195 protein-coding genes and 1 pseudogene (1 of these 196 cut by a window edge) are annotated in these 230,686 nt (G+C 68.9%); 98 read left to right on the forward strand and 98 right to left on the reverse strand.

The genetic code is table 11. The annotated features are described in order from the left end of the window. Positions 1–154: 154 nt before the first annotated feature. The 3 genes from JK358_RS13230 to JK358_RS40780 form a co-directional block, all read right to left on the reverse strand. Positions 155–439: a helix-turn-helix domain-containing protein gene (locus JK358_RS13230; protein WP_232851032.1), complete on the reverse strand. Its 285-nt coding sequence runs from the start codon at positions 437–439 to the stop codon at positions 155–157. After that, positions 436–810 (reverse strand): type II toxin-antitoxin system RelE/ParE family toxin, encoded by a 375-nt coding sequence (locus tag JK358_RS13235; RefSeq protein WP_201947343.1) that lies wholly within the window; start codon positions 808–810, stop codon positions 436–438. Before JK358_RS13235 ends, JK358_RS13230 begins: the two co-directional genes overlap by 4 nt. A 150-nt stretch (positions 811–960) precedes the next feature. Beyond that, positions 961–1,200 carry a hypothetical protein gene (locus JK358_RS40780; RefSeq protein WP_504739713.1) on the reverse strand — a complete coding sequence of 80 codons (240 nt, stop codon included), beginning with the start codon at positions 1,198–1,200 and terminating at the stop codon, positions 961–963. On the opposite strand from JK358_RS40780, the gene JK358_RS40785 reads away from it, so the two are divergent. Beyond that, complete coding sequence (locus JK358_RS40785) at positions 1,120–1,461, forward strand: hypothetical protein (protein ID WP_232851263.1); 342 nt, start codon at positions 1,120–1,122, stop codon at positions 1,459–1,461. The genes JK358_RS40780 and JK358_RS40785 overlap by 81 nt on opposite strands. Here JK358_RS40785 and JK358_RS40790 read toward each other — a convergent pair. The 5 genes and pseudogenes from JK358_RS40790 to JK358_RS13260 form a co-directional block, all read right to left on the reverse strand. Then, a pseudogene (locus JK358_RS40790) lies at positions 1,407–1,583 on the reverse strand (DUF8612 domain-containing protein); the annotation flags it as partial. The gene JK358_RS40785 and the pseudogene JK358_RS40790 overlap by 55 nt on opposite strands. 366 nt (positions 1,584–1,949) lie before the next feature. Continuing rightward, positions 1,950–2,357, reverse strand: coding sequence for a type II toxin-antitoxin system VapC family toxin (locus tag JK358_RS13245; protein ID WP_269811810.1), 408 nt, complete (start codon positions 2,355–2,357; stop codon positions 1,950–1,952). A 1-nt stretch (position 2,358) separates the two neighbouring features. Then, entirely contained in the window at positions 2,359–2,607 is a 249-nt protein-coding gene (locus tag JK358_RS13250; RefSeq protein WP_201947352.1) for a type II toxin-antitoxin system Phd/YefM family antitoxin, read from the reverse strand. 97 nt (positions 2,608–2,704) lie between these two features. Next, positions 2,705–3,058, reverse strand: coding sequence for a hypothetical protein (locus JK358_RS13255; RefSeq protein ID WP_201947355.1), 354 nt, complete (start codon positions 3,056–3,058; stop codon positions 2,705–2,707). Positions 3,059–3,213: 155 nt separating this feature from the next. Continuing rightward, complete coding sequence (locus JK358_RS13260) at positions 3,214–3,717, reverse strand: GtrA family protein (protein ID WP_201947357.1); 504 nt, start codon at positions 3,715–3,717, stop codon at positions 3,214–3,216. 253 nt (positions 3,718–3,970) lie between these two features. Between JK358_RS13260 and JK358_RS13265 the strand changes: the two genes are divergently transcribed. The 3 genes from JK358_RS13265 (at position 3,971) to JK358_RS13275 (ending at position 7,835) form a co-directional block, all read left to right on the forward strand. Then, positions 3,971–4,822 (forward strand): alpha/beta fold hydrolase, encoded by an 852-nt coding sequence (locus JK358_RS13265; RefSeq protein ID WP_201947359.1) that lies wholly within the window; start codon positions 3,971–3,973, stop codon positions 4,820–4,822. Between the two features lie 24 nt (positions 4,823–4,846). Further along, the gene (locus tag JK358_RS13270) at positions 4,847–6,301 is read left to right on the forward strand and encodes a dihydrolipoyl dehydrogenase family protein (RefSeq protein ID WP_201947362.1); all 1,455 of its coding nucleotides are present in this window, start codon (positions 4,847–4,849) and stop codon (positions 6,299–6,301) included. A gap of 88 nt (positions 6,302–6,389) precedes the next feature. Then, positions 6,390–7,835, forward strand: a complete 1,446-nt coding sequence (locus JK358_RS13275) for an aldehyde dehydrogenase (RefSeq protein ID WP_201947365.1) — start codon at positions 6,390–6,392, stop codon at positions 7,833–7,835. 21 nt (positions 7,836–7,856) lie between these two features. On the opposite strand, the gene JK358_RS13280 is transcribed toward JK358_RS13275, so the two are convergent. Together JK358_RS13280 and JK358_RS13285 are read right to left on the reverse strand one after the other, a co-directional pair. After that, positions 7,857–8,915 (reverse strand): alpha/beta fold hydrolase, encoded by a 1,059-nt coding sequence (locus tag JK358_RS13280; RefSeq protein ID WP_201947367.1) that lies wholly within the window; start codon positions 8,913–8,915, stop codon positions 7,857–7,859. 67 nt (positions 8,916–8,982) lie between these two features. Next, the gene (locus tag JK358_RS13285; RefSeq protein WP_201947370.1) at positions 8,983–11,745 is read right to left on the reverse strand and encodes an ATP-binding protein; all 2,763 of its coding nucleotides are present in this window, start codon (positions 11,743–11,745) and stop codon (positions 8,983–8,985) included. A 129-nt stretch (positions 11,746–11,874) separates the two neighbouring features. Here JK358_RS13285 and JK358_RS13290 point away from each other — a divergent pair, with 129 nt between their 5' ends. Further along, positions 11,875–12,303, forward strand: coding sequence for an SRPBCC family protein (locus JK358_RS13290; protein ID WP_201947372.1), 429 nt, complete (start codon positions 11,875–11,877; stop codon positions 12,301–12,303). A 195-nt stretch (positions 12,304–12,498) separates the two neighbouring features. Here JK358_RS13290 and JK358_RS13295 read toward each other — a convergent pair whose 3' ends face one another. The 3 genes from JK358_RS13295 to JK358_RS13305 all read right to left on the reverse strand — a co-directional run bounded on the left by JK358_RS13295 (position 12,499) and on the right by JK358_RS13305 (position 16,287). Next, positions 12,499–13,206 (reverse strand): DUF8020 domain-containing protein, encoded by a 708-nt coding sequence (locus JK358_RS13295; protein WP_201947374.1) that lies wholly within the window; start codon positions 13,204–13,206, stop codon positions 12,499–12,501. A 186-nt stretch (positions 13,207–13,392) separates the two neighbouring features. Beyond that, positions 13,393–15,078: a methyltransferase gene (locus tag JK358_RS13300; RefSeq protein ID WP_201947376.1), complete on the reverse strand. Its 1,686-nt coding sequence runs from the start codon at positions 15,076–15,078 to the stop codon at positions 13,393–13,395. Between the two features lie 18 nt (positions 15,079–15,096). Continuing rightward, positions 15,097–16,287, reverse strand: a complete 1,191-nt coding sequence (locus JK358_RS13305) for a 4-hydroxybenzoate 3-monooxygenase (protein ID WP_201947378.1) — start codon at positions 16,285–16,287, stop codon at positions 15,097–15,099. Between the two features lie 214 nt (positions 16,288–16,501). Here JK358_RS13305 and JK358_RS13310 point away from each other — a divergent pair, with 214 nt between their 5' ends. Both JK358_RS13310 and JK358_RS13315 read left to right on the forward strand, forming a co-directional pair. Then, a complete protein-coding gene (locus tag JK358_RS13310) occupies positions 16,502–17,008 on the forward strand; it encodes a WKL family lipoprotein (RefSeq protein WP_201947380.1) in 507 nt (168 codons plus the stop codon). A 311-nt stretch (positions 17,009–17,319) separates the two neighbouring features. After that, on the forward strand, positions 17,320–18,096 hold the full coding sequence (locus JK358_RS13315) for a PP2C family protein-serine/threonine phosphatase (protein WP_232851264.1): 777 nt from the start codon (positions 17,320–17,322) through the stop codon (positions 18,094–18,096). On the opposite strand, the gene JK358_RS13320 is transcribed toward JK358_RS13315, so the two are convergent. Beyond that, positions 18,079–18,690 (reverse strand): isochorismatase family protein, encoded by a 612-nt coding sequence (locus tag JK358_RS13320; protein ID WP_201947382.1) that lies wholly within the window; start codon positions 18,688–18,690, stop codon positions 18,079–18,081. The genes JK358_RS13315 and JK358_RS13320 overlap by 18 nt on opposite strands. A gap of 232 nt (positions 18,691–18,922) precedes the next feature. Between JK358_RS13320 and JK358_RS13325 the strand changes: the two genes are divergently transcribed. After that, a complete protein-coding gene (locus JK358_RS13325; protein WP_201947384.1) occupies positions 18,923–19,891 on the forward strand; it encodes a GlxA family transcriptional regulator in 969 nt (322 codons plus the stop codon). 36 nt (positions 19,892–19,927) lie between these two features. Here the strand turns inward: JK358_RS13325 and JK358_RS13330 are convergent, their stop codons facing one another. Beyond that, on the reverse strand, positions 19,928–20,695 hold the full coding sequence (locus tag JK358_RS13330; protein WP_201947385.1) for a GntR family transcriptional regulator: 768 nt from the start codon (positions 20,693–20,695) through the stop codon (positions 19,928–19,930). Between the two features lie 241 nt (positions 20,696–20,936). On the opposite strand from JK358_RS13330, the gene JK358_RS13335 reads away from it, so the two are divergent. Beyond that, positions 20,937–22,322 carry an ABC1 kinase family protein gene (locus tag JK358_RS13335; protein ID WP_307817503.1) on the forward strand — a complete coding sequence of 462 codons (1,386 nt, stop codon included), beginning with the start codon at positions 20,937–20,939 and terminating at the stop codon, positions 22,320–22,322. A gap of 74 nt (positions 22,323–22,396) precedes the next feature. Here the strand turns inward: JK358_RS13335 and JK358_RS13340 are convergent, their stop codons facing one another. From JK358_RS13340 to JK358_RS13350, 3 genes are read right to left on the reverse strand one after another with little or no spacing between them, the layout of a single operon-like run. Beyond that, on the reverse strand, positions 22,397–24,121 hold the full coding sequence (locus tag JK358_RS13340) for an AMP-binding protein (RefSeq protein ID WP_201947387.1): 1,725 nt from the start codon (positions 24,119–24,121) through the stop codon (positions 22,397–22,399). A gap of 10 nt (positions 24,122–24,131) precedes the next feature. Beyond that, positions 24,132–25,658, reverse strand: coding sequence for a flavin-containing monooxygenase (locus JK358_RS13345; protein ID WP_201947388.1), 1,527 nt, complete (start codon positions 25,656–25,658; stop codon positions 24,132–24,134). A gap of 28 nt (positions 25,659–25,686) precedes the next feature. Next, entirely contained in the window at positions 25,687–26,595 is a 909-nt protein-coding gene (locus tag JK358_RS13350) for an SDR family NAD(P)-dependent oxidoreductase (protein WP_201947391.1), read from the reverse strand. 152 nt (positions 26,596–26,747) lie between these two features. On the opposite strand from JK358_RS13350, the gene JK358_RS13355 reads away from it, so the two are divergent. From JK358_RS13355 to JK358_RS13395, 9 genes are all read left to right on the forward strand, one after another. Then, positions 26,748–27,758: an alpha/beta hydrolase gene (locus JK358_RS13355; RefSeq protein ID WP_201947393.1), complete on the forward strand. Its 1,011-nt coding sequence runs from the start codon at positions 26,748–26,750 to the stop codon at positions 27,756–27,758. 17 nt (positions 27,759–27,775) lie between these two features. Beyond that, complete coding sequence (locus tag JK358_RS13360) at positions 27,776–28,750, forward strand: SDR family NAD(P)-dependent oxidoreductase (protein WP_201947395.1); 975 nt, start codon at positions 27,776–27,778, stop codon at positions 28,748–28,750. Between the two features lie 69 nt (positions 28,751–28,819). Next, positions 28,820–30,391, forward strand: coding sequence for a flavin-containing monooxygenase (locus JK358_RS13365; protein WP_307817504.1), 1,572 nt, complete (start codon positions 28,820–28,822; stop codon positions 30,389–30,391). 47 nt (positions 30,392–30,438) lie between these two features. Further along, complete coding sequence (locus JK358_RS13370) at positions 30,439–31,197, forward strand: winged helix-turn-helix domain-containing protein (protein ID WP_201947397.1); 759 nt, start codon at positions 30,439–30,441, stop codon at positions 31,195–31,197. A gap of 37 nt (positions 31,198–31,234) precedes the next feature. Further along, positions 31,235–31,720 carry an SRPBCC family protein gene (locus tag JK358_RS13375; protein ID WP_201947400.1) on the forward strand — a complete coding sequence of 162 codons (486 nt, stop codon included), beginning with the start codon at positions 31,235–31,237 and terminating at the stop codon, positions 31,718–31,720. 111 nt (positions 31,721–31,831) lie between these two features. Continuing rightward, entirely contained in the window at positions 31,832–32,407 is a 576-nt protein-coding gene (locus JK358_RS13380; RefSeq protein WP_201947402.1) for an NADPH-dependent F420 reductase, read from the forward strand. Continuing rightward, entirely contained in the window at positions 32,400–33,488 is a 1,089-nt protein-coding gene (locus JK358_RS40335) for an FAD-dependent monooxygenase (RefSeq protein ID WP_201947405.1), read from the forward strand. Before JK358_RS13380 ends, JK358_RS40335 begins: the two co-directional genes overlap by 8 nt. A 75-nt stretch (positions 33,489–33,563) precedes the next feature. Further along, entirely contained in the window at positions 33,564–34,334 is a 771-nt protein-coding gene (locus JK358_RS13390) for an SDR family NAD(P)-dependent oxidoreductase (RefSeq protein ID WP_201947408.1), read from the forward strand. A gap of 165 nt (positions 34,335–34,499) precedes the next feature. Further along, on the forward strand, positions 34,500–36,290 hold the full coding sequence (locus JK358_RS13395; protein ID WP_372440663.1) for an AMP-dependent synthetase/ligase: 1,791 nt from the start codon (positions 34,500–34,502) through the stop codon (positions 36,288–36,290). On the opposite strand, the gene JK358_RS13400 is transcribed toward JK358_RS13395, so the two are convergent. Further along, positions 36,281–37,492, reverse strand: a complete 1,212-nt coding sequence (locus JK358_RS13400) for a PucR family transcriptional regulator (protein WP_201947410.1) — start codon at positions 37,490–37,492, stop codon at positions 36,281–36,283. The two genes, JK358_RS13395 and JK358_RS13400, sit on opposite strands and share 10 nt — an antisense overlap. Positions 37,493–37,587: 95 nt before the next feature. Beyond that, on the reverse strand, positions 37,588–38,991 hold the full coding sequence (locus tag JK358_RS13405; RefSeq protein ID WP_201947413.1) for a serine hydrolase domain-containing protein: 1,404 nt from the start codon (positions 38,989–38,991) through the stop codon (positions 37,588–37,590). A 136-nt stretch (positions 38,992–39,127) separates the two neighbouring features. On the opposite strand from JK358_RS13405, the gene JK358_RS13410 reads away from it, so the two are divergent. Beyond that, on the forward strand, positions 39,128–39,349 hold the full coding sequence (locus tag JK358_RS13410) for a hypothetical protein (RefSeq protein ID WP_201947416.1): 222 nt from the start codon (positions 39,128–39,130) through the stop codon (positions 39,347–39,349). Here JK358_RS13410 and JK358_RS13415 read toward each other — a convergent pair. Together JK358_RS13415 and JK358_RS13420 are read right to left on the reverse strand one after the other, a co-directional pair. Further along, on the reverse strand, positions 39,327–39,794 hold the full coding sequence (locus tag JK358_RS13415) for an alpha/beta fold hydrolase (protein WP_201947418.1): 468 nt from the start codon (positions 39,792–39,794) through the stop codon (positions 39,327–39,329). The two genes, JK358_RS13410 and JK358_RS13415, sit on opposite strands and share 23 nt — an antisense overlap. Positions 39,795–39,808: 14 nt before the next feature. After that, entirely contained in the window at positions 39,809–40,519 is a 711-nt protein-coding gene (locus tag JK358_RS13420) for a GbsR/MarR family transcriptional regulator (protein WP_201947419.1), read from the reverse strand. Between the two features lie 216 nt (positions 40,520–40,735). Between JK358_RS13420 and JK358_RS40340 the strand changes: the two genes are divergently transcribed. Continuing rightward, complete coding sequence (locus JK358_RS40340) at positions 40,736–41,356, forward strand: TetR family transcriptional regulator (RefSeq protein ID WP_201947420.1); 621 nt, start codon at positions 40,736–40,738, stop codon at positions 41,354–41,356. Positions 41,357–41,368: 12 nt separating this feature from the next. On the opposite strand, the gene JK358_RS13430 is transcribed toward JK358_RS40340, so the two are convergent. Together JK358_RS13430 and JK358_RS13435 are read right to left on the reverse strand one after the other, a co-directional pair. Then, complete coding sequence (locus JK358_RS13430; protein ID WP_201947421.1) at positions 41,369–42,322, reverse strand: SMP-30/gluconolactonase/LRE family protein; 954 nt, start codon at positions 42,320–42,322, stop codon at positions 41,369–41,371. A gap of 28 nt (positions 42,323–42,350) precedes the next feature. After that, positions 42,351–43,172: a C40 family peptidase gene (locus JK358_RS13435; protein WP_232851266.1), complete on the reverse strand. Its 822-nt coding sequence runs from the start codon at positions 43,170–43,172 to the stop codon at positions 42,351–42,353. A gap of 299 nt (positions 43,173–43,471) precedes the next feature. Between JK358_RS13435 and JK358_RS13440 the strand changes: the two genes are divergently transcribed. The 3 genes from JK358_RS13440 to JK358_RS13450 all read left to right on the forward strand — a co-directional run bounded on the left by JK358_RS13440 (position 43,472) and on the right by JK358_RS13450 (position 45,700). Beyond that, positions 43,472–44,218: a ParA family protein gene (locus JK358_RS13440; RefSeq protein ID WP_232851267.1), complete on the forward strand. Its 747-nt coding sequence runs from the start codon at positions 43,472–43,474 to the stop codon at positions 44,216–44,218. Then, positions 44,218–45,135, forward strand: coding sequence for a hypothetical protein (locus tag JK358_RS13445; protein WP_201947424.1), 918 nt, complete (start codon positions 44,218–44,220; stop codon positions 45,133–45,135). Before JK358_RS13440 ends, JK358_RS13445 begins: the two co-directional genes overlap by 1 nt. A gap of 184 nt (positions 45,136–45,319) precedes the next feature. Next, a complete protein-coding gene (locus JK358_RS13450; RefSeq protein WP_201947427.1) occupies positions 45,320–45,700 on the forward strand; it encodes a hypothetical protein in 381 nt (126 codons plus the stop codon). 48 nt (positions 45,701–45,748) lie between these two features. Here the strand turns inward: JK358_RS13450 and sepX are convergent, their stop codons facing one another. The 4 genes from sepX to JK358_RS13470 all read right to left on the reverse strand — a co-directional run bounded on the left by sepX (position 45,749) and on the right by JK358_RS13470 (position 50,073). Beyond that, positions 45,749–46,897 (reverse strand): divisome protein SepX/GlpR, encoded by a 1,149-nt coding sequence (gene sepX, locus JK358_RS13455; RefSeq protein ID WP_201947429.1) that lies wholly within the window; start codon positions 46,895–46,897, stop codon positions 45,749–45,751. Positions 46,898–47,091: 194 nt separating this feature from the next. Next, a complete protein-coding gene (locus JK358_RS13460; RefSeq protein ID WP_201947432.1) occupies positions 47,092–47,742 on the reverse strand; it encodes a GNAT family N-acetyltransferase in 651 nt (216 codons plus the stop codon). An 82-nt stretch (positions 47,743–47,824) separates the two neighbouring features. Continuing rightward, the gene (glp, locus tag JK358_RS13465; protein WP_201947434.1) at positions 47,825–49,084 is read right to left on the reverse strand and encodes a molybdotransferase-like divisome protein Glp; all 1,260 of its coding nucleotides are present in this window, start codon (positions 49,082–49,084) and stop codon (positions 47,825–47,827) included. A gap of 50 nt (positions 49,085–49,134) precedes the next feature. Beyond that, positions 49,135–50,073 carry a UTP--glucose-1-phosphate uridylyltransferase gene (locus JK358_RS13470; RefSeq protein ID WP_201947436.1) on the reverse strand — a complete coding sequence of 313 codons (939 nt, stop codon included), beginning with the start codon at positions 50,071–50,073 and terminating at the stop codon, positions 49,135–49,137. Positions 50,074–50,323: 250 nt separating this feature from the next. Between JK358_RS13470 and JK358_RS13475 the strand changes: the two genes are divergently transcribed. The 5 genes from JK358_RS13475 to mscL all read left to right on the forward strand — a co-directional run bounded on the left by JK358_RS13475 (position 50,324) and on the right by mscL (position 53,628). Continuing rightward, complete coding sequence (locus tag JK358_RS13475; protein ID WP_201947439.1) at positions 50,324–50,911, forward strand: 5-formyltetrahydrofolate cyclo-ligase; 588 nt, start codon at positions 50,324–50,326, stop codon at positions 50,909–50,911. 70 nt (positions 50,912–50,981) lie between these two features. Then, complete coding sequence (locus JK358_RS13480; RefSeq protein WP_201947442.1) at positions 50,982–51,278, forward strand: FmdB family zinc ribbon protein; 297 nt, start codon at positions 50,982–50,984, stop codon at positions 51,276–51,278. Between the two features lie 185 nt (positions 51,279–51,463). Beyond that, the gene (locus tag JK358_RS13485; RefSeq protein WP_201947443.1) at positions 51,464–52,099 is read left to right on the forward strand and encodes an SAF domain-containing protein; all 636 of its coding nucleotides are present in this window, start codon (positions 51,464–51,466) and stop codon (positions 52,097–52,099) included. A gap of 73 nt (positions 52,100–52,172) precedes the next feature. After that, the gene (locus JK358_RS13490; RefSeq protein WP_201947446.1) at positions 52,173–53,168 is read left to right on the forward strand and encodes a cytochrome c oxidase assembly protein; all 996 of its coding nucleotides are present in this window, start codon (positions 52,173–52,175) and stop codon (positions 53,166–53,168) included. A 43-nt stretch (positions 53,169–53,211) separates the two neighbouring features. Further along, positions 53,212–53,628: a large conductance mechanosensitive channel protein MscL gene (mscL, locus tag JK358_RS13495; protein WP_201947448.1), complete on the forward strand. Its 417-nt coding sequence runs from the start codon at positions 53,212–53,214 to the stop codon at positions 53,626–53,628. A 68-nt stretch (positions 53,629–53,696) separates the two neighbouring features. Here mscL and JK358_RS13500 read toward each other — a convergent pair whose 3' ends face one another. The 9 genes from JK358_RS13500 to JK358_RS13540 all read right to left on the reverse strand — a co-directional run bounded on the left by JK358_RS13500 (position 53,697) and on the right by JK358_RS13540 (position 62,251). Then, positions 53,697–54,365, reverse strand: coding sequence for an MspA family porin (locus JK358_RS13500; RefSeq protein WP_201947450.1), 669 nt, complete (start codon positions 54,363–54,365; stop codon positions 53,697–53,699). Positions 54,366–54,428: 63 nt separating this feature from the next. Continuing rightward, positions 54,429–55,109 (reverse strand): MspA family porin, encoded by a 681-nt coding sequence (locus tag JK358_RS13505; protein WP_201947453.1) that lies wholly within the window; start codon positions 55,107–55,109, stop codon positions 54,429–54,431. A gap of 317 nt (positions 55,110–55,426) precedes the next feature. Beyond that, positions 55,427–56,104, reverse strand: coding sequence for an MspA family porin (locus tag JK358_RS13510; protein WP_201947455.1), 678 nt, complete (start codon positions 56,102–56,104; stop codon positions 55,427–55,429). 66 nt (positions 56,105–56,170) lie between these two features. Continuing rightward, the gene (locus JK358_RS13515) at positions 56,171–56,845 is read right to left on the reverse strand and encodes an MspA family porin (protein ID WP_201947458.1); all 675 of its coding nucleotides are present in this window, start codon (positions 56,843–56,845) and stop codon (positions 56,171–56,173) included. Between the two features lie 305 nt (positions 56,846–57,150). Next, positions 57,151–57,384 (reverse strand): hypothetical protein, encoded by a 234-nt coding sequence (locus JK358_RS13520; protein ID WP_201948458.1) that lies wholly within the window; start codon positions 57,382–57,384, stop codon positions 57,151–57,153. Then, the gene (locus JK358_RS13525; RefSeq protein WP_201948350.1) at positions 57,381–57,875 is read right to left on the reverse strand and encodes a MogA/MoaB family molybdenum cofactor biosynthesis protein; all 495 of its coding nucleotides are present in this window, start codon (positions 57,873–57,875) and stop codon (positions 57,381–57,383) included. The genes JK358_RS13520 and JK358_RS13525 overlap by 4 nt, the downstream gene beginning before the upstream one ends. 98 nt (positions 57,876–57,973) lie before the next feature. Beyond that, a complete protein-coding gene (locus JK358_RS13530; RefSeq protein ID WP_232851310.1) occupies positions 57,974–59,314 on the reverse strand; it encodes a S1C family serine protease in 1,341 nt (446 codons plus the stop codon). Between the two features lie 751 nt (positions 59,315–60,065). Beyond that, positions 60,066–61,484, reverse strand: coding sequence for a HAMP domain-containing sensor histidine kinase (locus JK358_RS13535; protein WP_201948353.1), 1,419 nt, complete (start codon positions 61,482–61,484; stop codon positions 60,066–60,068). Positions 61,485–61,561: 77 nt separating this feature from the next. Beyond that, positions 61,562–62,251 carry a response regulator transcription factor gene (locus tag JK358_RS13540; RefSeq protein ID WP_201947462.1) on the reverse strand — a complete coding sequence of 230 codons (690 nt, stop codon included), beginning with the start codon at positions 62,249–62,251 and terminating at the stop codon, positions 61,562–61,564. Between the two features lie 331 nt (positions 62,252–62,582). Between JK358_RS13540 and JK358_RS13545 the strand changes: the two genes are divergently transcribed. From JK358_RS13545 to JK358_RS13570, 5 genes are read left to right on the forward strand one after another with little or no spacing between them, the layout of a single operon-like run. Next, positions 62,583–65,924: an ATP-binding protein gene (locus tag JK358_RS13545; protein WP_232851268.1), complete on the forward strand. Its 3,342-nt coding sequence runs from the start codon at positions 62,583–62,585 to the stop codon at positions 65,922–65,924. Beyond that, positions 65,921–66,331: a roadblock/LC7 domain-containing protein gene (locus tag JK358_RS13555; RefSeq protein ID WP_201947464.1), complete on the forward strand. Its 411-nt coding sequence runs from the start codon at positions 65,921–65,923 to the stop codon at positions 66,329–66,331. The genes JK358_RS13545 and JK358_RS13555 overlap by 4 nt, the downstream gene beginning before the upstream one ends. Positions 66,332–66,341: 10 nt before the next feature. Beyond that, positions 66,342–66,713, forward strand: coding sequence for a DUF742 domain-containing protein (locus JK358_RS13560; protein ID WP_181583666.1), 372 nt, complete (start codon positions 66,342–66,344; stop codon positions 66,711–66,713). Continuing rightward, on the forward strand, positions 66,694–67,395 hold the full coding sequence (locus JK358_RS13565; RefSeq protein ID WP_201947466.1) for a GTP-binding protein: 702 nt from the start codon (positions 66,694–66,696) through the stop codon (positions 67,393–67,395). The genes JK358_RS13560 and JK358_RS13565 overlap by 20 nt, the downstream gene beginning before the upstream one ends. Before the next feature lie 42 nt (positions 67,396–67,437). Further along, the gene (locus JK358_RS13570; protein WP_201947468.1) at positions 67,438–68,241 is read left to right on the forward strand and encodes an MHYT domain-containing protein; all 804 of its coding nucleotides are present in this window, start codon (positions 67,438–67,440) and stop codon (positions 68,239–68,241) included. Between the two features lie 30 nt (positions 68,242–68,271). Here JK358_RS13570 and JK358_RS13575 read toward each other — a convergent pair whose 3' ends face one another. Next, entirely contained in the window at positions 68,272–69,051 is a 780-nt protein-coding gene (locus tag JK358_RS13575; RefSeq protein WP_201947469.1) for a VOC family protein, read from the reverse strand. 183 nt (positions 69,052–69,234) lie between these two features. Between JK358_RS13575 and JK358_RS13580 the strand changes: the two genes are divergently transcribed. Next, positions 69,235–70,272, forward strand: coding sequence for a DUF1906 domain-containing protein (locus tag JK358_RS13580; RefSeq protein WP_201947472.1), 1,038 nt, complete (start codon positions 69,235–69,237; stop codon positions 70,270–70,272). Positions 70,273–70,445: 173 nt separating this feature from the next. Here JK358_RS13580 and rpmF read toward each other — a convergent pair whose 3' ends face one another. From rpmF to mrf, 3 genes are read right to left on the reverse strand one after another with little or no spacing between them, the layout of a single operon-like run. Continuing rightward, positions 70,446–70,619, reverse strand: a complete 174-nt coding sequence (rpmF, locus tag JK358_RS13585) for a 50S ribosomal protein L32 (RefSeq protein WP_201947475.1) — start codon at positions 70,617–70,619, stop codon at positions 70,446–70,448. 1 nt (position 70,620) lies between these two features. After that, positions 70,621–70,902 (reverse strand): type B 50S ribosomal protein L31, encoded by a 282-nt coding sequence (locus JK358_RS13590; protein ID WP_201947477.1) that lies wholly within the window; start codon positions 70,900–70,902, stop codon positions 70,621–70,623. A 4-nt stretch (positions 70,903–70,906) separates the two neighbouring features. After that, positions 70,907–72,202, reverse strand: a complete 1,296-nt coding sequence (mrf, locus tag JK358_RS13595; RefSeq protein WP_307817507.1) for a ribosome hibernation factor-recruiting GTPase MRF — start codon at positions 72,200–72,202, stop codon at positions 70,907–70,909. Positions 72,203–72,315: 113 nt separating this feature from the next. Between mrf and rpmB the strand changes: the two genes are divergently transcribed. The 4 genes from rpmB to rpsR are packed head-to-tail and all read left to right on the forward strand — an operon-like array spanning position 72,316 to position 73,330. Next, on the forward strand, positions 72,316–72,552 hold the full coding sequence (gene rpmB, locus JK358_RS13600) for a 50S ribosomal protein L28 (protein ID WP_201947482.1): 237 nt from the start codon (positions 72,316–72,318) through the stop codon (positions 72,550–72,552). 11 nt (positions 72,553–72,563) lie between these two features. Beyond that, a complete protein-coding gene (gene rpmG, locus JK358_RS13605) occupies positions 72,564–72,734 on the forward strand; it encodes a 50S ribosomal protein L33 (protein WP_181583656.1) in 171 nt (56 codons plus the stop codon). A 1-nt stretch (position 72,735) separates the two neighbouring features. Then, positions 72,736–73,041 carry a 30S ribosomal protein S14 gene (gene rpsN, locus JK358_RS13610; protein ID WP_201947484.1) on the forward strand — a complete coding sequence of 102 codons (306 nt, stop codon included), beginning with the start codon at positions 72,736–72,738 and terminating at the stop codon, positions 73,039–73,041. Positions 73,042–73,075: 34 nt separating this feature from the next. Continuing rightward, the gene (gene rpsR / locus JK358_RS13615) at positions 73,076–73,330 is read left to right on the forward strand and encodes a 30S ribosomal protein S18 (RefSeq protein WP_040695439.1); all 255 of its coding nucleotides are present in this window, start codon (positions 73,076–73,078) and stop codon (positions 73,328–73,330) included. Positions 73,331–73,574: 244 nt separating this feature from the next. Here the strand turns inward: rpsR and JK358_RS13620 are convergent, their stop codons facing one another. The 3 genes from JK358_RS13620 to JK358_RS13630 all read right to left on the reverse strand — a co-directional run bounded on the left by JK358_RS13620 (position 73,575) and on the right by JK358_RS13630 (position 76,114). Further along, positions 73,575–74,780, reverse strand: a complete 1,206-nt coding sequence (locus JK358_RS13620; protein ID WP_201947485.1) for a Cmx/CmrA family chloramphenicol efflux MFS transporter — start codon at positions 74,778–74,780, stop codon at positions 73,575–73,577. 83 nt (positions 74,781–74,863) lie between these two features. Continuing rightward, complete coding sequence (locus tag JK358_RS13625) at positions 74,864–75,439, reverse strand: TetR/AcrR family transcriptional regulator (RefSeq protein ID WP_201947486.1); 576 nt, start codon at positions 75,437–75,439, stop codon at positions 74,864–74,866. Between the two features lie 111 nt (positions 75,440–75,550). Beyond that, complete coding sequence (locus tag JK358_RS13630; protein ID WP_201947487.1) at positions 75,551–76,114, reverse strand: LysM peptidoglycan-binding domain-containing protein; 564 nt, start codon at positions 76,112–76,114, stop codon at positions 75,551–75,553. Between the two features lie 204 nt (positions 76,115–76,318). Between JK358_RS13630 and JK358_RS13635 the strand changes: the two genes are divergently transcribed. Then, complete coding sequence (locus JK358_RS13635; protein ID WP_201947488.1) at positions 76,319–76,789, forward strand: hypothetical protein; 471 nt, start codon at positions 76,319–76,321, stop codon at positions 76,787–76,789. Positions 76,790–76,840: 51 nt separating this feature from the next. Here JK358_RS13635 and purH read toward each other — a convergent pair whose 3' ends face one another. The 4 genes from purH to JK358_RS13655 form a co-directional block, all read right to left on the reverse strand. After that, complete coding sequence (gene purH / locus JK358_RS13640) at positions 76,841–78,424, reverse strand: bifunctional phosphoribosylaminoimidazolecarboxamide formyltransferase/IMP cyclohydrolase (RefSeq protein WP_201947491.1); 1,584 nt, start codon at positions 78,422–78,424, stop codon at positions 76,841–76,843. After that, positions 78,421–79,077: a phosphoribosylglycinamide formyltransferase gene (purN, locus tag JK358_RS13645; protein ID WP_201948355.1), complete on the reverse strand. Its 657-nt coding sequence runs from the start codon at positions 79,075–79,077 to the stop codon at positions 78,421–78,423. The genes purH and purN overlap by 4 nt, the downstream gene beginning before the upstream one ends. A gap of 211 nt (positions 79,078–79,288) precedes the next feature. Next, a complete protein-coding gene (locus JK358_RS13650; protein ID WP_201947493.1) occupies positions 79,289–80,851 on the reverse strand; it encodes a cell division protein PerM in 1,563 nt (520 codons plus the stop codon). A gap of 201 nt (positions 80,852–81,052) precedes the next feature. Further along, complete coding sequence (locus JK358_RS13655) at positions 81,053–82,018, reverse strand: DUF5336 domain-containing protein (protein ID WP_201947495.1); 966 nt, start codon at positions 82,016–82,018, stop codon at positions 81,053–81,055. A gap of 186 nt (positions 82,019–82,204) precedes the next feature. On the opposite strand from JK358_RS13655, the gene JK358_RS13660 reads away from it, so the two are divergent. Then, entirely contained in the window at positions 82,205–82,789 is a 585-nt protein-coding gene (locus JK358_RS13660; protein ID WP_201947498.1) for a Uma2 family endonuclease, read from the forward strand. 76 nt (positions 82,790–82,865) lie between these two features. Here JK358_RS13660 and sucD read toward each other — a convergent pair whose 3' ends face one another. Then, positions 82,866–83,780 (reverse strand): succinate--CoA ligase subunit alpha, encoded by a 915-nt coding sequence (gene sucD / locus JK358_RS13665; RefSeq protein WP_201947500.1) that lies wholly within the window; start codon positions 83,778–83,780, stop codon positions 82,866–82,868. Positions 83,781–83,794: 14 nt separating this feature from the next. Then, entirely contained in the window at positions 83,795–84,961 is a 1,167-nt protein-coding gene (gene sucC, locus JK358_RS13670; RefSeq protein WP_201947502.1) for an ADP-forming succinate--CoA ligase subunit beta, read from the reverse strand. 875 nt (positions 84,962–85,836) lie between these two features. Between sucC and JK358_RS39225 the strand changes: the two genes are divergently transcribed. Beyond that, entirely contained in the window at positions 85,837–86,940 is a 1,104-nt protein-coding gene (locus JK358_RS39225) for a M23 family metallopeptidase (protein WP_372440671.1), read from the forward strand. An 88-nt stretch (positions 86,941–87,028) separates the two neighbouring features. On the opposite strand, the gene JK358_RS13680 is transcribed toward JK358_RS39225, so the two are convergent. The 3 genes from JK358_RS13680 to pcrA form a co-directional block, all read right to left on the reverse strand. Next, entirely contained in the window at positions 87,029–88,558 is a 1,530-nt protein-coding gene (locus JK358_RS13680) for a bifunctional phosphatase PAP2/diacylglycerol kinase family protein (RefSeq protein WP_307817545.1), read from the reverse strand. A 205-nt stretch (positions 88,559–88,763) separates the two neighbouring features. Then, positions 88,764–89,771 (reverse strand): aldo/keto reductase, encoded by a 1,008-nt coding sequence (locus JK358_RS13685; protein ID WP_201947506.1) that lies wholly within the window; start codon positions 89,769–89,771, stop codon positions 88,764–88,766. Positions 89,772–89,920: 149 nt separating this feature from the next. Next, positions 89,921–92,374, reverse strand: coding sequence for a DNA helicase PcrA (pcrA, locus tag JK358_RS13690; protein WP_201947508.1), 2,454 nt, complete (start codon positions 92,372–92,374; stop codon positions 89,921–89,923). Positions 92,375–92,694: 320 nt separating this feature from the next. On the opposite strand from pcrA, the gene JK358_RS13695 reads away from it, so the two are divergent. Next, positions 92,695–93,000, forward strand: a complete 306-nt coding sequence (locus tag JK358_RS13695) for a chorismate mutase (RefSeq protein ID WP_181583645.1) — start codon at positions 92,695–92,697, stop codon at positions 92,998–93,000. Between the two features lie 175 nt (positions 93,001–93,175). Here the strand turns inward: JK358_RS13695 and JK358_RS13700 are convergent, their stop codons facing one another. After that, positions 93,176–94,627 (reverse strand): NAD-dependent succinate-semialdehyde dehydrogenase, encoded by a 1,452-nt coding sequence (locus JK358_RS13700; protein WP_201947510.1) that lies wholly within the window; start codon positions 94,625–94,627, stop codon positions 93,176–93,178. Between the two features lie 96 nt (positions 94,628–94,723). Between JK358_RS13700 and pgi the strand changes: the two genes are divergently transcribed. Then, on the forward strand, positions 94,724–96,361 hold the full coding sequence (pgi, locus tag JK358_RS13705) for a glucose-6-phosphate isomerase (RefSeq protein WP_201947513.1): 1,638 nt from the start codon (positions 94,724–94,726) through the stop codon (positions 96,359–96,361). 54 nt (positions 96,362–96,415) lie between these two features. Here pgi and JK358_RS13710 read toward each other — a convergent pair whose 3' ends face one another. Next, positions 96,416–99,106 carry a helix-turn-helix transcriptional regulator gene (locus JK358_RS13710; protein WP_201947515.1) on the reverse strand — a complete coding sequence of 897 codons (2,691 nt, stop codon included), beginning with the start codon at positions 99,104–99,106 and terminating at the stop codon, positions 96,416–96,418. Between the two features lie 431 nt (positions 99,107–99,537). On the opposite strand from JK358_RS13710, the gene JK358_RS13715 reads away from it, so the two are divergent. Next, positions 99,538–102,564, forward strand: coding sequence for a helix-turn-helix transcriptional regulator (locus JK358_RS13715; protein ID WP_201947517.1), 3,027 nt, complete (start codon positions 99,538–99,540; stop codon positions 102,562–102,564). Between the two features lie 9 nt (positions 102,565–102,573). Further along, entirely contained in the window at positions 102,574–105,429 is a 2,856-nt protein-coding gene (locus JK358_RS40000; protein ID WP_201947520.1) for a LuxR C-terminal-related transcriptional regulator, read from the forward strand. 55 nt (positions 105,430–105,484) lie between these two features. On the opposite strand, the gene JK358_RS13725 is transcribed toward JK358_RS40000, so the two are convergent. The 7 genes from JK358_RS13725 to JK358_RS13755 all read right to left on the reverse strand — a co-directional run bounded on the left by JK358_RS13725 (position 105,485) and on the right by JK358_RS13755 (position 112,664). Beyond that, the gene (locus JK358_RS13725) at positions 105,485–106,684 is read right to left on the reverse strand and encodes an NAD(P)/FAD-dependent oxidoreductase (protein WP_201947523.1); all 1,200 of its coding nucleotides are present in this window, start codon (positions 106,682–106,684) and stop codon (positions 105,485–105,487) included. A gap of 55 nt (positions 106,685–106,739) precedes the next feature. After that, entirely contained in the window at positions 106,740–107,090 is a 351-nt protein-coding gene (locus tag JK358_RS13730) for a DoxX family protein (protein ID WP_201947525.1), read from the reverse strand. A gap of 100 nt (positions 107,091–107,190) precedes the next feature. Then, on the reverse strand, positions 107,191–108,492 hold the full coding sequence (locus JK358_RS13735; RefSeq protein WP_201947528.1) for a DUF1731 domain-containing protein: 1,302 nt from the start codon (positions 108,490–108,492) through the stop codon (positions 107,191–107,193). Positions 108,493–108,590: 98 nt separating this feature from the next. Then, on the reverse strand, positions 108,591–109,085 hold the full coding sequence (locus JK358_RS13740) for a GNAT family N-acetyltransferase (protein WP_372440672.1): 495 nt from the start codon (positions 109,083–109,085) through the stop codon (positions 108,591–108,593). Positions 109,086–109,147: 62 nt separating this feature from the next. Continuing rightward, positions 109,148–110,227: a CaiB/BaiF CoA transferase family protein gene (locus tag JK358_RS13745; RefSeq protein WP_201947533.1), complete on the reverse strand. Its 1,080-nt coding sequence runs from the start codon at positions 110,225–110,227 to the stop codon at positions 109,148–109,150. A 101-nt stretch (positions 110,228–110,328) separates the two neighbouring features. Beyond that, positions 110,329–111,951, reverse strand: a complete 1,623-nt coding sequence (locus tag JK358_RS13750) for an acyl-CoA dehydrogenase family protein (RefSeq protein WP_201947535.1) — start codon at positions 111,949–111,951, stop codon at positions 110,329–110,331. A 29-nt stretch (positions 111,952–111,980) separates the two neighbouring features. Beyond that, positions 111,981–112,664: a TetR/AcrR family transcriptional regulator gene (locus JK358_RS13755; protein ID WP_201947537.1), complete on the reverse strand. Its 684-nt coding sequence runs from the start codon at positions 112,662–112,664 to the stop codon at positions 111,981–111,983. 65 nt (positions 112,665–112,729) lie between these two features. Between JK358_RS13755 and JK358_RS13760 the strand changes: the two genes are divergently transcribed. The 3 genes from JK358_RS13760 (at position 112,730) to JK358_RS13770 (ending at position 116,825) form a co-directional block, all read left to right on the forward strand. Continuing rightward, on the forward strand, positions 112,730–113,503 hold the full coding sequence (locus JK358_RS13760; protein ID WP_201947539.1) for a crotonase/enoyl-CoA hydratase family protein: 774 nt from the start codon (positions 112,730–112,732) through the stop codon (positions 113,501–113,503). Between the two features lie 95 nt (positions 113,504–113,598). Beyond that, positions 113,599–114,864, forward strand: coding sequence for a WS/DGAT/MGAT family O-acyltransferase (locus tag JK358_RS13765; protein WP_201947541.1), 1,266 nt, complete (start codon positions 113,599–113,601; stop codon positions 114,862–114,864). Positions 114,865–114,980: 116 nt separating this feature from the next. Further along, complete coding sequence (locus JK358_RS13770; protein WP_269811812.1) at positions 114,981–116,825, forward strand: WD40 repeat domain-containing serine/threonine protein kinase; 1,845 nt, start codon at positions 114,981–114,983, stop codon at positions 116,823–116,825. Between the two features lie 7 nt (positions 116,826–116,832). Here JK358_RS13770 and JK358_RS13775 read toward each other — a convergent pair whose 3' ends face one another. Beyond that, entirely contained in the window at positions 116,833–117,519 is a 687-nt protein-coding gene (locus tag JK358_RS13775; protein ID WP_201947545.1) for a pyridoxamine 5'-phosphate oxidase family protein, read from the reverse strand. Here JK358_RS13775 and JK358_RS13780 point away from each other — a divergent pair, their 5' ends adjacent. The 7 genes from JK358_RS13780 (at position 117,520) to JK358_RS13810 (ending at position 122,471) form a co-directional block, all read left to right on the forward strand. Then, entirely contained in the window at positions 117,520–117,771 is a 252-nt protein-coding gene (locus JK358_RS13780) for a hypothetical protein (protein ID WP_201947547.1), read from the forward strand. Beyond that, positions 117,765–118,934: an alpha/beta hydrolase family protein gene (locus tag JK358_RS13785; RefSeq protein WP_201947549.1), complete on the forward strand. Its 1,170-nt coding sequence runs from the start codon at positions 117,765–117,767 to the stop codon at positions 118,932–118,934. Before JK358_RS13780 ends, JK358_RS13785 begins: the two co-directional genes overlap by 7 nt. Positions 118,935–119,013: 79 nt before the next feature. Then, positions 119,014–120,453 (forward strand): MocR-like pyridoxine biosynthesis transcription factor PdxR, encoded by a 1,440-nt coding sequence (gene pdxR / locus JK358_RS13790; RefSeq protein ID WP_307817512.1) that lies wholly within the window; start codon positions 119,014–119,016, stop codon positions 120,451–120,453. 124 nt (positions 120,454–120,577) lie between these two features. Then, positions 120,578–120,823 carry a DUF2630 family protein gene (locus JK358_RS13795; protein WP_201947552.1) on the forward strand — a complete coding sequence of 82 codons (246 nt, stop codon included), beginning with the start codon at positions 120,578–120,580 and terminating at the stop codon, positions 120,821–120,823. Between the two features lie 110 nt (positions 120,824–120,933). After that, entirely contained in the window at positions 120,934–121,071 is a 138-nt protein-coding gene (locus tag JK358_RS13800) for a hypothetical protein (RefSeq protein ID WP_201947554.1), read from the forward strand. 82 nt (positions 121,072–121,153) lie between these two features. Beyond that, on the forward strand, positions 121,154–121,801 hold the full coding sequence (locus JK358_RS13805; protein ID WP_201947556.1) for a type IV toxin-antitoxin system AbiEi family antitoxin domain-containing protein: 648 nt from the start codon (positions 121,154–121,156) through the stop codon (positions 121,799–121,801). 148 nt (positions 121,802–121,949) lie between these two features. Continuing rightward, positions 121,950–122,471, forward strand: coding sequence for a nucleotidyl transferase AbiEii/AbiGii toxin family protein (locus JK358_RS13810; protein WP_232851271.1), 522 nt, complete (start codon positions 121,950–121,952; stop codon positions 122,469–122,471). A 237-nt stretch (positions 122,472–122,708) separates the two neighbouring features. Here the strand turns inward: JK358_RS13810 and JK358_RS13815 are convergent, their stop codons facing one another. Then, the gene (locus JK358_RS13815) at positions 122,709–123,716 is read right to left on the reverse strand and encodes a TY-Chap domain-containing protein (RefSeq protein ID WP_201947558.1); all 1,008 of its coding nucleotides are present in this window, start codon (positions 123,714–123,716) and stop codon (positions 122,709–122,711) included. A gap of 108 nt (positions 123,717–123,824) precedes the next feature. On the opposite strand from JK358_RS13815, the gene JK358_RS13820 reads away from it, so the two are divergent. After that, on the forward strand, positions 123,825–124,232 hold the full coding sequence (locus JK358_RS13820; protein WP_201947560.1) for a hypothetical protein: 408 nt from the start codon (positions 123,825–123,827) through the stop codon (positions 124,230–124,232). A gap of 56 nt (positions 124,233–124,288) precedes the next feature. Here JK358_RS13820 and JK358_RS40640 read toward each other — a convergent pair whose 3' ends face one another. The 4 genes from JK358_RS40640 to JK358_RS13835 all read right to left on the reverse strand — a co-directional run bounded on the left by JK358_RS40640 (position 124,289) and on the right by JK358_RS13835 (position 126,996). After that, entirely contained in the window at positions 124,289–124,684 is a 396-nt protein-coding gene (locus JK358_RS40640; protein ID WP_372440664.1) for a DUF6301 family protein, read from the reverse strand. A gap of 68 nt (positions 124,685–124,752) precedes the next feature. Continuing rightward, positions 124,753–125,124 carry a DUF732 domain-containing protein gene (locus tag JK358_RS13825; RefSeq protein ID WP_201947563.1) on the reverse strand — a complete coding sequence of 124 codons (372 nt, stop codon included), beginning with the start codon at positions 125,122–125,124 and terminating at the stop codon, positions 124,753–124,755. 145 nt (positions 125,125–125,269) lie between these two features. Beyond that, positions 125,270–125,617: a hypothetical protein gene (locus JK358_RS13830; RefSeq protein WP_201947565.1), complete on the reverse strand. Its 348-nt coding sequence runs from the start codon at positions 125,615–125,617 to the stop codon at positions 125,270–125,272. Between the two features lie 146 nt (positions 125,618–125,763). After that, the gene (locus JK358_RS13835; protein WP_201947567.1) at positions 125,764–126,996 is read right to left on the reverse strand and encodes a helix-turn-helix domain-containing protein; all 1,233 of its coding nucleotides are present in this window, start codon (positions 126,994–126,996) and stop codon (positions 125,764–125,766) included. 177 nt (positions 126,997–127,173) lie between these two features. Here JK358_RS13835 and JK358_RS13840 point away from each other — a divergent pair, with 177 nt between their 5' ends. Continuing rightward, positions 127,174–128,679 carry a carboxylesterase/lipase family protein gene (locus JK358_RS13840; RefSeq protein ID WP_201947568.1) on the forward strand — a complete coding sequence of 502 codons (1,506 nt, stop codon included), beginning with the start codon at positions 127,174–127,176 and terminating at the stop codon, positions 128,677–128,679. Here the strand turns inward: JK358_RS13840 and JK358_RS13845 are convergent, their stop codons facing one another. Then, complete coding sequence (locus JK358_RS13845; protein WP_201947570.1) at positions 128,680–129,546, reverse strand: Fpg/Nei family DNA glycosylase; 867 nt, start codon at positions 129,544–129,546, stop codon at positions 128,680–128,682. Between the two features lie 65 nt (positions 129,547–129,611). Continuing rightward, positions 129,612–130,379 carry a precorrin-6A synthase (deacetylating) gene (gene cobF, locus JK358_RS13850; RefSeq protein ID WP_201947572.1) on the reverse strand — a complete coding sequence of 256 codons (768 nt, stop codon included), beginning with the start codon at positions 130,377–130,379 and terminating at the stop codon, positions 129,612–129,614. Positions 130,380–130,399: 20 nt separating this feature from the next. Here cobF and JK358_RS13855 point away from each other — a divergent pair, with 20 nt between their 5' ends. The 7 genes from JK358_RS13855 (at position 130,400) to JK358_RS13885 (ending at position 135,002) form a co-directional block, all read left to right on the forward strand. Further along, positions 130,400–131,206 (forward strand): thymidylate synthase, encoded by an 807-nt coding sequence (locus tag JK358_RS13855; RefSeq protein WP_201947574.1) that lies wholly within the window; start codon positions 130,400–130,402, stop codon positions 131,204–131,206. Between the two features lie 8 nt (positions 131,207–131,214). Beyond that, positions 131,215–131,700, forward strand: a complete 486-nt coding sequence (locus JK358_RS13860) for a dihydrofolate reductase (protein ID WP_201948361.1) — start codon at positions 131,215–131,217, stop codon at positions 131,698–131,700. Positions 131,701–131,814: 114 nt separating this feature from the next. Continuing rightward, entirely contained in the window at positions 131,815–132,141 is a 327-nt protein-coding gene (locus tag JK358_RS13865) for a cupin domain-containing protein (protein ID WP_201947576.1), read from the forward strand. A 61-nt stretch (positions 132,142–132,202) separates the two neighbouring features. Beyond that, positions 132,203–133,213 carry a Dyp-type peroxidase gene (locus JK358_RS13870; protein WP_201947579.1) on the forward strand — a complete coding sequence of 337 codons (1,011 nt, stop codon included), beginning with the start codon at positions 132,203–132,205 and terminating at the stop codon, positions 133,211–133,213. 3 nt (positions 133,214–133,216) lie between these two features. After that, positions 133,217–134,014, forward strand: coding sequence for a family 1 encapsulin nanocompartment shell protein (locus JK358_RS13875; protein ID WP_201947582.1), 798 nt, complete (start codon positions 133,217–133,219; stop codon positions 134,012–134,014). Positions 134,015–134,062: 48 nt separating this feature from the next. Further along, on the forward strand, positions 134,063–134,593 hold the full coding sequence (locus tag JK358_RS13880) for a hypothetical protein (protein ID WP_232851321.1): 531 nt from the start codon (positions 134,063–134,065) through the stop codon (positions 134,591–134,593). Between the two features lie 13 nt (positions 134,594–134,606). Beyond that, entirely contained in the window at positions 134,607–135,002 is a 396-nt protein-coding gene (locus JK358_RS13885) for an NUDIX hydrolase (RefSeq protein WP_201947586.1), read from the forward strand. Here JK358_RS13885 and JK358_RS13890 read toward each other — a convergent pair. Continuing rightward, the gene (locus tag JK358_RS13890; protein WP_201947588.1) at positions 134,968–135,438 is read right to left on the reverse strand and encodes a DUF4383 domain-containing protein; all 471 of its coding nucleotides are present in this window, start codon (positions 135,436–135,438) and stop codon (positions 134,968–134,970) included. The genes JK358_RS13885 and JK358_RS13890 overlap by 35 nt on opposite strands. A gap of 115 nt (positions 135,439–135,553) precedes the next feature. Here JK358_RS13890 and JK358_RS13895 point away from each other — a divergent pair, with 115 nt between their 5' ends. Then, a complete protein-coding gene (locus JK358_RS13895; protein WP_201947589.1) occupies positions 135,554–136,111 on the forward strand; it encodes a TetR/AcrR family transcriptional regulator in 558 nt (185 codons plus the stop codon). A 48-nt stretch (positions 136,112–136,159) separates the two neighbouring features. Here JK358_RS13895 and JK358_RS13900 read toward each other — a convergent pair whose 3' ends face one another. Both JK358_RS13900 and JK358_RS13905 read right to left on the reverse strand, forming a co-directional pair. Next, a complete protein-coding gene (locus JK358_RS13900) occupies positions 136,160–136,672 on the reverse strand; it encodes a nitroreductase/quinone reductase family protein (RefSeq protein WP_201947590.1) in 513 nt (170 codons plus the stop codon). A 73-nt stretch (positions 136,673–136,745) separates the two neighbouring features. Further along, on the reverse strand, positions 136,746–138,362 hold the full coding sequence (locus tag JK358_RS13905; RefSeq protein ID WP_201947591.1) for a DHA2 family efflux MFS transporter permease subunit: 1,617 nt from the start codon (positions 138,360–138,362) through the stop codon (positions 136,746–136,748). 168 nt (positions 138,363–138,530) lie between these two features. Here JK358_RS13905 and JK358_RS13910 point away from each other — a divergent pair, with 168 nt between their 5' ends. Together JK358_RS13910 and JK358_RS13915 are read left to right on the forward strand one after the other, a co-directional pair. Further along, a complete protein-coding gene (locus JK358_RS13910; RefSeq protein WP_201947592.1) occupies positions 138,531–140,264 on the forward strand; it encodes a thiamine pyrophosphate-dependent enzyme in 1,734 nt (577 codons plus the stop codon). A gap of 50 nt (positions 140,265–140,314) precedes the next feature. After that, on the forward strand, positions 140,315–141,739 hold the full coding sequence (locus tag JK358_RS13915) for a TerD family protein (protein ID WP_201948364.1): 1,425 nt from the start codon (positions 140,315–140,317) through the stop codon (positions 141,737–141,739). Here JK358_RS13915 and JK358_RS13920 read toward each other — a convergent pair. Next, positions 141,736–142,395: a TetR/AcrR family transcriptional regulator gene (locus tag JK358_RS13920; RefSeq protein WP_201947594.1), complete on the reverse strand. Its 660-nt coding sequence runs from the start codon at positions 142,393–142,395 to the stop codon at positions 141,736–141,738. The genes JK358_RS13915 and JK358_RS13920 overlap by 4 nt on opposite strands. A 204-nt stretch (positions 142,396–142,599) precedes the next feature. Here JK358_RS13920 and JK358_RS13925 point away from each other — a divergent pair, with 204 nt between their 5' ends. The 5 genes from JK358_RS13925 to atzF are packed head-to-tail and all read left to right on the forward strand — an operon-like array spanning position 142,600 to position 149,301. After that, entirely contained in the window at positions 142,600–144,120 is a 1,521-nt protein-coding gene (locus tag JK358_RS13925) for an amino acid permease (protein ID WP_201947597.1), read from the forward strand. 56 nt (positions 144,121–144,176) lie between these two features. Continuing rightward, a complete protein-coding gene (locus JK358_RS13930) occupies positions 144,177–144,926 on the forward strand; it encodes a DUF1989 domain-containing protein (RefSeq protein WP_201947599.1) in 750 nt (249 codons plus the stop codon). After that, positions 144,923–145,540 carry an urea amidolyase associated protein UAAP2 gene (locus tag JK358_RS13935; RefSeq protein WP_201947601.1) on the forward strand — a complete coding sequence of 206 codons (618 nt, stop codon included), beginning with the start codon at positions 144,923–144,925 and terminating at the stop codon, positions 145,538–145,540. Before JK358_RS13930 ends, JK358_RS13935 begins: the two co-directional genes overlap by 4 nt. Before the next feature lie 50 nt (positions 145,541–145,590). Further along, the gene (locus JK358_RS13940) at positions 145,591–147,561 is read left to right on the forward strand and encodes a 5-oxoprolinase/urea amidolyase family protein (protein WP_201948366.1); all 1,971 of its coding nucleotides are present in this window, start codon (positions 145,591–145,593) and stop codon (positions 147,559–147,561) included. Positions 147,562–147,570: 9 nt separating this feature from the next. Next, entirely contained in the window at positions 147,571–149,301 is a 1,731-nt protein-coding gene (atzF, locus tag JK358_RS13945) for an allophanate hydrolase (protein ID WP_201947604.1), read from the forward strand. Positions 149,302–149,365: 64 nt separating this feature from the next. Here atzF and JK358_RS13950 read toward each other — a convergent pair whose 3' ends face one another. Beyond that, positions 149,366–150,517 carry an epoxide hydrolase family protein gene (locus JK358_RS13950; protein WP_201947606.1) on the reverse strand — a complete coding sequence of 384 codons (1,152 nt, stop codon included), beginning with the start codon at positions 150,515–150,517 and terminating at the stop codon, positions 149,366–149,368. Between the two features lie 38 nt (positions 150,518–150,555). Next, the gene (locus tag JK358_RS13955) at positions 150,556–151,599 is read right to left on the reverse strand and encodes an NAD(P)/FAD-dependent oxidoreductase (RefSeq protein WP_307817514.1); all 1,044 of its coding nucleotides are present in this window, start codon (positions 151,597–151,599) and stop codon (positions 150,556–150,558) included. 81 nt (positions 151,600–151,680) lie between these two features. Here JK358_RS13955 and JK358_RS13960 point away from each other — a divergent pair, with 81 nt between their 5' ends. Next, a complete protein-coding gene (locus JK358_RS13960; protein WP_201947611.1) occupies positions 151,681–152,268 on the forward strand; it encodes a helix-turn-helix domain-containing protein in 588 nt (195 codons plus the stop codon). Between the two features lie 44 nt (positions 152,269–152,312). Here the strand turns inward: JK358_RS13960 and JK358_RS13965 are convergent, their stop codons facing one another. Continuing rightward, on the reverse strand, positions 152,313–152,789 hold the full coding sequence (locus JK358_RS13965; protein WP_307817515.1) for a MarR family winged helix-turn-helix transcriptional regulator: 477 nt from the start codon (positions 152,787–152,789) through the stop codon (positions 152,313–152,315). A gap of 110 nt (positions 152,790–152,899) precedes the next feature. On the opposite strand from JK358_RS13965, the gene JK358_RS13970 reads away from it, so the two are divergent. Next, positions 152,900–154,030: a GDSL-type esterase/lipase family protein gene (locus JK358_RS13970; protein ID WP_201947613.1), complete on the forward strand. Its 1,131-nt coding sequence runs from the start codon at positions 152,900–152,902 to the stop codon at positions 154,028–154,030. 29 nt (positions 154,031–154,059) lie between these two features. Here JK358_RS13970 and JK358_RS13975 read toward each other — a convergent pair whose 3' ends face one another. The 4 genes from JK358_RS13975 to JK358_RS13990 all read right to left on the reverse strand — a co-directional run bounded on the left by JK358_RS13975 (position 154,060) and on the right by JK358_RS13990 (position 157,541). After that, positions 154,060–155,487: a vanadium-dependent haloperoxidase gene (locus JK358_RS13975; protein ID WP_201947614.1), complete on the reverse strand. Its 1,428-nt coding sequence runs from the start codon at positions 155,485–155,487 to the stop codon at positions 154,060–154,062. Positions 155,488–155,680: 193 nt separating this feature from the next. Further along, positions 155,681–156,157 carry a nitroreductase family deazaflavin-dependent oxidoreductase gene (locus JK358_RS13980; protein ID WP_201947615.1) on the reverse strand — a complete coding sequence of 159 codons (477 nt, stop codon included), beginning with the start codon at positions 156,155–156,157 and terminating at the stop codon, positions 155,681–155,683. Positions 156,158–156,306: 149 nt separating this feature from the next. Then, positions 156,307–157,101, reverse strand: coding sequence for a precorrin-4 C(11)-methyltransferase (gene cobM / locus JK358_RS13985; protein WP_201947618.1), 795 nt, complete (start codon positions 157,099–157,101; stop codon positions 156,307–156,309). A gap of 14 nt (positions 157,102–157,115) precedes the next feature. Beyond that, entirely contained in the window at positions 157,116–157,541 is a 426-nt protein-coding gene (locus JK358_RS13990) for a PPOX class F420-dependent oxidoreductase (protein ID WP_201947621.1), read from the reverse strand. A 91-nt stretch (positions 157,542–157,632) separates the two neighbouring features. Here JK358_RS13990 and JK358_RS13995 point away from each other — a divergent pair, with 91 nt between their 5' ends. Continuing rightward, complete coding sequence (locus JK358_RS13995; RefSeq protein ID WP_201947624.1) at positions 157,633–158,277, forward strand: helix-turn-helix transcriptional regulator; 645 nt, start codon at positions 157,633–157,635, stop codon at positions 158,275–158,277. Positions 158,278–158,310: 33 nt separating this feature from the next. After that, positions 158,311–158,811, forward strand: coding sequence for a DUF3291 domain-containing protein (locus tag JK358_RS14000; RefSeq protein WP_201948367.1), 501 nt, complete (start codon positions 158,311–158,313; stop codon positions 158,809–158,811). Here JK358_RS14000 and JK358_RS14005 read toward each other — a convergent pair. Genes JK358_RS14005 through JK358_RS14015 form a run of 3 tightly spaced genes read right to left on the reverse strand, consistent with a single transcriptional unit; the run spans position 158,759 to position 161,138 of the window. Next, complete coding sequence (locus JK358_RS14005; RefSeq protein WP_201947626.1) at positions 158,759–159,331, reverse strand: hypothetical protein; 573 nt, start codon at positions 159,329–159,331, stop codon at positions 158,759–158,761. The two genes, JK358_RS14000 and JK358_RS14005, sit on opposite strands and share 53 nt — an antisense overlap. 20 nt (positions 159,332–159,351) lie before the next feature. Continuing rightward, positions 159,352–159,987, reverse strand: a complete 636-nt coding sequence (locus JK358_RS14010; RefSeq protein WP_201947629.1) for a LuxR C-terminal-related transcriptional regulator — start codon at positions 159,985–159,987, stop codon at positions 159,352–159,354. Beyond that, entirely contained in the window at positions 159,984–161,138 is a 1,155-nt protein-coding gene (locus JK358_RS14015) for a sensor histidine kinase (RefSeq protein WP_201947631.1), read from the reverse strand. The genes JK358_RS14010 and JK358_RS14015 overlap by 4 nt, the downstream gene beginning before the upstream one ends. A gap of 131 nt (positions 161,139–161,269) precedes the next feature. On the opposite strand from JK358_RS14015, the gene JK358_RS14020 reads away from it, so the two are divergent. From JK358_RS14020 to JK358_RS14030, 3 genes are all read left to right on the forward strand, one after another. Then, entirely contained in the window at positions 161,270–162,319 is a 1,050-nt protein-coding gene (locus tag JK358_RS14020; RefSeq protein WP_201947634.1) for an ABC transporter permease, read from the forward strand. 26 nt (positions 162,320–162,345) lie between these two features. Then, positions 162,346–163,080, forward strand: a complete 735-nt coding sequence (locus tag JK358_RS14025) for an ABC transporter ATP-binding protein (protein WP_201947636.1) — start codon at positions 162,346–162,348, stop codon at positions 163,078–163,080. Between the two features lie 83 nt (positions 163,081–163,163). Then, on the forward strand, positions 163,164–164,222 hold the full coding sequence (locus JK358_RS14030) for a TIGR03617 family F420-dependent LLM class oxidoreductase (RefSeq protein WP_201947638.1): 1,059 nt from the start codon (positions 163,164–163,166) through the stop codon (positions 164,220–164,222). On the opposite strand, the gene JK358_RS14035 is transcribed toward JK358_RS14030, so the two are convergent. Further along, the gene (locus JK358_RS14035) at positions 164,181–164,825 is read right to left on the reverse strand and encodes a DUF4097 family beta strand repeat-containing protein (protein WP_201947641.1); all 645 of its coding nucleotides are present in this window, start codon (positions 164,823–164,825) and stop codon (positions 164,181–164,183) included. The genes JK358_RS14030 and JK358_RS14035 overlap by 42 nt on opposite strands. A 141-nt stretch (positions 164,826–164,966) precedes the next feature. Here JK358_RS14035 and JK358_RS14040 point away from each other — a divergent pair, with 141 nt between their 5' ends. Further along, the gene (locus JK358_RS14040; RefSeq protein ID WP_201947642.1) at positions 164,967–166,007 is read left to right on the forward strand and encodes an isopenicillin N synthase family dioxygenase; all 1,041 of its coding nucleotides are present in this window, start codon (positions 164,967–164,969) and stop codon (positions 166,005–166,007) included. On the opposite strand, the gene JK358_RS14045 is transcribed toward JK358_RS14040, so the two are convergent. Continuing rightward, positions 166,001–166,960: a helix-turn-helix transcriptional regulator gene (locus tag JK358_RS14045; RefSeq protein WP_201947645.1), complete on the reverse strand. Its 960-nt coding sequence runs from the start codon at positions 166,958–166,960 to the stop codon at positions 166,001–166,003. The two genes, JK358_RS14040 and JK358_RS14045, sit on opposite strands and share 7 nt — an antisense overlap. Before the next feature lie 93 nt (positions 166,961–167,053). Between JK358_RS14045 and JK358_RS14050 the strand changes: the two genes are divergently transcribed. Then, positions 167,054–168,193 carry an epoxide hydrolase family protein gene (locus JK358_RS14050; RefSeq protein ID WP_201947647.1) on the forward strand — a complete coding sequence of 380 codons (1,140 nt, stop codon included), beginning with the start codon at positions 167,054–167,056 and terminating at the stop codon, positions 168,191–168,193. Positions 168,194–168,333: 140 nt separating this feature from the next. Then, positions 168,334–168,756, forward strand: a complete 423-nt coding sequence (locus JK358_RS14055; RefSeq protein WP_201947649.1) for a DUF4254 domain-containing protein — start codon at positions 168,334–168,336, stop codon at positions 168,754–168,756. Between the two features lie 4 nt (positions 168,757–168,760). Here JK358_RS14055 and JK358_RS14060 read toward each other — a convergent pair whose 3' ends face one another. From JK358_RS14060 to JK358_RS14085, 6 genes are read right to left on the reverse strand one after another with little or no spacing between them, the layout of a single operon-like run. After that, a complete protein-coding gene (locus tag JK358_RS14060; protein WP_201947651.1) occupies positions 168,761–170,698 on the reverse strand; it encodes an acetoacetate--CoA ligase in 1,938 nt (645 codons plus the stop codon). Positions 170,699–170,709: 11 nt separating this feature from the next. Further along, the gene (locus JK358_RS14065) at positions 170,710–171,525 is read right to left on the reverse strand and encodes an HpcH/HpaI aldolase/citrate lyase family protein (RefSeq protein WP_201947653.1); all 816 of its coding nucleotides are present in this window, start codon (positions 171,523–171,525) and stop codon (positions 170,710–170,712) included. After that, the gene (locus JK358_RS14070; protein ID WP_201947655.1) at positions 171,522–172,025 is read right to left on the reverse strand and encodes a MaoC family dehydratase; all 504 of its coding nucleotides are present in this window, start codon (positions 172,023–172,025) and stop codon (positions 171,522–171,524) included. The genes JK358_RS14065 and JK358_RS14070 overlap by 4 nt, the downstream gene beginning before the upstream one ends. Beyond that, complete coding sequence (locus JK358_RS14075; protein WP_201947658.1) at positions 172,022–173,182, reverse strand: acyl-CoA dehydrogenase family protein; 1,161 nt, start codon at positions 173,180–173,182, stop codon at positions 172,022–172,024. Before JK358_RS14075 ends, JK358_RS14070 begins: the two co-directional genes overlap by 4 nt. 37 nt (positions 173,183–173,219) lie before the next feature. Beyond that, the gene (locus tag JK358_RS14080) at positions 173,220–175,229 is read right to left on the reverse strand and encodes an acetyl/propionyl/methylcrotonyl-CoA carboxylase subunit alpha (RefSeq protein WP_201947660.1); all 2,010 of its coding nucleotides are present in this window, start codon (positions 175,227–175,229) and stop codon (positions 173,220–173,222) included. 5 nt (positions 175,230–175,234) lie between these two features. Next, on the reverse strand, positions 175,235–176,821 hold the full coding sequence (locus JK358_RS14085) for a carboxyl transferase domain-containing protein (RefSeq protein WP_201947663.1): 1,587 nt from the start codon (positions 176,819–176,821) through the stop codon (positions 175,235–175,237). A gap of 98 nt (positions 176,822–176,919) precedes the next feature. On the opposite strand from JK358_RS14085, the gene JK358_RS14090 reads away from it, so the two are divergent. The 3 genes from JK358_RS14090 (at position 176,920) to JK358_RS14100 (ending at position 179,119) form a co-directional block, all read left to right on the forward strand. Further along, positions 176,920–177,513, forward strand: coding sequence for an SACE_7040 family transcriptional regulator (locus tag JK358_RS14090; protein ID WP_201947666.1), 594 nt, complete (start codon positions 176,920–176,922; stop codon positions 177,511–177,513). Between the two features lie 283 nt (positions 177,514–177,796). Further along, positions 177,797–178,465 carry a hypothetical protein gene (locus JK358_RS14095; protein ID WP_201947668.1) on the forward strand — a complete coding sequence of 223 codons (669 nt, stop codon included), beginning with the start codon at positions 177,797–177,799 and terminating at the stop codon, positions 178,463–178,465. A gap of 27 nt (positions 178,466–178,492) precedes the next feature. Beyond that, complete coding sequence (locus JK358_RS14100) at positions 178,493–179,119, forward strand: DUF8020 domain-containing protein (RefSeq protein WP_201947670.1); 627 nt, start codon at positions 178,493–178,495, stop codon at positions 179,117–179,119. A gap of 79 nt (positions 179,120–179,198) precedes the next feature. Here JK358_RS14100 and JK358_RS14105 read toward each other — a convergent pair whose 3' ends face one another. Then, complete coding sequence (locus JK358_RS14105; RefSeq protein WP_201947672.1) at positions 179,199–179,642, reverse strand: SRPBCC family protein; 444 nt, start codon at positions 179,640–179,642, stop codon at positions 179,199–179,201. Positions 179,643–179,697: 55 nt separating this feature from the next. Beyond that, on the reverse strand, positions 179,698–180,600 hold the full coding sequence (locus JK358_RS14110; RefSeq protein ID WP_201947675.1) for an oxygenase MpaB family protein: 903 nt from the start codon (positions 180,598–180,600) through the stop codon (positions 179,698–179,700). A gap of 164 nt (positions 180,601–180,764) precedes the next feature. Between JK358_RS14110 and JK358_RS14115 the strand changes: the two genes are divergently transcribed. From JK358_RS14115 to JK358_RS14170, 12 genes are all read left to right on the forward strand, one after another. Beyond that, positions 180,765–180,989, forward strand: coding sequence for a hypothetical protein (locus JK358_RS14115; RefSeq protein ID WP_201947676.1), 225 nt, complete (start codon positions 180,765–180,767; stop codon positions 180,987–180,989). Then, positions 180,989–181,177, forward strand: coding sequence for a hypothetical protein (locus JK358_RS14120; RefSeq protein ID WP_201947679.1), 189 nt, complete (start codon positions 180,989–180,991; stop codon positions 181,175–181,177). Before JK358_RS14115 ends, JK358_RS14120 begins: the two co-directional genes overlap by 1 nt. A 14-nt stretch (positions 181,178–181,191) precedes the next feature. Continuing rightward, positions 181,192–182,070 carry an MlaE family ABC transporter permease gene (locus JK358_RS14125; protein WP_201947681.1) on the forward strand — a complete coding sequence of 293 codons (879 nt, stop codon included), beginning with the start codon at positions 181,192–181,194 and terminating at the stop codon, positions 182,068–182,070. A gap of 1 nt (position 182,071) precedes the next feature. After that, positions 182,072–182,935: an ABC transporter permease gene (locus tag JK358_RS14130; RefSeq protein ID WP_201947683.1), complete on the forward strand. Its 864-nt coding sequence runs from the start codon at positions 182,072–182,074 to the stop codon at positions 182,933–182,935. A gap of 6 nt (positions 182,936–182,941) precedes the next feature. Then, positions 182,942–184,174: an MlaD family protein gene (locus JK358_RS14135; RefSeq protein WP_201947686.1), complete on the forward strand. Its 1,233-nt coding sequence runs from the start codon at positions 182,942–182,944 to the stop codon at positions 184,172–184,174. Further along, positions 184,171–185,208: an MlaD family protein gene (locus tag JK358_RS14140; RefSeq protein ID WP_201947688.1), complete on the forward strand. Its 1,038-nt coding sequence runs from the start codon at positions 184,171–184,173 to the stop codon at positions 185,206–185,208. Before JK358_RS14135 ends, JK358_RS14140 begins: the two co-directional genes overlap by 4 nt. Then, entirely contained in the window at positions 185,205–186,200 is a 996-nt protein-coding gene (locus JK358_RS14145) for an MCE family protein (RefSeq protein WP_201947691.1), read from the forward strand. Before JK358_RS14140 ends, JK358_RS14145 begins: the two co-directional genes overlap by 4 nt. Continuing rightward, entirely contained in the window at positions 186,200–187,297 is a 1,098-nt protein-coding gene (locus tag JK358_RS14150; RefSeq protein WP_201947693.1) for an MCE family protein, read from the forward strand. Before JK358_RS14145 ends, JK358_RS14150 begins: the two co-directional genes overlap by 1 nt. Beyond that, positions 187,294–188,463 (forward strand): MCE family protein, encoded by a 1,170-nt coding sequence (locus JK358_RS14155; RefSeq protein ID WP_201947696.1) that lies wholly within the window; start codon positions 187,294–187,296, stop codon positions 188,461–188,463. Before JK358_RS14150 ends, JK358_RS14155 begins: the two co-directional genes overlap by 4 nt. After that, complete coding sequence (locus tag JK358_RS14160) at positions 188,460–189,638, forward strand: MCE family protein (protein ID WP_201947698.1); 1,179 nt, start codon at positions 188,460–188,462, stop codon at positions 189,636–189,638. Before JK358_RS14155 ends, JK358_RS14160 begins: the two co-directional genes overlap by 4 nt. An 11-nt stretch (positions 189,639–189,649) precedes the next feature. Next, a complete protein-coding gene (locus JK358_RS14165; RefSeq protein WP_201947701.1) occupies positions 189,650–190,297 on the forward strand; it encodes an Rv1363c family protein in 648 nt (215 codons plus the stop codon). A 68-nt stretch (positions 190,298–190,365) separates the two neighbouring features. Next, positions 190,366–191,628, forward strand: a complete 1,263-nt coding sequence (locus JK358_RS14170; RefSeq protein ID WP_201947704.1) for a TetR/AcrR family transcriptional regulator — start codon at positions 190,366–190,368, stop codon at positions 191,626–191,628. A 76-nt stretch (positions 191,629–191,704) separates the two neighbouring features. Here the strand turns inward: JK358_RS14170 and JK358_RS14175 are convergent, their stop codons facing one another. Continuing rightward, a complete protein-coding gene (locus JK358_RS14175) occupies positions 191,705–192,001 on the reverse strand; it encodes a hypothetical protein (protein ID WP_201947705.1) in 297 nt (98 codons plus the stop codon). Between the two features lie 377 nt (positions 192,002–192,378). Between JK358_RS14175 and JK358_RS14180 the strand changes: the two genes are divergently transcribed. Beyond that, on the forward strand, positions 192,379–195,600 hold the full coding sequence (locus tag JK358_RS14180) for an ATP-binding protein (RefSeq protein ID WP_201947707.1): 3,222 nt from the start codon (positions 192,379–192,381) through the stop codon (positions 195,598–195,600). A gap of 476 nt (positions 195,601–196,076) precedes the next feature. Here the strand turns inward: JK358_RS14180 and JK358_RS14185 are convergent, their stop codons facing one another. The 3 genes from JK358_RS14185 to JK358_RS14195 form a co-directional block, all read right to left on the reverse strand. Then, entirely contained in the window at positions 196,077–196,292 is a 216-nt protein-coding gene (locus JK358_RS14185; RefSeq protein ID WP_201947709.1) for an MbtH family protein, read from the reverse strand. 93 nt (positions 196,293–196,385) lie between these two features. Next, on the reverse strand, positions 196,386–215,414 hold the full coding sequence (locus JK358_RS14190) for a non-ribosomal peptide synthetase (protein ID WP_201947711.1): 19,029 nt from the start codon (positions 215,412–215,414) through the stop codon (positions 196,386–196,388). Further along, on the reverse strand, positions 215,414–230,686 hold the 3' portion of the coding sequence (locus JK358_RS14195) for a non-ribosomal peptide synthase/polyketide synthase (RefSeq protein ID WP_201947714.1). It continues 2,724 nt past the right edge of the window; the window shows 15,273 of its 17,997 coding nt (coding positions 2,725–17,997); its start codon lies off the right edge, out of view; the stop codon is at positions 215,414–215,416. Before JK358_RS14195 ends, JK358_RS14190 begins: the two co-directional genes overlap by 1 nt.

Consider the following 230,686-nt stretch of genomic DNA (forward strand, 5'->3'; position numbering starts at 1 on the left):
TCATCGACCGGCGGCTTCGCCGCATTTGCGACAGTGCGCGAACCGCTTGTGGTGGTCCCGTTCAAACTCACCACCTACCTCTCGTGCCGTGGTCGTGCTGTCGAGGCGATGGTGCCGGGACCTGGCCTTCCGCGTCTGATGTCGTTTGTCGTAGTCACGCGGCCAGGGATACCGACAGTTCGGCATCGAGGGCGGCGGCAACCCGTTCGAGGGTCGTCAGTGTCGGTACTACGTCACCGGCTTCGAGGCGGCTAATCGCGTGTGGTTTCATGCCGGTTCGCCGGGCTAGCTCGGTCTGTGTCCAGCCTCGCGCTTCCCGGGCTGCGCGTACCTGGCGGCCCAGTTCGTGTGCCAGTGCGTATGCCTTCATGGCTGCCTGGTATTCGGGGGTGGCACGCTTGGCAGCCAGGGTGGTGTCGAAGTCTTTCTGCGCGTTCATGATTCGGTGTCTCCCATCGGGGCGAACGTGAGGTGGGCCGGGTCGGTGTGGTTGGTCTCGCAGACTTTGCGGGCCGTTTTCGCGCGGTCTATCTGGGCTGTCTCGCGCTGGCGGGTTTTGTGGAACACGGTCAGCAACACTGCTTTTCGGCCACCGGGGAACCAGTATGTGATGCGCGTGGCCCGGTTGCGGCTGAGTGTGAACCGGAGTTCGCGTACACCGTCCCCGAGATATCGGCAATAGGGTTCGGATAGTTCGGGGCCGTAGGTGGCAAGCAGGCCGGCTGCGAAGTCGGCGCGGGCAAGGTCGGTAGGCGACAATTCGGCGAGGAACTCACGCACCTCTGGCTCGATCTCGATCGCATACAGCACTGAACCAGGTTATCACATCAATGTGATAACCTGGTTCGAGGTTCGCCCCGACTCCGGACGGCTCTGATCGAGATCTCCAGCTCGTCGACCAGCACCGCGCGGTTCGTATGCTGGTCCGTCAGGTCCACAGGAACGCAAGACCGCAGGTTGTCACCTGCGGTCTTGTTGTATTTGCGGCAGCGTGCGAACCCGGGCTTGCAAACTGATCAGCGTTCGGGGTTCGGGACTTCCCAGAGGGCGCTGACGGGCAATGCAGGCCGGTGTGGAGCACGATGCCGGTGAGGAAATCGCTCCCAGGCGTTCGGCGAGGTGGCGGAAGTCGTCGGGGCGCACCGCGGAGGCGGCTTTGACTTCGATGCCGACGACATCGCCGCGTCGGTTCTCGAGGATGGCGTCGACCTCGACCCCGTCCTTGGTGCGGTATGGTACATCTCGACGTCCTCGGCGGACCAGGTGCGCTGGCGGGCGAGTTCCATAAGTACGAACCTCTCCAGTAACGGACCGAATCGGCCATTGGGGCGCAGCATGTTTCGCACGTCGGCGCCGACAAGATTCGCGGCGAGGCCGGAGTCGACGAAGGCGACCTTCGGGATCATCGTGGCGCGGTTGCTCGGGTTCCTCGACCAGGCCGGTATTCGTTTGATGAGGTAGACCTCTTCGAGAAGCGCCAGATAGCGTTTGACCGTTGGGGCTCCGAGCGCGAGATCGCTGCTGAGAGGTGTTCGCGAGCAGTTGTCCGGAGCGGGCTGCGACCAGTTGAGAAGTGCGCGCATCTCGGAGGCGCGCCTTGATTGCCAGCAACAGCTCGGGTGCCCGCTGAATCTCGTCCACCATCAGGTGTGGCGAGTCGACGAATCCGTCTGCCGCTGCCTCAACTGCTATCTGATTGATTTGTCGCTACCTGACTGGTTGATTCGTCGCGATAGAACCGCTGGATTGGTCGCTCCACGCGTCGTCTTCTTACAGGGCGGGTCACGATAATCGGCCCGCCGACAAGCACCGCCCGGTTCTGTTGTTTTCGGCAATGCACGAACCCGACGGGGGCGTTGTATTGCTCGCAGGTGCTGAACCGCTGCCGAGTGTGATCGCCGCGATGCTGGATTCGGTCGCAGCGAGATCGGTGCCTAGTTCGTCTCACATCAGTCGAATGGGTTGAGTATGGATATGCCCGTGTCTGCCACGTCCGCGACATTGCGGGTGACGAAGGTCCACTCGTGGACCTTGGCGGTGGCGGCGAGCAGGCCATCCAATATCGGGACGGTCCTGGGGACGTTCATTCGAGCCCATTCCTCGGCGATGTCCGCGTCGACGGCGACAATGCGATCGCGATAGGCGGTGCGCAGGGTGCCGAGCCACGATTCGAGAATCTCTGCTTGCGGCGCATCCCGGGCGCGCAGACGCTCGATACCCAACCGGATTTCGCCAAGGGTGATGGCGCTGAGGTGGAGTTGATGGGAGTGCACCCCCTCGTACCAGGCGAGCACCTTGCGGTTTGGGTTCTTTTTACGCAGTTCGGACACGATGTTGGTGTCGAGTAGAAAGCCCAAGTCAGGTCGTCCAATCGATATCGCGCGGTGTTTCGCGGCTGCGGGTCAGATCGAGATCCTCGAGACTCGGACCGGAGCGTAGGAAGTCTTTGAAATCGGCGACTTCACCACGGAGCCTTCGATATTCGGCAATGTCGATCACCACCGCAACCGCCTCGCCATGCCGCGTCACCACCTGCGGACCGTCGGTGGCGACGCTTCGGAGCAGTTCGCTGAACCGCTGCTTGGCTTCCTGGATCTGCCAGCTCATCGGTGGACCTTCCTCTGATCTAGCCTGTCTAGACAGTCTAGATTCTACCCCTGACCAACCGTTTGATCCCGTGTTCCCACGCGGATTGGGCCTGCTCTCAGCGGAGTCTGGCACGGACTACGACGTAGGACGCGGCGTAGAGGATGAGGTCGGCGGCTACCGGGATGGTGGCGATGAGGGACGGCGGGTGGACGGTCGGGCCTGCGAAGGCTGCCCATAGGACGATGGTTGCGGCGGTGGCGTAGGTGAGGGCTGCGGTCAGGCGGAAGGGGACGATCCAGCGTTGTGCGGTGTTCCAGTCGGCTGTTGAGCGTAGGTCGAGTGGGGGGCTTACTCCTGCGGCGGGGCCTTGTGGCAGGGCTCGCCGCAGGATCCGTATTACGAGTTGGGTGTTCGCGGCGGCCATCGTCAGGTAGAAGGCGGTCAGGACGGTGAGCTGGATGGTGTTCATGGTTCGGGTTCCCTCCTCGGTGCGGCGATCCTCCCGTCGCCGCTGCCGAGAACGATTCCGGGACAGGGGATCCGGGGCAATTGGCCGATGGTCGATTCGGCGGGAATCCGCAGGCACCAGGGTTGGGGCGGGTGTCCGGACCGGACGGTGCCGGGTCAGAAGACGAAGCCGCGCAGGGCCAGGAAGCGGAGGCCGCCGATTGCGGCCATGAGGGTGAGGACGGCGGTGGCCTGGGTGAGTTCGCCGAGGCCGGGGGCGCAGAAGTCGAGGGCGGCGAGGGCGGCGGTGGTGGCGAGGAGGCCGAGGACGGCGAGGCCGCCGCCTTCCCATTGGGCGGTGAACCAGGTGACGCGGGTGGTGGCGCGGAAGGTGAGGCGGCGGTGGAGTTCGTTGGCGATCATCGTGCTGACGATCGAGCCGGCGATATTGGCGATGAGGGGGCCGGTGCCGTGGATTGCCAGGAACAGCAGGAGGTAGGCGATATTGCTGGCTCCGCCGACCAGGGCGAAGCGGATGAGCTGGGCCAGGATGTGGTCGCCCCGCAGGTAGTGCATGAGCCGGGTGCGGTGGTCGGTGCGCTGTATCGGGGAGGGACCGGCCCACGCGGTGTAGGCGCCGGAGAGCAGTCCCGGGCGGGTTGTGGTCTGCAGGGCGGTCATGGTTTTCCGATCGAACGCTTGGCTTGGTCATGCCGCCGTCCGGCGACGGCTTAACTATACGTAGATGTATACGTATAATACAAGATCGATTGACCTGCGGCGATGCCCTGGGCCCGGCGCTTCCACGCCCGGAGTGCGGCTTGGGCGATGGGTATACGTAGCGGGCAGCGTCAGCTGACGGATGTGGCGCACCGGGCCGGACGGCGACAGTGGGATCACACCTTGCATCCCACTGTTCGAAGGGCGAGAACTCATGGTCTACAACGGAAATGGACGGATTCGGCGGCGTGCGGGCCGGATCGCGGCGGCGGTCGTGGCGGGTGTTGCGGGGGCGAGTCTCGCTGTCGCGTGTTCGGCCGGGACCGTCACCCATGCCGCGCCCGCCGAGGATGCGCCGCGGCCGACCGTGGTTCTCGTGCACGGGGCTTTCGCCGACGGGTCCAGTTGGAACGAGGTGATCGAGAAGTTGCGGGCGGAGCGGTATCCCGTGGTGGCGGCGGCCAATCCGCTGCGCGGTCCCGCGGAGGACGCCACCACGCTGCGCGGCCTGATCAGCCGCATCGAGGGGCCGGTCGTGCTGGTCGGGCACTCGTACGGCGGGTCTGTCATCAGTGCGGCGGCGGCCGGGAACGACAAGGTGAAGGCGCTGGTCTATGTGGCGGCGTTTCTGCCGGCGCCCGGTGAGACCGCGCTCGAGCTGACCAACAGGTTCCCGGGCTCGACGCTGCCGGGCACGCTGAATCCGGTGCCGTTCACCACGATCGGCGGTACCGCGGGCACCGATCTCTACATCCAGCAGGACAGGTTCCGTGCCCAGTTCGCGGCCGATGTCCCGGAGGATCGCGCCGCTCTCGCGGCCGCCTCGCAGCGGCCGATCGCGCAGGCGGCGCTGGAGGAGAAGGCCACCGTCGCGGCCTGGAGTGAGAAGCCCAGCTGGGACATCGTCACCACCGCGGATCTGAACATTCCGGCGGAGGCGCAGCGCTTCATGGCGGATCGGGCGCACGCGCGGGTCACGGAGGTGAATGCCTCGCATTCGGTGGCGGTTTCGCATCCGGATGTGGTCGCCGACGTGATCGAACAGGCCGCCACGGCCACCCGATGATTCCGAAACCCGAAGGCACACATCATGTCTGACGAGAACATCCAGACCTACGACGTCATCGTGCTGGGTGCGGGGCCGGTCGGCGAGAATGTCGCCGACCGCACCAGCGCCGCCGGGCTCCGCACCGTCATCGTGGAATCCGAGCTGGTGGGCGGCGAATGCTCGTACTGGGCCTGTGAACCCAGCAAGGCGCTGCTGCGGCCCGCGCTGCTGTATGGCGAGGCGGCGCGCTTCCCCGGCGTCGCGGCGGCGGTCACCGGCTCGCTGGATTCCGTTGCGGTGCTGAAACATCGGGATCGGATGTCGGCCGACTGGAACGACGCCGATCAGGTCGGCTGGCTCGAATCCGCCGGTATCGCACTGGTTCGCGGGCACGGGCGGCTGGACGGGGTGCGGCAGGTGACGGTCGCGACGCCGGACGGCGGCACGGTGCGATTGCGGGCCCGGCACGCGGTCGCGGTGTGCACGGGTACGCGGGCGGCTCTGCCGCCCCTGCCCGGCCTGGATGCGTTGCGCCCGTGGACGAGTCGTGAGGCGACCAGCGCCCGCGAGGTGCCGCGTCGTCTCGCCGTCGTGGGCGCGGGTGTGGTCGCGGTCGAGATGGCCACGGCCTGGCGGGCGCTCGGCTCCGAGGTCGTGCTCATCGCCCGGGAGCAACGTCTGCTCGCCCGGGTCGAACCGTTCGCGGCGGAGCTGGTGGCCGATCGGCTGCGGGCCGCGGGTGTCGACCTGCGCCTCGGTTCGGGTGTCGTGAGCGCGGAGCGGGCGGGCGGGCCCGACGACGGTGTCCATCTCAGCCTCACCGACGGCACCCGGATCGTCGCCGACGAGCTGTTGTTCGCGACCGGCCGCGCACCCCGCACCGACGATATCGGCTTGGAGACAGTGGGTTTGGCCTCCGGTACCTGGCTCACCACCGACGACTCCTGCACGGTGACGGCGGTCGCGGGCGACTGGTTGTACGCCGTGGGCGATGTCAACCACCGTGCGCTGCTCACCCACCAGGGCAAGTATCAGGCGCGGATCGCGGGGCGGGTGATCGCCGATCGGGCTGCGGGCCGGGAACTCGACGCCGCCCCGTGGAGTCCGCACGCCGCGACCGCCGACCTCCGCGCCGTCCCGCAGGTGGTGTTCACCGAGCCGGAGATCGCCGCCGTCGGCCTCACCACCGAGGACGCCGCGCGGGCGGGCCGCGCGGTCGATGTGGTCGACTACGACATCGGCCGGGTCGCGGGTGCGATTCAGCACGATCCGGAGTATCGGGGCCGGGCGCGCGTGCTGATCGATCCCGAGCGCGGGGTGCTGGTCGGCGCGACGTTCGCCGGGGCGGGCGTGGCCGAGCTGCTGCATTCGGCGACCATCGCCATCACCGGTGAGATCCCGGTGGAGCGACTCTGGCATGCGGTGCCGTCGTTTCCGACGATCAGTGAGGTGTGGCTGCGGCTGCTGGAGACCTATCGGGATCAGCAGTCCCGGTGACGGGAGAGACTTCGCCGCCGTGTGTGCGTCAGCGAGTACGTCATTCGACGCTCGCGGGGCACGCACGGCGGCCTTTAGCGTCGCGCCCATGACGATCACCTATGACCGGCTGTATGTCGGGGGCTCGTGGACCGAGCCCAGTGAACCGGCGCTGCTGGAGATTCTGTCCCCCCATGATCGATCGATCATCGGTGCGGCGGCGCAGGCGCAGCCCGCCGATGTGGACCGCGCGGTGACGGCGGCACATGCGGCGTTCGAGAGCCGAATCTGGCGCGGCACCCCGCCCGCCGAGCGAATCGCGGTGCTGCGCGGGTTCAATGAGTTGCGCGAGGCGCAGGCGGATCGGATCGCCGAGCTGATCACCGCCGAAAACGGTTCCGCCGCATGGTTCACGAAGGCCGGGCAGGCCGCGCTGACCCGGCAGGCGAATGCCTATCTGACGGCCGCCGAGAACTTCGACTGGGAGCGCACCCTCACCCCGTCGGATCCGGATGCGCTGGTGCGCAGTGTGGTTCGGCGCGAGCCGGTCGGCGTGGTGGCGGCGGTGATCCCGTGGAATTCGCCCTTTTCCTCGGCCACGTCGAAGATCCTGCCCGCCCTGCTCACCGGAAATACGGTGGTGCTCAAGGTGTCTCCGGAGAACTCACTGAGTATGGGCCTGCTGGCGGAGCTGGTGGATCGCATCGGCCTGCCGGACGGGGTGCTCAGCGTGCTGCCCGCGGAACGCGAGACGAGCGAGTATCTGATCTCCCACCCACTGGTGGACAAGATCGCGTTCACGGGGTCGACCGGGGCCGGTCGCCGGATCGCGGCCATCGCGGGTGCACAGCTCAAGCGGGTCAGCCTGGAGTTGGGCGGCAAGTCGGCGGCGGTGATCCTGCCGGATGCCGATCTGGACGCGGTGATGAACGGCCTGAAGTTCGGCGCACTGCTGAACAACGGGGAATCCTGCATCGCGCAGACGCGGATTCTCGCGCCGCGTGCACGCTATGACGAGGTGGTCGCGGCGCTGGCGGCGCTGGTCGAGTCCCTGCCGGTCGGTGATCCGCGCGATCCGGAGACCTTCATCGGGCCGATGGTGCGCGGTGATCAGCAGCAGCGGGTGCGCGATTACATCGAGATCGGCATCGGCGAGGGTGCGCGCCCGGTGTGCGGAGGCGCGCAGCTCCCACCCGGTCTGCGGGACGGCTTCTATGTCACGCCGACGGTTTTCGCCGATGTGACGCCGGATATGCGGATCGCGCGGGAGGAGATCTTCGGTCCGGTGCTGGTCGTCCTCGCCTACGACGATATCGACGATGCCGTCCGCATCGCCAATGATTCGGAGTACGGACTCTCCGGCGGCGTGTGGTCGGCGGATGCGGTCACGGCCATGGCGGTAGCCCGTCGAATTCGCACCGGGACGGTGACCGTGAACGGTGCGCCGGTCGGATTCGACGGGCCTTTCGGGGGTTTCAAAGCCAGCGGGATCGGCCGCGAGTACGGCGCGGTGGGCCTGGGGCAGTACACCGAGTACCAGACCATCACCGTCTGACGCCGATTCCGGTGGCGGCCTTCACATGTGGTCGGCGTCGATGATCGCCTGGGCGAACGGCCGCGGCGCTTCCTGCGGAACGTTGTGGCCGATGCCGTCGAGGACGCGGTGCTCGTAGCGGCCGGTGAACTTGCCGCGGTACGCCTTTCCGTCCTTGGCGGCCCCGTCGAAATCACTGCTGAGGGTGATGGCGGGGACCGAGATCACCGGTCCGGTGGCGAGTTGCCGTTCGTAGGCGTCGTATCGGGGTTCACCGGGCGCCAGGCTCAGCCGCCATCGGTAGTTGGAGACGACGATGTCGACGTGATCGGGGTTGTCGAAGGCGGTGGCGCTGCGGTCGTAGGTGGCGGCGTCGAAATCCCATGCGGGCGAGGCACGCTGCCAGATGAGCTTGTTGAAGTCGTGGCGGTTGCGGTCGTAGCCGAGGCGGCCGCGGTCGGTGGCGAAGTAGTACTGGTACCACCAGCCGAGTTCGGCTTCGGGTGGCAGCGGCTGCTGCTGGGCGGCCTGCTGGGTGACGATGTACCCGCTCACCGCCACCATCGCCTTGACGCGTTCCGGCCAGAGGGCGGCGATGATGTCGACAGTGCGTGCGCCCCAGTCGAATCCGCCGAGCACGGCGCGGTCGATGCGCAGCGCGTCCATGAAGTCGACGATGTCGCGGGCGATGGCCGACTGCTGCCCGTTGCGCACGGTCTGCGCGGACCGGAAGGTGGTCTCGCCGTAGCCGCGCAGGAACGGGACGAGCACCCGGTATCCGGCGTCGGCCAGCAGCGGGCCGACGTCGGCGAAACTGTAGGGATCGTAGGGCCAGCCGTGCAGCAGGATCACGGGTTGTCCGGTGGCGGGCCCGAATTCGGCGTAGGCGACGTTGAGGACGCCCGCGTCGATCTTCTTGATGGGGCCGAGGCTGGTGTGCGCGCCGGAGCCCTCGCGCAGGGCCGCCCCCGGGGTGATCGCCGTGGGCGCGGCGGTGGTCGCGGGCGCGCTCGCGGAGTCCGTGGCGCAGGCGCTGAGGGACGCCGCGGCCAGGCCCGCTACCAGCGCGCCACCGAAAAGTCGTCGTCGGTTGATGTCCATGCCGTCGACGCTAGGCAGCGCACCGGCGGCCCCGCGTGCGTCGGATGACGTAATCGGTGTCGGTGGTTCAGCTGGTCGTTTCGTCCAGGGCGGGCAGCAGTGCGGCGAGGTCGCCGCGGGAGCTGATGCCCAGCTTCGGGAAGATGCGGTGCAGGTGGGTGCTGACGGTCCGGTGCGAGAGGTAGAGCCGCTGCCCGATCTCCCGGTTGGTCAGGCCCTGCGCGGCCAGTTGCGCGATGCTCAGCTCGTGCGGGGTGAGGCGTTCGCGGGCGTCGGGGTCGCGGTTCGGGCTGGATTCACCGGCGCTGCGCAGTTCCAGCCGGGCGCGTTCACTCCACGCGGTGAAGCCGAGGGCGTCGAAAATCTCTCGGGCCGTGCGCAAATGGGTGCGGGACTCCACGACCCGGCGCTGGCGGCGCAGCCATTCGCCGTAGGCCAGGTGCAGGCGGCCGCGTTCGGCGGGCCAGCCGGTGAGGTCCGCGGCCAGTGCGGCGGCGAAGGATTCAGCGGCCGCGTCACCGGCGAGAACCGCTCGGGCATAGCGCATTCCGATGTGCAGGGCGGGCGACGGGGTGGCGGCGGCCGCCGGTTCCAGGCCGCGCAGCAGTGCGGTCATGGCGTCGGCCTGTCCGGCGCGCACGGCGGCCTCGGCCAGTTCGGTGAGGAAGTAGGCGGCCAGCGCCGGGGAATACGCGGTGTCCCGGGGATCGTGGATGCGGGCCAGATCGGTGTAGGCGTCGTCGAATCGGCCTTCGCCGAGGGCGATGAGTCCGCGGGTGAGCTGCACCGTGGCCAGGACGGGGCGTGCGCCCGCGGCCAGCCCGGTCCGTTCGGCATCCGCCGCGAGGGCGGCGGCCTCCGTGTAATCGCCTCGCAGCGCGGCGATTTCGGCCCGCACCGCGGTGACGGAGGCGTGCATGAAGGGCTGGTCGGTCTCCAGCGCGAAGGCCGCCGCCTCGGCCGCGATGGGTGCGGCGGCGGCGAGGTCGCCGAGCCGGGCCAGGCTCCAGGCCTGGATGGCCAGCGCCCGGGTCAGCAACCCCAGCTGCCCGGCGGAGCGGAATCCGGGTGCGGCCGCGCCCGCGAAGTGCGCCGCGAGGTCGAAGGCCCCGACCTGGTAGGCGGCGCTGCTGAGGAAGTGGTCGGCATCGGTGTCGCGGCCGGTGGTCGTGGCCAGGACCTTCAGGTGACGCAGCACCTGGTCGCCGCGCTCGAACGGGGCCACGATGGAGTCGATGGCGAGCCGCGCCGGATCGCCGTCCGGCATGGCGAAGGAGTCGGCGACCGCGAGTACCGCACGCCGGATGTCGGGGCCGGGTTCGGACCAGAAGCATCGCGACGCCGCCGCCCACAGGATGCGCAGTGCCGGATCGGGGTATCCGTCGGCGGCGACGGCGGCCGCGAGGGTGGCGAGTTCGCCGATGCGCGTGGGGCTTTCGCGCATGCCGTCTTCGAATCCGCTGAGCAGCCAGGACGCCGTGGCCCGCTGTCCGGCGGTGAGGGGCAGCATGCGCGCGGCGTCCACCAGTCGGTCGACGGTCTCGCGGCGGCCCGCGTCCACGGCCAGTTCGGCGGCGCGCAGCAGGCGGTCGGCGCGCCGGCCGGGGGCGAGGGTGAGGACGGCAGCGCGCTCCATGGCCTCGACCGCGCCGCCGCGATGCCGGGACCGTTCCGCGGCGTCCTCGAGGGCGGCGGCCACATCCTCGTCGGCGCCGGTGGTGCCGGATGCGCGATGCCACACCTGGCGTTCGGGCGATTCCGCGAGTGTTTCGGCGAGCGCCAGGTGTGCGCCGCGGCGTTCCTCGGCGGAGGCCGCCGCCACCAGGGCGGATCGGACCAGGGGGTGGCGGAAAGTCACTGCGCCGGAGCCGATGTCGATGAGCCGGGCGGTCACGGCGGGTGCGAGCACCTCGGTGGTCGCGGCGAATTCCGGCAGCAGTCCCGTGGCGGTGAGCCTTGCGGCGGCCGGGTCGGATTTCAGCAGAAGTCCTGCTGCCGTGAGTGTTTCGGCGGCCGAGTCGCCGTCGTTGAGGGCGGCGACCAGCAGGGCCGTCCGGGTCGGGGCGGGCAGGGTCGCGCCGCGGGTGGAGAAGGCCTGTTCGAGGCGTTCGGTCAGCGGCAGGCCCGCTGCCGCTTCCGTGAGATCGGCTGCCGCCGTGGGCAGTTCGGTCAGTGCGAGGGGGTTGCCGTGGGATTCGGCGAGCACCCGGTGGCGGGCCGGGGCGGGCAGGTCCGGGGCGATGGCGTCGAGCAGGGCGTTCGCATCGCCGTCGGTGAGCGGCCCGAGTCGCATGACGGTCAGTCCGGTGGCGCTCAGTGGTGAGCTCGCGCCGTCGCGCCGGGTGGCGAGCAGGGCCACGGGTTCGGAGTCGATGCGGCGGGCGACGAAGGCGAGCACCTCGGCGCTGGCGAGGTCGAGCCACTGCACGTCCTCGGCGACGAGCAGTAGCGGCCGGTCGGCGGCGGTGTCGGCGAGCAGGGTCAGGGCGGCGAGGCCGACCAGGTGCACGCTCGGCTCGTCGGTGCTGTCCGACATGCCCAGAGCGGTTGCCAGCGCCTCGAATTGGCGGGTGGGCAGGGCGTCGAAGCCGCGGCGCAGTGGATACAGCAGACGGTGCAGTCCGGCGAAGACGAGCGTGCTCTCGGCTTCCACTCCGGCGGTGCGCAGCACGCGCACTCCGGCGGTGGAGGCGGTGGCGACGGTCTGCTCGACCAGCGTGGACTTCCCGATGCCGGGTTCGCCCTCGATGAGGATGCCGCTGCGTTCGCCGGGCCGGTCCACGAGTGCGGACAGATCTTTCAGTTCGATGTCGCGTCCGAACAACGGCATGGTGCCCAACCTCCTCCGGACCCCGTGAGGATAGGCGGGCCCCGCGGCGACCCTACCGAAACTGGATTACGTCAAGACAGCGTCATCTGACAGATTCGGCGGGCCGTCCCCGGCGGCGAGGGTATTCCCATGGCTACCGTTCGCTTTCACCTGATGTCCACCCTGTCCCCCGCCGAGGTCATGGCTGTGCTGACCGACTTCGGCCCGGCCCGCCCCGAACTCTGGCCGACCATCGACGCCGAGCACTTCGTGGTTCACGAGCGCGGCGAGAACTGGGCCGAGGTCACCGAGGGCACCGCCGCCGCCTGGGAGCGCGCCCGCTACGACTGGGATCCGGCCGGGAACACCGTCACCATCACCACGCTGGACTCCAAACTGTTCGGCGCGGGCGGCGGCTGGGTCTTCCGTGTCACGCCCGAGCCGGCCGGCAGCCGGGTCGATGTCGAACTGACCCGCACCCCGCGGGCGTTCAAGGGCAAGCTCCTGGCGGCTCTGCTGCCCCTGGTCGGTCCGTCCGCACTGCGCAAATCCTTCGCGGCCCCGCTGCGGGCGGCGTGATGTCGTTCTCGCACAGACGATCCGGCCCGCTCCCTTCGATCCGGAAGCCCCCTGCAATGGCCTCGCGCGCAACCGAAAGACCGCCCCTCGCCGAACTGTTCGTCTGCGGACCGGTGGCCATGCTGATCTGGTCGGAGACCGCCCTGCGGGAGGGGCGCGGACCGGCGGCGCCGGCCCGCTGCCTGGTCGATACTCCTACTTCGCGGGGGTGAACGGCTGGTTGATCGTGGTGAAGTACTGGGCCGCGGCGGCGATGGTCACCGGGGCGATGATCAGGATTTGACCGGCGACGGTGCCGAGGGCGCCGATCGCCGCGATTCCGCCGAGGCAGCCCACGGCCGCCGCGGGCAGGAAGGGGCCGAAGAGTCCGGCGATGGTCGCGGCGGCGACGGTGGCGCCCGCGATCGCGCCCAGTACGCAACCCACTGCGGCGCCGCCGATTCCGCCGACCAGCGCTCCGACGCTGACGCCCAGGCCGATGGTGCTTGCCATGCGGGCCCAGGCGGCCTGTTCGCGTTCGTAGGGGGAGCGCCATCCGGCCTGGTCCTCGTAGGGCAGCGCCACCGGCTGGTAGGTGGCCGCGGCCGGGTCCAGGCGCGGGGTGAGGACCGCGGTGCGGCCGCTGATCTCGGCGGCGATGGGGAAGACGAAATCGTCTACGCGGAAGGACAATTCGGTGCCCGCGACCACGGTGCCGTCGGGGGCCTGGATGGTGAGCACGCCGTCGGTGACCCGCGGGGTGCCGGAGCCGAGGGTGATGGTGGTGGAGACGGGGTCGATCGTGGCGGTGTAGGCGATGGGTGCGGGGCCGGCGGGCGCGGCGTGTGCGGTGGCCGCGCCGATTCCGACGGTGGCGGTGATCAGGGCGGCGGTTACGGCGGCGGCAGGGGTGCGACGGGACACGATGATGGTTCCTCTGACTGTGCGAAATGTCTTGGGAGCGGGGCTTGCTCGTTGCGGCTCACTGTCCGCGCACCGCCTGACAGCGCCCTGACATTCCGCTGACACCGACCGGCACACCGTCGCGGTCGAGTGCGGTATCCGGGGGCGTGGAACCGCTCCCCGGATCCGGGTCGTATCAGAGGCTTGTCACACCGATCGGGGTTTCACCCGCATGAGCGTGAAATCCATGGGCAGCTGCTGTGTTTCGCACAGGTCGAGGCCGACGGCGGCGAACAGGTCGCGGTAGTGGGCGAGGGTGCGCTCGCGGCCGCCGACATTGCACAGCATGTGCACGTCCCAGGCGGGGGCCAGGGAGGGGGCGCTGCTGTCCGGGAGCAGGCGTTCGACCACGTACAGCTCCGCGTGGGCGGGCATGGCGGCGGCGCAGGTGGCCAGGATGCGGTGACATCGGTCGTCATCCCAGTCGTGCAGGACGCGCGAGAGCAGGTAGATGTCGCCGCCGGTGGGCACCGATCGGGTGAAATCGCCTGCCACCAGCTCACATCGGGACAGGCATCCGGCGCGGTCGAGGGCGGGGCGCGCGGTGGTGAGGGTGGCCTCGCGTTCGAAGAGGATGCCGTGCAGGTGGGGTGCGGCGCGCAGCAGGCAGGCGAGCAGGGCGCCGTTGCCGCCCGCGATATCGACGACGGTGTGCGCGGGAGTGAGGTCGATCAGGTCGGTGACCTGTCCGAAGATGCTCGCGCTGGCGGCCATCGCGGAGTCGAACAGTTCCGCGCTCGCGGGGGTGGCGGTGAAGTACTCGAAGTGGTGGCTGCCGAAGTAGTGGTCGAAGCCGGGGCGGCCGGTGCGCAGGGAGTGGTCGAGGTGCGCGAAGGATTGGTAGAAGGCCCCGCCGTAGAGCAGCGCGATCGGGTGCAGGGATTGGTCCGCGGATTCGGCGAGCAGCCGGCCGGTGTCGGTGAGCTCGTAGCCGTCGTCTCGGGTGCGGACGATGCCGAGGTCGGCGAGGTAGCGGAGCAGGCGGTGCAGGCTGTCGCCGTCGGTGCCGGTACTGAGCGCGAGGTCGGTCACCGAACTGCCGGGGCGGGCGGCCAGCCGGTCGGCCACACCCAGTGCCGCGGTGGCGGAGAGGGCCTGGGTCGCCCAGGCGCCGGTGAGTAGTCGGAGCAGGCGGGTGCGCGGGTCGTCGGCCTCGGCCAGGTGGGCGGACAGCATGCCGGGGTGGTCGCCCGCGATGTGCAGTTCGAGCCGCTGGTAGGGCCGGTCGGTCGCGTCGGCGCGGAAGTACAGCACGGTCAGGTCCTCGTGGTCGTTGTATCCGCCACCGTCACTGTGCATTCCGGCGCGCCTGGTGAGCAGGGCGCGCAGTCCGGCGATCTCCACCTCGTCGACGGTGGTGACGGCCAGGCCGAGATGCTGTTCGTGCGCGGCGGCGCGTTCGAGGGCGGCGATATTCTCCGAATCCGGATCGGCTGTCGGCAGGCTGGCGAAAATCTCTATGTCGCAGTGCTTTCCGTCGCGGCTGAGTACCGGCGCGCGGACGATGCGCACATCCATCCGGTCCGCGGTGCGCCCGTGTCGTTGCGCCAGCCGTCGCCGCACCACCACGCTGGGCACGGACGGTCCCGCGACCAGCCCGCGATCGGCTAAGGCCCCGGATAACTCGGTCAGGCCGTGGGGGAACACCAGGACCGCGGTGTGCGAGAACCGGCATCTCCCGGCGACGGCCAGTCTTTCGGCGATGGTCAAGGTGGGCAGCACGGCTGCCAGGGCCGCGGCGGTGTCGTGCGTACGCACGAATTCCGCCGCCGCGTCCATGCGGGCGAGGTCGATCGCATCCATCCGGGCAGGTACCGCCAGCGAGCGAGACACGCTTTCTCCCTAGTGAATTCAGATGCCGACGTAGTTATCAGCGAAGAAGTGCCGATGGCTTTCCGAAGTGGCGAGACTGTGCAGCCGGGCGCTCCGCAGCATCCGCTGGTAGGCGGCCTCGGGGTCGTCCGGTGCGGGTGGGTGCAGCAGGTCGATCATCCAGTGCGAGAACTCCTGGGCCCGCCGGATCAACGGCAGGCAGTCGGCCGAATAGCGGTGCAGCGCCGTCTCGTCGCCGGTGTGCACGGCGGTGGTGAGCGCCCGCGCCAGCAGCCGGGCTTCGGCGATGGCGAGGTTCGCGCCCTTGGCCGCGGACGGGCTGATCGAGGTGGCGGCGTCACCGGCGAGCAGCAGCCGCCCGTGCTGGATCGGGTCGAGGATCTCCGAGCGCAGCCGGACCAGTCCGCGTTCGAGGATCGGCCCGCGCGCGGGTGCGCCGTACCGCGGGGCGTCCAGGCGTCGGTCGAGTTCGGCCCAGATCCGCTGCTCGTCCCAATCGTCCACGCCCGCAGCGGGATCGCACTGCAGGTAGTAGCGGGTGACGTCCGGGCTGCGCGGCATCTGCCCCGCGAAGCCGTCGCCGTGCACGCCGTACAGGACGCTGTGCGAGGTGGGCGGGGCCTGGACGAGCAGGGCGAGCCAGGTGATGCCGTGGTCGCGTACGGCGGTGGCGGCGGGCACGGCGCTTCTGGCGATACCGCGCGCGCCGTCGCAGCCGGCGAGATAGCGTGCCTCGTACCGGGTTTCGGCGCCGCGGGCGTCGCGGAGCAGGGCCCACGGCCGTTCCTCGTGCAGGCCGCCGATCGCCGTCGCGGTGGTGTCGAACAGAATTCTTCCGCCACGCCGCAATAATTCTGCGATCAAATCCGTCACCAGCAGCTGCTGCGGGTATACGGTATGCACACGGCCGCGACCGAGCTCGCTGTAGCGCAGTTCCACTCGGCCCGCGGCACTGCGGAACTCACAGCGGTCATGGGTGCGCCCGGCATGGCGGAGCCCGTGGTCGAGGCCGTGCGCGCGCAGCACGTCCACACTGTCGGGCGAGAGGAATCCGGCGCGAGCGCGCTGCTCGACATGCGCTCGGCCACGTCTTTCGACGACGACGCAGTCGACACCGGCGGCGCACAGCAGATTGGCCAGCACCAGGCCCGCTGGGCCCGCACCCAGGACGAGCACCGCTGTGGCAGGGATGTTCGTTCCCACAGGCACCGGCCAAACCTAGAGCAACCGTCACTCCAGAACCCGGTAGGGCGGGACCGCGTGTCCGCCTGCGCCACAAGGGGTTTCCGATTTGGTCCAATTGTCACTTTTGGTGCATTTCTTCGGATCGGGGTGGCCGGAGCAACGCCCTACCCCATCCACCCGGCGGCATCCGTATGCTGTGCGCGGGCGGGGGCTCGAATACCGAAGACCGGGAGGAAGTTTGAAGTTGCACATGATCGGACGGCTCGGAGTCGCCGCGCTGGCGGGTGCCAGCGTGCTGGCGCTGGCGGGATGCGGCAGCGACGACAAGCCCGCGACCAAGGCCAAGACGACGACCACGACGAAAGCGACAGCGGCGGCGAACACCCCGCCGGTGCCCACCGTCGCCGAGCTGAACCAGGAGCTCACGGACACGCTGAATCCGGCTGTGCCGGACGCGCAGAAGGTCGCCAACTTCGAGGACGGCGAAGCCGCGCTGGCCAAGGATCCGGAGATGATCAGCAAGCTGGTCACCGCCTACCAGCAGAACAACGTCACCATTCAGGTCACCGACGTCACCTCGCTGGGTGACGCGCTGTCCGCGTCGGCGAACGTCTCCATCAACGGCGGCGCGCCCTCGGTCGTCACCGTGCCCTTCGTCGCGCAGGACGGCAAGTGGAAGCTCCAGAAGGCGTGGGCCTGCGCGGGATTGCAGAACCTGGGCCAGGCCTCCCCCGCCTGCGACTGAGCGCCGACCAGGTTCGAGAGCGGATTGCGGGTCATCGTCCTCCTCCGTGTTCCGCTGCCGGAGCACCGTGTTCCAGCAGCCGGGAGAACGATGACGCGCACCGCTGACAGCCGCCCGACAGCACGCCGACAGCGCCGGGCGCGATCTTCGGTAACGGACCGGTCCCGGCCGATCGCGGGCGCGACCGAATAGATACCCACTCCACAGCAACAACTCAGGGAATTCGGGCACGATCCGAAGCCGGGAGAGGTTGACTAGGGAGTGCGCCGGTGGGCAGTTCCGGCGAAGCAGAGTCCGAGGAGGTCGGGCCTATGGATTTCGCAGCCATCGACGTGGGACCTACCGAAGTCATGGCCAGGCCCGGGATGCCGCAATTGGCCGAGGTCACCGGCCGCGCCGTGAGCCGGCGCGGACGGCGCAGCGTCAACGCGGATTCCTATGCGGCGGCGACCGATCCAACCACCGGGCGCACCGCCTTCGCCGTGGCCGACGGCGTCGGCGACCATCTGGCGGCGGCCCGCGCCGCGCGCCTGGTGGCCGCGACGGCCGCCCGGGTGGCGGCGGTCGACGGCGCACGCGCGGGAATCCTTGCCGCACAACGGGAGCTGCTACGCGACCTACCCGAGTCCAAGGCGGACTGCGTGGTCGTGGTCGCGGTCCTGCCCGCGGCCGGACATCCGGACGGCCCCTGCGACATCGCCTGGATCGGCGACTGCCGCGCCTACCGCTGGAACGGGCGCACCCTGCACCAGATCACCACCGATCACACTGTGGCCGAATACTTCCGGGCCCGCGGCCGGCAACCCACGGCACGCATGGGCCATCTGGTCACCACCTCCGCCCGCACCGTGAAGCCCGAGGAGATCGGCTGCGCGGCAACGGGTTCCAGCGCCGGTCGGCTGCTGCTCTGCTCCGACGGCGCGCACAAGCTCCTCGACATCGCCGCGATCAAGGCCATTCTGGCGGCGGATCTGCCGCCCGGCCCCACCGCCGAGGCGCTGACCGATACCGCCCTGCGCCTCGGCAGCACCGACAACACCACCGCGTTCGTCATCGACGCGCGGCGGCTGTCACCGCCCCGGGGTTAGCTGCTCCAGCGTCGGCACGACCACACCGAAGAGATCGGCGATGGTGGTGAGGGCCGCGGTCTGCAGCACCTCGGCCGGGACGGTGCCGCCGTCGGGGCCGGGCAGCGGACGAGTCGCGGTGGCCTCGGCGACGACCGTCGGACGGTAGCCGAGGTGGAAGGCGCCCTGGGCGGTGAACTGGACGCACATGTGGGTCATGAAACCAGCGAGCACCAGGTTCTCCCCCGCGCCGAGGTCGCGCAGGGTGGCCTCCAGGGTGGTGTCGTGGAAGCCGTTCGGCACGGTTTTCACCACGACGGGTTCACCGGGCAGCGGGGCGACGGGATCGCTGATCGCGCCGATGTCGGCCCGGATGTCGTAGGGGCCGCCGGGGCCGCCGTCGTTGACGATGTGCACGACGGGGCGGCCCAGGGCGCGGGCGGCGGCGAGCAGGCGGGCGGCGGCTTCGAGGGTCCGCTCGGCCTCTGGCAGCGCCATGACCCCGGTGCGATAGGTGTTCTGGAAGTCGATCAGCACCAGGGTGGCGTCGGACAGTTCGGCGGGCCGGTTGTCGAGGCCGCTGACGGTGCGCAGAGTCGGTGAGGCAGTGGTCATTTCGGGTTCTCCTGCGTCGAGGGTGATCAGTTGCCGGCGGTGGACTGGCAGGCCGAGACCGTGAGGGCGATACCGGCGAGGGTGAGGGTCGTGCGGGCGAAGCGGTGCATACGAGCTCCTGAGCGGGGGTTTTCGGTACGGCATCCACGATCGCGCGGACCGCGGGCGCTCGACAGTGGCTCGCGCGCCTACAATCGACGGAATTGGGCCAACTCGGTGCGGGAGTATTGCTGTGGATGTGATCGCGGTCGTCGGATTCGACGGGATCAATCCGTTCCACCTGTCCGTACCGTGCCTGGTCTTCGGGGCGGAGCAGCCCTCTCCCGAACTGCCGCCGTGTGAGATCCGGGTGTGCACGCCCGACGCCGCGCCGATCGTCACGACCGCCGGATTCAGCGTGTCCACCGGCTTCGGGCTGGACGAGGTGGCGGGCGCGTCCATGGTGATCGTGCCCAGCTGGCCGGATCCCGAGCTACCGGCCCCGGCCGAGATCGTGGACGCCGTGCGCACCGCGCACGACAGCGGAGCCCGGGTGGTCGGACTCTGCCTGGGGGCGTTCGTGGTCGCCGACACCGGACTGCTGGCAGGCCGCCCGGCGGCCACCCACTGGAAGTGGGCCGACGTGTTCGCCCGCCGCTTCCCCGAGGTGCTGCTGGATCGCGAATCCCTCTATGTCGACGACGGCGATATCGTCACCTCGGCGGGCACCACGGCCGCCATCGACACCTGCCTGCATCTGCTGCGCGGTCAGCACGGCGCGGAACTCGCGAACAAGGTCGCGCGCCGGCTGGTCACGCCGCCGCATCGCGCGGGCGGGCAGGCGCAGTTCATCGAACACCCCTTGCCCGCAACGGGTTCGCGGCATCCGCTGGCGGAAACGCTGCGCTGGGCCATCGAACAGCTCGGCTCCGACCTGACCGTCGACCGGCTGGCCGAGCACGCCAATATGAGCCGCCGCAGCTTCACCCGGCACTTCCGGAAAACGGTGGGGGACAGCGTGAGTGCGTGGATCGCCACCCAGCGCATCGTCATGGCGCAGCGCCTGCTGGAGACCGGTGACTACACGATCGAGCGGATCGCCGATCAGTGCGGGTTCGGCAGCGCGGTCACCATGCGGGAACAGTTCTCCCGCGCGCTCGGCACGACACCCTCGGCGTATCGGCGCACCTTCCAGGGGCCGGGCGCGCGCCCGCTGCCCTGATGGGGGCGGTTATGTCCCAGACAATTCCAGCTTTCATCAGGCGGTATGCGAGAGTTCCCCGGTTGCCGCCAGACCCACCAGTTCCTCGAATCGGGCCAGCACCTTCTGGTGGTACATCTCGAAGAGATCCTCGAACAGGGCGACCTGCGATTCGCTCGGGCCGGTCTCCGATTCCCAGACGGCCAGCAGCGCGCGCCAGACCAGCACGTGCAGATCCGGGCCCGCGGCGTAATAGGCGGCGACCGCCTCGGGAACGTCGAGCACCATTTCGCCGATCGAATTCAGCATGGCCCGCTGCATTCCGCCGTCGAGCGCGGTGAGAATCCTTCGCACCAGCCCCAATTCGATGGCGAGAAAACGGGACAGATCCGGATCCGATTCCTTGGCAAGGGTTTCCAGCTCGTCGACGCTCGCCTTCAGCGATTCCGGGGCAATTCCGCCGCCGCTCTCGGTGTAGTCGATGAGGGCGTTCAGCACGAGGGCGCGTTCCTCGGCGAGGATCCCGGCGAACATCTCGGCGGCGAGGTCGGGGGTGGCCATCGAGAGCCGGAACAGGCGGCGGTAGACCTGCACGCCGCCCTCGCGGCGGATATCGCGGACCACGAAACCCTTGCCGCGGTGCGCGTCGGCGAAGCCGTAGGACTCCACCCGGGCCAGCACCAGCTGCGCCGTGGCGCGGTTCATCTCGAACTCGTCGGCGACCTCGCGCACCGAGGGCATCAGGTCGCCCGGCGCGTACGTGCCGGAGACGACGCGATGCGCCAGCTCGTCCGCGACATCGGCGACCACTGTCCGATCACCCATCACACCATCCTTTCGACACTGCGCAGTTACGTCTGAGACAGTCTAACGCGAGAGGGGCAAACCGCTGGAATATCGGGCCCGTGTAACTGGCCACATGTCCGAAATTCGATTCGGCACGATCGGCCGGTAGCGGCCCGGATCCGGCGGCGGCGGAAATGCCGCAACCGCGCATAATGAGCGAATGGGCGATGACGCGCACCGTTTCCGTGGGTCCACCGGTAGACCACCCACCCGGCGACTCGTGCGCAATGCCAAACTCGCCACCCTGCCCGTCGCCTACGCCGGTCGCCGCGCCGCCGGAGTGGGCAAACGCGCCATGGGGCGGCCGCCCGCCGAGGTGCAGCGCGAAATCCAGCAGCGCACGGCGCAGCATATTTTCGAGGTGCTCGGCGAATTACGCGGGTGCGTAACGAAATTGGGGCAACTGCTGTCCATTTACGAACTGGCGCTGCCGGACGGAACCGGCGAACCGTATCGAATCGCATTGCGGCAGTTACAGGATTCGACCCCGGCGATGCTGCCGCCGACCGTGCACGCGGCCATGGCGGCGAGCCTGGGGCCGGACTGGCGTTCGCAGTTCCGGGAATTCGACGACCGCAGCGCCGCGTCGGCGTCCATCGGCCAGGTGCACCGGGCCGTCTGGCAGGACGGGCGCGCGGTGGCGGTGAAGATCATGTACCCGGGCGCGCGGGCGGCGGTGCACGGGGATCTGCAGCAGCTGCGCCGAATCTCGGTGCTGGCCACGGTGTTCATCCCGGGTGCGGACGTGCACTCGCTGACCGACGGCATCAGCGCCTCCATCGAACAGGAGCTCGACTACCTCGCCGAGGCCCGGCATCAGCGGACGTTCGCGGCGGCCTTCGCCGACGACCCGGATTTCCTGGTGCCCGAGGTGATCACGCAGTGCGGCGACGTCATCGTCAGCGAATGGGTGGACGGCATCTCCATGCCGCGGCTGATCACCTCCGGCACCCAGGCGCAGCGCGATCGGGCCGGACTGCTGGCACTGCGCTTCGTGATCGCCGGATGGCAGCGCGCCGGACTGCTCTACGCCGACCCGCATCCCGGGAACTTCCGGCTGCTCCCCGACGGACGGCTCGGTGTGGTCGACTTCGGCGCGTGCACGCCGTGGCCGCCCGCCGAATTCCTGGCCTGGCTGGGCGATCTCGCCGAGGCGGTCTTCAACGGCGGCGTACCCGCGCTGGAGCGCGTCATCCGCGACCACGGATTCGTCGCACCGGGCCGCGACATCGACGTCGAGGCCGCCGCCGAAATGCTCGCACCCTTGCTGGAGCCGTTGCAGTACAGCACCTTCCGCATGTCCACCGAATGGCTGGGCGGCATCGTGCGCGAGGCGACCTCACCCCGGCTCACCAATGTGACCCGGCAGTTGACCGTCCCCGGCTACTACACCCCGTTCGGCCGGGCCCTGCTCACCGCGCTCGGCACCCTGTGCCAGCTCGGCACCGGTGGCGCCTTGAAGGCCGAATTCGCCCGCGCCTCACCGGAAATGGCGGCGGCCATGGTCGCGTTCGATCGCCGGGAGACGGCACACCTGGCCATCGCCCGCGCCGAGTCCACCCCCGCTCCACCGCAGTCGCGGCGGCTCCGCGTGGTCGGCGACTGAGTGGTTGCGCGACCGTGCGCAGAACACCGGCCGGGACCGCACCCGCGGGCGGGACGACGAAAGGGGTGCCGCGCCTAGCGGGTCAGTTCGGCGGCCAGGTCGGCGAGGGCTTTGTGCTTGAGCTTGCCGGTGGTGGTGCGGGGGAGGTCGGGGACGAAGTGGATGTCACGGGGAACCTTGTAGCGGGCCAGGTTGGCGCGGACGTGGGCGCGGGCCTCGTCGGGGGAGAGGGTGGCGGCGGGTTTGAGGACGAGGAAGGCGGCCAGGCGTTGGCCGAAGTCGTCGTCGGGCACGCCCCAGACGCCCGCTTCGGCGATGGCGGGGTGGGTGAGCAGGATCTCCTCGACCTCCTGAGGGAAGACGTTCTCGCCGCCGGAGACGATCATCTCGTCGTCGCGGCCGTCGATGAAAAGTCTTCCGGCGGAGTCGAAGTGGCCGACGTCGCCGGTGCTCATGAAACCGTCGACGATCTCCTTGCCGCCGCCTCCGCTGTAGCCGCTGAACTGGAAGGGGTTGCGGTTGAAGATGCGGCCGGTGACGCCGGGCGGTACCGGGTTGCCGTCGTCGTCGAGCAGCCGCAGCCGGACCAGGCCGCGGAGAGGGAAGCCGACGGTGCCGGGGGCGGCGCGCAGGTCTTCGGGCAGGGCGACGGTGCACGGGCCGATCTCGGTGGAGGCGTAGGCGTTGAAGAGGATGTCGCCGTAGGCGTTCATGAATTCGGTGCCGAGCTGTGGGGGTAGCGGCATCGCGCCGCCGAGTACAGCGGTGAGCGAGGAGGTTTCGTAGTCGGCGCGGTCTTCGGCGGGCAGATCCATGATGCGCTTGATCATGGTGGGTACCAGGAAAGCCGCTGTGGCGCTGTGCCTTTCGATGGACGCGAGCACCCACTCCGGGTCGAAGCGGGTGGTCATCACGAGTGGGGAGGTCAGCGCCAGCCCGGTCACCAGCCCGACCATGCCCATGACGTGATGCATGGGCGGGGCCAGCACGATCGGCTGCCCCGGCACCGGCACGGCGCGCAGCCGGGCGAAACGCGGCAGTTCGGCGGCCAGGGTGAGCAGGCGGGGATGCAGGTAGGTGGCCTTCTCCCGGAGTTCCCGCAGTCCCGAATTGCGCAGCGCGCCTTTGGGTGTCCCGGTGGATCCGGAGGTCAGGATCACCAGCCTGCTGCTGCGCGCGGGCCGCGTCACCGAGCGCCGGGTACCGGCGACGAGTTCGTCGATGGTGGGCACGATCCGCCCCGCACCATCCGAAACAGGCTTGGCACCAGTCGGTTTCGCGAGCACCCGCACTCCGTCGAATCCGGCCGCGTCGACTCGCTCGTGAAACTCCGCGTCGTAGATGACGACATCGATGCCGTCACGTTCGACGACCCCGCGCAGCTGTGGCCCGGAGAAGTCGTAGTTCATCGGGATCAGCCCGCAGGACAGCCGCGCTCCCGCGAGCAAGCCCTCCACGAAGCCGCGGTGATTGCGGCACAGCACAGCCACTGTCGAGTGCGGCCCCACCCCGAATTCGTCGCGCAGTGCCGCGGCCAGCCGGGAAACCCTGTTGTGCAGCTGTTTCGCGGTGATCACGCCGTCGTCGTCGATGACGGCCGCCCGGTCCGGATGCCGGGCCGCTGAGAGCGCCAGCACGGTGGCCAGTCCCGCGCCGTGCCGCAGCGCCGCCAGAGTGGCGGGTGCGCGGCGTAGCGGGACGGTGCGTAGTGCGGCGGCGGTGAGCGCGGACCAGTACCGGGCGTTGCCGGTCGATCCGAGGTACCCCGACGCCGATGTGGGGGTCTGTACGTTGTTCATGAAACTTCCATTACCCGACTGTCATTCGGTCAACCGCTCCAATTCGACCGGTGAACTCGTAGTCCCGGAACGGGAAGTGCCGATTGCCCCACCACTGGTTCATGGCCGTGGTCGGGCGAATCGCCAGTTCACCCTGGTAGTTCACGTAGTACGTATTCGATCCGGCACACGGCGCGGTGAGCCACATCGAGCCCTCCGTCCGGTTCAGGCAGAACTCGGCGAAGTCGTCGTAGGCCCGCTTGGTGACGTCCAGTTTGGTCGCCCCGCGTTTGCGCGCCTCCACGATGGCGCGGCGGGCGTGTGCGGCGTTGTTCTCGATGGTGACCAGGATCGAGCTGGGCACGATGGTGTTCGGGCCGCAGCCGACCAGGAACAGATTCGGCCAGCCGTGCGCGCTCACGCCCTGGTAGGCGTGGTAGCCGTGCTCGTGCCAGTAGTCACCGAGTTCCACGCCGTTCTCACCGTGCACGGTGAACACCGGCGCGAATCCGCGTTCGCAGACCCGGAATCCGGTGGCGCACACCAGTACGTCGATCTCGTGTTCGACGCCGTCGGCGGTGCGGACGCCGCGCTCGGTGATGTCCACGATCTTCTCGGTGATCAGCGAGACCCGGTCCTTCTGCTTGAAGGTCCAGAAGTACTCGTTGGACATCGACGGCCGCTTGCAGCCGGGAGCATAGGTGGGAGTGAGCTTTTCGCTCAGCTCGTCATCGCGCAACCAGAGCTTGTACATGGCCGCGCCGGCCTTGGTGAGATAGGGCGCGACCCGGGGCAGCCGGCGCATGGACAGCAGCGCGCCGATCAGTCCCACGTCGATCCCGGTGGCGATGGCTCCGCGAATCGCCTTGCGCACCGGCGGAATCGACATGGCGGCGTCGACCAGCGGATTGAAGTCGAAATCCGGTTTGGGGGCCAGCCAGATGGGGGTTCGCTGGAACACCGTGAGATGGCGTGCCACCTTGGCCAATTCGGGAATCAGCTGCAGCGCGGTCGCGCCGGTGCCGATCACCGCGATGCGCTTGCCGGAGTAGTCGAAGTCGTGATCCCACGTCGCGGTGTGCACGGTCTTCCCGGCGAAGCTTTCGACGCCGGGAATATCGGGCAGCTTGGGGACCTCGAGGATGCCCAGCGCGCCGACCACGAAACGCGCGGTCAATTCGGCGCCGTCACCGAGCGTGACCCGCCACAGGTGCGTGCTCTCGTCCCAGCGCGCGCCCTCGACCCTGGTGTTCAAGCGGATTCGCGGGCGCAGGCCGTACGCGTCGACGACCCGCTCGATGTACTGCTGGATCTCGTGACCCGGCGGGAAGAACCGCGACGAATTGGTGAACGGCATGCGCGACAGGCTGTAGAACACCGCCGGAATATCCACGGCGATACCGGGATAGCGGTTGGCGTACCAGGTGCCGCCGATGCCGTCGTGCTTCTCCAGCAGGGCGAAATCGTGAATTCCGGCCTCGCGCAATTCGATCGCGGTGGCGATGCCGCCGAATCCCGCGCCGACGATGAGGACCTCGTAATCGGTTTTGTTCGACATTTCCATGGCTCCTGCGAGATTCGGCTGCTCAGGATTTCGACACCGCACGCGCGGCGGCTTCGTCCAGCCTGCGGACGGCGCTCGCGGGCAGGATCCGGTCGACCAGGCCGACCAGCGAATCGATATCCATCATGCGGGCGGCCAGCCGCGCACCCGCCGGGGAGACCCGGCCGCCGGTACAGGCGATCCGGGATTCGAACGGGGTGGGCGCGATGGCCGGATTGCGCGCCGCGATGCGAACGATGTTGCGCGCCACGGTTTCCGGGCTGCGGGCGATCAGCTGCGCGGCCAGCACCGAGAGGTTCTTGCCACGGCCGACCGACTTGCCGTCGGTCTCCACGACCTGGGCGTTCGGATAGAAGCCGGTATTGATGAAGGCGGGCAGCACCGCGGTGACGCCGACGCCGGTACCCGCGAATTCGAGGCGCAGGCATTCGGTGAACATCTGCGCCGCCGCCTTGCTGGTGCAGTAGGCGGTGGACAGCGGGATCGGCAGCACCGCGGCCGGTGAGGTGACGTTCAGGATGCGGCCGCCGCGCCCGGCCTCGATCATCTGACGGCCGAACAGCCGGGAGCCGTGCACCACGCCCCAGAAGTTCACGCCCATGATGCGGTTCCAATCCTCGACCGTGTGTCCGAGAAATGGTCCGGCGGTGGTGAATCCGGCATTGTTGACCACCACGGCGGGTGCGCCGTGCGCGTCGTGCACGCTCGCGGCGAAGGCTTCCATGGCGTCCACATCGGAGACGTCGACCGCGTACGGGTACGCCTTTCCGCCCCGGGCCTCGATCCGGTCGACAGTGTCCTTGGCGGTGTCGCCGTTGACGTCGCTGACGATCACCCGTGCGCCCTGCACCGCGAAGCGCTCGGCGGTGGCGCGGCCGATGCCGCTGCCCGCTCCGGTCACGATCACCAGCTTGTTCTCGAATGTGGCCATGTCTACCTCGGTTCGATTCGCACATCATCGTGCTTGGTGTCCCAGCCAAGAGGTGAGAAACTCCCTCACATCTTGATGCCGTCCCAGACAGCATATACTGTGTAACACAGCGTAGACAACGGCAGGGTCGCCGTTGCAGAAGGAGACGCAGCATGCTCACCGTGACGATCGAATATCCACGCCGGGCCGGGTGGATCCAGCGGTTCGCACATCCGCTGTCCTATGCCGTACTCCGCCAGGGCATGAACGTCCTCGTCGCGCTGGCGTGGCGGGGAATCCCGATTCGCGGCGTGCGAATCTTCCACCTCCCGAACCTGCTCGATCCGCTGCTCGCGCCGCTCGTCCCGATTCGCGGAACCACGGTGCGCCGCATCGCGTTTCCGCGCTTCCGCGCCGAATGGGTATGGCACCGGGACGCTGTCGATCCGGAGCGCCGCGAGGCCGCCGTGCTGTACTTCCACGGCGGCGGCCTGGTCTCATGCGGCCTGAATTCGCATCGCCGCCTGGTGTCCCGGATCTCGCGGGCCGCCGGGGTGCCGGTCTTCCAGGTCGACTACCGGCAGCTGCCCAAGGCGCACGTCACCGAGACCATCGAGGACTGCGTGGAAGCCTACGAATACCTACTGGCCCAAGGGTTTCCGGCCGATCGGATCGTGCTCGCCGGTGATTCCGCGGGCGGTGGGCTCGCCTTCCGCACCGCCATCGAGATCCGCGACCGCCTGCTGCCGACACCGGGCGGCATCGTCGGCCTCGCGCCGTGGGCGAACTACGATTCGACCCTGCGCTTCGCGCACCCCAACGATCGGCTCGACCCGATGCTCGGGGCCAGGGCCCTCGACACACCCGCCCAGCTCGGGCTGCTGCGCGACGGCGCTCTCGATCCGGCCTGGTCGGCGGTCAATCACCACTTCGCGGGACTGCCGCCGGTACTGATCCAGGTCGGCTCCACCGAAGTACTGCTGGCCGACGCCCACCAGCTCGCCGAACGCTGTGAAGAGGCCGGGGTGCCCTGCCGAATGCAGGTCTGGGACAGGGCCGTTCACGTCTTCCAGGCCGGTGCGGATCTGCTCCCGGATGCCCGGCAGGCCATCGGCGTCATCGGCGAGTTCATCCGCGACCGCCTCACCACCCCCGGCACCACCCAGCGCACCACCGCCGCGTGAGACACCACGGAGAAATCATGTCCAAGAAGCCCTTCTATCCCGGCCTGGCCGTCGTCACCGGCGCGGGCAGCGGCATCGGCCGCGGCACCGCCAAGGCCCTGGCCGCTCTCGGCGCGGAGGTGATCGTCGCCGATATCGACCTCGACAGCGCGAAAGACGCTGCCGCGGAGATCAACAGCCGGCGCGGCACCGCCTTCGCCTACCGGCTCGACGTGGCCGACACCCCGGCCCTGGAAGCCTTCGCCGCACAGGTGAAGGCCACCCACGGCGTGCCGGACGTGGTGGTCAACAATGCCGGAATCCTCGTGGGCGGGCCGCTGATCGATGTGCCGCTGCGCGATTTCCAGCGCATCACCGATATCAACCTGATGGCGATGATCCACGGCTGCCGCGTCTTCGGTGCGCAGATGGTCGAGCGCGGACGCGGCGGTCACCTGGTGAACGTGGCCTCCATGGCCGCCTTCGCCGCCGCCCCCTACACCGGCCCGTACAGCATCGGCAAGTACGCGGTGAAGCACTTCAGCGACTGCCTGCGAGCCGAATTCGCGCAGCATCGCATCGGCGTCACCGCCATCTGCCCCGGCCTCATCGCCACCAATCTGTCCAACAGCATGAAGGCCGACGGCATTCTCGACGCCGAGCAGTCCGAACTCACCCGCAAACTCATGCTCAAGGGTCAGGCCCTGTTCGGTATGCATCCCGACAAGGCCGGACAGCTCATCGTCCGCGCTGTTCGTGAGAACCGCGCCGTCGAACCCATTCGCCCCGAGGCCCGGATCGCCTATCCGCTCACCCGTTTCGCGCCCGGTCTGGTGCGCTTCGTCATGACCCAGGCGGGCAAGCGCGACATCACCAGGTTGCGCGACACCGTCGCGGGCCCGCAGGCCATCGCCCGCGTCGAGCGCCTGGTGGACCGCATCCCGTTCCGCTCCGGCAATGGCACCGACTCCGCCGACGGCACCCTGAACACCAAGGTCGGCGGTGCCGTATGAGCAGCGTGGCCGGGCGGCGTTGAACCGCGGCCGATTCCCCGATTTCCCTCCCCGAGAAAGCCTTTCATCGTGAGCACTCCGAAAACCAAAGGCCGCCGATCCCAGCGGATCGTCCGGAAGACCGAACCCGATTTCCAAGTCGCCGTGATCGGCGCGGGGCCCGGCGGGCTCGCGGCGGCGGTCAAACTGAAACAGGCCGGGCTGCACGATTTCGTCGTCGTCGAGCGGGCCGACGATGTCGGCGGCAGCTGGCACGAGAACACCTATCCCGGTCTGGGCGTGGACATTCCGGCTGTCGCCTATCAGTACTCCTTCGCGCGCAACGCCACCTGGAGCCGGGTTTTCCCCTACGGCGCGGAGGTGAAGAAGTATCACCAGGATGTGGCGCGGAAATTCGGCCTCTACCGGCACATGCGGTTCGAGACCGATATCGCCCGCGAGGAATGGGACGACACCGGCAACTACTGGAAGCTGATCACCGATTCGGGCGAGGTGATCACGGCGCGGTTCCTGATCAGTGCGGTGGGCGCGTTCGTGCGGCCCAAGGAGGAGGCCGGAATTCCGGGGCGGCTGAACTATCAGGGCAAGTATCAGCGGCCGTCGAGCTGGGACCACAGCTGGGACCACCGGGGCAAGAAGGTGGGCATCATCGGCACCGGAGCCAGTGCGGTGCAGATCATTCCGGCCATCGCTCCCGAAGTGGCGGAGCTGACGGTCTTCCAGCGCACGCCCGTCTGGTCGCTGCCCAAGCCGGACTTCCCGATGCCGCGCGCCGGGCAGCGGCTGCTCGCCGTCCCGGGCCTGCAGGCGGCGCTGCACGGCGTGGTCCTCGTGGTGGTGGATCTGGCGCTGCGCGGCGCGATCTCGGTGCCGACCGAGACCGCCAAGAAGGCCATGACCTGGTTCGACCGGGTCACCATCGCACTGTACGAGCGCTATCTGGGACTCGTGGTCAAGGATCCGGCCACCCGGGCCGAGCTGACACCGGACTTCGGGCCGCTGGCCAAACGTCCCACCATGTCGAACGGATATCTGCGGGCCTACAACCGCGCCAATGTCGGGCTCGTGACCGAGGGCATCGAGGAGATCACCGCCACGGGCATCCGCACCCGCGACGGCGTCGAGCACGAATTCGACATGATCGTGCTCGCCACCGGGTACGAGGTCTTCTCCGATCCGGAGACCTATCGGCCCGGAACCATTGTGGGGCGCAACGGATTCGACCTCGGCAAGTTCTGGACCGAGAACGGCATGCAGGCCTACGAGAGCGTCTCGGTGCCCGGCCTGCCCAACCGGTGGACCCTGGTCGGCCCGTACTCCTGGACCGGCAGCGGCTGGCACTCCTTCGTCGAGATGACCGCCGACCACGCGGTGCGCGCCATCACCGAGGGGCTGCGCCGCAAGGCCGCCGTGGTGGAGGTGCGCAAGGAGGCCCTCGACAGCTATCACGCCGAGATCTTCCGCCGCGCCGAGCCGATCCGGTTCTACTTCAACGAACTCAACGCGCACACGCCGACCTACTACCGGAACTCCCAGGGCGACAGCACCTATGTGCGGCCGTCGGGGTTCTTCGAGGCCAGCCGCGGCCACCGGCGGTTCCCGCTCGACGACTACAGCTACGAGACCGCGCCGGTCCGGTGATCACCCACGCGTCCACGACCGCCGATGACATCCGCGACAATCGTGCGGTGTCGAAGCCGACGGTCGTGGACGCGATCACCGAAGAACTGGCCTACCGGGTGGCGGCGGGCGTCTACCCGCCCGGCGCGCTGCTGCCGTCGGTGCGGCAGCTGGCGGTGGAGTTCAGCGCCAGCACACCCACCGCCAACAGCGCGCTGGGCCGGCTGGCCGCGCTCGGATTCGCCGAGGCGCGGCGCGGGCTCGGCTATGTGGTGCGCGATATCCGGATGTACGGCGGCATCGACACCTGGCGGTACCTGCTGCGCTTCGCGCACCGGGTGCCCGATCAGGCGGCGAAGCTGTTCGCCGACATCATCGATGTGGATCATCTGCTGGTCATGGATGCGGTGCGCACCTTCGTCGACGCCCCGGAACGCTACGACATCACGCCGATCATCCATGCCGCCGATCGCATGGAACTGCTTGTCTCCGACAGCAATTCGGCGCTGACCGACATCATGGCGGCGGAACTGCATCTGCTGCGCTGCGCCTTCGCCGCCCTCGGCAAGCCCGGCGTCCTGAGCCTGTTCAACACCATCGGCGAGGTGCTGGTCACGGTTCCCGAAGCGGCCCAGGCGTTCTACGAGCCGCTGGAACCGGCCGGCCACGTCCTGCTCGCGCGCAAGTTCCAGGAGATCCGCGAGCTGGATACCGATGTCGGGCTACCGGATCTCTCGGTGGTCGAACTCCTGATGCGCGAATACCACAACCAGGTCATCGCGGCCTTCCGCGACCTGATCACCAAGAAGGCGATCGCCGCCGAATGAACCGTGCCGCGATCGCGTACGAAAGGCACACTCCCCCATGGTTTTCCATCCAGAGATCGTCGAAGCGTCCGCCGACTTCTATGAGCGCGCGCCCCTGATCCTGCGCGGGCGCGCCGAATTCGACGTGCCGGTCGCCCGGCTGTGGCGCGAGGTCGAGGAATTCGGCTGGCTCCCCGGCGTTTCCGCCGAGTGGGAGACCCCGGTGCCGCACGGTCCGGGCTCCCGCCGCCGCCTCTCGCTCGGGCCGCTGCTGCTCAGCAACGAGTTCGTCACCCGCGTGGACACCGAGCGGGAGATGGCCTTCTTCATCGGGGAACTGCCGGTGCCGGGGGTCCGCGCCATCGGCGAGCGGCTGATCCTCGAGCCGCTCGGCCGCGGGCGGAGCGCGGTCACCTACACCATCGCCATCGCACCGGCGGGTTTCCCGCGCGTGCGGCTGGCCCCGGTCACGGCGCTGGCGCGGCCGATCTTCTCGCTGGCCCTGCGCACCCTGATCGGACGGTCGCTGCGCCGCGCCGCCTGAGCCCTCGAAACGGCGAACATCCCCCAGTCGGCTACCGATTGGCTAACGTGGTCTTCCGAACGCTTGCTTGCCCACCCCGTCCAGGGGACCCAACCGAGCGAAGGAGCCGCCATGCGTGTCGGATTGATCGGAACGGGCCGTATCGGCGGAAATCTGGCCAGGCTGCTCGTCGCGGGCGGTGACGAGGTCGTCCTCAGCGCCGGGAATCCGGACGGGCCGCGGCGGCTGGCCGAGGAACTCGGTGCGCGGGCCACGACCATGAGTCCCCGCGATGCCATCGCCGCCGTCGATGTGGTCGCGATCGCGGTGTGGTGGGAGGCGTTCCCGGATATCGCGCTCGACTACGGCGAGGCGCTGCAGGGGAAGATCGTCATCGACCCCAGCAATCCCATCACCGAGCGGGCGGGGCAGATCGTGCCGTTGCCGATTCCCGACGGTCTGACCAGCCCGCAGTTCCAGCTCCAGCGGCTCGGAAACGTCCGGTTGGTACGGACCTTCGGCGATCGGTTCGCCGCCGACCTGCTCGCCGACGGGCAGCGCGGGCAGCGCACCGGCGAACGCTCGCCGATGCGGTACTGGAGCGATGACCCGGCGGCCGCGGACGTCGTGGTCGCGCTCATCCGCGACGCCGGATTCGATCCCATCGACGGCGGTGGATTGGCCGACTCGAAGAACGCCGGTGAATAACAGCGGCAGCGCCCTCGTCGTCGGCGGGTCCATCGGCGGGCTCACCGCGGCGATCGCACTGGCACGCAGCGGGATTCGAACCACCGTGCTGGAATGCCGGGAGACATTCGAGGGGCGCGGCGGGATCGGCGTGGACTACCGGATGCTGTGCGAGGCCACCGGGGAGAATCCGGACGAGACGCTCGCCTACATCTACGGGTATCGGCGCTCCACCAGTTTCAACGCGCTCTACGCCTGGCTCGCCGAGGTCGGATCCCGGGTCGAATGGCTCGACATGCGGCTCGGGGTCGATGTCACCAAGGTGTACCAGGACGACGAGAAGGCCTATGCCACCACCGATTCCGTCGAACTCGCGGCCGACATCCTGATCGGCGCGGATGGCTACCGCAGCCTCGTCCGCAGTGCGGTGAATCCGGATCGGCTGCTGACCGACTACGCCGGGTTCATGACCTGGCGCGGCTGGATCGCGGAATCCGCGCTGCCCGCCGAAACCCCTTCGCCCAGTGACGATCTGGTCACGCTCGGATACGGGCGGCAGATGCTGGTGGCGTTCCCGCTGCCGGGGCTGAACAACCGCGATATGGCGAAAGGCCTGCGCACCATCGGCTTCGCCTGGCACGACCCCACCCGCACGAAACTGCTCGAGGACGTCGGGTGCGTCGCGGACGGCAAGATCCTGCGCGGCCTCGAAATGGACATGTTCCCACCGGGTTTGAAGGACGAGATGATCGCCACCACGCGGCGCATGTGGCCGACGCCGTGGCGCGAGGCCATCGTCGAATGTTTCGAGCAGGACCTCGCCTTCGGCACGCCGATCGGAAACTATCTGCCGGAGCGCATGTCTCGCGGGCGGATCGCACTCATCGGCGACGCCGCCCACGCGGTGGCCCCGGCGACCGGCCAGGGCTACAACTCGAGTGTCGAGGACGCCATCGCCCTGCGCGACTGCGCGCGCGACGGGGTCGCCGGCGCCGCGGGCCCGGCCGCCATGGCGGAGTTCGAACGGCGGCGGCTGCCCGCCGCGCAGGAGCTGGTGCGGTGGAGCAGGCAGTGGAGTCGCACCTACGCCGGATCGCACTGAGTCCGGGCGGGTAGCGCCCACTCAGCGACACCAAGCACTTGCTTGGTGTCGCTGGTTGCAGTACCAATGAGAGCCATGAACGATTTCGCGCACCGCTCCGGCGCGGCCCTGGTGCTCGGCGCCAGCGGCGGGCTCGGCACCGCCGTCAGCCGGATGCTCATCGACCGGGGCAGCGACGTCGGACTGACCTACTTCCGCTCGAAGACCGCACTCGATCCCGTCCTCGAGCACGCCGCCGCCACCGGCCGGCGCGCGCAGACCTGGCAACTCGATCTCGCCGACGCCGCGCAGGCCGCCGCGGTAATCACAGCGGCGGCGGCCGAACTCGACGGCATCCACACGCTCGTCTACGCGGCCGGACCACACGTGCCGATGGTGCACCTGAGCCGGGTGGCGCCCGCGGACTTCCAGCGGCAGTTGAACGCCGACACCGCGGCCTTCTTCAACGCGGTGCACGCCGCACTGCCGCACCTGCGGGAGACCAGGGGCAATATCGTCGCGATCACCACCGCCGCCACCGCGCGCTTCCCGGTGCGGGACGGACTGTCCAGTGCCCCCAAGGCGGCGGTCGAGGGACTCATCCGCGGCATCGCCGCCGAAGAGGGCCGCTTCGGGATTCGCGCCAACTGCGTCGGACCGGGGATGACCACCGACGGCATGGCGGATCGGCTCATCAGCTCCGGGGAACTGGACGCCGAGGCGCTCGACATCACCCGGCGCAACATCCCGCTGCGGCGCTTCGGCGACGCCGAGGACATCGCCGAAGCGGTGTGCTTCCTGTCGTCGGACCGCGCCGATTTCATCAGCGGACAGAAGCTCGACGTCGACGGCGGATACGGGGCCTGAAACACGCCCCCTCCCCCGGTTCCCGGACCGTCCTGTTGGTCCGGTGCACGTTCCAGCGGGCCATGCGCGGGTCACCGGCACATTGTGACGTGGGCCGCAGCATCCGACGATGTGAGCTGGCCCGGGGGGCGATACGCAGTGTTCAGTGAGAGGTGTGGAGCAGCAGTGACGGTTGAGCAGGTATTCGAAACGGCCGCAACGTATTCCGTGGCGGAGACGGAGACGCTGCCGGGCATCGTCGCGGAATTGAGCCGGACCGCACCGGAGTTCGTGGCCTTCCAGATCCCGAACGGCGCCGGATGGACCGATATCCCGGCCGCCGAATTCGAGCGCCAGGTCACGGCCGTGGCCAAGGGGCTGATCGCGTCCGGGATCGAGGCGGGCGACCGGGTGGCCATCATGGCCTCCACCCGGTACGAATGGGCGCTGCTGGACTTCGCGATCTGGACGGCGGGCGGCTGCACCGTCGCCATCTACGACTCGTCCGCGACCGACCAGGCGCAGTGGATCCTCACCGATTCCGGAACCAAGCTGCTGCTGGTGGAGAACGACCGGCACGCCGCCGTCGTCGCCCCCATCAGCACCCCCGATCTGCGCGAAACCCTGCGCATCGACCAGGACGCCGTCGCGACCCTGATCGCGCGCGGCGCGGCCGTCACCGACGAGGCGCTCGCCGCCCGCGCCACCACGCAGAACTCGGCGTCCCCCGCGACCCTCATCTACACCTCGGGCACCACCGGCCGCCCCAAGGGCGTGGTGCTGACCCACGCGAACCTGCTGGCGGAGGCCCGATCCGGCCGCCTCGCCCTGGCCGACCTGCTCGCGCCCGGACAGCGCACGCTCATGTTCCTGCCGCTGGCGCATGTGTTCGCCCGCGCCATCTCGGTGGGCGCGCTGGCCGCGCGGGTGACCGTCGCGCACACCGCCGACTGGACCACGCTCACCGACCAATTCGCCTCGTACCAGCCGAATTTCGTACTCGCCGTGCCGCGCGTCTTCGAAAAGGTCTACAACGCCGCCGAACAGCGCGCACGGGAGGCGGGCAAGGGCCGCGTCTTCGAACTGGCCGCCGCCACCGCCATCGAATGGAGCCAGGCCCTGGAGACCGGTAACGCGAGCCTGTGGCTGCGCCTGCGGCACGCCCTGTTCGACCGGCTCGTCTACACCAAACTCCGTGCGGCCCTGGGCGGCCGGTGCCGGCACGCGGTCTCCGGCGGCGGACCGCTCGGCGCGCGGCTCGGGCACTTCTTCCGCGGCATCGGCGTCACCGTGTACGAGGGCTACGGGCTCACCGAGACCAGCGCGGCCATCACCGTCAACACCGCCGCGCATATGCGGGTCGGCACCGTCGGCAAGCCCATCGACGGCAATGCCGTGCGCATCGCGCCGGATGGCGAACTGCTGCTGAAGGGTTCGGTGGTCACACCCGGTTACTGGCGCAATCCGGAGGCGAATGCCGACGCGTTCGACGGTGACTGGTTCCGCACCGGCGACCTCGGCGCCATCGACGCGGACGGCTTCGTCACCATCACCGGGCGCAAGAAGGAGATCCTGGTGACGGCGGCGGGCAAGAACGTCTCCCCCGCCCCGCTGGAGGATTCGCTGCGCGCGCACTCGCTGATCAGCCAGTGCATGGTGGTCGGCGACGGGCAGCCGTTCGTGTCGGTGCTGGTCACCATCGATCAGGAGGCGCTGCCCGCATGGCGGCAGCGGCACGGGGTGGCGGCCGAGGTCCCGCTGGCCGAGCTGGTGGAACACCCCGGCCTGCTGGGCGAGATCGAAAGCGCCGTCGCCGAAACCAATTCGAAGGTGTCGAAGGCCGAGGCCATCAAGAAGATTCGGGTGCTGCCGGTGGACTGGACGCAGGAGACCGGCGAGCTCACCCCGAAGATGTCGCTGAAACGCGCTGTGGTGCTGGAGAAGTTCGCCGCCGACGTGGCCGCGCTCTACTCCTGAACACCCGGCCCTGCGGGCGGCGCGCTGACGCGGTACGCCCGCAGGGCCAGATACAGTTCGACGGCCTCCGCGGGCGACGACAGCCGGCGGCCGGTCAGCTCCGCGATGCGATTGATCCGGAAGCGCACCGTATTGCGGTGGCAGAAAAGGCTTTCCGCGACCGCCGCCACCTCGCCGCCGTGTGCGAACCAGCCGCGCGCGGTGTCGAGCAGGGTGATCCGATCGTGCTCCGGCAGCGCGAGAATCGGGCCCAGCACCGTCGCGGTGAGCGCGGCGGCGATATCCGGGGCGGTGGCCAGCAGCACCGGGATCAGCGCCTCGTTGTAGTGCAGTACCTGCCGGGAATCGGGATCCGCTGCCGCACAGGTCGATTCGGCCTGCCGCAGCGCCGCCGGCGTCTCGGTCAACGCGCCGAAGGGAGCGCTGATGCCCACCCGGCCGACGGTGCGCTCGGCCAGGATGTCGCAGAGCCGCTCCACGGTGAACCGCTCGGTCAGCGCCACCAGCCCGACGTGCTGATCCAGCTGCACCCGCCATGCCGAGCGCACCCCCAGCACCGCCAGCGCCTCCGCGATACCGGGAATCGCCTCCTCCGCGGTCGCGCCCGCGGCGGCGGCCACCACCGCGTAGGAACCCTGCGGCGGTAATCGCAGCGCCCGCGCGCAATCCCACAGCCGGGTGCCGTCGGCCCGGCCGGAGAGCAGGGCGTCCAGTGCGGCGTCCTGCGCGCGGGCGTCCCGGCGCGAATGCTCGGCGACGGCCTCCTGATAGCCGATCGTCAGCGCCTGCGAGTAGTCGTCCACGAGCTTCCACACCCGGGTCGCCAGGATCAGCAGTTCGTGCTGCTCCTCGGGCGTGCGCGCCAGGCCGACCAATTCCTCCCACACCACGGCCGAGCCGATGCGGTAGGCCCGCAGCACGGCGGGCAGCGGAATACCGCCCTCGGCCCGCCGCCGCCCGGTGGCGTACGGCGCGTCCGTCCCGGGATCACCGCCCGCGGCGAGATATTCGAGCAGCGCGACCAGATTGTCGCGATTGGCCTTCCGCAACTCCGCGAGACCGACGATTCCGCCCACACCGTAGGCCGGTTCGGCGCGCTGGATCTCGGCGGACACCCGCCGGACGAGATCGTCCAACCGGTCCAGCAACATGCGGCAGGCACGCGCCGCGAAGCCGTCGGGCGGTGGCGGCTCAACGTTCATGGGTTCCCATGGTAGGACCGCGATTGTGTCCGCGCACAACCAGATCGGCATTTCAGCGCGGAATTACGGCGACCCCTGTGCTCGCGCACATTCTGCTAGCGCTGCCCGTGACCGAGCCCGCCGACCGCCGCGCCGAGCTGGCCGGTGGTGTCGAGCAGGAGGTCGAAGATGTCCTGCGGAACCAGTCTTCCGTTGCACCACAGCAGATTGCAGTTCGACGGCGCGTAGGGCCCGACACCGAACAGGATCTCGGTGACGTGCACCGGATCCACCCAGAAGGCCAGATCGTCGAGGCTGCCGATGAGCGGGCCGAAGCTGTCGCCGTAGCGGTACGGGCTGTCGAACGGTTCGGCGGGGACATCGGTGACGGCCGCGACCACCCGGCGCAGGAACTCCTTGTTGTCCGGATTCGATTCCGCGGCGAGGGAGGTCTGCAGGTTGCCCGGGTCGATGCCCGCCGGAATGCCCAGCCGCACGATCACCAGGTCCCGGCTGGGCACCACGGCCACGAACTGGCCGAGCGCGCCCACGAAGGCGTACAGGTCACGGGGTGCGCCGGGAAACATCGCGTGCTGGAAGGTCCGGGCGATGGGGACGGTGGCGGTCTTGTAGGAGTCACCGGCGTTGAGCCAGAACAGGAATCCGTAACCACCGTTGGCGGCGGTGGGCCGCCGGGCCTGGTCGATGTAGCCGGCGTCGATCAGCTGCTCATCGCCCCAGCGTCCGTTGTCGAGCATGAGCTGCCCGAGCCGGGCGATGTCGTCGGCGCGCATGGCCAGGCCGCCGTTGACGGCCGTATTGCCGCTGCGGTCGCGCAGCCACACCCATTGATCACGACCGATGCCCAAGGGGGACATGAGTTCTCGCTGCACGAACTGCTGGAAGTCGAGACCGGTGGTGATCTCCACGATCTTCGGCAGCAGCACCAGCGCCGCCTGCGCGTACTGGAAGGTGGTGCCGGGTTCGAAGGCGAACGGGGTGTGCAGGGTTTGCAGGACCTCATCGGTCTGGATGCCGGCGAGGTCGGCCGCCCAGGTGAAGCGCAGTCCCGTCGTCTGATTCAGCACCTGGCGCACCGTCAGGGCCGCGTGCGCCGCGTCGGCCTGCGGGAAGAACGTGCCGAGCGGATCGTCCAGGCCGAAATACCCCAGCGTGATCGCCCGGCCGATCGCTACCGAGGTGACGCCCTTGGTGGCGCTGGCCAGCGGGACCGGCAGGTTGCCCGTATTCGTGCGGTCACCCACCAGACAGCCGTGCCGATACACCTGAATCGCGTACGCGCCCTTGGCCGAACCGAAATCCATGGCATCGGCCAGGGCGGCCGCGTCGAATCCGGCCGCCACCGCGTCGGCGCGCTCGAAGGCGGCCGCACCGGACGGATTCGAACACCCGGCATCGGCGGGGTCGGCGGCGGCCACCGGGGAGACGACAGCGATCAGGGCGCACACGGCGAGCAGGACCGCCCCCACACCGCCCGCCCGGCTGCGGCGAAACTTCATGGCACAAGGCTATTGAGACACGTTGCACACCACACTGTTCCGATAAAGCAATCCGGATCGCGGGTTTTGTGCCGAAGCACAGCCGCCGGATCGGAACCGCCGCGCGGCACTCCGTACGGTGGAATACTTTCGCGATATGTTCGATGATCCGGATCTCGCCGAAGATCCTGAATTAGCTCAGGCCCGCGTGTTCTTGAGCGAGCTGGAACGGCATATCGCCGGACTCACCCGGCGATTGCACACCGCGCTGACTTCCGAGGCACGCCAGTCGATCGATTCGGAGTTGTCCACGCTGCGCAGATATGTCGATCGAATTCAGCGCCGATTCCCGGGAATCACGCCCGCGCGCGCCAATTGACGATCGACCGGCAGCATGGCCGGGCGGCGGCAGATATCCAGGAACACCCCGAGGCCGACGGCCATCCCGGCAGCCGAGTGAACTCCAGGATCGCCTCGGTCAGCAACTCGGGCTGGTCCTCGGGCAGGAAGGTGTACGAGTCGTCGATCAACCTCAGTGTCGCGCCGGGCAGCTCGCGGGCCAGCCGCTCGGCCAGGGCGACCGGGAACAGCCGGTCCTCGCGGGCCCACGCCACCAGCACCGGAATATCGATCTCCGGGAAGTGCGTGGCCGCCTCGAGGGTGTGGCGGTGGTGCAGGGTGCGCAGCAGCCGCCGCAGATCCTTGCGCACCGCCGCGGAATTGCGGCTCGGCAGCAGATAGGAATCCGCGATCTCCGGCGGCAGCGGATGTTTGGCCACCCAGCCCAGTGCGATGGGCAGCCGCATGTCCACGGTCCATGTCATGTCCACACTCGTTGTCAGCCGCCGAGTTTCGCGCGCCACTGCTCGGCCGAGCGGAGCGCGTCCCCGGCCACGCCGTCCAGGTATTCGCCCATCCCCAGCAGCCGCATCCCGGCCGGCGTGGCCGCGCCCAGACCGCCCGCACCGTCCCGCGCCAGGGCCGCCATCCGCTCGTTGCGCCGGGCAGCGGCGAGAGTTGCCCGATACCAAGCGAATTCGTCGATGAAGTAGCGGTCGCGACGCGTGCCTGGATCCCGCTCGCGGCGGATCAGCTCCCGGCCCTCCAGATATCCGACGGCCGCCGAGACCGTCGCCGGACTGACCCGCAGGTGCCGCACCAGCTCCGCGGCGGTCACGCTGCCGGAATCGGCGGCGTACAGGCGCGCCAGTACCCCGGCCGCCACCTTGGGCACGCCGTTCCGGGTGAACATCTCCGCGAAACCCGCCGTGAACTGCGCGATCACCTCCGGCGAGCGCCCGTGTTCGTCTGCGCCGGAGGGGGTTTCGACCTTTCTCGGACGCGGCACGCGGCGCCGGGAGCGCACCACCGTGGCCGCGTGCGCGAGATCCGCGCGGTAGCCGCCCGGCCCGCCGTTGCGGCTGACCTCACGGCTCACCGTCGAGGTGGGCCGGCCGAGTTCGCGTGCGATCTCCGCGTATCCGCGCCCGAGGGCTAGACCATCGGCGATGCGCTGCCGATCCTCCGGTGTGAGCCTGCCGCCCGGCATCGGGCCTCCTTCGTTCACCACGCCAACCCCTATTGCAACACAACCCCAGGTTTTACGTATTCACCTGGCATTAAACGCTTTTCGCGTGAAACCGGTAGTTGCCACCGTTGTGAACGCAACGAAGCGTTCGCCATATCTCGAATGGCGGTAATCAGAGCTGATTAGAGAGCTAAGCCCGTGCGCTCAGCAGTGTCCGGAAAGCGCTATAGTGTCCCGGTGACCAGCCCTGACGCCCGGGAACTCATCCTCCTCGCGGGCGAACGCACCATCGCCGAACGCGGACCCGATGTCGCACTGCGGGATATCGCCGTGGCCGCGGGACAGCGCAACAACTCCGCCGTGCACTACCACTTCGGCTCCCGCGACGGGCTCATCGCCGCCATCATCGAAAAACACCAGCCCGCACTGGAATCCCGGCGCACCGCCCTACTCGCCGACCACGAGACCGCCGGCGACCCGGATTCGGTGGCGGCACTCATCGGCATGCTGGTGCGGCCCATGTTCGACATCCCCTACGCCGAGGGCTCCACCCATTACGCGCGATTCCTCGAACAGACCCGCGCGCATCCCGCGGTCAGCGGACCCGACCTGCACGAGAAGCGCTGGCACGCCACCCGGATCCTGGTCGAGCGGCTGTACCGGACCATGCCGGGACTCACCCCTGGTATGCGGCGCTACCGGCTCACCGCCATGAGCACCGTCATGTTCGCCCTGCTCGCCGACTACGAACGGCAGGAATTCGATTCCGACGACGACCGGATCGCGGTGCAGGACAACATTATCGCCATGCTGGTCGGACTGCTCACCGAACCCGCGCCCGCGATCGCCCGCGCCTGAGCGCCCGCCGCGCTACGGCGTCGCGGTCCGGGCCTGCGGATCGAAGCCGCCCGGGATCTCGTAGATCAGGCCGGTGAAGGTCGCGCCGAACAACCTGCCCGCCGAGAAGCCCCGGTCGCCACGGCCGTAACTCAGCACGCTGGTCATCTGATTGCCGAAGCCCAGCACACAGAATTGGCCGGGCGCGTCGATCCGCACCACCTGGCCGGAGATGTTCAGCGGCACCACCGGGCGATCGGCGGAATCCAGCGTCAAACCGTCGGGCGCGGCGAAGAAGTCGCCACCACCCAGATCCAGCAGCGACTGCGCGGCCCACGGCGCGGCCGTCGGAATCCGGCTCACCCCCGGGTTCGCGAATGTGCGTGACACATACAGGAACTCGTCGTCGCGACCGAGTACCGCGCCGTTCGCGCTGGGCAGCACCGCCCAGTCCGGCGCTACGAAGCCGTTCGGATACACCCGGCCCACGAAACTGGCGAAATCATTGGTGGCGTAGACGGTTCCGTCCGCCGCCACGTCCATGCCGTTCGCCGCGCTCAAGCCCGCGGCATAGGGTTCGGTGAACCCGGTATCGGGATCCACCTTCACGATCCCCGCGTGCCGCAGCGAGTCACCGAGTACGACCCGGGCATCAGCGCCGTAGCCGACCAGCAGTTTCCCGTCCGGCGTCCAGGCCAGCGCACCGCCGCCGCCACTGGGCACCGTGGTGATCGCGACCGGTGGCGCACCCGGAGCGTCGAATCGGTGGACCCGGCCGGTGACCAGATCCGTGGTGAAGGCCCGGCCCGCCGCGTCGACGGTCAGTCCCTCCAGTGCCGCTCCCGGAGCCGATCCGACCACGAAGGTCGGCTGCCCGGCGCCCGGGCAGATCGGCGCCGCGTTCGCGGCGGGCGCACCCGTGACCATCGAGAGTGCCATGGCCGTGAGGGCCGCGAGCCCGAAGGCCGCCGATTTCCGTGTACTCATTTCTCATGCCTCTGATCCCGGGCTTCGGTCAGAAACGGCGTGCACCGGTGACCGGCATATTACCCATATCCGATTCGATCACACCCGTGCCGTAAGTGGAAGCATGGATGACTTTTCCGTCGCCCGCGTAGATGGCGGAATGACCGCCGCCGTAGAAGGACACCAGATCTCCCGGCTGCAATTCGTCCAGACCCACCGGGGTGCCGGAGTTCAGCTGCGAGTAACTGGTGCGCGGCAGATCGACACCCGCCTGCGCATAGGACCACTGCACCAGACCCGAGCAGTCGAAGGAATCCGGACCGTTGCCGCCGGCGCGGTAATAGGAACCGAGTTTCGACTTCGCTGCCTCCACCGCGCGCTCGCCCGTGTTCTGTTTCGGAGTGACCATGGCGGGTGCGGCAGGCGTCGCCGCGGAATCGGTGACACCGGGAATTCCGGTGAGTACGGGCAATGAATTCGGGACGGCGAATTCACCGAGTCCCGCGACCGTGACCGACCGGGATTCCGGAGCCGCCGGAGCGGGCTCGGGCGCGGCCACCACCGCACTGGACGGAATCGGGGCGGATTCGGAATCGGCGGGAAGAGCGACCATCGGATCGGCTTCGGCGGGTGCCACACCGGGAATCGTCACGGGACGGAATCCGAACATCGCCTCCGCAGCAGGCACATATTCGTCCGGAATCTCGAATTCCCCGATGCCGGGTACAGCCACCGGCGTGGCATCCGCCTCGCCCGCCGTGAACAGCAGCGCCGCACCTACGGCCGCTGCGCTCAGGAAGCCTGTCGCCAGGCCCCGCCACGTCAGTCGCGGAAGGAATCGAACCTTCTGTCTGTCACCGGTTGTTTCCATGATGCGGTCCTCCGATCAAGCTGTTGAGAGCTATTCCGGTTTCCGTCCATCAACTCGAACATTCGGTCTAACCAGTCGATCCGAGAATGCATAGTTCACCGAAAATGCATGCTGTGCAACGGATAACATGGGTGTAATTCATAACGAAACAGTAAACATGTGCGGTTGTGTCCAATTGGACACAGCGAGAAATCGGCCCATTTTCGCGAAACAGCGCGCGCCGCACACGGCGAAAACACCACCGCATGACAGGATCGACCGCGATCGCAAGTGCCCTCCCCATCGTTCGGAGGATGTCCATGACCGATTCCGTTACCACGCCCGAACTCCCCCGCCCGCTCGTCGTCACGCTGGGGAATCTCAAAGGCGGCGTAGGAAAAACCACCTCGGCGTTCTTCCTCGCCTCCTATTTCGCCACCGTGCACGAACTCCGCGTTCTCGTGATCGACGCGGATCCGCTCAGCCAGACCGGATACTCCTGGTACCGGCGGCTGCAGAAAGCGGAAATCGCGGTGCCGTTCGAACTCATCGCCTTCCCGTCCCGGCACGTGAACGACTGCATCACCGACAATGCCGGACGCTACGACGTCGTCATCGTCGACGCGGGCGGTGAATCCGCCGATATCTTCAAGGCCGCGGTACCCGTCAGCGACGAACTGATCCTGGTCACCAGCGTCAGCCCGTCCGAGGTCAAACGCGTACCCAGCACCTATCGGGCCGCCGAGGAAGCGGCCACGGAGCACGCGAAGGAGATCCGCGTGCGCGTACTCATGACCAAGGTGCCGGTCACCATGAAGAACGGCGTCAATGTCTCCACCGAATACCGCACCCAGCGCCAGAATCTCGAGGACGCGGGCTACGACGTCTTCGACACCTACATCAGCGCGTGGAAGTGGTACCGGGAGGCCGCCGACGGCGAAGTCGGCGACGGCGCCGAGAACCCGATCGAGGACCTCGGCGAATACCGGCAGGCGGGCGACGAACTGCTGCTGCCCTACCGCGCGGGGGTCACCGTCGCGCGCATGCCGGTGGAGGTGCCCGCCTGATGCCTCCCCAGCGACGCAAGGGAACCATCGGCGGCGCGACCGCCGCACCCGCCCGCAATCCGCTCGCCGACGAGGCCGAGCACACTCCCCCGGTATCACCGCTGCGCGACGCCGAATGGCTGGGCGGCGGATTCGAGGTGCGCAGCGGCCCGGCCGAATCCGGCGGCGATACGGCCACGACCCGCCGCGGCGTCATCGAGCTCATCGCGGACGGGCCCGAACCGGTGCGCGCGGACCCGAATTCGACCGTGCTGTCCATGCCGCTGCCACAGGCCGGCGGCGACGGGCCGCTCAGCTCCGGCGAGCAGGCCCAGCTGGAAATCTGCGAATCCTCCATCGACGCACTGCGAATCGCGTTCTGGGTGGCCGGACGCGCCCTGCAGATCGTGCGCGACGGCCGGCTCTACCGCGCCGACCACGCCAGCTTCGACGACTACGTGGAGAAGCGGTGGGATATGCAGCGGTCGTACGCGCACAAGCTGATTCGCGCGTGGCCGCTGGCCGCCCGGCTGCATCCGCTCGCACCGTCCATCAACGAGGGACAGATTCGCGAGCTGCTGCCGGTGGCGGCGGCCTACGGCGAAGACGCGGCGGTGACCGTGTACACCACGCTCGCGGCGGATGTGAAGGTCACCGCGGGCAGGCTGCGGGAGGCCGTGGCGGTGCTGCCCGACGAGTACAGCGAGGACGAAGCCGTGGCGCGGTTGCGGGCGTGGCTGCGCGGGGATCTCGCCGACGGGAATCCGCGAACGCCGGATCTGTTCAGCACCGTCGAATCCCGGCTCACCGCTTTGACGCAGAAGGTCGTGAAGGGATCCGGCAACGATCCCGTGGCGGCCCGGGAATTCGCGGCGAAACTGCGCACGCTGGCCGAACTCATCGAACAGCAGATACCGGTTGCCGCGCGAATGCCGTAACGGGGTCGCGCGGTAGCTGAACACCGGAAGGGCCCGGCCGTCGCCGGGCCCTTCCGCTTGTCCTGCGACCTGGATCACCGGGCGCGTGATTCATGATTGCGAATACAAAGCCTTTCGGCGATAGCCGTTCGCTATTCAAACTGGACTCTCGATCAGCTCGTTTCGACAGAGAAAGTGAGCCACCATGCGAGTCCTTCCCTTCGCTCTCACCGTCACCGGAGCTGCCGCGGCAGCCGTCCTGCTGGGATCGGGCAATGCATCGGCAGCGGACCCGGTCACCACCGACAACGGCATCGGCCTCTGGTTCACCCCGGCAGAAACGGCCTCGGTCGCGAACAGCCCGATTCCGGACGCCATCGACGCGCTCGTGCCGCCCGCGAATCATCGCGTGTACATGGAGGAGGGTTCGGTACTCGCCTATCCGGACGGCAGCACGAACGCCAGCGACAAGGCCATCATCGGCGAAGCCGCTGCCCACCCCGGCGGGACAGCGGCCATCGTGCTCACCAACCCCCTCAGCCCGATCGACCCGGGGTCGGTCGTGGAGATCTACCAGATCTGGTAGTTCGAACTCCCCGGAACCCGCGGGGGCTTCGCTCGCGAACCCCCGACGCTATTCGCCGACCGCGCGGCGGGCCCGATTGCCCGCCGCGCGGTGGCGTGCGGCACGGGCGGTGGCGGCGTCGAACAGTTCGAGGTGCTCGAAGGCCGGGTCCTCGTCGTCGGGCTCGACCAGAACCGCGCGGCGCAGCTGGGTGCGGGCCTCTTCACGGTCCGGGCGGTCGCGTTCGGCGGCGCGCTCGGCTTCCTCGTCGTCCTCGGCCTGGCGGCGCTTCTTGGAGAGCCGGGCGATGCGCCTGCGGCGGATATCCTCTTCGATGCGCACCTGACGGCGTAGGTACGCCAGATAGGTCACCAGGATGACGCCGGCGATGCCGCACAGCCACCAGAAGCGCGCGGACAGGGCGACTCCCGCACCACCGAACATGAGGGCGCTCAGGATCAGCGCGAGCACCGCGCGCTGGCGGAAGGTGTAGCGGGCGGCGCGGGCGATGGCGTCCGCCTCCGGGTCGAAGCCGCCGCGGCCGCGCCGGGAGGGGACGAAATCCTCGTCCTCGGAATCGGATTCGTCGTCGTCCTCGGGCTCGGGCGCGCGCAGGGCCGGCATGCGGGTGCGCTGCCCGGACTCGGCGGGCGCGGATTCCTCCGGGGCGGAACAGGTCCGGACCGAGACGGGTTCGTCGTCGTCGACGGCCGCCGCGGATTCGGCGTGATCGCCGGATTTCGCCACCTGGTCATCGTATTCGGCGGCGTCGGCGAAATCGGGGTCTTCGGCGGCCGGATCTTCCTCGGCGGCAGCGGATTCCTCGTGGTCGATGTCCGTCTCGGCGGCGGTGCCGGGCTCCGCATCGGAGTACTCGGCCGCCACGGAAGTGCTGCTGTCCGTGCCGGTTTCGCTGGCGGTGTCGAAATCCTCGTCGTCCGATGCGGTGGTAGCGCTCTCGTCCGATCTGGTCATCCGATCCTCCGGATCATCGCTGTGGTGATGCTTCCTGCGAACCGGCACGTAGTCCGGGTCGGTGTCATGTCCGGTGGCCGGACCTTTTCTGGTGCGTCGCTGGGCATCCCCGCGGTGCAGCACTCGGGTCGACAGCGCGGCGTCGGTGTGCTGGCGGATGCGCGGATGCCGGTCGGTCAGCATCGGGAACAGGACGAACACCCAGAGCACGACCAGTCCGATCCACAAGATCGAATTCGGCATCGTGCTCACCTCCGTCCCCGCGTGGCAGTGGTCCCTTCGACGTGCACAGCAGCGCCACCCGATGGCGCAGGACGCACCACCGACGTCCGTAGGCTAGTTCGCCGCCTCAGGAATATTCGCTAGGCGCGCCGATCACATCCGCAACATCAGTAACACCAGATGAACTCTCGGGGGGAGCCGAAAGTTCCGGGCGGTCAGGACTGTGCGGCGCGGCCCGAGCGAATCAGCCTGTCCACCACGGTCCCCGAGATCTCCTCGACGGTCATGGCCACCAGCAGATGGTCCCGCCACTTGCCGTCGACATCCAGGTAGCGCGCGAGCCGGCCCTCCTCACGGAAGCCGACATTGCGCAGAACCGCCTGGCTGGCAAGGTTTTCCGGGCGAACCGTGGCCTCCACGCGATGCAGGCCCACCTCGCCGAAGCAGTGGTCCAGACCCAGCGCCAGCGCCGCCGTCGCGACACCCTGACCGCCGACATCCTTGGCCACCCAGTAACCGATCCAGGCCGAACGCAGCGCGCCGCGAACGATATTGCCCACCGTGAGCTGACCGCTGAACTGACCGTCGACCTCGATCACCAACGGGATCATCGCGCCCCGGCGCGCCTCGGCCTTCAGCGACGACCACAGCGACGGCCAGTTCGAGGCGTGATTGCGCGCCTCCCACGCGCCCCGCCCGGTCGGCTCCCACGGCTCCAGATGATCGCGGTCACGGGTGCGGATGCGACTCCACGCCGCGGCGTCCCGCAACCGGATCGGCCGCAGGGTCACCTGCCCCGCCGCCACCCGCACCGGACCCAGATGCGCGGGCCAGCCCGGGTGCTGCGCAGCCCGGAAGACGTTCATGCTGTACCCCTCAGGCATGCCCGAGGGCCCTGCGTGGTTACGCAAGCTGCCTCCTTCGGGCCTGACTCGCTCATGCCGGGCCTCACCCACGCTGCGCGAGAAACGCGACCCGAACCTCGTCACCTGTGCGTACCTCGGTGACATCCGGATCCACCATGATGAGGCTGTTGGCCTCCGCCATGGTGGCCAGCAGATGCGAGGACGCACCGTTCGGGCCGCCCAGCGGCTGCACCAGATAGTCGCCGGTCTGCTCGTCCCGCATGAGCTGCGCGCGCAGATATCCCCGGCGACCCGGAATCGAGGCGATCGGCAGGATGGTGCGCGCCCGCACGATGCGGCGCATGGGATGCCTTCTGCCCAGCGCGATCCGGATGAGCGGGCGCACCATCACCTCGAAACACACCAGTGCGCCAACCGGATTCGAGGGCAGCAGGAAGGTCGGCACCTCGTCGCGGCCGAGCAGGCCGAAACCCTGCACCGAACCCGGATGCATTGCCACCCGGGTGATCTCCAGTTCACCGAGACCCTCGAGGGCCTCACGCACCTGCTCGGACGCCCAGCCGCCGACCGCACCCGCGATCACCACGACCTCCGAGCGCACCAGCTGGCCCTCCACCACATCGCGCAGGCGCTTGGGATCCATGCTCACGATGCCGACCCGGTTCACATCCGCGCCCGCGTCGCGCGCCGCGGCGGCCAGCGCGTAGGAGTTCACGTCGTAGACCTGCCCGGGGCCGGGCGTGCGGTCGATATCGACCAGTTCCCCGCCCACCGACAGCACCGACAGGCGCGGACGCGGATGCACCAGCACCTTGTCGCGGCCGACCGCGGCCAGCAGACCCACCTGCGCGGGACCGATGATGGTGCCCGCGCGCACGGCCAGATCCCCCGGCTGCACATCGTCGCCGATGCGGCGCACGTAATCGCCCGAGCGCACCGTCTCGTACACCTTCACCCGGGCGCGCCCGCCATCGGTGAAATCAAGCGGCAGAACGGCATCCGCGAGCGTGGGCAACGGTGCGCCGGTGTCGACGCGCACGGTCTGACGCGGCTGCAGCCGGATCGGCTGCCGGGAGCCGGCCGCCACCTCCCCCACCACCGGCAGGGTCAGGTCGACGGGCTCACCGTCCTCGTCGCGAATATCCGCGCCCGCACCCGACACATCCACGCTGCGCACCGCGTAGCCGTCGATGGCGGCCTGGTCGAAACCCGGCAGCGGGCGTTCGGTGACCACATCCTCGGCGCACAGCAAACCCTGGGCCTCCGAGATCGCGACCCGGACCGGTCGTGGCGCGACGGCCGCCGCGGTCACCTTGATCTGCTGATCCTCAACCGAGCGCATTCCGCCCTTCCCTGATTACGCGCACTGCACATCCAGCAACGGCCGTAGCCTCACTCGGGCGAGGTGAGCTGCGGATTCCAGCCCGGAGCGAGTCGCTGCTCCAGCCACTCCCGCAGGGCCGGGCCGTATTCCTCTCGTTCCAAAGCGAAATCGACCGCAGCACGAAGATAACCGCCCGGATTGCCCAGATCGTGCCGCGACCCACGGTGGACCACGACGTGTACCGGGTGACCTTCCGAAATCAGCAGGGCGATGGCGTCGGTCAGCTGGAGTTCACCACCCGCGCCCGGGGTGATGCGGCGCAGGGCGTCGAAGATCGCGCGGTCCAACAGGTATCGGCCGGCCGCGGCGTACGTGGAGGGAGCGTCGGCCAGGGCGGGCTTCTCCACCATGCCGTTCACCTTGAGCACATCGGCGGACGCGCCGGGCAGGGTTTCGACGTCGAAGACGCCGTACGCGCTGACCTGGTCCTTCGGCACGTCGATGGCGCACAGCACCGAACCGCCGTACGTGTCACGCACTTTGGCCATCACGGCGAGCACGCCCGAGGGCAGCACCAGATCGTCCGGTAGCAGCACGGCGACCGCCGTCTCGTCCGCGTCGAGGACCGATTCCGCCTGTGCCACCGCATGTCCCAGGCCGAGCGGCTCCTCCTGCACCACCGAGGTGACGTCCAGCAGGCCCGGGGCCTTGCGCACCTTCTCCAGCAGCGCGAACTTGCCGCGCTCGGCGAGGGTGCTCTCCAGCACCAGATCCTCGACGAAATGCGCTACCACGCCGTCTTTTCCGGGCGAGGTGACGATGACGAGGCGATTGGCGCCGGAGTCCGCGGCCTCGGCGGCGACCAGTTCGATGCCCGGGGTGTCGACCACCGGGAGCAACTCCTTGGGCACCGTCTTGGTCGCGGGCAGGAACCTCGTGCCGAGCCCGGCCGCGGGCACCACCGCGGTGCGGAAGCATGACTCGGTTCCGCCGCCATTAGCTGTCATGAGCTCACCCTATCCATCCGTCACTTGTGCCGGAGCGTCCTTCATCTCCGCCTCGGCATCCCCGAGAGCCTAAGGGGCACGGCGAGCACGGGCGCACCGAACGCCCGACCGTGCATTCAACTTCGCACCTCGCGCGGGGTTTCGCACCCGCAACGACTTTTCGTCACACGAACTGAACGGTTCTGTGTGGGCGTTCCCCGCCGGCGCACCGGCAAACCATGCCGATCACCACAGCACCTATCGTGAGGAGGTGAGCGACGGTCAGCGGGACAAAAAGGCATGGCGGGAGGAGATTCTCGCGCGCCGGAAACAGGTGTCCGCGGCGCAGCGCGAACGTGAGGCAACCGCGCTGACCACGGGGGTTATGAACCTCGGCACACTCGGCTGGGTCGGCGCGTACGTGCCCGTCGGCGGGGAGCCGGGCGCACTCGCCATGCTCGACGCGCTGCGCGCGGGCGGTGCGCGGGTGCTGCTGCCGGTGACCGGGGAACCCGGGCCGCTGGAATGGGCCGAGTACACCGGGCCGGAAGGCTTGCGGCGCGGGCGATTCGGATTGCGCGAACCGGCCGGGGAGCCGATCGCGAATGCCTTGGCGAAGGCCGACGCGCTGCTGATTCCCGCATTGGCGGTGGATCGCCGGGGCGTGCGATTGGGGCGCGGGGCCGGATATTACGACCGGAGTTTGGCGCAGTGCCGTGCCGATGCGCGGTTGATTGCGGTCGTACGCGACGATGAACTCGTCGACCATTTGCCGGAAGAGCCGCACGACCATCGAATGGGATGGGCGCTCACCCCGTTCGGCGGGTTGCTGGAGCTGGCCGACGACCCTGGGAATTGACACCCGATTGGCAGTGTTGGCACTGTCAGCTGTAGAGTGCTAATTCGACGAAGACTGTGGAGGTTACCCGATGCCTACTTACTCGTATGCGTGCACCGAGTGCGACAACAAGTTCGACATCGTGCAGTCCTTCTCCGAAGACGCACTGACGGTCTGCCCGGCGTGCAGCGGCAAGCTGCGCAAGCTCTTCAACTCCGTCGGCATCGTCTTCAAGGGCAGCGGCTTCTACCGCACCGACTCGCGCAACGGGTCCACCTCCAGCGAGCCCGCGAAGGCGGCCTCCTCGGACAGCAGCTCCACCTCGACCCCGTCGGCCCCCTCCACGTCGACCGCGTCCAGCACCCCCAGCAGCACCTCCGCCGCCTGACGGCCGCGCCTGCGGCGCGAAGGGAAGCGGGATTCGGGGGCGTTGCCCCCGGACCCCCGCGTTCGGCGGCGCGGGCCGGAGATACGAAAGCCGTCTTCTCCACAGGGCTTTCGTTATCCACAGGGTGTCCGATGCGGGAGGTTTCGCAGCTCTCGGGGTAGGGCCGCGATCGTAGGCTGCGCGTCATGTCCCGGCTGGAGTTCATCACTCGATTGCGGCCCGTGTGGGCCGACAGCATGGTTGTACGCCGCGTGGCAGCCGTGGGATTGTGCCTGCTCGCGGCCGTTGTGGCGATGCGGGGCGACCCCGGGGATCGGCGGGATACGACCCTGGTCGCGACGCGGGATCTGCCGCCCGGTCATGTGTTGCGCAGCGGGGACCTGCGGGTTGTCGAACGGGCGGCGGACACGCTGCCCGCGGGGGTTGTCCGCGAGGCCGAACGGTTGATCGGCGGAACACTCACCGGGGCTTTGGGAGCAGGTGAGGTGATCACCGAGTTGCGGGTGGTGGGGCCGCGGCTGGCGGCGGTGGCGGGTGGGTCCGCCGATGCGCGGATTGTGCCGGTTCGACTGGCGGACAACGCTGTTGCGGACATTCTCCGGAGCGGGGATCGGGTGGATGTGGTGGCCGCCGCCGAGGACGGCGCGGCGGGGCGGCCCGCGCGACTGCTGGCCACCGACGCGGCTGTCGTGCTGATCTCCGCCCCGAAAAGCGAACGGGGGCAGGGGGAACGAGTCGTGCTGGTGGCGCTGGACGCGCGGCGGGCGGCGATTGTCGCGGCGGCTTCGCTGCATACCGCGCTGACGGTGGTCTTTCATTGAGCGTCGCCGCGACGAATACGGTAGTCATATTCAGGCATGCGCATAAGCAAACAATCGGCTATGGTCGGCCGCGATGATTGCCATGCCGCCGCTCGCCGGGTCCATCCACCTACCGGACGCACCGCCGTCGATCGGGGCCATGCTGGCGTGGAATCCGCAGCACGTACCACTGCTGCCCGTCGTGGCGATCGCGTTGGCGCTCTTGTACATCCGGGGCGTGCTGCGGATGCGGGAAACGGGGCGCGCGTGGGCGTGGTGGCGGACGGCCAGCTTTCTGAGCGGCTGCCTGGCGCTGTTCCTGGTCACCGGCCTGGCCATCGAGGGCTACGGGTTCCGCCTGTTCAGCGCGTGGATGTTTCAGCATCTGACGCTGTCGATGCTGATTCCGCCGCTGTGGGTGCTGGGTTCGCCCGGCGTGCTGCTGTTGCGGGCCACACCGCATCACGGGGTGGGCAGGCTGGTGCTGGGGGCGGCGCTGACGGCCCTGCGCAGCCGCGCCGCGCGGGTGCTGCTGCATCACGGGTTCACGATTCCGGTGTTCCTGTTCAGCTACTACGCCGTCTACCTGACCTCGATCCTCGATGTGGTGGGTTCGAATCTGGCGGGACACCTCGCGCTGGAGGTGTTCTTCCTGGCCGGCGGGCTGCTGTTCATCGTGCCCGTGCTGTCCACGGGTCCGCTGCCGTTCCGGCAGACCAATCTGGGCCGGTTCTTCGACCTGTTCGTGGAGATGCCGCTGCACGTGTTCATCGGCGTCATCCTCATGATGGCGAGCGCGCCCATGGTGGCGCTGTTCGCCGATCCGCCGGCCGGCTGGAATGTGGACGTGCTCGCCGATCAGAAGCTCGCGGGCGGGCTGGCCTGGTCCTACGGTGAGCCGGTCGCCCTGATCGTGGTGCTGGTGTTCGCCGCCCGCTGGCGGCGCGACGAGGTGCGCGAGAGTTCCATCGCCGAGAAATACGATCGCGACGGTGGTGGCAGCGAACTACTCGCATACAACGCATTCCTGGAATCTCTGCACGACAAATCCGGCAAGACCCCCTATGCTTCAGAAAATCCGAAGGCTTAGCGAACAACTGGCATCCCCATGCACGACCGAAGGAGTTTCGGCAATGCTCAAGGGTTTCAAGGATTTCCTGATGCGCGGCAATATCGTCGACCTGGCCGTCGCCGTCGTCATCGGCACGGCGTTCACGGCCATCGTCACCGCCTTCAGCAACGGCGTCATCAATCCCCTGCTCGCGATCTTCGGCGGCAGCAACGAACTCGGCCTGGGCTTCCAACTGGTGGCCGATAAACCCGCCACCTTCGTAGCGGTCGGCCCCATCATCACCGCGGCCCTCAACTTCGTCCTCATCGCCGCCCTGCTCTACTTCATCGTGGTGCTGCCCGCCACCCACGCCAAGCAGCGCTGGGGCAAAGCCGACGACGCCCTCACCGACACCGACCTGCTGCGCGACATCCGCGATCTGCTCGCCGAGAATCGCAACGGCGGCAACGGATCCGGCGGCGGCCGCCACGAAATCTGAAGGTGGCCACAAAGAAACGGGCCCAGTGCGAAAAGCACTGGGCCCGTTTCTTTATCGAGCGGAGTTGATCAGCCGATGCTGAAGGGCTGGCCCCACAGGGTGACCCAGCTCATCACGTTGTCGGTCTCGACCTGCACCTGCACGAAGGACCGCGCCTGGGCGTAACCGCCACAGCCGCTCAGGCCGATGGTGCTGTCGGCCCAGGTGACCGAGCCGTGCGAGCCCTTGAACTTGTTCTTGCCGCTGTGGTCTTCGTTGCCGAAGTCGTCGGCGGACTCGATGTCGAGCAGGTAGAACGCGCGGGCCTGGCCGGGGCCGAGGCTCAGGCTGCCACCGGTGGTGGCACCGGCGGAGACGTTGCCCTCCCAGTCGCTGCCGACCTCGCCGCCGACCTCGCTACCGCCGCCGGCGATGTTGACCTGGCAACCCACGACGTAACCCGGGCGGATCTTGCCGCCCACATCGCCGTTGGCGCCGGACAGCTCGACCTGAGCGGAGCCGGAGACCCACGCGTTGCGATGGACCGGGCTCGAGCCCATGGACGGGCTGATGACTGCCGACTCGCCGACCAGCTTGACGGTCACCACGGTGCCATCGGTCAGGGTCTTGGTGATCTGGCCGCCCGGCAGCGGCACGAAGGTGTCGGCGTTGGCAGCGCCGGTGGAAAACAGGCCGAGAGCGGCGGCAGAGACGGCACCCACACCGGCCACCCGCGCCATGGTCTTACGGATGTTCATTCTTTTGTTCCCTCAGGGTTTGAATTCGCTTGCGCGAGAAGATTTTTAACGGTTGGGGCCACGTCAGCCGATGCTGAAGGGCATGCCGTAGAGGGTGGTCTTCGAGTAGTGGTCGCCGATGATCTCGACGACGGTGTACGCGCGCGCCTGCGCGTAACCCGCGCAACCCTGGATCTGGATCTCGGCGTCCATGTACTCGACCGAGTAGACACCCGCCTTCTTGATGTCCTTGCCCTGGATCTCGACGAAGCCGACCTCGCCGGGTCCGAGGTTCAGGCCGAGGCCGCCGCTGACACTGACACCGTCGGTGCTGATGCCGCCGCCGACATTGGCGCCGATGGCGTCATCGGCGATGGACACCTGGCAACCGACGATGTAGCCCGTGCTGATCCGGGACGTACCGTGGGTCGAAGAGTTGTTGGTGCCAGGGCTGTTCCGGGGACCGTTCCAGGGCCCGACTTCGCCCTCGGGGGTCTCGGTGACATCGGCGGTGACGGTGCCGTTGACCCACACGGTACGGCCGGCGCCGTTGGCGGCGAGCGACGGCGACACAATCGCGCGCTCACCCGTGCGGGTGATGGTCACGGTCCCGCTGGGAGACACCTTCTGGCCGTCCGGCAACGGCACGAAGGTATCGGCATTCGCAGCACCAGTCGAAAAAAGGCCCATGGCCACGGCCGCCGCCGCACCGATGCCCGCAAAACGGGCACCGCGACGAAGACCGTTGGTGCGGTTCTCGCTCATACTTCCCCTCATCAGGTTTCTTGCGGTCAGCCCCGACCACCGGAGCTGAAAAGGGTTCTCGCGAACCCCGGGTAGAGTTTGTCGCCACATTGTTGCCGCTGTGTTACTGCTAACAAATTCTTTATATGTTGCGACGCAGGGCACTTTACATCACAGAAGTGACCCGCGAGGCGTGAGAGAAGATAGAACCTGAACAACTGACAACGGCCCGTACTTATGCGGGGCCTGCTATGAATAGCGCGCCGAACCCCCGGATACGCAAAAGGCCCGGTGCGAATCGCACCGGGCCGTTGCTGTTCCCACGAAGTGGGAAGGAATCAGCCGAGGCTGAAGGGCTGACCCCACAGGGTCACATCGGAAACCACATTGTCGGTCTCGACCTTGACGGTCACGAAGGACCGCGCCTGGGCGTAACCACCGCAACCGTTCAGGTTGATGGTCTCGTCGGCCCAGGTAACCGAACCGCTATTGCCCTGGAACTTGTTGCGCGCGTAGTGCGCTTCGGAACCGAAGTCGTCCGGCGCTTCCTGATCGAGGATGAAGAAAGCCTTGGACTGGCCGGGGCCCAGGGTCAGGTTGCCGCCCACATTGGCGCCCGCCTTGGGGGTGACCGACTGGCCGCTGACCTCGCCCGAACCCTCGGCGCCGCCGGAGGCGCCGCCACCGGCGATATTGACCTGGCAGCCCACCACGTAACCCGGGTAGATCTTGCCGCCGACACCGCTGTTGTTGCCGGAGATGTCGACCTGCGCCGAACCGGAAACCCACGCGTTGCGGTGCAGCGGGGTGGAACCCAGCGACGGGTTGATATTGGCGGATTCGCCGACCATGCGCACGGTCACGACGGTGCCGTCCGACAGGGTCTTGGTGATGGCGCCGCCGGGCAGCGGCACGAAGGTGTCGGCGTTCGCGGCGCCGGTGGAGAACAGGCCGATGGCGGCGGTGGCGGCAACGCCGACACCGGCCACGCGGGCCACGGTCTTGCGGATGCTCATGATGAATTCCCTCTAGGGTTGAATTCGCTTACGCGAGTAGAGAATTGGGGCGTCTGCGGACCAGCGTCAGCCGAGGCTGAACGGCTGCCCGTAGAGGGTGGTCTTCGAGTAGTGATCGCCGATGATCTCGACGACGGTGTACGCGCGCGCCTGCGCGTAGCCCGCGCAACCCTGGATTTCGATCGGCACGTCCTGGTACTCGACCGAGTAGGTGCCCGGCTTCAGGATGTCCTTGCCGTCGATGCCGACGAACTTGACCTCGCCGGGGCCGAGGTTCAGGCCGAGCGAGCCGCTCACGCCGCCGCCGGTGAGGCTGGCGCTGGCGCCTGCGCCCGCCGAGATGGCGTTGTCGGCCAGGCTGACCTGGCAGCCGACGATGTAGCCGGTGCTCAGGCGGGAGGCGCCGTGGGTGGAGGAGTTGTTGGATCCGTGGCTGTTGGTCGGGCCGTTGTTCGGGCCCACCTCGCCGGCGGGGGTGGCGGTGACGTCGGCGACCACATTGCCGCTGAGCCACGCGGTCCGTCCGGCGCCGTTGGCTGCCAGGGACGGGGAGATCACGGCGTGCTCGCCGTTGCGGGTGATGGTGACGCCTGCTCCAGCCTTCTGACCGTCCGGCAACGGTACGAAGGTGTCGGCATTCGCGGCGCCAGTGGACAGGAGTCCGAGCACCACGGTTGCGGCCGCGCCGATTCCGGCGGCACGGGCAAGGTGGGCACCACGAGCGGTGCGATTCTCGCGCATATTTTCCCTCATCAGGTTCTTCCGTACGGACATCGACCACCGATGCCGCAAAGGAGTCGCTACGCGGTCAGATTCCCCACCGAAGCAAGAGCAAGCACGACAAGCAAAGTGCAGGCACTCAGCCCAAACCCTTAAGACCCGTAGGTTTTGTGACTCGCATGCGACCATAGTCACAACAGCAATCACTTAGCAACAAGAGTGTGCGCGAGCAGTGCGAGTCACTGTGCTAATAGACAGCAAATCAATTGGGCCGAAGCGCCCGAGATGTGCGCGTGATGCGCGGAGATGTGCCCGTGATAGGGGCCTCAGCCGTGATGCGGCGGAACCTGGGAGCGCAACCAGTCGTCGGAGGACTGGCCCTGATCAGGTTCGGGCGAGCGCTCGTCGCGCGTGGTGGACGGCAGCGGATCGCCGAAAATGCGCGCGAGCCTGGCCGCGTCGGCGGCCGAGAGACGACGACGCCCCGCCCGGCGCGGTGCCGGACGGGGCTCGTCGGAAGACGAATCGGCCGCCTCGGGCCGATCAGCGTCTGACGTCATTCCGCCAGACCGGACAGCTCGTCGATGACGCGGCTCGCCAGCGGACCCAGCGTGGCCATGCCGTCACGAATGGCGGCGCGCGAACCCGGCAGGTTCACCACCAGCGTGCTGCCCGAGACACCGGCCAGACCACGCGACAGGCCCGCGTCCAGCGAACCCGAGGCCAGTCCGGACGAGCGCAACGCCTCGCTGATGCCGGGCAGCACGCGGTCGAGCACCTCCTCGGTGGCCTCCGGGGTCACATCGCGCGGGGACATGCCGGTGCCGCCGACCGAGATGACCAGGTCGACACCGCCGATCACCGCGGTGTTCAGGGCATTGCGGATCTCGACCTCGTCGGCCTGCACCGAGACGGAGGCGTCGACGAGGAAGCCTGCCTCGGTGAGTAGTTCGGTGACCAGCGGACCGAGCGAATCCACCCCGCCATGGGCGGTTCGGTCGTCGACGACCACGACAAGTGCACGGCCGGCCACAGCGGCATCGATTTCCATGGTGCTCACCGTAGCGCCCTTGTCGGACAAGAGCTCCCACTCCCCGTCGGGTTTGACCCGGATCTGTGGCATGGGAACCCGGCTGTTCTCGTGCTGCATCATCGGCCGCCTTCCGCCGTCGCCTCGCCGAGGGTCACCTCGACGGTCTTGGAATTGTTGCCCTGCTCATCGGTGTAGGTGATCTTCACCTTGTCGCCCGGCTGATGCGAGCGCACCGCGGCGATGAGCGCGTTGCCCGAATCGATGGGCGTGTCATCGACTTTCGTGATGATGGAGTTGTTCGGGATGTTCGCCTTGGCCGCCGGGCCGTCGGGGGTCACCTCGAGGACGCGCGCGCCGTTCACATCGTCGGCGCCGCGCACCTTCACGCCGATCTGCGCGTAGGTGACCTTGCCGTTCTTGATCAGCGCGTCGGCGACGCGGCGGGCCTGATCGACCGGAATCGCGAAACCGAGTCCGATGGAACCGCTTTGCGCGCCCGCGGCCTCCGCGACGCCGAGGGTGGCGATGGCGGTGTTGATGCCGATCAGCTTGCCCTGCATATCCACCAGCGCACCGCCGGAGTTGCCGGGGTTGATGGCGGCGTCGGTCTGGACGGCGTTGATGACGGTGCCGGTGGAACCGGCCTCACCGCTGGTGGACACCGGGCGGTTGAGGGCCGAGACGATGCCGGTGGTCACGGTGCCGGCCAGGCCGAGCGGCGACCCGATGGCGACCACGGACTCGCCGACCTGGAGATTGGCCGAGTTGCCGAGTTCGACCGGGGTCAGGCCCTGCTTGTCGACCTTGATGACCGCCAGGTCCGAGACCGGGTCCGCGCCGATCAGCGTGGCGGGAGCGGTGCTCCCGTCGCTGAACGCGACCTCCATCTTGGCGTTCGGGCCGGCGCCGCTCACCACGTGATTGTTGGTGAGGATCTTGCCGTCCGAGGACAGGATCACACCGGATCCCTCACCCTCGGCCTTGTTGCCCGCGACGCGGATCATGACGACGCTCGGCACCACCTTCTGGGCGACGGCCTGCACCGAGCCGGCCGGTGCGCTCACCACGCCGCTGACATTGGTGCGCGGGCCGTCGAGGGCATTGGTCACCGCCGGGCGGCCGCTGTCGCGGGTGGCCAGCGATCCGACAGCACCGCCGATGCCACCGCTCAGCAACGCCAGCACGATCGCACCGGCCACCAGACCGGTCTTCGAATTCCGTTTCGGCGCAGCGCCTCCCGGCCCAGCCGGTGCGCCCGGCCCGCCCGGTGCCCCGGGAACGCCCGGAAGCCCCGGGTAGCTGGTCCCCGGCCCGCCCGGCTGCCCGGGCGCACCGAAGATCGGCTCGGTCGGCTGATGCCCGCCCGGCTGGGCGTACCCCGCCCCCGACGCGGAGTACGCCTGCTGCCCGAAGGCGCCGACCGGCGGCAACTGCTGGGTGGGCGCGCCACCGTGCATCGCCCCGCCCGAGAACACCGGCGCCGCACCGAATCCCGGCGCGGCGGGGGCATGACCCGCGCCCGCGCCGGAGGATGGCGACGCGGCCGCACCGGGCGACTGCGGCGCGGCCGGCTCGACGGCCTGCGACGGGGTGGCATCGGCGAACCCGTCGAACGGCTGCCGCTGCGCGCCTTCGCCGTATCCGCGACTCCACTCCGAACCGCGCTGCGGCTCACCGACCGAACCACCGTGCGGCTGCGCACCGGCCCCGGCGGACGCGCTCTGCTCCCGCCCGCTGGAGTCACCGAAAGCGCTCTGCGGCTGGGCACTGAAGGCCCCTGACCCGCTGGCCGCATCCGACGCACCTTGTGCCTGCGCGCTGGAGCCCGCGAGCGTGCCGTGCGCCTGAGCGCCGTAGGGGTCATCGGGCGGCGTGGCGGGGGCGCTCGCACCGCTGCCCTGCGCCGAGCCGGATGGGGTGCGGGCGGCGGGGTCGAGCGATGCGGGGGTGGAGCCGGATAGGTCGGTGGGGCGCTGAGCGGGGCTGGACTGGGCCGGGGCGGGGGTGCTGCCGTCCGGCTGGGCGGGGCTGCCCGGGGTTCCCTCGGGTCCGGTGCCCCGCGTGTCCTTCGAATCCTCGGTCATTTTCTCGTTTCTCCTCGAGTCTCTGGGCCAAGCCTGGCCTTGTGGACTGAGAGCGGACTGAGACCGTGCTTGCTTTTCCCCGAGCTTTCGAGCGCTTCCGGTTCTGCGGCAGGCACGGCTGACACTACCCGGCGGCGGGGCCGGTGGCCGGGGAGTCGTCGGGGGCGCCGGGCTCACCGGGCAGCACGATGTTGATGCGCGCGCCGCCGCGCTGCGAGGTCTCCACGGCGATGGTGCCGCCGTGCTTGGTGACCACCTGCTTCACGATGGCCAGCCCGAGTCCGGAGCCGGGCATGGAGCGGGCCGAGGTGGCCCGGTAGAAGCGCTCGAAGATGAGCTCGCGCTCCTCCGGCGGGATACCGGGCCCGGCGTCGTCGACGGCGATCTCCAGCAGCCCGTGCGACACCTCGCGCATGGTGACGTGCACCTGCTCGCCCGAGGCGTTCCACTTGGCCGCGTTGTCGAGCACATTGAGGATCGCGCGTTCCAGGCTGGCCTCGTGGCCGTAGACGAGCCACGGGCGCAATTCCGCCACGAATTCGATGCCCACGCGGCGGCGGCGTGCGCGTTCGAGCGCGCGTTCCACCACATCGGCCATATCGACCTGCTCGTAGACCGCGTCCGGGGCGTCCTCGCGGGCCAGGTCTACGAGATCGCCGACCAGTGTGGACAATTCCTCGATCTGCGCCATCACGTCCGAGCGCAGTTCGGCCATGTCCTCGTCGGGGATCTGCGGTGCGCCGGGGCGGCTGGAGGCGATCAGCAACTCCATATTGGTGCGCAGCGAGGTGAGCGGGGTCTTGAGTTCGTGGCCCGCGTCGGCCACCAATCTGCGCTGCCTTTCCCGGGATTCGGCCAGCGCGCGCAGCATGGTGTTGAAACTCTCGGTGAGCCTTGCCAATTCGTCGTCGCCGGTGACCGGAATGGGGGTCAGGTCGTCGGTGCGCGCCACGCGTTCGGTGGCGGCGGTGAGCCGGGCGATGGGCCGCAATCCGGTGCGGCCCACCGCGGTTCCCGCCGCGGCGGCCAGCATGACGCCGCAGCCGCCGACCACGAACAGCAGCCAGGCCAGCCGGTCGAGCACTTCCCGGGTGGGCTGCAGGCGCTGCGACACCACCAGCGTGGAGCCGGAGTGTGTGCGGCGGGCCAGGACTCGCTGATTGTCGACGGTGCGCAGCGAGTACGCGAGTTCCCCGCGCGCTACCGCCATCTCCTGTTTGCCGATGGGCGGGCCGATCGGGTAGCTGACGCGATTGTCGTCGAGCTGCGCGTCCGGGTAGATGAGCGCGACCCCGATGTCGTTGGAGTACAGGCTGCCCCAGAACAGCAGCTGCAGCGGATTCATCGAATCCACGTTGTTGTCGATCAGCACCGAGGACCGGGTGCGCAGCTGATTGTCGACCTCGTTGTACAGCGAGCGCGCCACCATCGCATAGGCCGCGATGGAGGTGAAGGCGACGGCCACGGCCACCACCGAGGCGGCCAGCAGCGTCACCCGCCAGCGCAGCGACACCGAACTGGTGAGCGGCATGGGCGGGCGCATGTCCGCCGGTTCCTGCCGCTGCGTGAGCGCGGCGACGCCGGTCCGCCGGGAGACGGTTCTACCCACGAGCCCGGCCCCTACGGAGGCGTCTCGCGCAGCACGTAGCCGACGCCGCGCACGGTGTGGATGAGCCGCGGTTCACCGTCGGCCTCGGTCTTGCGGCGCAGGTAGCCGATGTACACCTCGAGCGCGTTGCCGGAGGTCGGAAAGTCGTAGCCCCACACCTCTTCCAGGATGCGGCTGCGGGTGAGCACCCGGCGCGGATTGGCCATGAGCATTTCCAGCAGCGAGAACTCGGTGCGGGTGAGGCTGATGGCGCGTTCGCCGCGCCAGACCTCGCGGGTGACGGGGTCCAGGGACAGGTCGGCGAACTTCATGGTCTCCGACGCCTCGTTGCCGGAGTCGACGGAGGTTCGACGCAGCAGGGCGCGCAGCCGGGCCAGCAGTTCCTCGAGGGCGAAGGGCTTGGGTAGGTAGTCGTCGGCGCCGGCGTCGAGTCCGGCGACGCGTTCGGAGACCGAATCGCGTGCGGTGAGTACCAGAATCGGCAGATCGTCGCCGGTGCTGCGGAGTCGGCGGCACACCTCGAGGCCGTCGAGGCGGGGCATCATCACATCGAGTACCAAGGCGTCGGGACGCTGCCCGGTGACCTTCTCGAGGGCGTCGAGTCCGTCGACGGCGAGGTCGACGGTGTACCCGTTGAAGGTCAGCGAACGACGTAGCGATTCCCGGACCGCGCGGTCGTCGTCGACTACCAGAATGCGCATGGGGTCCAGTCTGCCCAGAGCGACTGAGAAGTGACTGAGAAGGTCGCATTCGACACGCCGGGAGGCTCGGCGCTATGACCTGCGCCTTTCACCGCATGTGCGAATCCGCGTACCTATTCGCCGGGTATGCCTGATCGAAAGACGTTGCGCGGGGCCAGCTTTCGTATTGACATACGAAAGGTAGTCCGAATTGCCGTTACTCAGCTCACGCGGTATGTTGCAGGCCGTACAAAAAGACCTCTAGTTGGTTCCGCGCGGGATTCGACCCCGAAGCCCCACAACCGCATACAGCCCGGGGGTCACTCGTGAAAGCGGAGGCGACGGAAGCGGGATGGAAGCGACACCCCGGTCCTGGCAATTCAGCCTGTCCAACTGGCCCGTCACACGCAAGGTCGGCATCGTACTGGTGCTCCCGGTGTTGCTCGCCTCGACGTTCGCGGTACTGCGTATCGACAGCGAATTGCAGACCATCGACAAACTGCGCACTGCCACCGAACAGGCGGCCTTCTTCCGGCCGACCATCAAGTTCGAGGCCGCCGCAGAGGAACTCGCCGTCACGGCCATAGCCGGCTACGGCAATCCGGAGACCGATCCGGCCCTCGACACCGCGACAGGCAAATTCGATCAGGCGGTCGCCGATCTCGAATCACAGCTGCGCGCGTCCAAAGCCGACGTGGCCGTGGTCGATCAGCTGACCCAGGCGATCAGTCTGGCCAAGACCATGCGCAACAACCTGCGGACCGGTGCGGCGGCCACCATCACCGAACAGGTGCAGCAACTTTCGACCAAGGTGCAGGCCGCGCTCAACCAGTCGGACGCGATCTCCGACTCCCGGGTGCAGCCGCTGTTCCTTCAGGTCGGCACGGCCATCACGGCCCAGCGCCTGCTCACCGAACAGCGCATGATGCTGGCCTCGCCCGACATCACGCGCAATCCGATCACGCGGGTCAAACTGCTCACCGTGATCGGCGCCGAGATCACCATGCTCGGCGTGTACAGCGGCATCAATCCGGCGATGGCCCCGAACGCCAAGGCGCTCAACGAGTCCGCGCAGGCCCGCATCGGCCTGCTGGCCTCGAACCCGGCCGATCCGGGCACCGCGCCGGGCATGCAGGAGAGCATCCGCGCCAGCATGGACGCCTACTCCACCGAATCCCTCGGGATCGCGGAGAAGCTGGACGACAAGCTGGCCGAGCTCACCACCGAGGCCCGCAACAACGTGCTCCGCGATACCTCGATCGTGGTCGGCATGCTGCTGGCCGGTCTGGCCATCGCGCTCGTGGTCGCCCGCTCGCTGGTCGTCCCGGTCCGCCGCCTGCGGCGCGACGCGCTGCAGGTCGCGCACATCGACCTGCCGCAGGAACTCGAAACCGTGCGAAACGGCGGCGCCACGCCGGAGATCACCCCGGTCGACGTGCACACCACCGAGGAGATCGGCCAGCTGGCCCGCGCCGTCGACGACATCCACGCGCAGGCGCTCCACCTCGCCGCCGAACAGGCGCGACTGCGCCTGCAGATCGGCAACATGTTCGAGACGCTGTCGCGCCGCAGCCAGTCCCTCGTGGAGCAGCAGCTCTCGCTCATCGAGGAACTGGAACGCGACGAGGACGATTCGGAGCGGCTGCAGTCCCTGTTCCGCCTCGACCACCTCGCCACGCGTATGCGCCGTAACGGCGACAACCTGCTGGTGCTCGCCGGAACCGCGCTGCGCCGTGGACATCTCGCGCCGGTGCCGCTGTCGGACATGCTGTGGTCCTCGGTCTCCCAGGTGGAGGACTACCAGCGCGTCGAGATCGGCACCGTGCCCGACGGCATCGTCGCGGGCGAGCCCGCCGTCGACGTCGAGCACCTGATGGCCGAGCTGATCGACAACGCGCTGCGCTACTCCCCGCCGTCCACTCCGGTGGCGGTGTCGGTGGCACGGGCGGTGGACGGCGGCTATCTCATCGAGATCACCGACCGCGGTCTCGGCATGAACGCCGAGGATCTGCAGTCCATCAACGACCGGCTCGCCTCCGGTGGCGAGGTCAATGTCGAGACCGCCCGCCGCATGGGTCTTTTCGTCGTCGGCCGGCTCGCCAAGCGGCACAACATCACGGTCAGCCTGCGCCGCACCTCGGCGATGGTGCAGCAGCCGGGTATCACCGCCAGCGTCCACCTGCCGGGCACCCTCGTCTCGCCCGCGCCGGAACGCAACGGCGGCACCGACGCGACCGGCCAGTACGCGATGGCCGGCGCCGCGCCGGTCGCCAATCCGGCCATCTCGGCGCCGGCGGTGGGGCAACCGCGCCTCATGCCGGTCGCGAACCCGCCGGAACAGCCCCGGGAGCAGCAGCCGCGCTTCGGCGTCACCAGTTCCGGTCTGCCGCAACGCCGGCCGGGCAGCGTCGATCTCACCGACAACACCGGCGAGCAGCCGGTCGTCACCGGCTACCCGGACGACCAGCCGGTCGGCTCCGGATACCCGGGTGCGAAACCGGCCACCACCGGATACGTCGGCGAACAGACCCAGTCCTACAGCTTCGCCGACGCGTTCACCGAACATTCGGATCCCGCCGACGACGCCCCGGTCGACCCGGTCACCACCCAGTACCAGGCCGACTACTGGCGCAACCGCTCCGAAACCGTCACCCCGATCACGCCGATCCCCAGCCACAACACCGAGGAACCCGCGGCCGCACCGGCTTTCGGAAACGGTGCGACCGGCGGATTCGACGCCACCCCCAACACCGGCGACTTCGAACCCGTCCGCGGCGAGCCCGCCGCGGCCGACGTCACCGCGAGCGCTCGCTTCGACAGCGCGCCCGGCGACACCGGATTCAGCCTGGACGGCAACGGGTTCGGCAACGGCTCCGCCGACCGCAACGGTCCGAGCAGCGACCGTTTCGGTCAGGTCAGCCGGATCGGCGGCCAGGACAGCGGCGCGGGCGACGGCCGTGGCGGTCTCGGAATCGGTGGCGGCCAGACGAATCCGGGGCTGCCCGGGATCGGACAGGCCAATGCCGGAACGGCGGGACGCGGCAGCTCCGGATTCGGGGCCGCCGACGGGAAGCCCGCTGGTGAGCGGACCGGCGCGGGTGCCGGTGGTACACAGGGTGGTTCGGGCCTTCCCAGCCGGATGGCCGGCAACGGCAACAGCAATGGCAACGGTTTCAGCGGCAACGGCGCCGCAGGCCCGCAGAGCGGGTCCGGGTTCGGCGGCCGCACCGCCGAAGGTGGAAATGGAAACGGCTTCACCGGCGCCAACGGCGGCGCGGGTGGCGAGAACGGCGGGCGCCCGGCGCCTGCCGCGCCGCAGCGGCCCGCGGCCCCGCAGGCGGGGTTGCGGCCGGTCGGCGACGCGCCGACGCCGATCTTCCAGCGCATGGTGTCGGAGTGGCTGGTGGAACCCGCCGCCGCCGGCGGTGAGTCCGGAGCGGCGTGGTCGTCGTCCTCGGATGCCGGCTGGGCCGCGGCCGAGGAGGCCGCCAACCCCACCACGACCGGCCGCACCCAGGGCGGGCTGCCGATCCGGCGGCCGGGCGCCCAGCTGGTGCCGGGCGGCGTGGCACAGGACGACGAGGGCGGCGCGCGCAATCCGGATGAGATTCGCAGCAGCTTGACCAGGCATCTCAGCGGCGTCCGCTCCGGGCGGGCCGACGCCGAGCACAACGACGACGGAGGGCATGTATGACCGACGCATCGACGACCACGACCGATGACAACCTGAACTGGTTGGTCACCCGGTTCACCCGGGAGGTTCCGGGAGTCTCGCACGCCGTTCTGGTCTCCGCGGACGGCCTGCTGCAGGCCACCAGCCCGCATCTGCCGTCCGATCGCGGCGAGCAGCTTGCGGCCGTCACCGCCGGTCTGGCGAGCCTGTCCAGCGGCGCCGCACAGCTTTTCGAGGGCGGCAAGGTGATGCAGTCCATCGTGGAGATGCAGCGCGGCTACCTGCTGGTCATGACCGTCGGCAACGGCTCGCACCTGGCGGTACTGGCCAACAAGCAGCACGATATCGGCCGCATCGGTTACGAGATGGCGCTGCTCGTGGACCGGGTGGGATCGGTGGTCCAGGCCACCGCCCGCTCCGCCTCCTGATGAGGCGGTTATGAGCACTCCCAACGGCGGCGGCAACCGGCCACCCACCCGGGTCCGCCCCTACGCTTTGACCTCCGGCCGCACCGAACCGGCAGTGGATCTGCCGCTCGAGGCGGTCGTCGAAACCCTGTCCTACACGGCGCATTTCGACTGGCCCGCGGGTGACATCCGCACCGAGATCCTGCGCATGGGAACCGCCCGCCTGTCGGTCGCCGAGATCGCGGCCCACCTGCAGCGGCCCCTGGGCATGATCCGCGTGGTGATCGGCGACCTCGTCGTCGCCGGAACGCTGCGCGTGCACTCCACCCTGAGCGATCAGGCCACCTTCGACGAGCGACGATCTTTGATGGAGAGGACACTGCATGGACTCCGGGCCCTTTGACGGCGGGGGCTACAAAGGCGGCCAGCAGTACACGACGAGTTCGGGTCTGCCGCAGTACACGACCAGTTCGGGTCTGCCGCAGTACCCGCCGCGTCCGGGCGACGAGTCCCGCACCGCATCCACCAAGATCGTGGTCGCGGGCGGTTTCGGCGCGGGCAAGACCACCTTCGTAGGCGCGGTCTCGGAGATCGTGCCGCTGCGCACCGAGGCGATGGTCACCGGCATGTCGGACGGCGTGGACGACCTCGCCGCCACGCCCGGTAAGGAAACCACCACGGTCGCCATGGATTTCGGCCGCATCATCCTGCCCGGCAACCTGGTGCTGTACCTGTTCGGCACGCCCGGACAGCGCCGGTTCTGGTTCATGTGGGACGACCTGATCAAGGGTGCGATCGGCGCGGTGGTGCTGGTGGACACCCGGCGTATCGAGGACAGTTTCGCGGCCGTGGACTTCTTCGAGGCCAAGCAGCTGCCGTTCCTCATCGCGGTCAACCGGTTCCCGGACGCACCGCGCTTCCCGGTCGCCGAACTGCGTGAGGCCTTGAGCGTGCGCGAGGGCGTCCCGATCGTGGATATCGACGCGCGCGATCCGCAGGAGGTGCGGCGGTCGCTGGCCGCGGTCACCGAGTACGCGATCGAGCGGCTGATGGCCGCGCAGCGCGAAACGAGCAGGAACGTCTAGGTATTCAGATACCTAGCGGTACGAAGGCAGCAGGGGTTACGGGTGACTTATTTCTCGATGGGGTACTGGGTCGTCGGCCTGGCCCTGTTCTTCTCGGCGATCGCGGCCGCCTGCGGGCTGGCCTGTATCCGGCAGTCCGAAAAGTCGGAGACGGCGCGATTCCGGACGGTGTGGCTGTTCGTCGCGGGCGCGGCCCTCGGCGGGGCGGGGGTCGGCATGCCGATCTTCATCACGCTGGTCGGACTGCAGGTGCCCGGCAGCAAGCTGCACTACGACGAGACCATGGTCATCCTCGCCTCCGCGCTGTCCGGTTCGGCGGCGTTCGTCGCGCTGCTGGTGGCCGGTCGCTCCCGGAACTGGGTGCGGCTGGCGGCGGGCGGCGTGATCATGGCCGTCGGTATGGCGAGCGTGCACCTGATCTTCGTGTCGGGCATCCGGATTCGCGGCAGCGTCGATCAGAGCGCGCTGGCCATGGCCGGCGTGTTCGCGGTGGCGGCGCTGCTGTCGGCGGCCATGATGTGGCTCATCTACAGCGCGCACAAGCGGCGGCTGCTGCTGGCCGGATCCCTCGTCTACGGCCTGCTCGCGGTCGCCATGCACCTGGTCGGAATGTGGGGACTCGAGGCATATGTCGACCAGACCGCGGACGCGCCGTCGGGTGCGGACCTGTTCAACTATTTCGTGCCGTTCTGGGTGGTCAGTTCCCTTTCGCTGGCGGTGCCGGTGACCGCGATCCTGATCGCGCCCGACCGTCGGGAAGCGCGGCGGCTCGCGCCGGTCATCCCGCAGACCGCGCCCACCACCTCGCTGGCGGCGGCGTCACGGGCGGCGAAATCCACTCGCTGAGCCGTGTTTTCGCCCGCGGCCGAGCGGTCTTCAGCCGCGGGCGGGCTCGAGCAGCGCGAACACCTCGCCCTGCGGGGCGGCCAGCACGGCCATCCGGCCGAACGGTCCGTCCTGGGCGGGCATGAGCACTGTCGCGCCGAGTTCGCTCGCACGCGTGAGGTTTTCGTCGATTCCGTCGACCTGGAACCAGGTGAGCCAGTACGGCTGCTCGGGTGCCGCGCCGTTCACCGTGTCGTCGTTGATGCCGCCGACGGGTTCACCGCGCTCGGGCGGGGTGAAGGTGGCGTAATGCACGCCGGGATCGTCGTATTCGGTGTAGGTGAAGCCGAATACGCTGCTGTAGAAGGCTTTCGCCGTGTCGTAGTCGCCGGTGTGCAGATCGTTCCAGACGTAGGCGCCGTGCTCGCTGTGCACCGCTGCGCCGTTGTGCGCCCGCGCCTCCCATACCGCGAACGGTGCGCCGGAGGCGTCGGCGGCCACGAACATGCGGCCGAATTCCATGACGTCGAAGGCGGGTACCAGCAGGGTGCCGCCCGCGGCGGTCACCTGCTCGGCGGTGGCGTCGGCGTCGGCGACCGCGAAGTACGTCGTCCACACCGAGGGCATGCCGATCTGGGGTTTCGGTCCGATCCCGGCGATGGCCTGCCCGTCGCGCAGCGCCATCAGATATCCGCCCGACTCGTCCCCGCCACCTAGAACATCCCAACCGAACAGTTCGGTATAGAACTCACCGGCTTTCGCGGGATCGTCGACCTGGCAGTCGACCCAGCACGGTGTTCCAGGTGGCCACGCCTCGTCGCGTACAGGCATCGTTTCTCCGTTTCTGAGCAATCGGTCAATCAGGACGACCGCGCGAAACGGAGTGACGCCGATCACACGGCCACCCACAGTCAACCACTCGCCTCCGCCGATGTCCGGGCTTCGCCGCTGCTCGCACCCCCGACTTCCGCAATGCGGCGCGCTCGGCGTGTCTCGCGAATTACAGTGGTACTCATGCGTTTCGGGCTTGACTACGCGGCAGGCCGGCCCGCCGCGAGCGCCATCCGAGCAGCCGGATACGACTTCGTGGTCCGCTACCTGTCCCCCGGCGGTCCCTCACTCCCCGGCAAGCTGCTCACCCCCGCCGAGGCCGACGACCTGCGCGCCCACGGGGTGTCGATCGTGTCCAACTGGGAGACCACCGCCGCCCGTATGCTCGACGGCTACGGCGCGGGCGTCACCGACGCGCGGGCCGCCCTGGCGCAGGTGCTGCGCTGCGGCGGGCGTACCGACCGGCCGATCTACTTCTCCGCCGATTTCGACGCCACCCCGCAACAGCAGCAGCCCATCAACGCCTACCTGGATGGCGCGGCCAGTGTGCTCGGCCGCGCGAACACCGGTATCTACGGCGGATATTGGCCGGTGAGCCGGGCGCTGGACGCCGGCACCGCTACCTGGGCCTGGCAGACCGTGGCGTGGTCGGGCACCAACCGGGATCCGCGCATCGCCATGCTGCAGACCGGTGAACAGGTCTACGTCGACGGGGTGCAGTGCGATGTGAACCACGCCTACCCCGTCGATTTCGGGCAGTGGGATTTCGAACAGGAGGAACCGGACTTGACCCCGGAACAGGAAGAGATGCTGCGCGACATCCAGATCCAGCTGCGCGGACCGGGTCTGTCGGGCTGGCCGCAACTGGGCACCGATGCCGAGGGCCGCAACCGGACGGTGGTGGACGCGCTGGCCGCGGCCCTGATCAAGATCGACGAACTGCGCACGGAAATCAGCGAACTGGAGGCGACGACCGCCGAACTCGAGGAGGAGGTGTCGCGATTGTCCGGGCACCACCACTGGCCGTTCCCGTTCTCGCTCATCGAGGGCCCGGCGACCCTGTTCGCCGAACAGCTGGCGAAACTGGAACAGCTGCTTCCGGATCTACCGCTGCCCGGTTGGGGCGAAGGCCCGAACAGTTCCGCGCGCGAAATCGCGCAAAGCGGACAAATACCGGGATCGAACGGGCGTAAACCCGTATCCGACAGCCCAATTGGCTGATTTGCCGGATTTTGTATGGGATCGTAGATGGCGGGTAAACCGGCCTTGAAGTGGCGATGAGCGGGTTCTCCGGTAATCAGGAGAACCCGCCCTCGGCCACGAGAATACCGTCGCCAGGCCACGAATTCACAACTTTGAGAAGACTTTTTCGCCGCCGGCCCGCCCTCGCCTTTTCAGAGCTTGGTGACGTCGACCAGGCCCAGCCGCACGGCCTTCGCGATGCGGCGCGGCACCTGATGCACGACGCCGTCGACCTTGACCGGAATCAGATCCGGCGGCGTCGCCTTCCACTGCGAACGCCGGGCATGGGTATTGGCCCGCGACATTCTGCGCTTCGGAACAGCCATGTCAGTTCTCCTCTCCAGCAGACGAATTGCGGCCACGAGTCCGCTTTCCGTACTTGCGCTCGAACTTCTCGACGCGTCCCGCGGTATCCAGCAGTCGCGCCGCGCCCGTCCAGAACGGATGCGAATCAGCGGTCACATCGACCACCAGCAGCGGGTAGGTGTTGCCGTCCTCCCACTCGATGGTGCGTTCCGAGACCGCGGTGGACCGGGTCAGGAATTTGTGCCCGGTGCTCACATCCTGGAAGACCACCGGATGGTAGTCGGGGTGGATTCCTGGTTTCATCACTTCACCTTTCGTTGTGCCGGGACGGTCCGTCTCCGGTGACCGGCGTGGATTTGGTTTCTTCGCACGGCTCCTCGTGCTGTTCGCCGAACGGGTCTGCCCAGCGCGCCACGCGTTCGGGCGCGAACCGCACCTGCCGCAGTTCGTCCTCGTCGACCAGCGCCCAGTGCAGGGCATGCCGGATCTCCTCGGCGTCGGCGTCGTTGACGAGGATCACCAGCGAGGTGTGCCGGTCACCGAAGTGCTCGTTCCAGCGCAGCGAGGCCATGACCCGGCGGGCCGGATCGGCGTCCTCGAGTTCCTCCTCGGTCATGGCCGCCAGCCAGCGGCCCGCGCCGCCGACCCGCAGACCGCCACCGGCGGATTCCAGCCACACCACATCCTCGGGCTGGGTGGCGAGCCAGACCCGGCCGCGCGCGCTGACCACGCCTTCGAGGAGGACGTCGATGGCCGAGTGCAGACGATCCGGATGGAACGGGCGGTCGGTATCGAACTCCAGGAGCACCACACCGCAGTCCGTCTCCAGCGGCGGCTGACCGCGCAGCAGCGGGCCGTGCGGGTCGAAACCGGTTCCGCGCCGGGCATTCTCCGGAATCCGGCCGAGCAGTTCGTCGAGTTCGCCGGCGTGCAGCGCCCCGGGTTCGCTCACCCAGGTGACCGCCGCCTGCGGTGCGAGCCGGGCCAGCACGGCCCCGGTCCGCATGCGCTCCACCGGATCGGCCCCGGCGTCGAAACCGACCAGCGCATCGGCGAATTCGACCTGCCCGACGGCCAGCTGCGCGATGGTCCGATCATCCTCGGCGGTGGCGTGCCCGCGGTCGGACAGCGTCTCGTCGCCCAGTGCGTCGGCCAGCCAGTCGCTGCCGTCCAGGCAGGTGAGCACGGCCTCGATGCGCACACTGCGCCCGGCCGGGCCGTCCACCCGGCCGACCACGCCGGTGACCACGACATCCGCGATGGCCTGGCACACGGCTTCCGCCTCGAAGACCGGGTCCAGCGCGAGCACGATGCGCCGCACCGAATCCCGTTCGGCGAGCAGGCACAGGTACGGCAGCAGGTCCGCGCGCAGCGTGCAGGACACACAGCCGTGCGCGAGTTCCAGCACGCTCATGCTCTCGCGGCCGTCGACCTGTACGAAGCGCCGCACCACGCCCTCGCGCAGTTCGGTCAGATCGTGGCGGACCACGACCGTGCCCGGTTCCGCGCCGAGCAGGTCGGCGGCGCGGCGGACGCCGTCGGCGGCGCGGCCGGGCAGGCCCGCGAGGAGTACGACGGGTTTGCGGCTGGATTCGGACACCACCGGGTACCCCTTTCGACAACGATTTCCATTAACAGGAAACCGAGGGTACATTGTTCCCCGGTCGTTGTCGAAAACGATTGTCATCTGCATCTAGAACTGGAAGGGAGTGGACCATGTCGGCTATCTGCCAGGTCACCGGCCGCAAGCCGGGCTTCGGCAAGTCCGTGTCGCACTCGCACAAGCGGACCAACCGGCGCTGGGACCCGAACATCCAGCGCAAGACCTACTACCTGCCCAGCGAAGGCCGGCGCATCACGCTGACCGTCTCCGCCAAGGGCATCAAGACCATCGACCGCGACGGCATCGAGGCGGTCGTCGCCCGGCTGCGCGCCCGCGGCGAGAAGATCTGAAGGAGTAACCGATGGCATCGAAATCGACCGAACTCCGGCCCATCGTGAAGCTCGTCTCCACGGCCGGCACCGGCTACACCTACGTCACCCGCAAGAACCGGCGCAACGATCCCGACCGCATGGTGCTGCGCAAGTACGACCCCGTCATCCGCAAGCACGTCGACTTCAAGGAATCCCGCTGACATGGCCAAGAAGTCGAAGATCGCGAAAAACGAACAGCGCAGGGAGATCGTGGCCCGGTGGGCCGAGAAGCGTGCGGAACTGAAGGAACTCATCCGCAAGCCCACCACCTCCGACGAGGATCGCGCCGCAGCTCAGACCGCCCTGCAGAAGCTCCCGCGCGATGCCAGTCCGGTACGATTGCGCAATCGGGACGCCGCGGACGGACGCCCGCGTGGTCATCTCCGGAAGTTCGGACTCTCGCGAGTGCGCGTGCGCGAGATGGCTCACCGGGGGGAACTGCCCGGTGTGCACAAATCGAGCTGGTAAGCATCCACGATCTCGTGAGTAAGGAACCGCTGACATGGCAGTGAAGCGAGCACCGTCGAAGAAGGTCCGTGCCGAGCAGGCCCGCCGCCCGAAGAAGAACCCGTTGATCGCCGCCGGCGTCGAAACCGTCGACTACAAGGACGTGAACCTGCTCCGCACGTTCATCTCCGACCGCGGCAAGATCCGCAGCCGCCGCGTGACGGGCCTGACCCCGCAGCAGCAGCGCCAGGTCGCCGTCGCCGTGAAGAACGCCCGCGAAATGGCACTGCTCCCCTTCACGAGCCGGTAGCGGCTCGCGAAACTCCCCACCGGGACACGAAATCGAAAGGGCCCCCGACGCTTACGCATCGGGGGCCCTTCGCCGTGGAGAGGGGCAACTCTCGTGACTCTCAGGGGCTTCGCCCCCGAACCCCCAGGAAGAGGAGGCGCGGCGGCCCACACCCCGAACTCAGGAAGAGGAGGTGGGGAGGGCGCGCCCCGAACTACCGGTTGAGGTGTTGAGCGAGGCGCTTCGGGACCGCGCTGCCGGTCGATCAGGCGACGGCCGCGGCGAGTGGGGGCGGTTCGGGTGCGGGCTCGGAATCCTTGTGGCGCAGGGGGTATGCCGCCGCGGTGGCCAGCAGGCCGGTCAGTGCCAGGGCGGCGGAGGCCCAGCCGATGGATGCCAGGCCATGGGCGGTGATGAGGAGACCGGCGAGGGCGGGGCCGATGATGATGCCGATATTGAAGGCGGTGATGTTGCCTGCGCCGGCGAGGTTGGGGCTCGCGGCGGCGAGGGTGAAGACGCGGACGTTCACGGCGGGGTTGGTCAGGAAGGCGAAGAACTGTTGTGCGGCGGCCAGCAGGATCACCGGGATCGGTTCGGCGGCAACGAGAAGCAGCAGGAGTGAGGCCACGGCCGCGCCGGTGTAGCCGACCGCGAGGGTGGTGAAGGGGTGGCGGTCGGCGACGCGGCCGCCGACGATCAGGCCCGCCAGCGAACCGATGCCCGAAATCACGAGAGCCACAGGGATCCAGCCTGCCGGGATGCCTGCGACCACCACCAGCAGGGCGCCCAGGTAGGTGAAGGTTGCCACGCCCTGACCGGAGGACATGGCCGTCGCGACGTAGGCCAGCCAAAGTCGCGGGTTGGCGATCACGGCGAGCTCCTTGCGCAGGCTGGGCGGAGCGGCCTGTGAACGGCGCTGCGCCGGAATCGTCGCCAGAATTGCCGCCGCGGAGAGAACTGTCAGGGCTACTACGACCCATACCGTTGTGCGCCAGCCGAATTCGTTGCCTATTGCCGTACCCGCCGGGACCCCGAGCACGGTGGCGATGGTGAGTCCGCCTGCCACGATGGACAGGGCGCGGCCCTTGGCGTCGGGTGGCACCAGGCCGATGACGGTGACCGCCGAGACCACCCAGAAGCCCGCGTAGACAACGGCTCCCAGCACCCGGGTGGCCATGAGCGTGCCATAGGTCGGAGCCAGCGCACCCGCGATGTGGGTGACCGCGAAGGCCGCCAGGAAGATCAGCATGGCGCGGCGGCGAGGCCAGCGCAGGGTGGCGACGGTGAGCAGAGGCGCGCCGACCGCCATACCGACCGCGAAGCCCGAGGCGAGCAGGCCCGCGTCGGAGACGGAGACGTTCAGGTCGGCGGCGATATCGGGGAGCAGGCCGGAGAGCATGAGCTCGGAGGTGCCCTGGGCGAAGATCGCTGCCGCCAGGGCGTAGACGGACAGCGGAATGGGTTGCCTCACTGCGGATCTCCTACGTTTTGTATCGTTCTGTACAAAACATGGGCAAGCGAGAAGACCTGTGCCCATGCGAGGGAATACGTGGATCAGAGGGCGGCCATTGCCACCTCGGCGATGGCGCGAAGGGTGCGGCGGTCGCCGCCGCAGCGCGCGGTCACACTGATTCCGGCGAGCGTCGCGTTGATGAACTCGGCGACATCACCCGGGGCGCGATCGCGGGACAACTCCCCCGCCCGCTGCCCGGCGGCCACCACATCGCGGATCGCGGTGGCGCGCAGTTCGTTGTCCGCGCGCAGTAGTTCGTCGACTTCGCTGTCACGCGCACTGCATTCGGTCACGGTGTTGACCGCGAGACATCCGTCCCGCCCGGCCTCCACCGCCATGTCGACCGCATGCTCCAGCACGGCGCGCAAGCGCTGCGGTGCGGGCGAATCCGCCTGCAGCAGTTCGAGATACATTCCCGTGCGCCATCGCGTATACCGCGTCAACGCCTGCAGGAACAGCGCGTGCTTGCTCTGAAATGTGTTGTAGATACTGCTGCGCCGCAGGCCGGTGGCGGTGCACAGCTGCTCGGTGGACGTGGCCTCGTACCCGGTCGCCCAGAACTGCCGCATGGCGGCGTCCAGCGCACGGTCCTCGTCGAACTCCCTGGGCCTCGGCATACGGCTACCGTAGCACGTTTTGGATAGGTCAGTACAATACCGTGCTTCCGGCCTGAAATACGAAGCGGCCCCGGCACTTTCGCGCCGGGGCCGCCCATTGCCTGCCGTCCCCTACGGGATGGTCAGCACCTGACCCGGCTGGATGTTGTCCGGGTTGTCGATGCCACTGGCATTCGCGATGTCGTGGTAGCGGTTGCCGTCACCGTAGAAGCGCTCGGCGATCGCCCACAGGGTGTCGCCCGGCTCGACCGTGTAGGTCTGCGCGGCGGGCGGCGGCGGGGGAACCTCTTCCTGCACGGCGGCGGCCTGGGTGACCGGCTCCGGAGCGGGCAGCGGGTTGTCGGTGTTGGTGCCCGAGGACCACAGCGCGGACCCGTCGGAGCCGTACAGCACGACATTGCGATCGGCCTGCACGACCAGGCGATCGGCGCTCTTGCCGTTGGTCTCGGTGGACCATGCGGCGCTGCCATCGCCCTTGTACACCACGAAGTTTCCGTCGTCCTGCAGGACCGCGCGGTTGACGCCCTGACCGTGGGTGAGGGTGGACCACACCACATTGCCATCGGGCTCGGACAGCACGAGGTTGCCGTCATCTTGCAGAGTCAGGGAGTAAGCGCCGCCTTGGAGCGCCTCTCCGAGACCGAGTTGTTCGCCGACTTTCAACGAGTCGCCCACGGTGGGTCCTTTCCGGAGGGGGGATCATCAGATAAAGCCGATGGCACAGAACTGCATTCGCCAACTTGGTTCGAGGTTACCGACCCGGCGCCGGTCCGCGTAGGGATTCCCCGGTGAGTCCCCGGATAATTTGGCTCACGGTCGCTGAAAGTTCGCCACAGCGTTATATCTACGCCGACCGGTCGGACCGTTAGGGTTGAAACCATGTACAGGATTCGGGCGCGCCGCCTCATGATCACCTCCGGCATCGCACTGCTGGCCGTGGGGCTAGCGGCCTGTGGCGACTCGGAAAACGGTGCAAATCAGACGAAATCGACAACTGCGGCACCGATCACCACCACCGCGGCGCCCGATCCCACCGAGGCGCCGTCGAGCCAACTCGGCCGCCCGTTCACCGCGGACCCCACCATCGTGAACGCGCGCGCCACCACCTTCGACAGCTGGACCCTCGTCGCCCCCGACAAGATCGCCGTCAACTTCCAGACCGGCTCACCCGCCTGCTACGGCGTGGACGCCACCACCACCGAGACCGACAAGACCGTCACCGTCGAACTGCGCGTGGGCACCCGCGCCGACGCCGTCGGCAAGATGTGCACCCAGGAAGCCGTCTTCGGCAGCCTCGAAATCCAGCTGAAGTCGCCCCTCGGCGACCGAAAAGTCCTCAGCGCCAAGTAGACAGCACAGGGCCGGTGTTCCGAACGGAACACCGGCCCCGGAAATTCTCGCCTAGTGGGCGAAGTGGCGCGAACCCGTCAGGTAGAGGGTGACGCCCGCCTCGCGGCACAGTTCGATGGTGTCCTTGTCGCGGATGGAACCACCCGGCTGGACGATGGCGCGAACACCCGCGGCGACCAGGATCTGCGGACCGTCCGAGAACGGGAAGAACGCGTCCGAGGCCGCGACCGAACCCTTGGCCCGCTCACCGGCGCGGTCGACCGCCAGCTTGCAGGAGTCGACGCGATTGACCTGGCCCATGCCGACACCGACGGCAGCGCCGTCGTCGGCCAGCAGGATGGCGTTGGACTTCACCGAACGGCATGCGCGCCACGCGAATTCGAGATCGCGCAGGGTGGCCTCGTCGGCGGCCTCACCGGCGGCGAGAGTCCAGTTGGCGGGGGAATCGCCCTCGGCGTCGAGGATGTCGCGCTCCTGCAGCAGCACGCCGCCACTGACCGGACGCAGTTCCGGACCCTTGCGCTGGGCGGGCTCGGCGACCAGGACGCGCACATTCTTCTTGCGCTGCAACACTTCCACCGCACCCGGCGCGTAAGCGGGGGCCACGATGACCTCGGTGAAGATCTCCGCGACCTGCTCGGCCATCTCGACCGACACCTCACGGTTGGCCGCGATCACGCCGCCGTACGCCGAAACCGGGTCGGTGGCATGGGCTTTGCGATGCGCCTCGGCGATATCCGCGCCGACCGCCACGCCACACGGGTTGGCGTGCTTGATGACCGCCACGGCGGGCGCGTCGAAGTCGTAGGCGGCACGCCAGGCGGCGTCGGCGTCGGTGTAGTTGTTGTACGACATCTCCTTGCCGTGCAACTGCTTCGCCTGCGCCAGACCGGCTTTCCCGGCCTCGCCGGTGTACAGCGCGGCGGCCTGATGCGGGTTCTCGCCGTAGCGCAGGATGTCCTCGCGGTTCCAGGTCGCGCCGATCCACTCCGGGAACTGCTGCGGCGCTTCGGCTTCCGGCTCCGCAGCCGCGGCGGCGGGCGACGCGACGCTGGTCATCCAGCTGGCGACGGCCACATCGTAGGTGGCGGTGTGCTGGAAAGCCTTGGCGGCCAAGGCCGTCCGCTGTGCGAAGGTGAATCCGCCGGCCTGCACGGCCGCGATCACCTCGGCGTAGTCACCGGTGTTGACGACCACGGCGACCGACGGGTGGTTCTTGGCGGCGGCGCGCACCATGGAGGGGCCGCCGATGTCGATCTGCTCGACGCACTCGTCGATGGACGCGCCCGAGGCGACGGTCGCGGTGAACGGGTAGAGGTTCACCACCACCAGCTGGAAGGCTTCGACCCCGAGTTCGACGAGCTGATCGAGGTGCTCGTCCTTGCGGGTGTCGGCGAGGATGCCGGCGTGCACGCGCGGGTGCAGGGTCTTGACGCGGCCGTCCAGGGTCTCCGGGAAACCGGTCAGGTCTTCCACCTTGGTGACCGGGATACCGGCGTCGGCGATCTTGCCGGCGGTCGAGCCGGTCGAGACCAGCTCCACGCCCGCATTGTGCAGACCGGTGGCCAGTTCGATCAGACCGGTCTTGTCGTAGACGCTTACGAGGGCCCGCTTGATCGGCTTGCGTTCACTCACCGGAGAACTCGCTCATCAGGGATAACTGCCTTTCGTCCATCGGAGATGATGCCTCGGTTCGCGACGGCCGCGACGGTCTCCGCCAGCAGCCTCCGCTCCACGACCTTGATGCGTTCGTGCAGGGTGGACTCGTCGTCCTCGGGCTCGATCACGACCGCCTCCTGCGCGAGGATCGGCCCGGTGTCGACACCCGCGTCCACCAGGTGCACGGTGGAACCGGTGACCCGCACGCCGTACGCCAGCGCGTCCCGCACCCCGTGCGCGCCCGGGAACGCGGGCAGCAGCGCGGGATGGGTGTTGATGATGCGACCGCCGAAGCGATCCAGGAACTTCGGGCCCAGAATCTTCATGAAGCCCGCCGACACCACCAGATCGGGGGCGAAAGCCGACACGATCTCGGTGAGCGCGTGATCCCATTCGGCGCGGCCCTCGAAATCACCCAGCGCCACCTTGAACGACGAGACGTCGAAGGCTTCCGCGTGGTCGGTGGCCGCGCAGTCGCGATCCACGCCGACGGCGACGACCTGCGCCGGATAACCCGGCGCGCGAGTGGCTTCGAGCAGCGAACGCAGCAGCGAACCGGTACCGGAGGCCAGCACCACGACGGTCGCGGGCGCGGTCGGCGGTAGCAGCTGGGCGGGCGTGGGCGTCAGCGCACTACTCCTGTGTCTGGGAGCGGGAAGGAATCAGCGGGAGCATGCCCGCCGCCCTAAAGACTAGCTACCGCCCGATCACGCGCTGCAGCCCGCCTCCCCGCGCCTTCAGCGCCCGGCACGGCACCGTGATCGATCGCACACGCGTGCCGGCGGTTGTGAGCGAACCCGATTTCGCTCGCACCCGGCGAGTCACCCGGTCCTCTCGAAATCAGTTGTCACTTTCCACAACCTCGGCGTCGACGATGTCGTCGTCGCCTCTCACGGGGGGACGAGTGGTCGGCTCGGAGTCGTCCTCGACGAGTTCGCCGTCGATGGCGTCGGGGCGGTCCGGGTCGTCGGGGCTGAAGTAGTAGTCGTCGCTGGAATCCTCGGCGGCGTCGGCGTCCTCGGCCTCGTCGTAGTCGTCGTACTCATCGGAGTCGTAGTCGGCGTCTTCGTCGTACTCGTCGTACTCGTCGTCGGCAGCGTCGTAGTCGTCATCCGCGTAGTCGGCGTCGTCGTACTCGTCGTCGTAGTCGTCGTCCTCGGCGACCGCAGCGGCGGCACCGGCCGCCGGGGCGAACCAGTGTGCGGCGAGCATGCCGACATAGCCGGGTACGGCCAGCCAGATGAATGCCAGTGCGGCGGAGAGCAGGATGTTCGGGCCGATCCAACCGAAGGTGCCGAGGTCTCCCCCGGCGAAGACGCCCAGCAGCGAGAGCAGGACGGCCCCGACACCGGCGGCGGTGAGGGTGGCCCAGGGCGCGGTGGCGCGGTCGTCGGAGTGGCGGCCGCAGTCCAGGCCGCTGAGCACGCCCACGGCGGCGGGCACGATGAGCAGCGCCATCCACCAGATCGGGGCCGGGCCGGCGGGCACGGCCGCCAGGAGCGGCAGGGACGGCACCGGCGCGCCTTCGATGGCGAACAGGCTCAGCGAGCCGTCGCCGATGCGCACCTGCCCGCCGAGCAGCAGGCTGACCGCGTCGATCACCACATTCGGCAGGTAGGCCAGCGACAGCAGCGTCAAACCGGCGACGCCGACGATGTTTCCGGCCGCCTGATAGGTCTCGCCGATACGCGACCAGTGCGCCAGGAACGAGACCAGCGTGAGCGCGGTCGCGATCGCGAACAACCGGAACAGCGCCCGCAGCCCCGCCAGCACGCCCGGGATCACCCAGTCCGGCACGGTGATCGGAGCCAGCGACAGCAGTTCCCGCCACCGGCGCGACCCGATGCCCACGGCGGCGGCCAGCGCGTGCAGCCCGATCACCCACGCGAACGCCACCGGCGTATCCGGCGGCCGCAGCGCCACCACCGCGGACGCGTCGTCGGCCACCGCCAGGCAGATCGCGGTGACGATCAGCGGTCCGCCGACGGCCGCCCCCGCGATCCAGCCGAGATCGGCTCGCCCGCAGTCGGGTTCGGCCGCCTTCGCGCAGTCCCGCGCCACCATCCACAGCAGGAACCCGGTCGGCAGCAGCGGCCACAACCCCAGCGCCGTCTTCCCGATCACCAGCGGAACCTGATGCACCGCAAGCCAACTCGCCGCGATCGCCCCCGAGGCCCCGGTCAGCCCGCTGCGCGAGGCCAGCAGCGTCCCGAACACGATCGCGAAGATCAACAGAATGGTGACGCTGGATCCCCGCGCCGCGACGATCAACAACACCCGCGCCCGTTCGGGCGTCAGCGCCCCGAACCCGCCCGGCCCCGGAGGCAGCGGATCGGGATCGTGCGGGAATTCCCGCACCTCATCGTCGATCCGCGCGAGCGCGGTGGATTTCGGAACGTCCATGGACAACCAGCGTGGCAGCATCGAGAGAAGACCTGGGTCAGGCGCGCCGCGCAACAGCGGCGCGCGAAGAGTGGACAGCGCGTGCGGGCCGACGCCCCGGCCTCGGCCGATTCGACGAGAGCCGCATCGCGCCAATGAGAATGGCCTCCGGTGAGATACCGGAGGCCATTCTCATGTCTGCGTCAGCCTTGAGTCGCCCGCCTACTTGTTCTGGTCGTCCTGGCCGGGACGGAACGCGCGGGTGGCGTCGGCGGCCGGATCGGCGCTCTGCTCACCGCCGAACGGGCTCGCGCCCGCACCGTACTGCTGACCCGGCTGCGCACCGAAGTGCTGGGTGGCGGGCTCGCCGCCCTGCTGGCCGTAGGACTGGCCGTAACCCGGCTGCTGCGCACCCGGCTGCTGGCCGTACGAGGGCTGCTGACCGTAGGACGGCTGCTGATGCGAACCGCTGCCGTACCCGGCGGGCTGCTGGCCGAAGGCCGGCGGCTGCTGCTGGTACTGCGGGCCGGTGCCGTACCCCGGCTGGCCGCCCGGCTGACCCGGCTGACCGAACGCCGGCGGCTGGCCCGGCTGACCGAACGCGTTGAACGGCGTGGACTGCTGTCCCGGCTGACCGAACTGGCCGAAGCCGGGCTGCCCCGGACCGTAACCGCCCTGCGGCGCAGCGGGCTTCGGGGCCGGCGGCTTCACGATGCCGAGCGCGAACAGCACCACCAGCACGGCCGCGACGGCCTGCACGAACGACAGGAAGATGATCACCCAGCCGCCCCACTCGGTGCTCGCCTCACCCACGAACGAGGTGAACAGCACCGTCAGGAACGCGGCGACCGATACGGCCGCGGCCACACCGGTCAGATCCTGCTTGGGCAGCAGCGACAGACCCGCGAGCAGACCGCCGAGCAGCAGCAGTCCGGCGATCCCGGCGCTGGCCTCGAACAGGTTGTAGTCGAACGCGAAGGTCGCGTCGCCCGAACCCTTGTACGGCGCGAACCCCAGCAGGAAGTTCAGCACACCGAGGCCGGCGACGGCCGCGGTGAGGAAGAAGGGAAGCCCCTTGGCCCCTGTCGCACTCGACCCAGCAGCAGGAGCCTGCGAGCCGTAGCCGGGTGCGTTGGAAGGCGTCGGCGCGGGCGCGTTGTATCCCGAGCCCCCGGTCGGGTATGACATGTCGTCGTCTCCTTTGAGTCGTTCACGAACTCCCACCGACGCTACTGCACTCAAACGCCCGGGTCACGCCGTACCACCGCCCGCCGCCGAACCGCAATACCGGATTCGGTCCGCGATGGGATGATGGAGGCTGTTCTTGGAGAAGAGCCTCACCAGCACGAGAACCGAACGGTACGGAGGTAGGCGATGACCGTGGAGATGCAGCCGATCTCATCCGGGCAACCGATCAGCGTGGAAGAATTCGACGCTCTACCCGAGGACAACAGCCTGATTTACGAGATCGAGAACGGATTCTTGCTCGTGAACGCTCGCCCGGCAGGCCCCCATATTCGCGCGGTCAAACGACTTTGCGTTCAACTGGAGTCCCAACTGCCGGATGAGTTCGAGGTGCTACCCGACTTCGAAACGGAGCTACCGCAGGGCAGGTCTCCCCGGCGCGTACCGGATCTGGTACTGGTGCCGTGGGAGGTGGGAGACCAGACACGTGTGCGGGGCGATCAGATCCTCCTCGCAATCGAGGTGGCTTCGTCAGCCGACTCGGCGGTACGGGACTACGCAATCAAGCCGGACGAGTACGCCGCGAACGGTATTGCTCACTACTGGGTGGTCGACGTTCTCGAAAACGAGCAAGTCGGGCTCACCGCCTATTCGCTGGGCGACGACGGCAGATACAACAGAGCTCCACGTGTCACCGGTACCGTCCACTTCGATCAGCCCTTCGAGTTGACCGTTGATCTGGACGCACTGGCAGGACGAGGTAATCGTTCCTGAAAGCCAGCCTTCATGACAAAGGCCGCCTGCCGAATTCAGCAGGCGGCCCAAGCTTTTCAGCCGTTGAGCGACTCGATCAGGCGTCGACGCTGGCCTTTTCGAGGATCTCGCGCGCCAGGGCGGCGGTCTCGGACGGGGTCTTGCCGACCTTCACGCCCGCGGCCTCGAGGGCGTCCTTCTTGGCCTGGGCGGTGCCCGCCGAGCCGGAGACGATGGCGCCGGCGTGGCCCATGGTCTTGCCCTCGGGGGCGGTGAAGCCCGCGACGTAGCCGACGACCGGCTTGGTGACGTTGGCCTGGATGTAGGCCGCGGCCCGCTCCTCGGCGTCGCCGCCGATCTCGCCGATCATGACGATGAGCTTGGTCTCCGGGTCCTTCTCGAACGCCTCGATGGCGTCGATGTGGGTGGTGCCGATGACCGGGTCGCCGCCGATGCCGATGGCGGTGGAGAAGCCGAAGTCCCGCAGCTCGTACATCATCTGGTAGGTCAGGGTGCCCGACTTCGACACGAGGCCGATCGGGCCCTTGCCCGCGATGTTGGCCGGGGTGATGCCGACCAGCGACTCGCCCGGGGTGATGATGCCGGGGCAGTTCGGGCCGATGATGCGGGTCTTGTTGCCCTTCTCCACGTTGTAGGCCCACGCGTAGGCGGAGTCCTGCACCGGGATGCCCTCGGTGATGACCACGAGCAGCGGGATCTCCGCGTCGATGGCCTCGATGATGGCGTCCTTGGAGAAGGCCGGGGGCACGAACGCGATGGAGGTGTCCGCGCCGGTCTTCTCGATGGCCTCGGCGACACTCGCGAACACGGGCAGTTCGACGGTGTTGCCGTCGGCGTCCACGTGCGACACGGTGGTGCCGGCCTTGCGCGCGTTCACGCCGCCGACCACGTTGGTGCCCGCCTTCAGCATCAGCGCGGTGTGCTTGGTGCCCTCGCCGCCGGTGATGCCCTGGACGATGACCTTGTTGTCCTTGTTCAGGAAGATAGACATGTTGGTTCGTGTCCTTACTTGGCCGCAGCCAGCTCGGCGGCCTTGTCGGCGCCTTCGTCCATGGTCTGGGCGAGAGTCACCAGCGGGTGGTTGAAGTCGGCGAGGATCTTGCGACCCTCCTCGACCTTGTTGCCGTCGAGGCGGACGACCAGCGGCTTGGAGGCGGCGTCACCCAGGGTCTGCAGGGCGCCGACGATGCCGTTCGCGACCGCGTCACAGGCGGTGATGCCGCCGAAGACGTTCACGAACACGCTCTTGACCTGGGCGTCGCCCAGGATGACATCGAGGCCGGCGGCCATGACGGCGGCCGAGGCGCCGCCACCGATGTCGAGGAAGTTGGCGGGCTTGACGCCGTTGTGGTTCTCACCGGCGTAGGCGACGACGTCCAGGGTCGACATGACCAGGCCGGCGCCGTTGCCGATGATGCCGACCTCACCGTCGAGCTTGACGTAGTTGAGGTCGTTCTCCTTGGCCTTGAGCTCCAGCGGATCGGTGGCGTCGATATCCGCGAACTCGGCGTGGTCGGCGTGCCGGAATTCGGCGTTCTCGTCCAGGGTGACCTTGCCGTCGAGGGCGAGGATCTCGTTCTGGGGGGTGCGCACCAGCGGGTTGACCTCGACCAGGGTGGCGTCCTCCTTGACGAACACCTCCCACAGCTTCTGGATGGTCACGGCCGCAGCGTCGAGCACGTCGGCGGGCAGGTGGCCCTGCTCGGCGATGGAGCGGGCGAAGGCCAGGTCGACACCCTTGACGGCGTCGACGGGCACCTTGGCGAGGCGCTCGGGGGACTTGACCGCGACCTCTTCGATCTCCATGCCGCCCTCGACCGAGCACATGGCCAGGTAGGTGCGGTTGGAGCGGTCCAGCAGGAAGGAGATGTAGTACTCCTCGGCGATGTCCTTCGCCTCGGCGACCAAGATCTTCTTGGTGATGTGGCCCTTGATGTCCAGGCCCAGGATGTTCTGGGCGTGGGTGAAGGCGTCCTCCGGGGTGGCGGCGTACTTCACGCCACCGGCCTTACCGCGGCCACCGACCTTGACCTGCGACTTGATCATTACCGGCTTGCCGATTTCTTCGGCGATCGCACGCGCGTCCTCGGCCGTGTCGGTGACGCGACCCTCCGACGAAGGCACTCCGTGCTTCACGAAGAGTTCCTTCGCCTGATATTCGAAGAGATCCATGTACTCACCGTCTCGTCTGCGTTGTTGTGACAACGTCTGGTTTGGCGGCCCGTCGTCGGGGGCGGGTCGGATCGGACTCTAATCAGTCACATGGAGCCGAAATCAGCCGCATACAGCCTAAGTGGCGCAGGTCACGGTACAGTCTCCGGCGCGATAAAACCGCTGGATAATCCTACCGGCGAGTAGCTTGTTGACGGCGCGCCAGGTAGGACACACGAATCCCGGAGAGTGACACTCGCTACTACGAGTTGTCGTTGACAGGCCTCACATGGTTACCCGATGCACAGTGAGCCAATCCATGCCCACAACGTGATGAATGTCACAGGTGTGTCGCGACGCCCTCCCATCGCTTGCTGACGCGCAATCGTTTCGTTACCGTCGATGCGGTCGATGTCACAACCCGGTCACGACAGGAGGACGGCAGGCTTGACGCAGCACAGCGCTCCGCAGGTAGAGAGCCGCTCCGCGGATGGAACATCGGCTACTTCGCACTACCGGGACAAGCTCCGATGAGCGACGGCCCCTTCCCCTCGCGACACCGCGCCAAGCACGGCCACCGCTACCGCGAGGAATCCGAGAACTACGGTGGCGCAACCCATTTCGATGCGCCGCAGCCCTTCGACGAGCAGATCGCACACGGCGGCTGGGATGCCGCGCAGGCGTGGAACGCCCCCGCCGGGGAGCAGTGGAACGCCGCGGGCGAAACGCAGTGGGGCGGCCGGGACACGGCCGGGGCACAGTGGGGTAACGACGCCTCCGGCGCCTGGAACGAGCCCGCAGCCGCCGAATGGAACGACAACGCCGCCGCCGGATGGAACGCCGACGCCGCCTGGAACTCCGGCGAGCAGTGGCACGCTCAGCCCGAGTGGAATTCCGTGCAGTCCGAATGGGACGCACAGCCGAAGTGGACCGCCGACGCCGAGCAGCACGCGGGCGCCGACTGGGAAACCCCCGTTGACGATCGATCCGGCTGGGATTCCGGCGACGACTGGAACACCACCTCCACCAACGGCTGGTCGGCCCCGAATCCGGCCGACTTCTCGCCGCGTCCGGATTGGGGTGACGATCCGACCCCGTCCGGTGACTACCGGCCCGCCTACACCTTCCGCACCGCCTCCGGCGAGAAGCTCACCTTCTCCGGTGACGGCGCTCGTCTCGACAAGCGCGAGGCCGACACCGACGCCGATTCCGATGCGGCGCAGTCCCGTCCGACCCGCACCGGCCGCCGTCGCGCCGCCGCCGCGGGTGGCGCGCACCGCCTGCCCGCACCGCCCACCGCGCTGAAGGGCCGCGCCGCCGTGGTGGCCGTGGCCGCCGGCGCCGTGGTGGCCGCGGGCCAGACCGGTATCGAGGTCTCCGGCGCGCCCGCCGACAATGTCGACTTCCAGGCCGCGGCGCAGGTCAAGGAGATCTCCGCCAACGAGACCATCGGCCTCACCGATGACGCTCCGGTCGGCGGCTCCCCGCAGGTGCTGAATGTCGGTGCGCCCGTGGATCTCACGCAGTTCAACGACATTCTGGAGAAGGGCGCGCGCTACGCCGCGGATCTGGCCGCCGCCGAGGCCGCGAAGCTGCGTCCGCTGTTCTCCAAGTTCGCCAACGGCAACTACACCTCCGGCTACGGCATGCGCTGGGGTGTGCAGCACGCGGGCGTCGACGTGGCCGCGCCGATCGGCACCCCGATCTACGCGGTGGCCGACGGCACGGTGCTGGAGGCCGGTCCCGCGTCGGGTTTCGGTATGTGGGTGCGGCTGCTGCACGACGACGGCACGGTCACCATCTACGGCCACATCGATACGGCCACGGTGTCGCAGGGTCAGCGGGTGATGGCGGGCGATCAGATCGCCACGGTCGGCAACCGCGGCTTCTCCACCGGCCCGCACTGCCACTTCGAGGTCTGGCTGAACGGCGTCGACAAGATCGACCCGATTCCGTGGCTGGCCTCGCGCGGCATCTCCCTGGGCATCCAGCGCGACTGACTTCCCTCGGTCCGGCACGCTGCTTCCGTCAGCATGCCGGTCCGCGGCTCTGCGGATGCCGCGTGCTGCACGCGGCATCCGCTGTGAATCACGGTCGGCTGGAGGTCGAGGACCACCGGTCGGTCAGCGACTGGAACCAATCACGCAGCCACGGCGCGCGCCGGTGGTGCGGCCGCACCCGGTCCACCCAGAGCGGATTGGATTCGTCACGCCGGTAGACCGGGATCTGCCCGGCCACCCGGAAGTGCAGCCGGCTGGCCTTGCCGACCACCTCGCCGTCGGTGGCCAGCGCCTCCGGTGACGGCAGATCGACCAGTAGTTCCGGGAGCTGGCGTTCCCCGTACACGGTGGAATGGCCGATGGCCGAGAGCGCCAGGGCCATGAAGGCGCGCGTACGCGACCACCGCACATCCGCGCGCAGCCAGCGCACGTCGAGCAGGCCGGAGTCGAGCCGATCGCGGAAGGCCGGGACCGCGCCGTGCGGGTGGTACGGGCCGTTGCCGATGAACAGGAACCACACTCGCTGCCAGCGGCCGTCGATCTGGATCTGAATGGATTCGGCGCGGCGCAGGGTGACCACGAGCGCGGCGGCGAAGGCGGGCCACTTACCCCAGCGATGCTGCCACTTCTCCCGCATGCGCACCATGTCCGGGTAGGTGCCGATACTCGCGGTATTGAGCAGATACCGTGTGCTGGAACCGGTTTCGTCCTCGAGTTCGACGCTGGCGACATCGACGGCCACCGCCTCGCCGATACCGGTGGCGTCCACCACCTCGATCAGGTCGTAGACGCCGAGATCGCGGGCGAAGTGATTGAGGGTGCCGGTGGGAATGACGGCCAGCGGCAGCTTGTGCCGCAGCGCCACCGCGGCGACGGCCGCCACCGTGCCGTCGCCGCCCGCCACACCGACCGCCTCGACGGCCGGGCCGAGTTCGGCGAGCGCCTGCTCGAGCTGATCGGCGGCGTCGATATCGGGCCGGGTGCGCAACAGCACGGCTTCCGGGAGGGCGGTGGCGATATCGCCGGTGGGGTCGTAGTTCGGGTCGCCCGAGACCGGATTCACCACCACCACAAGCCCTTTGCCCTTCGGCATGGCGGGCGCCTCCCGCACGGGGCGGGCCAGCGCCTCGTCGGATTCGCGGACCGGCCACCAGCGCTGGGTGGCCAGTGCGACCACGGAACCCACTGCGGCGCCGACGAATACGTCCGAACTCCAGTGCACGCCGGTGTGGATGCGCGAGTAGGCGACCGTGGCCGCCAGTGGCGCGACAACCGCTGCGGTGCGCGGGCTTTCGAGCGCCACGGCGGTGGCGAAGGCGGCCGCGCAGGCCGCGTGGCCGGACGGGAAGGACGAGGACACCGGGGCCGGGACCAGCCGCCGGTACACGGGCAGCACCTCCGCGGCCGGGCGGCGGCGGGCGATGAGGGTTTTCATACCGGCATTGACGACGAGGCTCGCGCCTCCGACGGCGACAGCGCCACGCATGGCCGCCCGGCGCGTCTGCCCCTTGCGGGTGGCCAGCAGGGCCGCGATGCCCAGCCACAGCCCGCTGTAGTTGGCGGAGGTGGTGAGCGAGAGCAGGCCCTGATCGACCCGGGATGCGGGCAACGCCCCCACCGCACTCTCGACCGCACGATCGAATCGTCCTACCCGCTGGAATTTTCGATAGATCCACCCGCTCACCGGCCCGACCTTACCGATTTCCACCAGTCCGTGTCCCGACAGCAAGCGGTGCAGGGCATTTCGAGAACGAGGCGAAGCGGAGGTGGGGCGCACCGGCTACATCGTAGTCAACCGTGCGATCGGCGTCGGTCCACTCGCGTCAACGCTGCAGACCCCAGGCCGCGCCGCGAGGCAATCCGGGAGCATCCACGCGCGGGGCGGCGTCACCGTAGGCGCGGGCGGCGTCGTCGTAGTTGGCGATGAAATCGCTGGGGAAGCCGAGTTCGAAGGGCGCCGACTCCTCGAGGGTGCGCACCGCCTCCGTGGGCAGCACCAGATCCAGCGCGTCCAGGTTCACCCGCAACTGCTCGGCGCTGCTCACTCCGACGATGGGAAGCACCGCCGCGGACCGGTGCCGCGTCCACGCCAGCGCGACATGTGCTGCGGGAACACCCAATTCGTCCGCCACCTTCGCCACGGCCGTGGCGGCGGCCCGCTGCCGCGCGCTGAATTGCGCCGGATCGGTCCGCTGCCCCGCCGCTCCGGTCAGTACCCCCTGGCCGAGTGGAGCCCACGCGGTCACGCTCATCCCGAACGCCTCCGCCATGGGCAGCAGTTCCCGCTCGATATCGCGCCACAGCAGGTTGTACGGCACCTGCACCGCCGCGAACGGCGTCCGATCCCGCAGTTGCGCAAAGGTATTCGCCCGCGCCACCACCCACGCGGGGGCATCCGAGATCCCGATGTGCAGCACCTTCCCCGACCGCACCACATCATCGAGGGCCCGCATGGTCTCCTCGATCGGGGTCAGCCGATCCCAGATGTGCACCCAGTACACATCGATGTAGTCGGTCCGCAGCCGCCGCAAACTGTTCTCCAGCGACAGCACCAGGTTCTTCCGATGATTCCCCGCCGCGTTCAGATCGCTCGGATCCCGGCTCAGCGTGTACTTGGTCCCGATGACGAACCGATCCCGCCGGGTCAGCACCTCCCCCAGCAGCTCCTCACTGTTCCCGTACGCCGTGGCCGTATCGACGAAGTTCCCGCCCGCCTCCGCGAAAACACCGAGCACCCGCCGATACTCGTCCACCTCCCGCAGGGCCATGGTCCCCAGCACCACTTCCGAAACCCGCAGCCCGGTCTGTCCGAAGAGTCGGTATCGCATCATGCGCCCAGTCTTCGACACCCACCCCGCCCTAGACAGCCCCTGACAGGGCTACCCTCGGCAGCCCCTCCGCGCTGACACAGCCCCAGCGTCCCTGGGGGTTCGGGGGCGAAGCCCCTGAGACCCCAGAGAGTCGGGTACCCACACGGTGGCTAGAGCTTGGTGAGCGGGCTGTGCTGGGGCATGAGGCGGATCTTGCCGGCGGTGCCGAAGTCGATGGTGGCGGTGGCGAGTTGGCCGAAGCCTTCGGCGGCGATGACGCGGCCGAGGCCGTACTTGTCGTGGCTGACTCGATCGCCCACGGCCAGAACGAGAGTGGAGTTGCTGCGTTTGGCGGCGGTGGGCGCGGGGCGGCGGTCGCCGCGGTCGCGGATGCCGGGGCGGGGCTCGTTCCAGCCGTCGCCGCGGGTCCAATCGCGTTCGAAGCCTTCGTCTTCGCCGCGGCGGCGGCCGAAACCCCGCTGGGCGGAGACGGGTTCGAGGCGACGCCAGTCCATGAGGTGGCCGGGGATCTCGGCGAGGAAGCGGGATTCGGGGTTGGAGACGGGCTGCCCCCAGCCGGAGCGCACGACGGCACGGGTCAGGTAGAGGCGTTTGCGGGCGCGAGTGATGCCCACGTAGGCGAGGCGGCGTTCCTCGGCGAGTTCGGTGGGGTCGCCGAGGGCCCGCATATGCGGGAACTGGCCGTCCTCCCAGCCGGTGACGAAGACGACCGGGAATTCCAGCCCCTTGGCGGTGTGCAGGGTCATCATGGTGACCACGCCGGTGCCCTCGTCCGGGATCTGGTCGGAGTCGGCGACCAGGGACACCCGCTCCAGGAAGGCGGCCAGCGAGCCGGGATCGGGTTCGCCCTCCCCGGCTTCGGGCACGAGCCCCTCGGCCCGCGCGGCCTCGATATTGTTGCGCGCCTCGGAGCTGAATTCCCGTGCCACGCTGACCAATTCGTTGAGGTTGTCGAGCCGCGCCCCGTCCTGCGGGTCGTCGGAGGCCTCCAGTTCGGCCCGGTACCCGGTGCGATCGAGCACCGACTCCACCACATTGCCGACATCCGGGAAGTCCATGTCCTCCTGCACCCCGGCGGCGCGGATCTCGTCGAGCAGCTCGAGGAAGCCGGTGATGGCCCGCTGCGAGCGCGTGTTGAGCAGCGCCACCTTGCCGTCGGCGGCGTCCCGAAGGGCTTGCGCGAAGCCGATATTGCGCTGTTCGGCGTGTACGGCCACGCACGCTTCGGCGCGATCGCCGATGCCCCGGCGCGGGGTGTTGAGGATGCGTCGCAGCGATACCGCGTCGTCCGGATTCTCCAGCACCCGCAGGTAGGCAACGATATCGCGCACCTCCTTGCGCTCGTAGAACCGGACGCCGCCGACGACCTTGTACGGCAACCCCATGCGGATGAAGATCTCTTCCAGCGCCCGGGAGTTGTTGTTGGTGCGGTAGAAGACGGCGACGTCGTTGTAGTTGGCGTCGCCCTGATCGACCAGCCGGTCGATTTCGCGCGCCACGAACGAGGCTTCGTCGTGCTCGTTGTCGGCCACGTATCCGACGATCAGATCGCCGTCGCCCTGATCGGTCCACAGTTTCTTCTCGCGCCGGTTCTCGTTGCGCGCGATGACCGCGTTGGCGGCCGCCAGAATGTGCTGGGTGGACCGGTAGTTCTGTTCCAGCAGAATGGTTTCCGCGTCGGGGAAGTCGCGTTCGAACTCCTCGATATTGCGGATGGTCGCGCCGCGGAAGGCGTAGATGGACTGGTCGGCGTCGCCCACCACGCACAGTTCGCTGGGCGCGACTCGATCCGAGGTGTCCCCGTCCGGGCGCCAGCCGCCGTCCTCGTCCCATTCGCCCCGGTGATGTCCGACGAGTTCGCGGACGAGGATGTACTGCGCGTGGTTGGTGTCCTGGTATTCGTCGACCAGTACGTGCCGGAACCGCCGCCGGTAGTACTCGGCCACCTGCGGATGCCGTTGCAGCAGTGCGACGGTCTCGCCGATCAGGTCGTCGAAGTCGAGTGCGTTGGCCGCGCGCAGCCGCCGCTGGTATTCGTCGTAGACCTTGGCGACGAGTCGCGGCAGTTCGGTGTCCTCGGTCTCGGCGTCGGCGGCGGCCTGTTCCGGATCGATGAGCTCGTTCTTCAGATTGGAGATGGCGGTGGCGAGCAGTCGGGGCGTGTACTTCTTCGGGTCGACGTCGAGGTCGCGGCTGATCATGGCGAGCAGGCGTCGCGAGTCGTCGGCGTCGTAGATGGAGAAGTTCGTATTGAGCCCCGCCACCAGCGAGGCCTGCGTCCGCAGAATCCGCACGCAGGTGGAGTGGAAGGTGGACACCCACATGCTGGCCGCACGCGGACCGACCAGTCCGCTGACGCGCTCGCGCATCTCGGCGGCGGCCTTGTTGGTGAACGTGATGGCGAGGATCTCGCCGGGCCGCACGCCGCGGGCGGCGAGTAGGTAGGCGATGCGCCGGGTCAGCACGGCTGTTTTCCCGGATCCGGCTCCGGCCACGATCAGCAGCGGGGTGCCGGTGTGCATCACCGCGGCGCGCTGTTGTGGATTCAGCCCTTCGAGCAAGTGCTCGGTCTTCTGCTCGTCCTGTGCCACCGTCGTGTTCATCGCCCATCCACGCTACCGGCGGCCACCGACAGGGATACAGTCCGCCGCTCGACGCGTCCGATTAGTGCCGGTCCGGCGAACATTCGGTGAACTTCGCGGGGGTGGAAACTCAGGAGATTCACAAATGAACACGTTTTGGTTTGCCAGCGGCGCGTGGCAGACTTGGCCCCATGACCGGCGCTGGTGGATACACGTTGCTCCGCAGCGCGCCCCCGGGGGGACAATGAAGGCCGAACAGGTCTTTTTCTTGGTGAAGAACCGATCGGTAACAGGTCGGCTCCGTATGCCGATCGACGTTCTGGACCACGAGGAGTGAAAGAATGAGCATCTCGACGACGGGACAATCCGAGCCTGCGACCGGGTCGGACTCCGCCCTCCCCTCCGAGGCGGAGATCGAGAAGCTGCGCAAGGAGATCGACAAACTCGATGCCGAGATCCTCGCCGCGATCAAACGCCGCACGGAGGTCTCCCGCATCATCGGGCGGACCCGCATGGCCAACGGCGGCCCGAAGCTGGTGCATTCGCGCGAGATGAAGGTGCTCGAGCGCTTCAGCGAACTGGGCCAGGAGGGTCACACCCTCGCCATGCTGCTGCTGCGCCTGGGCCGCGGACGACTCGGCCACTAGCCGGTTGTTAACGCCGGGCCGCGCGCCCGGGATACATACGCGGAATCACCGCGCGCCCCCGATTCACCGAGCGGCTGCCGGTCCCACAGACCACGCCTTACCCGTGCGAGCGAGTGAGGCCTCCCCAGGCCGCCCCGGGTGTCCATACCCCCGGGGCGGTTCTTCGTCTCCGTGATCAGGGCAGGGCGATGTACTTGGTGTCGAGGTATTCCTCGATGCCTTCGAAACCGCCCTCGCGGCCGAAGCCGGATTCCTTGACGCCGCCGAACGGCGCGGCCGGGTCGGAGATGACGCCGCGGTTGACGCCGACCATGCCGGTCTCGAGGCCCTCCGCCACGCGCAGGGCGCGGTCGAGACTCCTGGTGTACACGTAGGCGACCAGGCCGAATTCGGTGTTGTTGGCGGCGGCGAGGCCCTGTTCCTCGGTGTCGAAGCCGACGATCGGGGCTACCGGGCCGAAGACTTCCTCCCGCAGGATGCGGGCCTGGGCGGGGATGTCGGTGAGGACGGTGGCCGGATAGAACCAGCCGGGACCGCCGGGAGCCTTGCCGCCCAACGCGATCTGCGCGCCCGCGGACACGGCGTCGTCGACGAGATCGGTGACGGTGCCGAGTTGGTCGGAGTTGATGAGCGGGCCGAGGGTGGTCGACGGGTCGGTGCCGTCGCCGAGCTTGTAGTCGGCCATGGCCGCAACGAGTTTGTCGGTGAATTCCTGGCGAACGGAATTCTGCACATGGAAACGGTTTGCCGCCGTGCATGCTTCGCCGCCGTTGCGCAGTTTGGCCAGCACCGCGCCCTGCACCGCCGCGTCGATGTCGGCGTCGTCGAAGACCACGAAGGGCGCGTTGCCGCCGAGTTCCATGGAGGTGCGCAGCAGGCCGTGCGCGGAGGATTCGACGAGCTTCTTGCCGACCGGGGTGGAGCCGGTGAAGGTGAGCTTGCGCAGCCGCGGATCGGTCAGCAGCGGCGCGGTGACGGCGCTGGAACGGCTCGTGGTGATGACCGAGAGCACCCCGTCGGGCAGACCCGCCTGCGCGCACAGCTGGGCGAGCAGCAGCATCGTCAGCGGCGTCTCCCCGGCCGGCTTGACGATCATGGTGCAGCCGGCCGCCAGCGCGGGCCCGATCTTGCGGGTACCCATGGCGAGCGGGAAGTTCCACGGCGTGATGGCCAGGCACGGCCCGACGGGCTGCTTGTGCACGAGGATCCGCCCGGTGCCCGCGGGCGCGGGCTGATACCGCCCGTGGATGCGCACGGCCTCCTCGCTGAACCAGCGGAAGAACTCCGCCCCGTACTTCACCTCGTTGCGGGACTCCCCCAGCGCCTTGCCCATTTCCAGGGTCATCAGCAGCGCGAATTCCTCGGCACGGGCGGTGATGGCCTCGAAGACCGCGCGCAGGATCTCCCCGCGCTGCCGAGCCGGGGTGGCGGCCCATTCGGCCTGCACCGCCGCGGCCGCGTCGAGCGCGCGCACCGCGTCCTCGGGTGTGGCGTCGGCGACATTCGCGATGACCTCGCCGGTCGCGGGATTGTGCACGGGGAAGGTGGCTCCGCCACTGGCGTCCACGGGACCGCCGATCCAGAGCTTGGTGGGAACGGATTCGAGGACTTCGCGTTCTGTCGCCATATCGCCAGCCTAGGCCCGAACTAGCACCCCGGGGCTTGCCGCTGGATACCCGGGGTTACCTGCGCGTAGCGGCGGAGGGTTGTAACCTCGGCGGACGTGAGCAGCGACATCACCGCATCGGCGGCCTGGCGGAAACTGCACGACCACCATTCGGCCATTGCCGGACGGCATCTGCGTGAGTTCTTCGCCGAGGACCCCGAACGGGGCCGGGAGCTGACGGTGCAGGTCGGTGACCTGCACATCGATTACTCCAAGCACCGCGTCACACGCGAAACCCTGGATCTGCTGGTGCAATTGGCGGAGACGGCCGGGGTGGAGCAGCGGCGGGACGCCATGTTCGCGGGCGAGCACATCAACACCTCCGAGAATCGCGCGGTGGCGCACTGGGCGCTGCGTGAGCCGACGGGTGTGCGCGTGGAGATCGACGGCGCCGACGCCGAGGCCGATGTGCACGAAGTGCTGCGCCGCATGGGCGAATTCACCGATGCGGTGCGGTCCGGGCAGTGGCGCGGGGCGACCGGTGCGCGCATCACGGCGGTGGTGAACATCGGTATCGGCGGTTCGGATCTGGGTCCGGCCATGGTGTATCTGGCGCTGCGGCATTACGCCGACGCGGGCATCTCCGCCCGGTTCGTCTCGAATGTCGATCCGGCGGACCTGGTTTCGAAACTCGACGGCCTGGATCCGGCGACCACCCTGTTCGTGGTGGCGTCGAAGACCTTCTCCACGCTGGAGACGCTGACCAATGCCACGGCGGCCCGCCGGTGGCTGGTGGCGGCGCTGGGCGAGGAGGCGGTGGCCAAGCATTTCGTGGCCGTGTCCACGCACGCGGATCGGGTGGCGGCCTTCGGGATCGACACCGCCAACATGTTCGGCTTCTGGGATTGGGTCGGCGGCCGGTACTCGGTCGATTCGGCCATCGGCCTGTCGGTGATGGCGGTGATCGGCAAGGAGCGTTTCGCCGAGTTCCTGGCCGGATTCCATGCCGTGGACGAGCATTTCCGCACCCGGCCACTGGCCGAGAACGGTCCGGCGCTGCTGGGCCTGCTCGGCCTCTGGTACTCGAACTTCTTCGGCGCGGAATCCCGTGCGGTGCTGCCGTATTCGAACGATATGGCGCGCTTCCCGGCGTATCTGCAGCAGTTGACCATGGAGTCCAACGGCAAGTCGGTGCGCGCGGACGGCACGCCGGTGACCACCTCGACGGGTGAGATCTTCTGGGGCGAGCCGGGAACCAATGGCCAGCACGCCTTTTATCAACTGCTGCACCAGGGTACGCGGCTGGTGCCCGCCGATTTCATCGGATTCGCCCGTCCCACCGATGATCTGCCGACCCTCGACGGCACCGGCAGCATGCACGACATCCTGATGAGCAATCTGTTCGCGCAGACGAAGGTGCTGGCCTTCGGCAAGACGGCGGCGGAGATCGCGGCGGAGGGCACGGATCCGAAGATCGTGCCGCACAAGGTGATGCCCGGTAATCGCCCCTCCACGACGATTCTGGCGCCGCGGTTGACGCCGTCGGTGCTGGGCCAGCTGATCGCCCTCTACGAGCACCAGGTGTTCACCGAGGGCGCGATCTGGGGCATCGACAGTTTCGACCAGTGGGGCGTGGAGCTGGGCAAGCAGCAGGCGCTCGCGCTGGAGCCGCTGCTCACCTCCACCGAAGCGCCCGCCTCCCAGGGTGATTCGTCCACCGACGCGCTGATCCACTGGTACCGCGACCACCGCTGATCCGTCGGCCCGGCACGCCACCGGCGGAACGCGCACCTGCCGCTGGTGTGCGCCTCAGTCTTCGAGGTGTAGTCGAGCCAGTTCCACCCGGTTGCTGACGCCCAGTTTCGGGAAGGCCCGATACAGGTGGTGGCCAACGGTTTTCGGGCTGAGAAACAGTTTGGCGGCGATCTCCCGATTGGTCGCCCCGGCTGCGGCCAGTCGCACCACCTGGAGTTCCTGCGGGGTGAGCACGGCCGCCAGATCGGTCGCGGGCTCGGGGACCGTGCCCTCCCCCGCGGCGCGCAGTTCGGTGCGGGCGTGGTCGGCCCACGGCGTGCAGCCGAGCCGTTCGAAGGTTTCCAGGGCGCGGCGCAGGTGGGTGCGGGATTCGTTCATGCGGCGTTCGCGGCGCAGGAATTCGCCGTAGAGCAGGGCGCTGCGGGCGTGGTCGTACCAGCGGTCGGCGGCCGCGTGCAGGGCCATCGCCTCGGTGAGCAGGTCGCCGTCGCCGCGCAGGATGGCCCGGCAGCGCAGGCTCAGCCCCTCCGCCCACGGCGTGTCCAGGGCCCGCGCCCACAGTTCGATCTCGGCCATGGCCGCGGCGGCGCGTTCGGGTGCGCGCAGTCGTCCCGCCGCCTCGACCAGATCGGCGAGCAGGTCGATCCAGTGTCCGCGGGCGTGTTCCGGCCCTTCGTGCAGGGTCTGCAACCGGTCCAGGGCCTGCTGGTGCCTGCCCGCGCCGAGGTCGAGCAGGGCCAGCGCCCAGTGGAAGTGGGCGTAGTCGATGTGGTTGTGGTCGCCCGCCGCGTCGCGCAGATTGCGTTCGGCCAGTTCCCGGCAGCGTTCGCTGTCGCCGCGCACCGCGGCGACCAGGGCCAGGGTGGCTTCGGCGGCCGCCACGCGGGCGGGCTGGCCGATATCGGCGGCGATCCGGAGGCATTGTTCGGCAATGACTTCCGCGTCGCGGAAGCGGCCCTGGATCAGCTCGGCCACCGACAGCGTGCTGCCGACGGCGGGCAGCCAGCCGATCATGCCGCGCGCGGTCACCAGGTCGGCGAGTTCACGCAGATGGGTGCGGGCGATGTGCATATCGCCGATGAGCGCGAGCTGATTGCCGAAGGCCAGCCGCAGCGAGATCATCTCCAGCGGCACGGTCCGGCTGAAGACGCCGTTCGCGCGGATCATGGCCACGCCCGCGGCGGGATCGCCGGAGCACAGGGCCAGCGGTCCGCGCAGGGCGGACAGCAGGGGCTCGCGCGCGGGGCCGAGTTCCAGCGGTTCGAGCAGCTGGTACGCCGTCCGAAGTCCCGCGAGATCGCCTGCGGTCCAGGCGATCCGGGCCGCTTCGATGCACAGCCACGCGGCCCGTTCCGGGTCGAGGCCGACCACGCATTCGGCGGCGTCGATCATCAGCTGGAAGGACCGGCGCAGGGAGCCGTGCTCGAATTCCACCCGGGCCCGGGTGCCGATGACACGGGCGCGTTCCACCTGTCCGAGCGGCAGTTGCGCCGCCGCGGCGACCAGCCGCAGCGCCCGCTCGGTGAGACCGGCCTGTGCGGCGGTCTCGACCGCGCCGGTCAATCGGCGGCCCCGCTGTTCGGGATCGGGTGTCAGCCATACCGCCCGTTCCAGGGCGGCCGCGGCGGAGGCGTAGCCGGTGCGTTCGCGGGCCTGTTCGGCCGCGAATTCCAGTGCGGCGGCGACGGTTTCGTCGGGTCCGGTGCTGGCGGCGGCGAGATGCCAGGCCTCACGCACCCGATCGTCGCCGAGTTCGGCGGCGAGGGCGGCGTGTACGGCGAGCCGCTGGGTGAACGGCGCGCCGTGATAGGCGGCGGAGCGTTGCAGCGGATGCCGGAAGGTCACCGTGGATCCGGTGACCGACACCATGCCCGAGCCCTCGGCTTCGGCGAGCGCGTCGGCGGTGTGGCCGAAGCGGTGCAGCACGCGCAGGGCGAGTCCGAGATCGCCGGTCTCCTCGGCGGCCACGACGAGCAGTGCGGCGCGCGCGGCTTCGGAGAGAGCGAGGATGCGCCGCTCGAATCCCGTCTGCAGGCGTTGCGGCAGCGGCAACGGTCCTGCGGCGTAGCCGATTTCGCCGGCGATACATTCGAATTCGATGAGCGCCAGCGGATTCCCCTCGGCCTCGCGCATGACGCGGTCGCGCAGTGCCGGTTCCAGGGTCGGGCAGCACTCGGCCAGCAGGGCGGCGGCGGCCTCGGCGTCGATCGGTCCGAGCGCCAGTGTGGGCAGTCCGTGGTTCTCGTATTCCGGACGGCTCGCGAACACCATGGCGATGCCCTCCGCCCCCAACCTGCGACCGGCGAAGGTGAGCGCGTCCAGCGAAGGCTGGTCCAGCCACTGCGCGTCATCGATAAGGCACACCACGGGCGAGTCGGTGGAGAGTTCGGTCAGCAGCGAGAGCGTGGCCACGCCGATGAGAAAGCGGTCCGCGATCTCGGCCTGCCGCAACCCGAGCGCACCCCCGAGCGCGTCGGCCTGCGGCCCCGGCAGCACGTCGAGCCGGTCCAGAATCGGCCCGAGCAGCAGGTGCAGCCCCGCGAACGGCAGTTCGGATTCGCTCTCGATCCCGACGCAGCGCAACAGCCGCCCGGTGTCGCCTACCTGGGACCGGGCGTATCGCAGCAGCGCGGACTTCCCCACGCCCGCGTCGCCGGTGATGACCAGCGCCCCGCTACGGCCTTCCCGCGCACCGCGCAGCACGGTGTCGATCTGCTGCAGCTCGTGGGAACGGCCGTACAGCATCGCGCCAACATATGCGTCCCCGCATATGTTCGGCAAATGCCGCGCGGCCCGGAATTCCCACCCCGCCCGACCCACACCCCCAGCCATCCCGGTCAGCCCCCGGTTCACCCCCACACGCGCCCCCTGCCCACGTCACGAGAACCACACGACGCCCCCACCCGACATCCCTGTGCCCCCGCTCACCTCGCACGCCCCGAAAGGACAGCACCCCCGGCTCAACGCACCACCACGACCTACCCAGCGGTTCCGGACGCAACAGGCCGGTAGGGCGGGCTGCCGCGCGGGGTGGGCTGCCGCGCGGGGTGGGCTGGGGTGCCACGGCGGAAGATCATGTGTTTCTTGCCGATTCGCGGCCGTGAGCCCGGCTCGCCGGGTACGGCCCGGACCAGCCAGGAGAAACACGGCACCCCGGTTAGTGCGAAGGAGTGAATGTGGCAGACCAGAAATTCATCGGATCCGCGGCCGGTGGTGCCGACGGTGCGGAGGCGGTGCTGTACGGGCGGTCGGAGGAGCTGCGGCGGATCACCGCGCTGCTGGAGACGGCCCGGCGTGGCGGCAGCGGGGCGCTGGCGCTGATCGGTGAACCGGGCGAGGGCAAGTCGGTGCTGCTCGATCAGGCTGCCGCCCTGGTGGATCCGGGGTGGCGGGTGCTGCGCTGCGCGGGGGTGGAGAGTGAGTCGGAACTGCCGTTCGCGGGGTTGCAGTCGCTGCTGCATCCGGAGATGCATCGCCTGGACGAGCTGCCCGCGCCGCATGCGGCGGCGCTGCGCTGCGCGTTCGGATTGAGCGGCGGCGGCACGACCGATCGTTTCGCGGTGGGCTCGGCGGCGGTGTCGCTGCTGGCCGAGGTCGCCGCGGCGGGGCCGGTGCTGTGCCTGATCGATGACGCGCAGTGGCTGGATCGGCCGTCGGCGGACGCGCTGCTGTTCGCCGCGCATCGGCTGGAAGCCGAATCGGTGGTGCTGCTGCTCACGGCGCGGACCGAATTCGGCACTCACGCAATGGCTTCCCGGCGGCTGGCGCCGCTGGACGAAGCGCAGGCGCGGACGCTGCTGGCGGAGCGGTTCCCGGATCTCGCGTCCGAGGTGCGGGAGCGGGTGATCGCCGAGGCGGGCGGAAATCCGCTGGCCGTCCTGGAATTGCCGCGTATGGATCCGAATCGGCATCCCGTGGGCCCGCTTCCGCTGCCCGAACGACTGTGCGCCGGATACCGCGACCATATCGCGGCGCAGTCGGAGGCCGCGCGGCTGGCGCTGGTGACGGTGGCGGCGGAGGAGACCGGTGATCCCGCCGTGGTGCGCCGGGCCCTGGCCCGGCTGGGCCTGGGTGCGGACGCGCTGGCGGCGGCCGAGAACTCCTGCATGATCGTGGTCTCCGAACAGCGGGTGGTCTTCCGGCATCCGCTCAAGCGGGCCGCCGCCTATCAGCTGGCCCCGTTCACCCAGCGGCTGGCCGTACACGCCGCGCTGGCGGAGACGCTGACCGATGATCCGGATCGGCGCGCCTGGCATCTGGCCTTCTCGACGCCGACCCCGGACGAATCCGTCGCCGCCGCACTGGAATCGGCGGCGCGACGGGCCACCGCGCGGGCCGCGTGCGGCGCTGCCGCGACCGCCTTCGAACGCGCCGCGCACCTGTCCCCCGACCGCGGCGACCGCACCCGCCGCCTGATCCACGCGGTGGAGGCCCTGGTCACGGCCGGTCGCCCCGATCAGGCGCTGGCCCTGGCCGATCAGCTGCCACCGGCCGCGGACGGCCCCGGCACCGGCGACGCGGGCTGCGCGCGGGTGCGAGATCTGCGGGCGCACATCGCCTTCGAACGCGGCGCGCTCGCCACCGCGCACGAGCTGTGGCTCACGGTGGCGGCGGAATCGGCTGTGTCACAGCCGGATCGCGCCGCGGCGGCGCTCCTGGACGCCGCGCGCGCGGCCTGGACGCGCGGGGATCTCGCGGCCGCGTGGACGGCCCACCGGCGGCTGTCGGAACTGGTGCTGGACGATTCGTGGGCTCCGCTGCTCGACGCGGTGGCCGGTGCCAACCAGCTGTACACGAAGGATCTGGAATCGGGTGTGGCGCTGGTTCGTTCGGGGGTGGCGGCGGCCCGCTGGTCGACCGATCCGACGACGCGGTTCCTGCTGGGCCTGCTGTATTCGCTGACCGCCGACACCGAGGACGCGCACGATCTGCTCGCGGAGGTGGCGGCCGAGTACAGTGCGCGCGGCATGATCGGGCGGCTGCCCGCGGTGCACGCCTCCCTGGGCACCATGCACCTGCTGATCGGCCGTTTCCGGGAGGCGGAGGCCGCCTGTCTGACCGCGGTGCGGCTGGCCGAGGGCACCGGTCAGCCCAATCGCATTCTGCAGGCGGAATCGGTGCTCGCCGTGCTGGCCGCCGTGCAGGGCGACACCGACCGCTGCCGGGAACTGGCCGACCGGCAGCGCCGCACCGCACAGCCCGAGGTCAACACCATCGACGCCGCGCACTGCGAATGGGCGCTGCTGCTCCTGGATCTGGCGTTCGGCCGCTACGAGAACGCTGTGCACCGGGGCGAGGCCCTGCTCCGCAGCCCGCACCGCCCGCTCGGCCAGTGGCCGCACCTGCTGGCCGACCGGGTGGAAGCCGCACTGCGCCTGCGCGATCCGGCCCGCGCCACCGGCCCCCTGGCCGCGCTGCGCGAGTTCGCCGCCGCCACCCGCACCCCGTGGGTCCGGGGCCTGCTGCTGCGCTGTGAGGCCCACTTCGAGGGCGACGACGATCGCTTCCGGCAGGCCCTGCGCATCCAGTCCGGCGAGTCGCGCTGGTTCGATCACGCCCGCACCCAGCTCCTGTACGGCGAGTGGCTGCGCCGCGAACGCCGCCACCTGGAGGCCCGCACCCACCTGGAGTCCGCTGCCCGCACCCTGGACCGCCTCGGCGCGCACCCCTGGGCCGCCCGCGCCCGTGGTGAACTGCGCGCCGCCGGCGGTGATTCCAGTTCGCTGCCGAGCGACACCGGCGCGATCATCTCCGTCCGCGCCCGTGCGAACCATGCCGGCGGCCAGCGCGCGACCGGGGCACGAGCGGTGAATCCCGCTGCCGCGCAGCTCACCTCGTACGCCCCCGCCGGCAGACCGGGCCAGCGTGCCACGGTCCCGGGCGCGCCCGGCGCATCCCTGGCGCGACCGGGCGCGGATCACCCCCGCCCGGATCCCGCGGGTGCCGCCGCCCACCCGATTCCGGCCGGCGTGGGCAATCCCGCCGCCGGATCCCCGCCCGGCCTCGACCCCCTGCGCCTGCTGACCCCGCAGGAGTTGCAGGTGGTACGCCTGGCCGCCCGTGGGGCGACCAACAACGAGATCGGCGCACAGCTCTGTCTGAGCCCCAAAACCGTTGGCCACCACCTGTATCGCGCCTTCCCCAAGCTCGGCGTCCGTAGCCGCGTGGAGCTGGCGCGCGTGGTAGCCGACGGTTTCCGGTAAATTCACTGGGTGCTGTACGGCCGACAGAGGGAAGAACGGCGGATCAGCACCCTACTGGCGGGGGCCGTGCACGGGCAGAGCGGCGCGGTGGCGGTGGTTGCTGGTCCGGGGGAGGGAAAATCGGCGCTCCTGGAGCGGGCCGCCGAGTTGGCCGGATCGCGCCCCGAAACCCTCGGGGCCCCAGGCGATCCGGCGCACCCGCCGACCATCGGCGATCCCACGCAACCGGTCGGCCGAGCCGATCCGCCGCGCCGTGGCGTCAGCGCCGACGCGGACGCACCCGGGGCGTCGGGCAGGCCGGGCTCGACCGGGCTCCGTGCGGACGGGGCGGGGTGGCTGGTGCTGCGGTGTACGGGGATGGAGACCGGGGCGGAATTGGCGTTCTCGGGGTTGCGGACGCTGCTGGAACCGGCTCTAGGGCATAGAGGTTCGCTGCCGGAGCCGCAGGGTCGGGCGTTGGCGGCGGCGCTGGGGCTGGCGGACGGCGAGCGGGAGCCGGAACGGTTTCTGGTGGGGCTCGCGACACTGTCGCTGCTGGCGGAGGTGTCGGCGGCGGGGCCGGTGCTGTGCCTGATCGACGACGCGCAGTGGCTGGATCAGCCGTCCGTCGACGCGCTGCTGTTCACGGCACGGCGGTTGGGCGATGAGGGAATCGTCGTATTGTTCGCGGGGCGACCGGATTTCACGGCGGCGGGGCTGGAGGTGCTGCAGCCCGCGCCGTTGGATGCGCAGGCGGCGCGGGCGCTGCTGGCCGAGCACAGTCCGGAGTTGCCGGTGGAGCTGCGCGATCGGGTGCTGGTGGAGTCGGCGGGGAATCCGCTGGCACTGCTGGAATTGCCGGGGATGAACCTGGATTCGCCGCCGGTGGGGCCGCTGGCGCTGTCGGAGCGGTTGCAGTCGGGGTATCGGGAGCACATCGGCGATCTGCCGGATCCGGCCCGGCTGGCGCTGCTGGTGTCGGCGGCCGACGAGACCGGTGATCTGGGCCTGGTGCTGAACGCGCTGGCCGCCTTGGGTTTCGGCGCGGAAGCCCTGGCCGACGCGGAACGCACCACCCTGGTGGCCGTGTCCGGGCAGACCGTGAGCTTCCGGCATCCGCTGGTGCGCGCGGCCGCCTACCGGATCGCCTCCGAGGCCGAGCGGGTCGCCGTGCATTCGGCCATGGCGGACGCCCTCGCCGCCATCGATCCCGATCGCCGCACCTGGCATCGGGCCGCGGCGGCCACCGGCCCGGACGAATCCGTCGCGGCGGCCCTGGAGGTCTCGGCCCTGCGTGCCCGCGATCGCACCGGATACGGTGCGGCGGCCACCGCGTGGGAGCGGTCGGCCCAGCTCACCCCCGATCCCGGGGAACGGGTGCGGCGGCTGGTGTGCGCGGTCGAAACAGCCTCCAGCGCGGGCCAATTCGCGCGTGCCCGGCGGCTCGGACTGCAGGTGACCGGACTGGAGACCTGCCCGGAGTTCCAGGCCCGCGTCGCGAGTGTGCTGGCCCATATCGAATTCGAGCACGGTTCCCCGGTGACCGCGCATCAGCGGCTGCGTTCCGCCGCGGCGGCGGTGGCCGCCACCGCCCCGGATCAGGCGGCGGCGCTGCTGCTGGACGCGGGCCGGATCACCTGGTCCACCGGGGATCTGACGGCCTTCCGGCACTGCCGGGACCTGCTGGCCGCACTGCCCACGAGCCCGGACCGGAATTCCTTCCTGCACGCCTACGACGGCCTGCTGGGCATCTACGACGACGACCCCACCCCCGGCATCGCCCTGTTGCGCGCGGTGGTGGCCGAGCAGCAGCGGCACCGTGATCGCACTCCCGCCATCCGCTTCGCCCTCGCCACCCAGGCGATCATGCTCGGCGATGTCGAGACGGCCCGCGACGTGCTGAGCGAGCTGGCCGAGTCCTGCCGCCTGCGTGGCCAGCTGGGCTGGCTGGCCGCCGTCGAATTGTGGCTGGGCACGGTGGAATTGATCGGCGGCCGCTTCCGCGAGGCCACCCTGTTGTCGGTCGAGGGCAGGCGGATGGGCGAGAGTATCGACCAGCCGATCCGGATCGTGCACGCCGCCGCCAATCTGGCGCTCATCGCCGCGATCGCCGGTGACGAACAGCGCTGCCTGGAGCTGGTCGAGACCACCCGCGCGAATCCGCGCGCCGCGGCCGTGCACCACGGTCTGCTGGATTGGGCGGTGGCGCAGCTCGACATGGCTTGCGGCAGGCATGTTTCCGCGCTGGACCGCCTGGAGGCGCTGGATCGGACGCCGCTGTACCGGCACGGGCAGTGGGTGCTCGCGCACGCGGATCGGGTGGAGGCGGCCGTCCGCGCCAACCAGCCCGGACGCGCCGCGACCGCGCTGGCCGAGCTGCGGGTCTGGGCGTCGGCCCTGCAGGCCCCCTGGGCCGAGGCCCTGCTGCTGCGCTGCCTGGGACTGCTGCACAATGATCCCGCCGCCTTCACCCGCGCACTGGAACTGCATGCGCGCCAGGGTCGCTGGTTCGATCGCGCCCGCACCGGCCTGCTGTTCGGCGAATGGCTGCGCCGGGAACGCCGCACCGCCGAGGCCCGCGCCGAATTGCGCGACGCCCTGGAGGCATTCGAGCGCCTCGGCGCCCACGCCTGGGCGGATCGCGCCCGCCACGAACTCCGGGCCGCGGGCGAAGGCGCTGTCCCCCAGGTGAATCCGTGTATGGCCGAGCTTCTCACCCCGCAGGAGCTGCAGGTGACCCGCCTGGCGGCGAGCGGCGCCACCAACAAGGAGATCGCCGCCCGCCTGTTCCTGAGCCCGAAAACCGTGGGCCACCACCTGTCCCGCGCGTTCCGCAAGCTCGGCGTATCGAGCCGGGTGGACCTGGCGCGCCTCGAACTCGACTGAGCCCGCGTGAGATTCCGGCAGGTGGTCGGTCCCGAACGGAGACACGGCGAGGTGGTCAGTCCTGGTACGGCCTGCGAGTGACGAAGCCGCCCTTGGATATTCCCGTCGGCACGAGCAGGCCGAGCAGGCCCTTGGTCTTCGTGTAGGTGGAGATCGGGCCGGCGCTGATGGATTCCTTGTAGCGCACGGCCCGCCGCCCGGTGATCAGCAGTCGCCGCGGGCTGTCGTCGTGCCGGACGAACTGCACCACGGCGTCACCGCGTCCCAGGCTCACCGGCTGATGGAAATACCCGAACCGGAACGGTTTCGGTATCCCGCCCTCCAACTGCCGTGCGATCTGATCGGCCGCGTGCGCACCCGACGGCATCGCACTCTGGCACGTCCCGTGCAGCGCGCCCCACCGCTGCCGGATGTGCGCGGCATCCCCCACCGCGTAGATATCCGGATGGGTGAGCGACCGCAGCGTCGGATCGACCGCGATGAGACCGTCTGCCGCAGTGCCGATTCCCGCGCGCGCGGCGAGACCGGGCACCCGCACCCCGGTGGTCCAGACGGTCAGATCCGAGGTCACGGTCTCCCCACCCGCGAGTTCCACGGCGTCGGGCAGCACCTTGGTGACGGTGCCACGTCGTACCGTCACGCCCAGCCGTTCGAAGACCTCCGTCATGTGCGCTCGCGCCCGCGCGCCCAGCACCGCCGCGGGCTCGCCGCGGCTGATCAGCGAAACCCGCAGCCCCGGATGGCTTTCCGCGATCTCCGCCGCGGTCTCCACGCCGGTGAGCCCACCCCCGCACACGGTCACCGTCCCGCCGGTGGCCGCGAGTTCGCGGAGTCCGCGCGCCACCCGCAGGGCCTGCTGCGCCGTGTTCAGGGTGTACGCGTGTTCCTCGGCTCCCGGTACCGTACGCGTTTCGGTGCTGCTGCCCACCGCGTAGACCAGGGTGTCGTAGTCGAGCCGCCGCACCGTGCCCAGTGTCTCGACGGTGACCTCGCGGGCCACCGTGTCGATGGCTGCCGCTTTCCCGCACAGGAATTCGATGCCGGTGTCCTCGAGCAGCCGTGCGATCGGGTAGTCGCCGAGCTCGTGTCCGGCGGCCAGTTGATGCAGTCGCAGTCGCTCGGTGAATCGTGGTGACGGATTGACCAGGGTGATGTAGACGCCACCGCGCCAGCGGGTCCGACGGGCCAGCCGTTGGGCGCACATCATGCCCGCGTAGCCGCCGCCGAGCACGACGACGCGATGGTTGAAACTCATAGTTTCGACGGTAGAAAGGCGCAGGTCCCACCGGTATCGGACAATCGCCCCTATTTCAGTGCGCGAGCATGAGCCACAGCGTCGCCACCGACAACCCCAGGAACAGCAGTGGCCCCGCGAAGTTGTAGAACACGCGCGCCCGGATGTGCGCCACCACGGCGCAGACGAAGAACGCCACCAGCCCGACGGCCGCGGCCACCCCGATCGGCCGGTATCCGGCCATCCCCAGCGCCAGTCCCACCGCGCCCGCGCCCTTGCAGAATCCGAGCAGGGGCAGCAGCGACTCGGGCAGCCCCACCTGCGCGATGTTGTTGCGCACGAACCGTATTCGCGCGAAGTTGGCCACCGCCTCGGCGGCGTTGAGGGCGATGGTGACGAGTGTGACGATCACGAAGGCGGTGAACATTTCCGGCTCCCTGCACTGATTTCGCCGCGGCGCGTCCGCGTCGTTCTCAGCCTTGCCGGGACCGGAGATTTCCGCCAATACCTGCCTTCATAACCAACGGTTATGGCCGCTCACCCGGTAACAGGTCGCGCAGCGCTTCGTCCAGGGTCGGGTATCGGAACCGGAATCCGGCCGCCCGCAGCACTTCCGAGGTGGCATGGCGGCCCGTGAGCCCCAGCGCGGGGTCGGTGCGCAGCAACACCGCGCCGACCGTGAGCGCCGGAGCCGGTGTCGGCGGCGACCACGGCCGGTGCAGGTGCCGCCGCAGCGCCGCCATGAGCTCCTGGTTCCGCACCGGGGAATCGGTGGCGGCCACCAGGATTCCGTTCGGCAGCGCCACCTGTGGGTCGAGCCCGAGCGCCGCGCGCACGACGGCGAGCCAGTCGTCGAGGTGGATCCAGCTGAACCACTGCCGCCCGTTCCCGACGCTGCCGCCCAGCCCGGCTCTGGTGAGCATCCCCAGCCGCTGCATGGCGGGCGCGTCCGGATCGAGCACGATGGAGGTCCGCAGGATCGTCCAGTGCTCGGCGGCGGCTCCGTCGAAGGCCCGCTCCCACGGTTCGGCCACCCCGGTCATCTGCGGCAGGCCGGGTTCGGGCAGCGGAGTGCTTTCCGTGCACCGGGTTTCGCCCGCGTCAGCCCAGATGGCGGTGGTGCTGGCCTGCACCCAGTAGTCGATCGGCCGCGCCAGGTTCTTCGATGCCGTCACCAGCGCCGCGGTCGAATCGACCCGGCTGCTCCGCAATTCGGCGATATTGCGTTCGGTGGGCCGGCAGTCGACGAGCTTCCCGGCCAGGTTGACGATCGCGGTCCTGCCCGGAACATCCAGCGCCGCAGCCCATTCCCCCACCGTGCGCCCATCCCAGATCACCTGCGGATACGGCAGTTCGGCGGCAACGCCGCGCGTCAGAATGGTGACCCGATGCCCACGGCAGGTCAGGTCGGCCGCGATGGCGCGCCCGAGCGCCCCCGTACCACCCGCGATCACCACCGACAGCGCGTCCGCCCCCGGGGTGAGCCCGGCCGATCGCGCCAACCGCGCGAAGCAGGTCCGCGCATCCCGTCGCAGCTTGTCCCCCACCACTTTCCGGAGCACCGGAGCCGACGCACCGCGGAAGGTCAGCTGCTGCTCCACCAGCGTCCCGCCCTCGGCCGGTGTCAGGGTCCATCGAATCCGCGTGGTCCCGAGCGGTTTCGCTGCTTCGAGGACCAGCTCCCGATGCGGCACGGAATCAACCACCACCGGACGCAGCGGGACGGCCGCCGGGTTCCACTCCGCCCGGCGGGCCGGATCCTCGATCACAGCCCAGAGCTCCTCGGGCGACAGCGCGATGAACTGGCTGTAGGTGGTCGAGCGCGACATACCCCGACGCTAACCCCGCCCGCCGCGACACGGAAGCGTGTCGTGCACCCTATCCGCGCCGCCGGATGGCCGAGGCCTGGATCTCGACGCCCTGTAGGTCACAGGTCCCGAACGAATTTCACGCGTGCCAGCCCCTCCCCGTCGTAGTGCGAGGTGGCGGGCACGCCGTCGACGTCCAGGTCGCCGGGTTCGATCCGGAACCCGAGGCTGGTGTGATAGGCGATGGACTGCAGGTTGGCCGGGCCGGTGATGCACCGGACCCGGCTGCGTCCGGCGCGGCGGGCGTCGGCGAAGAAGCGGTGGTACAGCCGTGATCCCAGGCCGTCGCGGCGGCGTTCCGGGTCCACGCCGACGAAGTGGATGTACGCCTCCTCCGGATCGTCCTGGGAGAGGAATCCGACCAGGAATCCCACCAGCCGGCCCGTCCCGTCCTCGGCGAGGTGGCTCGTCGAGGTGAAATGCTGAAAGAACAGGCGCGGCACCAGCAGTCGTCGCTGCCGGGCCCCGTCCTCGCCGCCGAGACCACCCCACCAGTGGGTCAGACCGTCCTGTACGCGCGCGAAATCGTCTTCGACGGGCCGCCGGAATGTGATGGTCTCGGGCATCGGAATCCTCCTGGGACGCTGGGTGTTCGTCCCTATCCGATCACATCGGGTCAGGCCCAGATCTCACCGATGGGTGTCGCCGCGGCGGGAACCGGGGCCGGGACGGGTGGCACGCTGCGGGAGAAGCGCGGGGCGGGGGCGGGCTGGCGCACCCCGTCGATCTCCACGAGTGCCCCTCGGGCCGTGAGATGTTCGTCGTCGTAGGCATCGGTGAAGCTGCGGATCGGGGTGACGCAGGCGTCCACGCCATCGAACAGAGCCGCCCACTCCGCTTGTGTCCGGGCCGCGAAGCGTTCGGTGAAGGTCTTGCGGAGGAGGTCCTGTCTGCTCGGATCCATTTGGTGCGGCAGGGTTTCCGGATCCAATTCGAGTACGCGCAGCAGTTCGGCGTAGAACTGCGGTTCGAACGCGCCGACGGCCATGAACCTGTCGTCGGCGGTCCTGTAGGTGTCGTACCAGGCGCGCCCGGTGTCGAGCAGGTTGGTGCCGCGCTCGTCGGACCAGGCGCCGGCCTGATGCGCCGCGTAGATGGAGTGCGCGAGCGTGAGTACCCCGTCCACCATGGCGGCATCGATGATCTGCCCCTCGCCGGAGCGCTCGCGTTCGTAGAGCGCGGCGAGCACGCCGAGCACCAGGAAGACCGAGCCGCCGCCGTAGTCGCCGAGCAGGTTGATGGGCGGCAGCGGGCGTTCGCCCCGGCGGCCGATGCCGTGCAGCGCGCCGGTGAGCCCGATGTAGTTGATGTCGTGCCCGGCCTGCGCGGCACGCGGCCCGTCCTGCCCCCAGCCGGTGACGCGGCCGTAGACGAGCCGGGGATTGCGCGCCCGGGTCTGTTCGGGTCCGAGTCCGAGGCGTTCGGCGACGCCGGGCCGGAAACCTTCGATCAGCACATCGGCCTTGTCGATGAGTGCGAGGACGGCCGCGACATCGTCCGGGTTCTTGAGATTCGCCTCCACGAGCCGCCGCCCGCGCAGCTGTGCGGGCGGCACCGGCGCATCGCGGCCCGGCCGCTGGACCCGCACCACGTCCGCACCGAGGTCGGCGAGCATCATGCCCGCGTGCGGGCCCGGTCCGATACTCGCCAATTCGACGATGCGTACGCCGGTCAGCGGCCCCTTGCTTGCACTCACGTCTCTACCCCTCACGCGATCAGATGATCACCCGAGTAGAACACGTTCTAGAAATGCCCGCTACCGCTGACCTCCCCGGGATTGCCGGCCGGGTGCCCGATTCAGGCCACGTAGGCGCGCCGGAGAATGGCCTCGGTATCGATCCCGGTGGGCAGGGTGCCGAAGGCGATGCCCCAGTCACCGCCGAAACGCGTGGCGCAGAAGGCATCCGCGACGGCCGGATCGCCGTGCCGCACCAGCTGCGCGCCCTGCAGCACGAGCGCCATGAGCTCCACCACCCGGCGCGCCCGGTACTCGATATCGGCGAAATCGGTGAGCTCCTTGCCGATTCGGTCGATGGCGGTGTCGAGATGCCGGTTCGCACCGCGCGCCTGCGACACCTCGCCGAAGAACGCCTCCACCGATTCCGGCTGACGAGCCATGGCGCGCAGCGCATCCAGCGCCGCCACATTGCCCGAGCCCTCCCAGATCGACATGAGCGGAGCCTCACGGTAGAGGCGCGGCATGCCCGAGTCCTCGACATATCCGTTGCCGCCCAGGCATTCCAGGGCCTCGGCCGCATGCGCGGGAGCACGCTTGCACACCCAGTACTTGGTGACGGCCAGCGCGATCCGGCGCAGCGCGGCCTCGGCCAGATCGGCTCCGGCGCGGTCGGTGGCACCGGCCAGCCGCATCATGACGGTGGTGGCGGCCTCGGATTCGACGACCAGATCGGCCAGCACATTGCGCATGGCGGGCTGGTCGATCAGGTCGGCCCCGAACGCCTTTCGATGCCGGGCATGGTGCACGGCGTGCACGACGCCCGCGCGCATACCGGTGGCCGAGCCGATGACGCAGTCCAGGCGCGTCATGTTCACCATCTCGATGATGGTCTTGACACCCGCGCCCTCCGCGCCGACCAGCCAGCCGGTGGCGTTCTCGTACTCGATCTCCGAGGAGGCGTTCGACTTGTTGCCCAGCTTGTCCTTGAGCCGTTGCAGCCGAAGGGGATTGCGCGAACCGTCGGGCAGCACACGCGGCAGCAGGAAGCAGGACAGGCCGCCGGGCGCCTGGGCCAGGGTGAGGAACATGTCCGACATGGGCGCGGAGGTGAACCACTTGTGGCCGACGATGCGGTACGTGCCGTCGGATTGCGGTGTGGCCGTGGTGGTGTTGGCGCGGACGTCGGAGCCGCCCTGCTTCTCCGTCATGGACATGCCCGCGATGAGACCGGCCTTGCCGGACGGCTCGCGCAGACCGTAGTCGTAGACGTTGGAGGCCAGCAGCGGCTCGAACTTCTCGGACAGTTCCCGGTTGTGCCGCAACGCCGGAACCACGGCATAGGTCATGGAGATCGGGCACATGTGCCCGGCGTCGGCGATGCCCCAGGTGTAGAACTTGGCGGCGCGGGCGGCGTGCGCGCCCGGCCGGTCGTCGCGCCACGGCGAACCGTGCAGGCCGTGCGCCACAGCGACTTCCATGAGGTTGTGCCAGTACGGGTGGAACTCCACCTCGTCCACCCGATGCCCGTAGCGGTCGTGGGTGTGCAGCACCGGCGGGTGGTCGTTGGCCACGCGGCCCCACTCCTGCGCCGCGAAACCGCCTGCGAGCGCACCGAGTTCACGCACTTCGGCCTCGGCCCAGCCCGCGCCCTCGCGGTGCAGTCCCTCGATGAGCGCGGGATTGCGGGAGTTGTCGAAGGGGACGATGTCCGGCACCTGATTGAACACGTCGTGGGTGTGCATGGGGGACTCCTGTTTTCGGGGCGGAGTGGCTAGTCGTGCGCGGGCAGGCCGAGCGCCCGCAGGGCGAAGGCGACGAGTTCCGGGACCACCGACTCGCTCTGCAGTTGTTCGGCGAGCGGGCCGACCAGCACCTCGCCGATCGCGCCGACCAGCGCGGTGGCGCTGATCCGCGGGTTCTGCGGCGGCAGTTGACCGGAGGCCACGCCGTCGGCGACGGCGGTTTCGAAGGTTTCGGCGAACGCGCGCCGGAATCGCAACCTCTCGGCGTCGACGGCCGTGTCCACCGGTTCGGCCAGTAGGACGTAGGCGAGCTTGGGGTTCTTCAGGGCGCGCCCGGCGAAGGTCTCCACCGCGGCGGTGACCCGTTCCACCGCACTGCGGGCAGCGGGCGAATCAGGCTGCGCCGCAGCGGTCTCCGAGTTCGCCGCGCCGATCGCGGCATCCGCCGGCCCCGGGGCGGCGGCGCCGCCCGCGGCCGCGACGGCGGCGACCTCGCGGGTGACCACCTCCCGGAAGACGGCGGTCATGAGTTCGGCCTTGCCGCTGAAGTTCTTGTAGACGGTGCCGGTGGCGATACCGGCCTCGGCGGCGACGGTGGCCATGGACAGTCCGGCGAATCCCTGTTCGGAGAGCACCTTCATGGCGGCCCGCACGATCGACCCCGCCTGGGCGTCGAGGCGGGCCTGGACGGCAGGGGTTCTGCGGTAGGCCACGAAAGAAGTGAATCACGTATTCATTTCTTCGCGCAAGGGGCTACGCAGGGCGGTCTATACGGCGTATGGTCGAGGTCGTGAGCGTACGAATCGAACGCAACGGCCCCGTATTCACCGTGATCCTGCACCGCCCGGAGGCCCGCAACGCGGTCGACGGACCCACCGCCGCCGCCCTCGCGGCCGCCTTCCGCGAATTCGACGCCGATCCCGACGCGGCGGTCGCCGTCCTGTGGGGCGACGGCGGCACCTTCTGCGCCGGCGCCGACCTGAAAGCCCTCGGCACCGAACGCTCCAACCAGGTCACCGAGGACGGCGACGGCCCCATGGGCCCGACCCGCATGCGCCTGTCCAAACCCGTCATCGCCGCCGTCTCCGGCTACGCGGTCGCGGGCGGACTGGAGCTCGCGCTCTGGTGCGATCTGCGAATCGCGGAGCAGGACAGCACCTTCGGCGTCTTCTGCCGCCGCTGGGGCGTACCCCTCATCGACGGCGGCACCGTGCGCCTGCCGCGCCTCATCGGCACCGGCCGCGCGCTGGAGTTGACCCTCACCGGCCGCGCCGTCGGCGCTCCCGAGGCCCTGCAGATCGGGCTGGTGACCCAGGTCGTTCCCACCGGCGAATCCCGCCGCGCCGCAGAGGAACTCGCCGCCCAGCTGGCCGCCCTCCCGCAGACCTGCCTGCGCTCGGACCGCATGTCCCTGTTGGAACAGGACGGCCTGGACGAGGACGCCGCCATCGCCAACGAACTCCAGCACGGCCTGAAGGCCCTGATGGACGGCGCACTCGACGGCGCACAGCGTTTCGCCTCCGGCGCGGGCCGCCACGGCAGCCCGGCCTAGGTCACCGCCGACGCCAGCCGACCGCGACCACCGGTCGCCACGCCGTCGCGGAGTGTGTCGACCACTGTCAGTACCGATCGGTACGCTGCCCTGCGATGAATCGGCTGAGCGTTGTGGACGAGATCTTCCTGCGAGCGCATCGGGGTATGGGCACCCCGATCGCCCTGCAGGGCATCTGGCGTACCGCCGACCCGGTCGAGCCGGAACTCCTGCACCGCATCCACGCCGCGCTGAGCATCGGACCGCTGGGCCGCCGCGTGATCCGCTCCCGGGTACCCGGCGCCCGGCCACGCTGGCAGACCAACTCGCAGTCCCGCCCGCTCGAGCTGGCCGAGCACCCGATTCCCGCTGCGCTGCTGCTGGATTGGGCCGATCGCCAGGGCAGCGAACTCGACCCCGAATTCGGTCCCGGCTGGCGGCTGGCCGCCGCCGCCCTCGACGACGGCGGTTATGCCATCGCCCTCACCTGCTCACACGCCCTGGCCGACGGGCGCGCGGTGGCCCTGGCCGTCGATCACGCCCTCGCGGGCACGCCACTCGCGGCTCCCCTTGCGGGACACTCGGATTGGGCCGACGCGCGCCGCCAGTGGCGGACCGTCCTCGGCGGGACCGTGCGCGCGCTGCGGCACGGAATACCCGATCGGCCTGCGCCACCCGCAAAACGCGCGGCCTCGCGCGAACCTCACGACACAACCCGACCCCGTCGGTCCGACCCGACGACAACCCGCAGTGCGGTGCTGCGGATTCCGGCGCGCGACTGGAACCGCGTCGCGGTGGCCTACGGCGGCACCGCCAACAGCCTGTTCGTCCATCTCATGGCGAATATGCTGTGGGACAGCGGTTTTCCGTCCGACACCATCGTCGCCAGCCTGCCGGTGGACACCCGCGACGAACCCCGCGTGGACAACGACATGGCGATGACCGAGATCGCCATCACCCGCGACGACGCGCCGCTGACCATCCGGCGCAAGGCCCGCGCGGCCTACGAGCACCGGATGACCAGCCCCGGCGGCATGCCGGAGGAACTGCTGCAGGTCATCCCCGACCGGTGGGCGTACAAGCTGGCGAAGGGCGCCGGTGAACGAGACATCCTGTGCTCCAACATCGGAACGCTGCCCGACTCCCTGCTCACCCTGGGCCCGCACGCCTGCACCGGCGTCGCGGCCCGAGCCATCCACCCGGGCCTGCGCGCCGACGATCTGCCGCGCACCCGCCTGTCCGGCTATCTCACCCGCATCGCCGACGAGTACACGCTCTCGGTGGTGAGCCTGGACCCGGATGCCGTGCGCGACAACGCCGCTCTGCGTGACCTGGCGGGCGCGGCCCTGTCCGATCTCCGCCTCGACGCGACCCGCTGGTAACTGAGGGCGGCCGACTCCCGACGATCGACCCGGATTCCGTTGCGAGCACCCGCTTCACCCCTGCATGATCGTGCCACCCCATCGAGTCAGGTGATGGGCGGCATTCGCCCCGACGGATGCCTGGGGGACGATCGAGGAGACAGCCCGTGGATCTGCAGCCGGGAGATGTCCTCGCCGGGTACAGGATTCGACTATTACTCGGATCGGGTGGAATGGGCAGGGTCTATCTGGCGCAGCACCCGCGTATGAAGCGACAGATCGCGTTGAAGGTGCTGTCAGAGTCGCTGGCCGCCGACCCGACGGTCCGGTCCCGCTTCGAACGCGAAGCCGAACTCACCGCCGAACTGGAACATCCGAATATCGTGCCGATCTACGACCACAGCGCGGCGGGCGACGCCGTGCTCTGGATCGCCATGGGATTCGTCCAGGGCGGCGACGCCGCCGCCCTGCTGCGCGATGCCGGGCAGTTCACCATGGAACGCGCGGTGGGATTGATCGCCGACGCCGCCCGGGGCCTGGATCACGCGCACGCCAACAATGTGCTGCACCGCGATGTGAAACCCGCGAACCTGCTGGTACGACAGGAATCCGAAGGCCGCGAACACGCGCTGGTCACCGATTTCGGCATCGCGCGCAGCCTCGACGACACCCCGACCCGATCCGGCTTGGTCACCACCCTGGCCTACACCGCGCCGGAACGCTTCCGGGGCGAGTCCGCCGACCGCCGCTCCGACGTGTACTCCCTGGGCTGCACCCTGTTCGAATTGCTCACCGGCCGTAGGCCGTTCGTCGCGAGCGACGCCGCCGCGCTGATCGCCGCGCATCTGAGCCGAATGCCGCGGCGGGTCACCGACTTACGTCCCGGCACGCCGCCCGCCCTGGACGCGGTCATCGCGCAGGCCCTCGCCAAGAATCCCGCCGACCGCTACCCGACCTGCGGCGCGCTCGCCGACGCGGCCGGGCGGGCGCTCACCGAAACCGCTTCGGCGAGCGGCCCACCGGCACGGGAATCCCGACCTCGACAGACGGCACGCGCGCATTCGGGGCCCGGTCCGATCATCGTGCCCGGCACACCGCGGACACGCGCGGTGGCCGTCAGCCCGGACGGCGCACTGCTGGCGACCGCCGGACCCGACACCGTGCGCTGGCTTACGGTCGACAACCCCGGGCACGCGACCGTCCGCACCGAGCCCGGACACCACGGCCGCCATCGCGCCGGTCCGGACACCGGCGACTTCGCCGTCGCGTTCAGCCCGGACGGCGCGCTGCTGGCCGCCGCGGCGAGCGGCACCCTCGGGCTGTGGGACATCCGCACCGGGCAGCGCTCTCCGATCGCGCTGACCGTGGCGGGCGAGGTCGTCGATCTGTCGTTCAGCCCGAACGGCCGATTGCTGGCGATCGGCACCAGCTACGACGTCTACCTGTGCGATCTGCGACTCGGCGGGACGATGCGGCGGGTCCTGATCGGCAGCTGGGGTGTCAGCTCGATCGCCTTCACCCCGACCGGCGACCTGGCCATCGGAACCACACTCGGTGTCGCGCTGTACAACACGACCATGGTGCGCTGGGATCTGCTGCCGCTGGGCCTGCGTAAACGCAGCTCCTCACCGTATTCGCACACGATCAGGAAAATGGCCTTCAGCCCCGTCGACGCCCTGGCCGCCGCCATCGTCGACGAGGTTACGGTGGAACTCTGGGACACCGGGACCACACAGCTGCTGGCACCGGCGATCTCCCACGGCGAGGAACCCATCACCTGCCTGGCCTTCGGCCCGAAGGGCACCCTGGCCGCCGCGACCGCCGACGGCGTGGTGCACCTGACGGATCCACGCAGCCGGGATCCGTTCTGCCCGCCGCTGATCGGCCGCCGGAACCCGGTCACGGGCCTGGCCTTCCACCCCGACGGTGAGTGGCTGGCCACCTGCGGCGACGCCGACGACGTCCGGCTGTGGCCGCTGTGACAGCGGCTCAGTGCACCGGCACCCGGTCCACGCGCGCCAGCACATGCTCGGGCACCTCGATACCCGGCTCCAGATCCTCGGACGAGATCGGGGCGTCGAAGACCTGACGCATCGGCAGCGTGCCCGCCCAGACGCCGCCGGCCGCGATATCGGCCTCGTCGTCGCGCGGACCGCCGGTGCGGACCTTCACCGACGCCTCGGTCAGATCGAGGGCCAGCACCATGGTGGCGGCCAGCTCCTTCTTGTTCGGCGCGCGCACCGCATCCCAGGATCCGGGCGCGGCGTGTTCGACGATGATCCGCAGAGCGTGCAGCCGCTGCTCCGGGTCGGTGAGTTCCACGGGGCGCGCGTGGATTACGGCCGACCGGTAGTTCATGGAGAAGTGCATGGCCGAGCGCGCGTAGATGAGGCCGTCCACCTGCGTCACCGCCACCGACACCGCCCCGCGCAGGGCCGCACGCAGATTCCCCGCACCGGTGGAACCGTGCAGGTACAGCGTGTCGCCGTCACGCCCGTAGACGGTGGGGATGACCACCGGACTGCCGCCGAGCACCACGCCGAGGTGGCACACCAGCCCGGCGTCGAGAACAGCGTCCAGTTCGGCGCGATCGGCGGCGGCACGGTCCTTCAGCCGGGTCGGGGTGCTGCGCGGCGTGGGCGACAATGGGGTCCGGGTCGGCGCTGTCTCACTCATGTGACCAGCATCGCCGGAAAATTGGCATTCCTGAATAGCCAATTCCCGGCAGATCCGGCAGACCACTTCGGGGGATATCGCATGCCGTTCACGCTCGCCCACCCGAGGACCGATCCCGTCATCGAGGTCAGCGGTTACGACGCGGTGCGACACCTGCTTCTGGGCGCGATCCGCGCTATGGTGATCGCGGTCGGGGCATATGTGGCAATCACTTTCAGCCTGCGTGCTGGTGTATCACGGGGGAAATGTTGATCAATCGAATACTGGCCGCTGCCGTCACCGCCCTGACGCTGACGACCGTGGCCGCGGGCGTCGCCGAGGCCGCCCCGATCGGAATCACCGTCCTGACCAAGCCGAGTGGCCAATTCCAGGTCGGCACAACGACTCTGCATCTGGTCGACCGGAATCGGCCCGACCCCTTCCACGCGGAGATCAGCCGGGAACTGATGGTCTCGGTGTTCTATCCGGCGAGCGACGCCGACCGGTACCCGCGCAACCGCTACCTGTCGACCCAGCTGATGCCCGCCGTGGACAAGCAGCTCGGTTTCCAGCTGCCGGGCGTCTTCACCAATTCCGTGACGGGACCGCCGGTTCGCGCGGGTGCGGCGTATCCGGTGGTGCTGTACTCCTCCGGTGCGGGCGATACCCGTTTGTACGGAACGGGATTGGCCGAGGATCTCGCCAGCCGCGGCTATATCGTCGTCACCGTCGACCATCCCTATGAAGCCTCGGTGGTCGAATTTCCCGGCGGCCGGTTGGTGCGTGCCGAACCGCAGCCCAGCGGGTTCGACACGACGATCCGCAAGAAGTATGTGGAAGCCCGGCTGCTCGATGCCCGCTTCGTGCTCGACGCGCTGACCCAGCTGTCGCTCGGCACGAATCCGGATGCCGAACAGCGCACGCTGCCAACAGGATTGGCGCAGGCGCTCGATCTCGATCGGGTCGGGTTCGCGGGCCACTCCTCGGGTGGCTACACCGCGGTCGAAGCCATGCACGAGGATCCGCGCATCGACGCGGCCGTGGACATGGACGGCCAGCTCGGCGTCGACGAGGAGTTCGGGCGCTCGGTCACCGAGGGCACCGATCGGCCGGTCCTGGTGCTGACCAGCAGCCAGATCGAGCAGGTCGCCGACGCCAATCCGTCACTGGATGCGTTCTGGCGCAACAGCACCGGATGGAAACGCCATGTGGTGATGGCGGATTCGGCGCACTACGACTTCACCGATCTGGCGCAGTTCGTCCCCGCTCCGGCACGTTCACTCGCCGCGAGGTGGACCGGTCCCATCGCGGCCGAGCGCGGGGCGAACCTCTTCCACGGATACGTGGCGGCCATGTTCGACAAATTCTTGTACGGGCGCACCGACACCGAGCTGGAACAGCCGCCGACCGCACCCGAGCTGACACAGGTGCGCTGAGCATCCGCGCCGATGCCGCGGACCAGCCGGGTGGCATGCTGGAATCGTCCAGATCTCAGCGATTCGAAAGGCCACTTTCGTGGACCGCTCCCGGTCGATGCCGCATTCCCGCAGCTCCGGTCCCCCGGGGTCGCGGGACGGCCGCGATATCGCCGCCGCCGACCCGCCGTTCATCATCGATCGACAGTCGGGGACGCCGCTGGCGGTACAGGTGGCCGATGGTTTACGCGACGCCGCGACCACGGGTGCGCTGCGCGGCGGGGACCGGCTGCCGTCCTCGCGGGAGCTGGCGCGCCAACTCGGCGTGAGCCGCACGGTGGTGACCGCCGCCTACGACCAGCTGCACGCGGAGGGCTGGCTCGACGGACGGCACGGTTCGGGCACGTATCTGACCGCCGCACCACAGCGGTCCGCCGCACCGAGTACCGGCGGCGAACGCACGAATCCCCTTGCCGGACTACTGGATCTGGGTGCGGGCGCGCCGAGTATCGAGACGCTCGACCCGGCCGCGTGGCGGCGCGCCTGGCGGACGGCCTCGGATCGCGCACCGCTGATCCGCCGCGATCGCGCCGGGGAGCGGGAGTACCTCGAGGCCGTCTCCGAACATCTGCTGCGGCATCGCGGGCTGGGGCCCAGCAGCGGCGCGAACCTGCTCGCGACCTCCGGAACCAGTGCGGCGGTAGCGGAATTGGCGGCGGCGCTGCTGGAACCCGGTGACACCGTGGCCATCGAGGATCCCGGGTACTCCCGCGCGGCCGGCGCGCTCCGCGCCGCGCGGATGCGCTTGACGCCGATCCCCGTGGACGCGGACGGCCTGCGGGTGGATCTGCTGCCCGCCGACACCCGCGCCGTGTATTGCACTCCGGCGCACCAGTTTCCGCTGGGCGCGCGGATGCCCGCGGCCCGCAGGGTGGAGCTCGTCGAATTCGCGCGCCGGGCGGGCGCATTCGTCATCGACGACGACTACGACGGTGAATTGCGCTACGACACCGCACCTTTGCCGCTGCTGGCCACCCTCGCACCCGATGTCGTGGTGCATCTCGGCACCACGAGCAAGATCCTCACGCCCACGCTGGGCTGCGGGTGGATGGTCGCCGCCCCGGCCATCACCGGCGCGGTGCTCGCCTATCGGGAGCTCACCGGCACCAGCGCGTCCCCGGCCGGTCAGATGGTGGTGGCGGCCCTGGCCCGGCACGGTGATCTGGCCCGCCATCTGCGCCGCCTGCGCCGCGAGATGCCCGCGCGGCGCACCCTGGTGGTCGACGAACTGCGCGGTCACGGTCTCGACGTGCGTGGCGACGACGCCGGATCCCATGTGGCCGTCATCCTGGATTCACCGACGCGGGAGGACCGCGCCCTCGCCGCAGCCCGCGAATCCGGCATCTACCTGGACGGTTTGGGCCGCAACCACATCGGCCCGCGGCACACCTTCGGCGTTGCGCTCGGCTATGCCGCACTCCCGGCCGCAGCGCTGCCCGCCGCGGTCCGCCGCGCCGCCGCCATCCTGGCGACGGCCTGAGCCGACTCCGCCACCCGTCGGTTCCGCTGCCGAACGACCGCGCAAGAGAGTCGTAAAGTGGAGCGGGGCACCCGCCAGGGTTGCCGCTGCCCGGCTGTATCCCGCGTGATCGAGTGGAGGCACCATGACCGACCAGGACATCCTCGCCAACATCAAGACCCTGGTGGCCCGCGAGCACGAACTCCGCGCCAAAGCCACCTCCGGCGAACTCGACCCGGAAACCGAACGCCGCCAGCTCGCCGACCTCGAAGTCCAACTCGACCAGTGCTGGGACCTGCTGCGCCAGCGCCGCGCCCGCCTCGACCAGGGCCGCAGCCCCGACGAAGCCCAGGTCAACTCCGCCCACCAGGTCGAGGGCTACCTGCAGTAGCGGCATTCCGCCGCCCGATATCCGCCGTTCGGACAACCCAGCAGGTTTTCGCCGAAGGCGTCTCGACGCCGACCCACAATCCCGCCGGTGACCCGTCGGCCGTATCCGGTTTGTACTGGGGCAGCATCGATGTCGAGGATCTCGACGCCACCGTCGAGCGCCTGGCCGCGGTCGAGACCTTGTTCGTCATGCCGATCATGGCCGACGTCGCTACCGGCCGCGCTGGTTTTCTGGTGAGCAGCTGGTAGTTGGAGTGCAGTCTGAAGTTTAGCATTGGATTTGTAACCATTTCGCGGACAAATCCAATACTAAAGCGAGGATGATACGAGGATGGCGACGGACAAAGCCCGTGGCGCGGAGTTGCTCGCGGAGCTGGCTCGGCAGCCTCTGCGGACTGTCGGGTCGGCGGCGGTTGCCGCGGTCTCGCGACATCCACGACAGCAGCTGGCTCGGCTCGTCGAGCGGGGCGTGCTGCATCGGGCCGCGCAGGGGTATTACGTCGTGATCCCTCAGGAGTATGTCGGAACCGCATGGCTGCCGGGGCTGGAAGCGGTGGCGGCAGGGATCGGCACCGTGATGTTCGGCACCGACAACGCGATTGTGATGGGCGTCAGCGCCGCACGGATGCACGGCGTGATGCCGCGTTCGTTGGGGGTCGCGGTGGTTGCGGTGCCGCGCCAGCGCGCGACGTTGCGGTTGGTCGATCGGGATGCCTCGGTGCGATTCGTCGCTCGTGATACGGGTCGGCTGGATGCGGAGTTGATTCGAACGGAATTGGGTGGGGCGCTTGTGACTACGTCGGAACAGACGGTGCTGGATCTGACTCGCCGTCCGGATTTGGGCGACGCGGCCGTGGACGTGCCGGCCGCGATCCGGGCGTTGTATCGGCGATGCGATCGGGAGAGGTTGGCCGAACTGGCAATTGAGCAGCGCATGCGAGCGACGTTGGACCGCGTGAACGCGATGGTCGGTGAGTGATGAATTCAGGATTCGACGAGCGCGTCGACATTGCTTCTCGATTCGGTGTATCGCCTGCTCAGGTGGAGCGTGATTACCTGATTTCGCTTGTGCTCGCGCACTTGTCCGAACGACATGCTGACAGCGTGCTGTTCATCGGTGGGACCAGTTGACCCGCGATCTGCCGCGTGCGATGCTGCGTCGCTTCGGCAGACTGAAATGGCGACCCACATTGTCCGAGATATCGGGATCGGATGCCGCATATCTCATGAGTGATGACGAAAGCATCGTCCTGAAGATCCAACTGTTGTCCCGGATCGGTATGCCGCCGTGGCCGACCGAGCCGAAGGTGCTTGTTCAGCGGTATCGAGATGCTCCGGAGGCAGTGCTCCAGGTGCCGACGCTGTCTGCCTTCGTGGCTGGAAAAACGTTGGCGTGGTGCGATCGCGGTGCCGCCCGAGACCTGTGGGACCTGTGGGCTCTGGCGAATATCGACGCGATCGACGGCGAGGCCGCCGAGTTGTTTCGCCGCCACGGACCGACCAACAGGGTGCCGCAGCCATGGCAATTCGCCGCCGCGCCGACCGAGCAGCAGTGGCAGGCCCAGCTCGCGGGCCAAACTCGCCTTACCGTCTCCGCACGGGACGCGCTCGAAATCGTAAGTGCGGCATGGGAACAGATGGCTGGCTGAGCGCCCTGCAGTCCATGAGTCGAATCGGGTTGCGGCGGTTCGCCCCTGGCACGGGTCGTACAGCCTCCAGAAGGCGCATATTGAGAACTGAGGATTTCCACCAACTTTCCGATTGTTCGGCGGATTCATCGGCGGTCAACGCAGCTGCTGACTTTAGTTGACTCAAGTGCGCACTCATGCCGAATGTCGCGCATGCCATCTGGTCTTGCGGGCGCGGTCAGGCCGCGGTGGTGCCGGTCAGCGATAGCGCGCCACTTGTGCCTCGGGGACGCCTACGCAGGTCAGTTCGAAGTACTCGTAGGGGTCGTTGTAACGCCAGAACTCGACATTGAGTGCGTCCAGTTCGAGTCCGAGTATTTGGAGGAAAGACACTGCGAGGGTTGCCAGTTCGGCGCATCCGTCCTTGCCGACCGGCACTTCGCGCAGCCAGGGGTAGTCCGGGTCGTCGGGGTGGGGATGGAATCCATGAGCGACCAGTTGATCGTGCCAGCGCTCGTCATCGTGGAGCCAGACCGCGGGCTCCTCGGTGCTGAGCATGATCTGCAGGACTCGATCGTCATCTGGCGCGGTGGCGGCCAGGGTTACGACGACGATGTCCTCGAGCGGACCGTCGTTGTCGGTCAAGGGATTACCCAGCGCGATCATGCCGAGTTGCAGGTCCTGCAACGTTCTTGTGAGTGCGGCGGTCAAATCGCGCCAGCTGTTCACCAGGTGATGGCTGTATCCGAAGCCGATCATGTCACCACCGCCAAGCTCACCGAGCCAGGTGAAAGGAACCTCTTCGAGGGCTTCGTTGTGCCTCCAGGCGCTGTCCTCGAGGCTTTCGATCGCGTAGGACGCGAAGGCCGAGACGGACATAAGGCCGTCGTGGCGCAAATACAGTGCGCGCGTGGTCGTTTGCTGACGCCAGCGCACGAAGACTCCCAGATCGCCTCCATGGAACGACGGCGTTCCCCAGACTTCGGTCGCCAGAGCGATGTAGTCACGGAACTGGTGCGGTTCGATCGTGCCCGCGAGTATGCCGAGTTGGGCAAGGGCGGGGTCGGCACGCAGATACTCGGCGCCGTCGTCGGAAAGCCAGCCGCCCCCTTCACATTCGGGCATCCGCACGCCGGAGAAATCGTCCTCGACAACCCACCCCGCCCGCGCACACGCGGCCACCACATCATCTCTGCTCCAGGTGCCGAAATCGGTATTCAACGCTCGCAGAACCGAACTGAATCGCACCTGATCCATCCCCTTCATGATCAAGAACATAGCCTCATCCGCCGACAACTCATGTATGACTGTGCAGCACGAGATTGCACTGCGATCTCGACGCGAGTTCTGGATGGGACGGGCACTGGAGAGCCGATGAACGAACAATTCGCGTATGCCGTTGAACCACAGGAGTTTCAGCCGCATACACCAGTGGTGTGGCGACGTGTGGACAACGCATGGATGTGCTACTCGGTCGCGGGTCGGGAATGGGTAGGCCCCCAGCGGGTCGGGCAGCGACCCCCTCCGTCGGGTGTGGCTTACCTCTTACCGATCACCGACGGTTTGGCCGCCGAACTGATGACAGGCCCACCGACACGGACCCGGTACTGGGCCGTGTACAGCCATCAAGACCAGCTGATCGAAGACGCGCGGTACGAAACGCGGTTCTTGTTCTTCAATCCGCGCGACAAACGACCTGACTTCCTGCTGGAGATCTCCCAGACCGAGGCGGACGAGATTCTGCTTGAACGCTTCGGCGTTGCGCATGCCACGCGACTCTGATCTTTCAGGGGTGCAAGCGTCGCCGATGCTGCGGTGCGCGAATCGGATGGATTCGTTCAGAGACCCCGCGGCCGGCCGGGTGCGCGCGTAGTTGTCCGAGCTGTTCCTACAGAGCCGTCTCCCCCGTTCGTCCTGTGCAGGTGTAGATGTGCCGGTCTGAGCAGCGAGGTTCGGGCCTGGACCCGTTCCAGCTCCGGACCCGCGAACCGCGCCAGGAAGACCGAGAAATCGCTGAGGTGCGCGCACTGCTTCTCGTCGCGATCGAAATAGACACACGCTTCAGGCCGATCTACTTCGAGATCCGTCGCCAAAGTTGCGCCGTAGCAGTCTTGTTCGATGACCTGCCAGTTCAGGGTTGCGCAGAGCGGCTGAAGATCGTCAGGCGTCCAAGTCCATCCGAACCCTGCAATGGCTCGCGCGATTGCAACGACATGATCGGTATCTGGACGCATGGTCGAAGAATAGGTTGATCCGCTGGACCGGGCTGGTGGCGTGAGCTGGTGAGGGCCGGTGTGCAGGGTCAGATCGAGCCGGTCATCAGACCGGTCAGGACGCCCGCCGCGGATCCGGTGGTCACCCCGGCGGGCAGCAGCACGTCGGTGGTGGTCCCGTACTTCAAGGTGTCGACGCACAGCTCGGTCTGTGCGAGGGCGCCGACGCGCGCGGTCGATTCCAGCGACATTCCCGATTGCCAGGCGGCCATCTGGTGCACCGCGGTGACTGCGCTGCGGGTTGTCCGGATCTTGTCACAGAAGACGTATCCGTAGCCGATGATGACCTCTCGGTCGGCGACCAGCTCCGGATACACCACACCCACCAGATCGACGTACTTCTGCTCCGAAGCGTGAGCCGCTCCGGTACCGCCGATCGTCAACAGCGTCGCAGCGGCCACTGTGATCCCCACACGCAATGTTCTGTTCAACACGAGCACACACTACTTCGTGCGAGTACACGAGATACGAGCGAGCGCAACGGATTCTCCGCACACCGACCGCCGCGGCCCCGCCGCGCAGTGTGCCGAGACGACGAGACGGCACTCACCTGTCAACGCGCTCCCCACCGATCTCGACGGCCCCGGTGGCGCGGCGCGCATAGGTCTCCGCACTGTCAGCGGTCACTACATCGACCACCTGGACGAGTTCGGCGGGCACCTCCTCGCCGTCGAAGTGATGCTTCGACGGCGTGAACACCGCTTCCGCGCCGATGCGGCTCACCGTGACCCGGATCCGATGCACAGGCCGATCGACCTCCGGCCCGAATGCCAGGGTCTTCGCATAGTCGTAGCCGTATCGGCTTGCGAGAGAGCGCATTTGATACTCATGCCATTGCTGGTGGACACCGGAAACATCCCGGCGCAGATATCCGATCGCCTTCGGTTTCGTCACTGCCGCTCCTCCTCGCCCACGGTGGTTGGAGGATCTCCACCACCGGAAAACCCGGTGGAGACGTGGCGTTCGACCCGGCGGCGGCGACCCGAATCCGACGGTAAGGCGGCAGCGCTTCAGCTCCTGTCCTGAAAGGACAGGCCGGGTCAGTTCGGCGAGGACCCTGCCTCTGGCGCGACGCCGAGCCTCCAGGCCAGCCCGCGCAGATTCCGGCCACCAGCATCGCGGCGAGCCGTACGGAGTTGATCGGCGACGGCTTCGCGAACGAAAAGGTCGCTTCGAACCCGTTGCGGGGCAAGTGTTTCAGCCTTCAGAAGTAACCCCAGCCCATTGTCCCGAGTCTGTGGTTCGGCGAGCAGCACGCGTCCTGCTTCCGAATAGAAGCCCGCAAGTCTCGCAGCATCCGGGATCGCGGCGATGTGTAGCCCGTGGACAGCCTCGACAGCCTTCGGTCCGTCGCCGAGTTCCAGACCGATCGACGACCGCCAGATCCCGACATTGACCCGGCCGAACCACATCCGAGCGAACTCCCCGACGTCCTTCTCCATTCGGTCGGCAGCTGCTGCCGCTTCGTCGAGATGGGTTTCCGCGGTGCTGCGGTCGGATTGAACGGCCGCAGCCAAGGACGCCGATAGGTGCAGCATCCCGTAAGCCTGAAGTACCTGCGGATCGTCGGTGCCAGCAGTCAGTTCGTCGGCCAAGGCAACAGCACGGCTGTATTGCTGCGGACGTGACAAAGATCCAGTGACATTGCCGCGCATCCACATTGCCGCTCCCCGCCACTGCGGCGAATCGAGCTCCTCAGCGCAGGTCTGTGCGGCCTTGGCCGCGAGCAACGGGAGACCTCTGACGCCGAGACGTTTCGCCATCACCATCATGGCGAAGTAGCAGCCGATCATCCCGATCAGTATCTGCTGACGCTGGTCGGGCTTGCGGACGTACATCGCGTGCAATTCCATGAGCAGCTCTGGCGCTTGACCACCGATGGCCTGATAGTCGCCCGCACCCCGGCACTGCTCCAACTGCGCCAGAGCGGCACGGACCTGTGACCACTCACGAACCCTGGTGCCCGGGTCGTCGCCGAGTTGGCACACGTCCAACGCCTCCTCGACGGCAACGACACCGGCATACGCCTCAGTCCCCGGCCCGTCCGGTGTTTCCCAGGGCCGGCCGGTGAACTCCGACGGCGCAACCCGCAGCGCCTGAGCGAGCGATTCGAGGGTGCGGCGGTTCGTCAAAGCCTGTTCGCCGCGCTCGAGGCGGCCCAGGTAACCGAACGAGATACCCGCGAGCCCGGCCGCGACTTCCAGGCTCAGCCCGCGCCATGCACGAATCTCGCGCAGCCGACGACCGATTTCGCTGGGAGGAAAGTCGTTCATGGTGGCACTCCTCGCCCCGGATGGCTACCCAACTGCGACCATAGCCCGCACAGCTCACAAGTGCGACCAGACTGGAGCACCTCCCAGAATGGCGATGAGCCGACACCGCAGCGGGCGTGCCCCGTATTGGCCTTTTCGCTCTGCCGGAGCGCCGGGATCGCTGGCTACCATCGGTAAATGGTGGCAACGACTGACATAAAGACCGCCGACGGGATCGTTCGTGGTCATCGGGGCCGCCGCGTTTCACGCTGGCGGTCCATTCCTTATGCGGCGGCACCCGTGGGTGAGCTGCGATTCCGTGCGCCGCAGCCGGTGCAGCCGTGGAGCGGGGTGCGTGATGCCACCGAGTTCGGGTTCGCTGCGATGCAGCATCGCAGCGGTGCGCGGATCGGGCCGCGACGGCAGCAGCCGACCGGGGAGGACTGTCTGACGCTCAATGTCACCGCGCCCAATGATCTCGCGGGCGGGCCGCGTCCGGTCATGGTGTTCATTCACGGTGGCGGGTATGTGATCGGAACCTCGGCGCTGGGTTTGTATTCCGGCGCTCGGCTGGCCGTGCGCGGCGATGTCGTGGTGGTGTCGATCAATTACCGGCTGGGCGCGTTCGGCTATGTGGACTTCAGTGAATTCTCCACGGCCGCACATCGATTCGACTCGAATCTGGGATTGCGCGATCAGGTGGCGGCGCTGGAGTGGGTGCGGCGCAATATCTCCGCGTTCGGCGGCGATCCCGGCAATGTCACCATTTTCGGTGAATCCGCCGGCGCGCACGCGGTGCTGTCGCTGCTGTGCACGCCCGCGGCGGCCGGACTCTTCCATCGCGGGATCTCGCAGAGTCCGCCCGCCGACTGGGGCACCTCCGCCGCGGCGGCGAAGGTGTTCGCGGAGCGCTGTGTGAAGCGGCTCGGCGTCGTCTCCGGTGAGGCGGCGCAGGCGCTGCTCACCGCTCGTCCCAACGACATTCGCCGCGCGGTGGATCGGGCCGTGGGTGAGGTGCTGCGCGGGCAGCCGGGGTTGTTCCCGGTGGCTCCGGTGGTGGACGGCGATTTCCTGCCGCTGTCGCCGGTGGACGCCTTCGCGAACGGCACGGCGCATCCGCTGCCGCTCATCATCGGCACCAATCGGGACGAAGGCACGCTGTTCACTCGGTTCGACGACACCCTGCCCACCACGCCGGAGCGGATGCGCACACTGCTCCGGGATCCTGCGACACAGGACCGGGTGATCAAGGCGTACAGCGGTTTTCCGCGCGCCAAGGAGGCGGTGCGGATGGGCGGTGATTTCACCTTCTGGCGGCCGAGCGTGCGAGTCATGGAGGGGCACAGCCGTTTCGCCCCGACCTACGCCTACCGCTACGACTTCGCCCCGCGCGCACTGCATCTGAGCGGCTTCGGCGCCACGCACGCCACGGATCTGCTGCCGGTGTTCGGCGCGGCGGATACGGCGGTCGGCCGGGCGCTCACCGCAGCGGGCGGTGCGCGCGGATTGCGTTCGGTGACACGGCAGTTCCAGGACAACTGGCTGGCGTTCGCGCGCACCGGCGCGCCCCTGCCGTCCTGGCCCGCCTACACCGAGGCGCAGCGGGCCACCATGATCATCGACTATCCGCCCCGCGTGGAGAACGACCCGGAGTCCGCCAAGCGGCTCGCCTGGGAGGGTGTGCGCCTGCCATCCCTGGTGTGATTACTTGAGCAGCCGGGACATGCGCCGATCGGCGAGGATCTTCCCCCCGGTCTGACAGGTGGGACAGTACTGAAAAGACTTGTCCGCGTAGGCGACTTCGCGGACGGTGTCCCCGCACACCGGGCACTTCTCCCCCGTCCGCCCGTGCACCTGCATCCCGGATCGCTTCTCCCCCTTGAGCCGCGCCGCGTCCTGCCCCACCGACCGTTCGACCGCGTCGCCGAGCGTGGCCCGCATCGCCGAGTACAGCCGTGCCGTCTGATCCGCGTCCAGGGTGCGGGTACCGGCGAACGGCGACAACTTGGCCGTATGCAGGATCTCGTCGGAGTAGGCGTTCCCGATTCCCGCGATCAACCCCTGATCGGTGAGCGCGGTCTTCACTCGCTGCGACGTCCCGTGCAGCAGCTCCGCGAATTCCGTCTCGCTGACCGCCAGCGCATCCGGCCCGAGCCGCGCGATGCTCGGCACCAGCAGCGGTTCCTTGGTCACCCACACCGCCAGCCGCTTCTTGGTCCCGGCCTCGGTCAGATCGAACGCGGGTGTGGCCCCGTCCGGCGTGAACAGGTTGACCCGCAACGCCAACGGCCCCTTCCCCGGCTTCGGCGGCGCGGCCGACGGCTCGTCGATCCACCGCAACCAACCCGCCCGCGACAGATGGGTGATCAACCACAACCCGTCGCAGTCGATGCCGAGATGCTTCCCCCAGTGCCCCACCCCGGTCACATCGCGCCCGGACAGCGCGGTAGCCGGCGGATCGAACGTCTTCAACACACTCAGCGCCGCAACATCGACCCGCCCCACCACCGCCCCCACGGCATGCTCGACCAGGAACTGTTCGAGAGCCACGATTTCCGGCAACTCGGGCATACCCGCAGCCTACCGGCCCACCCCGACACCCGCCGGACAGCGCCGCCGGGATGTCGATCCAGCGGTCAGGGGGTGCGGCGGCTGAGGCGGTAGATGTCCATGATCCAGCCCTTGGCTTCACGCAGGGCGGCGCGGCGGCGGGTGATGCGGTGTTCGACCACGCGCAGCGGGCCTTCGATGACGACCTCGTCGGGCATGCCGAGGTAGGCGCCCCACCAGATGTAGATGTCATCGCCCTCGAGCTGGGTGAAGGAGCAGTCGGCGTCGAGCATGACCAGGGTGGAGTGGCCGGGGGCGAGACCTTCGTCGCGGAGGCGGCGGCCGGTGGTGATGTGCAGGGGTTCGCCGATGTCGTGCAGGACCATGCGGTGGGCGGCGGCCAGGGCCTGGACGCTGGTGATGCCGGGGATGACCTCGTAGTCGAAGTGGATGCGTTCGCGGTCGAGGACGCGTTCGACGATGCGCAGGGTGCTGTCGTAGAGGGAGGGGTCGCCCCAGACGAGAATGCCGCCGACGCCGTCGGTTTCGGCGAAGGCGCGTTCCAGGAGTTCGGCGCGGGCCTCGTGCCAGTCGCCGACGACACTGCGGTAGGCGGTGTCGGCGTCGCGGGCGGGGACGGTCCGGTCGCGGGGCGGGTCCGGGATCTCGACCACCCGATGCGGCTGCGTGGCGTGTTCGGCGAGGATGGTGGCGCGCACGTCGACCAGCTCCTGTTTGTCGCCGCCCTTGCCGATGACGAAGAACACATCCACCCGGCGCATGGCCTTGACGGCCTGCATCGTGACCTGGTCCGGATCACCGGCGCCGATTCCTATGACGAAGAGCTTCCGCACGGTGCGTAAGCTTGCCAGGCGTGGAGAGCGCACCGGATACCCAGTACGAGGACCTGCTGCGGCACGTGCTGGAGAACGGGACACCCAAGGCGGATCGGACGGGTACCGGGACTCGCAGCATCTTCGGGCATCAGTTGCGGTACGACCTGTCGCAGGGGTTTCCGCTGATCACCACGAAGAAAGTGCATCTCAAATCGATCGTGTACGAGCTGCTGTGGTTCCTGCGCGGCGACTCCAATGTGCAGTGGCTGCAGGACAACGGCGTCACCATCTGGGACGAATGGGCCGACAAGGACGGCGAGCTCGGCCCGGTGTACGGCGTGCAGTGGCGCTCCTGGCCGACGCCGGACGGCACCCACATCGATCAGATCTCGCAGGTGCTGCAGACGCTGCGCACCGATCCGGATTCCCGGCGCATCATCGTATCCGCCTGGAATGTGGCCGAATTGGATCGCATGGCGCTCGCACCCTGCCACGCCTTCTTCCAGTTCTACGTGGCCGACGGCAAGCTCAGCTGCCAGCTGTACCAGCGCAGCGCGGACCTGTTCCTGGGCGTGCCGTTCAATATCGCCAGCTACGCGCTGCTGACGCAGATGGTGGCCCAGCAGACCGAGCTGCTGCCCGGCGAGTTCATCTGGACCGGCGGCGACGTGCACATCTACGACAACCATGTGGATCAGGTGCGCGAGCAGCTGACCCGCGACCCGTACCCGTTCCCGCAGCTGCACCTGCGTCCCGCGCCGACGCTGTTCGACTACGCCTACGAGGATGTGGAAATCGTGGGCTACCAGCATCATCCGGCCATCAAGGCGCCGGTGGCGGTGTGAGCGCGACGATGACGCGGACCATCGGTCTCATCTGGGCGCAGACGCCCGAGGGCATCATCGGCCTGGACAACGCCATCCCGTGGCGGGTGCCGGAGGACATGGCGCATTTCAAGGACACCACCTGGGGTCACCCCGTGGTGATGGGTCGCCGCACCTGGGATTCGCTGCCGAAGCGGTTTCGCCCGCTGGAAGGCCGTCGCAATATCGTCGTGACCCGTCAAGCCGACTGGTCTGCCGAGGGAGCCGAACGCGCGGGCTCGCTCGAGGAGGCCTTCGAGCTGTGCGGCGACCGCACGGTCTGGGTGGCGGGCGGCGGCGAAATCTATCGTGCCGCACTGCCTTTCGCGACCGAGCTGATGGTCACCGAGGTGGCAGCGGAGGTCGCGGGCGACTGCACCGCGCCGGCCATCGGACCGGAATGGCGCGCCGATGAACAGCCGTGGCGGGAGTCCAGCACGGGTCTGCGGTATCGCTTCCGCCGTTACACGCGGTAACGCGGATAACGCGGACATCCCGCGTGCGGCAATTCCTGTACACACACCCTCGAAACCGCCGATCGGCCGCACGGTGTCCGGCATACTCACGGATACTCCGGCGAAAGGCAGTCCATGGACAAGAAATCGCTGACCGCGGTAGCTCGCCAGCAGCTCAAGATAGCCGCGACCGCCTCGAGCGGGCGCAGTTCGCAGACCATCTACGGTGGGCACGCCCACAGCCTCCGGCAGACGGTGATCGCGTTGACGGCCGGTCAGTCCCTGGCCGAGCACGAGAATCCCGGTGAGGCCACGCTGGTGGTGCTCAGCGGCGTGCTCACGCTCATCAGCGGCACGAACGAGTGGAAGGGTTCCGCGGGCGACCTGCTTGTGATCCCGAACGCACGCCACAGCGTGAAGGCCATCGACGACGTGGCGTTTCTGCTGACGGTCGCGAAGTAGCCCGCACTCGCCGGGCTACCGGTGCGGCGAGCGCTTCGCGGGTCGTTCTAGGCTGGAACGCATGGGTGAACCGCAGCCGATCGTCGACCCGCTTTCGCCTTCCGCGATCTTCCTCGTCGCCACCATCGACGCGGGCGGTGAGGCCACCGTGCGCGACCTGCTGGCCGATCTGCCCGGCCTGCGGCGTTCGGTGGGGTTCCGGCTCCCGGGTTCCGGGCTGGCCTGCATCACCAGTATCGGTTCCGCCGCCTGGGACCGCCTGTTCGCCGGACCGAAACCGGCTGAGCTGCACGAGTTTCCCGGTTACCACGGCGAAAAGCACCAGGCCCCGGCAACTCCCGGCGACCTGCTGTTCCATCTGAAGGCCGAGGGCGCGGACGCCGTCTTCGAGCTGGCCATGAAGATCCGGGAGCGGCTGGCCGGTGCGGCCACCATCATCGACGAGACGGTGGGCTTCCGGTACTTCGAGCAACGCGATCTGCTGGGCTTCGTGGACGGCACCGAGAATCCGGAGGGTCAGCTGGCCGTCACGGCCGCGCTGATCGGTGCCGACGACCCCGAATTCGCCGGCGGCTCCTATGTCGTCGTGCAGAAGTACCTCCACGACCTGGATGCCTGGCGGGCGCTGTCGGTGCCCGAGCAGGAGCGCGTGATCGGCCGCACCAAGCTCGAGGACTTCGAGCTGTCCGACGCGGACAAACCGCTGAATTCCCATGTGGCCGTGAACGATCAGGATGATCTCGGCACGATCGTGCGCGCCAATATGCCGTTCGGCAGTATCAAGGACGGCGAATTCGGTACCTACTACATCGCTTACGCGGCCAGCCCGTCGGTGACCGAGACGATGCTGGAGCGCATGTTCCTCGGCAGCGACGAGGCCGCCTACGACCGTATTCTCGATTTCTCCACCGCCATAACGGGAACCCTGTTCTTCACACCGCCGAATCTGTTCTTCGACGCGCTGCCGGACGCACCCGCGCCGGCCGTCGCGGAACGGGAATCGCCTTCGGGCAACGGTGTTGTCATATCCGGTAACGGATCCCTGGGTATCGGCACGATGAAAAGGAGCTAAGGCATGAACAACCTCCACCGCGAACTCGCGCCGATCACCTCCGAGGCCTGGTCGGCCATCGAGGAGGAGGCGACGCGAACCTTCAAGCGGCACATCGCCGGTCGCCGCGTCGTGGATCTGTCGGGTCCGCACGGCCAGGATTACAACGCGGTCGGCCTGGGCCGCACCGCCTCGATCGACCCGCCCGCCGAGGGTGTGCTGGCGCGGCAGCGGGTGGTGGCTCCGCTGGTGGAATTGCGTGTGCCGTTCCGGCTTTCGCGCGAGGAGCTCGACAATGTGGAGCGCGGCGCGCAGGACGCCGATCTGGACGCGGTGAAGGACGCCGCCAAGAAGATCGCCTTCGCCGAGGATCGCGCCATCTTCGAGGGCTATCAGGCCGCCGGGATCACCGGTATCCGCACCGCCACCTCGTGCGAACCGGTGAAGGTGCCCGGGGATCCGCGGCTGACCCCGGAGGCGGTGGCGCAGGCGCTGAGCAGGCTGCGCCTCGCCGGTGTGGACGGCCCGTATTCGGTGCTGCTGTCGGCGGATCTGTACACCGCCGTGAGCGAGACCTCCGACCACGGTCATCCGATCCGCACGCATATCGAGCGGCTCATCGACGGTGAGATCATCTGGGCTCCGGCCATCGACGGCGCGTTCGTATTGTCCACGCGCGGCGGCGATTTCGATCTGCAGATCGGTCAGGACCTGTCCATCGGCTACCTGTCGCACGATGCGGAGTCGGTGCAGCTGTACTTCCAGGAGAGCCTGACGTTCCTGGTGTACACGGCGGAAGCGGCTGTCGCGCTGGAGGCCTGACGCACCGGCCGGTACGGTATCCCGCAACGAGCGGGAGGTGCGTTGACAATGGTGCGGGCGGGCGTGGTGCCGGGGCGACGAACGGCCCTGTACAGCCTGACAGCGGTGGTGACGATCGCGCTGATCTGCGGCGCGACCGTCGCCCTCTACGGGTTCGGCCGCCTCTTCACCGGACTGGTGGTGGGCGCGCTGCTCGCCGTCTGGCTGCTGGTGCTGCTGTTCCGCCGCGACGGGGTGGAGCTCACCGACACGGCGATCGTGCGCCGCACACCCTGGCACACCGACACCATCCCGTGGAATCGGGTGGTGGCGGGCCGCTTCACCCTCGACGAGAAATCCCGCTGGTCGCTGGCGCTGGACCTGAACGGCGGCGAAGAACCGCACGGCGAGCTGGTGCTGCTCTCCATCCCGCCGGTGCTGCGCCCGGTGGCCAACGCCTACGACATGCGAAAGCGGGAGCAGGTCAACGAGATCCGCACCATGCTGCGGCAGCAGCGCATCCCGATCACGGTGCTGCCCGAAATCGCCGCGGCCCTGTCCGAGCACTGGAAGCTGGCCCCGCCCACCGCTAACTCCTAGCTAGGCTGGAACGGTGATTCGCACCGCGGCCCTTGCGCACATCCGAGATCGTCGCCTCCTGCAGACCCGTTCCACCGGCAAATCCGTGTTCTACATGGCCGGCGGCAAGATCGACCCCGGCGAAACCCCCGAGGCCGCCCTGCACCGCGAAATCCGCGAGGAGCTGGGCGTAGGCGTCACCGCGGTCACCGAGCTGGGCATCTTCGAAGCCGAAGCCTACGGCCACACGCCCGGCACCCGGCTCCACATGACCTGCTTCACCGCCGATCTCACCGGCGCGCCCCACCCCACCAGCGAGATCGCCGAACTCCGCTGGTTCACCCTCGCGGAGTACGCGGACATGGACGAGGTGGCTCCCGGTTCCCTGCTGGTCTTCAAGCGTCTGCACGGGCTCGGACTGATCGACTGATCCCGAAGGCGGCCAACAGGATCACGCCCTCGACGGTGTGCACGATATTGCCGAAGGTGTCGACGGCCATCATGTGCAGCACATGGTCGCCACCGGCGAAGCCGAGCGCCGCCACCAGCAGGTAGAACAGCCCGCACACCCAGGTGTAGTGCGCCGCCCGCCGGTACATCGGCGCGAGCGCCAGTCCGGCGACGCCGGTGATCAGGTGGAACAGCGCATGCCAGCCGTTCACGGTGACCGGAATGAACCCCAGGAACTGGATGGTGCACGACTGCATGTGCCCACCGCCGAAGGCCATATCCGGGTAGATGCCGAAGGCGATCACCCCGTTCGCGGTGAACCAGGTTCCCGCCACGAATACGAAGAACTGCAACGGCGTCGCGAGAACCGCATTCACATATCGCAGCGCCAGGCCACGAAATCTGTCGAAGTACACGAGGCGATCTCTCTGTCGGGTGTCGTCCAACGCGCTAGGACGGTCGTCCTAGAACTGCGTGCGAGTATGTTCTAGGACGGCTGTCCTAGTCAAGAACCCGGGAGGTTGGACGTTGGTGCGAGACACCCGCATGCGCATGATCCGGCAGGCGGCACTGTTGTTCCGCGGCCAGGGCTACGCCGCCACCGGCTTCCGGGAAATCGTCGAGAAGGCCGACACCCGCCGCGGCGTCATCTACCACCACTTCCCCCGTGGCAAAACCGAACTGGCGGAAGAGGTCCTGAAATTGATCGACGGCACGGTGGGCCCCGCCATCGAAATGGTCTGCGCCAACCAGGATCCGACATCCGCCATGCGCGCCATCCTGGCGGGCGCGAAAATGGTCATGACCGGCGGCGAACACCCACCCGGCTGCCCGGTCGCCGCCGTAGCCCTCGGCGCCCTCCCCGACGACCCGGCCCTGCTCACCGCCGCCCGCGACATCTTCCGCGGCTGGCAGGCCCCCTTCCGGGAATGCCTGCACCGCAACGGTTTCGACGACCCCACCGCCACCGACCTGGCCACCCTCCTCCTGGCCGGAATGGAAGGCGCCCTCATCCTCTGCCGAACCGAAGGCAGCACCGACCCCCTCGACCGCGTCGCCGCCGCCCTGGAACGAGCCCTACGCCCCTGACCACCCGCGAACGGCGTGCGCCGGCGTCACCTTCGAATCGGGGAGCGGTCAGTTCTCGCGGTCGAGGGTCAGGACTACCAGTGGGATGGGGCGGTCGATCTTGGACTGGAAGTCGGCCAGCAGGGGGTTGTTGGCCAGGACCCAGGCGGCGAACTCGTCGTAGTCGTCGGCTTCCAGGGCCTTGCCGGTGGCCTGGTAGGTCTTGTCCCGGAATTCGATGGTGACCTGCGGGTTGGCTTTGATGTTGTACCACCAGGCGGGGTACTTGTCCTCGATGAACGAGCTCACGTACATGATGTCGTCCCGGTACAGGGGGCCGAGCGGGGTGGTGTGCCGCTTGCCGCTCTTGGCCCCGGTGGTGGTGAGCAGGATGAGGTCTCCGCCCTCGTAGGCCCCGCCCACCTTGCCCGAGTTCTCCCGGAACTCCTTGATCACGTCGTCGTTCCAGTCGGCGATGCCGCCCTCCTGGTCCCACGCCTGGTTCCACGGCGCGTTCGGATCGTTGTAGTCGGTGATGTCGGTCTGATTCGGCTGTCCCGTACCCGATTCGATGTCGCTCATGATTCGAGTATGTCCGGGAGATAGGACAATTCGCGTCCTAATTCGCGGGAGATCTTTGCCGCCGGCAGTGCGGTCAGTCGCGAACCGCCTTGGCGGTGTGCGGGATTCGGGTGGCTGCGGCCAGGCCCAGCAGGAGGAAGAGGGCGGCGGCCAGCAGGGTGGTGCGGGTGGAGTCGGTGAAGCCGCGGCAGAGGGCGTCCAGGATGACATCGGCGTGATCGTGTTCGCGGACACCGGAGATCGCGCCGCCGGCGGATTCGCGGGTGGCGGTGGCGAGGGTGTCGGCGGCGTTGTCGGGGAGGTTGGGGACGTCGGCCAGTTGCCTGGGGAGGTCGTGGCCCAGGGAGACGGAGAGCAGGGCACCGATGATGGCGGTGCCGAAGGCCGAGCCGACCTGTCGGACGGTGCTCTGGGTGGCGGAGCCCTGGCCGGAGTTCCGCGGCGGGACCTCGGCCAGGACCACGCCGGTCAACTGGGCCGAGGCCATACCCAGGCCGATGCCGTAGCCGATGAGCAGCACCGCGAGCCACCACCCGGAGATCTGCGGGGTGACGAAGAGCGCGGCGAGCGCGATGGCCACCGCCTCGAACGCCAGGCCGATCTGGACCACCCGCACCGGACCGTATTTGTGCACGAGCCCTTCGGCCACCCCCGCGGACAGGAACGCGCCCGCGGCCATGCCCGCCAGGACATAGCCCGCGCCGAGCGTGGACAACCCGAGAACATTGACCATGAACAGCGGCAGGACGAAGAGCAGACCGAATTCGCCCAGCGCCACGGCGAAGGCGGTGATGTTGCCCCAGAGGAAGCTCTTGATCTTGAACAGCGCCGGATCCAGCAGCGCCGAGCGGCCGATGAGATTGCGATGCTGCTCCCAGCGAACGAACAGGATCAGACAGATGACGCCGAGCGCCAGCAGCACCGGAATCGGGGAGAGAGGTGCGGTGACGGGCCAGGTCCAGCCCGCGAGCGGGAATTCGTGCAGCGGCTTCCACCAGCCGTAGGTCTGCCCCTCGATGAGCGCGAAGACCAGCAGCGCGAAACCCGCTGCGCTGAGCAGGAAGCCGTCGACGTCGAGGCCGGGGGCGGCCTTGCCCATCCGGGTTTCGGGAACGAAGAGGAACAGGCCGACGAGCACCAGCGCGCCCAGTGGAATGTTCACCAGGAAGATCCAGGGCCAGGTGTAGTAGGTGGTGATCCAACCGCCCAGCAGCGGCCCGATGGCCGCGACGCCGGAGATGACCGACCCCCAGACCGCGAAGGCGATGACCCGGTCGCGCCCCCGGAAGATGGCGTTCATGGTGGCGAGGGTGCCGGGCATGATCCCGGCCGCGCCGACGCCCTGCACCACGCGACCGAGGATGAGCGGCCACACCGAGGTGGCCGAGGCGGCGAGGATGCTGCCCGCCACGAAGATCAGCACGCCCACCGCGAACATGTTCCGCCGCCCGAGCCGATCGCCGAGCCGTCCGCTGGTGATCAGCAGCGCGGCGAGCACGACCGCGTAGATGCTCGTGATCCATTGCGCCTGAGTGAAATTCAAGCTCAGGTCGGCAATGATCACGGGCAGCGAGACGGAGACGATGGTGCCGTCGAGCACCACCATGGACAACCCCAGCGCGAGTACGCCCAGGGCGAGCCACCGCTTGCGCCCCAGCTGGATGTGCTCGTCGGGTTCCCTATCCGCCATCACCGCTCCCACCGCTCGAAGACAACCGTCCAGAACTATGGTGCTGCACATTCACCAAACCCACGGAAAAGGCACGCGGAACTTGCCCGAGTGTAGCCTTGAGCCGCCTTAACAACCTTTCCACATAAGACAGCCAGAAATTTGCTATCCCTAGGAAAGGGGTGCTCCATGGCCAAGAATGTCGCCGATGGAATGTGGGAAATGCTCGTCTCGGCCGGGGTGCGACGGTGCTACGGCATCGTGGGCGACGCCCTGAATCCGGTGATCGACGCACTGCGCCGCAACGGACAGATCGAGTTCGTCCACGTCCGGCACGAGGAGTACGGCGTCTTCGCCGCCGTCGCCGAGGCCACGCTGACCGGCCGGCCGGTCGCGGTGTGCGGCACGGCAGGCCCCGGCGTCACCCACCTGATCAACGGCCTGATCGACGCCCGCCGCGAGGGCGCGCCGGTCATCGCCATCGCCGGTGACACCGAGACCGGCGTCCAGGACAGCTCCGCGCTGGAGGAGCTCAATCCGTACCGGTTCTTCGAGACCGCCGCCCACTACATCGGCCGCCTCGTGAATCCTGATCAGCTGCACCACGTGGTCGGCAATGCCATCACCGTGGCGGTGGCCGAACGCGGGCCGACCGTGATCGCCGTGCCCGCCGATACCGCGCAGCTGCCCGCGCCGAAATCGCCCACGTGGGTGCCGCTTCCGGCCACCCGCCCCGGCCCGGCGCATCCGGAGGAGGTACGGCGCATGGCGGAACTCCTCGATTCCGCCGGCAAGATCGCCATCTTCGGCGGTGACGGCTGCGCCACGGCGGGCCCGCAGGTGCGCGAGCTGGCGCGCACACTGCAAGCGCCGGTTGGGTATTCGCTCAAGGGCAAGCAGTGGCTCGAACACGACAACCCGAATGCCGTCGGTATGACGGGCCTGCTCGGCTACGGCGGCTGCTGGGAGGCCATCAACAAGTGCGATGTGCTGCTCATGCTGGGCACGGACTTCCCGTTCAAACAGTTCCTGCCGCAGTCGAAGGTGAAGGTGATCCAGGTGGACCGCCACGCGAGCCATCTGGGCCGCCGAGTTCCGCTGGAGCAGGCGGTGCTCGGCGATGTGGCGGCTACCGTCGACGCACTGCTGCCGCTGGTGAAACCCAAGCAGGACAGTCGTTTTCTGGACAAGTGCGTGAAGCACACCGAACGTTCGGTGAAGCGGCTGCGGCACTATGTCACCGAGGGTCCGAAGCTGACGCCGATCAGGCCCGAGTACCTGGCCTCCGTCCTGAACGAGGAGGCCGCCGACGACGCGCTGTTCTTCGCCGACACCGGCACCGCGGTCATCTGGGCCTCGCACTACCTCACCCTCGGCCCGAACCGCCGCCTGATGGGCTCGTTCACCTGGGCCTCGATGGCCAATGCCGCCCCGAACGCCTTCGGTGCGCAGCTGGCCTTCCCGGGCCGTCAGACCATCGCGCTGTGCGGTGACGGCGGTTTCACCATGCTGGGCCTGGGCGATCTGCTCACCCAGGTGCAGCGCGGGACCCCGGTGCTGCAGGTGGTGCTGAACAATGCGGAACTCGGCTTCGTGCACCTGGAACAGCAGGAGGCCGGATTACGGCCCTACGGCACCGATTTCCAGAACCCTGATTTCGCCAAGGTGGCGGAGGCCATGGGCGCCACCGGAATTCGCGTGGAGGATCCGGCCGACCTGCGGGATGCGGTGCGGCGCGCGCTGAGCCACCGGGACGGCCCGGTGGTGCTGGATGTCCTGGTGGACAAGTACGCGCTCGCGCTGCCCGAACATGTGCCCGCGGAGACGGTGACGGGCTTCACGCTCGGCGAGCTGAAGATGAGTCTGGGCGGTGAGGCGGCCGAGGTGATGAAGAACGTCACGCACAACGTGCGCCTACTCTGAACAGCCCGGGACAGCGCGCGCCGCCATCGGTTACGTTGATAGTCGTGTCGATGATGAAGGGCTCCAACGTACCGGTGGCGGCGTCCGCGGTCCGTATCGAACTGGGGTGGCAGCAGGGGGCCGTGGACGCGGACGCCTCGGCGCTGCTGCTGGTCGGCGGCCGGGTGCGTTCGGACAGTGATTTCGTCTTCTACAACCAGCCCGCGCACGCCTCGGGTGCGGTGCGGCACGAGGGCAAGCGGCAGGGGCCGCTGGTCGTCGACGCGCTGACGGTGCAGCTGGCGCAGGTGGAGCCGCAGATCGAGACGATTGTGATCGCGGCGTCCTCCGACGGCGGGACCTTCGCCCAATTGCAGGGTCTGCACGTGCGTTTGGTGGACGCGGCCAGCGGTGCGGAGGTGGCGCGGTTCGACAGTGCGGACGCCTCCACCGAGACGGCCTTCGTGCTCGGCGAGCTGTACCGCCGTCAGGGCGCGTGGAAGTTCCGCGCCGTCGGCCAGGGGTATGCCTCCGGATTGGCCGGTCTCGCCTCGGATTTCGGCATCTCGGTCGACGATTCCCCGGCACCGCAGCCGCAGACCCCACCGCAGCCCCAGCGGCAGACACCGCAGCCGCCGCCGAATTACGGTCAGCCACAGGGGAATCCCGTTCCGCCGCCGACCTACGGTCAGCCCCAGGGCAGCCCGCCCCCGCCTCCCCCGAGCTACGGCCAGCCGCAGCCGAATTACGCACAGCCACAACACTTCAACCCGCCGCAGCCGGTTCCTCCGGGACAGTACGGCCAGCCGGGACAGTTCCCGCCCCCGCCGCAGGGCCAGCCGGGACAGTCGAATCCTGTTCCGGGCGGGAAGATCTCGCTGACCAAGGAGTCGCCGGCGGTTTCGCTGACCAAGCAGGGCGCGACCGGCGGCATCATGAAGGTGAATCTGAACTGGATGGTGCCGGGGGCGTCGAGCGGGCTGTTCGGACGCAAGCGGGGCGGCAATGGCGGCCTGGATCTGGATCTGTGCTGCTTCTGGGAGCTGACCGACGGGTCGAAGGGCTGCATCAGCCCGCTCGATTCCATGGGCAATCTGCATCGCGCCCCGTTCATCGAGCTGGATCAGGACGACCGTTCGGGTGCCAGCGCCGCGGGCGAGAACCTGTCCATCAACCTGGATTTCACGCAGCAGTTCCGCCGCATCCTGGTGTTCGCGTCGCTGTACGAGGGCGCGGAGGACTTCCGCAATGTGCACGCGACGGCCACCCTGTACCCGCGCAACTCCCCGCCCATCGAGATGCAGGTGAGCGGCTGCGTGGACGATTCGCGCGAAATGGTGCTGGCGCTGATCGAGAACATCAACGGCGAGTTGGTGGTTCGCCGCGAGGGCGTATTCGTGCGCCCGCCGCAGGGGCATCGCTTCTGGGGCAAGCTGGCGGTGGACCAGACCTACCGCTGGGAACTCAAGTGGGGCACGTCCTCGGGCAAGTCCTAGGCGCCGGGCTCGGCCAATTCGACCGCGGCCGAGCGCGTCTGCTCCAGATCACCTTGCCAGCCGAGCAGCCGCAGGATGGCGTCGGGGATCAGATGCTCGGCGTACTCCGGTGACGCGCCTTCGTCCGAGCGCATATTGATCACGGATTCGACGAGCCGGAACGGCAGCAGTTCCACTCCGGGAACGCTGTTTCCGGCCGCCCCGGCGACGGCCGCCGCGAGTCGCTCGTAATGCCTGCGTAGCTCGTCGCGCCGTTCGCGGAATACGGCGAATCGTTCACTGCGCAGTTCCGGCAGCAGGTACAGCGCCCCGAGATTCCAGCGCGACGCGCACAGCTGACTCACGTCGAACCAGGCCAGCGCGTACAGCCGCACCGCCGCGGGCGCACTCGCCCCCGCCAGGCGTTCCGCGAGTTCCAGTGGCCCGGTGATGGTTTCGGCGAGCAGCGCGTCGAGGATGTCGTCCTTGGACGCGAAGTGGTGGTACAGCGACGCCTGCCGGATGCCGACCGCGTCGGCAATCCCCCTCGTCGAGGTGCTCCCGTATCCCTTGGCGGTGAACAGCTCCGCCGCCGCGTCGAGAATCTCGGCGCGCGGCGTCTGTCCCGCCCGCCGCCGGGGTTCCAGCCGGGGCCTCCCAGGTCCGATCTGCGTCACACGCTCATTCTTGCCTACGCCGTCCCGCGCCCTTGTCACAGGCGGCCGTCCTGCGCCGTGAGTTTTCTGTCATTCGATAGAAATCCAGGCAACGCAGAAGTTACGCCCGGCCACAGGACGGATACATCGGCGTCACCGTTCACGCGATCGCGGCTGGAAACCTTTCACTCGATAGTTATTCGCCGCTCGCCGAAAGATCCGCCAATGGTCGCCACTGATACCAGCGCCGAGGGCGCGGACCTCGCCCGCTTCGGTTACCAACCCGTCCTGCATCGCAAGCTCGGCCGATTCGCCTCCTTCGCGGCCGGGTTCTCCTTCGTCTCCATCCTCACCACGATCTTCCAGTTCTTCGGCCTCGGTTACTCCTTCGGTGGCGCGGCCTTCTTCTGGACCTGGCCCCTGGTCTTCCTGGGTCAGCTGCTGGTCGCCCTGAATTTCGCGGAACTCGCCGCGCGGTACCCGATTTCGGGCGCCATCTACCAGTGGGCCCGCCGCATCGGCGGCGAACTGGTGGGCTGGTTCGCGGGCTGGATGATGATCATCGCCCAGATCGTCACCGCCGCCGCGGCCGCCATCGCGCTGCAGGTGGTGCTGCCCGCGATCTGGGACGGCTTCCAGCTCATCGGCACCGATACCGCGCTGACCTCCAGCGACGGGGCCATGAACGCGGTGCTGCTGGGCAGCATCCTGCTGGCCTTCACCACCACCATCAATGTGATCGGCATCGATCTCATGTCGCGCATCAACTCCATCGGCGTGACCATCGAAATCGTCGGCGTGGCAGCGGTTATCGCACTGTTCTTCACCAGCGCCGAGCGCGGCCCGGCGGTGGTGCTGCAGACCGATCAGGCCGCGCCGGGCCCGTACTGGGCGGCGTTCCTGGTCTCGGGCCTGATGGCCGCGTATGTGATGGTCGGATTCAATTCCGCCGGTGAGCTTTCCGAGGAGACGGTCAATCCCCGGCAGGTCGCCCCGCGCACCATTCTGAGCGCGCTGACGGTGTCGGCGCTGGGCGGCGGCCTCATCCTGCTCGGCGCGCTCATGGCCGCCCCGAGCCTGACCGACGGAGCCCTGGCCACCGAGGGGCTGGGCTATGTGATCACCGCGAAGCTCGGCACCCTGCCCGGCAAGATCGTCCTGGCCTGTGTGGCGTGCGCGATCACGGTGTGCACCTTGGCGATTCAGACCGCGGGTTCGCGCCTGATGTTCTCCATGGCGCGCGACGGCAAGCTCCCCTTCGCCAAGCAGCTGGCCACGGTGCATCCGCGCTACGGCACGCCGGTGCTGCCCGCCGTGGTGATCGGCGTGCTCGGTATCGGGCTGCTGGTGCTCAATCTGGGCAATGCCGCCATCTTCGCGACGCTGGCCAGTGTCTGCATCGTCACCATCTACCTGGCCTACGCCATGGTGACCACGCCGCTGCTGGTGCGAAGGATCCAGGGCACCACCGGTTTCCGGACGACCGACGACGACGGCACCCCGCTGTTCAGCCTGGGTCGCTGGGGCCTGCCGATCAATATCGGCGCGGTGGCGTGGGGTCTCGGGATGGCGGTGAACCTGGCCTGGCCGCGCCCGGAGATCTACACCCCGGCCGGTGGCGGCTGGTGGATGCTCTGGGCCGCACCGCTTTTCGTGCTCGTCACGGTGGTCGTGGGCATCGCGGTGTACCGCGCGGTGACGCCTCGCCCGGTGACCGGCACCGATCCCGTCCCGCAGCCCGCCTGACACCCTGCCCCGGCCGAGCCGGCATTCGAATCCCGTTCTTCGCACAAGGAGTAACCATGACCAGCACCGCGGATACGTCGAGCGCCCGCGCGCACGCGCGCTCCCAGGCGGCCGCCGCGCACCTGAGCGGCCCGACGCTGCCGGAAGGTGTCGATTCCGCGAAAGTGACCTTCGCCCAGCGGATTCCGTCGGGTGGTTATGCGAATGCCGTGCTCGGCCGGGGCACCCGGGTCCGATTCTCGGATCCGAAGGGCGCGGCCTGCGCCCACCTGTTCCTGTTGCGCGCCGAATCACCGTGGGAGCGGCTGAATGTCGCGGACACCGTGAAGGTGCCGTGGCAGGCGTACCTGGGTCAGGGCCATCCGCTGCTGTCGGATCAGGGGCGGGTGCTCGCCACCGTCGTCGCGGATTCCTCCGGCAGGCACGACACGCTCTGCGGGCCGACGCCCGCCGCCCGCGATCGGCTCCTGCTGGCCGGCGTCAAACAGGGCTTGGAGCCCCGCGATCTGGGCCCGACCATCGCACTGTTCCGGGGCGTGCGCGTCGAATCCGACGGCGGCCTCACCCCGACCGGCTCGGCGGGCGCGGGCGCGGCGCTCGAGCTGCTCATCCAGCTGCCGGTGACCCTGCTGGTCGCCAATGCCGAACACCCCCTGGACCTTTCGCCCACCACCGAGCTGGACCTGGTGGCCTGGTCCGCACCCGAGGACCTGGTCACCCCGCACAACACCGATCCGGAATACCTGCGCGCCGTGGAGAACACCGAGCGCGACTGGACCGCACGCACCCTGGAGACCCTCGCATGATCGCCGCATCCCGCACCGTCGTCCTGGACGAGACCGTTCCCGCCAGCAGCCCGTGGTCGACCGTGGTGCGCGCCGGGGAGCATCTGGAGATCATCGACCTGCACGGCAACCAGGCGGTGGACTGCCTGCTGTACGCGGCGGCCGACCACACCGACCGCTACAGCGCGCAGGCCACCGTCACCGCCCAGCGCAATATCTTCCTGACCACCGGCAGCGTCCTGCGCACCGATTCCGGCACCGAGCTCATGACCGTGGTGGCCGACGACGTCGGCAATCACGACACCGTGGCCGGAGCCTGCTCGCAGGAATCCAACACCCTGCGCTACGGCCACCACACCCGCCATCAGCACGCCTGCGTGGAGAACTTCCTCGCCGAGGGCCTGAAATGGGGCCTGGGCAAACGGGATCTGGTCTCCAATATCAACTGGTTCATGAACGTTCCCGTGGAGGCGGACGGCACCCTGGGCATCGTGGACGGCCTGTCCGCCCCCGGCAAGACCATCACGCTGCGCGCCGAGATCGACACCCTGGTCCTGGTCTCCAACTGCCCGCAGATCAACAACCCCTGCAACGGATTCGATCCGACGCCGGTCCGCATGGTGGTGACGCGATGACGGCCGTGCTCCCGCAACCCGATCTCGCCGACGCCACGGAGGGTGCGGTCATGGCTGCGACACTGCGGGTGATCCGGCCGGGAATGCAGACCACGGTGCAGGACTGGCCGGGCCGGGTCGGCTACTGGCATGTGGGCGTGCCGCCGTCGGGTCCGATGGACGATCTGTCGTTCCGGCTGGGCAATCGCGCACTGGGCAATCCGGAGGGCGCGGCCGGGCTCGAATGCACGCTCGGCGGACCGGCCCTGCGCTTCGACGAGCCCACCTGGGTGTGCGTGACGGGCGCGCCGGTGCCGGTGACGGTGAACGGAAAACCGGTGCGGCAGTGGCGCAGTGTGCTGGTGCCCGCCGGCGGCGTGCTGGATGTGGGCGCGGTGCGCGGACCGGGCATGCGCTGCTACATCCTGATCGCGGGCGGTATCGAAGTACCCGAATACCTCGGCAGCAGAGCGACTTTCACACTGGGCAGGTTCGGTGGCGCGGCCGGGCGCGCCCTGGTCGCCGAGGATGTGCTGGCGCTCGGCGCACCCCTCGGCCGCGTGACGGCCGGGGTGGCCGGTGACGATCAGCCGGTGCTGACCCGCCGCTGGGAGCTGGCCGTCACCGAGGGTCCGCACGGCGCGCCGGAGTTCTTCACCCGCAAGGACTTCGACACCATCATCGGCACCGATTACGAGGTGCACTTCAACTCCGATCGGACCGGTGTCCGGCTGGTCGGGCCGAAACCGCAGTGGGCGCGGCCCGACGGCGGCGAGGCGGGCATGCACCCGTCGAACATCCACGACAACGCGTATTCCATTGGCGCACTGGACTTCACCGGCGACACCCCGATCCTGCTCGGCCCGGACGGCCCGAGCCTCGGCGGGTTCGTCTGCCCGGTCACGGTGGTCGCCGCCGAACGCTGGAAGCTGGGTCAGCTCACCCCGGGCGATATCGTGCGCTTCGTTCCGGTGCGCTCGGATCGCGCGGCGTCCCTGCGTGAACTCGGCGCGGAGCGCCGGGCGTCCTGGCCGATCGTGCTGTCCGGCGGCGGGGACGGCGACGACGGCGTCCTGGCCCGCCGCGACGGCGCGGACACCGCGGTCACCTACCGCCGCCAGGGCAATGACGGGGTCCTCATCGAATACGGGGATATGACACTGGATCTGGAGCTGCGCGCCCGCGTGCACGCACTGCACCAGGCCCTGCTGGAGCGTGCGGAGCCGGGCGTCACCGAACTGACGCCGGGTGTGCGGTCTCTCCAGGTCCGCACCGATCCGGACCGGCTGCCCACCCGCACGCTGCTCGAACTGCTCGGCGAGGTGGAGACCGAACTGCCGTCCGCCGACGAGCTGGTGGTGCCCAGCCGCACCGTGCGCATGCCGCTGTCCTGGGACGATCCGTCGACCCGCGAGGCCATCACCCGGTACATGCACGGCGTGCGCGCGGACGCTCCCTGGTGCCCGTGGAATATCGAATTCATCCGCCGCGCCAATGGATTGGCGACGGTGGACGAGGTTTTCGATATCGTCTTCGACGCCGAATACCTGGTGCTCGGGCTCGGCGACGTCTACCTCGGCGCGCCCGTGGCCACCCCCACCGACCCGCGCCATCGCCTGGTCACCACCAAGTACAACCCGGCCCGCACCTGGACGCCGGAGAACGCGGTGGGTATCGGCGGCGCGTACCTGTGCATCTACGGCATGGAGGGTCCGGGCGGCTACCAGTTCGTCGGCCGCACCACCCAGGTGTGGAACCACCGCTCCTCCGGAATCTCCGAAGACCCTTGGCTGCTGCGCTATTTCGACCGCATCAGCTGGTATCCGGTGAGCGCCGACGAACTCACCGACCTGCGCGCCGATTTCGCCGCCGGACGCGGTGAACTCCAGGCCGAGGACGGCGAGTTCCGCCTCGCCGACTATCGCGCCTTCCTCGCCGACAACGCCGAATCCATCGAGAAGTTCCGCGCACACCAGTCCGAAGCCTTCACCGCCGAACGCAATTCGTGGCGGGACAGCGGCGAACTCACCGAGGCGCACTAGCCCGACGATATGGTCGCGATCGGCAAAACCGTTCCGGGACAGCCGACTCCAGTGATCCACAGTCGTCCACAAGCCATCCACACCTGTTCCGACAACTTCGAGGAGCCGACAATGACCGTCTGGATCCACCGCCGATCCGACACCGACGTGGCCGCCGAGTCGGCCGCCGCGAACGGCCCGCTGGCGGGAATTCGGTTGGCCGTCAAGGACAATGTCGATGTGGCGGGCCTGCCGACGACGGCGGGCTGCCCGGAGTACACCTATTTTCCCGGCGCGGACGCGGCGGCGGTGGCCGCACTGCGGGCGGCCGGTGCGGTGGTGGTCGGCAAGACGAATCTGGATCAGTTCGCGACCGGCCTGGTCGGCACCCGTTCACCGTACGGCGTGGTGGAGAACGCCGTCCGGGCCGGATTCGTTTCGGGCGGTTCGAGTTCCGGCTCCGCCGCCGCCGTGGCGCGCGGTGAGGTCGATATCGCCATCGGCACCGATACCGCGGGTTCGGGGCGGGTCCCGGCGGCGCTGCACGGCATCGTGGGCATCAAACCGACTGTGGGCGTGGTGTCCACGGCCGGGGTGGTGCCCGCCTGCCGCTCCTACGATTGCGTGACCGTCTTCGCCGCGGACCTGCGATCGGCCGGGCGGGCCATGGGTGTCATGGCGACGGGCGCGCCCGCACGGCCATGGCCCGCCGATACCCGCTCGGCCGCGCCGCCGAATCCGGTTGTGGCCGTGTTCGCGCACCTTCCCGATCTGGATCCGGCCTGGCGGGAAGCCTTCGACCGTACGGTCGACGGACTCCGCGAGCGGGGCGCGCGCATCGTGGAGATCGACGCGGAGCCGTTCCTCGCGGCCGCCCGGCTGCTGTACAGCGGTGCGCTGGTGGCCGAACGCTATTCGGCCGTGGGTGAGTTCGTGGACGCGCATGCCGAGGTGGTCGATCCGACGGTGGCGTCGATCATCCGCGCGGCCCGCGATATCCCCGCGCACCAATTGGTTACGGACCAGGCGGAATTGGAACGTCTGCGCACCTGTGCGCTGGCGGCGCTGTCCGGTGCGGATGTGCTGCTCGCGCCCACCGTGCCGACCCACCCCACCATCGCGCAGGTGGCGGCCGATCCGATCGGCGTGAACTCCCGGCTCGGCACCTACACCAACTTCTGCAATCTGTTCGATCTCTGCGCGGTAGCCGTCCCGGCAGCCGACGCCGGGGAGGTGCCACTCGGCGTGACGGTCTTCGCCCGCGCCTTCGAGGACGCGGTGGCCTTCGACGTGGCAGCGCTGGTCACCGGCGCACCGGCCGAGGAGATCCCGGAACCGGCTTGGCCCTTGGCTGTTGCGCCGGTGCAGGAGCTCATCGTCTTCGGCGCGCATCTGCGCGGCCAGCCGCTCGAGCATCAGCTGATCGAGCTGGGGGCGCGCTGGGCGGGACCGGTGCGCACCTCGCCCCGCTACCGTCTCGCCGCCCTGCCGACCACTCCGTCGAAACCCGCGGTCACCCGGGTCCCCGACGACGAGTCCGGGGTCGCTATCGCCGGGGAACGCTGGCTGCTCTCCCCCGCCGCTCTCGGCCGCTTCCTCGCCGCCCTCCCCGCGCCCATGCAGCTCGGCGCGGTGGAGCTCGAAGACGGTTCCTGGCGTACGGGTTTCAGCACGGCCGGCGCTGCCGCCGCATCCGCCAAGGACATCAGCGAATACGGCGGCTGGCGTGCTGCCCTGGCGGCCGGCGCGGTGGGCTGCTGAGCGTCTACGCGTGCTGTCGTGCCTTCCCGTGGCTCGAATCCCGGTGGCGCCGCATCGGATCCGGTCACAGGCTCCGGAAGAACTCCCGGATGTCCGCGACCAGCAGGTCGGGTTCCTCCAGCGCCGCGAAATGCCCGCCGCGATCGACCTCGACCCAGTGCGTGATGTTGTTCTCGGTCTCGGAGTACCGTCGGATGCCGACATCGTGCGCGAAAATGATTGCGCCGGTGGGTACTCCGGAGCTCGCGGGCACCGCGCCCCACGCCCCGGTCTGCCCGTAGCCGACATAGCCGGCCGATCCGGCGGTGCCGGTCAGCCAGTACATCATCACGTTGGTGAGCAGGCGGTCGCGGTCGAGGATCTTGTCCGGCGCCACATTTCGCGGATGCGTCCACTCGCGGAACTTGTCCATGATCCAGGACAGCTGCCCGATCGGGGAGTCGACCAGTCCGTAGGCGAGGGTCTGCGGACGGGTCGACTGGATGGCGATGTAGCCGAATTCCTCCTGCATGAACGCCTCGATCCGGTGCACCCGATCCTGTTCCGCCGCAGTGAGTTCGGCGAGCTCCGCCGCGTCGAGCGGAAGCTGCGGCATGGGTCCGGGTCCGCCGTTGACGTGCACGCCGATCACCCGGTCCGGTACCTCGCGCGCCACCTGCGGGCTCACCGCGGCGCCGATATCACCGCCCTGAACGCCGTAGCGCTCGTAGCCGAGCCGCTGCATGAGTTCGGCCCACGCCCGGCCGATGCGCTCGATATCCCATCCGGAATCGCTGACCGGTCCGGAGAATCCGAAGCCGGGCAGTGCGGGGATCACCAGGTGGAAGGCGTCGCCGGGGTCGCCGCCGTGTGCCCGCGGATCGCTCAAAGGTCCGATCACATCGAGGAATTCGACGATGGACCCCGGCCAGCCGTGGGTGAGCAGCAGCGGGGTGGCATCGGCTTCGGGTGAGCGCACGTGCAGGAAGTGGATGTGCTGCCCGTCGATCCGGGTGGTGAACTGCGGGTAGCGGTTCAGCTCGGCTTCCGCGGCCCGCCAGTCGTACCCGGTGCGCCAGTACTCCGCGAGTTCGCGCAGCCAGTGCACCGGGACGCCGGTATCCCAGTCGTCGCCCGGCAGGGGTGCGGGCCAGCGCACGCCGCCGAGCCGGGTGCGCAGGTCGTCGAGCTGATCCTGCGGGATGTCGATGCGGAAGGGGGTGATGTCGCTGCTCATGAACTACACGTTATTGACCTCCTAGGACAGGCTGAGCCCTAGCTCCGGACCAGTTTTCGCGATTCTTCGACCGCCCGCGCGGTCTCCTCGGTGATCAGTTCGCCATTGATCTGTGCGCCCGCCCAGGCTCCGGCAGCGGCGGCGGCTCCCACCTGCGCGGACAGGTCGGTGACATTGCCGGCGGCCCAGATGCCGGGGACCGCGGTCTTGCCGACGGCGTCCGCCGGGATGTATTCGCCCATGCCGCTGGGGTGTTCGATCGCTTCGAGTCCGGCGCTGCGCAGGAAGTCCGCGCGGGCGACCATGCGCGGGCCGACCACGAGGGCTTCGATCGGCGTGAGCGTTCCGTCGCCCAGCCGGACCCCGGCAATGCGGTCGCCGTCGCCCTCGAGTGCGGTCACCTCACCCTTGATGACGCGAATTCCCCTGGCCGCCAACTGTTCCGACTGTTCGCCGGTCAGCGTGCCGGTGTGCGTGAACAGGGTGACGTCATCGCTGAGCTGCCGGAACATCAGCGCCTGATGCGCGGACATGGGACCGCCGCCCAGTACGCCGATGACCTGGTCGCGAACCTCCCAGCCGTGGCAGTACGGGCAGTGCAGCACATCGCGGCCCCACCGCTCCCGCACGCCGGGGATGTCGGGCAGTTCGTCGACCAGACCGGTGGTGACCAGAATCCGGCGCGCCCGCACCGAGCGACCGTCGGCCAGCGTGACCACGAATCCGATCGGGGCGCTCTCCGAATCCCCCTCGGCGGCAGAGGTTTCCGCGGTAGCGGCGGCGACCTCTGAATTTCCTTCAGCGGCAAAGGTCGCCGGTGCGATCGCGGCGACCTCCCCGCTCACGACCTGCCCGCCGTACTGCCGGACCTCGGCGCGCCCGCGTTCGAGCAGTTCCAGCGGCGGCACGCCGTCGCGGGCGAACAGTCCGTGCGCGGCCGCGGCGGGGGCGTTGCGCGGCGCGCCCGCGTCGATCACCACCACGGATCGGCGGGAGCGCGCGAGCATGAGCGCCCCGTTCAGGCCCGCGGCTCCCCCGCCGACCACCACCACGTCATAGCTGTCATTCAGCTGATCGGTCACTGTGACCACCTCCTGCGATCGACCATGCCGGTGCGACCGCCAGAACGGCAAAGAAAATTGCCGATATGGCAACATGTCCGCATGGAGGACCTCGATCAGACCCTCGACGCGGTAGGCCCCCGCCTGCGCGAACTCCGCCGCAGTCGGGAGACCACGCTGGCCGAGCTCTCGGCGGCGACCGGCATCTCGGTGAGCACGCTGTCGCGGCTGGAGTCCGGGGCGCGCAGGCCGACGCTGGAGCAGCTGCTCCCGCTGGCCCGCGCGCACGGCGTCACCCTGGACGAGCTGGTGGACGCACCACTCACCGGCGATCCCCGCGTCCATCTGAAGGCGTTCACCCGGGGCGGGATGACCATGCTGCCGTTGACCCGCCGAGCGGGCGGCATCCAGGCCTTCAAGATGATCATCCCCGCGAACAGCCCGCGCCGAGAGCCCGAGCTGCGCACGCACGAGGGCTACGAGTGGCTCTACGTGCTCAACGGCCGCCTGCGCATGGTGCTCGCCGACCACGATGTGATCCTGTCCCCCGGCGAGGCGGCCGAATTCGACACCCACGTACCGCACTGGTTCGGCGCGGCCGATGACGACGCGGTCGAATTCCTCAGCCTGTTCGGCAAACAGGGCGAGCGCGCGCACTTCCGCGCCCGGCCCAAGCCGAAGAACCCGTGATCGGCTGGCGGTAACCCGGCACCGTCGGGGTGCGGTCGCAGCGCTCAGTCCGAAACCTGTGCCGCACCGGGCGCGGTCGCGTCGCGGATGATGCGCAGCCCGGCCGTGAGCTCCTCCAGCTGTTGCGGCGTCAGCAGATTCGTGAACCAGCGGTCGACGCCCTCGAGGTAGGCGGGCAGCACGCGCGCCACGCGGGTGGCCCCGGCCGCGGTGAGCACCGCGTAGGAACTGCGCCGGTCACCCGGATCGGCCTCGCGGCGCACGAATCCATTGCGCTCCAGGCGATCCACGAGCCGCGTCACGCCGCTGGTGGACAGGTTGGTCTGGACGGCGAGATCGGTCATGCGCAGTTTGCGGCCCGGGGAGCGGCTCAGCCGGGTGAGCGCGTTGAAGTCCAGCCCCGAGGAGAGGCCGTTGCCCTTCCAGGTGGTCTCCAGCCGGGCCAGGAGTCCGTCATGCGCCTCGTAGAGCAGGCCGACGGCGGTCAGGCGCGGATCATCGAAGAGCTTCTTGTTTTCCACGGTGAGCAGCATAAACCCGAAAGTTTCAGTGCGGATAGTTGACACGCGGAACATTTGACGTAGATTGTTGCCAACGCAATATTCCGCACAGCAACTAAACGGAGGTTCCGATGACGACGCAGCGCTGGGTGGCGGGTTTCCGTGCGCCGCTGGTGAATCCGGCCGAGCAGATCCGGCTGGCCGAGCCGCGCGGGTTCGCCGGGGAGACCCTGCGGCAGGTCGTGCGGATCGCCGGGGGCGGGCAGCGGCTGCGGGTGCGGCTCACCAACCGGTACTCCGATCGGGAACTGGTGATCGGCGCGGGAGCCGTGGCGGTGCGCAAGAACGGCAGCGAGATCGCGCCCGAGACCAGCACCGGGATCCGGTTCGGCGGCCAGGCGCAGGTGCGGGTTCCGGCCTTCGGGGATGTGGTCAGCGATCCGATCGACCTGGCGGTGGAGCCGGGAACCCAGCTGGCGCTGAGCCTCCACCTGCCCGAGCCGACGGGTCACGCGGCCTTCGCGCACCTGCCGGTCGACACCTCGTGGATCGTTCCCGGCGATCAGGTCGACGCCCCCGCGCTGACCGACGCCGAGGAGAGCGGCTCCCGCTTCTTCCTGACCGGAATCGACGTGCTGACCGACGCCGAAGCCCCGGTGCTGGTCGCCTTCGGCGACTCGTGGTTCGAGGGCGTCGGCTCCACGCACGGCGAGAACCGCCGCTCGGTGGACATGCTCAACGAACGACTTGCCAAGGGCTGGGCGGTGAATCAGGGCATCGGCGGCAACCGGCTGCTGACCGATCAGGTCGGCGAGCACGGGCTGTCCCGCTTCGCCCGCGATGTGCTGTCGGTGCCCGGTGTCGCGGCGGTGTGGGCCAATTTCGGCATCAACGACCTGATTCTGGCCGAGCGCACCGCCACCGCCGCTGACATGATCGCCGGATACACCGAGCTGGCGCGGCTGGCCCACGCGGCCGGACTGCCGATCTACACCAACACCATCGGCCCGTTCGGCGGGGCGTACTATCCGGGACTCAATGTCGCCGAGGGCATTCCGGTGCGCTCCGAGCTCAATGCGTGGTTGCGCGCCACCGACGTCTTCGACGCGGTCTTCGATGTCGCCGCGGCCGTGCAGGATCCGGAACGGCCCGACTTCATCCGGCCCGAGTTCGACAGCGACGGTATGCATCTCAATGACGCGGGTCACCGCGCCATCGCGGCGGCCTTCGACCTCGAGGCGCTGCCCGCGGTGTTCGGCTGAGGGCCCTGCCGCAGCGCTGCCCGGACGGTTCACCCGAGCTGCCGGGCTCCCGCCGCCGCACCCTGCCGCAAACCGTTGGCCCACAGGTCGTTGGCGATATCGCGCCCGAGCCGCACGCCGCCGATGTTCTGCGAGAGATCCATATCCCCGCGGGCATCGGTGGCGTAGGCGTCGAAGGACCAGTGCACGCCGAGGAATACGCGGCTCTGCCCGTTCTCCTCGATCATCTGCCACAGCCCGCCGGGGAACACCCGGGAATGCCGGGTGCGGATCGCGCCCCGATTGTCGGTGCTGACCCCGTCGAGTTCGTCCGAGATGAAACCTATTCCGTCGGTGAGAGTGTCGGGTCCGTCGGCATGCACGCCGTAGAAGCGCCGGGTGACCTGGAAGGCCGCCGCGCCCAGCGCCGCGTGCCCGGAGGGGTAGGCGGGGAAGGCCGGCGTACTGTTGGCGGCGACGTCATTGCTGCGCGGTGCGCCGTGCGGCTCCCAGAACGGATCGCAATCGGCGTCCAGATCCAGATCCTGGCCGGGTGTGGCCTGCGGCCCGGTGGCCGGATCGTGCTCCCGGATACCGAGTACGGGCCGCCACAGGTTGTGCCGGTACTTCTCGTCCCAGCACAGGATCGCGGCGTCGGCCTGTGCCGCGTTGACCAGTGCGAACAACCGCGCGTTCTGCGCCACCGAATTGCCTCGCGCGGTGGCGATCTCCCGCACGATCTGGTTGTAGAGCCGAGGCGGCGTGCCGATGCAGCGGGCGGCGTCGTAGGCCCAGAAGATGGCGGCCAGGGTCTCCGCCGGTGTGCGCGTGCGGAATCCGGGCGGCAGGGTGGCGGCCGCGGCGGTGGCGATCCCCTTGGCGCGCACCTCCCGCAGGGCGGCCAGATAGCGCGGGTCACTGGTTTTGGGCGGCGAGTCCAGCGTGTATCGGCTGGTGACCGCGAAGCAGTGTGACCGAGCGCCGTAATGCGGTGCGTAGCAACCCTGTTCCGGTTCCATCGGATCGGCCCGATGGCCGGGCGCGACCGGGTCGGGGACGTATCCCTCGTCCGTCAGCGCCGGGTCCGCCGCCCGCGCCTTCAGCACCGCCCGCCCCACCGCCTGCCCGAACGCGCATCCGCGTCCCGTCCCGGGTCCGTGCACCCCGGCTTCCCGCAGCGCCCGGTCCAGCCGGGCGGTCTGGCCCGGATACAGCGCTGTCAGCGTGGTGTGCGCCGCGACCGCCATCGCCGCGTCGACGGACGCCCCCTCGGCCGCGACCGGCGGCTCGTCCAGCCAGCAGCCGTGTTCCGCCCCCGCGATCCCGAAATACGCGTCGTGCACGGCCAGCTGCACGATTCCCAGGGCACGCGAACTCCCCACCGCCCCGCGCACCCCTCCCTCCCCAGGCCTGATATCGGTGTGCGCCATCCGATCCGACTCCAGCGCCACCGCATTCCAATACAGCACCTGATCCACTTCCCCTGCCTCCCACTGCGTTCCGATCCGAGGGCGGGCGATACGCCGGGGCGGCTCCGCGGCGTATCGCCCGCCGTCTTCACGATTCGCGATCCCCCCGTGAATAGCGGCAGTAGTGCGCTACCCGATTTCAAGGGTGCAGGCATCCCCGGTCCGAGTAGCCGTGAATCTTCTCAACGGGTAACCGCGCCGGTCACATCCGGTGGAGTTCGAAGATGCGGAAGGTGCGGTGACCGGAGAGTTCGTGCTCGATCTCGTAGCCGGGCCAGAATTCGACGGCCAGGTCCCACAGCCGTTTTCGTTCCACACCGGTGATCTCGGCGACCGTGACGGCATAGAAGTCGTCGCGGATGTGGACCAGCGCGGTGGGGGCCGAGCGCAGGTTTGCCGACCAGGAGGGATGTTCGGGCCTACCCCAGTTGGAGCCGACCAGGATGATGGTGTCGCCGTGCGGGATATAGAGCAGCGAGGTCGTTCTGGGCAGGCCCGTTCTGCGACCGGACACGGTGAGCTCCAGGGACGGCAGCCCTGCGATGTCGAGGACGCCGCGGCGGCCCTTGGTGACTCGCCGCACCCCCCGATCCAGTTTCAGGATTGTGTTGCGGCGCTTCATGATCCAGCGCTTGGTGCCGAGGCGGCGGGCAACTCTGGGCAGTACTCTTCCGGGCATGACGGTTCCTCACGATTGACGGGAGTCCCGCGGCTGCGGACGTGCATGCTGCGTCTGCGTCGAAAATATCGACACGTCTTTGTCGTCGAGTATTCGTGCGGGATATCCCGGACGATGCCTCCGGCAGGTCGTCGGCGGAGGGCCGGCTTCTACTGGAACACGTTATCGCCACTTGACGGCGGTTGCCAATCGGTGAGGTGGGTCCGGTCGCGGGCGGGGTCGTACAGGTGCGACTGGGCGCAGTCCAGCGTCCGGGTCAGCGCGGGACCGACCAGAATCACTGCGGCCTGCCGCAATCCGGCCCGCTCGACCTGATCGGCGATATCGGCGAGGGTGCCGCGCAGCACCTGCTGTTCGGGCTGGCTCGCCCGATAGACGACGGCCACCGGGCATTCCGGGCCGTAATCGGCAACAAGTTCTTCCGCGAGAACCCGGATTCGGGTGACCGCCAGATGCAGCACCAGGGTGGCCCTGGTCGCCGCGAAATTCGCCAGCGCCTCGGATTCCGGCATGGCGGTGGAGCGCGCCCGGGTGCGGGTGAGCACCACCGACTGCACGAGTTCCGGGACCGTGAGCTCCGCGCCGAGCAGGGCGGCGGCCGCGGCGTACGCGGGCACGCCCGGGGTCACGTCCCACGGGATGGCGAGCGCGTCCAGGCGACGGGTCTGCTCGTGCAGGGCCGAATAGAGCGAGGGATCGCCCGAGCAGAGCCGGGCGACATCCTTGCCCTGCGCGTGCGCCCGCGCGCAGTGCTCGATGATCTGGTCCAGATCCAGGCCCTGGGTGTCGATCAGCTCGGCGTCGGGCGCGCAGTGCCCGAGCACCTCCGGGTCGAGATAGGTGCCCGCGTACAGGCAGACGGGCGACTTCCGGAGAAGGTCGCAGGCCCGCACGGTCAGCAGATCCGCCGCGCCCGGCCCGGCCCCGATGAAGTGCACTGTCATGCGGGCGAGTGTATTCAGGCGGTCACATCGAACGCGGCGGTGACCTTCCTCGGCTCGAGCCAGACCGCCAGTTCACCGGGCACGCCGTTGCGTGCGCCGAATTCCGCGGCACGATCCGCGCCCATGTACCGCGCGCCGATGGCGGTGGCGGTGCGGACCAGTTCGCCGATCTCCTCCGACACCCTGGTCACCCCCTGTACCTGCACGAACGCGTACGGCGGCCGCTCCAGATCCACCAGCAGCGTGACCCGGCCGTCGCGCAGGATGGATTTGCCCTTGGCCGAGGTCTTTCCGGTGTTGAACACCAGCTCGTCGCCGTCGAGGACGAACCACACCGGGGTCACCAGCGGCCGCCCGTCGCCGGCGGTGAAGGCCAGCTTCCCGGTCCGCGTGCCCTGCGACAGGAACTCCCGCACCTCGGGATCAGAGATGGATGCCATGTCCCCACCGTAGATCTTCCGGACGCCACGCCCCGGCTCCGCGCGGCGACACGCCTCTAAGACGCATCGGGGTTGTTCATAGAATGCACGGGTGCAGCACATCGATGCCATCACCGCCCTGAACGACCCCGTCCGCCGTCGGCTCTACGAGTACGTGAGCGGCCGGGGCGAACTCGTCAGCCGCAACGACGCGGCCGAGGCGGCGGGTATCCAGCGCACGCTCGCGGCGTTCCATCTGGACAAACTGGTCGAAGCGGGTTTGCTGGAAACCGAGTCGAAGCGGCTCAGCGGCCGCACCGGACCGGGGGCGGGCCGTCCCGCCAAGCTCTACCGCCGCTCCGGCGGCGAGTATCAGATCACCCTGCCGCCGCGCGACTATCGAACGGCCGCAGACCTTTTGGCCACGGTGGCCGAGGAGGCCCGGCTCGACACCGAACTCCAGGAGGCGGCGCGCAGGCAGGGGCGCGCCCTGCGGCAACCGCTTTCCGGCCTGCCCGCCGTCATCCAGGTACTCACCGCGCGCGGCTACGAACCGTTCACCGACGAGGGTACCGTCCGCATGCGCAACTGCCCCTTCCACGCGCTGGCCGAATCCCATCCCCCACTGGTCTGCGGCATGAACCTTGCACTGCTGGAGGGACTGCTCGGCGACGCGCCCGGCGTCCGAGCTCGCATGGACCCCCGACCCGGTTTGTGCTGCGTCGCTGTCGAGGTCTCTAAAACCAATGAAGATTGACATACAAACTCCGGACATGGTGAAGTGACCGTCATGAACGGCTATCACCTCGCCGAGATGAACAACGCCACCCTGCGCCATCCCCTGGACGACCCGCGCATGGCCGACTTCACCACCAACCTCGCCCCCGTCAACGCGCTGGCCGAACAGTCGCCCGGCTTCGTCTGGCGCCTGGTCGACGACGAGGGCTCCGACGCCACCTCGCTGCGCCCGCTCGGCGACGACGTCATCATCAACATCTCGGTCTGGGAGTCCCGGAAAGCCCTGTGGGACTACATCTACCGCTCCCACCACCTGGATTTCCTGCGCCGCCGCAACGAGTGGTTCGAACGCCCCCGCGAACCCATGATCGTGCTGTGGTGGATCCCCATCGGCCACACGCCGACTCTCGAAGAGGCCCTGGACCGCCTGAAACTCCTTCGCGCCCAAGGCCCTTCCCCGCAAGCCTTCACCCTGCGCGAGGACTACGACCCGCCGGCGGCTACCACTTCAGCATCGGAGCCGGAGACAGTGGGTGCTGCCGAACACGGGTGACGAACAGTTGCGCGAGCCGCTTGTGGAAGCCCGCGTCGGGTACCGCGCGACGCAGCGCGCCGTACTCGCGCCTCGGGAGCCCGAAGCGGACCACGCCCAGGGAGGCGTCGATGGCGTCGGCGCGGCGGAACAGTTCGATCGGGGACATCCGGGAACCGGCCGGGCGGAGCTTGTGGTGGTCGTCGATCATGGCCGAAACCAGTGGGATCAGGGCGGATTCACCGCGGTCCGCGAGCCACGTCCGGGACAGGTCGAGGGACGGGGGCAGGTAGTCGAACGTATGGGCGGTCCAGACGCCCAGGTCGTGAAAGGCGGCCGCGACCACGAACTCTTCACGGGTACCGGGCAATTCGTCGGCGGAGCCGCCGTAGTGCAGGTGCAGCAGATCGCACAGGCGCAGGACGCGAATCGCGTGGTTCGTGTAGGCGGCGCGGTCGGAACCGAGATCCGTGGTCCAGTGCTCCAGGATCTTCGCGACGGCCGCCGCTCCGGGATCGGATTCGATGGTGTAGTCCGACATGGGAACCCCTTCGATTCGGTTCAGATTGCGCCCTGTTCGCGGGCGCGCGCAACCGCCGAGGTGCGGGATTTGACGCCCAGTTTCGAATAGATGTGCACCAGATGGGATTTGACGGTGGTCTCGCTGAGGAACAGGCGGCGGCCGATATCCCGGTTGGAGAGCCCGTCGGCCACCAGGCGCAGGACTTCGATCTCCCTGGGGCTCAAGGTCGTATCGGGTTTGCGCACCCGGGTCATGAGTTTCGAGGCCACCGAGGGGGACAGTACGCTCTCGCCCGCCGCGGCCGAGCGAACGGCGGCCATCAGCTCGGCGGGCGGGGTGTCCTTGAGGATGTAGCCGCAGGCTCCCGCCTCGATGGCGCCGAGGATGTCGGCGTCGGTGTCGTAGTTGGTGACCACCAGAACGTTCGGGGGCGAGGGGAGTTCGCGGACGGCGGCGGTGGCCTGCGCACCGGATTTGCCGGGGCCGAAGCGCAGATCCATCAGGACCAGGTCGACCTCGGTCGTCGCGCAGAAGGATACGGCCTCCTCGGCGGTGGCCACCTCGCCGATCACCTCGACGTCGACCGAATCACTCTCCGCCACACCGGAATCCAGCAGGGCGCGCAGGCCCGCGCGGACGATGGCGTGATCGTCGGCGAGCAGGATGCGGATCATTGGTCCTCCAGCGGGAAGGAGACGGTGACCGCGGTGTGGCCGGGGTCGGACTCGACATTCATGGTGCCGCCCTGCTGTTCCACCCGGCTGCGCATGGCGACGAGGCCGAAGCTGCCCGACGGCGCGCGCTGCAGGACGGCCGGGGCGATGCCGACGCCGTCGTCCACCACATCCAGGTGCACGGCGTCATCGGCGTAGGTCAACGTGATTCGCATGCGGTCGGCGCGCGCGTGCTGCACCACATTGGACACCGCGCCCTGGGCGATCCGCACCAGGGCCGCCTCGACGGACATCGGCAGGCGCTGCGGCGCGCCCTCGACGAGCACCTGGGAATCCAGTCCGGGCGCCGCGGCCCGGCGCGCGATCCGGTTGAGCGCCTCGGTGAGCGACTGCCCCTCCAGCGCTGCGGGCGTGAGTTCCGCGATGAGCTGCCGGGTTTCGGCGAGATTGTCGGCGGCGGTCTCGCGGGCCAGCCGAATCTTCTCCAGCGCTGGATGATCCGGGGCGGCGCGCTCCACGGCGTGCAGCAGCATCTGAATACTGCTGAGCCCCTGCGCCACCGTGTCGTGGATCTCCTGGGCCAGCCGCTCCCGCTCGGCCAGCTTGCCCGCGGTGCGCTCCTGTTCGGCGAGAGTCTCTCTGGTGGCGAGCAATTCGTCGATGAGCCGCTGCCGGTCGGCGGCCTCGCGGAACAGCGCCTCGTAGCCGAGCCCGATGGCGACGGCGACCATCGCGCCCAGCAGCGGTCCGATCACGCCGCCGAAGGTCCAGCCGCGATGCAGTGCGAAACCGACGACGGCGACGGCGGTCGCGGCGACGACGGCCAGCATGCCCCACGCGCGCGGCAGCAGATGCAGGTAGAGGAAGAACAGGCCGAAGACCAGGTACACGGCCAGCGGCGCGACCGCGACCAGACCCAGCCACAGCGCGGTGAGCGCCAGCAGCCAGATCCGCGCGGCGCGCAGATTCCGCCGGAACCGGCCGCCGACGAAGTACACGCCGAGGAACGCCCCGGCCAGCACGATCACCAGGTAGGGGTACTCGTCGGCCATGACGGCCTGCACCGTCACGATCCCGGTCAGGATCACCACCAGCACATGCAGCCCGAGCTGCAGCGCGGCGAACACGGGAGTCAGGGGCGAGCGGTGCACGCCGACCAGCTTATGCCCGGCTACCCGAGCGGCATCCATCGAAAGTTGGAAACGCCGACCCACCCTTGGCCGGTCCCGGATTCGTCCCGCTCGACGATGGTTTCCGGGCGCGCCGGCGGAAGGGTGGAGGCATGTTCGTCGCACTCCGGGATCTGCGGGCCGCCCGCGGCCGCTTCCTCCTCATCACCACGGTGGTCATGCTGGTCGCCCTGCTGGTCAGTTTTCTCAGCGGGCTGACCGCCGGGCTCGCACACCAGAACATCTCGGCCGTCGAATCGCTCGAGACCTCGACCGTCGTCTTCTCCGACACCGGGTCGAGCCCGTCCTTCGACTCCTCCACGCTGGGCGAGGATCAGATCCAGGTGTGGCAGCGGGCGGGCGGCACCGTCGACCCGATCGGCATCAGTCGCGCGCGGGCCACCGTCGACGGCGCGTCGCCCACCCAGGTCGCCCTGTTCGGCGTCAGCGGAACACCATTCGGCAATCGAACAGTTACCGACCCCGGCACGGTGATTCTCAGCAGCGCCGCCGCCAAGGACCTGAACGCGCGCATCGGAGACACAGTCCAGCTGGGCACCGGCAACTTCACCGTGCGGGGCGTCACCGGCGACGACTGGTACGCCCATACGCCCGTCGTGTGGATGACGCTGTCCGACTGGCAGGCTCAGAACCCGCGTTCCGGCGCGGCCACCATTCTCGCGGTCTCCGGCGTGCCCGATATGTCCGCCGTCAATGCCGCCGCGCACACCACCACGACGACCACCTCGGGCTCACTGTCGGCCATGAGCTCCTACCAGGCCGAGAACGGGTCGCTCACCCTCATGACCGTCATGCTCTTCGCCATCTCGGCCCTGGTGATCGGCGCGTTCTTCACCGTGTGGACGGTGCAGCGCCAGCCCGACATCGCGGTCCTGAAAGCCCTTGGCGCGACGACGGGTTCGCTGATCCGCGATGCGCTGAGCCAGGCCCTGATCGTGTTGCTCATCGGCGTCGGCCTCGGAGTCGGCGGCACCGTGATCGCGAGCCTGTTCCTCGGTGACGCGGTCCCATTCGTGCTCAGCCTCGGCACCACCCTGTTCCCCGCGGCCGCCCTGATCGTCCTCGGCCTCGTCGGCGCAGCCTTCGCCCTGCGCTTCCTGGCCACCACCGACCCGCTCACCGCCCTCAACCAGGCCCGCTGACAGCCCCTGTCTCCCAGGAGTTTCCGATGTCGAACACCCTCACCATCGCCGATCTGACGCTCACCTTCCCCGACGGCGCGGACCGCATCACCGCACTCGACCACGTGAACCTGCGGGTGCGCGGCGGCGAGATCGCGGCAATCACCGGCCCCTCCGGCTCGGGCAAATCCACCCTGCTCGCCGCGGCCGCCACCCTGCTCCGCCCCGATTCGGGCCGTGTCGAACTCGAAACCGCCGACGGCACACTCGATCTCGCCACCCTGAACCGCCGCGCGGCAGCCACCCTGCGCCGCGAGGCCATCGGCATCGTCTTCCAGCAGTCCAACCTGATCCCCGCCCTCACCGCCGTCGAACAACTGGAGGCAATGACCCACCTCGGCACGTCCTGGTTCGTCCCCCCGTCCCGACGCCGCGAAACCCGCTCCCGCGCAAGAGATCTCCTGTCCGCCGTGGGTCTCTCCGGCCACGAGCACAAACGCCCCGCCCAACTCTCCGGCGGCCAGCGCCAACGCGTCAACATCGCCCGAGCCCTCATGAACAACCCCGCCCTACTGGTCATCGACGAACCCACCAGCGCCCTGGACCAGGAACGCGGCGCGGCCATCATCGACCTGATCGCCGGCATCGTCCGCGACCACAACGCCGCCACCCTGCTCGTCACCCACGACCTCTCCCACCTGGACCAGATGGACTCCGTCTACCGCATGGTCGACGGCGTCCTCACCCAGGAACGCAGCCTCACCCACCACACCGCCGCCTGAACCGCCGGGCGCTCAGTCGACCCAGTCCTGCAGGACGTATCCGGAGCCGCGCCCCTCGTGTACTCCATCGCTAGGGTGCGGGGATGGAGGTTGTGACGTCTTTGCCGGCGGATACGCCGTTGTCGCTGGTGGCGGAGCGGGTTCGGCGGATCGAGGGGCTCGGGTTCGATACCGTGCATGTTTCGGAGACGGTGCGGGATCCGTTTTCGGTGTGTGCGGTGGCGACGGAGCACAGTTCGACGGTGGTGATTCGGACCAGCATGGTGGTGGCGTTTGCTCGGAGTCCGATGGTTACCGCTTGTGCGGCTTGGGATCTGGCTCGGTTCTCGGGTGGGCGGTTCCATTTGGGGGTGGCCTCGCAGGTGCGGGGGAACATGGTGGGGCGGTATTCGGTGGAGTGGACCGAACCTGTTGCGCGGCTGCGGGATTACGTGGGGGCGGTGCGGGCGATATTCGAGGTCTTTCAGAGTGGAGGTGGGCTGGAGTATCGCGGAAGTCATTACACGTTCACGCGATTGCAGCCGTTTTTCAATCCGGGGCCCATCGATGTCGCCGCGCCGAGTATTTGGACCGGTGGGGTGAACGCGCGGATGTGTGCGCTGGCGGGGGCGGTGGCGGACGGGTTCGTGGCGCATCCGACGGGGTCGCATCCGCGGATGTTGGCCGAGCGGGTGCTGCCCGCGGTGCGGGCGGGGGCGGCGGAGTGCGGGCGAAGCGATGGCGGGCCACGGGTTGTCGTGGTGCCGAAGCCGATCACCGGGCGCGACGAGGGGGCGCTGGCGGTGGCGCGGGAGAAGGCGCGCAAGGAGTTGGCGTTCCTCTATTCGACGCCCGCGTACCGGGGGACGCTGGATCTGCTCGGGTTCGGGCACACCGCAACGGCTTTGAGCGAGGCCGCCGGGGACAAGCAGTGGGATCGGCTGACCGGGCTGCTGACCGATGAGATCCTGGATGCGCTTGTGCCGCAGGGGGTTTACGCCGATCTGCCGGGGGTGCTGGCGGAGTGGTTCGGCGGGGTGTGCGAGGGGATCGCACTGGACCCGCCGAACGATCCGCGGGATGACGAGGAATTCGGTGCGATGCTAGCCCGGATCCGCACGTCAGGCGGCGGCGGTGTGTCCGATGATGATGTTGCCGTATGAGTTTCGGGCGTAGACCTGGACGAGGTCCTCGGTGCCGGGCTGCGCGGCCGCCGGGTCGATGCGGTTCTGGACGTGGCCGTGCAGGGCGCTGGTCTCCAGGCGGGCCGCGCTGCCCGCTCGGATGCCCACCTGCAGGTCACCCATGTGGGTCTGCAGACGCAGGATTCCGCGTGCCGCCTCGCTGACGCTGATGTCCCCCTTGGCGGTTGTCGCGGTCACCGGTCCGGCGGGGCGTTCGACGGCGATGTCGCCGGAGGCGACCTCCAGCTCGCAGTCGGCGAATTCGCCGGTGGCCAGCAGCCGGCCGAGCGCGACGCCGCCCTTCAACCGGGTGCCGGTGGGCACCTCGATGGTCACCTCGATCGACGGGGTTCCGCTGAACGGCCCGAAGGGACGCCAGCTCTTCGGCGTGGTCACGCTCAACCGGCCCGCGCCGAACTCGACCCGGACCTGCTTGGCGGCGCGCACGTCGTTCTTGTCCGACGGGTCGGCCGGGCGCACCTCGACCACGGTGTCGGAACGGTCGGAGGCGATGACGTGCACCGTGCCGACGGGCACGTCGACGATGGCGGTGATGGGGTCCGGGGTCTGGAATGTGGGCATGGCTGTACTCCTCGAAATGCGCAGAATGGGTAGCGGGGTGAGTGGACCCCGCGGGTGAACTGTCGGCCGCTGTGGGCCGGAGTGGAACAAATCCAACTATACGTAGATGTATACGTACACGCAAGGGTGGAGGGCGGCCCGATGGAATTCCAGGTACCGGTCATCGACATCACGGCCTACGTCACCACGGGTGACGTGCACGAACGCCGCATAGTCGCGCGACGGATCGACGAGGCGGCACGGACGGTCGGGTTCATGCAGATCGTCGGACACGGCGTACCGCAGACGGTGATCGACGGACTGGCCGCGGCCATCGACGGATTCTTCGCGCTCGCACCGGAGGTGAAGCAGGGGTACCGGACGCCACCGGAGATCAATCGGGGGTACTCCCCGCCGAAGAGCGAGAGTTTGAGCCTGAGCCTCGGGGTCGAGTCGGCCAACCGGATGAACGACTTCTTCGAGGCGTTCAATGTCGGTGCGGCCGTGTCGGATTACCCCGGACTGGAGCTGCCGCTCGCGGACTATCCCGAAAACCTCTGGCCGCGTGAGGTTCCCGAGTTCCGCGCACTGGTCGAAGCGTACTTCCGGGAGGCCGGCCGGGTGGCGCGGACACTCACCACCGCGTTCGCGGACGCCCTGGAACTGCCCGCCGGATACTTCGAGCGATACACCGATCATTCGCTGGATGTGCTGCGGATGAACAACTACGCGCTGCCGCCGGGCGAGGTGGAACTCGACGGTGAGCTGACGGGCATGGGCGCACACACGGACTACGGGATCGTGACCGTGCTGTGGGCCGATCAGGCCCCCGGATTGCAGGTGCTGGGCGCGGACGGGCACTGGCACGACGTGCGGCCCGCCCCGGATGCGCTGCTGGTGAATCTTGGTGATCTGACGGCACGGTGGACCAACGAGCGCTGGCTGTCGACCCTGCACCGGGTCCAGCCGCCCGTCGTCGACGGCACGATCGAGCGCAGGCGCAGCGCGGCGTACTTCCATGACGGCAATATCGACGCCGTCATCGAGACGCTGCCCTCGTGCCTCGGCGACGGGAGCAGGTACGCGCCGGTCACGGTGGCCGAGCACATTCGCGCCAAGCTCGCGGGTTCGCGTGCCCTGCAACCGAATACGAAGGCCGAGCGGGAGGCAGCCCGAATGCGGTCGGCGCGCTCTCCCTACTGAACGGCCCGGTCGACGCGGGCGCGCACGGCCTCCAGCGCCTGAATGAGTTCGGGTGGCTGCCGGACGTGGAAGTCCGCGCCCAGGGCGACCAGCCGGTGCGCCACCCATTCCAGCGAATCGTCGCGATCCGACTCCATACGGCAGGTGGTTTCGTCCACCGGGGTGATGTCGCCGGGCAGATCGCCGAGCCGCCCGATGACGCGGTAGGCGGGCAGCTGGATGGTGACGTCGTAGCGCAGTGTCGGTGTGCCCCAATCGGTTCGCTCGCCGGTGACGTAGGCGGCGGCGTCGCGGGCGGGGAGTTCGCGCGGGGTGAAGCGGGCTCCGGTGGGCTGCGGGTTCTCGATGCGGTCGGCGCGGAAGCTGCGCCAGTCGTCGCGGTCCAGATCGAATCCGACCAGGTACCAGCGGCGGTGGGCGGGCACGAGTCCGATGGGTTCGAGATTGCGGCGGCTCTCCGCGCCGGAGGCCGCCCGGTAGGCGAAACGCACTCTCTCCCTGTTGGTTACGCAGGCGGCGAGGGTGGTCAGCACCTCGGGGTCGACGGCCGCGGCATCGGTGCTCGGCTGGATGGTGGCCGTGCCGAGGACGCGGACGCGGCGGCGCAGTTTGGCGGGCAGGACCTGTTCGAGTTTGGCGAGGGCGCGCACGGAGGCCTCCTCGATCCCCGCGATGGCCGAGCCCGCCGCCGCGCGCAGGCCGACCGCGATGGCGACGGCTTCCTCGTCGTCGACCAGCAGCGGCGGCATGGCGGCGCCGGCCACCAGGCGGTATCCGCCGGTGACGCCGAGGGTCGCCTCCACCGGATAACCGAGTTCGCGCAGCCGGTCGATATCGCGGCGCACGGTGCGGTCGGAGACGCCGAGCCGGTCGGCCAGTTCGCTACCCGGCCATTCACGCGGGGTTTGCAGGAGGGAGAGCAGGCGGAGCAGTCGCGCCGGGGTGTCTGTCATGACTCCGAATCTCCTCTCGATATAGGACCGAACCTGGCCTAGTTCATTTCTACCGTAGTTCCTGTCAGCACGAACGGAACAACAGGAGTACCGATGAGCAACACCGCGATCCGCCCCTTCCGCATCGAGATCCCGCAGGCCGACCTGGACGATCTGAACGAGCGGCTGGCCCGGACCCGCTTCGCGGCGCCGCTGCCGGGGCAGGACTGGGAGCGCGGCGTCCCGGTCGAGTATCTGCGCGAGCTGACCGAGTACTGGCGCACCGAATTCGATTGGCGGGCGCAGGAAGCCGCGTTGAATGAATTCCCGCAGTTCATTACCGAGATCGACGGACTGGATGTGCACTTCCTGCACGTGCGCTCGCCGGAGCCGAATGCGTTGCCGCTCATCCTCACGCACGGCTGGCCGAACACGTTCGTGGAATTCGTGAAAACTATCGGTCTACTCGCGAATCCGCGCACCCATGGACTGGACACCGACATGGCATTCCACGTGGTGGTTCCGTCGGTTCCGGGATTCGCGTTCTCGCAGGCTCCGCGCGAAGCCGGAATGAAGACAGCGGATGTCGCCCGGATGTGGGTGACGCTGATGGATCGCCTCGGTTACGAGCGCTACGGCGTACAGGGCGGCGATCTGGGCGCGTATGTGGTGCAGGAGATGGCGATTGCCGCGCCGGACCGGATCGTGGGCGTGCATATCGACGGCGGAATCGGAATACCGACCGCGGCGGATGTGCCCACCATGACCCCGGACGAACTCGCGGAGTGGGAGATGATGCAGCAGTGGCAGTCCGGCGTGAACCATCACGTACTGCTGAACCAGGCGCCGCAGACCTTCGCCGCCGGCTGGTCCGACTCCCCCGCCGGGCTGCTGGCCTGGCTGGTGCACAAGTTCCGCGAGTTCTCCTTCCTGGCGGCGCACGTCGAAGACGCGGTGGAGCGCGATCTGCTGCTCACCACCATCGCCCTCTACTGGTTCACGAACACCGCCGCGAGCTCGTCGTGGCCGATGTACAACGGCCTCGGCGACAACGGATTCGCCTGGCCCAAGGGGCAGAAGCTGGTTCCGGTCGGCACCTACGGCGGCGGTTCGGCGCTCATGCTGCGGCTGGCCGAGCGCGATAATGTCATCGTGCATTGGCCGGAGGGCAATACCGGTAACCACTTCGTGGCCATGGAACTCCCGCAGGCGCATACCGCCGATATCCGCGCATTCTTCGGCAAGCTGAGCTGAGCGTTACCGCGGCCTCACAACGCCGAAAATCTCTCGAGCGCAGAATGGCACCGGGTTGTTGAACCGGTAGTCACGTTCCAGACATCTGGCGTGACTACCGTTCTCGGAATTCGATCAGCGCGGTAGCAGGAGCACTCGCTATGAGGGAGACTCTTCCAACCAAGAATCAGTTGTTGCAGGCATGCCGGGGAAGCAGCTTCGCACATCCGCTACTACGGGCCGCCCATGATCTGGCGGAACTACACGAGCGGCGACTGGGAGCGGACCCCGACCAGATTTCCGAATTGGAGGACATCCGAACGGATCTGGTGCATTCCATCGACATCTGGGTCACCGCACAGCTGCCGCCCAGTCACGGCGCGGCCCGGGTGCACACCGAAACCCTCGGGGCAGTGATAGACCGGCTGGCCCTGCTCACCGCGCACGCCTTCGCGGCGCTCACCCGGGCATCAGGACAGGAACTCGCCCAGGTGTGGGAGCATCTCGCCGAATTGGCCGTCGGCTACGAGGATTTGGCGTCCGAGGTGACCACCGGGCGGCGTCGGCTGCCCGGCGGCCACTGAGTGTTCAGGATCCCGGAGCGCGCAGGGCCCCGTACCAGTCGAGCAGTTCCGGGTTGTCGACGGCGGTGCGGGCCACCACCCGGGCGGGGTCCGCGCCCTGGAACAGCTTCTTGATCGGCACCTCGAGCTTCTTGCCGGTGCGGGTATGCGGGATGCCCGGGGCGGCAATGATTTCGTCGGGGACGTGGCGGGGTGAGACCTCGGTGCGGATGGTGGCGTTGATGCGGGCCTTCAGATCGTCCGTGAGTTCCGCGCCCGGGGCGAGGGTGACGAACAGGGGCATCCAGTAGCCGCCGTCCGGTTGTTCCGCGCCGATCACCAGGGCTTCGGCGATCTCGGGCAGGCGTTCCACCGCCTGATAGATGTCGGCGCTGCCCATGCGAATACCGTTGCGGTTCAAGGTGGAATCGGAGCGGCCGTGCACGATTATGCTGCCGTGCCCGGTGCGGGTGATCCAGTCGCCGTGCCGCCAGACGCCGGGGTACATCTCGAAGTAGGCGTCGCGGTAGCGCGCGCCGTCTTCGTCGTTCCAGAAGCTCACCGGCATGGACGGCATCGGTTCGGTGATCACCAGTTCGCCGACCTCGCCGTGCACCGGGTGACCGTTCTCGTCCCAAGCGTCCAATGCCACACCGAGATACGGGGCGGAGAGCTCGCCGGGCCACACGGGGACGGTGCGCACGCCGCCGATGAAGGCCGAGACCACATCGGTGCCGCCGCTGATGGAGGCGACCGGGATGTGCTCACCCACGTTGTCGCGCAACCACAGTGACGACGACGGCGGCAGCGACGAGCCGGTGATGCCGACCATGCGCAGCGCCGACAGATCATGGTCGGTGCGCGGGACCGCGCCGGCCTTGGCGCAGGCCAGTACATAGCCGGGGCTGGTGCCCAGCACCGTGGTTCCGGTGCGGGATGCGATGTCCCACAGCGAATCCGGGTTCGGATAGGCCGGGCTGCCCTCGTAGGTGACGATGGTGGCCCCGGCGAGCAGGCCGGAGACCTGGAAGTTCCACATCATCCAGCTGGGGCTGGTGTACCAGAAGAAGACGTCGTCCGCGCCGATATCGGTTTGCAGCGCAACGGCTTTCAGGTGTTCGAGGAGCACGCCGCCGTGGCCGTGCACGATGCCCTTGGGCTTGCCGGTGGTGCCGGAGGAGTACAGCACCCACAGCGGATGGTCGAAAGCGACCTGCTCGGTGACGAGTTCGGCGTCCGGCACCGGGGTGAGGGAATCCCAGCCGATGCTGTCGGGTACGGTGCCGCCGAGCCGTCGCACCACGAAAGTGGCACGCAGCGAGGGCAATCCCGCGCGCAGGGCGGCAATGTCGGCGGTCTTGTCGTGCGTCTTGCCGCCGAAGCGGTAGCCGTCGGCGGTGATCAGCGCCTTGGGTTCCAGCTGGCCGAGGCGGTCCAGCGCGGCCTGGGCGGAATAGTCCTGGCCGCAGGCGCTCCAGAGCGCGCCCAGGCTGGCGGTCGCCAGGAAGGCGACGACGGCCTCGGGAATATTCGGCAGATACCCGGCGACCCGGTCACCCGGGCCGACGCCCAGTGCGCGCAGGGCATCCGCCACCGCGACGGTCTCGGCCCGCAGTGCGGCCCAGGAGATCTCGTCGATCGCACCGCTCTCGTGCACCACGCGAAGGGCGGGCCGATCCGCGCGTTCCTGCCGGAACACCTGCTCGGCGTAGTTCAGCCGGGTGCCCGGGAACCACTGTGCGCCGGGCATATCCGCCGACGCCAGCACCTGCTCACCCCGCTCGCCGAGATCGAAGTAGTCCCAGAGAGCACCCCAGAAGCCGGGCAGGTCGTCCACCGACCACTGCCACAGCGTCTGATAGTCCGGCGCGGAGATACCGGTTCGCTTCTCCACGAACCGCGCGAAATCGGTGACCCGCGCTGTTGCCAGATCGGCCTCGGTCGGCACCCACTGTGGTTCCATCGCATTACCTCCTACGACGCGAAACCCGCGCGCTGCACGATCCGCTCGGCATGCCGGATGACCGGCATATCCACCATCCGGCCCTCGAAGGTGAAGACACCCCGGTGATTCGGCACCTCGGCGAGCAGCCGCTGCGCCCAGTCGACCTCTGTGGGCGCGGGTGCGTAGGCGCGGCGGATGACCGGGACCTGATTCGGGTGGATGGCCACCTTGGCATCGAATCCGACCGCCACGGCGTCGAGGGATTCCTCGGCCAGGCCGTCGAGATCCGGAATGTTCAGGAATACCGAATCGAGCGCGAACTTCCCGTATGCCTTGGCGGCGAGCAGGGATTGGGACCGCACGTGCCGGGCCACATCCCGATAGCCGCCGTCGGCGTGCCGGCTGGAATTGCCACCGAGCGCCGCGACCAGATCCTCCGCGCCCCACATGACGCCGATGGCATTGCGCGCCATGACCGCCCGGCCCACCGCCATCGCACCCAGCGGGGATTCGATGAGTGCGATCACCTCGTAGTCCGCCAGTCGCGTGATCTGCTCGGCGGATTCGCATTTGGGCAGCATGATGCGGCGGTATTCGGTGCGCACCAGGGCGTCCAGGTCCAGCATGTGATCCAGGGTGCCCGCCGCGTTCACGCGGATGACGGTGCGTTCCGGATCCATCGGGGTGGCGATCAACGCCTGCCGGGCCGCGGGCTTATCCGCCTCGGCCACACCGTCTTCCAGGTCGATGATCACGACATCGGCCGCGTCGAGGGCTTTGCCGTAGCGCTCGGGGCGATCGGCCGGGCAGAAAAGCCATGCGGGGCCGGACATTTCCCAGTTCATGCGGATACCGACGGCGAGCCGTCCATCGGGGACCGTCGAACCAGGGTTTTGCGGACAGCGGTGGCGACGATATCGCCGTGCTGATTCCGGCCGGTGTGCGCGAATGTCACGATGCCCTCCCCGGGCCTGCTCTTGGATTCCCGGAGGTCCGTGACCACGGTTTCCGCGTACAGCGTGTCACCGTGGAACAGCGGTTTCGGGAAAGCGATGTCGGAGAACCCGAGATTGGCCACGATGGTGCCCTGCGTCAACTGCGCGACGGACAGGCCCACCAGCGTCGAGAGCGTGAACATGGAATTCACCAGACGCTGATGGAACGGCGGCAGGGCATCGGAGAACGCGGCATCCAGATGCAATGCCTGCGTATTCATGGTCAAAGTCGTGAACAGCACATTGTCGGCCTCGGTGATGGTGCGGCCGGGCCGGTGTTCGTAGATCACGCCGATCTCGAACTCCTCGAACCACAGGCCGCGTTGCACGACGCGTCGTGTCTCGGTCACAGGCCGAGCTCCCGACCGATCAGCATCAACTGCACCTCCGTGGTGCCCTCACCGATTTCCAGGATCTTGCTGTCGCGATAGTGCCGCGCCACAGCATATTCGTTCATGAAGCCGTAGCCGCCGAAAATCTGGGTGGCGTCACGGGCATTGTCCATCGCCGCCTCGCTGGCCACGAGTTTCGCGATGGCGGCCTGCTTCTTGAACGGCTTGCCGGACAGCATGAGCGCGGCCGCGTCGTAGTAGGCGGTGCGGGCGGCGTGCGCGCGGGCCTCCATGCGTGCGATCTTGAAGGCGATGGCCTGGTTGGCGCCGATGGGGCGGCCGAACGCCTCGCGCTCCTTCGAATAGCGGACGCTCTCGTCCACGCAGCCCTGGGCCGCGCCCACCGACAGCGCGGCGATGGCGATGCGGCCCTCGTCCAGGATGCGCAGGAAGTTCGCGTAGCCGCGACCCTGCTCACCCAGCAGGTTCTCGGCGGGGACACGGACATCGGTGAAGCTCAGCGGATGCGTGTCCGAGGCATTCCAGCCGACCTTGTTGTAGGCGGGCTCGGCCACGAATCCGGGGGTGTCGGTGGGCACCAGGATGGTCGAGATCTGCTTCTTGCCATCCGCGGCGCCGGTGACGGCGGTAACCGTGACCAGACGGGTGATATCGGTGCCGGAGTTGGTGATGAACTGCTTGGAGCCGTTGATGACCCAGGTGTCGCCGTCCAGCACGGCGGTGGTGCGGGTGCCGCCCGCGTCACTGCCCGCGCCCGGTTCGGTGAGTCCGAAGGCGGCCAGGGCGCGGCCGCTGGTCAGCTGGGGCAGCCACTCCTGCTTCTGCTTGTCGTTGCCGAAGCGGTAGACGGGCATGGCGCCCAGGGAGACACCGGCCTCCAGGGTGATGGCCACGGACTGGTCGACCTTGCCGAGTTCCTCGAGGGCCAGGCAGAGGGCGAAGTAGTCGCCGCCCATACCGCCGAACTCCTCCGGGAACGGCAGGCCGAACAGGCCCATATCGGCCATGCCCGCGACGACCTCGTACGGGAAGGAATGCTCGGCGTCATGTTTGGCGGCGACCGGGGCCACCACCTGGTTGGCGAAATCGCGCACGGTGAGGGCGAGTTCGCGGTACTCGTCGGGGAGCTGTCCGGTGGACAGGAAGTCGGTCATGTCGAGTCCTAGCTCTGGTCGGAGTGACGGGAGTGGTTCAGTTCTCGTCGGCAGTCGGTTCGGCGATGATGCGGGCCAGCGGTTGTTCGAGCTTCACCTGCGCGCCGGGTTCGACCAGCACCTCGACCCGTCCGCCCACGGGTGCGGTGAGGGTGTGCTCCATCTTCATGGCCTCGACGACCACGATCGGTGCTCCGGCGTCAACCAGGTCACCGGATTTCGCGGGCGTGGCGATGATGGAACCCGGCATGGGGCTGAGGATTTCGGCATCGCCCTCGTGGACGCCGCCGCCGCGGATATCGGCTTCGGCGACCTCACGCAGCAGGGCCACGCCGGAGAAGTCGGCCACCCAGATCTGGCCCGGCTGTGCCGCGACACGGAAGCGGGTGCGCAGGCCGTCGAGTGTCAGGGTGAGCCACTCACCATCGAGTTCGGCTGCGGCGGAGTGCTTTTCACCGCCCTCGAGCCAGACCGCCGCCCGGTCCGGGGTGCCGGTGAAAGACACGTGCGAGGTGCGGTCGCCGCCGGTGAGCCGGAATGCGGTGGGCGCGTGCGCACCCACACGCCAGCCGTTCGGAATCGACCACGGGTCGGTGGTTTCGGCGGGCCACTGCCGCAGCCACAGCAGGGCGGCCGCCGCGATGAACTGCGCGTCCGTGACCGGCGCGGGCGCGAAGTCGACCGCGCGGCGGTCCAGCAGGCCGGTATCGAGCGCTCCGGCCCGGACATCGGCGTCCGCGAGCAGGAAGCGCAGGAAATCGGTATTGATCCGGACGCCGAGCACCTGCGTATCCCGCAGGGCCGCATCGAGTTTGGCGAGGGCACCGGCGCGGTCGGGGGCGTAGGCGATGACCTTGGACAGCATGGGGTCGTAGTCGGTGCCCACCACGGTGCCCGCGCGCAGGCCCGAATCCACCCGGATGCCCGCGCCCTCCGGTTCGGCCAGCGCCAGCACGGTGCCGCCGGCGGGCAGGAAGTCGCGGCCGGGATCCTCGGCGTACACCCGGGCTTCGACGGCGTGGCCGGTGAGGCGGATGTCCTCCTGGTTCACCGACAGTTTCTGCCCGGCGGCGATGCGCACCTGGCATTCCACCAGATCCACGCCGGTCACCATCTCGGTCACCGGGTGTTCCACCTGGAGGCGGGTGTTCATCTCCATGAAGAAGAATTCGTCCGGCTTGTCGGCGGAGACGATGAATTCGACGGTGCCCGCGCCGACGTAGTCGACGCTGCGGGCCGTATTGCAGGCCGCCGCACCGATTTTCGCGCGGGTCTTGGCATCGAGCAGCGGTGAGGGCGCTTCCTCGATCACCTTCTGATGGCGTCGTTGCAGACTGCATTCGCGCTCGCCCAGATGCAGCACATGGCCGAATCCGTCGGCGAGCACCTGCACCTCGATATGGCGGGGACGGCTGACGAAGCGCTCCAGGAACAGGGTGTCGTCACCGAAGGCGGAGGCCGCCTCGCGACGGGCACTGACCAGGGCATCTGCCAGCAGGGCCGGATCGTCCACCCGGCGCATCCCCTTGCCGCCGCCACCGGCGGACGGTTTCACCAGTACCGGATAGCCGATTTCGGTTGCGGCCTCGATCAATTCGGCATCCGTGAGACCCGGGCGCGCGATGCCCGGCACCACCGGCACCCCATAGGCCGACACCGCGTTCTTCGCCGCGATCTTGTCGCCCATGATCTCGATGGCCCGCGACGGCGGACCCATGAAGACGATGCCCGCCTCCTCCAGCGCCGCCGCGAAAGCCGGGTTCTCCGAAAGGAATCCGTACCCCGGGTGTACCGCCTGCGCACCGGATTTCACCGCCGCGTCCACCACCTTGCGGATATCCAGGTAGGACTCACGGGCCGCGGCGGGGCCGAGGCGCACGGCGGTATCGGCCTCCCGCACGTGGCGGGCATCGGCGTCGGCATCGCTGTAGACGGCCACGGAGCGAATTCCCATAGCACGCAGGGTGCGAATGACGCGGACCGCGATCTCGCCGCGATTGGCCACCAGCACGGTGTCGAAGGCGACGGGGTGTGCTTTGTTCATCATTGCCATCACATCCGGAAGACGCCGTAGGAAACGGGTTCGAGAGGGGCCTGCGCGCAGGCCGAGAGAGCCAGGCCGACAACGGTTCTGGTGTCGGCGGGGTCGATGACGCCGTCGTCCCACAGGCGGGCCGTGGAGTAGTACGGGTTGCCCTGGGCCTCGTACTGGTCGCGGATGGGGGCCTTGAAGGCTTCCTGATCCTCGGCGGACCACGGCTTGCCGTTGCCGTCGAGTTGATCGCCGCGCACGGTGGCCAGCACCGAGGCGGCCTGCTCGCCGCCCATGACCGAGATGCGGGCATTCGGCCACATCCACAGGAAGCGGGGAGAATACGCGCGGCCGCACATGGAGTAGTTGCCCGCGCCGTAGGAGCCGCCGATGACGACGGTGAGTTTCGGGACGCGGGCGCAGGCGACGGCGGTGACCATTTTCGCGCCGTGTTTGGCGATGCCGCCCGCCTCGTAGTCGCGGCCGACCATGAAGCCGGTGATGTTCTGCAGGAACAGCAGCGGAATCTTGCGCTTGTCGCACAGTTCGATGAAATGTGCGCCCTTCATGGCGGATTCGGCGAACAGCACGCCGTTGTTGGCGACGATGCCGACCGGGTGGCCGTGAATGTGCGCGAATCCGGTGACAAGGGTTTTGCCGTATTCGGCTTTGAATTCCTGGAATTCGCCGCCGTCCACCATGCGGGTGACGACCTCGCGGACGTCGTAGGGGGTGCGCAGATCCACCGGGACGATGTCGTACAGCTCTTCCTGCGGCGCAATGGGATCCACCGTGGGGCGAATGTCCCAGGGCGTGGGGTTCTTGGGGCCGAGCGTGGCGATGATATTGCGCACGATGCGCAGCGCGTCCTGATCGCTCTCCGCGAGGTGATCGGTGACACCGGAAGTGCGCGAATGCAATTCGCCGCCGCCCAGTTCCTCGGCCGTCACCACCTCGCCGGTGGCGGCCTTCACCAGCGGCGGGCCGCCCAGGAAGATGGTGCCCTGATTGCGGACGATCACCGTCTCGTCGCTCATGGCGGGTACGTACGCGCCGCCGGCGGTGCAGGAACCCAGTACGGCGGAGATCTGCGCGATGCCCCGGGCGCTCATATTCGCCTGGTTGAAGAAGATCCGCCCGAAATGCTCGCGGTCGGGGAAGACCTCGTCCTGGCGCGGCAGGTACGCGCCGCCGGAGTCCACGAGGTAGATGCAGGGCAGATTGTTCTGCAGCGCCACCTCCTGGGCGCGCAGATGCTTCTTGACCGTCATCGGGTAGTAGGTGCCGCCCTTGACCGTCGCGTCGTTCGCGACGATCACGCATTCGCGGCCCGACACCCGGCCGACGCCGCCGATGACACCCGCCCCCGGGCATTCGTCGTCGTACATCCCGTCGGCGGCCAGCGGCGACAGCTCCAGAAACGGCGACCCCGGATCGAGCAGCTGATCCACCCGCTCCCGCGGCAGCAGCTTCCCCCGCGCCACATGCCGTTCCCGAGCTTTCTCCGGCCCACCCAGCGCACTGACCGCCAGCTTCTCCCGTAGCTGGTCGACCAGCGCCAGATGCGCCTCCCGGTTACCGGCGCGCGCGCCCGCAGTCACCGTCATCGCTTCGCCATCCTGCTCGCTCGGTTAATCACCAATAACTGGAAAATAAGATAATCTTCACTAACTGAGTTGTCCAGAACCGATGAAGGGAGCCCCCGGTGACCAGCAGCGACACCGTCGCCCCCACGCGTCGCGAACAGCTCAAAGCCCAGCGCCGCCGGCAACTCCTCGACGCCGGCGCCCGCCTGATAGCCGACCGCGGTTTCCTCGGCGTCCGCCTCGACGACCTCGGCGCGGCCGTCGGCATCAGCGGCCCCGCCGTCTACCGCCACTTCCCCAACAAGGAAGCCCTCCTCGTAGAACTCCTCGTAGGCATCAGCCAACGCCTCCTCGACGGCGGCAAAGCAGTGGTAGCCGCCTCCCCCACCCCCGCCGCCGCCCTCACCGGCCTGATCGACTTCCACCTCGACTTCGCCTTCGGCGAGCCCGAACTCATCCGCATCCAGGACCGAGACCTCGAGAACCTCCCCGAATCCGCCCGCCGCCAAGTCCGCCGCACCCAGCGCCAATACGTAGAAGTCTGGGTCTCCACCCTCCGCGACCTCCACCCCGACCTCCCCGAATCAGCCGCCCGCACCCAGGCCCACGCCACCTTCGGCCTCATCAACTCCACCCCCCACAGCGCCCCCGCCGCCACCGCCACCCGAGCCCGCCCGATCCTGCGCCGCATGGCCCTGGCCGCCCTGGATTAATAGATCTGTGATCCACAGCTCACCCCACTGACCTCGTTTGACAGCCGCGCATGATCACCGATCTACTCGTATGAATTACCCATCCGGAAACCACATTCCGGTTCGGGTAATGCAGATGGCGCATATACGCTCCGGAGGCTTTTCGTACTGCCTTCGGGCTGCATGACATACGCGTCGTGGGTCGGGAATCAGTAAGGAAGGTCGGGGGATTCGCTTGCCGAAACACCGCAGGCAAACCAATACACAGCGCCTCGCCGCGCGTACTGCCATGGGTGTACTGCCCATGGCCGCTGTTATCACCGGCAGCGCTGTCGCACAGGCCGCACCGCAGTTCATCGCGCCGCAGCCCGGGGTGACAACCCCGAACAACAGCGGCGGGACTCAGAACGGCGGCGCACAACCCGGGGTAACCACACCGAATTCGGCTGATGCCGTGCGCACTCCGCCCGTGCAGAGTCAGGTGACACCGGCGGAGGATCGGGCGGGTATCGCTCCGGAATCGGATTACGCACCGATTCGTGAGGTGCCGAACCGCGACTACATCGCACCGCTGCAGCCGCAGGAACTGCACGCGCCCGAGCCGACGCCGGAGGTTGCCGAGATCGTTCCGGTGCCGCGCACGCTGCGCGCGGGCGACCTCACCACGGCCGCACCGGATTTCCTGAATGCCGTGCAGATCGATCAGATCAACTCCGCCTTCGCGCGCCCGGAGGCGGATATCTCGCAGTTCGCGCGCTCGGTCGGCGTCGCCCCGAGCCGCGCCGACGCCGTGGCCTCGGGAGCGATCGCGGGGGCGCTGCAGGGCGCCGTCGCGGGCTGCGTCGGAATCGCCGCCTTCCAGGCCGCCACCGTTGTCACCCTGCCGCTGCTGCCGCTCACCTGCCCGATGTGGGCGGGGCTGGGCGCGGTGGTCGGCGGAATGGTCGGTGCCGGTATGGGCGGATTGCGTTGAAGCTGAACGAGAATCGAGAAAACTGAAATGAAGTTCAAGAAGTTTGCCGCCACCGCGCTGCTGGCTGTTGCCGCCACCGCTGTCACCGCCGCCACCGCGCAGGGCGCCCCGGCCGAGGAGAAGACCGATCTCGCCCTGCTGCGGGGGACGCAGAACGGGGTTACCTTCATCTCCGGGCTGACGGCTGATTCGAAGTCCGTGAAGACGGTGCTGGATACCGGTGCGTTCGCGGTGCGGGACACCGGCGATGCGGTGACCGTCTCCAACGATCAGGGCGAGCCCGTCGCCACCGTACCGCTGACCTACCGTCTGTACGGGCAGGACATCACGCTGCGGCCGACCATCGGACGCGAGGGCAAGGAACTGCTGCTGCAGCCCACCGACACCGCGCCGGAGTTCGTCAGCGGGCTTGTGCTACAGGACATCTCGACCTCGGAGGAACGCTGGAACGCCGAGGTACAGCGTGCCTCGTTCGGCGCGCTCATCGGAGCGGGCATCGGCCTGCTGGTCACGATTCCGTTCTTCGGGCTGATCCCGCCGTTCATCCTGGGCACCCTGGCGGGTGTCGCGATCGGTGCGGGGATCGGATTCCTCGTCGTGGGCGGCCAGCCGCTCATCGATGCGGGGACGGCGTACTTCACCGGTCAGCCGTAACCGGTCCCGACGTCACAGTGGCGCAGACGGATGTGAATCCGTCTGCGCCACTGGTGTTTTCCCGGGTGGTGTGCGCGGTTCAGCCGCCCAGGAGTTCGCGCTCCGCGGTGCGGAGGACGAGGAGGAAGCCGCCTCGGACTACCGGGAGGAAGAGGCGGGTGCAGAGGGTGGGGAGGATGGGGGAGGCTATTTCGAAGGTGGAGTTCCAGCGGACGCGGGTGCCGGTGGGAACCGCTTCGAAGGCGATGTAGCCCTCCTGATGGCGCAGGGGCGGAACGGAATTCAGGACGCGGTAGCGCATCAGGGTGGGCGGGGTGTATTCGGTGATCTCCTCGGTGATGCGCAGGAGAGGGGTGACGATGAGGCGGACGGCGCCGTCGCCGTGGCCGGTGGTGTTGCCGGGGCGGACCAGGGTGACGCGGCGGACGAAGGGGACGCGCTGGAAGTTGGTTGCGTCGGTGAGCCAGTCGAAGACGTCGGGGAGCGGGGCGGGGATGGTGCGCTCGTAGGTCACCTTGCGCATGCCGCTCCGATCTCGTCGAACTCCGAACCCGTTGAAAGAGTAGGGGATCAGCGAGTCAGATGAGGGCCTTCTGCTTGCGGAGCCGGCGTTGCACGTCACGCATCATGTTCCGGGTGGGGGCGTTGCGCAGGAATCGCGGGATGAAGCGGTTCACGAAACCCACGAAGAGGAAGAGGTTTTCGAAGCGGCGCTGGTCGGTGGCAGTCCAGGTGACGCCCATCTGCTCGCGGAAATGCGGGGCCAGGAAGCCGGCGGTGAGGAATTGCAGCAGCCCGCCGAAGACCAGCCGCATCGGGAAGTTGATCATGCGCAGGTGCAGCAGGTCGTCGACGTAGGCGCGCACCTTGTCGTCGACCACCGCCAGCCGCACGGCTTCGTTCCAGTAGAGGTCGAAGTCGGCGCGGGTGCACGGCCACATCTCCTCGGGCACCTGGAGTGTCGTGCCCAGGGTGGCCGAGGTCGAGTAGAAGTCCTCGGCCTGTTCGGGACTCATCCGCCCGTGCAGGAGCTGGTAGGAATCCTCGAAGCCGATGTAGAGGCAGGCGGCCACCCACAGCTGCAGGTTGCGGTCGAAGGCGTTGTACTTCACCGGGGCGCCGGGTTCCGAACGCACCTGGCGGTGCGCCACATTCACCGCCTCGCGGAACGCCTCCTTCTCCTCGGTCGTGCCGAGCAGGGCGACGGCCAGATAGGAAGCCGTGGTGCGCAAGCGCTTCCAGGGGTGCACCATGAGAGCGCCGGATTCCACCCTGCTGTCGGCCACGCCGTGACCGACGCCGGGGCGGGCCATCTGCATGGCCACATTGGCCGCCGCCCCGGCGAACTGCCAGAAGTCCATGGCGTCGGTGAGTCGCGGGGGCCGCTTGGTGGCCGATCGGTGGATGGCCGGAATGGGGATGCGCGTCTGCTCGCACGTCAGCGGATCCGGCTCGAAGGAGGGCTGCGCTGCCGCCGTCATGGCTTTCCTTTCGCCTGAATGATCCATAACTTAGAACGTGACGCAGGCCACCGTCAACACCGTGGACACACAGCTTTCTCCCAGATTCTTTGGTATCGAGCACAGCGGTGGCGAGATTTGTCAATCCCCTTCCATTGCCGAGAATGATCGATAACATACGGCCCATGCTTCAACGCCTCGATCGCATACTCAGCTACGAGATGAAGGTGTCCGAGTTCCTCGGGACGCTCATCCTGCTCGGGATTCCCTACGGCCTGGTGGGCGTGGTCTGGACGCTCACGCACACCTCGCACCTGAAGCAGCTGCACGGCCTGGACGTGCTCGTCTCCTTCCTCGGCTCGGTGGTGTGCTGGCCCGTGCTCACCTTCTCGAATGTGTGCATGACGTAATGATGGTTCTGGTCTGGCTCATCGACCTCCTTGTCATGGGGGTGAAGGTGCTCGGTGGGCGTATGCAGGTGAATCCCGTTCTGCGCTTCGGCCTTTGGGCCGCCGTGCTCAGCACCGTGGCGGCCGGGATCGCCGTTCTCGGCTTCGGCCTCGTCCTGCTGCAGCAGTATCTCGACAACCTGGCGTAAGGGGGGGGATGACAATGACCACCACCGAGAAACCGCGCACGCGGGTACAGCCGCACCAGCCGGAGTCCGGCGAACTGGAACGCATCGTCGACAGCGCCCGGGGGCTGTGGAAACGGCACCCGCAGCGGTCGTTGGAGACGCTCGGCCGGCAGGTGCTGCTGGGCCGGGAAGCGTTGCGGCAGTTGGTGTTGTCGCTGGCGCGGCGACGGTTCCCGTATCAGGAGTTCATCAAGCAGTGCGCGTTCATGACCAGCGTGTCGGCCGCGCCGACGGTGCTGGTGGCCATTCCGATCGCGGTGGTGGTGTCGATCCAGGTCGGGGCGCTGGTGAACCAGGTCGGGGCGACCACCTTCATCGGGGCGGTGGCCGGGCTCGGCATCATCCGCCAGGGCGCGCCGCTGGTCACCTCGCTCATGATCGCGGGCGCGGTCGGCTCGGCCATCACGGCGGATCTGGGCTCGCGCACCATCCGCGAGGAGATCGACGCCATGAAGGTGATGGGCGTGGACCCGGTGCGGCGGCTGGTGGCCCCGCGACTGGTGGCGGCGGTGCTGGTCAGCATGCTGCTGTGCGGGTTCATCGTGTTCGTGGGCTTCGCGACGGCCTACATGTTCAATGTGTACGCGCAGTCGGGGACGCCGGGCTCGTTCATCGGCTCGTTCGCGTCCTTCGCGGTGGCCAATGACCTGATCATCGCGCTGATCAAGGCGGCGATCTTCGGTGTGATCACCGCGATCATCGCCTGCGACACCGGATTACACGCGCACGGCGGCCCCGGCGGGGTGGCCAATGCGGTGAACTCGGCGGTGGTCAGCTCGGCGCTGATGCTCTTCGCGACCAACATCATTCTCACCCAGCTGTACAACACGCTCTTCCCGACGAAGGTGATCTGAGGTGGGCAGACCATATACGCCGCCGGCGCTCAAACCCGTTCGGATGGTGAGCAATGCGGTGTCGGTCCCGGTGCAGGCCAATCAGCGGCTCGGGCACCAGACGATCACGTTCTTCCAGGCGCTGGCGGCAATTCCGTTCGTGCTGAAGCACTATCGGAAGGAAGTGCTGCGTCTGACCGCGGATGTGGGCTGGGGCAACGGCTCGCTCATCGTCGGCGGCGGGACCATCGGCGTGGTGCTGGCGCTGTGCGGATTCGCGGGCATCACCGTCGGTATGGAGTCCTACACCGCGCTCAACCTGCTCACCATGAGCCCGCTCACCGGCGCGATCTCCGGTTTCGCCACCACGCGCGAGCTCGCACCCATCGTCGCGACGCTGGCCTTCGCCATTCAGGCGGGCTGCCGGTTCACCGCGCAGCTGGGCTCCATGCGCATCTCCGAGGAGATCGACGCGCTGGAATCCATTGCGATCCGGCCACTTCCGTATCTGGTGAGCACCCGCATGATCGCGGCCACGCTCACCATCGTCCCGCTCTACAGCGTGGGCCTGGCGGTGGCGTACCTGGCGACCAAGCTGTCGGTGCTCATTCTGGGCGGCACCACCTCGGGCACCTACGACCACTACTTCTTCCAGTTCCTGCTCGGGCCGGACGTGTTCTGGTCGCTGCTCAAAGTCGTGGTGTTCGTGATGATCTCGACGTTCATCCAGTGCTACTACGGTTTCGTGGCCAGCGGCGGTCCCGAGGGCGTCGGGGTGGCCGCGGGGCGCGCCATCAAGATGGTCATCGTCGTCATGGTCTTCACCAATCTGTTTCTCACCCTGGCTATCTGGGGTATCGACCCCGGTTTCCGGATCTCGGGGTAGGTCAAGATGCTTCTCGATCCCAGTGGCCGTGGACCCACGGCCCGACAGCTGACCCTCGCGGGGTTGGCCATGATCAGCGCGGTGGCGCTGCTGCTGTTCCTGCTCGGCCTGCGCTACACCGGGCGCTTCGAGGACAAGGTGCCGGTGACGGCGGTGCTCACCAGCACCGGTGACGGCCTGCCCGATCGCGCGGACGTGAAGTTCCGCGGCATGGTGGTGGGGCGCGTGGAATCGGTCGAGGTGGTGGCCAAGGGCCTGAGCCAACGTGCCGAGATCGCGCTGAAACCCGGTATCGCGGAGACGATTCCGGATACCGTCGCGGCGCGGGTCATTCCCAACAATATCTTCGGTGTCACCGCCGTCGAGCTCGTGGACACGACGACCACGCAACAGACCCTGAAGGCGGGGGCCACGATCCCCGAGGACACCAGCGAGGGCACCGTCCAGCTGCAGACCACGCTCAACGTGCTGCGGACGGTGCTGAACAATATCCAGCCGGAGAAGCTGGGCCGGGTGCTCGGAACCCTGTCCGCCGCACTGGATCCGCAGTCGCGGGTGCCGGGCTCCACGATCGAGCGCCTGGACCGCTGGCTCACCGAGATCCACGCCATCCCCGGAATCGGTGATCTGCTGGGCGATCTGGGTCAGGCCGCCACGGCGCTGAGCCGGTCCGCGCCGGAACTGGTGGGCCTGCTGTCGAAGTCGGTGACCACCGCGCGCACGCTCACCGAGCAGCGCGCGAATCTCATTGCCCTGCTGACCAATGGCAGCGCGGCGGTGGATTCGGTGAACGCCCTCTTCGCCGCCAATCCGGATTCCGGCAAGTACCTGGTCTCCGGCCTGGACGAGCTGTTCGGCAGTCTCGCCCAGGATCCGCAGGCCATTCCGGTGTCGATCGCGAATCTGAACACGGCGCTGCAGCGGCTCCAGGGCGTATTCACCTTCGGCCCGAAGAAACAGATGGTCTGGAAGATGGACGTGTCCGTCACCCCGTTCCAGCAGTACACGGCCGAGGACTGTCCGCGCTACGGCGATCTCACCGGCCCGCGCTGCGGCGGTTCGACCGTTCCGGTGACCGCTCCGGCGCAGGAGTATCCGGCCTCGCTGGAACAGTTGCGCGGCCTGGAGGCCGTCGCGGCCATCGTGGGCAGGCAGCCCACCATGGCCGAGACCATCCTGCTCGGGCCGGTCCTGGCCGGCGGCTACCTGTCGCCCGCCGAGCCGGAGGGAGGGAAATGAGTTCCGGCACTTTCCAATCGAGACGGGCACTGGCGGGCTTCGGCCTGTTCGCGGTGATCGCGATCGTGCTCACCTACACCATCTGGTCGACCCTGCAGCGGTCGGTTCCCGGTGGGACACACAGCTATTCGGCGGTCTTCTCCGATGTGCTGGGTCTGCGGATCGGCGATGACATCCGCATGGCGGGCGTGCGCGTCGGCCGGGTCGACAAGATCGATTTCACCGACGGCTACCGCGCCCGGGTGGACTTCCGCATCGAGGACGACCAGCATCTGACCACCTCCACCAAGGCGCTGGTCCGCTACCAGAACCTGATCGGGCAGCGGTATATCGCGCTCATGCCCGGTAAGGAGGCGGGCGTGCCGCTGGAGACCGGCGGGCAGATCCCGATCGAGCGGACCGAACCGTCCTTCGATGTCTCGGCGCTGCTGTCGGGTTTCGAACCGCTGTTCAGCGTGCTGCAGCCGGATCAGATCAATTCACTGTCGGAGACCCTGATCCAGGCGCTGCAGGGCAACAATGTGTCACTGAGCGCGCTGATCACCCAGGCCGCGCAGCTGGCCGCCACCTTCGGACAGCGCGATCAGATCCTCGGCGATGTGGTGGCCAATCTGAGCAGTGTGATGGCGGGTCTGGCCAATCGCAGCGGTGAGCTGGAAACCCTGATCACCCAGACGCGGGCGCTGACCGAGTCGCTGTACGCGCAGGGTGAGGTGCTCAAGTCGTCGGTGGATCGCGTCGCCACCGCCACGGATTCGCTGGTGAACATTATCGCCCAGGTGAAACCCGGTGCGGCACAGGCGCAAACCGATGCCACGGCCGGCATCGCGCTGCTGCTCATGAACGGGGCGTCCCTCGATCAGGCGGCGGTGGAACTGCCCGAGGTGCTCAATGCCATCGCCCGCTTCAGCAGTTACGGCACCTACGGCAATGCCTACATCTGCCGGCTGGATGTGTCGCTGTGGGGCGTGCTGTTCCCGCCGGGCCTGTTCTCGCAGATCGGCGGCGATTCGCAGTCGGAGGTGTGCCGATGAGGAGATTGCTGCAGAACAGGCACCTGCGCGTCGGCGTGATCACGGCCGGATTGGTCGCACTGCTGCTGGTCGGCTCGACCGCGTTCAAGCAGGCTCGGCTGGGCGACAAGACGATTCAGGCCGAGTTCGCCCAGGCGGCGGGTCTGCGCGCCGGGGCCACCGTGGATGTCTCCGGCATCGAGGTCGGTCAGGTGTCGGCGGTCCGTCTGGCCGGTGACAAGGTGCTGGTGGACATGAAGGTTCGCGACGAGATCACCCTCGGCTCGGATGCCAAGGCCGCCATCAAGATGTCCACGATTCTCGGCCGCCTGCATGTGGAACTGGTGCCGGGTACCGGTGCGAGCCTGCCCGGCGATCGCATCACGATCGAGAACACCACCGTCCCCTACAACCTGGGCAAGGTCATCCAGGATCCGAAGTACAAGTCCTCCTTCGAGCACATCGAACGCATCGACGCGAACAAGCTGCGCCAGGCCCTCGATGTGGTGAACACGCAGATGGGCGACTCCCCCGAGCTCGCCGTACAGGCGCTGGACAGTGTGGGCGCACTCGCCAAGGTGATCAACGATCGCCGCGACGAGGTGGACACGCTGCTCAAAGGCATGGATACGGTGTCGCAGCTGGCCGCCGACAATCAGTCGGGCGTGCTGTTGCTGCTGACGCGCGGTGAGGCCATCGGATCAGCGGTACAGCAGCGGCAGGCGCTGCTGCAGCAGCTGCTCGACAATGTCGCCGCGCTGTCGAAGCTGTTGCAGGACATGGGCTTGGAGAACGGCGATCAGCTCGGCCCGCTCATCACGAATCTGAACACCATGTCGGAGGGGCTGGAGAAGAACCGGGACAACCTGGCCCGGCTGTACGAGATCATGCCGGTCACGCTGCGGCAGTTCAACAATGTGGTCGGCAACGGCCCCTACGGCGAGGTGTACGCGCCGTGGTTCTTCCCGGACAACTGGCTGTGCGCCACGCAGGTCATTCAGGGGTGCAACTGATGAGGATTCGAGTATTCGCCAAACTCGCGGCGCTGTGCTGCGCGGCGGCGGTGGCGTCGGGGTGTTCGGCGCTGCCGGATTCGCTGAACGGTGAAGCGTACCTGGGTGATCGGATCCGCGTCAGCGCGGACTTCGAGAACGTGGCCGGACTGTACGCGGGCAATGAGGTTGCGGTACTGGGTGTTCCGGTCGGCACGGTGGATTCGGTGACGCCCAAGGGCAGTTACGTGCAGGTGGTCATGTCCATCGACCGCGGGGTGCAGGTGCCCGCCGATGCCATGGCGGCCCTGGTGAATCCGCAGCTGATCACCAACCGGCACGTGGAGCTGGCCCCGGCCTACACCGGCGGCGAGACGCTGCGCGACGGCGCGCATATTCCATTGCCGCGCACCAGGGTTCCGGTCGAGCTGGATCGGATCCTGGAGAACTTCGATCAGCTCGGGGCGGCGCTGAAGGGTGACAGCGATACCGGGCCGATGGCCAGCCGGGTGCTGTTCCCACTGCTGAACGGGAACGGCGACCGGCTGCGCGAGACGCTGGACAATCTGTCCGCGGCCTTCGAGGTGACCTTCGCCAACAAGGATCAGATCGCCAACACCATCATCAAACTCAACGAGATCACCCAGATCATCGCGTCCAACGATCAGACGGTGCGCGACTTCAGCGGGCGGCTCACGGAATTGGTGAGCCTCATGGGCGAGCAGGCTCCAGGTTTGCAGGCGGTGCTGGCGCAGCTGGAGGACTTCGTCACCAATACCGCGACCCTGGTCGGCGAGAACGAGGATCAGCTGGCCGGTGCGCTGACCCGGTTCGTCGGCATCACCGATCAGATGCGCGCCAATGCCCGCGCGCTCACCGAGATCGTGGATGTCGGGCCGCTCATGTTCCAGAACCTGGCCAATGCCACCAGCACCGAGCATCAGGCGCTGCGACTGCACGGCCTGCTGGACAAGGTGGTGCTGGACAACGAGATCCTGTCGATGTTCTGCGAGCGCGTGATGATGCGCGTGGACGGCTGCCGCACCGGCAGGATTCAGGATTTCGGTCCCGACTTCGGGCTCACCGCAGCACTTCTGGGGATGACGAGTCGGAAATGAACTACAGGACAAGTTGTTTCACGCGCGGCGCGGCGGCGCTGCTCACCACGGCCGCGCTGGCCGGGGCCTCGGGGTGCGCGGTGACGGTGCGGAACGTGCCCATGCCCGAGCCGGGGATCGGCGGGCCTGGATACACCATTCACGCCGCCTTCGAGGATGCGCTCAACCTGCCGGATCGGGCGCACGTGAAGATCGGCGGCACCGACATCGGGGTGGTCACGAATATCGAGACCACCAACTTCGTCGCCGATATCGAGATGCTCATCCGGGCGGACATCAAGCTGCCCCGCGGCACCACCGCCGAACTGCGACAGGGCACTCCGCTGGGTGACATGTACGTGGCCATGACGCTGCCCACCACCGAGGCGGCCGGGGCCCAGCTGCGCGAGGGCGACACCATCGGCACGGAGCTGACCTCGGCGGGCGCGTCGGTGGAGCAGCTGATGATGTCGATCTCGTTGCTGCTCAACGGTGGCGGGCTCAATCAGGCGGCGCGCATCACCTCGCAGATGGACTCCATGTTCAGCGGGCGCGCGCCGCAGCTGCAGCATCTGATCACCGAGATGACGAGTGTCATCGCGGCCTTGAACCAGCGCACCGGGGATATCGACAGCGTGCTGGGCGGACTGGATGTGCTGGCCGGTGAATTGGCCAGGCGCAAGGCCGAACTCGGGCAGGCCGCCGACACGTTCCCCCAGCTGATCGGACTGTTCGCCGAGAACAATCAGCAGATCGTGGATCTGCTGGCCAAGGTGTCGACGACGATGACCGCGCTGGGCGACTTCAGTGATACGACCGGCACCGAATTCGTGAGCCTGTTCAACAGTATCCAGCAGCTCATGTCGGGATTCGCGCAGAGTGATCAGCTGACCGCCGCACTCGACGGGCTGCACGGGCTCACCCCGTCGCTGCTCGCGAGCATGCGCGGCCCGACACTGGCTGTGGCGGCGACGGTTTCGTATCTGAGCATCGGCGCGCTCACCGATCCCAGCGGCAGCCGCTGGCCGGAGCTCAACGATGTGCCGCAGTTCATCGGCAGTCTCGCGCAGGTGCTGCAGAAGATTTTCGGGCGTGTCACCAGCCCGCCCCGGATACCCGGTGTGACAACCGAACCCGTACCCGCCGAGCCCGCCGAACCCGCGCCTGCCGAGGAGGGCGGACGATGAACTCACCGCTGTGGCAATGGATCCTGCGGCGGCGCATCGGCATCGCCAATCTGGGACTGGTGGCCGTGCTGCTGCTGGGCAGCGGCTACATCGGCGGATATGTGCTGCGGTTCAACCCGATTCCGCACACCTACGACGTGACCGTGGAACTGGCGGGCTCGGCCGGACTGGCGGCGGGCAACGATGTCACCTTCCGGGGCAGCCGGGTCGGCAAGGTGACCCAGGTGCGGGTGTCCGGGGACGGCATCGCCGCCGTCGCCGAAATCGACGACACCGCAAGGATTCCGGTGGGCGGCACGGTGGCCGTCGGGCGGCTGTCCGCGGCCGGCGAGCAGTATCTGGATTTCCGGCCCGACTCCGATTCCGGGCCGTACCTCCAGGACGGGTCGGTGGTGGAGCGGGCGCGCACCAGGACGCCGGTGACCATCCAGTCGGTGTTCACCAACCTCAGCGATTTCATCGGCGGCATGAACCCGGACCGGCTCAATGTGATCATCGACGAGCTGGACAAGGCGCTGGCCGGTGGACCGGATCGGTTGCGCAATATGGTGTCCGGCATCAGCCGGGCCATGGCGGGGCTGAACGATCTGCTGCCGCAGACCCGGCAGCTCATCGAGAACCTGGAGATCATCGCCGACACCACCTCGCACGCGCAGCCCGATCTGGGCACCCTCACCCGGGCCGGCGGCGTGCTGTTCGATCAGTTCGCGGCCGCCGACCGGGAGTTGCGGGAGCTGCTGCTGCGCGGGCCGGGGCAGCTCGCGACGCTCGGCGGCTTCGTGACCGAAACCCAGGATCCCATCACCAATCTGGTGACGAACTTCGTGGCGGTCACCAAGGCGGCGAAGCTGCGGGCGCCGGCCATCGCGGCGCTGTTCCCGGCGCTGCGGGTGGGGTCGGAGGCGCTCGGCGTGCCCGCGCACGACGGGGCCTATCACACGCTGGTCGATCCGTGGCCGCGGCCGACCTGCGAATACGAGACCATCCCGGTCGTTCCGACGCAGATCCAGACCGATACCCGGGTGCGGCTCTACAACTACTGCGTCACCGGCAATCCCGCACTGCAGGTGCGTGGATCCGCGAATGCGCCACGGCCCGATGTGCCGGACAACGGGGTCACGGCGCCGCCGGGGGTCACCGGCGATGAACTCTCCCAACCCGTCCCCAACCGATAGGAGTCGCAACCATGAGTGGGGTCGAGCTAGACAAGGACACGGATGACGCGGAGGTCACCGGCAGCGTGGATTCCGGCCGAGAGCCTGCCGGAACAACGGAGGAGGCATCCGACGATCCGGAGCGCGGGAGGCGTTTCACGGTGCCGGCGCTCGGTGGGCGGGCGAAGGTGGCGGTGCGGGCGGCGGCCGCCGCGATCGTCGGTGCGGCCGTTGCCTCGAGTGTGTACTTCTTCGTGCAGAACCAGCACAGCACGGAGCTGATCGATGCCAGGGAGGAGGCTCGCACGGCCGCGTGCACCTACGCGCCGCTGCTGGCCACCTATGACGCGAAGAATCTGGACGCCTACTTCACGGCGGTGCTGGAGGGGGCCACGGGTGACTGGCGCACCCAGTTCGACTCCACCAGTAGGGATCTGCGCGAGGTGCTCACGCAGGGGCAGGTGGTGTCGCAGGCCACCGATGTCCAGTGCGGTATCCGCACCGCGGATGCCACGTCGGCGGAAGCCATTGTGGTCATCGGGCAAACCATCACCAGTCTGGGTACCCAGAACAAGCCCTCCCCCGGCCAGCTGTCCATGGTGATGCGGCTGGAGAAGCAGGGGGATCGCTGGCTGGTGAATCGGGTCAACTCGCCGATGGCGCAGCAGGCCACCCAGTGACGCGCCGGAGGTCACCGGCCCGCCAACCCGGCACGGCCGCAAACGACCTGGTGACTACCATTGCCGATATGAATGTCGAGGAGCGTCGCCCCGCTGGCACCACCCGTGACGACGCCCCGCAGCCCGCCGAACAGCGCGTGATCCGCCGCCGCCCGAAGAATCGGCGGGCGCAGATCGCCGCCACCTCGGCCGCGGCCTTCGGATCGCTCGGCTATCACGGCGTGAGCATGGAGGATATCGCCGCGCGGCTCGGCATCTCCTCGGCCGCGCTGTATCGGCACTACCCGAGCAAATACGCGCTGTTCCGGGAGGAACTGCTGCGGCTGGGCACGCTCACCGTCGAATCGTGCACGCCGCCGCCGGAATCGGAGGGGCTGCCCCCGGAGCAGCGGCTGCACCGCGTGCTGGACAAGGTGATCGCGGAGACCATCGCCAATCGGGCCACGGTCACGCTGGTGCGGTGGGAGCAGCGCTACCTCGACGACACCGATCGGCAGACCCTGGAGGATCAGTTCGCGCGGGCGCTGCACAGTCTGCGCGAGTTGATCAAGGATGTGCGGCCGGAACTGGACGGGCACGATCGCGCGGTGCGGGCGGTGGCGATCCTGAGCATCGTCAGCAGCATCGGCGACCACCACGCCGCGCTGCCGGTGAAATCGCTGACCGCGCTGCTGCATTCGGCCCTGCGGTCGTTGATCGCGGCCGAGCTGCCGCCGCCGGGCACCGATGCCGCCGCGCCGAGGGCGGTGGAGATTCCGCAGTCGTTCAAGCACGAGCTGCTGCTCAAGAAGGCCGTGGAGCTGTTCCACCAGCGCGGCTATCCCAATGTGAGCGTGGAGGACATCGCCGCGGCGGCCGATCTGTCGGCGGCGTCGGCGGTGTACCGGTACTACCGCAGCAAGAGCGATCTGCTGGCGGCGGCCTTCCGGCGGGCGGCCGATCGGGTGTCGGGGGCGATCGGCCCGGCGGTGTCGTCCTCGTCGAGTCCGGCCGAGGCGCTGACCAAGCTGGTCGATCTCTATGTGGCGGGTTCGTTCGCCGAGCGCGAGCTGACCTACGTGTATTACGCCGAGTTCGGGCATGTTTCGCCGGAGGAGCGGACCATGCTGCGCAATGTGCAGCGGCTCATCGTGGCCGAGTGGGTGCGGCTGCTGGTGTCGGTGCGGCCGGAACTGTCCGAGGGCGAGGCGCGGATTCTGGTGCAGGCCGCCTTCGGTCTGGTGGTGGATCTGGGCCGCGCGTTCCACGACGATCTGCGCATGTGCCCGCAGGACAGGGTGATTCGCCTCATGGAGGTCACCCTGTTCGGCGTGCCCGCACAGACCGTCTGACGGGGGTTGCAGCCGGGCGCGGGACCTTGCGCGCCCGGCCTCACCGCGCCGGATCGGCCGGACAGCCGGGCACGGACTATCCGCCGGCGGCGGTGATCAGCGACACGGGCGTGAAGGGGGCGTAGTCGCGCACGTGTCCGTTGTCCCACTCCCACAGCGAGATCGGATCGACGGCGACTCCGCTCTGCAGGATGAGGCGCCAGCCGGCGTCCTCGCGCTGCCAGATGTCACCGTCACGGTCCCAGTAGAGACCGATGGTGTGCGGCTCGACCGTGTCACTTCGGCTCATGGTGTTCCTCTCCACGTGATAGCAATCCGCAAGCAACTGCACGAAGAGGGTCGACCACACTCCGTAGCGGTCGATCGACCCCATGGCAGATCCTTCTTGTTCGGCGGACGCCACACCCGTCACCATTGCCAATCCCTTCACTGTGTCGGTAGCGAAAAGTATTCGCCGACCGACTTCCGGGATACTTTCGTGCGGATTATGACGTCTCTTCTGAGCAAATATATTTGCCAATCATTCGCCAACGCATGAAGCGGAGTGGGCGAGTCGAATTCGGCCACGACTTCCCCCCGTTGCGGCGGGTATGCGGTGGAATAATTCGGTTTTTCGGCAACCGATTCTTCGCCGCTCGCACGCTCGTATCGGCACGGAGGTTGTAGCGGATCATGGCGGAACCGCGAGTACACGTTCTCGGTCCGATTCAGTTGATTGTTGAAGACCGACCGGTCGGATTAGGAGCGACCATGTTGCGCGCGGTATTGGCGCGATTGGTCGCCGCCGGCGGTTATGCCACCACCGCCGATCGGCTCATCGACGATCTGTGGGAGGGCAATCCGCCGCCCACCGCCGCCTCGGTGCTCCAGGTGCACATCCACAATCTGCGCCGGATCATCGAACCGGATCGCCCGCGCCGGGCCCGCTCGCGCTACCTCATCTCCGAATCCTCCGGCTACGCACTCAAACTCGCGCCCGAGGCCGTGGACGCCTGGCAGTTCGAATCGCTCCTGCGCGACTACGAGGAGCGGCTGCGCGCCGGACTGCCCGATCCGGCGGCCCGCCGCCAGCTCCTCGACACCGCGCTGGCCCACTGGAACGGCGCGGCCTACGAGGGGCTCACCGGATTCGGCTGGGCGGCACAGGAAGCAGATCGGCTCACCGATCTGCGGCTCACCGCCACGGAGAAACGCGCCGAGGTGGAACTCGAACTCAACCGGCCCACCGAGGTCGGCATCGAACTGCGCGCCCTGTTCGACGACCATCCCGAACGCGAGGAAATCGCCCGGCTGCTCGCCACCGCGCAATACCGGATCGGCCAGCAGGCCCAGGCGCTCACCACGCTGCGGCGCTCCCGCGAATATCTGGACCAGGAATACGGAATCGACCCCAGTCCGGCGCTGCGCGAGCTAGAGACGGCCATCCTCAGCCACTCCGAAACGCTGGCCGGCGCGGGGGTTCCCAGCACTCCCGCGCCCGCGGTGCGAATTCGAAGAATCCGGGAAAACAGCGGATACACCGACGAGCACACCGTGCTGCGGGAAACTGCCGCCGACGCGGAAGCCGGGCATCTGCAAATCGTCTGGATCGCCGGGGAGGCGGGCGCGGGAAAGACCACCCTGGCCGAATCCGCGCTCACCGAACTCGGTGCGCGGTCGTGGACCTTCCTGCGCGGAGGATGCCCCGAGGTGGACGGCGCGCCACCCGCGTGGGCCTGGGCGGAGGTGCTCACCGCGCTCGATCCGGCGGCCTCGGAGAAGCTCGCCGGCGGCGACGCCTTCACCATCGCGAGAACCGTGGTGACACTGTGCAAGCAGCGCACCGCCAACGGACCGGTCGCGATTCTGCTGGAGGACGCGCATCGCGCCGACACCGCCACCCTCCAGGTACTGCGGCAGGTGGTGAACTGGCTGCGCGACGAACCGGTGCTGCTGGCCATCACCCTGCGGGGATCGGAGGCCGGGCAGAACCTGCACGCCACCGCCGCCGCGCTCGCCCACCGCACCGGGGAGTGGCTCGAGCTCACCGGACTCGATCTCGCGGCCACCCGGGAACTGGTCCGCTCGGCCGGACTGGAGGAGATCACCGACGAGGCCCTGGAACTGCTGCACACCCGGACCGGCGGCAACCCGCTGTTCGTGCGGGAGATGGCCAAACTGCTTGCGGCGCAGCGCACCACGGGCGACCGCGAGGATGTGCCGGATTCGATCCGGGAACTCATCACCACGCGGCTGCGGCGGCTGAGCCCCGAGGTGGCCACGGCGCTCGGCCATCTGGCCATCTGGGGCGACGGCGCGGATCTGCGGCTGCTCAGCCGCACCAGCGCGATTCCCGAGGACCATCTCATCGACCTGATCGCCGAGGCCGAGGTGGCGGCGCTGGTACGCACCGACCGCACCGGGCGCATCACCTTCGATCACGCGCTCATCCACGACACCGTGTATCTGGGCATCCCGCGCCTGCGCCGGGTCCGGATGCACTGGGCCGCACTGGAATTGCTGGAGCGGCATGCCGACGACTTCCCCGGCCTGGCCCGGGATCCGGATATGCTCGCGCATCACGCGCTGCTCGGAGCGCGACCCGAAACCGCCGCGCGCGCCATCGCATACGGGCTGGAGGCGACGCGGCGCAGCGCCGACCGCGGGATGACCGCCGATACCGCGCGGCTGTGGCAGTCGGTCATCGAGATGCACGAGATGGCCGGGCACGCGACCCCGCACGCCGACCACCCCGACCGGATCGCACTCCTGGAGGCCCGGTGCGCGCTGGTGGACGCGCTGGCCTACCAGGGCCGCTGGGTGCCCGCGCGAGATGCCCGCGACCGCGCGGTGGAACTCGCCCGCGCGATCGGCGAACCCGGCCTGCTGGTGCGGGCGCTGACCTGCTGGCGCGCGCCCATTCTGTATCCGGCGCTGGAGTGGCGGGATCCGGAACACCGCCTGGTGCACGCCGTGGTGGAGTGCCTGGCCGGGGAAGTCAGCGACGCCGATCGGGTGCGGCTGCTCGCGGTGGCGGCCTACGAAAGTGCCGGGGACTACCGGTTTCCCGGGCGCACCCGGCGCTTCGCCGACGAGGCGCTGGCCGTCGCGCGCACCTGCGAGGATCCCGAGCTGCTGTGCACGGCCATCGCCGCGGGCATCGTCAACCGGTTCACCGCGGCCGAGGATGCCGCGCTGGCGCACGAGCTGTTCACCGTCGCGGATGCCCATGGGCTGAGCCATTTCCGGACGGTGGGGCACTACATGCTGATGCGCTGCGCGCTCGCCGCGGTCGATCTGCGCGAGGCGTTCCGGCAGGCCGAGCTGGCGCTGCTCACCACCGCCGACGCCCAGCTGGCACAGCTGATGGCCCTGATGGACTGCTTCCCGCCGGTGGTGGCCGCGCTGCGCGGCGATCTGCCCGAAACCGAAAGGCTCTACGCGGAACTCGACACCAAGCTGGCGCGCCTCGGCTTCGACGAGGCCGGGCTGATCCGGGCGATACCGAGTCTCGCGCTGGCGTGGGCGCGCGATACGCCGGCCGAGCCGGTGGAACGGATGCACCGGATGTACACGCTGGCACCGGGATTCGGCAGTGCGGCCTATGCGCTGGCGCTGGTGCACGCCGGGGAGCTGGACCGGGCGCGCGAGATCTACCGGGCGACCGCGGAGCTGCGACCGGAGATCGCGCCCGCGGCCGAGTACACCGGCCGCGCGTATGTCGCACTGGCGCTGGGTATCACGGAAGATCTCGCACCGCTGTACCGGCGGTTGCTGCCGGATGCGGGCACCATCGTCGGACTGGAGTCGACCGGCGCGACCTTCGGCACGATGGACACCGTGCTCGGGCTGCTGGCGGCGGCGATGGGTGACGCCGAGGGTGCGGCGGCCCATCACGCCGCGGCGGAGGAACTGATGCGGCGGGTGCGCGCCGAGCTCGCGGATCTCGCGCTACCGCAGCTCGGCGGCAGTCACGCCACGACCGCGGTCTGAACGCGAGACAGACTGAGCGCGAGCCGATTTCGGGCCGTCGGGCGCAGGTGCTCCGACGGCCCGGCAGCACCGAATCAGAGACTTCCCGTGGGCGGGAAGTGGAACGACGAGCCGGTGCCCAGCAAGGTCGCCAGTTTGTTGATCAAGTCGTCCACAGCGCTACCACTGAACATGGCAGACCTCTTTCAGATGAGCGGGGTCGGGTTGGGACCACCCGGGGTGACGCTGGTGAAGGAACCCGAGCTGATCAGGTTCGCGATGGCCGTGAGCAGGTTGCCGATGCCGCTGCCGCTGTCCATGGGGATACTCCTTGTGTCGTGCGTGTGCCGGTGCGGACCGCGATTTACTTGGGTCCGGTGCTGATGGTGGATCCGGTGCTCAGGAACGTGAGGATCTGGGTGATGATCGCCCCGATGTCGACGCCTTCCATATTTCTTTCCTTTCCCTTGGTTTGCGAAAGCTTGTGTTCCGCACGCTTATTCGGTGTCGGCCATCGCTTCGATGAGCGATTTGGGCCGCATATCCGTCCAGTGGCACTCCACGTACTCGAGGCAGTCCTGCCGTCGAGCCGGTCCGTGCGCGATGGTCCAGCCGCCCGGAACCGGGGCGAACACGGGCCACAGCGAGTGCTGCGACTCCTCGTTGACCAGCACGTAGAACTGAGCGTCTTCGTCGTCGAAGGGATTGCTCATGGAATTGCCTTCCGTTCCGAATCGGCAGGGGTGTGGCGACGATCGTCGCCGTGTGTCCCGCCCCGCCGAATCAAGATGTGAATATATCGCTTTTCAGAAATTTTGGGAGGTTCTCCGGAAATCCCTGTTGAGTACCGCCGCAATATGTTCGAGAGCGGCCGGGGAGGTCATGCCCCAGTGGGTTTCGGGCACCGCGTGGGTGTCCACCGCACCGTCGATGGCCTCGGTCCAGGCCGACACCCCGAGCGTGCAGCTCGGATCGTCCACGGCGGCGGCGAAGTACAGCAGATCGCCCTTGAACCGGCTCGGCCGGTACGCGCCGATGAGCGCCAGCGACGCGATCGCGCCGTCCACGATGCGACCGATCCGCTCGGTGTCGAAGACCTCGGCCAGCTCGCCCGTGGTCTGGCCCAGCAGCTCCTTCACGGGCAGGGCCACCGCGGGATCCACCTCGCTCTCCAGCGAGCTGTCCAGCATGGCCAGCGTCACCACCTCCTGACCCTCCTGCTGCAGCTGCACCGCCATGGCGTGCGCCAGCACGCCGCCCAGCGACCAGCCCAGCAGGTGGTACGGCCCCTCCGGCTGCACGGCCCGGATCTCGCGCACGTACAGCGCGGCCCAGTCCTCGATCGAATCCGGCAGCGGCACATCGGCGGCCAGCGTCGGCGACTGCAGCGCGTAGATCGGCCGATCCGCGTCCAGGTGCGCCGTCAGGCCCGCGAAGGACCAGGCGAGACCGCCCATGGGATGGACGCAGTGCAGCGGCGCGCCCGTCCCCGCCGCCCGAAGCGGCAGCAGCACCGAGAAGGCCGCGTCCGGATCACCGGAACCGGCCAGCCGGGCGGCCAGCGCCGCGACGGTCGGCGCACCGAAGACCGCGATCACCGGAACCCGCTGTCCGAGCGCCTCACTCAGTCGTGTGGACAGGCGCACGGCCAGCAGTGAGTTGCCGCCCAGTTCGAAGAAGCTGTCGTCCAGGCCGATCCGCTCCGCGCCCAGCACCTCCGCGAAGACCGCCGCGATGGCGATCTCGGATTCGGTTGCGGGAGCCCGGTATTCGCGTGCCGTGAACTCCGGCTCCGGCAGCGCGGCGCGATCGACCTTGCCATTGGCGTTGCGCGGCACCGATTCCAGCGCCACCAGGGCGTCGGGAACCATGTAGCTGGGCAGCCGGTCGGCCAGTGCGGCGCGCAATCGGGCCGCATCGGTTTCCGCGGGAGCACTGAAGTATCCGACGAGACGGGCGGTGTCGGCGACCCCGCTCACCACGACGACCGCATCGGTCACGCCGTCCTGCGCGCGCAGCACGTGTTCGATCTCGGCCAGCTCGATCCGGTAGCCGCGCACCTTCACCTGGAAGTCCCGTCGTTCGACGAATTCCAGGACGCCGCTGCCGGTTTCGGTCGCCGGGCGAAGCCAGCGCACCAGGTCGCCGGTGCGGTACAGGCGCGAGCCCGCCGGGCCGAAGGGATCAGCCACGAACCGCTCGGCCGACAGCTCCGGGCGCTCGTGATAGCCGCGCGCCAGCTGCGCGCCGCCGAGGTAGAGCTCACCGGTGACGCCGACCGGCACCGGCCGCAGCCGGTCGTCGAGCACGTACACCCGGTTGCCTGCCTGCGGCGTGCCGATGGGCACCACGGCCTGGCGGATCTCGGTGTCGGTGCGGAAGCGCGTGACCGAGACCGCGGCCTCGGTCGGACCGTACAGGTTGTCGATGCGCGCGTTGGTCGCCGCGCGGGCGCGGACCAGGGTGTCGGTGGGCAGCGCCTCACCGATGACCAGGATGCGGCGCAGCGACTCCGGCAGGCCGGCCGGTCCGGCCACGTCGACCAGCATGGCCAGCAGTGACGGCACCAGGGTCAGGGTGGTGACCGATTCGCGGCGCACCTTGTCTAGCAGCGCCTCCGGATCGCGGTGCGCCTCGGCGGGAGCCAGCACCAGGCTCGCGCCGGTGCGCAGCGCCCACCACAGTTCCCACACCGACAGGTCGAAGGCGGCGGAGGTGTTCCACAGCACCGAATCACCCTCGGCGAGTGCGTATTCCGACTGCATCCAGTCCATCTGGTGCGAGACGGCCGCATGCGGCACCGCGACGCCCTTGGGCTTGCCGGTGGATCCCGAGGTGAAGATCACGTACGCGGTATCGGACGGGGAGCCCGGCGCACGGCGGTCCGCGGGGGTGATGGCGGCCGACGGCAGCGTCTCGTCCACGGCCGCGGCCACCTCGAGCACCGTGGTGTCCGCCGGGAGTTCAGCGGGCAGGGTCATCGGGCGTCCGGCATCGGTCAGGATGACCGGCGGCCGAGCCGCCGCGAGTACGGTCGCGGTGCGCTCCAGCGGGTGCGCGGGATCCAGCGGCACGTACGCGCCACCGGCGCGCACCACCGCGTACATGGCGGTGAGCAGTTCGATACTGCGCGGAAGGGCAAGGGCCACCAGGGTTTCCGGCCCGACTCCAGCGTCGATCAGCACCCGTGCCAGCCGGTTGACCCGCTCGGAGAAGTCCCGATAGGTCAGTGCCCGAGCGCCTTCCACGACCGCGATGGCGAACGGCGAGCGCCGTACCTGCGCGTCGAATTCCGCCAGCAGCCCGCGCGCGGGGAATCCGCTGTCGGCGGCGTTCCAGGTCTGAAGCAGCCGCCGCGATTCGGCCGCGCCGAGCAGATCGGCGTCCCCGATCGGACGCTCCGGATCGGCGAGCACGGCCGCCAGCAGGCGGTTGAACCGCTCGGCGAATCCGGTCACCGTGGCCTCGTCGAACAGGGCGGTCGCGTAGGTCATGGTGGCGGTCATCCCCGCCGGTTGCCCGTCGGCGGCGTAGCCGTCCATGACGATCAGGTGCAGGTCGAATTGCGAGACGTCGGAATCGAATTCGACGGCGGCGGCGGTGAGGCCGTCCAGATCGAACGCGGCCTGCTGCTGGTTGTGGAAGGAGAACCCGACCTGCACCAGCGGGTGGCGCGCGGTGGAGCGCTCCGGATTGAGCACCTCGACCAGCCGCTCGAAGGGCACGTCGACGTGGTCGAAGGCCGCCACGTCCCGGGCCCGGACCTCGCGCAGCAGTGCGGTGAAGCCCGCCGCCGGGGTGACCTCGGTGCGCAGCACCAGGGTGTTGACGAACATGCCGACCAGATCGTCCAGCGCCGCGTCACCGCGTCCGGCCACCGGGGTGCCGACCGCGATATCGGTGGAACCGGTGAGCCGTGACAGCAGGGCCGCGAAGACCGCGTGCACGGTCATGAACAGGGTCGTGCCCGCCGAGCGGCTCAGCTCGGCAAGGGCCGCATGGGTTTCCGCGTCGATGGTGAAGTCCACGCGGCGGCCGGTGGTGTCCAGCACCACCGGACGCGGCCGATCGGCGGGGAGCACCAGCAGCGGCGGCAGTCCGGCCAGGCTCTCCGTCCAGAACCGCAGCTGCCGGGCGATGAGCGAATCCGGATCGTCCTCGGAGCCGAGTGAATCCCGTTGCCAGAGGGCGTAATCGGCGTACTGCACGGGCAGCGGAGCCCACATCGGCTCCACGCCCTGCTTGCGAGCGGCGTAGGCCGTCATGACATCGCGGGCCAGCGGGGCCAGCGAACTGCCGTCACCGGCGATGTGGTGCATGACCACCACGAAGACGTGCTCCTGCGGGGCCAGCCGGAACAGCGCCGCACGCAGCGGAACGGCGGCGGTCACGTCGAAGCCCTGACCCAGCACCTCGAGCACGGCCGGCATGAGGGTGTCGGCCGTTACCGGAATCGGTTCCAGCACAGGTAGTTCCAGTGCGGCGGAGGCCGGGAGCACCACCTGCACCGGCCCGGACGCGGTCTCCGGGTAGACGGTGCGCAGCACCTCGTGCCGGACCACCACGTCGGTGATGGCGGCGTGCAGGGCGGCGACGTCCAGCGGGCCGGTGAGCCGGATGGGCAGCGGGATGCTGTACGCGGTGGAATCGGGATCCAGCCGGTTCAGGAACCACATGCGCTGCTGCGCCAGTGAGACCGGGACCGGGCCGTCACCGGTCCGCGGGACCAGCGGCGGCCGCACCGGTCCGGTGGTGTCGCCCGCGCTCGCGGCGGCGGCCAGCGCGGCCACCGTCGAGTGCTCGAACACCGTCCGGACCGGCAGCCGGGTGCCGAAGGCGGCGCTCAGCCGGGCAGCCAATTGCGTTGCGGTCAAAGAGTTTCCGCCGAGACCGAAGAAATCGTCGTGGACGCCGACGCGGTCCGCGTCCACGGTGCCCAGCACCTCGGCGAGGGTGCTCGCCACCAGCCGCTCGGCCTCGGTGCGCGGGGCCACGAATTCGGTGCTGCGGAACACCGGTTCCGGCAGGGCTTTCCGGTCCAGCTTGCCCACCGGGGTGAGCGGGACGCTGTCGAGCACCATGACGGCGGTGGGCACCATGTAGGCGGTCAGCGACCGGCCCGCATGCGCGAGCACCTCGTCGACGTCGAGCTCCCGGCCCGCGGCGGCGACCACGTAGGACACCAGCGAGACCGTGCCGCTGGCGTCGGAATGGCCCACGGTGACCGCGAATTCGATATCGGGGTGCGCGGTCAGCACGGCGTCGATCTCACCGAGTTCGATGCGCAGGCCGCGCACCTTCACCTGATGGTCGGCGCGGCCGACGTATTCGATCACGCGGCGGCCGTCCGTGCGCACCGCCCAGCGCGCCAGGTCACCGGTGCGGTAGAGCCGTTCGCCGGGCGCACCGTAGGGGTCGGCGACGAAGCGCTCGGCCGAAAGCCCCGGCCGCGCATGGTATCCGCGCGCCAGGCCCGGTCCGTTCAGATACAGCTCTCCGGTGACGCCGACCGGCACCGGCCGCAGGCGGGTGTCGAGCACCACGCCGGTCATCCCCGCGATGGTCGTGCCCATGTCGAAGGGGTCACCCGGCAGCAGCGGTGCGCTGATATTGGTGATGATGGTGGTCTCGGTCGGGCCGTAGGCGTTGTGCACCGCCCGCGTGCCCGTGGTCCAGCGGGCCACCAGATCCGGGCCGAAAGCCTCACCGCCGATGGCTAGTTCGCGCAGGTCCGGCAGGCGCGCCGGATCCAGGGTCTGCAGGACGGCCGGGGTGATGAAGGCGTGGGTCGCACGCTCGGCGGCCATCAGGTCGGTGAGCTCCGCGCCGCCGTACACGTCGGCGGGCGTGATCACCAGGGCCGCGCCCACCGGTACCGCCATGAGCAGTTCCAGCATGTAGGCGTCGAAGCTGGGCGAGGACACCTGCAGCACCCGGGCCGTGTGGTCGAGGCGGTAGCGCTCGCGCTGGGTGGCGGCGACGCCCGCGACGCCGCCGTGGGTCACGAGCACGCCCTTGGGCAGGCCGGTGGAACCGGAGGTGTAGATCATCCAGGCCGGGCTGTCGACCCGCGGCGGATGCCGCAGTTCGGTTTCGGCGATCGGCGTGGCGTCGAATTCCGCTGCGGCGGCCGAGAATTCCGGGGTGTCGAGGATCAGCCAGTCGGCTGTGCCGGGTAGTCGGTCCCGGCTCCCGGCGACGGTCAGGCCGAAGGTCGCTCCGGAGTCGGACAGCATGTGCGCGATCCGGTCGGCCGGATAGGTCGGGTCGACCGGGACGAAGGCCGCGCCCGTCTTGGCGACGGCCCACACCGCCAGCACGGTGAGCTCCGAGCGCGGCACGGCGAGGGCGACGAAGTCCTCCGCGCCGACGCCGCGGGCGATGAGCAGCCGCGCCAGCCGGGAGGATTCGGCATCCAGCTCGGCGTAGGTGAGCGTCCGGCCCCGGAAGCACACCGCGGTGTGCTCGGGGAAGGCCGCCGCGCTGCTCGCCAGCTGTGCGGCGAGGGTGTGGGTGGCGATCGGCCGGGTGGTGGTGCGGTCCAGCAGCTCCGCGCGCTCGGCCGGGGCCAGCAGGTCGATATCGCCGACCCGCGCCGTGGGATCGGCGACCACCGCGCCCAGCACGCGGCCCAGTCGGCGGAGCAGGCCCGCGGCCGTCGCCTCGTCGAAAAGGTCGGTGGCGTAGTTCAATTCGACGGCGAGGTGGCCGTCCACATCGAGTTCGTCGGCGACGGTGAACTGCAGATCGAAGCGGGCGACCCGGTGTTCGAAATCGACCGGCTCCAGGACCAGTCCCGGCACCGCGTAGGTCTGCGTGCCCAGGTTCAGGTAGCTCAGCGCCACCGTGAACAGCGGGTTGCGGGCCTGCGTGCGGGTCACGCCCAGCGCGTCGACCACCTGGTCGAACGGCACCCGGACGTGGTCGAAGGCGGCCAGGTCCACGGCCCGGGTCTGCGCCAGCAGCTCGGTGAAACCGAGTTCGGCCGTGGGCCGGGTGCGCAGCACCAGGGTGTTGACGAACATGCCGACCAGATCGTCGACGGCCGCGTTGCCGCGTCCCTCCACCGGGGTGCCGATGGCGATGTCGCCGGACCCGGACAGCCGGGCCAGCAGCACCGACAGCGCGGCGTGCCACACCATGAACGGGGTCGCGCCGTGCTCGCGGGCCAGCGCGGCGACGGCGGTGGCCAGGCCGCCGTCGAACCGCGCCTTCACCGTGTCGCCCCGTCCGGAGGCGACGGCCGGACGCGGGCGGTCGAACGGCAGCGCGGTCTCCTCGGGGAGGTCGCGCAGGGTTTCGGTCCAGTACTCGAGCTCGTCGGGGCCGATGCGCTCGAGGGTGGCGCGCTGCCAGAGCGCGTAATCCGCGTACTGCACGGGCAGTTCGGTCCACATCGGCGCGCTGCCGGTGGCCCGTGCCACGTAGGCGGTGACGGTATCGCGCAGCAGCGGCTCCATGGACTGGCCGTCACCGGCGATGTGGTGCAGCACCACCGCGAGGACCCAGCTGTGCTCGGATTCGCGAATCAGGGCCGCGCGCACGGGAACCGCGGTCGTGACGTCGAAGCCCTCGGCGACGAGGCGCTCGATCCAGCCGAGATCGGTGGTGCCGGTGTCGGTGCGGAGTTCGAACGGCACGTCGGCTTCGGTCGCGGGCAGGATCAGCTGGTAGCCGGCCCCGGTCTCGTCGGCCGGGTAGATGGTGCGCAGCACCTCGTGGCGGGCGATCACATCGGTGAAGGCGTCCCGCAGCACGGTGGTGTCGATCTCGCCGGTGATGCGGATGGCCGACGGGACGTTGTAGGCCGGGGAGCCCGGATCCAGCCGGTTGAGCAGCCACATGCGAGTCTGCGTGGGCGACAGCGGGATTCGCTCCGGACGCGGCATGGGGCGCAGCGGGATTCCCGCGCCGCCGCGGCCGACCCGGGTGGCGAGCGCGGCCACCGTGGGGGCGTCGAACACCTCGCGCACACTCAGTTCCGCACCGAAGGCCGCATTGACCCGCGCGATCAGTCGCATGGCGAGCAGCGAATTGCCGCCGCGCGCGAAGAAGTCGTCGTCCGCGCCGATCTCCGCGCCGCCGAGCAGATCACCGATCAGCGCGGCCAGCGTGGCCTCGGCACCGGCCCGGGGAGCCCGGTAAGGCACTGTGGCGGCGGTGAATTCGAGGACGGGCAGGGCATTGCGGTCCAGCTTGCCGATACTGGTGAGCGGCATGTCGTCGAGCACGACCAGGTGCGCGGGCACCATGTAGGACGGCAGGCGGGTACGGGCGTGCGCCAGCACGGCGTCCGCATCGAGCCCGGCACCGGAAACCCCGGCACCGCCCGAGCGCCCGGCGGCACCGGTCGCGACCGCAGCTCCTATACCGGCACCGGCGACATAGCCCACCAGGCAGTCGGTGCCTGCGGTATCGCGGGCGAGCAGGACTGCCGCGTGGGCCACCCCGTCGGCCGACAGCAGCGCCGCCTCGATCTCGCCGAGTTCGATGCGCTGTCCGCGCAACTTCACCTGGAAGTCGTTGCGGCCCAGGTACACCAGGTTGCCGTCGCGGTTCCAGCGCACCAGGTCGCCGGTGCGGTACATGCGCGCGCCGGGCACGCCGAACGGGTCGGCCACGAACCGGTCGGCGGTGAGACCGCCCCGGCCTTGGTAGCCGCGGGCCAGCTGGGCGCCGGCCAGGTACAGCTCGCCGGTCACCCCGGTGGGCACCGGACGCAGCCGGGCGTCGAGGACGTAGGCGCGGGTGTTCCAGTTCGGGCGGCCGATGGCGACCTCGAAATCCGGTTCCCCGTCGGTGAATTCGTGATAGATCGTCGAGATCGCGGCCTCGGTCGGACCGTAGGCGTTGTGCACCGCGCCGCTCACGTGCTCCCGCAGCTGGGCGAGCAGTTCGGCGGGCAGTGCCTCGCCGCCGGTGTGCAGGTGCCGGAAGGACGCCAGCGCGGGGCCGTGGCCCTCGGCGATGAGTGCGGCCAGCACCGACGGCACGTGTTCGGCGATGGTGACGCCGAATTCGCGCATGAGCCCGGCCAGGTAGTTCAGATCCTGATGGCCGCCCGGTCGCGGAATCACCAGGGGCGCACCGACCATGGCGGGCAGGAAGCACTCCCACACCGACACGTCGAAGGCCAGCGGCGCGCGCTGCATGACGCGGTCGGCGGCGGTCACCTCGTAGCGGTGCTCGAGCCAGCGCAGCTGGTTCATGATGGCGCGGTGGCTGGTGGCCACGCCCTTGGGCAGACCGGTGGAGCCGGAGGTGAACAGCACGTAGGCGAGATTGTCCGGGCGCAGCGGGGCGCGACGGTCGGCGTCGGTGAGCGGCGCGGCCGAATACGACCGCAGTGCACCGCTTTCCGCGAGCTCGGCGATATCGATCGCGCGCACACCGCTGAGCGCGGGCAGCGTCGCGCCGCCGACGGTCAGCACCACGCCGGTGCCCGAGGTGTCGAGCACATGGGCGATGCGATCGGCCGGATGCGCCGGATCGACCGGAACGTAGGCCGCACCGGCGGCCACCACGGCGTACAGCGCGATCACCATGTCGAAACAACGCTGGGCGGTGACGCCGACGATGGCATCCGGCCCCACGCCCTCCGCGACGAGCAGCCGGGCCAGGCGGTTCACCCGATCGGCGAGTTCCGCGAAACTCAGCCGCTCGCCCTCGAAGAGCAGCGCGTCGGCATTCGGATCGGCCGCCGCGCGGGCATCGAGCAGATCGGCGAGCGTCTCGGCGGGCAGCGGGTGCACGGTCGCATTGCGATCCGACAGCAGCACACCGCGTTCGGCCCGCGACATCAGCTCCACCTCACCGGCGACGAGGCTCGGCTCGGCCAGCACGGCCCGCAACACCCGCTCGTAGACGGCGAGGAATTCGAGGACGGTCCGCTCGTCGAACAGATCGCGCGCATAGGTGAGATGCACGTCGATGCCCGCGGGCGCGCCCGTCTCGTCGACGGTGTCCACCAGGGTCCAGTCCAGATCGAACTGGGCGACGGTGGCGTCCACGGTGAGCGCCTCGATGGCCAGCCGGTGCAGCCGGATATCCGGCCTGGCGTGGTTCTGCATGGTCAGCGTGACCTGGCACAGTGGCGAATGCGCCTGGGACCGCACCGGATTCAGGGCGTCGACCAGCATCTCGAACGGCACCACCGCGTGTTCGAAGGCCGCCAGGTCGGTATCGCGGACCCGGGCGAACACCTCGTCCAGGGTGGCGTCCGGGCGCACCTCGGTGCGCAGCACCAGGGTGTTGACGAACATGCCGACCAGATCGTCGAGGGCTTCGTCGCCACGACCCGCCACCGGCGTGCCTATGACGATGTCACCGGTGCCCGACAGCCGGGCCAGCGTCACCGCCAGCGCGGTGTGCAGCACCATGAACGGGGTCGCCCGCCGCTGCGCCGCGAAATCGACCACGGCGGCGTGCAATTCGGCATCCAGCCGACCGCGGACGGCCGCGCCACGACCACTGGCCACGGCGGGGCGGGGGCGATCCGACGGCAGCGTGAGCACATCCGGCAGGCCGCGCAGGCGGCGCGTCCAGTGGGCCAGCTGCCGCGCCAGCAGCGAATCCGGGTCGTCAGCGTTGCCGAGTGCGGCACGCTGCCACAGCGCGTAGTCGGCGTACTGCACCGGCATCGGGGCCAGGGCGGGCGCGCGGCCCGCGCAGCGGGCCACGTAGGCGGTGGCGATATCCCGGGTGAGCGGGCCGAACGACCAGCCGTCGGCGGCGATGTGGTGCACCACGAACACCAGCAGATGGGTGTTGGGTTCGTCGGCGACCCGCAGCAGCCGGATCCGGAACGGCACCTCGGCGGTGACGTCGAAGACGGTGCGCGCCAGGGATTCCACCAGCACCGGCACCTCGGCGGCGCTGACGGTCTCGGGCACCAGGTCGGTGAGCCGGGTGTCGGCGGGCAGCACCAGCTGGGCGGCCGTGCCGTCGCGCTCCGGGTAGAGGGTGCGCAGGGTTTCGTGCCGGGCGATCACATCGGCCACCGCCGCGCTCAACGCACCGGTGTCCAGCGCGCCGGTCAGGCGCAGCGCGAACGGAATGTTGTAGCCGTCGCGCTGATCGAAGCGGTTGAGGAACCACATGCGCTGCTGGGCGATGGACAGCGGAATGTGGTCGCCGCGCTGCTGCGGGGTGACCGGCGGCAGCTCCGTGCTGGATTCGGCGTCGGCGGCGGCGATCCGGGCCGCCAGCCCGGTGACGGTGGCGTCGTCGAAGACGGCGCGCAGCGGAATCCGCACGCCCGCCGCCTTGCTCAGCCGGGCCACCAGCTGGGTCGCGATGAGCGAGTTGCCGCCGAGGACGAAGAAGTCGTCGTCCGCACCGACCCGCTCGACTCCGAGCAGGGCGGCGAAGACCTCCGCGACGAGCCGCTCGTCGGCGCCGGTCGGGAGCCGGAAGGCGGTGGGCGCGGCCTCGGGCGCGGGCAGGGCCGCGCGGTCGAGTTTGCCGGAGGCGTTGAGCGGCAACGCCTCCAGCACGACATAGACCGCGGGCACCATGTACGCGGGCAGCCGGTGCGCCAGTGCGGCGCGCACCTGCGCGGCGCTCGGATCGCTGTCCGGTGCGGGCACCAGATAGGCGACAAGGTGGTCGTCCCCGCCGGAGCGGCCGGACGGGCGCACCAGGACGGCCGCCTGGGCGATGGAATCCAGTGCGGTGAGCGCGGATTCGATCTCGCCGAGTTCGATGCGCAGGCCGCGCAGCTTCACCTGGAAGTCGGTGCGGCCCAGGTATTCCAGTTCCCCCGACCGGTTCCACTTGACCAGGTCGCCGGTGCGGTACATCCGCTCGCCGTCCCCGAAGGGGTTGGCCACGAACCGATCCGAGGTCAGGTCCAGCCGCTCCACGTAGCCCGCGGCGAGCTGTTCACCGGCGAGGTAGAGCTCCCCCGCGACACCGATCGGCACCGGCCGCAATCGCGAATCCAGCACGTACACCCGGGTATTGAAGACCGGGCGGCCGATCGGCACGACCTCGACGTCGGCATCGGTGACCTCGTGATAGGTGACGTCGACCGCGGCTTCGGTGGGACCGTACAGGTTGTGCAGCGGCGCGCCGGTCAGCTCACGCAGTCGCCGGGCGGGGTGCGGGGCGAGGGCCTCACCGGAGGCGAACACCATGCGCAGCGGCAACCGGAGGTCGTGAGCATCGGCCTGGTTCAGGGTGTGTTCGAGTCCGGCCACGAAAACCGACAGCATCGACGGCACGAAGTGGACGACGGTCACGGCCTCGCGGCCGATGAGCTCGGCCAGCACCGCCGGATCACGGTGCGCCTCCGGCGGAGCCACGGCCAGCCGGGCGCCGATCAGCAACGGCCAGAAGAACTCCCACACCGACACGTCGAAGGTGGCCGGGGTCTTCTGCAGCACCACGTCGGCCCCGGACAACCGGTACTCGGCCTGCATCCACACCAGGCGGTTGACGATGGCCGAATGCGGCACCGCCACGCCCTTGGGCCGACCGGTCGAGCCGGAGGTGAACAGGATGTAGGCGATATTCGAATCACGCAGCGGGGACACCCGTTCGGCCTGTGTCACCGGCCCGTCGGCGAAGACGGACAGGTCCAGCAGGTCGATGCGCACCTGCGCGGTGTCGACCGCCAGGTCCTCCCCCGAGGTGAGCACCGTGACCGGATCAGCGGTTCGCAGAATGTATTCGGTGCGCTCGACCGGGTGATCGGGATCCAGCGGCACATAGGAGGCCCCCGCCGCGGCGACCGCGTACATACCGGCCACCAGATCCACCGAGCGCCGCATACCCAGGGCCACTGTCGTTCCCGGGCCGACGCCCTCGCCGATCAGCCAGCGCGCGAGTCGCCGTACCCGACGGGCGAATTCGGCATAGGACAGTTCGGTGCGCGGCTGCCCGGAACCGGCCTCGAAGGACAGGGCGGTGGCGTGCGGTGTGCGCGTCACCTGGGCCTCGAACAGCGAGATCAGCGTCGCGGCATCGTGTTCGGGCTGCATGGCGCGCAGGTCGAACGTGGTGTCGTTCCAGGAGTCGAGCAGCAGCGCGCGCTCCTCGGCGTCGAGCAGGTCGATATCGCCCAGCGGCGCGGTGGCGTCCGCTGCCACGGCGGTGAGCAGTCGCAGGAACCGCTGTGCGAAGGCGGCCACCGTGGCGGCGTCGAACAGCTCGGTGGCGTAGCGCAGATTGCCGGTGAGGCCGCCGGTCGTGCCCTCGTCTCCCACGACCAGGTGCAGATCGAATTTCACCGTGGGGTCGTCGATGTCGACCGGCGACACGGTCAACCCGGGCAGCGCGAAGCTCTCCGCCGTCGCGGCCTGGACCGCGTCGGTGAAGCTCAGCATGACCTGCACCAGCGGCGGCGCACCGGTGGTGCGGTCCACGACCAGCGCGTCGACCAGCCGCTCGAACGGCAGCTCCGCGTGGGCGAAGGCGGCCAGGTCGGCGGTGCGGACCGCGGCCAGCAATTCGCCGAAGGACTGCTCCTCGCGCACCTCGGTGCGCAGCACCAGGGTGTTGACGAACATGCCGACCAGAGCGTCCAGTTCCCGTTCGCCACGGCCGCCGATCGGCGAGCCGACCGCCACGTCGGCGGTGCCGGCGAAGCGGGCCAGGGCGGCGGCGAAGGCGGCGTGCACCACCATGAACAGGGTCGCGCCGTGCTCGCGGGCCAGTTCCCGCAGGCGCGCGGCGACCGTCGCGTCCACCGAGAAGCCCACGGCCGCACCGGTATCGGCGGGAACGGCTGGCCGGGGACGGTCGGTGGGCAGCGGCAGGGCGGGCGCGAGACCCGCGAGCGTGTCCCGCCAGAAGCTCAGCTGCTGCGCGGCGAGACTCTCCGGATCCTCCGGCGCGCCGAGCAATTCGTGCTGCCAGATGCTGTAGTCCGCGTAGTGCACGGTCAAGGGTTCGAAGCCGGGCGCGACGCCCGCTGTCCGCGCGGCGTAGGCCCGCACGAGATCGGTGATCAGCGGCTGCAGCGACAGCGCGTCGGCGGCGATGTGGTGCACCACGACCGCGAGCAGGTATTCGGCATGCGCCGGGTCGGGGTCGTCGTTGTCGACCACGAAAAGCGCCATGCGCGAGGACAGTTCGCGCGTCACGTCGAAGCCCGCCGCGGCGAACGCGGTGAGCGCGCAGCGTGCGCAGGAGTTCGCGGCGGCACCGTGCGCGGGGCACTCGTCCCCTGCGGCCACCGGAATCGGGCTCAGACTCAGCCCGATCTCCGCGGCGTCCAGAATCTGCTGATATGGACCGGATTCGGAATCCGGGTACAGGGTGCGCAGGGATTCGTGCCGGGTCAGCACGTCCACCGCGGCCTGCTCCAGCGCGGCGATATCGAGCGCACCGGACAGCCGCAGCACGATGGGCAGGTTGTAGCGGCTGTGTTCGCCCTCCTCGGACTCCAACCGGTTCAGGAACCACAGGCGCTGCTGTGCGGGTGAGAGCGGAATGCGCTCCGGGCGCGGGCGGGCGGCGAGTGCCGGGCGGGCGGCCTCGGGGTTGGCGTCCAGTAACGCCGCGGCCAGACCGGCCACCGTGGACACCTCGAACAGCACCCGCACCGGCACCCGGATGCCCAGCTCCGCGCCGATGCGCGCGGTCACCCGGGTGGCGTCGAGCGAACTGCCGCCGAGGGCGAAGAAGTCGTCGTCGAGCCCGGCCCGCTCGACGCCGAGCACCTCGGCGTAGGCGGCGGCGACCACCCGCTGCACGACGTTCACCGGAGCGCGGAAGTCCTTGGCGCGCAGCTCCGGAACGGGCAGCGCCTTGCGGTCCAGCTTGCCGCTGGAGTTGAGCGGCAGCTCGGTCAGCGCCACCAGCGCGGTCGGCACCATATAGGACGGCAGCACGCGCGCGAGCCCGTCGCGGATGGCCTCCTGGTCCAGCTCCGCGCCGGGCGCGGGCACCAGATAACCGGCCAGATAGTCGCCGGACTCACCGGCGACGACCCGCACCGCCGCCTGCGCCACCGTCGGGGCCAGCAGCAGCGCGCTCTCGATCTCGGCCAGCTCGATGCGCTGGCCGCGGAACTTGATCTGGAAGTCCAGGCGGTTCAGGTACACCAGCTCGGCGTCCTCGTTCCAGCGCACCAGGTCGCCGGTGCGGTACATGCGCTCACCGGGACGACCGAAGGGGTTGGGCACGAAGCGATCCGAGGTCAGATCGGGGCGGCCGTAGTAGCCGCGGGCCAGCTGCACACCGGCCAGGTACAGTTCGCCCGGCACCCCGATGGGGGTCGGGTGCAGCCGCGAATCCAGTACGTAGACCTGGGAATTCCATTCCGGCTCGCCGATCGGGACGACATGGGTCTCCGAATCGTGCGCCTCGTGGAAGGTGATGGACACCGCGGCCTCGGTGGGCCCGTACAGATTGTGCAGTCCGGCCGCGCTCACCGCGCGGAAGGCCGCGACCGTCTCCGGCGGCAGCGCCTCACCGATGACGAAAACCTCACGCAGTGACTCGAGTTCACCCGGTTCGGCGTGCGCCGCGAACACCGACAGCATGGACGGCACGAAGTCGGTCAGGGTGATGCCCTGCGCGGCAATGGTTTCCGCGATGTAGCGCGGATCGCGATGCCCGTCCGGGGTGGCCACCACGAGGGTCGCCCCGGCGCGCAGCGGCAGGAAGTAGCCCCACAGCGAGACGTCGAAGGTGGTGGCGGTCTTCTGGAGGTAGACGTCCCCGCCGCGCACGCCGTACTCGGCCTGCATCCACGCCAGCTGATTGGCGATGGCGCGGTGGGTCACCGCCACGCCCTTGGGCTTACCGGTCGAACCGGAGGTGAACAGCACGTAGGCCGGGTGATCCGGGTGCAGGGTGGCGCGTCGCTCCCGGTCGCCGATCTTCATGGCGCGGTAGTCGCTCAGGTCCAGCTCATCGATGTAATGCACCGGCACGTCGACGGTTTCGGGCAGCACGAAGCCGTCGCGGCGGGTGCTGAGCACCGAATGCGGTGCGGCGGTGGCCAGGATGTGGCCGACGCGCTCGGCCGGATGGCTCGGATCCACCGGCACGTACGCGCCGCCGGCGCGCAGCACCGCGTACATGGCCACCACCAGCTCCACCGAGCGCGCCATGGCCAGCACCACCAGCGATTCCGGGCCGACCCCGGTGGCGATGAGGTGCCGGGCGAGCCGGTTGGACCGGTCGGACAGCTCGGTGTAGGTGAGCTCCTCGTCGCCGAAGACCAGCGCCCGCGCCTTCGGGGTGCGGGCCGCCTGCGACTCGAAACCCTGGTGCAGGAACACATCCGGCACCCGCGCGCCGGTGGCGTTCCAGCTGGAGGTCACGAAGTCGAGCTCACCGGCGTCCAGCAGTTCGATATCGCCCACCGGCAGTTCGGCGCGCGCGGTGGCCGCGGTGAGCAGACGGGTGAACTTGGTGGCGAGTTCACGCACCGTGTGCTCGTCGAAAAGGTCGGTGGCGTAGGTGTATTGGACGCGATAGCCGTCGCCTGCGTCGGTGATGGTCAGCTGCAGGTCGAACTTGGCGATACCCGGATCGAAGTCGACCTCGTCGACGGTGAGGCCGGGCAGCTCCGCGGTGATGTCGCCGAGGTTCTGCATGAACAGCGCGACCTGGAACAGCGGGTGGCGATTGCGGGCGCGGGCGGGGTTGAGCACCTCGACCAGCCGCTCGAAGGGCACATCGCGGTGCGCGAAGGCGCGCAGATCCTGGTCGCGCACATGGGCGATCAGATCGGCGAAGGACTGGTCGGGGCGGACCCGGGTGCGCAGCACCAGGGTGTTGACGAACATGCCGACCAGGTCGTCCAGCGCGGCGTCACCACGACCCGCGGCCGGGCTGCCGATGACGATGTCGCCGGTGGCCGACAGCCGGGCCAGCAGGGTGGCCAGGGCGGCGTGCAGCACCATGAACGGGGTGGAACGCGTGGCGGTGGCCACCCGTTCGACGGCCGCCCGCAGTTCGGGATCGATGGTGGTGTCGATCGACGCGCCCCGGAAGGTGGAGGCGGCCGGGCGCGGTCGGTCGGCGGGCAGATCCAGCTGTGCGGGCAGGTCGTCGAGTTCCTCCGCCCAGAAGGCGATCTGGCGGGCGGCCTCCGATTCCGAGTTGGACTCGTCGCCCAGCCAATTCCGCTGCCACAGCGCGTAATCGGCGTACTGCACGGTCAGCGGTTCCCACTGCGGTGCCGCGCCCTGCTGCCGGGCGAGGTAGGCCAGCACCAGGTCGCGCAGCAGCGGTCCGGCCGACGCGCCGTCGGCGGCGATGTGGTGGGCGACCAGCACCACGGTGTGGTCGGCGGGGCCGCAGCGCAGCAGGGCCACCCGCAGCGGGACCTCGGTGGTGACGTCGAATCCCTGTGCGGCGAGCCCGATCACAGCATCGGTCAGATCGGCTTCGGCGACGTCGCGCGGGGTGAGGTCGACCTGGAAGGCCGGCAGCACCAGCTGCGCCGGACCGGCCGCGCCGGACGGGTAGCTGGTGCGCAGCGACTCGTGCCGGTCGATCACATCGGCGACGGCCGCCGCCAGCGCCTCGACCTCGAGTTCGCCGCGCAGGCGCAGCGCGAACGGAATGTTGTCGGCGGCCGACGGATCGAAACCACCTGCGGCCGGATCGAATTCGCCGCGTGCGTAGGTGTTGAGGAACCACATGCGCTGCTGGGCGGGCGACAGCGGAATGTGGTCCGGACGCGGTCCGGCGGTCAGCGCGGGACGGGCCGCGACGCCACTGCCAGCGTGCGAGGCCAGCCCGGCGACCGTCGGACGGTCGAAGAAGTCCCGCACATCCAGGTGCGCGTCCAGCGCCTCGGACACCCGCGCGATGACGCGGGTCGCGATGAGCGAGTTGCCGCCCAGGGCGAAGAAGTCGTCGTCCGCGCCGACCCGCTCCAGACCGAGCAGCTCCGCGACAATGGCGGCCACGGCGATCTCCGCCGCACCCTCCGGCTCGCGGAATTCCGCTGTGGCGTCCCCGAATTCGGGTTCGGGCAGCGCCTTGCGCTCAAGCTTGCCGTTGGCGTTCACCGGCATCTCCGGCACCACCATGAGCAGCGAGGGCAGCATGTACTCGGGCAGCTGGGTGCGCGCCTGCGCCAGCACGGCGGCGGTGTCGATCGGCTCGTCACCCGCGGCGACCAGGTAGCCGACCAGGTGATCGCCGGTGGTGTGCTGCTTGAGCAGCACGGCCGCCTGTGCCACCGCGTCGTGGCGCAGCAGCGCGGCCTCCACCTCGCCCAGCTCGATCCGCAACCCGCGCAGCTTCACCTGGAAGTCGCTGCGGCCCAGGTATTCCAGTTCCAGCGGCCCGCCGTCCAGCGCCGGCATCCAGCGCACCAGATCACCCGTGCGGTACATGCGGTCACCGGCCGCGCCCTCGGGATTGGCGACGAAGCGATCGGCCGTCAGGCCGGGCTGACCCATGTAGCCGCGCGCCAACTGCACACCGGCCAGATACAGTTCGCCCACCACGCCCACCGGAACCGGACGCAGATTCTCGTCCAGCACCAGCATCTCGGTGTCGTCGGCGCCGACGCCGATCGGCACGGTGTCGACATCGGCGGCGGTGACCTCGTGCACGGTGATGTCGACGGTGGCCTCGGTGGGGCCGTACATGTTCCACAGCGTCGCGCCGCTGACATCGCGGAAGCCCGCGCCGGTCGCGGCGGGCAGCGCCTCACCCGAGCAGTACACCCCGCGCAGGCAGTCCGGGACCGGCACCTCGCCGCGCTCGGCCTCGGCCACGAAGACCGACAGCATGGACGGCACGAAATGTGCTGTGGTGACGCCGTATTCACGGATCATCCGCAGCAGGTAGGCCGGGTCGCGGTGCCCGTCGGGCGCGGCCAGCACCAGGCGCGCGCCCAACTGCAACGGCCAGAACAGCTCCCACAGCGACACGTCGAAGGTGAAGGGGGTCTTCTGCACCACCACATCGGCCGGGCCGATCTGGAAGATGCGCTGCCGCCAGCGCAGATTCGCGACGATCGCGCGGTGCGAGACGGCCACGCCCTTCGGGCGGCCGGTCGAACCCGAGGTGAAGATGACGTAGGCGATATTGTCCGGACGGGGCTGCGGCAGTGCGGGATCCGCGACCGGCGACGCCACCGCGTAGATGTCGACGCCGGATTCCCTACCGGCGCGCTCGAATTCGTCGATGCGCAGCACGGGGACGGTGCTGCCGAGATCCGGATGGTCGGCCGTGGTGGTCAGCACGACCGCCGGGCGCGCGATGCCGAGCACGTAGCCGATGCGGTCGGCCGGATGCTCCGGATCGATCGGCACATAGCCGCCGCCGGCCTTCAGGATGGCGTACATGCCGATCATCAGCTCGAAGGACCGGCGCACCGTCAGGCCGACCAGCACGTCCGGTCCGACGCCGAGCTCGATCAGGCGGCGGGCCAGCACGGTGGCGCGGGCATCGAATTCGGCGTAGGAGATCGACTCGTCGCCGAAGACCAGCGCCACCGCGTCCGGGGTGGCGCGCACCTGCTCCTCGAACACCGTCATCAGCGTCTCGGCCGGGGCCAGACCGGGATCGAGCACATCGGCGGCGGCGGAGACGGCGTCGTCGAGCAGGTCCTCGAGCACGGCGGCCAGTTCGCCCGCCTGGCCCTCGGTCAGCGCGGGCAGCGCACCCGACACCACGACCTGCACCAGCGCCTCGGACTCCAGCGCACCCGCCATCGCCTCGGAGAGGGTGCGGATCTCGGTGGCCAGATCGCGATAGCAGACGGTGTGCTCACCGTGCGCCAGCGCGACCCGCTCGGGTTCGAGCGCGGCCACCGTCTCGATCAGATGGGGCAGATCGGCGATACCGTAGGCATCGCGCAGCATCGCATGGCTGGAGAACCGGCTGGTAGCGATCGACTCCGCATGAACCATCAGAGGCTTCCTTCCGACTTGCTATCCGATCGAGATACCGGGTCCTGGCCGTCGACACGGGCGCGCGCGTCCGTCTCGAGCGTGCTCAGCAACCGGCTGAGGCCACCCGCACCGAGGGCGGCCAGAATGCCGGGGATCAATCCGGCAAGTGCGATGTTCACCAGCGCCTCCCGCTTCGCCGCCGCACCCATGGAGCGGGTGACCGCGGCGATCTTGTCGGCGAGCGTGCGATAGGTGACGGTGTGGTCGCCGTGGGCGACCGCCACGACCTCCGGGGCGACGGCCGCGGCGGCCGCGATCAGATCCGGCAGCTCGGCCAGCGCGACCGATTGCGAGAGCGCGGGCGCCGCAGCGGGTTTCGCGGTCACGGCGGCCGGTCGCGCGGATCGGCGCAGTTCCGATTCGACGCGAATATCGATGGCGCGCACCGCCATCGCCGGATCGGCGGCGACACTGTCCAGCACCCGGCGCAAGCGCGCGGCCAGCAGGGTCACCGTGGGTTCGGTGAAGATGTCGGTGGCATAGGCGAATCGCATCCGCAGACCGGTCACCCGGCCCGTGGCGTCGCGCGCCTCCACGACGGTGAACTGCAGATCGAACTTGGCCTCGGCCAGTTCGGGTTCGAGCACCTGCACCGCCAGGCCCGGCAGCTCCAGCACGCCGCCGGGCATGTTCTGGAAGGTCATGAGGACCTGGAACAGCGGCGTGAAGGAGTTCGAGCGGGCACGGCCGGTCGCCGCGGACACCGCGTCCACGACGCGTTCGAACGGGACATCGGCCTGATCGAAGGCGGCCAGGTCACGACGGTGCACCTGCTGCAGCAGCTCGGCGTAGGAGAGCCGCGAATCCACCTCGGTGCGGAGCACCACGGTGTTGACGAACATGCCGATCAGATCGTCGAGTGCCCGTTCGCCGCGGCCCGCGACCGCCACACCGATCGAAACATCTTGCTGGCCCGAGAGTTTGGCGAGCAGTACGGCGAACGCGGTGTGCACGGCCGCGAACAGGGTGGTGCCGTTGGCGCGGGCCACCTCGGACAGGCGTTCCACGGTCTCGCCCATCACATCGAAATCGACCACGGCACCGCGCATATCGCGGCGCGGCGGGCGGGGGCGATCGGTCGGCAGCGTCAATTGCTCCGGAGCAGAGGACAATTCGTCCACCCAGAAGCGCAGCTGACGAGACATCAGGCTGTCCGGATCCGCCTCGGATCCGAGCACCTCCCGCTGCCAGGCGGCGAAATCGGCGTACTGGATCTCCAGCGGCTGCCAGGCCGGAGCCCGGCCCGCGAGCCGGGAGGCGTACGCGGACACCAGATCCCGAGTCATGGGGAACACCGAGTAGCCGTCGGCGCAGATGTGGTGCATCACCGAGACCAGCACATGTTCGGCCGGGCCCGTCCGGAACAGGCGCACCCGCACCGGCGGGGCGACGGTGACATCGAACCCGGTGGTCACCGTCTCGAAGAGCAGCGCGGGCAGCTCGTCCGCAGAAGCCGGAATCGCGACCAGTTCCGCGTCCAGCTCCGCGACGGTCAGCAGCAGCTGCGCCGGTTCGCCGTCCACCTCCGGATAGCGGGTGCGCAGAATCTCGTGCCGCTCCAGCACATCACCCAGGGCGGCGGTGAGCGCCGGGACATCCAGTTCCCCGGTGAGCTTGATGGCGGCGGGCACGTTGTACGCACCCGACTCCGGATGCAGGCGGTTGAGCACCCACATCCGCTGCTGCGCCTGCGACAGCGGGGCCGGACCGGTATCCGTGCGCCGGGCCAGACGCGGGCGCGCCCGCTCGGGCTCGGCGGTCTCGATCCACCGCGCCAGCTCGGCCACGGTCGGGGCCTCGAACACGGTCGCCACCGGCACCCGCACACCCAGATCCGAACCCAGCCGCGCGGCCAGCCGCGTCGCCATGAGCGAATTGCCGCCCAGGGCGAAGAAATCCGAGTCCAGGCCGACGCGACGCGGCTCCGAGGGCAGACCGATGACCTCCGCGAAGCAGGCCGCGACGGCGATCTCGAGTGCGGATTCCGGCGCGCGGTAGGCGGCCGAGGCGAAGACCGGCTCGGGCAGCCGGGCACGGTCCACCTTGCCGTTCACGGTGAGCGGCAGCTCGGCCAGCACCACGATCGTGGCCGGGACCATGTACTTCGGGAGTTCGGCGGCCAGCGCCTCGGTCAGCGCGGCGGCGGCTTCCGTCCGGCGATCCGAATCGCATTCCGGCACAGCGGCATACGCGACAAGGCGGGCCCCGGCACCGGTGGCGTGCGCCACCGCGACGGCCGCGGTGACGCCGGGTTGCCCGCGCAGCGCGGTCTCCACCTCGCTGAGTTCGATGCGGAAGCCGCCGATCTTGACCTGGAAATCGGCGCGCTCGACGTATTCGAGTTCGCCCTCCGCACGCCAGCGCACGATATCGCCGGTGCGGTACATCCGGCCGGGCGCGAAGGGATCGGCAACGAAACGGTCGGCGGTGAGAGCCGCGCGGCCGTGGTAGCCGCGCGCCAGCTGCGCACCGGACAGGTACAGCTCACCGGGCACCCCGATCGGCACCGGGGTCAGCAGCCCGTCGAGCACGTAGACGCCGCTGTTCCAGGCGGGACCACCGATCGGCACCGCCCGCGCATGGCGCTCGCGCACCTCGTGCGCGGTGATCGAGACGGCCGCCTCAGTCGGTCCGTAGAGGTTGAACAGCTTGGCGCTGGAAGGAGATTCACCGTGCTTGTCGAGGAAGTCGGCGGCAGTCGCCACCGGCAGCGCCTCCCCGATGGCCAGCACCGCGCGCACCGAATCCGGCAGCGCTCCCCCGGCCAGCAGCATGCCCAGCAGGGACGGCACCGGGTGCAGCAGGGTGACGCGGCGGTCCTCGATCACAGCCCGCAGCCGGTCCGGATCACGCTCATCGCCCGGCGCGGTCACCACCAGGCTGCCACCGGTGACGAGCGCCGACCAGAACTCCCAAACCGACAGGTCGAACGTGGCGGGTGTCTTGAGCAGCGCCCGATCATCACGCCCCAGCGCGAAAGTGGCTTCCAGCCAGCGCAACTGGTTCACGATGGCGGAATGCGTGACCGCCACGCCCTTGGGGCGGCCGGTGGAACCCGAGGTGTAGATGACATACGCGGTGTTGTCCGCGCGCAGCGGCGAGACACGGTCGGCGTCCGTCACCGGCTCGGCCGACAAACCCGACAGCTCGAGCTCGTCGATCCGCAGCACCGTCACGGGCCGCGGCGGCGACTCGAGCGCGAAGCCGTCGCGGGCAGTGGTGAGCACGCAGGCGGGTGCGGCCGATTCCACGATGTAGGCGATGCGGTCGGACGGGTGGTCCGGGTCGATGGGGACGTACGCGCCACCGGCCTTGACCACGGCGTACATGGCCGTCACCAGGTCGATGCCGCGGCGCATGGCGAGTACGACACCCGTTTCGGGGCCGACGCCCGCGGCGATCAACCGCCGGGCGAGGCGATTGACCTCGGCGTCGAATTCGGCGTAGGTGCGGGCGGTTTCGCTGTGTGCGTCGAGTAGGGCGAGCGCGTTCGGACTGCCGGCCACCTGAGCGTCGAACAGGTCGACCAGGGTCGCCGGGGTGAGGGCGCGCGCGGTGGCGTTCCACTCGCCGAGCATCCGGCCGCGCAGGTCCGGGCCGAGCAGGTCGATTCGGCCGACCGGCGTTTCCGGTTCCGCCGCAACGGTTTCCAGCACCCGGGTCAGCGCTTCGGCGAAGCGGCGCACGGTGGACTCGGTGAACAGATCGGTGGCGTAGCCGAGGGTGAGGTCCAGGCCGGTCGGCGCACCGGAATCGCCGTAGTGGTCCACGGCGAACAGGTGCAGATCGAATTGCGCCACGTAGGTGTCGAATTCGAGTTCGGCGACCGTCAGTCCGGGGAGCTGGAGTTCGGCGCGGTCATGGTTCTGGAAGGACAGGCCGACCTGGAACAGCGGGTGCCGGGCGGTGGAACGGACCGGGTTCAGCACCTCGACCAGGCGCTCGAACGGGACGTCGGCGTGCGCGAAGGCGGCGATGTCACCGGCCCGGACGCGCGCCAGCAGGGCGGCGAACGACTCGGTGGCGTCGATGCGGGTGCGCAGGGCCAGCGTATTGACGAACATGCCGATCACGTCGTCCAGCGCGGCCGCACCACGGCCCGCGATGGGCGTGCCGACGGCGATGTCGGTGGTGCCGGACAGCCGCGACAGCAGGGTGGCGAAGGCGGCGTGCACCACCATGAACAGGGTCGCGCCGCGTCGGCGGCCCACCTCGGTGAGGCGGGCGTGCAGGTCCGCGTCCAGGGGGAAGCGAACGTAGCCGCCGCGCAGGCTCTGCTGCGCCGGCCGGACGTGATCGGCGGGCAGGTCCAGCTGATCGGGCAGGCCGGCCAGCGTCTCGCGCCAGTAGGCGAGCTGCCCGGCGGCCACCGACGCCGGATCGTCCTCCGCGCCGAGCAGCGCGTGCTGCCACAGCGCGTAATCCGCGTACTGCACGGTCAGCGGAGCCCAGGTGGGCGCTACACCGTCCAGGCGGGCGGCGTAGGCCACCATGAGGTCGCGCACGAACGGCACCACCGAGGAGCCGTCCGCCGAAATATGGTGCAGCACACCGGCGAGCACGAACTCACCGGTGGCCGTGCCGGAGGCGTCGACCAGCCGCAGCAGCATCGCGCGCACCGGCACGTCCACCGTCACATCGAAGGTGGTGGCGAACAGCTCGGTGATGCGCTGTGGCAGTTCGGCTTCGGTGAGATCGGCCGGAAGCAGCTCCGAGATCACCTGCGGGGCAGGCAGGATCACCTGTGCCGGGCCGTCCGCCGCCTCCGGGTAGATGGTACGCAGGGTCTCGTGTCGCGCGATCACATCCAGGTACGCGGCGGCCAGGGCATCGGCGTTCAGATCACCCGAAAGACGCAGGGCCAGTGGGATGTTGTAGGCCGTCGACGCGCGGTCGAAACGGTTGAGGAACCACATGCGCTGCTGCGCGGGCGACAGCGGGAGCCGATCCGGGCGCGCACCCGCCACCAGCGGCGGCCGCGAAGCCTCGCCCGCACCGGATTCCAGGTGCGCGGCCAGGGCGGACACCGTCGACGCCTCGAACAGGGTGCGCACGCCCACGGTGGTGTCGAAGACCGCGCCCAACCGGACCACGGCCTTGGCCGCCAGCAGCGAACTGCCGCCCAGGGTGAAGAAGTCGTCGTTCGCGCCGACGGCCTCGACACCGAGCAGATCGGCGAACACGCCCGCCACCACTTCTTCGGCGACGGTCGCGGGGGCGCGATACGCCGCGGTCTCGAACACCGGCGCGGGCAGGGCGGAGCGATCCAGCTTGCCGGAAGCATTGAGCGGGAACGCATCCAGCACCATCAGCGCCGCCGGAACCATATAGCCGGGCAGCGCGGCGGCCAGCCCGGCCTTCACCGCGTCGAGATCGGTCACAGCGTCCGGCTCGCGCAGCACGTAGCCCACCAGCTGATCGCCCACGTGCGTGTCCGAATGCACCACCACGACCGCCTGGTTCACCCCGGGCTGCGCCAGCAGGGCGGTCTCGATCTCGCCGAGCTCGATACGCAGGCCGCGCACCTTCACCTGGAAATCGGTGCGGCCCAAGTAAACAAGCTCGCCCTCGGCGTTCCACGACACCAGGTCGCCGGTGCGGTACATACGCGCACCCGGGCGACCGTACGGATTGGCCACGAACCGGTCCGCCGACAGATCCGGACGACCCAGATAGCCGCGCGCCAGCTGATCACCGGCCAGATAGAGCTCACCCGCGATACCGGGCGCGACCGGATGCAAACGCGCGTCCAGCACATAGGTCTGGGTGTTCCACACCGGACGGCCGATCGGAACGACGACGGAATCCGTATCCGTCACCTCGTGATAGGTGACCTCGACGGCCGCCTCGGTCGGGCCGTACAGGTTGTGCAACCGCGCTCCGGTCAGCTCCCGCAACCTGGCCGCGGTCCCGGCGGGCAGGCCCTCACCGGAGGCGAACACCTGATGCAGACCGGTGCACGCGGGCACCTTGCCGGACTCCAGCGCGGACACGAACACCGACAGCATGGACGGCACGAAATGGGCGACGGTGATATCCGCCCGGTCGATCAGCTCCGCCAGATAGGCCGGATCGCGGTGTCCGTCCGGAGCGGCCACCACCAGGCGCGCGCCAACCTGCAAGGGCCAGAAGAACTCCCACACCGACACGTCGAAGGTGAACGGCGTCTTCTGCAGGACCACATCATCGACGGTCAGGTTGTACTGCGCCTGCCCCCACAGCAGCCGGTTCGCCACTGCGGCGTGGGATACGGCCACGCCCTTGGGGCGGCCGGTCGAGCCCGAGGTGAAGATGACGTAGCAGGCGTTCGAATCACGCAGCGGAGCACGACGATCGGAGTCGGTGAGCGGCGTGGCCGGGTAGCCCGACAGATCGAGCTCGTCGATCCGCAGCACCCCTGCCGTACCGGCAGGGCGGGGGTCCTCGAATCCGTCACGCGCGGTGGTGAGCACGCAGATCGGGGCCGCGGACTCGAGGATGTGGATGATGCGATCGGCCGGGTGATCGGGGTCCACCGGGACATAGGCGGCACCGGCGGCGAGGATGGCGTACATGCCGACCAGGAGCTCGTGGGAGCGCCGGATCGCCAGCGCCACACGGGATTCCGGGCCGACGCCGGATTCGACGAGCTTGCGGGCCAGGCGGTGCACGCGGTCGGCGAACTCGCCGTAGGACAGAACTGTCCCCTCGAATTCGACGGCGGGCGCGTCCGGGCAGGTCAGCGCTCGGGCCTCGAACAGCGCGACCAGCGTCGCGGAATCACCGGAACCGTTGGCGGGCAGCAGGTTCCGCACATCGTGCGCGGTGTCGTTCCAGCCCGTCAGCACGCGGTCGCGCTCGTCACCGATGAGCAGGTCGATATCGCCGACCGGGCGAGCCGGATTCTCGGTGATCGCCGCCAGCAGCGACACCAGCCTGCGCGCGTAGTCCCCGACCGTGGAATCGTCGAAAAGGTCCGTGGCGTAGCTGATCTCGATATCCAGGCCGCCGGAGCTGCCGTCCGTGCCACGGTTCTCCAGCACGGTGAACTGGAGGTCGAACTTGGCCACCCCGGAGTCCAGGGCGACCGGCTCCAGCTTCAGCCCCGGCAGCTCCACCGCGGGCAGGCTGTAGTTGTGGAAGGTCAGCGCCACCTGGAACAGGGGGTGCCGGGCCTGCGAGCGGGCCGGGGCCAGCACCTCCACCAGGCGTTCGAACGGCGCCTCGGCATTCGAGAGCGCGGCGATATCGCCTTCGCGCACCGACTTCAGCACCGTGGCGAAGTCCGCGCGCGGATCGATCTCGGAGCGCAGCACCAGGGTGTTGACGAACATGCCGACCAGACCGTCCAGGGCCTGCTCACCACGGCCCGCGACGGCGGTGCCGATGGCGATGTCCGTGCTGTTGGACAGCCGCGCCAGCAGCACCGCCAGCGCCGCGTGCACGGTGCTGAACAGGGTGGCGTCGTGCTTGCGCGCCAATTCGCCCAGCCGGCCGTGCAACTCGGCGTCGACGGTCGTGCGATGGGTGCCGCCGCGCAGCGAGGCGACGGCGGGGCGCGGCCGGGCGGCGGGCAGTTCCAGTTGCTCGGGCAGTCCGGACAGGCGCTGCCGCCAGAACTCCAGCTGCCGGTGTGCCAGGGACTCCGGGTCCGACTCCGCCCCGCGCCGTTCGGCCTGCCACAGGGTGTAGTCGGTGTAGGTCACCGGCAGCGGCTGCCACGCGGGCGCGGCGTCGGCGCGGCGGGCCTGGTACGCGACCATGAAGTCGGTGGCCAGCGGACCGAGCGAGAAGCCGTCCGCACTGATGTGGTGCACCACCAGCACGAGGACGTGCTCGGTGTCACTCGCGCTGAACAGCGCCGCGCGCAAGGGGATCTCGGTGGTGAGATCGAATCCGCGACCGATCAGCTCCGCCACGCGACCCGGAATCTCGTCCTCGGTGGCGCGCGCACTCAGCAGCTCGACCTCCGCCGCGGGCATGATCCGCTGCTCGGGACCGTCCGGCCCGTCCGGGAAGACGGTGCGCAGGGTCTCGTGGCGCAGCACCACATCCCGCAGGGCGGTCTCGAGCACCGCACTGTCCAGAGCGCCCGAAAGCCGCAGTACCAGTGGAATATTGTCCGACGCCGCACCGGGACCGGCGGCGGTCTCGGACCAGTGGTAGCGGTTGAGGAACCACATGCGCTGCTGGGCATCCGACAGCGGCACCCGCTCCGGTCGGGGCCGTGCGATCAGCGGCAGGTGCGCGCCCGCGCCGGATCGCTCCTGGGCGAGCACGGCCAGCGCGGAAACCGTCGGCGCGTCGAAGAGATCGCGCACCGACAGCTGCGCGTCCAGCGCCGCGCCGATCCGGGCCACCGCGCGGGCCGCGAGCAGCGAACTGCCGCCGAGGGTGAAGAATTCGTCGTTCGCGCCGACGGTCTCGACACCGAGCAGATCGGCGAACACGCCCGCCACCACTTCTTCGGCGACGGTCGCGGGGGCGCGATACGCCGCGGTCTCGAAGACCGGGGCGGGCAGGGCGGAGCGATCCAGCTTGCCGGAAGCGTTGAGCGGGAAGACATCCAGCACCACCAGGGCCGCCGGAACCATATAGCCCGGCAGCGCACCGCCCAGCGCGGACTTGATCGCGTCGAAGTCGATGACGGCATCGGGCTCGCGCAGCAGGTAGCCGACCAGCTGATCGCCCACGTGCGCGTCGGCGTACACCACCACGACCGCCTGGCTCACGCCCGGCTGGTCCAGCAGGGCCGTCTCGATCTCACCCAGTTCGATGCGCAGGCCGCGCACCTTCACCTGGAAATCGGTGCGGCCCAGATAGATCAGCTCACCGTCGGGATTCCAGGAGACCAGGTCACCGGTGCGGTACATGCGCGCACCCGGGCGACCATACGGATTGGCCACGAACCGGTCCGCCGACAGATCCGGACGGCCCAGATAGCCGCGCGCCAGCTGATCACCCGCCAGATAGAGCTCACCCGCGATACCCGGGGCGACCGGATGCAGGCGGGCGTCCAGCACATAGGTCTGGGTGTTCCACACCGGGCGGCCCATGGGCACGAACGCCGTATCCGTCTCGGCCACCTCGTGATAGGTGACCTCGACGGCCGCCTCGGTCGGCCCGTACAGGTTGTGCAGCCGGGCACCGGTCAGCTCCCGCAGCTTCGCCGCGGTGCCGACGGGCAGACCCTCACCCGAGGCGAACACCTGCCGCAGGCCGGTGCAGCGGGGCACCGAGCCCGACTCCAGGGTGGAGACGAACACCGACAGCATGGACGGCACGAAGTGGACGACCGTGATTCCGGCCCGGTCGATCAGGTCTGCCAGGTACACCGGATCGCGGTGCCCGTCCGGAGCGGCCACCACCAGACGCGCACCGATCTGCAAGGGCCAGAAGAACTCCCACACCGACACATCGAAGGTGAACGGCGTCTTCTGCATGACGACATCGGCCGCGGTGAGGTTGTACTGCGCCTGGCCCCACAGCAGACGGTTGACCACCGAGGCATGGGACACGGCCACACCCTTGGGGCGGCCGGTCGAGCCCGAGGTGAAGATGACGTAGCAGGCGTTCGAATCACGCAGCGGAGCACGACGATCCGCATTCGTCAGCGGCTCGGCCGAGTATCCCGACAGATCGAGCTCGTCGATCCGCAGCACCCCCGGAGCCGCGTCGGAACCGCGAGGATCCTCGAATCCGTCACCCGCGGTGGTCAGCACGCAGATGGGAGCCGCGGACTCCAGGATGTGGATGAGGCGATCGGCCGGATGATCGGGGTCCACCGGGACGTACGCGCCGCCGGCGGCGAGGATGGCGTACATGCCGACGAGTAGATGATCGGAGCGCCGGATCGCCAGTCCGACACGGGATTCCGGACCGACCCCGTACTCGACGAGCTTGCGGGCCAGGCGGTGCACGCGGTCGGCGAACTCGCCGTAGGACAGAACTGTCCCCTCGAATTCGACAGCGGGCACGTCCGGGCAGGTCAGAGCGCGGGCCTCGAACAACGCGACCAGCGTCGCGGCGGCCTCGGAGCCGGTGGCGGGCAACAGGTTCCGCACATTGTGCGCGGTGTCGTTCCAGGCCATCAGGACGCGGGAGCGCTCGTCGCCGGTGAGCAGGTCGATATCGCCGACCGGGCGATCCGGGTTCTCGGTGACGGCGTCCAGCACCGCTTCGAGCCGACGCGCGAAGACCGCGATGGTGGACTCGTCGAAAAGGTCTGTGGCGTAGGTGAACTGGGCGGCGAGTTCACCGGTGTCGGCGTCCTCGACCAGCGACAGCTGCAGGTCGAACTTGGCGGTCCCGGGGTCGAGTTCGATCCGGGACACCGTCAGGCCGTCGAGTTCCAGGCGCTGCCGGGTGGTGTTCTGCAGGTCCAGCGCCACCTGGAACAGCGGGTGCCGGGCCTGCGAGCGGGTCGGGCTGAGCACCTCCACCAGGCGCTCGAACGGCACGTCCGCGTGCGCGAAGGCGCGCAGGTCCGCCGCGCGCACCTGGGCGAGCAGTTCCCGGAACGTGCGGTGCGCGGCGACCTCGGTCCGCAGCACCAGGGTGTTGACGAACATGCCGACCAGGTCGTCCAGCGCCTGCTCGCCGCGACCGGCGACCGGGGAGCCGATCGAGATGTCACTGGTGCCGGACAGTTTCGCCAGCAGGGTCGCGAAGGCGGCGTGCGACACCATGAACAGGGTGGTGTGCTCGCGCTCGGCGAGCTCCCGCAGCCTGCGATGCAGGGCCGCCGGGACGGCGAACCCGTACTGCGCCCCGCGCCGGGAGGCCACGGCCGGGCGGGGCCGGTCGCCGGGCAGCTCCAAAGCCTCGGGCTGGCCGGACAATTCGGCGCGCCAGAAGCGAATCTGCGCGGCCAGCAGCGATTCCGGATCGTGCTCGTCACCCAGGATCTCGCGCTGCCACAGCGTGTAGTCGGCGTACTGCACCGGCAGCGGTGACCACTGCGGCGTCTGCCCGGCGCGTCGAGACGTGTAGGCCACCATGAGATCCCGCGTCAGCGGCGCGATGGACCAGCCGTCGGCGGCGATATGGTGCACGGCCATCACCAGCACGTGCGTCTCGGGGGCCAGGCGCAGCAGGGTGAGCCGGGCGGGCGGCCGCTCGTCCACCGCGAACGGCTCCACCGCCAGCGCGAAGACGCGGCCCGGCAGATCGGCCTCGGTCACCTCGTCGGAGACCAGGGCGACGCGCGCGTCCTCGACCGGCAGCACCAGCTGACGGCCGACGCCCGCCACGGCCGGGTACATGGTGCGCAGCGTCTCGTGCCTGCCGACCACGTCCACCACCGCCGCCGCCAACGCCGCCGCGTCGAGCGGACCGTCCAGGCGAATGCCCGCGACCAGGTTGTCCGCGACCGACGCCTTGTCGAAGCGGTTCAGGAACCACATCCGCTGCTGCGCGTACGACAGCGGCACCACCTCGGGCCGCTCCCCCGCCAGCAGCGGAATCCGCGCACCGGTTCCGGCCAGTTCGCCCAGCCGCACCGCCAGCTCCGCCACGGTCGACGCCTCGAACAGCAGCCGCACCGGAACCTGGGTGTCCAGCGCGGAACCCAGCCGGGCCACCACCTGCGTGGCGATCAGCGAATTACCGCCCAGTTCGAAGAAGTCGTCGTCCGCGCCGACACCCGGCTGCGCGGCGTCCGCGCTCCCCGCGCTCGTTTCGCCCGCACCGGCGGTGTCCGCCGTGGTCGGCGAGCCCAGCCCCAGCACGGCGGCGAAGACCTCCGCGACGAGCCGTTCGTTCGGCGTTGCCGGAGCTCGGAATTCGCGGCGGGTGAACACGGGAGCGGGCAGGGCGCGAAGGTCCAGCTTGCCGTTGGGAGTCATCGGCAGGGCGTCGAGGACGGTGAACGCGGCCGGGACCATGTAGGCGGCCAGCCGACCGGCCAGCGCCGCCCGCACCTCGGCGATATCGAGGCCACCGGCCTCGGGAACCAGGTAGGCGGCCAGCTGTTCACCGGCACGCGCCGGATCGGTGTGCACGACGACCACGGCCTGACGCACCGACGGATGCGCCGCCAGCGCCGCCTCGATCTCGCCGAGTTCGATGCGGAAGCCGCGCACCTTGACCTGGGAGTCGTTGCGGCCCACGTACTCCACGGTGCCCGCGGCGGTCCAGCGCACCAGATCGCCGGTGCGGTACATGCGTTCGCCGGGCGCCCAGGGGCTGGCCACGAAGCGGCCCGCGGTCAGTTCGGGTCGCCCGTGGTAACCGCGCGCCAATTGCGCTCCCGCTACGTACAACTCGCCGATGACACCCACCGGCACCGGGCGCAGCCGGGCATCCAGCACCCATTCGCGGATACCGCGCAGCGGCGTGCCGATGGTCACCGGGGCATCCGCCGTCAGCGGCGCGCTGGCATTGACCACCACGGTGGTCTCGGTGGGACCGTAGGCGTCGACGAAGGTCCGCCCGGCGTCGGCCCAGCGCCGCACCAGTTCCGGCGGACACGCCTCACCGCCGACGGCGAGCGAGCGCAGCGCGGGCAGGGCGGCCGGATCCAGGGTGGATACCGCCGACGGCGTCATGACCAGGTGCGTGACGCGGTGCGCGTGCATCAGATCGGACAGTTCCGGCCCGGCCTGGATGCCGGCGGGAGCGATCACCAGGGTGGCCGCGGAATCCACCGCCAGCAGCAGCTCGGCCACCGTGATGTCGAAAGACGGTGAGGCGACGTGCAATACGCGGGCATCGGCGGCGCATCGATAGCGAGCGGTCTGCTCGGCGGCCAGTCCGGCCAGGCCCGCGTGGGTGACCAGCACGCCCTTCGGGACGCCGGTGGAACCGGAGGTGTAGATGGCGTAGGCGACATTGCCGGGACGCAGCGGCCGGAGTCGATCGGCATCGGTCACGGGCGCGAATTCGCCGTCCATGGGGTCGAATTCGACGGTGCCGAAGCCGAACTCGGGATCGTCGAGGGCCAGCCAGTCCACACCGCCGGGGAGTCCGGCGCGGGCCGCCGCGAGGGTCAGGCCCAGGGTCGTCCCCGAATCGGTGATCAGGTGGTTGATGCGCTCGGCCGGGTAGTCGATGTCCACCGGCAGCCAGCCGGCGCCGGTCTTGACGACCGCCCACACCGCGAAGATCGACTCCAGCGAACGCGGTACGGCGACCGCCACCAGATCGTCGGGTCCGACGCCGCGTTCGATCAGGAACCGGGCCAGGCGATTCGAGCGGGTGTCGAGTTCGGCGTAGGTCCAGCTGCGGTCGCCGTCGACCAGTGCGGGATGGTTCGGGTCGGCGTGGACGGCCGCCGCGAACATGTCCGTCAACAGACCGGTTGCCCTCAATTCGCCGCCGGAACGTCCGGCCAGATCGGCGAATTCGGCCGCGGAGAGGATCGGCAGCGCACCCACCGCCGTGCCGGGCTCGGCGCACACGGCCGCGAGCAAACGCTCGAAACGGTGCGCGAGAACGACAATGGCGGCGGGATCGAAAAGATCCGTAGCGAAGGTGAACTCCGCCCGAATCCCCGCCGGTGCCGGACCTTCCCCGGGACCGGCACCGGCGAAGCTTTCGGTGACCGCGACCGACAGGTCGAACTTGGTCACTCCGGTGTCCAGCGTACCTGTCGTGGCAAGCACTCCGGGCAGTTCGACACTGATGTCTCCCACCGCGGTGAAGGACAGCGCGGTCTGGAACAACGGATGCCGGGCTTGCGAACGCGGTGGATTCAGCACGTCGACGAGCTGCTCGAACGGCACATCGGCATGCGCGAACGCCGCCAGATCGGCTTCTCGCACCCGGTGTGCGAATTCGCGGAACGTCAGCGCGTCGTCCACCACGGTGCGCAACGGCAGCGTGTTGACGAACATGCCGATCAGGTCGTCGAGTTCGCGCGCGCCGCGACCGCCGACCGGCGTGCCGATCACGATGTCGGACTCGCCGGACAAACGCGACAGCAGCACCGCCAGCACGGCGTGCATCAGCATGAAGGTCGAAACGCCCTCGGCGCGCGCGGTTTCCGCGATCCGGGCGTGCAGCTCGGCGGACAGCTCCACCGTTTCCGCCGCACCCCGGCCGCTCGCCAGCGCCGGGCGCGGGCGATCCGCGGGCAGATCCAGCGCATCCGGCGCGCCCGCCAGGGTCTGCCGCCAGAACTCCAACTGCCGGGAGACCAGCGAATCCGGATCCGCCGCATCACCCAGCCGATCCCGTTGCCACAGCGTGTAATCGGCGTACTGAATGGACAATTCCGGCCAACCGGGCGCACTGCCCTGCGTCCGCGCGGTATAGGCCATCATCAGATCGCGCGCCAGCACCGGCAGCGAAAGACCGTCCGCCGCAATGTGGTGCAGCACCACGGCCAGGGCGTATTCGCCGCCCTCTCGCGAAACCGGGCCGACCAGTTCGGAATTGGGCAGTTCGGCGGCACCGTCCGACCCGGACTCGCCCGCACCACCCGCGACCGGATACAACCGGGCACGGAAGGGCAACTCGTACTCGAGGTCGAAGCCACGCGCCGCGAATTCGGCCAGCGCCGCCTCGAGTTCCGCAGCGCCCGCCGCATCGGCGATCGGCAGCAGCTCCGAATCCGGCACCGGCAGCACGCGCTGCGTCGCGAATCCGTCCTCGGTCGACGGGAATACGGTGCGCAGTACCTCGTGCCGCTCCAGCACATCGGCCAGCGCCGCGCGCAACGCCGCATCGTCCACCGCGCCGCGCAGGCGGATCACGAACGGCATGTTGTAGTTCGCGCTGGCGGTGTCGAAGCGATTGATGAACCAGATGCGCTGCTGCGCCGGGGACAGCGGCAGCACCTCCGGACGCTCCCGGCGCACCAGGCGCACAGTGGCCCCGGTCGCGGCGTCCGCGTTCAGGAAACTGTCGTCGATGACCGCGGCGAGCGCGGCGACACTGGTGGCGGAGAACATCTCCCGCAGCGTCAGCTCGCAGCCGAGCTCGGCGTTCAGCCGGGCCGCCACCTGCGTGGCCACCAGACTGTTGCCGCCCAGCGCGAAGAAATCGTCGGTGCGGCCGATGCGCTCACCGCCCAGCACCTCACCGAAGATCCGCGCCACCGTGCGCTCGACGGCCGTGACCGGCTCCTCGTGCCGCGCGGCCACCCGCACCGGTTCGGGCAGGGCGGCGCGATCCAGTTTGCCGGAGGCATTGACCGGCAACGCGTCCAGCACCATATACGCGCTCGGCACCATATACGCGGGCAGCGCCCGCGCCGCGGCGGCCCGCAACGGGGTCGACTCGAGCGACGCGTCCGCGACCACATAGGC

It is taken from the genome of Nocardia acididurans, assembly GCF_016741815.1.
GTDB lineage: Bacteria > Actinomycetota > Actinomycetes > Mycobacteriales > Mycobacteriaceae > Nocardia > Nocardia acididurans.

Excerpts from the sequence above, each read along its gene's own strand:
- JK358_RS13750 (WP_201947535.1), bottom strand. The coding sequence starts at position 111,951 with ATGCACACCCACGACGTGTTCAATCAGGTGCCGGACATCGTCCCCTTC.
- JK358_RS13530 (WP_232851310.1), bottom strand. The coding sequence starts at position 59,314 with ATGCACGGTGGCGCGCCCACCCAGCAGTTGCCGCCGGTCGGCGCCTTC.
- JK358_RS14155 (WP_201947696.1), top strand. The coding sequence starts at position 187,294 with ATGAACTACAGGACAAGTTGTTTCACGCGCGGCGCGGCGGCGCTGCTC.
- JK358_RS14065 (WP_201947653.1), bottom strand. The coding sequence starts at position 171,525 with ATGAACTGGGAAATGTCCGGCCCCGCATGGCTTTTCTGCCCGGCCGAT.
- JK358_RS13775 (WP_201947545.1), bottom strand. The coding sequence starts at position 117,519 with ATGAGTGAGACAGCGCCGACCCGGACCCCATTGTCGCCCACGCCGCGC.
- rpmF (WP_201947475.1), bottom strand. The coding sequence starts at position 70,619 with ATGGCTGTTCCGAAGCGCAGAATGTCGCGGGCCAATACCCATGCCCGG.
- JK358_RS13685 (WP_201947506.1), bottom strand. The coding sequence starts at position 89,771 with ATGATGCGATACCGACTCTTCGGACAGACCGGGCTGCGGGTTTCGGAA.
- JK358_RS13250 (WP_201947352.1), bottom strand. The coding sequence starts at position 2,607 with ATGAGCTGGCAGATCCAGGAAGCCAAGCAGCGGTTCAGCGAACTGCTC.
- JK358_RS13320 (WP_201947382.1), bottom strand. The coding sequence starts at position 18,690 with ATGACCACTGCCTCACCGACTCTGCGCACCGTCAGCGGCCTCGACAAC.
- atzF (WP_201947604.1), top strand. The coding sequence starts at position 147,571 with ATGGTCGCGATCGGCAAAACCGTTCCGGGACAGCCGACTCCAGTGATC.
- JK358_RS14135 (WP_201947686.1), top strand. The coding sequence starts at position 182,942 with ATGCTTCTCGATCCCAGTGGCCGTGGACCCACGGCCCGACAGCTGACC.
- JK358_RS13765 (WP_201947541.1), top strand. The coding sequence starts at position 113,599 with ATGAATCGGCTGAGCGTTGTGGACGAGATCTTCCTGCGAGCGCATCGG.
- JK358_RS13915 (WP_201948364.1), top strand. The coding sequence starts at position 140,315 with ATGATGAAGGGCTCCAACGTACCGGTGGCGGCGTCCGCGGTCCGTATC.
- JK358_RS13860 (WP_201948361.1), top strand. The coding sequence starts at position 131,215 with ATGACGCGGACCATCGGTCTCATCTGGGCGCAGACGCCCGAGGGCATC.
- JK358_RS14180 (WP_201947707.1), top strand. The coding sequence starts at position 192,379 with ATGTTGCGCGCGGTATTGGCGCGATTGGTCGCCGCCGGCGGTTATGCC.
- JK358_RS14075 (WP_201947658.1), bottom strand. The coding sequence starts at position 173,182 with ATGACCGACTTCCTGTCCACCGGACAGCTCCCCGACGAGTACCGCGAA.
- JK358_RS13290 (WP_201947372.1), top strand. The coding sequence starts at position 11,875 with ATGGCTACCGTTCGCTTTCACCTGATGTCCACCCTGTCCCCCGCCGAG.
- JK358_RS13535 (WP_201948353.1), bottom strand. The coding sequence starts at position 61,484 with ATGCGCCCGCCCATGCCGCTCACCAGTTCGGTGTCGCTGCGCTGGCGG.
- JK358_RS14105 (WP_201947672.1), bottom strand. The coding sequence starts at position 179,642 with ATGCGCAAGGTGACCTACGAGCGCACCATCCCCGCCCCGCTCCCCGAC.
- JK358_RS13930 (WP_201947599.1), top strand. The coding sequence starts at position 144,177 with ATGACCAGCACCGCGGATACGTCGAGCGCCCGCGCGCACGCGCGCTCC.
- JK358_RS13590 (WP_201947477.1), bottom strand. The coding sequence starts at position 70,902 with ATGAAACCAGGAATCCACCCCGACTACCATCCGGTGGTCTTCCAGGAT.
- JK358_RS14085 (WP_201947663.1), bottom strand. The coding sequence starts at position 176,821 with ATGACGGTGACTGCGGGCGCGCGCGCCGGTAACCGGGAGGCGCATCTG.
- JK358_RS13285 (WP_201947370.1), bottom strand. The coding sequence starts at position 11,745 with ATGCCGTTGTTCGGACGCGACATCGAACTGAAAGATCTGTCCGCACTC.
- JK358_RS13650 (WP_201947493.1), bottom strand. The coding sequence starts at position 80,851 with ATGGACGTTCCGAAATCCACCGCGCTCGCGCGGATCGACGATGAGGTG.
- JK358_RS13270 (WP_201947362.1), top strand. The coding sequence starts at position 4,847 with ATGTCTGACGAGAACATCCAGACCTACGACGTCATCGTGCTGGGTGCG.
- JK358_RS13555 (WP_201947464.1), top strand. The coding sequence starts at position 65,921 with ATGACCGACGCATCGACGACCACGACCGATGACAACCTGAACTGGTTG.
- JK358_RS13265 (WP_201947359.1), top strand. The coding sequence starts at position 3,971 with ATGGTCTACAACGGAAATGGACGGATTCGGCGGCGTGCGGGCCGGATC.
- JK358_RS13795 (WP_201947552.1), top strand. The coding sequence starts at position 120,578 with ATGACCGACCAGGACATCCTCGCCAACATCAAGACCCTGGTGGCCCGC.
- JK358_RS13820 (WP_201947560.1), top strand. The coding sequence starts at position 123,825 with ATGAACGAACAATTCGCGTATGCCGTTGAACCACAGGAGTTTCAGCCG.
- JK358_RS13560 (WP_181583666.1), top strand. The coding sequence starts at position 66,342 with ATGAGCACTCCCAACGGCGGCGGCAACCGGCCACCCACCCGGGTCCGC.
- JK358_RS13410 (WP_201947416.1), top strand. The coding sequence starts at position 39,128 with ATGTTCGATGATCCGGATCTCGCCGAAGATCCTGAATTAGCTCAGGCC.
- JK358_RS13760 (WP_201947539.1), top strand. The coding sequence starts at position 112,730 with ATGGTCGAGGTCGTGAGCGTACGAATCGAACGCAACGGCCCCGTATTC.
- JK358_RS14175 (WP_201947705.1), bottom strand. The coding sequence starts at position 192,001 with ATGGGGTCGATCGACCGCTACGGAGTGTGGTCGACCCTCTTCGTGCAG.
- JK358_RS13525 (WP_201948350.1), bottom strand. The coding sequence starts at position 57,875 with ATGGAAATCGATGCCGCTGTGGCCGGCCGTGCACTTGTCGTGGTCGTC.
- JK358_RS13540 (WP_201947462.1), bottom strand. The coding sequence starts at position 62,251 with ATGCGCATTCTGGTAGTCGACGACGACCGCGCGGTCCGGGAATCGCTA.
- JK358_RS13660 (WP_201947498.1), top strand. The coding sequence starts at position 82,205 with ATGACCGTGGAGATGCAGCCGATCTCATCCGGGCAACCGATCAGCGTG.
- JK358_RS13470 (WP_201947436.1), bottom strand. The coding sequence starts at position 50,073 with ATGACAGCTAATGGCGGCGGAACCGAGTCATGCTTCCGCACCGCGGTG.
- JK358_RS13255 (WP_201947355.1), bottom strand. The coding sequence starts at position 3,058 with ATGAACACCATCCAGCTCACCGTCCTGACCGCCTTCTACCTGACGATG.
- JK358_RS14110 (WP_201947675.1), bottom strand. The coding sequence starts at position 180,600 with ATGACGGCGGCAGCGCAGCCCTCCTTCGAGCCGGATCCGCTGACGTGC.
- JK358_RS13655 (WP_201947495.1), bottom strand. The coding sequence starts at position 82,018 with ATGTCATACCCGACCGGGGGCTCGGGATACAACGCGCCCGCGCCGACG.
- JK358_RS13805 (WP_201947556.1), top strand. The coding sequence starts at position 121,154 with ATGGCGACGGACAAAGCCCGTGGCGCGGAGTTGCTCGCGGAGCTGGCT.
- JK358_RS13575 (WP_201947469.1), bottom strand. The coding sequence starts at position 69,051 with ATGCCTGTACGCGACGAGGCGTGGCCACCTGGAACACCGTGCTGGGTC.
- JK358_RS13925 (WP_201947597.1), top strand. The coding sequence starts at position 142,600 with ATGGTCGCCACTGATACCAGCGCCGAGGGCGCGGACCTCGCCCGCTTC.
- JK358_RS13515 (WP_201947458.1), bottom strand. The coding sequence starts at position 56,845 with ATGCGCGAGAATCGCACCGCTCGTGGTGCCCACCTTGCCCGTGCCGCC.
- JK358_RS13435 (WP_232851266.1), bottom strand. The coding sequence starts at position 43,172 with ATGGAAACAACCGGTGACAGACAGAAGGTTCGATTCCTTCCGCGACTG.
- JK358_RS13700 (WP_201947510.1), bottom strand. The coding sequence starts at position 94,627 with ATGGCGACAGAACGCGAAGTCCTCGAATCCGTTCCCACCAAGCTCTGG.
- JK358_RS14185 (WP_201947709.1), bottom strand. The coding sequence starts at position 196,292 with ATGAGCAATCCCTTCGACGACGAAGACGCTCAGTTCTACGTGCTGGTC.
- JK358_RS13490 (WP_201947446.1), top strand. The coding sequence starts at position 52,173 with ATGATTGCCATGCCGCCGCTCGCCGGGTCCATCCACCTACCGGACGCA.
- JK358_RS13485 (WP_201947443.1), top strand. The coding sequence starts at position 51,464 with ATGTCCCGGCTGGAGTTCATCACTCGATTGCGGCCCGTGTGGGCCGAC.
- rpsN (WP_201947484.1), top strand. The coding sequence starts at position 72,736 with ATGGCCAAGAAGTCGAAGATCGCGAAAAACGAACAGCGCAGGGAGATC.
- JK358_RS14055 (WP_201947649.1), top strand. The coding sequence starts at position 168,334 with ATGAGGGAGACTCTTCCAACCAAGAATCAGTTGTTGCAGGCATGCCGG.
- JK358_RS13840 (WP_201947568.1), top strand. The coding sequence starts at position 127,174 with ATGGTGGCAACGACTGACATAAAGACCGCCGACGGGATCGTTCGTGGT.
- JK358_RS13910 (WP_201947592.1), top strand. The coding sequence starts at position 138,531 with ATGGCCAAGAATGTCGCCGATGGAATGTGGGAAATGCTCGTCTCGGCC.
- rpsR (WP_040695439.1), top strand. The coding sequence starts at position 73,076 with ATGGCAGTGAAGCGAGCACCGTCGAAGAAGGTCCGTGCCGAGCAGGCC.
- JK358_RS13635 (WP_201947488.1), top strand. The coding sequence starts at position 76,319 with ATGTACAGGATTCGGGCGCGCCGCCTCATGATCACCTCCGGCATCGCA.
- JK358_RS13770 (WP_269811812.1), top strand. The coding sequence starts at position 114,981 with ATGCCTGGGGGACGATCGAGGAGACAGCCCGTGGATCTGCAGCCGGGA.
- JK358_RS13500 (WP_201947450.1), bottom strand. The coding sequence starts at position 54,365 with ATGAACATCCGTAAGACCATGGCGCGGGTGGCCGGTGTGGGTGCCGTC.
- JK358_RS13330 (WP_201947385.1), bottom strand. The coding sequence starts at position 20,695 with ATGGGTGATCGGACAGTGGTCGCCGATGTCGCGGACGAGCTGGCGCAT.
- JK358_RS13390 (WP_201947408.1), top strand. The coding sequence starts at position 33,564 with ATGAACGATTTCGCGCACCGCTCCGGCGCGGCCCTGGTGCTCGGCGCC.
- JK358_RS13480 (WP_201947442.1), top strand. The coding sequence starts at position 50,982 with ATGCCTACTTACTCGTATGCGTGCACCGAGTGCGACAACAAGTTCGAC.
- JK358_RS14025 (WP_201947636.1), top strand. The coding sequence starts at position 162,346 with ATGTCGAACACCCTCACCATCGCCGATCTGACGCTCACCTTCCCCGAC.
- JK358_RS13280 (WP_201947367.1), bottom strand. The coding sequence starts at position 8,915 with ATGGACATCAACCGACGACGACTTTTCGGTGGCGCGCTGGTAGCGGGC.
- JK358_RS13445 (WP_201947424.1), top strand. The coding sequence starts at position 44,218 with ATGCCTCCCCAGCGACGCAAGGGAACCATCGGCGGCGCGACCGCCGCA.
- JK358_RS13940 (WP_201948366.1), top strand. The coding sequence starts at position 145,591 with ATGGCTGCGACACTGCGGGTGATCCGGCCGGGAATGCAGACCACGGTG.
- JK358_RS14080 (WP_201947660.1), bottom strand. The coding sequence starts at position 175,229 with ATGATGAACAAAGCACACCCCGTCGCCTTCGACACCGTGCTGGTGGCC.
- JK358_RS13785 (WP_201947549.1), top strand. The coding sequence starts at position 117,765 with ATGTTGATCAATCGAATACTGGCCGCTGCCGTCACCGCCCTGACGCTG.
- JK358_RS13730 (WP_201947525.1), bottom strand. The coding sequence starts at position 107,090 with ATGTTCACCGCCTTCGTGATCGTCACACTCGTCACCATCGCCCTCAAC.
- JK358_RS13735 (WP_201947528.1), bottom strand. The coding sequence starts at position 108,492 with ATGTCGCGCTCGACCACCTACAGCCAGTTCATCGCGCTGTCGCCCGAG.
- JK358_RS13580 (WP_201947472.1), top strand. The coding sequence starts at position 69,235 with ATGCGTTTCGGGCTTGACTACGCGGCAGGCCGGCCCGCCGCGAGCGCC.
- JK358_RS14045 (WP_201947645.1), bottom strand. The coding sequence starts at position 166,960 with ATGACAGACACCCCGGCGCGACTGCTCCGCCTGCTCTCCCTCCTGCAA.
- JK358_RS14050 (WP_201947647.1), top strand. The coding sequence starts at position 167,054 with ATGAGCAACACCGCGATCCGCCCCTTCCGCATCGAGATCCCGCAGGCC.
- JK358_RS13875 (WP_201947582.1), top strand. The coding sequence starts at position 133,217 with ATGAACAACCTCCACCGCGAACTCGCGCCGATCACCTCCGAGGCCTGG.
- glp (WP_201947434.1), bottom strand. The coding sequence starts at position 49,084 with ATGCGCTCGGTTGAGGATCAGCAGATCAAGGTGACCGCGGCGGCCGTC.
- JK358_RS14125 (WP_201947681.1), top strand. The coding sequence starts at position 181,192 with ATGACCACCACCGAGAAACCGCGCACGCGGGTACAGCCGCACCAGCCG.
- JK358_RS13315 (WP_232851264.1), top strand. The coding sequence starts at position 17,320 with ATGGATTTCGCAGCCATCGACGTGGGACCTACCGAAGTCATGGCCAGG.
- JK358_RS13950 (WP_201947606.1), bottom strand. The coding sequence starts at position 150,517 with ATGAGCAGCGACATCACCCCCTTCCGCATCGACATCCCGCAGGATCAG.
- rpmG (WP_181583656.1), top strand. The coding sequence starts at position 72,564 with ATGGCATCGAAATCGACCGAACTCCGGCCCATCGTGAAGCTCGTCTCC.
- JK358_RS13375 (WP_201947400.1), top strand. The coding sequence starts at position 31,235 with ATGGTTTTCCATCCAGAGATCGTCGAAGCGTCCGCCGACTTCTATGAG.
- JK358_RS13415 (WP_201947418.1), bottom strand. The coding sequence starts at position 39,794 with ATGACATGGACCGTGGACATGCGGCTGCCCATCGCACTGGGCTGGGTG.
- sucD (WP_201947500.1), bottom strand. The coding sequence starts at position 83,780 with ATGTCTATCTTCCTGAACAAGGACAACAAGGTCATCGTCCAGGGCATC.
- JK358_RS14140 (WP_201947688.1), top strand. The coding sequence starts at position 184,171 with ATGAGTTCCGGCACTTTCCAATCGAGACGGGCACTGGCGGGCTTCGGC.
- JK358_RS13970 (WP_201947613.1), top strand. The coding sequence starts at position 152,900 with ATGACGACGCAGCGCTGGGTGGCGGGTTTCCGTGCGCCGCTGGTGAAT.
- JK358_RS13815 (WP_201947558.1), bottom strand. The coding sequence starts at position 123,716 with ATGAAGGGGATGGATCAGGTGCGATTCAGTTCGGTTCTGCGAGCGTTG.
- JK358_RS13960 (WP_201947611.1), top strand. The coding sequence starts at position 151,681 with ATGGAGGACCTCGATCAGACCCTCGACGCGGTAGGCCCCCGCCTGCGC.
- JK358_RS13900 (WP_201947590.1), bottom strand. The coding sequence starts at position 136,672 with ATGAGCGACATCGAATCGGGTACGGGACAGCCGAATCAGACCGACATC.
- JK358_RS14170 (WP_201947704.1), top strand. The coding sequence starts at position 190,366 with ATGAATGTCGAGGAGCGTCGCCCCGCTGGCACCACCCGTGACGACGCC.
- JK358_RS13865 (WP_201947576.1), top strand. The coding sequence starts at position 131,815 with ATGGACAAGAAATCGCTGACCGCGGTAGCTCGCCAGCAGCTCAAGATA.
- JK358_RS14035 (WP_201947641.1), bottom strand. The coding sequence starts at position 164,825 with ATGCCCACATTCCAGACCCCGGACCCCATCACCGCCATCGTCGACGTG.
- JK358_RS13505 (WP_201947453.1), bottom strand. The coding sequence starts at position 55,109 with ATGAGCGAGAACCGCACCAACGGTCTTCGTCGCGGTGCCCGTTTTGCG.
- JK358_RS13870 (WP_201947579.1), top strand. The coding sequence starts at position 132,203 with ATGGGTGAACCGCAGCCGATCGTCGACCCGCTTTCGCCTTCCGCGATC.
- JK358_RS14165 (WP_201947701.1), top strand. The coding sequence starts at position 189,650 with ATGAGTGGGGTCGAGCTAGACAAGGACACGGATGACGCGGAGGTCACC.
- JK358_RS13275 (WP_201947365.1), top strand. The coding sequence starts at position 6,390 with ATGACGATCACCTATGACCGGCTGTATGTCGGGGGCTCGTGGACCGAG.
- JK358_RS13345 (WP_201947388.1), bottom strand. The coding sequence starts at position 25,658 with ATGTCGAACAAAACCGATTACGAGGTCCTCATCGTCGGCGCGGGATTC.
- JK358_RS13405 (WP_201947413.1), bottom strand. The coding sequence starts at position 38,991 with ATGAAGTTTCGCCGCAGCCGGGCGGGCGGTGTGGGGGCGGTCCTGCTC.
- JK358_RS13935 (WP_201947601.1), top strand. The coding sequence starts at position 144,923 with ATGATCGCCGCATCCCGCACCGTCGTCCTGGACGAGACCGTTCCCGCC.
- JK358_RS14120 (WP_201947679.1), top strand. The coding sequence starts at position 180,989 with ATGATGGTTCTGGTCTGGCTCATCGACCTCCTTGTCATGGGGGTGAAG.
- JK358_RS13230 (WP_232851032.1), bottom strand. The coding sequence starts at position 439 with ATGAACGCGCAGAAAGACTTCGACACCACCCTGGCTGCCAAGCGTGCC.
- JK358_RS13380 (WP_201947402.1), top strand. The coding sequence starts at position 31,832 with ATGCGTGTCGGATTGATCGGAACGGGCCGTATCGGCGGAAATCTGGCC.
- JK358_RS13710 (WP_201947515.1), bottom strand. The coding sequence starts at position 99,106 with ATGCTGTACGGCCGTTCCCACGAGCTGCAGCAGATCGACACCGTGCTG.
- JK358_RS13880 (WP_232851321.1), top strand. The coding sequence starts at position 134,063 with ATGGTGCGGGCGGGCGTGGTGCCGGGGCGACGAACGGCCCTGTACAGC.
- JK358_RS13420 (WP_201947419.1), bottom strand. The coding sequence starts at position 40,519 with ATGCCGGGCGGCAGGCTCACACCGGAGGATCGGCAGCGCATCGCCGAT.
- JK358_RS13695 (WP_181583645.1), top strand. The coding sequence starts at position 92,695 with ATGAGCATCTCGACGACGGGACAATCCGAGCCTGCGACCGGGTCGGAC.
- JK358_RS13400 (WP_201947410.1), bottom strand. The coding sequence starts at position 37,492 with ATGAACGTTGAGCCGCCACCGCCCGACGGCTTCGCGGCGCGTGCCTGC.
- mscL (WP_201947448.1), top strand. The coding sequence starts at position 53,212 with ATGCTCAAGGGTTTCAAGGATTTCCTGATGCGCGGCAATATCGTCGAC.
- JK358_RS13565 (WP_201947466.1), top strand. The coding sequence starts at position 66,694 with ATGGACTCCGGGCCCTTTGACGGCGGGGGCTACAAAGGCGGCCAGCAG.
- JK358_RS13450 (WP_201947427.1), top strand. The coding sequence starts at position 45,320 with ATGCGAGTCCTTCCCTTCGCTCTCACCGTCACCGGAGCTGCCGCGGCA.
- JK358_RS13360 (WP_201947395.1), top strand. The coding sequence starts at position 27,776 with ATGTCCAAGAAGCCCTTCTATCCCGGCCTGGCCGTCGTCACCGGCGCG.
- JK358_RS13905 (WP_201947591.1), bottom strand. The coding sequence starts at position 138,362 with ATGGCGGATAGGGAACCCGACGAGCACATCCAGCTGGGGCGCAAGCGG.
- JK358_RS13260 (WP_201947357.1), bottom strand. The coding sequence starts at position 3,717 with ATGACCGCCCTGCAGACCACAACCCGCCCGGGACTGCTCTCCGGCGCC.
- pcrA (WP_201947508.1), bottom strand. The coding sequence starts at position 92,374 with ATGAACACGACGGTGGCACAGGACGAGCAGAAGACCGAGCACTTGCTC.
- JK358_RS14040 (WP_201947642.1), top strand. The coding sequence starts at position 164,967 with ATGGAATTCCAGGTACCGGTCATCGACATCACGGCCTACGTCACCACG.
- sucC (WP_201947502.1), bottom strand. The coding sequence starts at position 84,961 with ATGGATCTCTTCGAATATCAGGCGAAGGAACTCTTCGTGAAGCACGGA.
- JK358_RS13460 (WP_201947432.1), bottom strand. The coding sequence starts at position 47,742 with ATGAACGTCTTCCGGGCTGCGCAGCACCCGGGCTGGCCCGCGCATCTG.
- JK358_RS13430 (WP_201947421.1), bottom strand. The coding sequence starts at position 42,322 with ATGAGTACACGGAAATCGGCGGCCTTCGGGCTCGCGGCCCTCACGGCC.
- JK358_RS14190 (WP_201947711.1), bottom strand. The coding sequence starts at position 215,414 with ATGGTTCATGCGGAGTCGATCGCTACCAGCCGGTTCTCCAGCCATGCG.
- JK358_RS14145 (WP_201947691.1), top strand. The coding sequence starts at position 185,205 with ATGAGGAGATTGCTGCAGAACAGGCACCTGCGCGTCGGCGTGATCACG.
- JK358_RS40640 (WP_372440664.1), bottom strand. The coding sequence starts at position 124,684 with ATGCGTCCAGATACCGATCATGTCGTTGCAATCGCGCGAGCCATTGCA.
- JK358_RS14160 (WP_201947698.1), top strand. The coding sequence starts at position 188,460 with ATGAACTCACCGCTGTGGCAATGGATCCTGCGGCGGCGCATCGGCATC.
- JK358_RS13340 (WP_201947387.1), bottom strand. The coding sequence starts at position 24,121 with ATGAACAACGTACAGACCCCCACATCGGCGTCGGGGTACCTCGGATCG.
- cobM (WP_201947618.1), bottom strand. The coding sequence starts at position 157,101 with ATGACAGTGCACTTCATCGGGGCCGGGCCGGGCGCGGCGGATCTGCTG.
- JK358_RS14060 (WP_201947651.1), bottom strand. The coding sequence starts at position 170,698 with ATGGAACCACAGTGGGTGCCGACCGAGGCCGATCTGGCAACAGCGCGG.
- JK358_RS13510 (WP_201947455.1), bottom strand. The coding sequence starts at position 56,104 with ATGAGCATCCGCAAGACCGTGGCCCGCGTGGCCGGTGTCGGCGTTGCC.
- JK358_RS14100 (WP_201947670.1), top strand. The coding sequence starts at position 178,493 with ATGAAGTTCAAGAAGTTTGCCGCCACCGCGCTGCTGGCTGTTGCCGCC.
- JK358_RS13355 (WP_201947393.1), top strand. The coding sequence starts at position 26,748 with ATGCTCACCGTGACGATCGAATATCCACGCCGGGCCGGGTGGATCCAG.
- JK358_RS13980 (WP_201947615.1), bottom strand. The coding sequence starts at position 156,157 with ATGCCCGGAAGAGTACTGCCCAGAGTTGCCCGCCGCCTCGGCACCAAG.
- sepX (WP_201947429.1), bottom strand. The coding sequence starts at position 46,897 with ATGCCGAATTCGATCTTGTGGATCGGACTGGTCGTGCTCTGGGTGTTC.
- JK358_RS14005 (WP_201947626.1), bottom strand. The coding sequence starts at position 159,331 with ATGTCGGACTACACCATCGAATCCGATCCCGGAGCGGCGGCCGTCGCG.
- JK358_RS14000 (WP_201948367.1), top strand. The coding sequence starts at position 158,311 with ATGAACGGCTATCACCTCGCCGAGATGAACAACGCCACCCTGCGCCAT.
- JK358_RS13350 (WP_201947391.1), bottom strand. The coding sequence starts at position 26,595 with ATGGCCACATTCGAGAACAAGCTGGTGATCGTGACCGGAGCGGGCAGC.
- JK358_RS13845 (WP_201947570.1), bottom strand. The coding sequence starts at position 129,546 with ATGCCCGAGTTGCCGGAAATCGTGGCTCTCGAACAGTTCCTGGTCGAG.
- JK358_RS13520 (WP_201948458.1), bottom strand. The coding sequence starts at position 57,384 with ATGACGTCAGACGCTGATCGGCCCGAGGCGGCCGATTCGTCTTCCGAC.
- JK358_RS14095 (WP_201947668.1), top strand. The coding sequence starts at position 177,797 with ATGGCCGCTGTTATCACCGGCAGCGCTGTCGCACAGGCCGCACCGCAG.
- JK358_RS13625 (WP_201947486.1), bottom strand. The coding sequence starts at position 75,439 with ATGCCGAGGCCCAGGGAGTTCGACGAGGACCGTGCGCTGGACGCCGCC.
- JK358_RS14030 (WP_201947638.1), top strand. The coding sequence starts at position 163,164 with ATGGAGGTTGTGACGTCTTTGCCGGCGGATACGCCGTTGTCGCTGGTG.
- JK358_RS13990 (WP_201947621.1), bottom strand. The coding sequence starts at position 157,541 with ATGGCATCCATCTCTGATCCCGAGGTGCGGGAGTTCCTGTCGCAGGGC.
- JK358_RS14010 (WP_201947629.1), bottom strand. The coding sequence starts at position 159,987 with ATGATCCGCATCCTGCTCGCCGACGATCACGCCATCGTCCGCGCGGGC.
- JK358_RS14150 (WP_201947693.1), top strand. The coding sequence starts at position 186,200 with ATGAGGATTCGAGTATTCGCCAAACTCGCGGCGCTGTGCTGCGCGGCG.
- JK358_RS14020 (WP_201947634.1), top strand. The coding sequence starts at position 161,270 with ATGTTCGTCGCACTCCGGGATCTGCGGGCCGCCCGCGGCCGCTTCCTC.
- JK358_RS13545 (WP_232851268.1), top strand. The coding sequence starts at position 62,583 with ATGGAAGCGACACCCCGGTCCTGGCAATTCAGCCTGTCCAACTGGCCC.
- JK358_RS13835 (WP_201947567.1), bottom strand. The coding sequence starts at position 126,996 with ATGAACGACTTTCCTCCCAGCGAAATCGGTCGTCGGCTGCGCGAGATT.
- JK358_RS13440 (WP_232851267.1), top strand. The coding sequence starts at position 43,472 with ATGACCGATTCCGTTACCACGCCCGAACTCCCCCGCCCGCTCGTCGTC.
- JK358_RS13725 (WP_201947523.1), bottom strand. The coding sequence starts at position 106,684 with ATGAGTTTCAACCATCGCGTCGTCGTGCTCGGCGGCGGCTACGCGGGC.
- rpmB (WP_201947482.1), top strand. The coding sequence starts at position 72,316 with ATGTCGGCTATCTGCCAGGTCACCGGCCGCAAGCCGGGCTTCGGCAAG.
- JK358_RS14115 (WP_201947676.1), top strand. The coding sequence starts at position 180,765 with ATGCTTCAACGCCTCGATCGCATACTCAGCTACGAGATGAAGGTGTCC.